The organism is Psychrobacillus sp. NPDC096389, assembly GCF_044762855.1.
Taxonomy (GTDB): domain Bacteria; phylum Bacillota; class Bacilli; order Bacillales_A; family Planococcaceae; genus Psychrobacillus.
This window is the reverse complement of sequence record NZ_JBIWFB010000010.1, coordinates 1-203,483: the sequence shown is the minus strand read 5'-3', so window position 1 is coordinate 203,483 and position 203,483 is coordinate 1. Positions and strand designations below refer to the sequence as shown.

Sequence of the window (203,483 nt, the reverse complement as noted above, 5' to 3'; positions counted from 1 at the left end):
TCATGTTATAATCTTTAAACATAAGGACACTTCTTTCTGTATAAATTTTTGTAGTGGTATACTTTAATTTTAACAGAAGGTGTCCTTTTTTTAATGCCTAAAAAACAAAGCCCTGGAAATTTTACTGTTCGTAAAACTTCCAGGGCTTTTCATTTTTCAAAGTGGGTTTTGTCCCAGCCTCTAAAGATTGTTTAATTATTTGTATGAATTGAAGGTAAGTCATTCGGATTAATTATGGCTAACATCTGATGGTCTTCCCATGATCCATTAATTTTAACATTCTTCTTAGCTATTCCTTCTTTATGGAAACCAACTTTTTCTAACACTCGAATGGAGCCAATATTATCTGGCATCACCCCAGCTTCAATACGATGTAAGTTAAGAATTTCAAAAGCGTATTTAACAACTAAATTGGCTGCTTCCGTAGTGTAACCTTTTCCATTATATTCTTGATCTAAGGAATAGCCTAAAAGGGCGCTTTCACGAGGTCCACGGAAAACTTGAAATAAGCCGATGGTACCTATAAGAATATCACCATTTATTTTAAAAATGCCGAATCGATATTCTATATCTTTATTTGTATTTTGTTCCCATTTTTTGATTAATTCTTTTTGAGTTTCTAAAGTCCAGTAATTTTCTGGATGATTAATGGAGTATTTTTCAAAAAAACCTCGATTTCTCTTTTCAAAATTTAGTAGTTCAGCAGCGTCTGTGACGATAAGCGGACGTATATATACATTTGATATTGTGGACATCTAATCTTCCTTCCTTTATGTATTAGATTATTAAGAGTTCTTAGATTTATAACTTAAAGCAAAAAAGATCAAAGTTAGTAACCCTATTATTGTTAATGTCATATATATATTGCTGTAAATCAAATTCTCCCCTAGAAGGGAAAAAGGATTAAGTTGTAATGAGCTGTTTTTATTTTCAAGTAACTTTCCAAATAAGGCACTACTAAAAGCGCCCGCAATAAAATTTAACAAATTGAAAAGACCCATGCCTACACCATTTTGTTTGGCAGACAAATTGGAGCTAATTAAATCAGCGGTTCCGCCCTGAATAAACGGGAAACCAAGGTAGGCGATCAATAGTCCTAGTGAGATTAGCAAGGTGTTTGAGCCGGCAAATGTCGAGATAAATAGAGCCCCACAAGATATGAACAATAGTCCGTATCTAATAATGGTCTGTCCGCCCCGAATGGAGATGATTCTTCCAATCCTTTGTCCAATAAGCCCAGAGGCAATTGCGCCAGGGAAAAGAATGAATCCAATTTCCAGCATGGTTAACCCATAAAGTTCCCTTAACATAATAGGCAGTAAGAAAATCAATCCAAACCCTATTGAGTTACCCAGAAAACTTGTCACCATCGTAACCGTGTACTTTCTTATCTTCAATATACTAGGATCAATAAAGGGATATGTAATGGAGTTTATCCGCCAAATTAATAGTATAAAAAAGAGAGTAAAAGATATGAAGGCTATCCAACTGACGGTCGTGATCATGAATAATAGGCTAGTAACCAATACCCCCACTAGTGTAGCCCCGATAAAATCAATTTTTCCATCTTGTTTAGCTTCATGAGGAAACCATTTCCTGAAGAAGGGAATAGAGAAGGCACTGGCTATGGAAATGAGGAAAATAAAGCGCCAATCCAGTATGCCGCCTATAGTACCACCTACAATAGGACCAATTCCAGAAGCAAAAGCAATCGTCGAGGCTAGGTATCCAAACATTTTTCCTTTTTCATTTTGAAAAAATCGAATCGGGACGAGAAAAGAGAGAGGGGGCACTGAGGCGGCTCCCATTGCTTGAAGAATTCGTCCGACAATGAGCGTTTCGTAATTTGGAGATAATAAGCCAACTAAAGATCCTATTGAGAACAAGCTTAATCCAACCGTATAGAGACTACGGATTGGAAAGAAATCAGACAGTTTACCATAAATCAGTGTTCCTATTGCAAAAACTGTAGTGAAACTAGTAATGACCCAACTAACTTGCGACGGAGTTAAATTGAATGAGTCTGATATATCCGGAATTGCGACATTGAACATGGTACCATTCATCACTGCAAAAGCCAGAATAGTACAAGTTAAGACCATAATTTTTTTGGACTGAAAAGTGGAAGTGTGAAAAGTGTTTTTTTGGAATTTCATTAAAAGTCTCCTTTTGTTTTACTTAGGAAAGTGTTGGTACACCAACAGATCAAGAAACTTGTATTTCCCCATCTTGTTTTCCACCTCCTTTTACTGATAGTATAAAAGTAAAGTATCCACCTACGGGATACTCAAGGAGAAATATGAAAAAACAAAAATTATCTTCAGGTGAAATCGCACGAATATGTAACCTTAACAAAAAAACATTATTTTACTATGATCAAATAAATTTACTGAAACCTGCAATCGTCGAGGCTAACGGTTATCGTTACTATACGCCTGACCAAATTGATCTTTTAAGCAAAATTAAAGCATTACAGAGTGTGGGGTTCTCTTTAGCAGAAATAAAACAACAATTGTATGCAGAAGATGTTTCGGAAGGCATAGCCACTTTGTATCGACAAAAGCAGATAATCGAGGAAAAAGCGAATGAACTAGTTGCAGTAATGAATACATTAGATCTAAAAATTCTCGAGTTGGAACATTATAATCAAATCGGCATTAATCAAGTCTTTATTAAAGATATTAATGAGGAATGGCTGCACGTGGACAAACCTTCTCCACAAGAAGAGATAAGAGCTAATTATCTTTTGGATGGGTATCATTTTGGCATTATGATGGATATCACGGATCATCCATCTGAAAAAATAAAAATCACCAAGTATAAACATGTGGATAATGCTAAAAAGGCTAACTTCAAGAAAGAAAAAGGGCGATATGTAGGAATTTATTTTACTTCAGGAGAAGATCACATTATTGCCGATGCTCTAAAGGCCATAACACGAATACAAGAAAGTGGATATTCTCTGGCGGGGCAGGCTTTTGTCAAAGATATAGCTAGTGACTTTGTTAATTTTGAACATGGGAATATTCCCTTTCAAATGACAATGAAATGGACTGATTGTAAAGTTAAATAAATCAGTAGTCAATTCTATTATATTGAAACAACAGATTCTGCTAAAGGTTGCCTTTTCAATTCCAACCGGAGCAGTTTAGTTGAACAAGGATATTGGTTTTAATTTGTAATATAGAGAGTCTGAGGGGGAATAAAAAATGGAGTTTATAATAACAGTTGGTGTTATTGTAATAGCTATAACTTGCTTATCTATAGAAGTGAAGATAAGAAAAACAAGTGAACAAAATAAACAAATAATTGAGTTGTTAAAAAGAGTGAATGGAAAGTAAAACACTACTTATTCCTTATTAAACAAAGAGGCGCTTTAGTTAAACAAAAAGGGGGTTTTAGAATTGCATACAGACAATAAAACAGTATTAGAATTAGTGCAATTTGATCAATCTGATGTCTTAGGTTTAATAGAACTATCTGCATCTGTTGGCTGGGATTATGATGAATATGAAATTAGAACTGTTATGTCATCCGGTAAAATATTTGGACATAAAAATGCTAGGGGGAAAATTGTCTCGAGTGCAGCTATTATACCTTATGATACTAATTTAGCTTCAATTGGTATGGTAATTGTTAATGAAGAATACAGAGGTTTAGGCCTAGGGAAAAAAGCAACTCAGATTTGTATAGACAGTGTTTCTGAAGATACCTCCATCATGTTAATTTCAACTGAAGATGGGAAACCTCTTTATGAAATATTAGGTTTTATTGCTGTCGATTTTGTCCAAAAGTATTTAAGTGATAATTATATACCTAATAAACTACTTAATAATCTAGATATAACTATAGAGGAATATAATGAGAATGATTTTAATGAAGTTGTTGAATTAGATTCGGAGGCGTTTGGTGATAAGAGAAGAAAATTTCTTCTAAGTCGAATAGATCAATCAAAACAATGTTTAGTCGTTAGAAATCAAAAAGGAAAGATTATTGGTTTTGGGCTATCCATACTTGGACCAATAAATCTCATTTTAGGACCTATTGTCGCACCAGATTCCCGAACGGCAGCTTTGATAATCGAAGGGTTAGCTCTTAATCATCAAGGAAAGTTAAGGATTGATGTCCCATCCGGTAATAAGGAGTTATTTCATTTCTTGAAGAAAAGTGGATTTATTAAAGTTAGTGAACCGCCAATTATGATAAAAAATTCTATTAATATGCCATACAGGAATAAGGAGTTATTTGCAATTGCTGCTCAAATCTTCGGTTAGTGACTAGATTACTTAGTAAAACTAATGAGGTGCTCTTGTTAAACATCAAATAGATTTCGGCTGGAGTGCAGATGATGAAAAAAAGAATAAGAATGAAATTAGCAAAGAAGTATAGAGAAGAATTGGTGTGGGCTATTCATTATGGCCAACTAGAAAAAGTAAAACGGTTAATCAGTTCTGGAATAGACGTGAATGAATCCGATGAAGGTGGACGTACAGCAATTCATTGGGCGACGCAGGAAGGGCACCTAGATATCATTCAATTACTTGTCTCTGTCGATGCCCGAATTAATGAAAAGGACAAAAATGGGCATTCACCTCTATATCAGGCAGCTGCGGACGGTAATATACAAGTTATTAAGTATCTATTGGATAACGGTGCTGACATTGAAATAAAATCGAATGACAATACTACGCCTTTGATAATTGCAAGTTGTTATGACCAACTTGAAACAGTGAAATTGCTCATAGAAAGAAGTTCGGATATTAATGCAAAAACCGATGACGGAAATACTGCACTTTCTTATGCGAAAGAGTATGGTAATGAAGAAGTGACTATATTTCTAAAAGAGCAAGGAGCAAAATAGTTTTATGGTGAACAGCTTATTTTGGAGGAAAAGAGAAATGAAGTTGGCTATTTCAAAAGGACAATATATTGCACAAAGAAAATGGCAAATGGTGATATCTCCATATTTGCCAAAAAATAAGTAGCAACCTACTTGTTACACTATTTCTTTTCGGAAACACTCCAATGCATTGAAGTGATGATATTTTCATTTAACTGTTTAACTAATAATTCTGCTTCAGAAAAATCAGTAAATATTTTATTATCTTGACTACTTGAGTCCTTTAAATTTTCAGTTAATCCGTTAATGGTACGTGTAATTAAGAACATTCTGCAACTCCTAATTATGACTTTAATAATTCAATTGTTATAGAACAATTATCTCATTATAGTAGAGTAATGTATATAGTTCGTGGAACTTGTTACCTATTTGTTATAAAACTTCATGAAAATGAAATATTAAAGGAAAAACAAAAATACTATTTTAAGTTCGTTTTTAATATAACGAGACAGGGAAGTATAATGGAGTGTGAAATAAGTGGCATTTATCAACTGTTTTTACTCGTCTTTTTCTCTTAAAATAGCCAAAGCTTCTTGAAGTAGTATTATATCTTGCAGAATTTGTTGTTTTATTGATTCATCCGGGCATTTTTCATAGTCCAATATCATATGGCTGAGTTCTTTGGTTAGATGTTCCATAACTTAGTTCTCCTTCTCGCTAGTTCTTATTCATTTAGTATGAACTAATTTCCAAAAAATAAAAAGTAAAAAGGTATATTAAATACTTCTTTTTTAATAGAAAATTACAGGCATACTGTAATGATTATAATCAAGGAAGGTTTGATTAATTAATAGTCGAACTGGAATTCAGGGTAGGAAACTAATATGTAGTAAAAGTAAAAGTACTTATTGAACTAATGGTGCAGAATAGTTCAACAAGTTATTTAATTTGAAAGGTAAAATATGTTTACGAAAGGGGAGTTAAATGGCTAGTTTTTTTATAATCCTTATAGGCTTTTTTATCGTTATTGCAAATATTATTGGATTTTTATCTTACAGAAAAAAGAGAAATTTATATTTTGCTGCTTTTACAATATTATTATTGGCAGTTTTGTTTGGTTCAATCGGTAGCGCGTTAGCAGTATTTATTATTCGGGATCCTTTTGCAATATTTTATGGTTTGCAAGTTGGATACTATTTACTAATAAATAGTGTTATTGTTTTATTTATTGCTATTTTAGTCACTGTAATAAAAAGATATAACAGCAGCATAACGTAATAAACAAGTGCTTTACTTCAAGAAGGGGTAAAGCTTTTTCTTGTTGAACAAAATGTTCAGTTTAGTTTAATAATTAAATAAGAAATAACGTTAGAAACTAGAAAATCAAATCGCATATAGTAAAAATTCTAAATTAATAGTAAACTTGTTTTGAGCTACAGAAGGGAAATACAAAATAAAGAAGGTGATTTCATGCGAAAAATTCCCAATAAACATCTACACAATATAAAGCCTATACATCGATCAACTATTACTTTTCGTATGAACCTATTGTTTTTCTCGATATTTATACTTTTTACAATACTAATACTAAGATTAGGCTATTTACAAATCGTTAAAGGAGATGAGTATACTCGTGAATTAGCCCGAGGTGAAGAAATTCCGATAAATACTAGTGTACCCCGTGGTCGAATTTTCGATAGTGAAGGACGGATAATGGTTGATAATCTTCCGCAACGAGCCATAACGTATACAAAAATGCAAACAACGAAGTCAAAAGAGATGTATGAAGTAGCAGAAAAACTAAGTGTATTAATAGAAAAGAAACCAAATAATATTACCAAGAGTGATTTGCAAGATTTTTGGCTAAAAAAATATTCAGAAGAAGCACTAGAGTTAGTTTCAGAAGAAGAGCGTAACGAGATAGAAGCGGATAAAGATTTAGAAAAAAAAGACCAAAATAGGGCAATCGACCGTTTGACTAGAAGTAGAATTACGGAAGAACAGCTGAATGCTTTTACTCCCGAGGAATTAGAAATCATTGCTATTTATCGACAAATGGCCTCTGGATATGCATTATCCCCTCAGATTATTAAAGGGGATGACGTAAAAGAAGAAGTCACAGTAGAAGAATTTGCACGTGTTTCTGAAAGACTAGATAGTTTAGAGGGTGTAAATACTACTACAGATTGGAGAAGGGTAAAAACTTCTTCACTAGCTATATTAGGCTCCACTACATTACCAAAAGTAGGTATTCCAAAGGATCGATTGGATTATTTTCTTTCTAGAGACTATTCTCGAAATGACCGTGTAGGTACAAGCTATATTGAACAACAATATGAGGAAGTGCTCCAAGGTCAAAAAAGCGTAGTCAAAAATATAACGGATGGAAAAGGAAGAGTTATCGATATTCAGACAATTTATGAAGGAAAACCTGGGAAAGATTTAGTGTTAACAATGGACAGCGAAATTCAATTAGCGCATGAAGAAATTCTAGCAGAAGAACTACTTAAATTTAGTAAAAACAGTGGTGGCCAATATTTGCAAAATGCTTATTTTATCATGATGGATCCTTATACGGGTGAAGTACTTTCACTAGTAGGTAAACGAATAGGAAGAAATGAAGAAACAGGTACAAAAGAGATTAATGACTACGCTTTTGGAGCATTTACTAATGCATATGAAGTTGGATCTACTGTAAAGCCAGGTACTATACTTACAGGTTATCGGGAAGGTGTGTATCCAATCGGAGGCTCATTAGTGGATGAACCTATCCGTATAAAGGATTCGCAACCAAAAAGTTCTGTATTTAACCGATTCTCAAGTATACGAATGACTGACTTACAAGCGCTAGAGCGTTCTTCCAACGTATATATGTTTAAAACAGCATATGGAGTTGCCGGCAGGACTTACAGCCCGAACCAACCTATTAACTTTGGGACAGATGCCTTTTATAAAATGAGAAGTGGTTATGCCCAACTTGGGCTGGGAGCATTAACAGGTATAGATTTGCCTGGAGAAGTGAATGGAAAGACAGGTGGATTTGAAGATGGTAAGTTGCTAGATTTAAGTATTGGACAGTTTGATACATACACTACATTGCAATTAGCTCAATACGTTTCTACGCTTGCTAATGGTGGTAATAGAATTCAACCTCATGTAGTCAAGGAAATTAGAGAGCCTTCTGAGGATGGCGTCCAGCTTGGTAACATAGTAAAAGAAATTACGCCAACTATATTAAACACAGTAGATAACACACGCGAAGAAATCGAACGTGTCCGTCAGGGTATGGGACTTGTATATTTTAGTCGAGGAGGAACGGCTAATAAAGCCTTTGGAAATGCTCCATTTACTGGTGGAGGAAAAACAGGCACTGCTCAAGCTAGCTATTTTGATGCCGAGTTATGGCAATCATTTAATACTGTAAACTTAACACATGTCGGTTTTGCCCCATATGACAATCCGGAAATAGCATACGCACTCGTTATCCCGCATGCTTCATTGGAATCATCTTACACAACAAATTTTTCTACTCCCATAGCTCGAAGATTAGTAGATAAATATTTTGAGATAAAGCTAAAAAATAATACGACATCTGTAAATGATTCACCTTCAACAGCACTTATAAAACCAGCATTTACAAATGCTAAGATAGATGAAGAAGAAACAGAAGAATAACTCTTTTAATAAGGAACGAGTGCTTTACTTCAATGAGGAGTAAAGCTTTTTTTAATGAACGAAAGCAGCAGGTTTATTGAAGAAGCTTTATTTTAAAAGAGTATAGAAGAAGTTGATATATGTAAATTACATTAGAAATGTTGTTGTAAAGAGGGGAATAACCAATTAAGAAGAACATTTAAATTCTACTTTCTTTTCGGAGCATGCTTTCAACCTTCTATAAAACTTCCGATGATGAGAAAAATAACTATTTACCTTGTTTCATAAACTGAAATGAATGATCAATAAAAAAGTGGTTAGTGAAAGGGGATATAAAAATGAGTTTACAAATTTTTAGCAAAAAACGTTCTTTTCAAAGTTACCTTTTTGAAAAATATTTAACTTTGCGAAATACAAAAAAGGGTTTTTCCACCATTGAAAACACCACACAGTTCGTAAAACAAAGGGGAACGGAGAATATTAAGCCATACGCTATAGGGAATGTTAAATTTTCTAGTAATATTCAGGAGCAAGTAATTGAGAACATCAAGGTTTTCACAATAAATGACCAAAACTCTTTAAAACAAAAAGTAATTTTATATATACATGGAGGTGCCTGGACTAATCAACCTTTAATTTTTCACTGGCGGTTCATGGATAAAATGGCTCAATCTTTAAATGCAAAAATTATTGCCCCTATTTATCCTAAAGTACCTCATTATAATTATCAGCACACCTACCCAAAACTCTTAAACCTATATAATGAAATCCTTGGAACCATTGAAAGTCCTAAACTATTGACTATAATGGGGGATTCGGCAGGTGGAAATATATCACTTGGTTTGGCACATCTTTTAAAGACGAATAATATACCTCAACCAAAAGATATCATTTTGCTATCCGCCTGTGTTGATATGGGGCTCGATAACCCTCTTATACCTGAATATGAAAAAAAGGATCCGATGCTATCTATTGGAGGAATGGAAGTGATTACAAGAATTTGGGCAGCTGATAAGAGCATAGATGATCCTTTAATTAGTCCTATATACGGTAACTTTGAAGGACTAGCAAAAATCAGTCACTTTATTGGAACACACGAAGGTTTATATCCAGATGCTATAAAACTTGAGGAAAAACTAACAGAGCAAGGAATTGAGAACAATACATTTGTTTATCCAAAAATGAATCATGTGTTTGTTGTAATGCCAATCCCTGAAGCTAAAGATGCTCAACAAAAAATTGTGGAGATTATTAATAACTAAGTGAGATCTTTCCATGGCGAATTAAGAATGCTTCACTTCAAGATGGGTAAAGCCTTCTTTCTTATTGTACTAAAGCGGCAGTTTAGATTAAGAAGCAATTTAAATGCTTTAGAGAATTTTATTAAGATGTAACTTTACTGAAAAACACTTTAATTACTTTGAAGCATATCTATATTTGAAGGTAAAGATTCCTTAGTGATGTCAAATACTGTTATGTTTCCTTATCGAATTTTTGTCATTCATAAGTACATCCTAGTACAAGGAGGTGCGAGGAATGGCAATTCGGATTTTAATATTAATATTATTTTTTAGTTTTAATTTTTCTATAGGAGCTACTGCTGAAATTCTACTTAAAGCTGCCTTTATACGAGACCATCAGCTTTGGATGAAAGAGGGCAATAAAGAAACACAACTTACAACAGATAAGTATGTTTCCAATCCAAAGTGGTCAAAAGATGGTCAATTTATCGCTTATACAGCAGGGGATAAGAATGGCGACAACACCAATTTGTTTATTTATGACTTAAAGAAAAAGGAAAACTATCTGCCATATATCCAAATTGAAACAACAAATTATAAATGGTCACCAATATCAAATCAACTGGCGTACACTTCAGGGGGTGTCCTAAATATTACAAAAACAAAAAATGGCCGACCGCATGGTTTTGAGAATGTATCATTAGGTGTTAGTGACTTTGAATGGTTTCCTAATGGAAAAGATTTTATTGTTTCTTCTCAATCTAATTTACTTCCCTCTGGTTGGGAACCAGTCCGCCTTTTCAAAGTTCCAATAGATGCTAATCTTGATACGAATAAAATAAAGCCATTTTACACCATTCAAACAAATACAACTGATTTATTTGCTATTGATGCCGAATATTTTAAGTGGAGTGCTGATGGTAAATGGGTTAGTTTTTTGGCAACTCCCACTGCTTCTTGGTCCAATGATAGCAATACATTAGGGGTACTTTCATCAGTAGGAGACCAGTTTCAGGTAATAGGAAAGATGCTTTGGTTTGAAAATTGGATAAAATGGGCTCCTACAAAAAATCAACTAGCCTTCATATCTGGTGAAGGTAGGTTTTTCGTTGAAAACAAAAATACCGCTGTTGCTGATATTCCCTTCAAAAATAAATTACAGGAGTATACACCTAAAGGTTATGTGGATCTAGATTTAGAATGGTTTTCTACAGATGAAATAATTGTTGCACGTGCCAAAGAAAATAAGGAGTGGAAACTAGGACCAGTTCCAACTATGTTTACAAAGTTATACGTCATTAATATTAAATCAGGCGAACAAAAGCAGATTACCTTTCCAAAACTAAACGAATTAGATAATACCCCTCAAGTAGTCGGGTCATCTATTACTTGGTATCGACAGACTGAAAAAGGGAGCAAAGGAGACCTATGGGTTAAAGACGGTATAAATGCTAAAGAATTTCGATGGTTAGCAAACGTAGATTCTGCACCGGCTTTTTTCAATAAAAAGTAACTGAAGTACCCACTACTTCTATACTTTCTTCTTCAACTAAAGGGGGCTATAGTTAAGAAAAAGGGTTGCTTAGGCAACTCTTTTTTCTTATGAAAAAAGCAGTGGATTAACTATTAACCAAGGTCTAATATTAACATTAAATGAAATATCTAAAACATTGCATTAAAAAGGGGGAGACTAGATGTTAGATCAAAAAAGAATAAGGGATTACGGAGTGGAAATTGGTCGATTAAAAACTGGTCCGCATAACGCTATTACAGATGTAGAAGGAGTAACAGTCGGGCATGTGACGCTTAGCGAAAAGAATATGCAAACTGGAGTTACTGCCATTTTGCCTCATCAGGGCAACATCTTTAAAGAAAAGCTTATTGCTTCCAGTCATGTAATTAATGGTTTCGGAAAAACGATGGGTACAATTCAAATGATGGAGTTAGGTACTTTAGAGACACCTATTCTCTTAACGAACACATTAAGTGTCGGATTAACAGCAGATACATTAATTGATTATATGCTGGAAAAAAATTCTGAAATTGGCCGTACAACTGGAACGGTAAATGCAATAGTTGGTGAATGCAATGACATGTTTTTAAATGATGTAAGAGCAAAGTTTGTAAAGCCAGAACATGTTTTTCAAGCGCTTGAAAATACTTCGTCTGAATTCGAAGAAGGAACAGTTGGTGCTGGGACTGGAATGCTTTGTTATTCATTAAAAGGTGGGATTGGTTCTGCTTCTCGTATAATGGAAATGGATCATGGAAACTATACTATCGGGGTTTTGGTGTTGTCGAATTTCGGCATATTAAGCGATTTGCTGGTTAAGGGTAAAGCGGTTGGTCAAGAATTAAAAGAAGCAATCCTCGAATCTTATAAAGAAGAGGATAAAGGGTCCATTATGATCATCGTTGCAACCGATCTTCCAGTGTCCGAGAGACAATTGAACCGGATCATAAAAAGATCTGTTACTGGTTTATCTAGAACGGGTTCGATCATTACAAATGGAAGTGGCGAGGTCATAATAGGATTTTCAACAGCAACCAAGATTCCGCATGATAAACCAGAATATCTAATGGCAATCCCTCAAATTCATGAGGAAGATATAGATTTAGCTTTTAGAGCTGTAGGAGAAGCGACGGAAGAAGCAGTATTGAATTCACTAGTGACTGCAGAAGCTGTGATTGGACGAGATGGGAATGAAAGACCAGCTTTTAAGGATTTAATTCAGAAGTTCAATATTTCGCTTAAGTGAATGCAGCAAAAGTGCAGTTAGGATATATTCGAGAGCAATTTTCTATAAGCAAAAGGAAACTGGGTAGAATACAAGATGATTTTTCAGGGTATTTTTCAAGGTTATTTGAAGAAGAATTTGTTATTACAATTGCGTTCTTTTACCGTTGATTGTGAGTTGTTCAATATTACTAACTTAAGGCAGCCAATACTTTGTAAGTTGTCCCTGTAATATGAAATGGTAAAAAAGTATTACTTCCAAGGTCAATGAATTAAGGTAATGGATGCTTCAGTTAAACAAGACCATCAATTCGATGGTCTATTTTTACATCCAAAACATCCATTATTTAAAGCAGAATTCAAATATTTATTACCTTATTCCATGTTTGTTGATATAAAGTTCAATGAAATAATCCAGATTCTCGTGACTTTTTAAGCATTAGTTTGGTTTTCCGGTTTATCTTTTCTTTAAAGAAGGTGCCGAATAGTAAAAATGCTAAACTAAAGAGCAGAAGGAAAGAAACATCTCGTATTGCCCTCTGCCAAACTATGCCGCCTACAGCTTCTCGCATAATATCCACTGCATACGTAAAAGGGAGTCCAGGGTTAATCGCTTGAAAAAACTCTGGTAATAGAACGACTGGATAGGTTCCGCCAGCTCCTGCAATCTGCAAGACAAGCATAATAATTGCCAATGCTTTTCCTACATCACCAAATACCGAAACAAGCGTGTAAACAATAGACATGAAAACGAAACTAATAAGAAACCCAAATAAAATGAACCATAAAGAATCTTTGACATCTACACCTAATAGAACAATGTCACCTACTGTTACGATTAATGCTTGGAAAAGACCAATGGCTGAGAATGTAAATAATCTGCCGAAGTATACATGACGTTCGCTTACATTCATTTCATGATTGGCATCTGTAGCAAGAAGTGAGATAAGAAGCAAACAACCGACCCATATAGCAAGAACTGTATAAAAAGGAGTCATACCTGTTCCATAGTTTGCAATCGGGAAAAGTTTGTTTTCATTCAAGACGATAGGCTCTTCAAAGAAGCTGCGTTCCGCTTGTGGATCATTGCGTAGTAACTGGATTATTTCATTGATATTAGTTTCTCCTTGAACTTTCCGTATCCTATCTGCTACCTGTTTCACTTTATCATTTATATATGGATATTGTGCCAATGCTTGATCCAATGTTGTTTTTCCTTCTTTAATATGGGCGTCTGCGTTATTAAGAGTATGAGCGATTTCTGGTAAAGTTGACTGTATACTGGTCAGCATTTCTTTCGCATTTCCTAGCGTCTTTTTTGCTTTGGCTACTTCGGAAAGAACAGTTGGTTCAATGGTGTTTTTGTATTCGTTTATAAAAGCATCCAGTTGAACTGATGTATTCTGAGCGATTTGTTGTAAATCATTTAACGTTTTTTGCAATTGTTGTTCTTTATCTTTTACAAGTGTATCGATTGTTCGTGTATTCGTTTGCGCTTCTTGTAAAAAAGCTTTCAGTTCGTTCGTTTTATCAATTGCATCGTCTAGCTTTGTTTGTTCTTCGTTGTTTGCTTCCACACTAGAATCATTTGAGCTATTGGATACTTCCTTTAACCAATTAAGATCCTTACTAATCGCGTCGACTGTTTGGATATTGGAGGTCATCTTGCTATCGAGATCCTCCTTTACTCGGTCCAATTCAGTAAAATCTAATGGGACATTTTGAACGCTTTGAAGAAAGTCATTTGTACTCTTTGATATCTTTGATACTTTTTCCAAATCATTCTCCACTTGAGGGGTTATTTCATTTAAGCGGTTTTGTGCCTTCGTCAAGAAATCTATTGTTCTTTCGATGGAACTTAAACCTTCAGTCGTTATTTGTTCGGCACGTGGTAACATGGAAGTAGCTTGGGTGATAATGCTCTGTGCGGAAGAAGCATCTTTTTGAACACCGGTTAGCAAGTTGTGAATATGGGGCAAGTCTTGCTCCATTTTAAATACATAGTTTTCGAAGTTTTGAATATCTGGTAGGTCTTTTTCTATTTCAATTCCTAAATCATTAAAGAGGTCAAAAATGACTCCATTGACACTTGAGATGAATTGACTGCTAACTTTTTGTACAATAACTGTGGCACCTTTTTCCGTTATTTTGGGCGCAATAGAGTTTATTTTTTCATTTACATAGTATTCGATATCCGCTTTCTGGGGGTTATCCGAAACGACGGAAGCTAACTTTTCGGAAAAGTTTTTAGGGATAATAATGACGGCAAAATAATCACCATATTCCACTTTTTCCATAGCAATTTTTCGAGAAGTAAAAGACCATTTCATGTCTTGATTATTTTTTAATATATCGATCAGTTCATCTCCAACGTTTATCTGTTGCCCCCGAACTTTTGCTCCTACATCCTCATTTACAATGGCAACCGGAAGCTGATCAGTTTTAGAATATGGATCCCAAGAGGCATAAATATTAAGCCATGCATATAAAGATGGCAGGAAAACCAATCCGCCTATAAGAATTGCAGCGACCCAATTTCTACTTATATTTTGAATGTCTGTCTTGAAAATATTCCAACTATTTTTCATAACTTTTCCACCTACTAAATTGAATTTAATCGGTCCTTGTTGGTGGTAGTATACCCCCAATAAATAGTGATTAACCTAAGTGAGAGCAGGGGGATAGAAAGACTGATATATAATCTAATCTGCTATTGATTTAAATAAGGTAGATTAAAACTGCCCGACTCTTATTTCTGAACTATATTTTATTACTAACAAAGAAACGAGGATGTTAACTATGGAACTTGACTTAACTATAAATTCCAAAAGACGATATGAAAACTTTATAAAAAGAGTTTCAGAAAGTATGACTGTTTGGGGATTAAAAAGTGAAGATGGATGGTGTGTATGTGAATCGAATGAATATGAAGATACAGCTGTCATGCTATTTTGGTCAGATGAAGCATATGCTCGACAATGTGCAGTGGAAGAATGGTCACATTATAAACCAACTTCCTTATCGTTAGTGGAATTTATGAATAACTGGATACACAGAATGAATGAAGATGATTTGTTAGTTGGTGTTAACTGGAACGTAAAGTTAATCGGGTTAGAAGTTGAACCGTTGGACTTGCTTAAAGAATTGGAGGAATCATTAGACAAATAATAATTCTAGTACGACTAAAATAATTTTGGCTAATTTATTAAATATTGGAACTTCTATTCATAGCAAACGTATTAAAGAAAACAGCAGCTTAGTTGATGAAGAATACATAATAGACAATTAAGGGGGGATAGCTACTAAATGATTAAATCAAGTATCATTGCTGGTATATTAACTATTATTTTCTATCTTGTATTTTTATTTTTATATTTACAAGATGTTATTGGTGAGTTGATGTTTCTTTGTGTATTGTTCATCGGCTTAATGGTTTTGCTGCTCTCATTGTTTGTGTTTCGAAAAAAATGTGGGAAAAAACGCTATATTTCAATAGCCGTAATTGTTCTCTTTCTTCTATTTTGCTATGAGTTTCTTCTTTTAGGATTTACAACACCAACACACTTGGTCAACTTGTATGTAGAACCAACAGAAGCGATAGAAGATTCTGGGATATTTTTGTTGCCCGTTCAAGTGATTACCATAAGGAACAAAAAAGAATTTGAAGAAATTTTGACTACAAGAAAAGAGGATGTATTAACTATCACAAAACTCAATAATCGTATGATCTATGGAAATAAAAATAGAGTGATATTATCTTGGTTTCAAACAACGTTAATAGAAGAGAGTGAAAATAATGTAAAAAAATACTTAGGACAAGAAGACGAAAGGCTCAATAACTTTTTTAATCGGGAACAAATTAGTGGGGATAGTGCAGGGCTTAACTTAGTGTTGAGTGGACTGTACAAACGTGGCAAATTTATAAATGAAATACCAATTGCTGTTACTGGAGCAATTAATGAAAAGGGGGATGTCTTTTCTGTCGATTATATAAAAGAAAAGATACAAACCACTGAAAGATCCGGTATCTCATTTATGATTGTTCCTAGTGAAAATGCTGAAGAAGTAGCGAAAGTCCAAAATGAACTAAAGACGAACGTGGAAATTTTTGATGTATCAAGTGTAGATGAAGCTCTTCAAATAATTAATGACTTAAATGAAAAATATTAAGACAAGTGTTGATTCAATTATAGGGAATTGATTTGGAAGGGATTATCGCTATTTTTATATTAACTTATTGAATTAACGTGGGGGTTAAGTTGAATAAGAGTTAGTAAGAAATATGATAGGAAAAGGAGAAAAATTATGAAATTTTATATTGCATCCAGTTTAAAAAATATAGACCAGGTTAGATATGTTAGCAAAAGGTTAATAAATAAAGGATTTATCCATACATATGACTGGACTGTAAATGAGAATTTAACAACATTGAAAGAACTAAAGGCAATAGGTCAAAAGGAAAAAAATGCTGTTATAGAAGCGGATTTTGTTATTGTTTTATTACCAGGAGGAAAAGGAAGCCATGTTGAATTAGGTATTGCTATGGGAAATAATAAAAAAATTTATCTTTACTCACCCGACAAAGAAGTAGATAACATTGAAACAACTAGCACATTTTATCATTTGCCTGAAATCGAAAAGTGTTTTGGAACAATAGATGAGTTAGTAGATATAATAGACTCAAAATCAAGGAAAGTTTTAAGCTAACGGATGTTTTATTTCCAGAAGGAGTAAAGCCTTTTTTCTAAATTTAAAAGAAGTAACACTAAGGAGATGTGAAATTGTACCAAGTGATAAAAAAAGCACTTGAACCTTACTCATTAGGAAACGAATCATTATTCATAGAAAAAGAGTTACACAAAGGCAGTTGGAATAGTGACCTGCATTACAAAATAGTTGCTGATGGAAAACCATTTTCAGCAAGATTCATTAGCAATAATCGTTCCCCAAACAATATATTTGGTGAAATCTCAAATGATACTTTATTTGAACAAACAAAGTTTTGTCGATTCCTTGTAAATAATCAAGTTCCGTTTATGCATTTACTACCCATTTCAGAGGATTTACCGTTCACCACTATTAAATGGGAAAATGAAATATATCGTTTTATACTATTTGAATGGATTGAAGGTCAACATATAACTCAGTGTGATGAGTACATTGCAGAGGAATTTGGTAAAATGGCAAGAAAGATTCACGATATTTCGAGTTTATATATAAGTAAAAGTTCTGTCTTCCAAAAGCAATCTCAACTTGTAGGTTATTCCCATTTTGTTGATACTCTTCGGATTAAATTTAAAGCATCTTACATTTCATTAACCAATATAAAAATGATCGATGAATATCTTGAAACAACCGAATATCATATAGAAAATGCAAGGACGAAGCATTATGACTTTATAATACAATCAGATTTAAATCCACTTAACATTATATGGGAAAAAATAAAAAAATAAAAGGTATTGTAGACTTTGAATCAATTGGCTACAGCGATAGGACTGAAGGGTTAGCTTGGCTAATCAAATGGTATTCCCGAACAAATGGAATAGCTTCAATCGAAATGTCTCCAATTGTCGCAAATGCCTTTATGAATGGTTACAAAATAAATGATTTTCTTTGTAAAAATGATCTTGACCGTCTATCTTCACTAATATGGTTATCTGGCTGTATTAATTGGAACTTCGTAAGAAATACAATTAATATGTTAGAAAATCAAAATGAAGAAATATTAAGAAAACACTTTGATGCTTATAAACAGCGTGGAGAAAAATTATTGAAATTAATTCCAAAAACTTAGAGTGATTGAGTTACTTATATTTTATGGAGATTCATAGACAATTTTTTCTTGAACTAAGAAGGCGTGTTAGTTCCAGAATGTAGTTTAACTTGTATTCAATAATTGAGCGAAGTGTGAAAAGGTCAAGGAAAACAAACTAAGGAGTTGAAGAAATTTGAAGCGAGTATTGTTTCTGATTTTAATGGTTTGCGGCATTCTAACTGGATGCGGTGGGAATAAAGAAACTATTTCAGGAATTAATTTCGAAAACGCTAATGACAATGTGAAAAATTTTATTGAGAATGTAGAAAATGATGATAAAGGCAGAGAGACTGGCATTTATATATACAACCATTCAAAAAATCAACGCTATTTGTATCTTAGTCAAGATTTCTTGGATGATGGAAGAGGTTTTGGAGATATAGATATCAAAACGGACGAAAATTCGATCAACATTTACCTGAACGACATCTCTAATTCTGAAGGCGAAGCAGACACATATAAGTTGTACAAAATAAAATTCAAAGGGGATTATGAGTACCTGAAAGTTTTTAAGAATGGGGAGGAAACCCATTTTGCAGGGATTGGGGTTTAGTGGATGTTAAGCAAAGAATAGGCACGATTGTTTAATAGGCGTCTCTTATATAGCCATTTTAAACTTAAAGCAACAGTTTAGTTTAAGATGGTTATATAAGAGAGAAATGTAAGCGATGTTTTTTATTAAAAAACTATAACAAGATTGGAAAAGTCTTATTTTATTTAGGAAAATTGTTAACAGTAGTTAGACTTTTCAAAAATCAGATAATTTGGATTGCGGATACTCCTAAACCCTATCCTATATTTTCTATACCTTTAATTGAATTGGGATTATATTATTGGTCGTATCAAACGTTTATAAGAAAAGCAAAGAGTATAAATAGTGATTTCGAAGACTATTCTTATTGTGCTAACGGAGCAGGTTAGTTATAAAAGGATTAGATTTTTTCAGTCAAATATGGGGGATAAGGGGGATCCACTTGGAAGAACTTCCATATGTAATGTTAATTTTGATTGCAACAATTTTAAGTTGGATTGATTACAGAAAGAAGTTTAATAAAGCTAAAGGCGAAGAAGAAATAAGAAGTGCATTAGTTCCCTTTCTTTTAATGATAATTATATTTGTTATATCTATTATTACATTTCTTACTTAACTAAGGGGTAGTTTAGTTGAACAAGAGCAGGTGGGTTATTAATCACATTTGAACAATAGAATGAAAAAATTGTAATTAGAAAACCTCATATCTTATCGACTAATTAAAAGCCACCTCATTTCAATTTTTAATGAGATGGCCATTGTTTATATTTAATTCATGTAATCTATAGAATTATTGTAACTGAATAATATGGTCATTAACAAATGCTTTTATGAAAAATGATTCATTATCATTAGGGTCTCTTTTATTTTCTTTCTTAAAGGACTTTATCGCATTTTCTAAAGAGGTGGATTTTACAACTCGACTTGCTGCTGTTAACTCTTTCCAATATATATTCATTTCATTTGAATCGCAGATTGATTCATGACCAAGTAGGAACATTTCAGCATCATATTTTTGGATGTCTTTAATCATGGGCAATAACAATGATTGCTTGTAATGAAATAAAGAATTTGTAGTTGTACCATATGCACAATCACCTAAAAAAACAACTTTTTCATCAGGAATATAAATGATTGTAGAATCATCTGTATGCGTACTTTTTATTCTTTCAAGTATGCAAACTTTATTACCTAAATCAATAGTTAATGTATTTTCAAAGATTACATCTGGAGACTTCAACTTAAAACTATCCCTGTTTGGCATTTCATTTTGTATAATCTTCATACAAATAGCACTTATCTTATTTGTTGTCACATATTTTTGTAGTGAACTATCGTCATAGGATAAACTTTGCCATTCTTTTATCATTTCGTCTGTTTGACTATTAACTATAACAGTTGCATCAAATTCATTCATTCCTAAGAAATGATCCCAATGTGCATGGGTAATAATAACATATTTAACAGGTGGTACATTTAGTTTCTCGATTTCTAGTAAAAAGTCCTTAGCATGCTGAGGAGAATTACCAGAATCTATTATTAGACTACATCGTTCACCACATATCAGTCCTAATGTTGGTCGTTCTCTATCATCTTGATTAGATAAATAATAAATAGTATCACTTAATTTATTTAACACGTTATTTTCCTCTTTTCTAAATATTCATTCCATGAAAGAGAAAATCTACATGTTTATTCTAAAATTAATAAAAAATTTAAGATTTTCTCATTTTAATTTTTTTACCATTGGACTTGTACCTCCTTTTTTACTATTGAAAAGTATAACATAATCTAATTTGTGCGATAAGAAAATTCGGAATATTGGTTGTTTTTAATTCGGTGATATATAGTTCGCATTTCAAAATAATTTATTATTGATGTTGGGTACTGACTTATCTAACGAATGGATTAGTAAAATAGGACCATCATTTCAAGGGACTATTTTTATGTTCGAAATTTCAAGAAGAGTTCGATAATAAGTCGTAAAATGTTACAGGTTAACTAAAGTATCAAGTTAGTTGAACGAGACAAATTAAATTTAGTCCTATGAATGTAAAAAAACTACACTCTTTTAAGAATGTAGTCTATCGAACGGTATTATTTTTTCTTTACTTCGCTGTTATAAAAATCATATAAATCAACTATAGATGAATTTGATAAAAGAGGTATTGCTCTTTCAATTTTTTTTCGATCCCAATCAAACCATCGCATTTCCATTAATTTATTAATTTCTACATCAGTGAATCTTTTTTTTATTTCTTTTGCAGGATTCCCACCAACAATTGTGTATGGTGGAACATCTTTTGAGACGACAGAGCCTGCTGCAATGATTGCACCTTCACCGATTATAACACCTGGCATTATCATAGCGTTCATACCAATCCAGGCATCACTCTTTATGACTGTATCACCTTTAGGTTCATATGATTTTGTTAATTGATCAACAAATGGATAGACCGTAGCCCATTCAGAATGGTGATTATGATTGCCACCCATTAAAATGACTACTCCACTTGCAATGCAAACATATTTTCCAATAATAAGCTTATCAAGATGCCAACCAAATTGTTCAATAGGATTGAAAAGCTTCTGAGATTTGAAATCTCCCCATAAATATTTTACACAACCATCTTCAAAGTTTTGATTTCCGTAATAACCTGAATAATAGGAATACTCTCCCACTTCAATAAGTGGATTTGTCACTATATCTTTTAAATATTTAATTTCAGACCAATGATTAAATAAGGAGTTATTCATAACTATGCCTCGCTTCTAAGTATTTTAGATTTTTCCGTCTACTTAGAAGCTTAATGCCACAGCAACATTTTTAAACTTTTTCAAACGACGAATCATTATCTTCAGCCTTTCCTTTACAATTAAGAAAAGCTTAACTCAATAAATACTAGTAGTCAAATTGTGAAGGTATTCATTTGATCGACCAGATGATTTAGTTAAACAAGACCAACAGTTATCAAGTGAATATCAGTAGTCCATTGTGAAATGTTACACTTAATCTAACGGAGCTTATTTATGAAAATAGTAGAAAAAGACTGCAAAGTGATTATAGATGACTTTGAAATTTATGTACAAATTGAACATGAAAAATTTTGTTATAAATGCAAGACTCATTTGGTATATTATGATGATTTTGATACTTATTTTTGTCCTAAATGTAATAGTTGGATTGAACCGAAATGTAGTGATCCTCATTGCAAATATTGCCCTCGTAGACCAGAAAAACCTTTATCTTTTAAATAGTGTAGTTGAATTAAATCAATTGCTTTGTGAAAAAAAAACAATTTGGATGTAAATTTTACAGACAAATTAAGGGGAGGTGCAGTTGACATGTCATTTGAGAATGTAATATATCCAGCATTTATTAAGCAAGAAAAGGGTTTCCATATCTATTTCCCAACCTTGCTTCCTAAGTATGGGTGGGAGACACCCCTGAGCTCGGGTCCCACGAAAAAGGAAGCAATTCAAAATGCAAAGAAGTCATTAGCTTATTGGTTAGCAGGTGCTCTATATGATAATGAAGATTTACCAAGTCAGGGATATATTCCTGCTAATCTAGTGACGGAAGACATGGAACTTATTTTTATTACAACTTCCTATAGTGACTATGCAAAGGAAATTGAAGAGCATTTACCCTTGCGTCATTGGCATATCTATTTTAATAGAAATGAGCAAAGTGATTTTCAAGCTGTTGCCTATAAAAATAAGCAGGGACTTTGGGATGTAATGGTAGATGGAGATTTACCTATCGAAATAGCACAGGAAGAGTTAATCCAACTTTGTCCTACGTATCCTCTAATTTGTACTGTACGACGTCGAGTAGATGCGGAAGAAGCATTCGATAGTTTAGTACAAAGAGTAGAAAAGAGAATAAAGCAATGATAGAAATTTATATATTGCTTCTAAATAGAACCATAACAATTCACGATGAAAAAGTTTGAGAAAACAAATACTGACGGGGTTATATAGCTATAAATTTGCAATTTATTTACATTAAAATGTTAAAAATGTACTTCAATTAAATGGTATCTTGATAAATTACATAAAAAACTTTTTTACTTTAAGAGATGAGGTGAAATAATGGTTTGGATTTTCTTAGTACTATTTCTAATCCTAAGTTACTATTTTATTGTGAAGAGCAATTCAAAAACACTAAAAAAGTGTTTCTCTTTTTTATCGGGAGTCTTTTTTATAATGACAATTTCTATGCTATGGAGTGAAGCAATATTTGTTTTCATTATAAAATTAAATTCGCTTTTACCTTTTCTGTTTAGTGTGTTAGGGATTATTTTTGGATGGGTGGGAATTAAAGGTGAGGTAAGAATAGGTTTACTGTTTATCAATTCCTTAGCTCTTATTTTTTATCTTTTCCTGTTTCTATTAGGAACATTTGGCTTTAAAGAGCTATAACCAAAAGAAAGGACTTCAAGTGTACATTAATTATGATCAGAAAGAGCATATGTATTGGAGGATTATGTAATTTCATTTTTGCTAGTAAAGAAGGAACTAGTGCTTTAGTCAAGTAGAGCAACATCTGTTAACAAGTTGCACTTTTTCCATTTAAAAATTCTTGCGATAATACTCTATCCTTAACCTCCCTCTTAATTGAACGTAGGCAAATGTGGTTCCATTTTTTTTATGGTCCAAACGACTTTTCGTGGCTTTAATAATAACTCTATTATTCAACTATTGAGCTGCGTAATCGTGTCGAAGTTGTTATGGATTTATCTCTTTATTAATTTCAGCCCAATTGGAGATATGTTTAGTGATGTGTTGCAATAAACTTCCCTTTACTAATCATCTTTTCCACTAACGATTGTGGCGAAAAGCGCTCTATTCGTATATCTACTTTAAACGAAGCTATATTTTGACAGTAATAACTCCGTTACCCTAGAAAAGGATTATTGCCAACTTAATAGAATTATAGACATAGCGTGTGTTTTTACATAAGCAGCAGCTTAGTTCTATAAATTTAATAGGAACAGGGGTAATGAAAATATGTTGAATGCAATATCTGCTTTGCCAGTGAATAAAGAAATTGCTGGGGTACATTGTGTGCCAATAATGAAAGACGGATCAATAGTATTGGCTTGGGACAAAGAAGAACAATTATTAACGACAATCGGTGGCCGATTAGAAGGTGAAGAAAGTATCGAAGAGGCATTAGAACGCGAGTTGATGGAGGAGGTAGGTATGACTATTGGGTCTGAAAAGATCCCATTTGCCTCTTGGTACTGGGAATCGACAGATACATATACAATATGGTTCTTGGCTAAAGCGGATAAGTTTTTACCTTATTCGTTTGATTTTGAAAAAACGGGCTACGTAATCTTTAATTTTGAAACTGCTAAGCAAATAATTTCGAAATTGGAACCACATAATAAAACTAGAATTGATGTTCTTAATTTGGCTTATGATAAAGTTCAACAATTTAATTTGCAAAACAATCTTTGACATTAAATGTCCTTATTGAGTTAAAGTGTCTTTTATTTAAACAGCTTACTCTACAAAAGATAAAAAGGGGGAGGATGGGGCTACATGCAGTTAATCGAAGAGAATAACGATGATTAATACTAATTATTCAATAGTGATTCTTGTAAATATCGTTATTTCTTGCTTGGCTCCATTATTTTTAGATGATTCGCTTTTTTTAACACTTTTCCTATTACCTTTAGTTATTATACTTCTTAATATTTTCTTTTTAGTTATAAAATTTAAACTAGCATTGCATCAATACTTAATTTCTATCTATTCAGGTTTCTTTTGTTCTGTTTTTATATATTCTTATAAAATTTTATTTCCCTCTCCCCCTAAAGAACTGCCACCAGGTGAGGTTGTACTAGGTGCAGATCTAGTATTTATATTATGGATATCGGCAATACAGTTATTTATTTTGAGCTTGTTAACTGTCATTTTTTATTTATTTCACAGACTATTACTGAAAAAAGAAAAAATGTATAGGTTGTAAAGAATCTGGGAGTTGCAACTTCTTCAATAAGTGGAGTAAGTGCTGTGCTTAAACCAACAAAGTGATCCAGCAAAAAAGTTAGAATGTAAAAAGTTCAAGGAGGAATAAGAATGTCTTGGTATTTAGATAATGTGTATGAAAGAAATAAAGAATCACCTTATACCTTTTATGTTCCAAGCAAACAAGTAATAGATATGTTAAACGTAGGAGATATTGTTAAGTTAATCTTTGTAGCAACTAAGAACGAGGAATATGCAGGCGAAAGAATGTGGGTTGAAATAAGCTATAGGCAAGGAAATTACTTCAAAGGTATGCTTACGAATGAACCGCTAAACTTTAAAAATTTAAAGTATGGCCAAGAAATCACTTTTCAAACAGAACATATATGTGACACCGAATATGAAGACCCTACTTCTTCTGAATGGGATTATTACTTTGACGCAAAGATTATAGTTAGCAATGATGTGCTTGAGAGAAAAGAATTTAACTTTATGTTAAGAGATCATGCCAAAGATGAACAAGACACTGGATGGTCTGTATTAAGTGGATATGAAGATGATGAATTTCTAAATAATCCTGATAACCTACAATATATCTCCATAGGTGTCATTTTAAATATTGATGATTCTATTTTATCTTTTATTGAAGAACCCCCTTTGTGTGCATATGAGAGAAATGACGCATATTTGTTTTACAAAATAGAGGATTACGATTGGGATACTTACCTAAATGAATAGGTATTGTACATAAAGTTGAGCATAGAATTTATTAATGCTTTTGCAAATGCCACCCAGATACATATTATGTGTGAGGATTGATTGTATGAAAAGTAAGATTACTAGTGAGGTTTTGGATAATGTATTTTTCAATGATGGAAGTCTAAGGGATATATATGTTCTTGATGTGGATTTAGTGGATTGGCAAAAGTTCTATGATTGGATTTACTTATCTCGTTGGGAGATTACTTTGTATAAAGATGGATTAGAAACAGTCAATGAAATAAAAAATGTTATCGAGTTGTTTGAAGAACGTGAAAATCATAGCATTTTATTGTCTATTGATATCGACGGTGCTGCTTTGATAAATTGCCATTTCTTTTCAAAAGACGAAATGGAATTTGACGTTAATCCAATAGATATTAAAAGTCTAAATGAAGCTAATGCCGTATTTGGGTTTATGAAAAAGCTATCGAGCGTTCTTGATAAAGAAATTTTCCTGACTGAAGAGAACATGCCTGAACATCCTTTGGTCACGATTAAGTCAGATGATGCCCTGTTTATCCATATTTAATAAATGAGCTTGTTCAACTAACGAGTGCTTTACTTCAAAAAAGGGGTAAAGCATTTTTCTTATTGACTAAACAAGCAAGTTATTTGAACAAATTACTACAAGATTCATTGAAACGAAAACTACAAAATTCTGTCTAATTATTAAAGGAGTGATTTTATTGAAAAAATTTAGCTTAATTTTATTCTTCATTTTTTTATCAATAGGGTTATTGGGCTGTCAACAAAGCGATAATGAGGATGAACTTAACAACAAGATTTCTAAAAATGTAACCAATTCTACTATTCAAAGTATGCCAAAAGATATGCCTAGTGATTTTGATTTTTCTATTCAGTTTGGTATTCAAAAAAAGAATGAAATTAATACTTTCGAAGGAACGGTAACTAAGGATTTAATCACAGATGGTACTGCGTCCACAGAGTTAATCTTAACAGAAGAAGAAATGAAAGATATTTATGGGAAAATGAAAGAAATTAATATAACAAAAACAAAGGAATTTACACCTAAACCTATAAATGGATCGGTTTGTATGCAAGTGCCGTACGAAGAGGATAGATGGAAAATTATTATCAATGGTGAAGTGATAACACATTTAGTTTCCGGGGAATACTGCGAACCAACGAACGATGCAAACCAACTAATTGAGTTGAGAAATTATGTCTTTAATATAATTAAAAGCAAAGATGAATATAAGTTACTCCCAGAGCCCCAAGGTGGGTACGAATAGTTATTCAACATACGCGAGCTTAATCATAAACTTGAACTTAATCCTTTAGAAAGAGGAGCGGGTAATAAAATGAAATATTTTACTGAAGAATGGTATGAACTGTGTCAAAAAACTAGTTTCCATTTGCTATTAGAGGAAGAAAAGCAAGCAGTAACATTTTCAGAAGAATATTTTCAACAGCTTTACGACACCGAGTTAAATAGTTGGATTAATTTACAAGAAGAAATTACTTCGATAATGGAAATAGGAAATAGAGTGATAATAAGGAGTATGAGCCTTTTAATAGAGATAAGGTAATTGAACAATTTTATCATGGTTTTATCCATGTTTATAGAAATCCAATGAATCAATGGGCAATATCCGGAAGATGAGAGGATTTTTGATTCTCAAATGGAAGTTTATGAGTGGACAAATTCATTGTATCCGGATTTCTCAAACGGTTTATTTAGAGAGGTAAATGTTGGTTATGCAACTCCAGATGAAAAGTAACTGATTATTTAACCGAACTACTTCCACAATGGGCAGCTTATCTAAATGTACAGGTTACTGTGCATTTAGATAAAATAGAGATAAATGGTTACTATGTTCATCGAATTTGGACTTCAAAAGTGGAGAAATATTAAGTTTCCAAAAAGGCATTTGAATGATGATGGGTTCAAGTGTTAATAGTATATATAACTAAAAGCATCACAAATGGTAGCAAATATGTTAGATGATTTGCTACCATTTGTGATGCTTTTTCTATTTCAGTTTTTTAATTTGAGAATAACAACAATAATAATTTAATAAGAAAAAGGGTATATAGTAGTTTTGTGTAAAAAAGAAGATATAGAAAAGTGGAACTTTTTAACTTTATTTACGTATTACGATTAACAAAATAATTTGAATATAACCAAATGATAATAAGGGGAAATTAGTGTGGATTACAAACAAATTAATAAAATAGGAAGTATCTTTTTCTGGATCAGCTTGTGTTTATTGTTTGTGGGTTGTTCGGGAGAAAAGTCTGAACTCCAAAAAGAAGTAGTTTTTTCAACAGAAGATAAAAATAAAGAAGCGGTCCGTGCTGTTCTTGAATCGGAATTTACAGTTCCAAACGAAGAGTATTTAGTTATTGTCAAAAATATAGATAAAAAAATGACCGATATAGGCAGCAGCACACCTGAAGCTAATGAAGTAAATGGTGCTGAAGAGTCGGGTGTGTCAGATGAATGGCTTGCCTATGAGGACTTGGTGAAAAAAATGTATGGACCTTACTTTATGGACGAAGCTTTCGATACCCTTATATCTAGTGTTATTGCTTTTAAATACCATTATGGATATTTAGGCTTTGACGAAAACGTTCGGTACGAAATGAAAGTTAGTGATATTCTAGTAACTAAAAGTGAGAATAATAACACACCTAAGTTTTATGACTTTACCGCTCAAGTAGAATATATGAGTAATGCAGGGGAAGTCTCGCAACATCAAGTAAAAGGTACGGCAATACTTTCTGAACCAGGAAAAATTGGTAGGTTTGAAATCCGAGATGATGGTAGTTTAGGAGAAAAAGTTTCAGTGGATCGACAATAGCTACAAAGCTTTATCATTTTACACTGCATTCGAATGTTGAATTAAATTAATATTTAAACAACCTATTAAAGAGTTGCTGAACAAGCATGGTTCGGCAGCTCTTTTTCTTATTGTAGTAAAGAAATTACAATAGAGGGATTTTTAATATTATGTAGAATTAGAAGATGTCAGGCTATTGACTTTTTTATAGCCGAAATTTAAGAAAGGGGTGACTTATTGAAAATGAAAAAATTTCAAAATAGCATGCTAATGAGAGGGATTACTTCTTAAATAAAGTAAAATCCTCTCAAAGGTAATGGGAGGAAAAATAAGAGATGATGAAATTAGAAAACATGGCACGAGTATTAGCATCGGATACTGTCGCCCAGAGGCTCATTCAATTCTGGGAATATGACGAAGGAACATTGAAATTGTATCGTGCAAGCTCAAACTTTGTGTATGCTTTTGAACGTAATCAAGTTCCATATTTTTTGAGGTTTAGTTTTGAGCAAGAGAAAACTATTGAACAATTAAAAGCTGAGTTGGAGTATATGCAATATTTACACTTAAATGGATATCCAACTGTAACACCAATTCAATCAATAAGTGGAGAACTTATTGAAACACTAATGACTCCTGATGGAAAGTATTTTGCAGTTGCCTTTAGCGCTGCTAAAGGAATTAATTTGAATTCCGATACAATTACAGAAAAACAGGTGGAAGAATGGGGAAAATCACTAGGATCACTACATTGTTTGGCCAAAAAATTCGAACCTGAATCTGAAAGAAGAAAAAATTGGTTGGACACAGTACAGTTTATGGAAAGTGTATTTCAAAAGCATCCAACCGAACTTGTTGCCTTAGAGGAGTTAAATAGAGTAACTACTTGGCTTCAATCGATACCTACTGGAAATGACGTGTACGGATTGATACATTATGATTTTCAATTAGATAATATCTTTTTTGAAGAGAATAGAGATCATAGTTTCAATGTAATCGACTTTGATGATGCAATGTACCACTGGTATGCACTTGATATTGTTACAGCTCTTGATGATTTTATGGAAGGTGACAATCCACATTCAAAATTACTAATTCAGTCTTTTTTGAATGGATATCGCTCCAAAATGATTTTAGAAAATGATGTAGTGGCTCAATTTGCATATTACCAAAGATATGCAAACTTATTTAAGTTCGCCAAATTATTACGCTCTTTAAATTACCAAGAAATAAATGATACACCACCTTGGTTTGATAGTTTAAAGGAAAAGTTAGTTCGGGTTGCAGATGAATTAAGAAAGACCTTTCAAAAATCATGGTAAAAGATATATAAAGTAAATACATGGACCGCTTTTTGGAGTTCATGTTGAAAAGTAACCATTGTGAATAATGTAATTAAACAAATGATTGTTTTAGTCAAACAAGACCATCAATTCGATGGTCTGTTTTTCCAAAATATCAAGTATATCTTAGAAATCCATTGTGAAATGTTACATTTAAACGAACAGGACAACTTTTGGTACGTTGTTGATTGATCTATATCCAAGTACTTCAGCTAAAAAATATTATTTTAATGGTTATTCCAATAACTCCTATAACTAATATAATAAGTGATTTAATATTTCTGGTTTTACTATCTTTTCGTCTACGGTCTTCTTTCAATATTGGATATTCCTTTTCTATACTTTTCATTATATTTCCTCCTTTTTAGCCTATTTACCTTAATACGAAGTTATCTGGAATAAGTTTCGATTAAACTGATTTTTCTGTGATTAAAACCTATCCTCTGTTTCACGTTAAATAGGTAGTTCTTTTCAGTAAGAAGTAGAGTTTTTTTCTAACGGGGCAGTATAGGTGAAGAATTTTATATTACTAGACGATTAGAATAACAACCTTAGACAGTGGAGTGCTGGGGGACTAATATGGAAAATGTAGATATTTACAATAGCATAAGACAATTAATACAAAAAAGAAGTTCCATGAAAACAGAGATCGATATAAAAAATTTAGTAATAAACAAAGATGGTTTTAGTAACGACATAGCCATGCTCACTCTTACACAATCTATTAATGGAGAAACTTTTTCTAAAGAGATTGTGGTGAAGAAATTTCCAACAGATGAAAGAGTTGATTTAGGAGAAAGTAAGTTTAATAAAGAGTTAGCAATACTTAAAAGCAAGACGATTATTGATTCCATGAATGTACCAAGAGTTTATTTTGAAGATAAAGAAAATCAACTAATTCTTATGGAAAAGATAGAGGGCTTAACACTAGACAAACTGTGTTTAATGAATCCTGAGAAATCGATTTCGGCATATCGAAGATTCGGAGAAACACTTGCACTTATTCATTCAATTGATCTTGATACTATAGAGTGTAATTTCAGTGACAATGACCTTTGGACTGAGAATTATATTCATCAATACATAGATAGTTTGAAAACTAGAGTTATGGCGTTTGAAGACCCCAAATATCTACAAGTATTAGAGAATTTATCTGATAGATTTACAGGGGTAAAATTTAATAAAGTTCTCAATCATGGGGATTATCATTTTTGGAATGTAATAGTAAACAATGCAGTAAAATTAACCGTTTTGGATTGGGAAAAAGCTCGAATATCGGACTATCGTTATGATTTGGCGAATGCAATTGTATTGGGTTATTCATGGTTTGGAGTTCATTTCAAAAAACAGATGTTAGATGCCTATGAGATTATTACTAAGAAAAAAATTGAAAGTTTGGATTGCTTTATTGCTTTACTAAGTTTTGATTCTTTTACTAAAGCGGTGCCCTTAATTCAAGGTGGAGATGATACACATATACGCGACATGACATTTAAATGGTTGATAAGACGATATGAGTTTTTTGTTAGATATAATAAAACTAGAATTAAAGAAGCAGAGGATTATTTAATTTCTAAAGGACTCTATCCAAAAATTTAGCCAAAGGGTGATGAATTTTTACATCATAATAGTTCATTAGAAAATAATACAGGATACATAGCTGCTTGAACATATTGAAGGGGTTATTTTAAATCTGATTTCTTAAAAATGATTATGCTGGTGAACGATAAGATTGCGCTTTAATTTCTAAAAATATAGAATATTCACTTTTTATCTAAATAACTTTGTGCTTTATTTGAAGGTTAGAGTTAGTAAAAAATAAGAATTTTGGAGGTTCTAATGAACGATTCTCAAGAAATTTGTTTAGGAAATGTTTCATTTCGATTAAAAGAGAAACATGATTTTGAATGGCTTCAGGAACTTGGCGATGTTTTTTGTGTTTTTGATGAACAAGATTCTGGGAATATTTCTTTTGGAATTGAAAAAGATGGTATGAAAAGGTTTGTGAAATATGCAGGGGCGAAGACATTACATTATTCTGGACAACCAGAGAATGCCATTGCAACTTTAAAAAGATCTATTTCACTTTATGAGAATTTGAAACACCCATGCTTGATAAATCTATTAGAAAATTTCGAGGTGGAGAATGGATATGCTTTAGTGTTTGATTGGTTTGATGGAGAATGTCTACATTCACATTGGTCATTCCCTCCACCACATAAGTATAATCATCCAGATTCGCCTTTTTTTCGGTATAAACAATTACCAATTGCATACCGCTTAGCATCATTAAAGAGTATTTTTGAATTTCATGTACATGTGGAGAAGAAGAATTATGTAGCCGTTGATTTTTATGATGGTAGTATTCTATACGATTTTACAAATAACATTACAAAGATTTGTGATATTGATCTATATATGAAAAAACCATTCATAAATACTATGGGGAGACTTTGGGGTTCTTCAAGATTTATGTCACCAGAAGAATTCCAGCACGGTGCTGAAATAGATGGAAGAACAAACGTCTTCAACATGGGTGCAATTGCATTTGGGCTTTTAGGAAGAGAACTAGACCGATCACTTTTAAAGTGGGATGCAAGCAGTGAACTTTATGAAGTTGCAATAAAGGCTGTTGAAGAAGAAAGAATTCTCAGGTATTCCTCTGTAGAAGAATTTTTCATAGCTTGGAACTTAGCATCCAAAAAATAAGTGTTGAAAATAAGTAGCTTAGTTGAACTAGGCTATTTATTTTTATGTTTTTTGATTTATTAAAGTTTCGACTATGAATTATTTAACCAACATTCTAAAAACTTTTTTCAAAGTTGTAGGTCTAATAGATAGGGGCAAATGAAATGAGGTGAAATCTTGAGCGAAAAGATGTTAGCGAAGAAAGCAATCAAAGGGGATGAAGAAGCATTTCTAACATTAATGCATACATACGAAGAAGTATTATATCGAACGGCTTTTTCCTATTTGAAAAGTGAAGGGGATGCACTAGAGGCAATCCAAGAAGTAACATATAGAGCTTATAAAGGAATTAAAACGGTGAAGGAGCCAGCCTATTTTAAAACGTGGTTAATCCGGATTATGATGAATTATTGTCAAGATGTCATCAAGAAAAGTAATAGGGAAGTGTTGGAAGAACGAATTCTTAACATACAAGGAGTAACCGAAGATTTCACTTTTTTGGAACTCGAGGAAGCACTATTGAATTTATCGGCTTATGAAAGAGAGTTATTGCATTTAAAATACTTTGAAGATGTCAAAATAAAGGACATTGCCGTGATGTGGAATACCCCTGAAGGAACGATTAAAACCCGATTACATAAAGCATTGCGGACGCTAAGGGCAGGATTTGAAGAGAAAGGAGAGGTTAAACGTGTTTGAGGAAGAGAAAAGGAAGTTGGAGATGCGAAAGAAATCAATTGAACAAGTCCATGTATCAAAGGACAAGTTACATTCCGCAGTACAAAGTGGATTCGAAAAAGCCAAAAAAGAGCGAGTGTTAAAAAGAACCAAGATAATAAAACGGAGTTCATGGTCAATTGTGATTGCCGCAATTCTTCTCATCTCATTTATCACATCAGTCTCAGTATCTCCTGTGTTCGCAACCAAGGTCGCAGCTATACCAGGGATGGAACGCATTATTGATCTTATACAACAAGATAGAGGTTTAACGGCTGCAGTTGAAAATGAATTTTATCAACCCTTAAATCTCTCTCAAGAAAAGAACGGTATTACAGTGACACTAGATGGAGTAATTGCAGACAAAAAAGGAATGGTTATTTTTTATTCTGTCCGTACAAAAGATATGGATGAAAGCTCACTTGGACTAAAATACCTCCGTTTATGGTCAGAAATGAATGTTCAATATGGTCTCGACTTTATGGATTCTGCCCTTCCTTTGAGTACAAAGTCAGATTCCAAAGTTTTCAGCGGTTCTGAGTACATCGAGAATGTTCCTTATAAAAACAATCTGTCTTTAGCAATAGGTATAAAAAATGGGGAGGTCATAGAGAACTTCAACATTCCATTTACCTATAAAAAGATGGAAGTGGAGAGTAAGAACATCGTTGTGAATAAAGAAGTTGAAATTGAAGGTCAACATTTTAAAGTGAAAGAATTAATAGTAGATCCAATCCGTACAATTGTTAGGATAGAAGAAAATCCTAATAATACAAAGAAACTTCTTGCTCGCCCTTTTGATGAATTAGAATTAGTAGATGAAAAGGGAAGAAAATGGTCTGCTCTCCCAGGAAATGCATATAAACCACTAAAGGAAAGCAATGTATGGGAAGTACCACTTAAAGAAAGCTTTTACTTTTATGAGCCAAAGAAGCTAACATTAACATTTGGGAAAATCGCAGCAATGAATAAAGAGGAAGCATACATTTTAATTGATCTGGAATCCAAAGAGTTTTTAGAACAACCTTCCAAATCAATATTCTCCAACTTGCAGGTGGAGGATAATCGTCTCAGTTTTACTGTAGAAGTAGGTCAGGATTACGATATGAATATGGTCAGATTTTTAAAATTTAAAGATGCTGATAGAAAAGAATTTTATATACACTATGGGGGACGTACACCAGTCTCATCTAACTATGTAAAAGGTTCAGTGACTAATTCTCCAGGAGAGGGGAAAATCGAATTTGAACTACCAGATAAGTCGTTTACTACATTTACAAACCCTATTCGGTTAGATCTCAATTTTTACCCATCTTGGATAGAAGAAAATGTGGAGATAGAATTCGAATAGCCAAAAAAGATACTGAACAACTTTTTCTCATTTGGGGAAATATCAAGTGTTTTTGATTACTGATAATTGAATTAATTAGGGGGGTAAAAAGAGTAAATTGGGCTTGTGAATAATTTTCCCTTAGTTAAATGGTGCTTTACTTCAAGAAAGCGTAGAGCACTTTTTCTTATTGAATTAAGGGGGAGTTTAGTTGAACAAGAAGGAGTTTAGATACGGAAATCGAATTAGTATATATAAATGGAGTTGTTAAATGGGAGGGAAAAGAAAATGGAAGTAAAGACGCTTTTGTTACAACAATGGGCAAGCTGCTTAGATGAAGAAGACTGGTTTCCACCACTTGAAAAAGTACTAGAGAATATTACTTTGGAACAGGCAACCTGGAAACCAGCTGAGGGGGCAATGAATTCCATTTGGGAATTAGTTTGTCATTTACTTTTTTATAAAAAGAGACTTCTGATGCGATTTATTGGTGAAACAGCGAATGAACCCCAAGCAGAAAATAATGAATCAACATTTCGAATACCAACTGAGACGGTTCAAAATTGGAAGGAAACAAAACAAGAGTACTTTGATGTTCATCGTGAACTTGAAAAAATACTAGCAAAATCTGAAGATGAAGATTTGTATAGACAGATTCCTGGAGAAAGATCCTTAGTACTTGAACTGAAGAGTTTAGCGATGCACGACGCGTATCATATTGGACAAATTGTATTCCTTAGTAAAATACAAGGAGCCTGGTCAGGGAAACACAGCTTATAAACAGGCTTCATTAGCTTTAAAGTTATTCCATTATAAGAGGTTTTAATGGAATGAAAAAGGGAACGTCCTAAATCGGATGTTCCCTTTTTCATTCCTCAAAAAATTACTTAACAAATAGGAAATCCTTAGTTATATCAGGAATGTTCAAAGTAAATGCTTAGATAAATTGCAGTCATTAATTTTAAGTAATTCTAATTAAGTTAGCTACATGAGACATACATTTCTAAAGGATATTTTTTAAGATCCTTTAATAAATCTTTCAACTTCGCTTACCTTTTCGCCATTCGAAAAATGCGTCACACCAAAAGTTTTACCTTCTCCATAATGGTTAAGGGCAACGTCAATATCATTCACAATCTGCTTTAGATACTCAAATACTTGACATGCTTTCATCAGTCGGTTTCCACTGGTCTGCATGTTCCGTTGATTGCTTAGCCTCTCCGTTAGGATCAATATGTGCGGTTCGAGTGAACTGATTATGTAAGATATAACTTGATAGTAGAATCAAATTCGAATGTTCCTTTTCGAGATCTTTATTTTCTATAATCAAGTGCTTTGGAAATTGCCGATTGACTTCTTGTGCTTTCAAGTAATATTCGAAACCATCATCGTTGTTAGCTTCTTTTAATTTCGGGTTATCCATCGTTTCTGAAAGCATTACATTCATATCCGAAGCCCATTTTCCAAATTCTTCATCATTCAATTTGGATTCGCTTGCTTCCACAAACATTTCAACAATGGCATTAGTAGTTGCTTGATCACCCTCACTTACCTGTGTGGACCAAACGAATTCACGAACCCCCACAATTGCAATTATGATCACAATAATTGACAAGCCAAGTAGTAAAAGTTTTGTTTTCATTCCCACACTCCTCTTTTGTAATTTGGTTAAAGTGTAGACAACATAACATGGACTTGCAAACAAATGTAGAAGGGGAACTTCATACACTAAATAAAGTCATATTAAGGAGTAGAGATTTAATATGAAGTTAGAAAATGGTTGATAAGAATTGGAGGATGATGATTAAATAAAAAATCCTAATAAACGTGGCTGGCTATTTTGGTTTTTCATGTTTTTTGTTGGAATAGCTTGTACATTCTTGGTTTATTCAATTGGTGAATTTTTTTATGAGATGGAATACAGAGAAACAGAACTGTACACTAGTTATTCTCCAAATAAGAATAATATGATTAAAGTTGTTAAAACAGGACAGCCATTCTATTTTAGTTCTGCCGCTATAAGAATCTACTATGGAAAACCAAATGAATTGGATGATTACATAAAAAGTAGTATCTCAAATGATGGTGGAAACGGTAGACAAGAAGATATAACAATAAATGTATTCTTCTCTAACTAAAAACGCATTTACCTATCTAAGCAGGTATTCCTAAAAAAGAAAGCGAATTATTATAAGTTATTCAATTTGAAATTTAAAATGCTGCTATTTCAACACATATTGTTGGAGTATAAGGATGTTAATAAGATTAGCCGATTTTAGGAGGATTGAATTGCAAAAAAAAGGAGCTTTATTAATAACATTAAGCATGATTTTTTTCTTATCAGGTTGTATAGATAAAGGTGCATTGGAAGACAGTAATCAAATGGATGAGAAGGATGCAAAGATAAAGGCATTAGAAATAGAGAATGAGGAACTTCAAGAAACATTGCAAAGTATTCAAACGAATTATAACAATACAAAAGAGCAAGCAGATTATTATAATCAATTGATTGATGAGCTTTTAAATGATTATAGTGACGCGCAATTAAAAGATTTAGCAATAAGGTTATGGGATTATGAATTAGAAGTCAATGGATCACCTATCGCAAAAGATGGAGTAGTGGGAGTTAATAAAAATACATTTGAAATTTCTGTGATAGAAAGACAACCAGCTTATGTTGTTTTACCAAATGACATTTTTACTCAAGGAAAAATCAGTGGGAATTATAATGAGCATTTAACATTTAACACGGAACCATCTGAATCATATGCCACTGATGGAACGGTGGTTACCGCGATACATCACAAATTTGCCGATATGGCAAAAGGGGCAACTATAACTTTCTCTATTACAGAAGAGTTAAAGAAAAGGCTTGGAATGGATACCTCAGAGATTACCATTAAAATAGATAAATAATCTAAACCAGTCTCTAGTATTAACAGGTGCTTTTCTCAAAGACCGTTCGGTTGCTTAGTGTTTTCTTTATTAGATAAAAATGTGAATTTCTGGGGGACACAATGGGAGAATTAGACATTATTTTTATAATAAAAATGATTATTATTGGGTTAGTCCAAGGCTTTACAGAACCAATTCCAGTATCATCTAGCGGGCATGTAATGATTGCTAGTGAGATTTTAGGGCTAGGTGAACAAGGGTTTACTTTTGCGATTTTAACAAATACAGCTTCTCTATTTGCCATATTATATATTTATAGGAAAGATATCGCAAGGCTCGCGATTAATTCATTGCTTTATGTGAAAACGAAAAATTATCGCTATAAGAGTGATTTTCGTTTTGTTTTCTTTATTGTTATCGGCACGATTCCAGCAGCTATACTTGGGATATTGTTAAGCGATTTTATAGCAGAAAACGTTAGTATGACAACGATTGCAATAATGCTCTTCTTTACAGGGATCGCCTTGTGGGTAATTCGCAATTTAAAAGGAAATAAAGGCGAACGTGATATTACTATAAAAGATGCTTTTATAGTGGGATTAGGGCAGGCAGTTGCATTAACTCCAGGGATTAGTCGCTCAGGTGCTACGATTATTTCGGCTATCGCTGTTGGTATGAAACAAGATACGGCTTTACGATTTTCGTTTTTGTTGTATATTCCAGTGAGCTTGGGCGGAGTTATACTAGGTTTTTCTGATTTTCTACATGAGCCGAACAAAGCTGAATTAGCAATTCCATATTTAGCTGCATTTATTGCAACACTTTTAATGACTTATTTTGCGATGAAATGGTTTATGGGGATTATGAAAAATGGGAAGCTAGTTTATTTTACTTATTATTGTTTCATTACAGGAGCATTACTTTTAATTTTCTTCTAATTAACGCTGGTTTGTGGGAATTAGATAAAATACTTGTTTTAAAGGGGATTTCATAATGAGAAAACGGATTTTTTCGATTACGGTATTTTTATTAAGTTTCTTTTCCTTACTTATTTCGCTTAGATTATTTTGGAATTTAGGTATTTTTGTGGATGAGTATGGTTTAAGCCCAGATATCGTTAATGGCGGTGAGTTTTGGCTTACAATGGACTGGTTAAGATTATTATTGCTGTTATTGCTATGTATAGTAACTGGTTTTAGTATTTTTAGTGCTAAACCAAATAAGTAAAGTTCAACGAGGGGAGATAAGATGGATAAAAAGAAAGGTATGCGGAAATTTTTTATCGTATTTATATCTTCTGGAATATTAATGTTCTTTTTTTTGATGCAAGACTCTAAAATTTTTGAAAGAATAGCAATGTTTATACCTATTACTGCTGTCACTACTTTTTGGCTCTGGGTAAAATATGGGGAGAATAATATTGATAAATGAAATTCTTTTGCAGCTCAATATAATAAGGAGCGGTTTAGTTTTATGACCAGGAGGACCTAGAAAAATGAAGAAAAGGATAAGTGTAAAACTCAGCATAATAGTTTGTTTACTTCTATTAAGTTCCTGTAATAGTAATGTTGAAAATAATACTATTGAAGAACAATTACTGGAAGAAATGAAAGAGGCACATATGGAGGTAGAAGAGATAATTCATTTAGAAGTTGTTAATGACGGGATGCTGGTTTTTTATACGAAAGACAACAATCTTTACGATGGATTTATCAAATTAAAAGGTGCTAAATGGAAGTGGCACTTAGGAGGAGGTGCATTACCTCTTCAAACAGAAGATGGAATAAATTGGTCATTTACTAATTTTGATGATTTTTTTGTTCGTTATGGAGTTATAACTGATAATAATATAAAACAGGTAAAAGACGGAGAAAGTGAATATGCAAAGATTATACAAACTAAAGATGGTTTAAGAATTTATTTCTTCTTAAATAAAACAGTTGTATTCGATAGTGAGAAAAAGAGAACAGAATTTAATGAAATTGTACCAGTCTATGAAAATTAACATCAGTTACCGTCATATTTATTATTTCAGTAATGTAGCAAATGAGGATTAAAAAATTTTGGTTTTATAAATAATCAAGTGATTGAAAGAAGAAAAGTTATGTATAATGGTTGATGTAAGTTTTTCCTTAGTATGTAATAATATCAATGTAGGAATTTAAATTTACAATTTATTCGTAGTGAAAGAGGGGATCATAATGGCAACAGGAACACATACAGTAGAAATTCCAGTAGATGTACAAACAGTTTGGGATTATGTCAGTGATCTTGAAAAATGGGCGACGACGGTACCAGCCTATAAAGAACATGAAATTATCGATGACAAGCAATCTATTTGGACATTTGAAGGTAACGTGAAGGGTATTAAAAAGACAATACGTGCACAGGTAGATATTACCGAATGGAATGAACCTTCCAATATTACGTTTGAACTAAAAGGTTTAACGGATAATTTTACAGGAAGCGGTCACTTTACCGCAGCAGAAGTTGATGGTAAAACGACAATGACTTGTACAGTAGAAGTCCATGCTGGTGGAATATCGGGTGCGATGTTAACACCAATTATTAAATGGGCTGTTCCAAAAGTAGCATCGCGCTTAACAGAATCTATTGCTCGTAAAATTGCAGTATTCTCCTAGTTTCGAAAGAGGGTAAGTCGCTTTAAATTTATAGAATACCAAATAACATGTTGATTTGGTATTTTAATTTACGGATATATTCAATGGACGATATGCCGTTATGCCGTTATGCATTAATCACATTATATATGTAGTCATATTCATCCTTCAACCAGTGTTGTCAAACAAAACTCAATAAATTTCTAGGCTGGATCCGAAAAGGGTTCAGTCTTTTTCTTTGTTCTAATCATTCAATCCAAATAAGTAGTGAACTTTATAAAATCTTTATATTTGTTTTTTATAATGGCATACGAGGAGGGATTCATATGAATGATCATATTTTATCGGTGCAGAATATTACCAAAAAGGTGAGAGGGCGTGTTCTATTGGATTCAATAAGTTTTGTGATTGAAAAAGGGACAATTTGTGGATTATTGGGTCCGAATGGATCTGGTAAAACAACCTTAATTCGACTATTAACTGGCCTTATACGCCCTAACAACGGAGACATCTATATTAATGAAAACAGTATCGTTACTAATAGGAAACAAGTAGTAATGAATATTGGTGCTATTGTCGAGTCCCCAATTTTCTTTCCTTATATGTCTGGTAAAGAAAATTTAAGAAATTTAGCACGGCTGCATCCACAGCTAACTGTAACGGAACAAAAGGACAGAGTAGAAGAAGTTCTGCAAATTGTTAACTTGGAAGACCGTGCCAAAGACAAAGTTGGTACGTATTCACTTGGTATGAAGCAACGGTTGGGGATTGCGCAAGCTTTATTAGGGAAACCATCCTTTTTAATACTAGATGAACCAGTAAATGGATTAGATCCTATGGGAATACGGGATTTAAGGGAGCTTATATTGAGACTCAATCAAAAGTATGGGATTACCGTACTGATTTCAAGCCATCTATTAGATGAATTACAGAAGGTTTGTAGTCAAATTATTGTTATTCGTGAGGGTAAAATGTTATGGTCTGGCCATAAGGATGAGTTAGCTAGAAGTAACCAAAGTTTAGAAGATGCATTTGTTGAGTTGGTGTCTCGATGAAACGATTACTGCGGAGTGAGTGGGAAAGATTATGGAGTAGAAAAACTACATGGTTTTCATTCTTTAGTATCCCTATCATTCTTTTAGGCTCTGCAAAATATTTATTAAGTCAAAATGAAATGCTATCGACAAATTTAGCGCAGTATACCAATGCTTGGAATTTCCCTATTTTAGGTCTTTCTGAAATGCTCATAACAGCCTTTCAAGGAATTATACTCATTATTGTTGTTTTGACTGTAACGGAAGAATATCGGACCGGACAAATTCGAATGGTATTAATTCGATCGTATTCCTATACAGAAATCCTGCTTGCAAAATTTATAGTTTCACTCGGTACGATTCTTTTGTTCTTTTTTACTTATTTTATTGTAAGTAACTTTCTTGGAGTAATTATCTTTTCTACCCCTAAAGAATTTCCTTTATTCTTTCACGAAGACTTGGCCACAATACTTGATGGAATGATATACAATTTGAAGTTTTATGGTATAGCAATTTCAACCGTAGTAGCGATGAATTCCATTCTGTTTTTCATTGCAGTTGTTAGTCGTACGACTACTACAGCTATTGGAAGCGGTATAGGATTTCTGTTATTTTCTCTTTTGTACCCTCATATTCTTCCTTATATCAAAGATTTAATAGGGGAAGTTCTTTATATGAAGTTATTTTTCACGTCTATTCCAATGATCCAATGGCAGGGAATTACTTTGATGCTTGCAGAAAAAAACTATTGGATGGGATGGAACTTTTCTGTAATAGGTATTTATACTTTTGTATTCGCTTGTTTAACAATGCTGATGACAAAGAAAAAAGATTCTTTTATATAGGTGGGATATCAAAATGAAAAAAATATGGATAAGTGAGTTCGAGCGTACGTTTAAAAGAAAGAAAACTTGGATTGGCATCGTTATATACATTGCATTAATTGGTCTAGAATGTCTGTTCCTAACTTTGATTGATGGTAGGAGCTTTTATGATCCAGATCATATTGTTATGTTAAATTCCTTAAACACTGCTCCTTTCCTTTTAAGGGAGTTAGGCCTGTTTCACCTTTTTATATTAATCCCCATGTTTGTAGTGGATAGTTTTAATGGGGAATATACATCAGGAGCATTTCGTTTCATTTTATTAAGACCTCAGGAACGTATCAAACTATATATAGTGAAATGGGGAGTACAAGGAACGATTACTTTTTCGTTGCTACTTATCACTTGTTTGGTTGGAACGATGTATGGAAGATTATTCTTTCCACTAGTATCTGAGGTGTCCTTTTTCAATACGGATTCACTTATGCCTTTTGGAGCTTTTGTGTATGTCTTAAAGTTTTATGGAATTTCTTTTCTAATCCTTTTGGCGGTCATCACAATAGGTAGTCTTATTAGTGTGCTCATGCCAAATGTCATTTTAGCTTATGTAGGAATTATTGGGTTCCTAATTGGTAGCATATATGTCTCTGACCATTTATCTTTCTTTTTAACTTTTACGGATTCCATCTTTCAAGTGCTAGGGAAACAGAATGATACATTACTTTTGCTTGTATTACTAATTATTCTTATAAGTTATATAATTAGTATAATTGTATGGAAAAAGCGAAATTGGATGGGATGATACGAAGTGAAAGAGAAAATCGTAATAGTCGATGATGAGAGAGACATCGTTTCTTTTATAAAGGATTCGTTAGAAGATGAAGGATACACGGTGTTTTGTGCTTATAACAGCGAGGAAGCTTTGCGTATTTTACCAAAAAATCCGAACCTAATTATACTCGATGTGATGATGCCTGGAATGGATGGATATGAATTATGTCAAAAGATTAGGGAAAGTATTTCATGTCCGATCATTTTTGTGAGCGCAAAAAATACAGTCCAAGATAGAATAAAGGGTCTGATGTTCGGTGGAGACGATTATATGGAGAAACCATTTAGCATGAAAGAGCTAAAAACACGAATTTATGCTCATCTGAGAAGGGAGCAGCGAATTCAAGGGAAAACCTATCAGCGCTTACATCAAAAAAATCTTATCATAGATTTACAGGCATACGAGCTATTTTGCCATGAAGATAAAGTAGCCTTAACGAATCGAGAGTTTGAAATAATTAAGTATTTTATTTTACATCCTAATCATGTCTTATCAAGAGATCAAATCTATGAACATGTGTGGGGCCTAGAGGCAATAGGAGATTCCACCACCGTAACAGAACATATTAAGAAGATTAGAGCTAAACTACAAAAATGTGATCCAAATGTCCCTTATATTTCAACAGTTTGGGGAGTTGGCTATAAATGGGAAGGTTAAACATACGAAGGAAACGAACCTTACGTGCTCAAATTACGTTTTCCTTTCATCTTATTTTAGTGTTCAGTGTGACCGCTACGTTAATTACTTGGGGATTAATCATCCTCGCATTCTCTATATATTCAAAACACGAACTAATGAAACCAGCAAATTATTATGAAAGCAAAATTCCAGAACTGCTACACTTTATCTATAAACAAAGGAATATTCTTCCTGTAACTAATAAAGATACTTTAAACAAATTGATTCCATTAGAGGGGCTAGATTATCAAGTGGTTGATATAGATGGGGACTTTATGTATGGAAGCATGGGCGATAGTTATATTTCTTCCTCGATAGATCTAGCAACAAACATAAACAAAAATAAGTATGACGGACAAAGGATTATTCAATATTACCCTATTTTTGACGAAAACCAAGCAATGAATGGTGCCATTGGATTTCGCTACAAACTATCTTTAGCATCATCTAATCCCCAGTCATCCATGTTATTTATTGGAATAGGAGTAATTATCTTTTTGGCACCATTCGTTTATTTTTATTTGTTTTCTTTTCTAATAGGTAAACAATTCAGTAGCAGAATTGAAAAACCCTTTAATGAAATTATTGAAAGTGCACATAAGATCCAACAACATGATCTTAATTTTTCCTTATCCCATATTGAAAGCACAGTGGAACTGAACAAGCTAGTTGCTGCTTTCGAAGAAATGAAAGAGGCTTTGAAGGAATCACTAAAAAGGCAATGGAAATTGGAAGAGGATCGCAGAGATATGATAGCAACTGTTGCTCATGATTTAAAAACTCCTCTTACGATTATTTTGGGGCATGTGGAGGGGTTGTTAGAAGTGAAAGAACATCATCCAGATCGTTTGGAACGATACTTGCTAACAATTCAATCTAGTTGCATACGAACGATTCAGTTAATTAAGGAATTAAATGATGTTTCCCAAATTGAACAGGTAGAATTCAAATTAAATTTCACAGTTACAAATATGGAAAACTGGATACAGTCAAAAGTAAATGAATATGAACTACTATGCAAGTCTAAGAATATAAAATTCGATGCTGTCATCGATAAAAAAGAGGACGCTGAAGTTTGGATAGATCTATTTCGTATAAATCAAGTGTTAGATAATGTGATAACAAATAGTCTTAACTACACTCCGGAATATGGGGAAATGAAGTGGATAACGACAATTACTGATCAGCAAATCGTTTTCGAAATCTTAGATAACGGCCCAGGCTTTTCGAATAAAAATATGTCTCAAATTTTTAATAAATTTTATCGAGAGGATATATCACGAACAAGCAAGACTGGTCATTCGGGTTTAGGTTTATTTATCGTTCAAACAATAACTGAAAAACATGGCGGGAAAATCCTGGCACAAAATAGAGTAGAAGGCGGGGCTTATGTAAAGATTGAAATTCAAAATATGAGAGGAGTCTCTTTGGTTTGAGGCAGCTGATCTAAGGGGAATATCTCGAAGTATTTACACCATTCTAAATAGAAATATTTAATCTTTAGTTATTATGTCAATTTATTTATAGGATGGTGCTCATTTTGAATTTGTTGCAAAAAGTATCCTGTTTGTTCCTTAGAAACAGAAAAAGTTAAGTATAAATCCCCTAAATATATTGTGAAACAATTTACTTAAACTTACTTCTGTTCGAATAAAAAGACCATCATTATCGATGGTCTTTTCTTATGCCTGCTATTTTCGAAAATAGAAATATGTGGTAGGTTAATTTTATTTTGGGATTGCCAGCTAATATTGTGTTTAAGCCTATCCATCATTAAAATACCTGTAAAATTAGACCGATTGCAGAGTAAATAATTACCGTAAAGTAAATAACAATCATATGCACTAAGGAAAATACAAACATTTTATTGGACCAATCTTTCATATCCATTTTCCTTGTGCCGAACAAGCTTAACCACAACCAAATTAGACCTAAAACAAGTGAAACCAAGGTTAGACCTAAACTTAAAGGTAAAAATAAAAAACTAGATAGCACCAATAAAATTAAATAAAAATTAGTTTGGATATACGTGCGTTTTCGATCTTTAACAACGGGAAGCATAGGAATTTTTGCTGCAGCATAATCATCTTTTTTACGAATAGCAATAGCATAAAAGTGAGGCATTTGCCATATAACCATGATTAAAAATAATGCCCAACATGCAGGATGCCAAATATCAGGAGCCACTGCTGCCCAACCGATTAAAGGAGGCATTGCACCTGAGATACTTCCAACTTCCGTATTCCAAATGGTATAGCGTTTAGTCCACATTGTATAAGGTACTACGTAGAAAAATACACCTAAAAAACCAAGAAAAGATGCTAATGGTGAAGCCAAATACAATAAAATTAGCCCAATTACTAATAATAAAATGGCAACTATTAAAACTTTCTTAATCGATATAGCGCCTGTAACAGTCGGACGAACTTTTGTACGGGCCATAATGGCATCAATATCCCGATCGTAAATGTTGTTGAACGAACCAGCCGCTGCAATAACGGCTGCTGTTCCTAAAAAGGCAAAAACTATATTCCAAATATTATCTGCAAAACTGTATTGATATGTAAATAAAGCGAGCATTAATCCTGCGACCATCGGAATGAGATTTGACTTGATGATCCCTGTTTTAACTACTTGCGCCCATAACGTCTTTTGTGATTGCTTATTCATTTTTTATAGCTCCTTATTTATACACTTAACTAATATAACCTAATTGATTATCGAAATTCCATTATACCATTCTTATACCGCAATCACTTTTGAACATTTTAGGTCTATTTCTACATAAGTAATGGAATTGGGGACTTTTCGATAGTTAAGTGGCAGGTGGAAAGCTAAATCGTCAATTTACTTAATATTGGAACTTTTATTCGAGTTAAACGTTTTAACTAAAGTAAAAGACATTTTAACTAGAAACGTATATTCATTTATTAGTATAAAGAAATAATATGGAATTTAATACGAAGGGGTTTAATCGATCATGGAATTTAGAGATTTAAAAAGTCAATATAAGCAATATAAGGAGGAAATCGATACAGCTATTAGTTCTGTCATATCAGATGCTAACTTTATTGGTGGTAAAGAAGTAAAAGAGCTTGAAAAAGAATTAGCAGATTTTGTTGGAGTTAAACATTGTATTTCCTGTGCAAATGGGACAGAAGCAATGACACTCTTAATGATGGCATGGGATATTAAAGAAGGAGACGCTGTATTTGTTCCTGACTTTACATTTTTTTCAACTGGCGAAGTTGTATCTTTTAGAGGCGCAACCCCAGTTTTTGTAGATGTGGATAAAGATACTTTTAATATAGATACAAAGAAGTTGGAGTTGGCCATTGAAAGAACAATTGAGGATGGGAAATTAAATCCAAAGGTTATTATACCAGTAGATTTATTTGGTCTTCCAGCTGATTATCCAGAGATTGAGCGAATAGCTAAAAAGTATAATATGTTAGTCTTAGAAGATAGTGCACAAGGATTTGGTGGCCATATTTACGGAAAAAGAGCTGGCAGCTTTGGAAATGCCGCTACCACATCTTTTTTTCCTGCCAAACCGCTAGGATGTTATGGGGATGGTGGGGCAATTTTCACAAATGATGACGACTTAACCAAACTGCTTAATTCCTTGAAAGTGCATGGTAAAGGAGAGAATAAGTATGACAATGTACGAATTGGTGTTAACTCAAGACTTGATACGATTCAGGCTGCCATTTTAAAAGTCAAACTTAAGGCTTTTATTGATCATGAATTAGAAGATGTGAATAGAATAAATGGGCTTTACAATGATAGATTAAAAGGGTTGGTCAAAACACCTTACATACCGGAAGGGTACTATTCAAGTTTTGCTCAATACACTATCACGCTAGTGAGCAAAGAGCAAAGGGATGGAATACAGGAGAAATTGAATGAGCAAGGTATTCCAAGTATGGTTTATTACACAAAGCCAATGCATAAACAACAAGCATTTGCATATTTAGAAGTAAGTGATAATGATTTTGAAACGACTAATTCTCTCTGTGACACCGTGCTTTCACTTCCAATGCATCCGTATCTCCTAGAAGAGGAAATTGACAAAGTATGTGAAGTAATTAAGAACTACATAAAATAGGATACTAATTCTTTCTTTTAGATGGAATACTAAATAAATACAAAGAACTGCATGTCTATTTAAGACAAGCAGTTTTTTGCATTACAATTAATAAAATAAATTACTAATATTGTGTAACCTTTCTGAAGGCTCAAACGAATAATAGTTATACCGAAAAAAAGGGGGATGAATTTGATCGAGTCAGACAGTTTGGAGAATAAGATCGATGAAATATATAGACAATACTATTTAGACGTTTACAAGTTCATTATTTGTTATTCCGGAAATCAAAATGACTCCGAGGATATGACGCAGGAAGTCTTTATCCGAGTTTTGAAGAATTTATCAAAATATAATTATTCTGCTAGTTTGAAAACGTGGATTTTTTCTATTGCAAAACATGTAGCAATCGACCACTATCGAAAAGCACGATTCACAATCATCCTTAAAGAGGGCTTCTTCAAACAATTAATATCAAGTGAAAAAGGTCCAATCGACTATGCAGAGCAAAATGAATTTAAAAATTATGTTCATGAATCCATTTCGAAAATCAAACCAAATTATCGAATGGTATTAATCCTAAGGGGAATCAACGAATTTTCAATCAAGGAAACTGCCCAAATTCTTAACTATAGTGAAGCCAAGGTTAAGGTAGTTTATCATCGAGCGTTAAAACAGCTAGAACAAAAGTTGAATGGGGATTTAGGGGAGGTAATTAAAATTGAAAGATGAACATGAATTATTCGAACTCATGAAAGCTAATTATACACTTAAACCACGAGCAGAATTTGTTTCAGTGACAAGTAATAAACTCAGGCAGGAGGCAAGGAAACTAGATAAAAAACGAAAATACAAACGTTTATCTGTTATTGCAACCTCTATGGCATTATGTTTTATGGCAATTTCTTGGTTTTTCCTTCTAGGAGGGCAGGAAGCAATTAGCGTAGCTATTTCCGCAGTTGGACAAAGCAAACTTGTACCTGCAGCTTCCGAACAAGAACCTTCAATTTATATTTACCACACATATAACCGCGATTCTTTTATACCAGAATTGAATTTGAAAGATGCGAGTAAGGTATTAGATGAGACAAAAAACATTACTCTAGTAGGTAAACGACTTAAAGATGCATTACTAGAAGAAAATATACATGCCATTCATGAAACCACTGACTTTGAAGGTGAACTAGAGAAAAAAGGGTTACTCAAAACAGATTCCTATATACTTTCTAGAGAATCAATAAAAAAAATATTAATGAGCAATAAAAATATAAAAATGTTAATAGATATCCATAGAGATAGTACGCCTCGAAAAGATAGTACGATTATGCTTAATGGAAAAAAGCATGCGAAGGTAGCTTTGTTCTTATCCATTTCAAGTAAAAATCATAAAGCAAATCTAGCATTTGCTAAACAAATCCATAATAAGATGGAACAAAAATATCCTGGTTTATCAGAAGGAATAATTCTTAAGGATAGTGGAATGAAAAGTGCTGACTACAATCAGGATCTTATGGATAATTCAGTATTGCTGAGCATTGGTGGAGTGGATAATGCATTAGAAGAAGAGTACAGAACAGCAGACATTCTAGCAGGGATTTTGAAAGAAATAATTGAAGAGGAGTAAGTCTTACAACGTCTATAATATTAAAGAGATCGGTTGCTGCCGTTCTCTTTATAGGCAGTGAAAAAAGATCTTCCGACCGAAGATCCTTTTTCACTGCCTATACGTGGTTTATGTTAACTAGTTTTATATAGAGTATACATTTAATCCTTTAAGATCTCCTTCAACTAACGAAACAGATTATTTAACAAAGAAATACCCGTTTTTTATTATTCTCACGAAAAATAATTGAATTTTTGTTTTATTAATAATATAATGATTAAAACTTTATAAAGAAAGGGATATGGTATTGGATTCTTTCGATTATAAAATAATCAAGGCGATAATGACAAACGGAAGGGTTACTTGGGCTGAATTAGCTTCTCAAATTGGATTATCTGCTCCAGCAATAGCAGACCGTGTTAATCGTTTGTTTAGCAATAAAGTAATTAAAGAGCTTGGTGCAATGGTAAATGGTGAAAGCGTAGGGACAGAGTGTACTGCATTTGTAACAGTTTCCTTAGAAAGACCGAAATACAGGGAAGATTTTCTACAACTTGTAACAGATTTAGATGAAGTACAAGAATGTCATCATATTGCAGGGGAAGACGATTATTTATTGAAAATTCGTTGTCGAAATACAAAAGATTTAGACAGAGTAATAAGTTATGAAATTAAAAGCCTTGCTGGCGTAATAAGAACAAAAACAACAATTGTAATGGATACAACAAAAGAAACTTTTCGTATCCCACTGCAAAAAGATAAATTTAATAAAATAGGTGAAAATTAAATGTTCGCGGAAATGTTATTTAAGGGACTTATTATTGGTTTCAGTATTGCTGCTCCAGTTGGACCAATTGGGATTTTATGTATTCGTCGAACACTTGAGCATGGTAGGTTCGTTGGATTTGTCTCTGGTTTAGGAGCTGCAACAGCAGATGGGTTATATGGTTTAATTGCCGGTCTGGGTTTGACGCTTATTACCAATTTTTTAATTGGACAGCAGTTTTGGCTTCATTTTATAGGTAGTACCTTCTTATGTTACTTGGGCGTAAAAATATTCTTTTCAAGACCTTCTAATAAATCAGCTAAAGCAAAAGGTAACAAACCCTTTACAGCTTACGCATCTACCTTTTTTTTAACTTTAACTAACCCAGTAACTATTTTATCATTCATTGCCATTTTTTCAGGTCTCGGAATTATAAATAATTATACAACGACACTTGGTTTAATCTTAGTGTTAGGAGTATTTTTAGGTTCAGCATTATGGTGGCTATTGCTAAGTAGCATAGCAGGAATAGTTGCAAACCGCATGAAAAATTTTTCTTTAAGTTTCGTTAATCGTATTTCGGGATTAATATTATTATTGTTTGGCTTATATGGTTTAATGATTGGGATTGGTTAACGAGTGACTATTATTCAACGGGTATGATTCTATTAGGTGAAGGTCGCTTTTTTCGTTATTCCATAAGAAAGATTGTAAAATATTGTACTTAAAGTAATGGGTGTTTCAGTAAAAAATAGTCATCAAAATGCAATGAGCTTGGAGATACATTTCCCAGTTCATTTTTATGTGCACTTTTAATTAGAGATAACAGTCATTCAGCCTTAGCTTATCTGCGGTTCCCCATGTTCCATGAACATTTACCAAGAAAAGCATTTGCATTTGCTTTTTCTTGCTCAACTCACTTTCTATTTTTCTATTGTCCAGGAATTGAAACCACACTAAACAAAGTTGTAAATGCTTCGTAACAACACCATTGAGTCGATGTATCCACTTCTTTAGACGTGAATGATAATTAACGAAAAAGATATTGCATACATTAAATTGGTAATGCCAAATGAAACAAATTTTAATCAATACAAATAGCAATGTAATTACCATTTTAAGTAATAATTTGGGTGGGAGTAAAAGGAGGATGTGTGAATTAAATGAAATCAATAGTGTTTTTCTTGTTTCTTGTATTCTGGGTAACTGGCATTGGAACCCTCTGGACAGGGTTAGATTTTCCTTTTGAAATTCAAAACAAGCAATTAGCAAGCTATATATGCCTAATATTAGCAGGGATACTTTTAATAGTTTTATATATTTTACGTGCAAAAAAGTAAAAGTAAAGACAGGGATTAAATGAATATCCTGACTCTATTTCATTTAACAACTAATACCTAGTTCTGCTAAGCATCCAGCGTCCCTGCATCAGGTCCACATTGCACTACAGGCAATATAACATCCTCATCCCAACCAATCAGGAAGTTTTTTATAACTTCTATGAAGACAATCTAAGAAACTTTCTTGGGCAATAATTTCATCACCCTGAAAATCCGTTTTTATAATTTCACCATTTTCGATTGTCGCAATCATAAGTTTTGGAGGGAAAAATAAGTATCAAGAAGCTCCACTACATCACGACGTAATAGAAGGTGTATTATTTTTATTAATTATTTTTATCATTATAGTAAACAGAACTTTTTGGCTATTAATACAAAAGTATAAGCAAGGGGTGAGTAATATTATCGGATTTTTAACAATTAATCATAATAAAATAGAGATTCTTCAAAAAGGAAAAAGTGGTACAACTATAATTATCCTTACAGGTATGGGATGTTCATTTGATGAATGGTACGATGTGACCGAGTCATTAAGTAAATCTAATCGACTAGTAATGTTTCATAGACCCGGACTTGGTGAGAGCGAAATTCAACAAGAAGTCCGAAATACACAGGCGGTCGTAAACGAAATAATTGAGTTACTACTCCTACTTGAAATACATGAACCTGTATTGCTAGTTGGTCATTCATATGGTGGATTATGTGCTCAGCATTTTGTGAAAGAATATCCTAAAAAGGTTGCAGGAGTAATCTTAGTAGATTCTACTTCTGTGGATTTGAAGGTCTTAGACGAGTTGGATACACCGGTATTATATGAAGATTCGAGTGATGAGATTTGGATGGAAAATTGTCGTGCTTATTCTCTAATGAATGAAGAAGAATTAAGAAAAATAATGAATCCTACTCTTACCAATAAACAAAAGCTATTTCCTGTTGATATACAGCAACGTTTAATAAATTTCCATGTAAATCCTTCGTTATACAAAGCAATGTATTCTGAAATCAGTAACTGGAAGCATGACGCAGTTATGATAAAGAATTTAGGGGAATTCATTAATATACCTTTAATTGTAATTGGTCGAGATAAAGAACATAATATTAAGCTGGGAATAGAAGATGGTTTACCAGAATCAGAGTTAAGGATATTTGAAGAAAAATGGCAAGAACTGATTATGAATCAAGCGGAACTTTCTGAAAATAGTCAATTAATATTTGCCCAACAGGCAAGTCATTCCATACATATGGATAGACCAGATATGATTATCGAATCAATAACTTGGATGGTTAATAATAATTCCTTTTTGAACTAACTAAGTGTATTAGTGCAACAAACAGGAAATTAAGTATTACTGGCGAATTAACTAATGAAAGCATTAAAAAGGTGGTGGAGATATGAAAGCACTATTAGTAATTGATGTCCAAAATGTAATTGTGGAGTTTAAAGATTTTCTACAAGAACTTAATGGTATTGAAAGTATTATTAGAGACTTCAAAGAAAATGAAGAACCTATCATATTTATTAGAAATATAAGTGATGAAGAAACAAGCCCGTTTTATAGAGAAGCGCTAAGCTCAGAATTGTATCCTTCTTTAAAAAAATATGCAGATATTGTAATTCAAAAAAAGACACCAAGTGCTTTTTTTCAGACTGAACTTAATGATAAGTTGTTGCAACTAGGTGTGGATCATCTTTTTATTACAGGATTCAATACGGAGTTTTGTTGCCAGTTTACAGCAATAGCAGCCTATGATAGGGGCTATAAAATAACATTCATTGAAGGTGCTACAGGAACTGTTAATGACGAAACTACTTATGAAATGAATGGTCTGGATATAAGAGATTTCGTAGGGACAGTTTTACATTGCTCAAATGTTATTGAAGTACTGGACCTAGAAGAATATGTGGAAGAATATAAATCAAGTAAAGTTTAACTATTTTATATAAATAGTTTCCTATGAATGTAGCAAATACTAATATCATTTTCCGGTGATTTAGTATAAAAGAAAATTAAAATACAATGGGCTTGGGAGACATTTCCCAGCTCATTTTTATTTTTCTATGAAAGTATTAATATTTTTAAATGGAAAATTCGTGTAATATTGGAACTTCTTTTCGTTTCAAACGTATAATGAGCAGGTTAGTTTAAGTAAAAAGGAAAGTGAAAAGGGAGTATTATAGGATGAGAAAAGGGGTTAAAGTTCTACCGGTATTAATTATAATCATAGTGCTTTTTATCTTTAATGGATATAGGTTTACTGCATTAAGTGCTGCTAAAGGGAATCCATTGTTATCAAAAGATGCAGAGTTAGTGGAAGCATATGATACGGGTAAATCTACTATATTTTTATTTAAGAATGATAACGAAGAGATATTTCAAACGGTATTAACCGAGAAGTATGGATTTCTATTTCGAAGCAGTGCATCTACCATTGTTCCTTTCAGTGCGGATATGATTCAAACTGTAGGCGGTTTTAGCTTCACAGGAGAGAATGATGCAGCCACATTATTAAGTGTCATCTCTAATACTGAGGAGGTTGCTTATATAGAGGTTGGTGTAGATACTGATTTAGAAAGAAAAGCAATAAGAAAAGGGGAGCGTATTTCATTCTTATTTCCATTTAGCGAACAAGTGGATTTTCTAAATGCAACTGCATTTAATCATGAAGGAGAAGCTCTCTATTATTACGGCCTTGCCGAAAACGTCAGTCAGGTTCATATACCTGAAGATTTAAAGTGGCATAAGATTCAGTGAAGCCTACGAGTGTTCAGATGAGTAAAGTAAAGAAGTGATATTCGCTCAAAAAAATCAGAAAATTCAGGATGATAATGCTTTGATATGGTTTGTTTATTTACATTGAAGAAAGGAGTAGACGTTTTTGATATTATGGTTTCGACACTTACCGCAATTAAATATGGATTTGGTAGAATGGACCCCGTTCATAAAGAATCATTGGTTTCGGAAGAATTATATGAAGTTTGTTTATTTACTCCAGATCTTTATTTTCCTGATGTCCCGTTACTTTAATGCATGGGACAGTCCTATCAATATATTCGTTCTAATCTTAATAGGTATCTTTGTCTTCATCATTCACGAAAGTCTTCACATTTTAGTAATTAATAAAAAAGGCGACATTAGCTTAACATTTCGTGGAACATTTTTTTGGCTACATACAAATGCAGTATTATCCAAAATGAGATTTTGGCTCTTCATGAGTTTGCCCCTGATTGCATTATCGGTAGTTCCTGCTATTGTCTCAATTTATGTATCTGGGAATATTAAATCAATCTTATTGTATATAAGTTGGATAAATTTATTGATTTCCTCCTCTGATATAATAAATTCATTTTTAATTGCCGTTAAACCGAAGAACTCAGTATTTTGCAGGGGGTACTACCGCGTAGAAAAGAACTAGTAGCATTACATAAATATTTGAATAAAGTGTAGTTTCAAAAAGGGATTGATTATTTGCATTAAAATCATCTACATCTTAAGACTTCCTATAGGTTAGTACTAAGCAGAGTTTTGTGGATAGTTAAGGAAAAAAGAATTTTATTGGGGGAAAAGAAGTGAAAGAAATAAAAAAGTTAATTTGGGTAGTTGCAATAATTGCATTGGTAATTGTAGCTTTATCTTTTATTGATCCTGTTAATAATGAGGATAATGTTAACCCAAATGACCTTAAAGTTGTAACTGATTTAGAGAAAGAGAACATTCAATTGAAGCAAGATATTGAATGGTTAGAACATTCTTTGTTTGAAACAAGGAAATTTATCTATGATTCCGATTTAGCCAATGAGTATTTCAAAGACCCAGAGACAGAAATACTTTATAAGGAAATTGAAGAGACAAAGTACGTTATCCTCTATAGTGATAAGCTAGGTATTCATCTTAATGTAACATCGAATGAACCAAGGTTTGAGATTTTATTAACTGTACCTACATTAGATCCAGAAGACGGGATTACTTTTGATTATACTGGTCTCGGAGATCGATACATGGACAGTGGAATAGAAAATCACTTCTTTGGTGGTGTAATTACCAATAAAGAAATTAAAGATGTACAAGTATCAATTAATGGAGAGGTTTATGAAGCAAACATTTTTGAAGTAGATGACAATATGAGGGGATGGTACAGTATTTTTAAGAAATCATTCACATTGGATGAAAGTATAGTAAAAACACAAGCTCTTGATGAAAATGGATTTGCTATATGGGAAACAACAGTCAGATGATTACTTAGGATTAATATTTCAATGAATAGAGGCATTACTAAAGTACTTGTGACTTTTATTCACTGCAACACGTTTATCTACCTTGGAACAAAATAAAAGCTGTATTGAGAATAATTGGAGTTTATGAGGAGGAAGAAAATTGTTTAAGTATATATTACAACTTTTCGTTGGAATCTTTACTTTATTGTTATCAACCTTAATGGCTAGATATGAAGGAAGTGCAATAACTTATGATTCTTTGGAATGGGGGTATTCAACACCGTTTACAAAATTATTTAACATCGAAATTACAAGTGGTCATGATATTAGTCAACTAGATTATTTTGTTTATGCAGCTAAATTTCAGCCACTTTTTCCGGCTATTATGATGGTTAGCGTATTCTACATATTGAGTATAGTTGGTTATTATTTAATAAAAAAAAAACCGAAATTGGCAATTGGTTTTTGGGGAGTAATCGGTAGTGTAATGCTATTACTTAGCGGTTTTATTATTAATTCTTCCACAATAGGTGGTAGGGTTCATTTCTGGATTATTTTAGTAAGTGGAATTATTAGTATATCTGTCGCTACCTTCGTGTGTATAAGAAATTTCAAACACGAGGTTACTGTAGGCACAAATTAAATAGCAACATTGTGCAAAATAAGGATGTGATCGAATGTTTCAAGATGGATTTCCAAACTATTTAAGGAAAGATGTGTCTATAGTGAGTGGCATGGTTCTATATGAAAATCATAATACCAAGATTGATGTGTCAGAGGATAGCATTCAATATTATCAAGATAATACTTGGATTAGGTTTCCTTACCGTATTTATTATACTGATTTTTCAGATGAAGCTATAGATAATTTAAATCCTTGCCAAAAAATGATTTTGCATTGTATTTATTCTAGAAGCTGTGATGGGTATGTCCGTCAAAAGCATATGTACTCCTTGCTGCGGACATGCTATGAGGATTGGGCTATTCCTTATATCGTAAAAATATGTGATGAGTATGTTTTAGAGATATTAGAATTGACTTATGAGGTTCTAAAAAGAGCTGGATACAGAAAGGATTAAGAGATTTTGCTTTGAAAATGTTGAATCGTTTTGCAAAAGTCATAATAGAATGATTAGCTATTTTAACGAGTATCACCAAGATAGATATAATAATTTCCAAAAGTATATTGGCAGGAAGTTATTTAGAGAGTGTTTTGGTTACTCTAGATCAATGGAAAGCATAAGAAAATGAGATTATTAAACAAGACCACAAGTTCCTTTAGTCAGGTAGCGCAATATCTTTTAAGAAGTTGCTGTTTTTGCATTTTAAAATATTTCTGACAATATACATTCCGAGAGATTCCAAATAATCAACTATATGCTATAGTGAGAATATACGTTCGATTTGTACATAATATACCGAATTCGAGGAGGAAGAGGATGGAGAAAATTAGGTATCAAAAAAATTGGAATTTGAATAAGATTTTTCAGGGTGGAAGCAAGTCAAATCAATTTATAAATCATATAAAACGATTGGAAGTTCAAGTGAGTGATTTAAATAGTTATGTGAAATCATTTGCCATTCCAATAGCTATAAATGAAACTGCTCACTTGGTTGATTTATAGCTATTGGAGAGATTTGCGTTAACTTATCACAAGCTAGTTCATTTATCACTTGTCTTCTTGCTCAAAACACAAGGGACCAAGATGCTACAACATTACGTGGAAAAATAGCAACAATAGAATCCGATTTTGAAAAAGAATTATTAAAGCTGAGAAAAATAATAGCAAATACAAAGCAGGATATATGGGAAGGTTTAATGAAGGCTAAAGAATTAGAGGATTATAAATTTATATTAAACGAATGGCGTGAAAATACAAATAAGTATTTATCAGATGAGGAACAAAATTTAATAACTGATTTAATGGCTGATGGATATCATGCTTGGGGTCATTTTTACTCTGCATTAGTGAGTAGTATTAACGTAAAAGTTCAAGTTGAGGGAGAGTTAAAAAATCTATCCGTAGGACAAGCAATTAACTTACGTTCTCATCCTAATGAAGAAGTGAGAAAGGATTCTCATCATGTTTTAGAATCTATATGGAAAGAAAAAGAAGAACTATTTGCGAAAATATTAAATCATATCGCTGGTTTCCGTTTACAGGTATATAAAAAGTCTGGAGTAAAGAGTGTATTAGAAACACCTTTAAAAGAGAACAGAATGAAGGAAGAAACATTGAATGCTATGTGGTCAGTGGTAAGTAAATACAAAAAGCCCTTCTCGAATTACTTGAATCGAAAAGCTGAAATGATGGGTGATTCTAGCATGAAAGCTTATAACTTTTGGGCTCCAATTACCAATAGTAAACCTAAAATAGAATTTGATGAAGCGGCTGAACTAATAATAGAACATTTTAGTCAGTTTGGACCCGAATTAGAAGGTTTTGTTAAGCAAGCTTTTCACGACAATTGGATAGAAGTCGAGGACCGTGCCAATAAGTCCACAGTTCCCTTTTGTGCTGGTTTTCCCATGACAGGAGAATCAAGAGTTTTGATGAACTTTGGGGGTACTTTTTTAAATTTGTTAACGCTTGTTCATGAATTGGGTCATGCATTTCATAATTATGCAATGAAGTCTGTTAACGGGCTTAATAAACGCTATCCTATGAGCGTTGCTGAAACTGCCTCCACCTTTTCAGAAATGATTATTTTTGATGCCTCTATGAAACAGGCAAAGTCAAAAGAGGATAAATTATTTATATTGGATGAAAAATTAAAACGTAGCGCTATGAATTTTCTGAATATTCATTCAAGGTTTTTATTTGAACAGAGTTTTTATAAAGAACGTAAAAAAGGCATTGTATCATCCAATCGTCTAAATCAGTTAATGGAAGATGCCATACATCAAGCATATGATGGATCACTAGAAGATCCTTCTATTTACTCGTGGGTATGGACGCCACATTATTATATAACGCAATCCCCTTTTTATAATTTTCCATATACTTTTGGATATTTATTTGCTTTAAGTATTTTTGCAAAGGGAAAGGAGAAAGGGATAGAGTTTGAAAAGGATTATCTGAACTTACTTCGTAATTCTGGAAGTATGACCCTAGAAGATCTAGTGATGAAGCATTTAGGGGAAGACATTACTTCGGAGGAATTCTGGGAAAAAGGAATGGAAATATGTGTGAAAGATGTAGAGGAATTTATCAAATTGACTTCTTCTGAAGATTGAATGAAAGTGCGGGGATAGACTTGTATAGGATTGCAATTATATCAGATATTCATGGTAATAGTGATGCTTCTGATTTTCAGTGGGAAGATAATTGGATAAAAAAATAATGTACATTATATGAAGCTAAAACGAAGGATTTTTATTAAGAAGACCATTATTTTGATGGATATTTGTACGAGAGGAAGTCGCATTGGTAACTGAAGTAGTTAGCGACCTATAGAACTGTTCAGTTTAAGAAAGTATTCTCGAAGTTTTATAGGATATGGCTATATTAAAAGAGAGAAAGAATAAATAATACATAAAGGGTGAGGTAATTTGGGTTCTAGAATAATGCACTTAGTTATTGCTAATAAAATTGCCAAAAGTCTATTGATAGAAGATAGAACATCATTTCTAATTGGCGGCATTGCAGCAGATGCAGCTTCCGATAAAGACTTATCGCATTTTTTTAGAGGGGAAGTACAAGACTATTCGAGAAACGTTGATTATAAAGAGTTTTTGAATAAATATAATTCACTGGTAGAAAATCCTTATATTCTAGGCTACTTTACACATTTAATCGCCGATGATATATGGCTAAAAGGTTTCTATCTACCTTGGTTGAGAAACAGAATGGAAGATAATAAAGAAATACTGAATCTGTACCATAATGATTTTCGATTATTAAATGGGAAACTGTTAGAATACTATGGCTTTACCGACGAATTGAGGAAAACGCTAAGTAATTTTCCTGCAATCATAGATTTGGATGAGGTTAAGTCCGAAGATGTTGAAAAGTTTATTCCTTATGTATTAGGTGATCTGGAATATGAAAAGAAAGTTGTAAGTGAAAATCTTGATGTTTTTACATTTAATCAGATAGTTGGTTACATAGAGACATCTGTTGAGTTGGGTTTATTAAATATAAAACCTTTACTTAAAAGCTATTAGAGGAAACAGAAAAAAGCTTTTTAAGTTACAAGCTGATACTTAAGACAGCCTTCACGGTTTAAAACTTTGCACTTCATAACTATATAAAAAATGGGTGGAAATTATGAATAAAATTTATATTATATCTGGGCCAGCAGGCGTTGGTAAATCTACAACTGCAATGGGTCTTGCAGAAAAGTTTGATCAAAGTGCATATATTGAAGGTGATTTGCTCAATCATATGGTTGTCGGTGGATATCTTCAACCTTGGAAGAGCGAAGAATCACTTTCCTTAGTTTGGAAAAACATAGCCGATTTAAGTATTAATTTTGTAAAGGCAAATAAGAATGTAATTATTGATTATGTAGCTTTTCCAGAAGAGGTAGAACAATTTGCTCAAAGGATTTATACTAAGGTGCCTAATGTTGAAATTATATATGTTATTTTATGGGTGGGTAAAGATGAACTGTTGAGAAGAGATGCTTTAAGGATAAAAGAACATCAGATGGGAGATAGATGTTTAGAATTAGTGCAAGAGTTTGAAAATAAAGGAACAGATAAACGCTTTTTCTATCATACTACGCATTTGCTTCCAACGGATTTAGAGGAAGTCCTTCTGAATATTAGGGAAAATCCCTCATTTAAATATTGATTTATTCTTCAACAAGCTCCGAATATTAGCGCAGAAATATCTAAAAGGGGTGTTAAATTATGGGGTATATAGAAGATTTAAGAGCAGAAGTTGGTCATAGGCCATTAATATTCGTAGGTTCCGTTACGATTATTATTGATGAAATGGGGAGGCTGTTATTACAACAACGAAAGTTTCCACATGGCGCTTGGGGGATTACTGGAGGTCTAATGGAATTAGGAGAATCCACTGAGGATGTAGCTAGACGGGAAATATTTGAAGAGACTGGTCTAAAGGTTGATAAACTGAATCTCATAAACGTTTATTCTGGTCCAAAGAATTTCGTAAAAGCCGAAAATGGAGATGAATTCTATGTTGTTACAATTGCTTATTATGCAGAAGGCTTTGAAGGAGAGTTAAACATAGATAAATCGGAATCAATCACATTTGATTTCTTTTTTCCTAATGAATTACCACAGAACATTGTTAAAAGTCATAAAGTAATTTTGGATGAATTTTTAACTAAGCATTATACATGTGAAGGGCAAACAAATCGCTAATTTTTGTTTACTCAATAAGTTGGATGGCTAAAGAATAATCTCTTCTTAAACAAACTGCCTGTTTCGAAACAAAAGCTCCTCTGTTGTGATAATTATGCAGGGAAATAAAAGAGTTTGTATCTAAAATTGGTATAATAAGCAAATTATTTTACATGAGAACACTCCTTTTTGGCAATTTCTACAGCCTGAATGGAGAGTTCTCATTTTTTAGGTTAAGTACTTTATGCAAGTTCACCTAATCTCAACTGAAATATTTAGAAATTATCTTTTCTAAAAACAATATTCAATTTTGTCACAAAATTGACCAATGTAAAAATTAAAACACTCCCACTTTATAGAATATATTGGTTCCTTGGGATATATTAGACATACCAAGCATTAATATTTTGAAAATATAGAAAAAGTTTAGATGAGGAGTGTTTATATGGCTTTTAATTCTATTATATCCATTAGCAGCATGTCTTTATATTTTTCATTTGTTATTTACTTAATTGCGATTATACCTTTTGGATTAGCAGTAAAATCCACGAAAAAGGGAGCTATAAGGTTAGCAATTACACTAACTGGCATTGGCTTTGTTGCACAATTAAACTATTTCATATTAAGGTGGATTGTATCCGGGCATGCACCAGTTAGTAATCTCTATGAATTTTTAACCTTTTTTGGGATGATGTTAGTTGGGAGTTTTTTCGTTATTTTTTATATTTATCGACAGGCGATTATCGGTTTGTTTTTATTGCCAGTCTCGATTCTAATAATTGCTTATGCAAGTATGTTTGCAAAGGAAGTGACTCCTTTAATACCTGCATTACAAAGTAATTGGCTAACTATTCATGTATTAACGGTTGCTATTGCTAGTGCAATACTTTCCATTTCATTTGTAACTGGTTTAATCTATCTTATCAAAAAAATAGATCCAAATAAGAAAGATAAAAGGGTGTTCTTTTTAGAATTTATATTATATCTGTTGGTTGTTGTCGTAGGGTTTATCGTTATTACTACTGCTTTTAGAACAATTGATTACGCTGTAAGTTATGAGTATGAAAATAAGGAAGGGCAAATACAATATTACGATTATCATCTACCGGCTATTGTTGTTCCCGCAAACTCAAATACTGTTAAACCGCTAGATAAAACGGGGTACAGCTATGAATCAGCTGATCAATATCCAGGGCTAATCGAGATTCCTATAAACATTGAAGCATCGAAATTGAATACAATTATTTGGTCATTTCTTACAGGAACTATTTTATATGGATTGCTGCGTATCGTTACACGGAAAAAAATAGCCCAATTATTACGACCTTTAACCAATAAAGTAAATCTAACATTGATGGATGAAATCTCATATAGGGCTATTCTTATAGGTTTTCCATTATTCGCACTTGGTGGTCTATTCTTTGCGATGATTTGGGCACATCTTGCATGGGGACGTTTCTGGGGATGGGACCCAAAGGAAGTTTGGGCTCTTATTACATTTCTATTCTATACTGCTTTTCTACATTTTCGAATTAGTAAGGGATGGGAAGGCGAGAGGACTGCTTGGTTAGCTATTATTGGTTTTGGTACAATCGTTTTTAATCAAGTTTTTGTAAATCTAGTTATTGCTGGTTTGCATTCGTACGCATAATTTTATAGGGATTCGTGAGAAAAGTTCAGGTCAGTTTAATCAGAGTAAAATTTGAAAAATAATTTTGACGATTTAGTTAAATAAACAAAAAGCTTTACTTAGGATTATAGACAAACCTTGCTGTCTAAATCTAAGTAAAGCTTTTTAGTTAAGGTTTAGTTATTTTTACTTTCCATAAAATTTGAAATTTCGTTCATTTGATATTCTAGAGCGATTGGATCTTGAAAATAGAATGTATTAAGGTCATAGGTTAGAACTTGACCGGATTTTACAGCAGGTAGGTCATTCCATAGAGAACTTTTCATGATTTCTTTACTATTTTCTACTCCATTATCACGAACACCTAACAAGATATAATCCGCTTCGCCGAGATAGTCGGGAATAACTTCTTGGGAGATTTTCGCCCAACCTTCTTTAAACGCAATGTCTACTACTTTTTGAGGGGCATTTAATTGGAGCTCATTGTATATAACTTGACCACCACGACCGTATGAATCCCCAAAGAGGAATAAATCTTTATCCGTTACTTCCAAAATAACTATTTTAGGATTTTTGTTTAGAATCGGTTCCAATTCTTTCTTTTTCGTTTCTACTTTTTTGTCAAAATCAGCAAGGAATTGATTTGCTTCTTTTTCTCTATTTAAGATTTCAGCGAATACTAAAATGCGTTCTTTATAATCTCCATATTTACCAAATGGGATTAAAACTGTTGGCGCTATTTTGGAAAGTGCCTCATATTCTTCATCATTATAAGTAAGAATAAGATCAGGTTCTAATTCGATTACTTTTTCTATGGAGAACGATACTTTATCGCCTATATTTTCGACGTCTTTTAATGGTTCTTTAAAGTAAGGTGTTTCAAAAGCCCAACCTGTTGTGGCGATTGGAGTAATCCCAGAAGCTAAAACGTCTCCAATATAATCTTGATCAATTACAACAACACGTTCCGGATGCATTGGAAGCTCTATTGGACCTTTTTCACTTTCATACGTTCTCGTTTTTGCTGTTTCTTGTTCTTTATCGTTTTCCACTTCTTCTGTAGATTTACTGCTAGTACAACCACTTGCTATAAAAGCGACTAGTACTATGAAACATAGAAAAATGGCTCCGTTAAAGCTTTTATTCTTATACATAATATATCTCCTTTGCGAAACTATAATTGATAGTGATAATCATTATCACTCATAACTTATCAGTATTCTGAATAAAGGTCAAGTCAATATTCAATTATTCTAATAAATAGAGTTATATACCTAAATAATGGTCAGATTACATTGACAACTTCCAATTAATCTACTACACTCATTTAAGTGACACTGATAATCATTATCAACTGTAAAGGAGTTATTAATTTATAAGCAAAACAAACTGTCTACTATTCATTAGTCGTGACTACAAGACAAGGTGTTTTTGTTTTAAATAAAAGAAGAGGAGAGTAGTAGTATGGAAGCTTTAAAAGTAGATCAAGTAGCCATAGGGTATGCGAACGCAAATATAATTGAAGATTTAAGCGTCTCCATCCCCAAAAATAAAATAACGACGATTATAGGACCAAATGGTTGTGGTAAATCGACTTTATTAAAAGCGATTTCTCGTATATTGAAAACGAAAAAAGGTGCAGTTTATCTGGATGGAAAAGCAATTCATCAATTAGAAACAAAAGAAGTTGCTAAAAAAATGGCTATTTTACCACAAACTTCAGATGCACCGGGTGGTTTAACTGTATTTGAACTGATTTCTTATGGACGATTTCCACATCAGAAAGGATTTGGGACGTTAAAAAAAGAAGACTACGAATTTATAAATTGGGCGATTAATGTTACCGGCCTGGATGAGTTTAGGGATCGTCCCATTGATGCACTCTCAGGTGGGCAACGACAAAGAGTTTGGATTGCGATGGCACTTGCCCAAGATACAGAAATACTTATACTGGATGAACCAACAACCTATTTAGACCTTGCGCATCAACTAGATATATTACTTCTTTTGCAACGACTAAATGAGGAAGAGGGCAGAACAATTGTCATGGTGCTGCATGATTTGAATCATGCTTCTCGATTTTCGCATTATATGATTGCCATGAAAGACGGGACATTAATGACGGAAGGTAGTCCCGAAGAAGTAATGACTTTTTCAAACTTACAACTTGTATTTAATATCGAAGCATGTATTACAACCTGTCCTTTTAGTAATAATCCGATTTGTCTATCTTATCAGCTATGCCAAAAGGATCATCCATCTCCTTGGAAAAGTAGAGAGAAGATTCTAAGTGAAGTGTGAGTTTTGATATACAAAAAAAGGGAGATTACAAATGGGCAATTCGATAGAAACATCTACTAAAATGGAAAAATCAATTGACTATAAAAAAGATGCACGTCCGGTTATTGGCATCATAGTTCTGTTTTTTGGGACGTTAGCATTAATCTTGGCAATTGGTCTTTCCATTTCATTTGGTGCAGCAGATATTAAGCTTGCAACTGTTTGGACCGCTGTCTTTCATTTCAATGCTGATTTGACAGCACATCAAATTATTCAAGAGATTCGTTTGCCACGTGTTTTAGGTGCAGCGATGGTAGGAGCATGCTTTGCAGTTGCAGGTGCACTAATGCAAGGTATGACAAGGAATCCACTCGCTGATTCGGGTCTCTTAGGATTGAACGCTGGTGCTGCTTTTATGTTAGCACTTTGTTTTGCATTTTTTCCTGGTTTACCTTATATGTATTTAATCATGTATTCGTTTTTAGGTGCCGGCTTAGGAGTAGGGATAGTCTATGGTGTTGGATCCATGTCAAGAAATGGCTTAACGCCTATGCGTCTTGTTCTTGCAGGTGCGGCAGTAAGCGCATTATTAGGTGCACTTAGTGAAGGGATAGCGCTCTATTTTAGAATTGGACAAGATTTGGCGTTTTGGTATGCAGGCGGTGTATCTGGAACGAAGTGGATCAATCTGCAGATCATGTTTCCTTGGATTCTTGCAGCGATGATTGGAGCAATAATACTTTCTCGTTCCATTACACTATTAAGTCTCGGAGAAGAGGTAGCAGTCGGGCTTGGTCAAAAAGTAAAAACGATTAAATTATTCGGAATGATTATCGTATTAATATTGGCAGGCGCAGCAGTTTCTGTAGTCGGGGCGGTTGCTTTTGTTGGATTAATCGTTCCACATTTAACACGTTTAATCGTGGGGCATGATTATCGTTGGATTATTCCTTGTTCTATGGTAATGGGGGGACTTTTAGTTGTATTGGCAGATATATGTGCAAGAATGATAAACCCTCCATATGAAACGCCTATTGGTGCATTGATTTCATTAATTGGTGTTCCATTCTTCCTTTATCTTGCGCGTAAAGGAGGGAAAGAAATATGAGTAAAGCATATTTAACCGAGAAACAACGAAAAAGTAATAGACGGAATCTGTTCATTATTTATGGTTTAGGATTGCTAATAATAACGTTTTTTATCATTAGTATGAATACAGGCTTTATTCGTTTATCGCCAATTGAAGTAATCCAAACATTGTTCGGTCAAGGAACAGACAAGCAACAATTAATATTGTATGAATTTCGGTTGCCTCGCATTGTTATATCCATACTAGTCGGAATGGGACTTGCTATATCAGGTTGTATTTTACAGGGAATATCTCGTAATGCACTCGCGGACCCAGGTATTATAGGTATTAACGCGGGAGCTGGACTTGCTGTTATGCTTTTTATCTCATTTTTCCCGTCTACTACAGCTGTACCAGTGTTTTTGCTTCCGGTATTAGCGTTTTCAGGTGCTGGGATAACGGCAATTATCATCTATGTATTAGCGTATAAGCGGGATGAAGGTATTTCTCCGATGCGACTCATTTTAACTGGAGTTGCTATTGCAGCGGGTATCAGTTCTGCAATGATTGTTTTAACTCTTCGTTTAAGCCCTGAAAACTATCAATTTGTTGCTACTTGGTTAGCGGGTAGTATTTGGGGATCCAATTGGAAATTCGTTTTATCACTTTTACCTTGGATACTCATTTTAATTCCTTTTGTCTATTCAAAAGCACGCGTTTTAAACGTATTAAATTTAGGTGATTTAACAGCGACTGGACTTGGAACATCGATTGAAAAAGAGCGCCGTTTATTACTTGCTGCAGCTGTTGCTTTAGCTGGTGCTAGTGTGTCTGTGAGTGGTGGAATTGGATTTGTAGGACTTATTGGACCACATTTAGCCCGTCAATTGGTCGGGTCAAGGCATCAATTTTTAATACCAGCTGCTGCATTAACAGGTGGGCTTTTAGTACTTATTGCGGATACAATTGGACGCTCTATTTTACAGCCTTCAGAGATTCCAGCTGGGATTGTTGTCGCAGTGATTGGTGCACCGTATTTCCTTTATTTACTTTCCAGGTTGAAAGACTAATTGATATTAAATACGTGATGTCAGCGATAAAGCAGAAAATATATAGCTATTGAACAGTCAATGGAATGTTAATGATTGCATCACGATAGAAAGACTATTAGATGAAAATTAGGAGAGTGGCCAACATTGTTAAAACAGTTTTTCTCTTACTATAAACCTTATAAAACATTATTCATTATAGACTTTTCCTGTGCGGTTTTTGCCGCATTGTTGGAATTAGCTTTTCCGTTAGCGGTACATCGTGTGGTAGATGACCTGTTACCTAGCTCTAACTGGAGCTGGATCTTATGGGGGTGTATTTCACTACTTGGAATTTACATAATCAGTGCTGTACTCCATTTTGTAGTTACCTACTGGGGGCATAAACTAGGTATTTCTATTGAATCGGATATGCGTGAAAGGCTATTCACGCATGTGCAAAAATTGTCCTTCCGATTTTTTGACAATAATAAAACAGGTCATTTAGTTTCAAGAATGACAAATGATCTAATGGATATTGGTGAAATTGCGCATCATGGTCCTGAGGATTTGTTTATCGCACTTATGACACTTATTGGTGCATTTACTATCATGTTCACTATTAACCCACAACTTGCTGTTCTTACATTTATCATCATACCGCTTATTGTAAGTCTTTCCCTATACTTCAGTAAGAAAATGTCTGCTGCCTTTAGCCGTTTCTTTGCAGACATTGCAGATTTTAATGCACGTGTAGAAAACAATGTGAGTGGAATGCGTGTCGTTCAAGCTTTTTCGAACGAAGATCATGAAATTACACAATTCAAGGTAAATAATAGTCGTTTTCGTGATTCCAAATTAATTGCTTATCGTGTGATGGCTTGGAATTCATCTGTAAGCTACATTCTGATGAAAATTGTTACATTATTCGTTCTACTATGCGGAACTTGGTTTGTTATTAATAAAAACATGACATATGGAGAGTTTTTAGCCTTTGTTCTCCTTTCGAATGTGTTTTTAGGACCAATTCAACAAATTAACGGAGTTATTGAAATGTACCCAAAAGGTATTGCTGGCTTTAAACGATTTAATGAGATGCTTGACACGGAACCTGATGTGGCAGACGTACCGGATGCAATAGCTGTTAAGCATTTGGAGGGAAATATAGTATACGAAAACGTTTCTTTTGGTTATGAAGGCAAAGAAAATGTATTAAATAATATTAATTTAACGATTCGAGCAGGAGAAACAGTTGCCCTTGTTGGTCCATCAGGTGGTGGGAAGACGACAATGTGTAGTCTTCTGCCTCGCTTTTACGATATAAAAGAAGGGTCTTTGTTAATCGATGGAATAGAAACTAGACAAATGACGCTCGCTTCACTTCGCTCTCAAATTGGAATCGTCCAACAAGATGTTTTTCTATTTGATGGAACGATCCGCGAAAATATAGCATATGGCAATCTAAATGCTACTGAAGAGGAAGTATGGGAAGCGGCAAGAAGAGCACAGCTAGAGGAAATTATTTTAGCTCAATCGGAAGGGATGGACACGTTGATCGGGGAACGAGGCGTTAAATTGTCTGGTGGTCAAAAACAACGACTATCTATAGCCCGGATGTTCCTTAAAAACCCATCCATACTTATTTTGGATGAAGCTACATCTGCACTAGATACGGAAACAGAAGTTGCCATACAGCAAGCATTAACCGATTTATCGGTAGGGCGCACTACATTAGTAATAGCACACCGATTAGCAACGATTAAAAACGCAGATCGCATTATTGTTGTAACAGAAGATGGCATTACAGAACAAGGAAGCCATCAGGAGTTACTCGCTTTAAATGGAGCTTATACTAGGCTTCACGAAGCACAATTTGCAATTTAATAGAGAACTAATAAATAGCACTATTTTAGAATTCAAAACTATCACGTTATTTAAAGAGTAACGTGATAGTTTGCTATTTTAAAAGGTCTTAATATTCTACTAGCTTTACTACTTGCTGCCAGTTCAAATTTAGTTAATTAAGTAATTAAGAGGTGATGTAATCATGGACGATCAGTCATCCAAACATAATAGCTCGTTTTCTCATACATATTATATACCTGTAAGCATATCGAACTGGGAAGGCTCATTACCTAATAATGAACAAGAACGGACAACACTTCCTTGTATTTTAGTTATTACGAATGGAAGTGGTATACTCACTCTTCAAGAACAGCAGTTCAAGTTGTCACGTGGTTGTGTGGTACTTTGGCATAATTACCAGGAATTAAAGTTGTTTACTCAATCGCATACCACTTTTCAGGGAACACTGATTACGTATCGTTGCGTGACGAATGACTGCATTGAATCGAATGTACTGAAATTTCCTGAACCTCTTCAAAGCTATTCTTCCACCACGATAAGTGTAACGACAGAGTTAGAAAGGGCTTGGAAACAGCTGGATGAACGTAAACCATTTCAAGTGCAACAATTGTTTGTTGAGCTATTAGTAGAACTATATGAAGAACTTGAAAGACAACGACAAAAAAATAGCTCGTGGATGGAACAAGTGCTTCAGTATATAAACACACATTTTCATGAGGATTTGACTCGTGATCAAATGGCCGCATTTGCGAATGTTAGCCCCGAACATTTCTCCCGTGAATTTCGCAAACATACTACACAAACCTTCAGTTCCTACATTGCATTGCTTCGTATTCGTGCCTCTCAAAATAAGTTGTTATATGGTATACCAAAACTGGAGAGCTTAGCACAAGAAGTCGGGTACAAAGAGGGAAATTATTTAAGCAGGAAATTTAAGCAACTAGTAGGCTTGTCACCTACAGCCTTTCATCACAAACAAAAAAGGATAGTTGTTCTAAATAGTAATCATACTGCATGCTTGCTCGCATTAGGTTTAGTGCCGGAATTAGGTGTATATACGACATGGATGGATAATGTGCAACAAGTAAAATCAGATAAAAAAATAGATATATATAGTATTAGTGCGCATTCACTTAGTGAAAGAGTCGCCTCTGTCAGTCCGGATGTCATTATTGACTATAACAAAGTAAGTAATTATCAAAAACTGCTTGAGTTAGCTCCAATACTCGCCCTGCCGTTTATGAACATGAGCTGGAAGGAGCAATTTCGACTCATTGCTACTGTTGTGAATAGACAGTCAAAAGTAGAAGCATGGCTGAAACAATATGATGAAATAATTTGGAACTTTAACCGCGAACTAGACAAGCAACTAGGAGATAGGGGAACAGCTATAGTATGGGAGATTAATGCAAATTCTGCATATTGCTTTCATAGTAGCTTCGGTAGGGGAGCTCAAATCTTGTACGAAGATATCGGATTTCAATATCCGCATAAATTGCTTAAACGTAAGATTGCGCAAAAGGGGTATCTAGAGATTGAGGTAGAATCGATTGTCGATTATCCTGCTGATCATATTTTTATCACTGGATTACCTTCCAATAAAGAAGGAAAAGAGCGAATGGACCGTTTATTTTTATCAGAGAATTGGTTGGAAATGGAGGCAGTAGCAAAAAAGCAAGTCTATATCATGGACCAACCAGATTTGTTTTTTGGCTATGATCCACTGTCCTCTTTAGCACAAATAGATGAATTAATGAAAGTGTTAATATCACAAAATGGAAGAGCCAAACATCATGATCGTGCATAGACAATCTCTTTATAATCAATTAACATTGGGATTAATAGTGATAATGATTATCATTATTAATCAAGGAGGTTAATAAAATGCAGTCAACAAGAAATGAGATGGAAGTAAAAAGCTTAGTCGCTATGATTCCATTGTTACTACTTATAGCTCTAATACTGTCCGCTTGTGAATCTACCAATAATTCTACAGAAAAAATGAATGACTCGGTAGTTAAAGAAGAAAGCACAACCAAAAAGGTAATGACAGGTAATGGCGAAATTGAGATTCCTACTCATCCAAAACGTATAGTTGCTGAAGAGTACTTGGGCAGTTTGATCGCTTTAGATGTTATTCCAGTTGGGGCTCCTGGGTTATCCATTCAAAACTATTATTATAAAGATAAACTAGAAGGAATTGAGGATATTGGAGATTACGGAAACCCTTCCACTGAAAAAATTTTAGCACTCAATCCAGATATCATCATTTCTGGTAATAGTGAAAACTATGAGACACTTAGCAAAATCGCACCGACCATAGTTATACCCTATGGGGAACTATCAAATGTACATGATGAGTTAACATACTTTGGGGATTTACTTGGTCAAGAAGAGGCGGCACGTGTATGGCTAGAGCAATATGATCAACGTATTGCGGAAGCAAAATCTCAAGTGGACGCTGCCATTGAAGACAATTTAAGTTTCTCTATTTTGGAAGATGGCGGCAAGTCCACATGGGTGTACGGTGATAACTTTGGACGAGGTGGACAACCTATTTATCAAGCACTTGGCCGCAAACCTCCCGCTGGAGTAGCTGAAGAAATTATGGAAAAACAATGGGCTGAGATTTCAGAAGAAATGTTGGCAGAATACGCAGGTGATTTTATTATTATGACTTCTGATGACCGAACAGTAGAAGATTTTAAAGCGGATCCAATTTGGGGCAGTTTATCTGCTGTTAAAAATGATCGCCTTTATGTTTGGCCAGAAGAACGTTCTTGGTATTACGATCCTCTTGCTGTTCTTATACAAACAGAAGAACTTACAACATGGTTAACAAGTCTTGAAAAATAAAAGAATAAAGAAAGTCATATAACGTAATAAAGAGAGGAGCTAATAAAACGATTATTATCCACTTTGTTAGCTTCTTTCCAAGAATTAATGCATCTCGCAAAAAGATGCAGCAAACGCTGTGAATAAAGCAAAGCAATATATTACACCAGATGCTTATGGTCATGGAATGGTATCTTCACATAATGACATTTTTAAAGATAAAAATCGTGAATTAGTGAAGCATTTATATACAGTGAAATGAACTAACGTTTGTTATGTAAATAATTGAATTCAGTATAGAAGGAATTTATGATTTACATAATACAGCAGTTGAAAAAACATTTACAATAGAATTCCACTGTGATGCATTTGGAAATATATATTAATCTTGTTTTTAGCAAAAAAGTGAGCTTATTTGAAAAAAAAAAAGTTTTTATCAGAAGAGGCACTATACTTACGTAAAGGCCAGTAATTAATTTTGAAAGTTTAAGTATTCTCAAATTCCAGACGCACTAAAAAAGCTGCCCAAAAAACTTCTTGGACAGCTTTACTTCTATATTAAATTGGCATTCCCATAATCGCTTTAGGTTCTAGAAATTCTTCGATTCCATAATTTCCCCATTCACGGCCAATTCCGGATTGTTTAAACCCGCCAAAGGGTGCTGATAAATCTGATTGAGGATTATTGATCCTTATTTGTCCTGCTCGGATATTGGAAGCAACTTTCTTCAGTTCCTCTTTATCATTTCCGAATACATAACCAGCCAGACCATAGATGGTATCGTTGGCAATTTCAATTGCTTCGTCAAGATTGTTATATGTGATAACTGACATGACAGGTCCAAAGATTTCCACCTGTGCAATGGTCATATCGTTTTGCACATTCGTGAAAACGGTGATTTTGGAAAAGAATCCTTTATCGATTCCATCCGGTCTGCCTGGACCGCCGATAGCAAGAGTGGCACCTTCTTCTTGGCCCTTCTTGATGTAAGATTGAACTGTTTTCCACTGTTCTTCCGAAACTTGAGGACCCATGAATGTATTTTTATCCTGTGGATCACCGACAGGAAACTCTGTTACTAATTCTTTCATTGCTTTAATGAAATCATCATGCATTTCTTCTGGTACAATCATTCGTGTTGGTGCTGAACATACTTGCCCTGTATTCGTAGCGATCTGGGCTAAAGCAGTTTTCGCCGCTTCTTTTACATCTGCATCCTTTAAAATGACGAAAGGAGATTTTCCTCCAAGTTCTAATGAGACTTTTTTAATATCCTCTGCAGCATTTTTCATGATACTGCCTCCAACTGATCCCGAACCAGTAAAGGATACAAAATCGACATCCGGGTGAGTGCTGATCGCTTCCCCAACGATTGAACCTGAACCGTTCACCAGATTAAAGACGCCCTTAGGGACACCCGCCTTGTCAAAAATCTCCGCTATAATAATAGATGCAAATGGTGTTTGTGATGCAGGTTTCACCACTAAGGTACTACCAGCTGCTAATGCACTGGCTAGCTTTGTAGAAATCTGATTGGTAGGGAAATTCCATGGGGTGATTAGTCCTGATACTCCAATTGGCTCTTTTACGATATAAGAATTATCCCTTTCTTCTGTAAACTGAAAAGTTTTCAATTCCTCTGCAGCTTGTTTGAAGTGTGCAAGCCCCATTTGATAATGGATTTCCTCTGACTTTGTTATAGGAGCTCCGAGTTCTTCGGTCATTATTTTGATTAAGTCATCTTTCCGATTTTCATATTCTTTTGCAATATCCTCCAGAAGCTTCACTCGGTCTTCCACGGACATTTTAGAAAAGGAAGGAAAGGCCTCTTTTGCTGCTTGAACAGCTCGATTCACGTCTTCTTTCGTCCCACTGCTAATCTTACCAATCACTTCTTCTGTTGCCGGGTTTATCACTTCTATAGTCTCTGTAATAGTTGAATCCACCCATTCACCGTTGATGTAATGTTTTGTATGATTAAGCATATTTAAACTCCTTATAATTTGACTTATAAGAAAATATTCCCTTATAGATTATAGTTAAACATTGAAAAATAAAGAGAAATGGATTGACTAAATGCATCAAGAAGCTTTCAGAAATACAATGGGAGATGTTACACTTGAGTTACAGGTAGAAAACATTTAAAGACTTATTTATAAACATGAATTATGGACCTAATCTGTACAATTTAAAGGAGGAATATTATATGACAAACGGAAATAAGGAGTTGTCACTAGAACAACGTGAAGAGCTATTCAATACTTTAAAGGCACGTTTTGAGAAAAATATGAACCGCCATGAAGGTTTTGAATGGGATAATGTACAAGCTAGGCTCGAAGTTAACACTGAAAAACTGTGGTCACTAAATCAAATGGAAGCAACTGAGGGTGAGCCGGATGTTGTTGGCTATGATGAAAAGACGGGGGAATACATATTTTGTGATTGTTCAGCGGAAAGCCCTAAAGGTCGCAGAAGTGTTTGTTACGACCGTGAGGCACTGGAGTCAAGGAAAAAACACAAACCAGAAAATAGCGCAATTGATATGGCAACTGAAATGGGAATCGACCTTTTAACAGAAGAAGAGTACCGAGAACTGCAAAAGCTAGAAAGCTTCGATAAGAAAACGTCGAGTTGGGTGCAAACTCCTGCCAATATTAGAAAACTGGGCGGAGCAATATTTTGTGATTGGCGCTACGACACTGTCTTTGTTTACCATAATGGGGCTGATTCCTACTATGCTGCAAGAGGTTTTCGTGGATCTTTAAAGGTGTAATTTTGCATCGTACTAAAGTCACTGAAATGAGTTGCATTCATTTTTTTGCCGAAGATAAATTATAATATTTTGAAAAACAGCGGAAATCTTTTATGTACTTTCGCTGTTTTTTTATTCTTAATTTCCAAAAGCTTCAAATTAATAGTTTGATGAATAAATTCGATAAAAAAATCTAACTTAATATAAGTTAGACTATTTTATCGAATTAGTATTAAATTAGCCGAAATTCACTAACTAAGATATAATAAATAGTACGAGGAAAGAAAGTGGTGATATTAGTGGGAAATGCTATTTCTATTTTTATTATGGATATAACGGACTCAACAAAGCATAACAATGGAAAAGAACTTTCAGCGTATTTATCATTTTGGGAAAATATTATTAATGAACTTGGGAGTCGTAGTGAAAGCTTAACGGTTAGGGCAAATTATCGTATGGGTGATGAGATATTCCTAATTGCTGATGATTATGTGACAGCTTATACGGTTGCAACTTATATGTACTTTCTTTGGAAGTATCCTAAAAACAAACCATATTTCGGTATTTCTAGTGGGTATATTAATGATCCAATAGAGGATATTGATTTAGAAAGATGGAACCATTCAATCATTAAAGAAGCGAGAATTGCCAATGAATCGATTAAAAATGCTAAATCTAGGCATCAAGCGATTAAGGTATATGTAGAAGGAAATGAAGAAAGTAAATGCAAAATCGAAGAAAAAGTAATAAATCACATATTAAAATTACAACATCAGTTGGCCGAACATCAAACCCAAAAACAAAAAGAGATTACTGGGTTATATATGCTATATGGTGCTCAAAATACAATTGCTTCATTATTAAATAAATCTAAAGCGACGATTTCCAATCAATTTTCAAAGGGCGCTACGAGCATCATCCTAGAAAGTATTGCTCAACTTCAGGAGATATTGATTTTTAGTCAATTGAGTAGTGATGGGTTTGAAAATAAAAAGTTATTGGAAGAGAGGTTAAAAGACATTCAGGAAGAGTTAAAGCTTGTATTATTAAAAAATATTCATATCCTAACGGAACAATATGAAATAGAATAGGTGAGGATCTTGGGAGCATATACACTATTATTAGTACTAGGACAATTACTAGCTGATTTTTCGTTCCAAATGAAGTGGATATTTTTAAAAAATAACGAATCTAGAAAACATGGCATAAGGGGATCGTTAAAACAATCAGGCGTTCAATTAGGAATATATATAGTATTAACTTTCATTTTTTTCTTAATAGTGAATATGCAGGTGGATTATGTTCAGATTGCAATTGTTATAATAATTATTACATGTATTCATTTTTTTATCGACTTAGCCGCAAAATGGTTGGACGAATTATATAATAAAAAATATTCATCTGAATATATGAAAAGTCTCATGAGGTTGCTGATTTTTTTAGCGGTTCAAATATTTCATATGGCAACTATTATTTTAATCATACGTATTGTTACTAACACGGATATGAACTTCATAAAGAATTTGATCGCACTAATTACGTTAGATGAACGTTTATATCTGACTCAGGAATCTATGATAATTTTAAGTGGAATAATATTGTTAATTAACACATATTTTAGCGGTTTCATAATTTCGATTATATTACAACCTTTCAGACCCTCAAATTCCTATACTGAATCTAGAGAAGAAAAAAAAGTAACTATTACGAAAGACAATAAAATAAAAAATCAAGTATCTTCCAATGAAAGTGTTCAAATAGAAACACAAAGTATAGATGCAGTAATTCAGATACAAGACTCACCCAAAAATGCAGGTATAATAATAGGCATTGTCGAAAGGTTAATTATAATGGTTTTGGTCATGGTTAATGCAATTGGAAGTATAGGTTTCATAATAGCCATGAAAGCAATAACCAGATTTAAACAATTTGAGGATAAAAGTTTTGCGGAGTATTATTTAATCGGAAGTTTAATAAGTATCTTGTTTGGAATAGTATCTGGGTATTTGATGTTAAGTATTTGGAACTAAACTTTGTAATTTACAAATAAGTAATCAATAAAAAACAGCGGAAGCATACGAGCTACCGCTGTTTTCTAATATTATTGCAGAACGAAGCTTAATCCGAATAATAGGGAAGACATAACCATTACAAAAATCATTAAGTAAACAACAATTTTACGGAATTTTTGATTGCGCATGAAATTCTCTCCTTTAGTATGTACTACTATTTTAACAAAAACGAAAAAAATGACAAGAGGTAGCCAATCTTTTTGGAAATCTGTACAATAGAATAGAGAATAGTCAAACAGTAAGGGGTGTGCAACAATGGAAAAGGTCGATCATATAGGAATTGCTGTGAGAAATATAGAAGATTCCCTTCCATATTACACAGAAACATTAGGTTTGAAATTAATACATATTGAAGAGGTTCTATCTGAAAAAGTGCGAGTTGCTTTTATCGATAGCGGCAATGTAAAACTGGAATTACTTCAGCCTATGGACGAAACTAGCGCGGTACATTCCTTCATTGAGAAAAAAGGAGAAGGCATTCATCATGTTGCCTTCGGTGTAACAAATATTCAACAACGTTTAAATGAGCTAAAAGAAAAAGGGGTAAGGCTCATTCAAGAAACGCCAAAAGTTGGAGCGGGTGGTGCGCAAGTGGCATTCATTCATCCAAAATCATCTGGTGGGGTTTTATATGAGCTTTGTGATAAAACAGGGGGAGCGAAGTAAATAAATGGATATTTATGAAAAAATCAATGATTTATATGATCGTAAGCGTAAAATTGAATTAGGTGGCGGAGACGAGCGTATCGAAAAGCAACATGAAAAAGGGAAGCTTACTGCTCGTGAACGCATTGAATTACTCGTGGATAAAGGATCATTTGTTGAGTTAAATCCATTTATCCAGCATCGTACCGTTGACTTTGGGATGGACAAGCAAGTTGGACCTGGTGACGGGGTAGTCACAGGGTATGGAAAAGTAAATGGTCGACCAATTTATCTATTTTCACAAGATTTCACGGTATTTGGTGGAGCACTTGGTGAAATGCATGCGTTGAAAATAGCGAATGTTATGGATTTAGCCGCAAAAAATGGAGCTCCTTTTATCGGACTAAATGATTCTGGTGGTGCTCGTATTCAAGAAGGGGTTGTTTCTCTAGATGGATACGGACAAATCTTTTATCGTAATGCGATTTATTCCGGTGTGATTCCACAAATTTCGGTTATTTTAGGCCCTTGTGCTGGTGGAGCAGTGTATTCACCTGCAATTACCGATTTCGTTTTTATGACGGATGAAACGAGTCAAATGTTCATCACGGGACCAAAAGTGATTGAAACGGTTACTGGTGAAAAGATTTCTGCAGAAGACTTAGGTGGGTCAAAAGTACATAACACGATTAGTGGTAATGCTCATTTCCGTGGCAAAACGGAAGAAGAAGTACTAGAAAATGTTCGTTTACTATTAAGTTATCTACCTCAAAACTTTGAGGAAAAACCGGCTATTACAGATGTGGCATCGGAAAACGATGACCGTCCTGATTTAGCAGATATCGTGCCATTTGAAGCAGTTCGTCCTTATGATATTCGCAAAGTGATTGAACAAGTAGTAGACACTGATTCTTTTCTAGAAGTACAAAAAGAGTTTGCGAAAAATATTGTCATCGGTTTAGCACGTATTAAAGGAGAAGTAGTGGGACTCGTTTGTAACCAACCTAAAGTGATGGCTGGCGGACTGGATATCGACTCCAGTGATAAAGCGGCTCGCTTCATTCGTTTTTGTGATTCCTTTAATATTCCTATTATTACATTTGAAGATGTTACTGGTTTCTTCCCTGGTATTAAGCAAGAGCACGGAGGAATTATCCGTCACGGAGCGAAGATTTTATTTGCCTATTCGGAAGCAACTGTTCCGAAAATGACCGTTATTTTACGTAAAGCATATGGCGGGGCTTATGTTGCACTAAACTCCAAGTCGATAGGTGCAGATGTCGTGTTCGCATGGCCGAATGCGGAGATTGCTGTTATGGGACCACAGGGGGCTGCAAATATTATTTTTGCAAAAGAAATCGCCAACAGCGAGGATCCTGAAAAAGTTCGTGCAGAGAAAATAGAAGAATACCGTGAAAAATTTGCTAACCCGTATGTAGCAGCTTCGATGGGGATGGTGGACGATGTAATCGATCCTCGTGAAACACGTATTAAGCTAATCCAAGCATTAGATATGATGCGTAACAAAAAAGAAACAAGACCAAACAAAAAACATGGTAATATTCCATTATAAAGGAGTCTACACAACATGAACCGTTTAATAGAAGAATTTTTTGAATTAGTAAAAATAGATTCCGAAACGAAACACGAGGAAATAATCGCACCGATCTTAACAAAAAAATTAGAGCAATTAGGTTTTTCTGTCGTAGAAGATGATTCTGCTGAACGAACTGGGCATGGTGCAGGTAATTTAATCGCCACTTTAAAAGGAACTAAAGCAGATGTGGATGCAATTTATTTCACTGTTCATATGGATACAGTTGTTCCAGGTAAAGGAATCCAACCAATTTTAAAAGAAGATGGCTATATTTATTCGGACGGAACAACTATTTTAGGAGCGGATGATAAAGCAGGAATTGCTGCGTTATTTGAAGCTATTCGTCGTTTGAAAGAGCAAGATGTACAACATGGTGATATCCAAGTTGTCATAACAGCTGGAGAAGAAAGTGGTTTAGTTGGAGCAAAAGAAATGGATTCTTCCTTACTTACAGCTAAATACGGCTATGCTATTGATAGCGATGGTCCAGTAGGCGGGATTGTTACTGCTGCTCCGTTTCAATCTAAACTGTGGACAACGATTACTGGTAAAACAGCACATGCTGGAGTTGCACCTGAAAAAGGAATTTCTGCTATCACATTAGCTTCTAAAGCAATTTCTGCGATGAAATTAGGTCGTATCGATGCAGAAACGACTGCTAATATTGGTCGCTTTGAAGGTGGACAAGCAACAAATATCGTATGCGATGAAGTGCATATTTTATCAGAAGCACGTTCTCTTCATAGCGAAAAATTAGAAGCACAAGTGGCTCATATGGTAGCTACGTTCGCAGAAACAGCAGAAAAACTAGGCGGTACAGCTAAAACGGAAACGGAATTAATGTATCCTGGTTTCCATTTTGAAGAGGATCACGAAGTAGTACAAGTAGCGAAAAAAGCGGTTGAAAAAATTGGTCGAACTGCCGATATAAAAAGAAGCGGCGGAGGTAGTGATGCAAATGTCATTGCCGGATTTGGGATTCCAACGGTTATTTTATCGGTTGGTTATGAGGAAATTCATACGACAAATGAACGCATGCCAGTAGTAGAGCTAGAAAAATTGGCTGATTTACTTGTAGAGATTGTAAAAGTAGCAGCAGAATAACGTATACAGGAGGTGCTGTTATTGACTAATGAAAAAGTAGTTGTTTTTCAATGTGGAAATGAAGAATATGCGGTTCCAATTGAACATGTCGTATCGATCGAAAAATTGGAACAAGTAAACCCGATCCCACATTTACCGAATTATTTAATCGGACTTATGAAGATTCGTGGAGAACTCGTTCCAATTATCGACTTCGAAGAAATTTTATATCATCGAAGCGGTGTAAATTATGAGAATGCTCGTGTCGTGACGATGCATACACAAGATATGTCTATTGGAATTCTAGTGAAGGAAGCAAAAGAAATACTAGATATTCAAGCGGATGATTTAAAGCAAATTGGTCTTGTAAACTACACGAAAACACAATATTTTACTGCGGTTGCAAATTTAGAGAATCGAATGATTACCATCGTTGATCCATCTATTTTAGTTCGTTCTTTAGAAGGCATTAAAGATATCCAATCGTATTTGGAAAATGTTAAAAAGGAAGAACAAGCAACTATGTAGCATCAATAGTCGCTAACATAATAAATGTCTATCAAATTGTTCGTTGATTTGGTAGGCGTTTTTATTTTTTTGATTAACAAGAACTAATGTTCTATAATGGGTATGGAGGTGTTTTTGTTGAGGCCAAAACTTACAAAAAATATGACAGTGCAAAGTTTTAAAGATTACTATTGGTTGAAGGAAGAATTACAGTCATTTTGTAGAGAAAATGGAATAAGTGCCACTGGTTCTAAAGTGGAGATTTCCAATAGGATTGAAATATTTCTTCTAACCGGTGAGATAAAAAATCCAATTAGAAAATCATTGGTAAATAAAAAAGAAGCGCCACAAGATAATCTAAGCCCTGAAACAGTTATTGCGGTAAATCATCGCTGTAGTCAAGCGGTACGAGCATTTTTTAAGACAGTAATTCCTAATTTTCATTTTTCTACTTATATCCAAAACTACTTTAAAAACAATATTGGAAAAACGTATAATGACGTTATTAATGCTTGGTATGAAGAAGAAGCACGTAAGAAAAACCCATCTTACACGAAAAAAATTGCTCCTCAATTTGAATACAACCAATTTATTCGTGATTTTTTTGCTGATCCTAAAAACAAAGGGAAAAGTCGTGAAGAAGCGATTAAAGTTTGGAACAAAATCAAGACACTGCCGGGAAGCAATAAATATACATATAATCAGTAGTCTTTCAACGAATCAAAATAAGCTGATTGCCACATTATAACTTGGCAATCAGCTTATTCTCTTTTAACTATGACCATTCTACCGCTTTTCCCTACCAGTAGTACGAAAGCAGACAATATTGCTATAATAATGTAATACAAAGTGGAGGTGAGGAACGTGCAACATAAGCCGAGAATAATATTTCATCTAGATATGAATAGTTTTTACGCTTCTGTCGAACAAGCACATGATCCTTCATTGAAAGGAAAAGCGATTGCAGTTGCAGGAGATCCCAAACAAAGACGTGGAATTTTAGTTACTTGTTCCTATGAAGCGCGCGCTAAAGGTGTCTATACGACGATGTCCGTTTGGGAAGCAAAACGGAAGTGTCCGGAGCTGATTTTATTGCCACCTAATTTTGAACGGTATCGTGCTGCATCAAAGGCGATGTTTGATATATTGCGTTCGTATACACCGCTTGTAGAACCGGTGTCGATTGACGAAGGATATATGGACGTGAGTGAGGTGGAAATGGGACAAGATGCTGTTGCATTTGCGGAATCGATTCAACAGCGAATTATTCGAGAACTCGATTTACCAAGCTCCATAGGAATCGCTCCGAATAAGTTTTTAGCAAAAACCGCATCAAATATGAAAAAACCAATGGGAATCACGGTTTTACGTAAACGAGAAGTGGCAGAAAAACTTTGGCCACTTCCGGTTATCGAAATGCATGGTGTTGGAGAAAGCACATCCAAAAAGTTTGCAGAATTCGATATACATACAATTGGAGACTTGGCAAATGCCGCTCCTGGTCTGTTAAAAGAGAAATTGGGGAAAGTAGGAATACGACTATCCGAACGTGCAAATGGAATCGACCACAGAAGAGTAGATCCCGAATCAGTTTTCGATACGAAAAGTGTGGGGAACTCTACAACACTCCCTTATGACGTAACAGATGTAGAAGAAATTGATAAAGTGTTACTCCTTCTTTCGAAAAAAGTAGCAGCTCGACTTGAGTCCAAAAATTTGGCTGGACGGTCAATTACAATTCATATTCGTGACGCTAATTGGAAAAATAAAACGAGAAGCAAGACAGTAACCAATCGACTATTTGAAGAACAAGAAATTTTTCAGCTCGCTACAAAGTTGTTTCATGCCACTTGGAAAGAGGAACCAATCCGATTGCTCGGTATTACGGTAAACAATGTGTACGATAAAGGGGAATCTGTAGAACAGCTTTCTATTTTTAATTTTGAAGAACATGCAAAAGAAGAGCCTATATTGAAACTTGTAGAACAGCTACAAACTAAGTTCGGGAAAGATACGATTAAAAGAGGAATTAAATTCAAAAAGAAAGCGACCATGGAATCGAAAACAAGCTTTAGTAAAGATTTTTTGGATGATCACGAAAAAAAATAAACAAATTCTTCTCGCTTTACATACCCTACGAGGGTACTGTATTATAGGAAAGGGATAGGAGGTTGGATAATTGGACAATCTTAGCACAGAAGATAATAATGTCTCATCCGATATGTCTTGTCGGAAAAGTCATCATCCTGAACATGTAAAAAAAGATTTAACAACTCGGTTAAATCGAATAGAAGGTCAAATCCGTGGTATTAAAGGAATGGTAGATAAGGATGTCTATTGTGACGATATTATTACCCAACTTTCGGCCACTCAATCTGCTTTAAACAGCGTAGCAAAAGTTCTTCTACAAGGACATTTAAAAGGCTGTGTAGTAGATAGATTAGCGGAAGGTGACGATGAAGTACTAGATGAGCTACTAGTTACCATTCAAAAATTAATGAGAAAATAAAAGGAGTAGTGGTACAGATGGAAAATATAACATTGAATGTACAAGGAATGTCTTGTGGGCATTGTGTAAATGCTGTAGAAAGTAGTGTTGGTAAATTAAATGGCGTGGAACAAGTAAAAGTTCACTTAGAGTCTGGAAAAGTAGATGTGTCATTTGATAACGAAAAAGTAACATTGAGCGAAATTAAAGAAACAATAGATGATCAAGGGTATGATGTGGCATAGGGTGCTTTTTTAGCACTCTCTTTCTTACGATTTTATATACCCCCTAGTAGTATGAAGGGTAAGGTGAGTATCAAAGAACTATGTATTAAAAGAGATGGGTTTACAAATTACGGAAATGACGTGTGCGGCATATGCATTAAGTATAGAAAAAGGGTTACTGAATATCTCAAAACTAAAGTCACGAGGTTCTATGGTGTAAAACAAAATTGAGGAGGAATACGATGAAAAAAGAAATAGTGATTAGTATTGTAAGTTTGTTCGCAGCATTTACATTAACAGCTTGTGGTGGTAATACGACTGACAACGAAAAAAAGGATACACATTCAAGTACAGAAGAAAACATGCCCATGGATCACTCTATGATGGATCATTCTAGTTCAGGGGAAGTTCCCGAAGGTTTGAAAGTTGCAGAAAATCCAACTTATCCAGTAGGAAGCCAAGCAATTATCGAAACGGATCACATGGAAGGGATGAAGGGTGCAGAAGCAACAATTGTGGGTGCCTATGATACAACAGTCTATACGATATCTTATACTCCGACTACAGGTGGAGAGAAAGTTACCAATCATAAATGGGTGATTCAAGAAGAGATCAAAGAAGCTGGTAGTGAAACACTAAAACCAGGATCAAAAGTAACGATAGAAGCTAATCATATGGAAGGGATGCAAGATGCAAGTGCGGAAATAGATTCAGCTGAGAAAACGACAGTTTATATGATTGATTACACGTCAACAACTAATGGAGAAAAAGTGACCAATCATAAATGGGTTACGGAAAGTGAACTATCGTCAAAATAAGTGTCTCACAAGATATTTATAATCGAAAAAAGGTAGCTGTCCTATTTATGGACAGCCCTTTTTACATTTAGCTTTAAACGAAAATGTATGAAGTACTTCTTCTTTTTAGTTTAAGACCATATTTATAGGGAAAATTAAAGTGAAAACTTTTATTAAAATCTAGGAGGAGTTTCGATGAATTCAAATTATGAAGAATGTCTGAAAGCTTGTTTAGAATGTTTAAAGGCTTGTAACACATGCTTTGATGCTTGTTTACAGGAAGATGATGTAAAAATGATGGCAGAGTGCATCCGACTAGATCGTGCTTGTGCAGACATTTGCGCGTTTGCAATTCAAGCTATGACTTCCAATAGCCCATTCGTAAAAGAAATATGTCAGCTTTGCGCGGAAATCTGTGAACGCTGTGCGGAAGAATGTGCTAAGCATGAGCATGACCACTGTCAACAATGTGCGGATGCTTGCTATAAATGCGCAGAAGCATGTCGTCAAATGAGTATGTAAGGGAGATATAGGATTAAATTTAGAGGCTACTGAAAAAGTCAAAGTAACTGACTTTGCAGTGGCCTTTCCTAGTTTAGACGCTAGATTAATACTACCCTATACTTTAGGTACCTTATTATCTCTTGACGTTTTTTCTTACGGTAATCTGTTGCAAGACATGTTTTGAAAAGGTAGTATTAAAGGAATAAAAGTAAAAAATACACATTAGAGCCAAAGTGGGTATTTGTAAAGATTTTTTGGGTTGATTACGAAAGTAGGTGTACAGATGCAATTATTATTTTTAGGTACTGGTGCAGGAATGCCTTCCAAAATGCGCAATACGACTGCCACCGTATTAAAATTACTCGATGAACGGGGAACATTTTGGATGTTTGATTGTGGAGAGGCGACGCAACATCAAATCCTACATACAACATTAAAACCTCGAAAATTAGAAAAACTATTTATTACGCATTTACATGGAGATCATATATATGGATTGCCTGGTTTACTTGGTTCTCGTTCCTTTTTAGGAGGAGATGAGCCTTTAACGATTTACGGGCCTGTTGGACTTAAAGCATGGATCGAATTGACACTTGCTACGTCTAAAACGCATATAAAGTATGCACTGAACATAATCGAAATTGAAGAGGGCATCATTTTTGAAGATAATCAATTTATCGTGGAAGCAAAATTGCTTGAGCATGTCATTCCATGTTTTGGATATAAAGTAAGGCAAAAAGATCTTCCTCCTGAACTTTTGATTGAAAAAACAGATGCATTAGGAGTACCAAGGGGACCTTTGTTAAAGCAACTAAAAGAAGGGCATGACGCAGAGCTAGCAGATGGACGTATTGTAAAGAGTGTCGATGTAACTGGGGAACCAAAAGAAGGATTCCAAGTGACCATTCTAGGAGATACAAGGTTTTGTGAGAATGCCATACTGTTAAGTCGAAATGCGGACATTGTCGTGCATGAAGGGACGTTTGATCAAGAAACAGCAGAACTTGCCGGTCAGTATGGTCACTCTACTATCATGGATGCAGCAAATGTATGTAAAGAATCTGAAGCCCAGCATTTGATTGTCAATCATATTAGCGCAAGATTTATGCCTTCTGATATAAAAGAGATGCTTGCTCAAGTAAAGCATTATGAATTTCCGATATACATTGCAGAAGATTTTGCTGAATATGATTGGTCGAATGGTCAATTAAAGAAGATTCCGAGGGAGTAGTATCACTCGGAATTTTTTTATTTTTTATCAACTATTACTAAACTCAGCGTTGCAATTGGACCGATAATTAAGGATAAAAGAAACCAATTTAATCCGCTTCTGTTTTTACCTTGTGCTATTCCTGCATTAATGAGGGCGAGAGTGCCCCAACCGACAAAATATGAATTATCCATTTAATTGTGCACGCCTTTCTATATGTTTGTTGCTTTGTTAGGATAAATAGTTGCTTACTAAGGGAAGTTGATTGCTCTACCATTCCAATTAATATCCCTTAGACAATTTCCACCATGTTATTCGTATTGCTTACCAAGAACACGAGACTTATTCTGGGCTGCGTTAATGCATGCAAATATTGCTTCGTTTACTTTATGCTGTATTAACTGTTCAACTCCAGCTTCCGTTGTGCCTCCTGGACTAGTTACTTTTCTACGTAGTTCAGATGGTTCGACGTCGCCTTTTTTCAGCATTTGTGCCGCACCTTCCATTGTTTGGATGAATAATTGTCGTGCATCTTCAGAAGATAAACCATGCTGTACAGCTGCTGCTTCAAATTGTTCCGCAAAGTAGTATAAATATGCAGGACCACTACCAGCAAGTGCTGTCACGACATGTAAATCTTCTTCGTCCACTACTTTTACAGAACCAATTGCTTGTAGTATATTAATAATTTCCTGTTTCAAACTCTCAGAAACAAGGGCATTCCAACTTACAGCCGACGCACTTAATCCAACAGCTGCCGAAGTATTCGGCATCACCCGTGCAATTGGTCGAGTCCCTAAATGGGAAGCGATTGTTTGGATAGATACACCTGCAATAACCGAAATGATGGTAGCTTTTTCATTTAAATAAGAGGAAATTTCTTCAAATGCATCAATGGAATCTTTCGGTTTCATTGCCAAAACAATAATATCTGCCTCTTTTATTGCTTTTTTCTCTTCGCATACGATTTGTATGTTATATGTTCGTTTCAAATGTTCCAGTTGATCGATATCTGATTTATTGGTCACGTGAATTTGCGCTGGAAGAAATTTTTCCTCTTTTGTCAAGCCATTAATAATTGCTTCCGCCATTGCTCCAGCTCCGATAAAAACTATTTTCGACATGTACAATCCACTCCTTTAAGTTTACGTTCTAGTAATTATTCGTGAAATAAAATATTGTTCATCTATTAGTTATTGGAAGTTATATACTAAAAAAAACAATTCCCATTCTTATAACCACCATTTTTCCTGCGGAATTAAGAATGTTTTAATATCGAAGTTCTTTTCAAACCAATTTTTCATTAAAGTTTGGTGAACAAGATATTCTGAAGCAGAATGAGAAACGCCTATTAGTGACATAGAGGTTTTTGAAGCATAATCCATAATCCTATTAAATTTTTGCTTTCCATATTCATTGTCAATATGACAATGTATTTCTCCTGTAATATATGCTTGCACACCGTTTCTCTCGGCTTCTTCCATCCAGTCTACTACGTCTCCGCAACCCGCAACAATTGCGACTTTTTGAATATCCTGTAGCTCTTGGCCTTCGAAGTCAACATAAGGGATATTAAATATTTCTTTTAACATAGTAATTAAGCTTTGGGTATCGGAGTTTTCTATATTACAGTACAGTACAAAGTCATTACTCTGGTCATTTATTGGGTCTTTATCGATAACTTTTGCGTTTAACTCTTTAGCAATGGCAATGTTAGTACTTAACTGTTTATGACAATCCATTGGAACATGGCAAGTATAAATTGACAACTTTTTCTGTTTAATTTGATCAATGTATTTTTCATTTATAGGTACAAATCCTTTTCCCCAGCTACCATAGGGATCCCCACATTCCATAAGTAAGGGATGATGCATAAATAATAAATCTCCCTCATTACTTTCTTCAATAAATTTTTCCAAGACATAATCGGTAGGAAAGACGGCCAAAAAAACTTTTTCTATATTTGAAGCCCCTCTTAACATAAGCCCATTAAATAATTCGACAAACTCTTTCTCAAAAATTGCTTTCCAATCAAACTTTATAGGATCATAAACATTTGGTATAAATCTACTGAAAGCAGAATCCTTCCCAAATTCTTTGATTTTAAATTCTTTATCTAATCTATTTACAATTTCATTTAGATCTTGCACTATTATCTCTCCTTGAATTGTTAACTTTTTTATTGAAATTAATTACTTAACACCAAATCAATCGATTAATTATTCTGTTTATTTTGGTCATATAAAAAAGCGCTTCCGTCCCTATATAAATAAGGACGAAAACGCTTGTCTCCGCGGTACCACCTAAATTTGCCGAAAATACGGCACAACTTACTCCTCCTTATCGCGGAAGGCACGACTATGTTTACATAGTAGCTCCGAAGTAGGTTCGACATATGAGCGGGAGGTGAAACTTGCAGCGGGTCATTTCACTCTCTAGTACTCCATCATATATGTACTATTCTTCATCTTGGCTTTTATTTTCTGAATTACTGAAATTATATGTTGCATTTTCAGAAAAGTCAACTTCATTTTAATGACGACTTATGGAAAAAGCTGTACAATGGTATGAATAACTATTCATAAAAAAAGGGGAATTCATCGGATGATACATAAAATAAGCGTGCCTACTCCATTTGCAGTAGGAGATGTAAATTCATATTTATTAAAAGGGGATGCACTGACATTAATCGATGTTGGACCAAAAACAGAAGAAGCACGACAAGCACTTTTTGCTGGGATAAAAGAAGCGGGCTACGCACCATCTGATATTGAGCAAGTGCTTTTAACACATCATCACCCGGATCATTCCGGCTTGATAGAGGCTTTTGACAAAGCTATTGTTTTAGGTCATGCATATAATCAACCTTGGGTAACAAAAGATGAAGATTTCTTCCGATTTCATGATGAGTTTTATCTGCAATGTTTAATCGAAGAGGGAGTACCAGAAAGTTACTTACATTGGGTGGAAAAGATGAAAAGACCGCTACATTTTATAGGGAATCGTCCAATAGATACAGTCTTAAAAGATGGTGATGTGTTGTCTGGGCATCCTGAATTTACTGTACTGGAAACTTTAGGTCATGCGCAAAGTCATCTATCTTTTTGGGCCGAGAAAGCACAAGTTTTAATCGGTGGAGATTTAATTATAGAGAAAGTATCATCAAACCCACTAATTGAACCACCCTTAAATAAAGGAAAACGGACTAAATCGATGTTACAATACAACGAGTCTTTAAAAAGAATTCAAGAACTACCAGTCGAGAAGGTATATAGTGGGCATGGTGACGAAGTGTACAATGTATATGAATTATTAGAGATTAGACTAGAAAAACAAAAAGAACGAGCGATGAAAGTTTTAGATATGATGAAAAATGGAGAGAAAACGATTTTTGAACTTACGCAAGAGCTATTTCCAAAAGTATACGAAAAAGAACTAGGTTTAACGCTTTCTGAAACAATTGGGCAAGTGGATTATTTAATGGAAAACGGTTATATTACGGAGCAGCGAAATGAGAAAGGGATATTGTTGTATGGGCAAGTCTAAGAAAATATGTATTACCGGCGCTACAAGTGGCGTCGGGCTTTTGCTTGCTAAAAAACTTCACGCACAAGGACATGAAGTATGGGCAACGGGAAGAAATCAGCAAGCATTAGAAGAATTAAAACAGTTAGGTGTATATACAATACAAGCCGACTTAACCGTAGACCAATCGTTTGACGAAATGTTCCAAGACATGGGGACACCTGATACACTAATTCACTGTGCTGGTGTAGGAACATTCGCTTATGTGACCGATTTAGAAGAAAAAGTAATGGATCAAATTATGCAAGTAAATGTACTTGCACCGATGAAACTGACCAAATTTTTTGCATCGAAAATGAAAAATAGAGGAAGAGGACATATTTTATTTGTTGCTTCACAAGCAGGGAAAGTTGCGACTCCAAAAGCGTCAGTCTATGCAGCTTCCAAACATGCCATTATTGGATTTGCAAATGCTGTGCGGATGGAACTGAAGGAATTCGGCATTCTTGTTACAACAATCAATCCTGGACCAATCGATACTCCGTTTCTAGACTTAGCTGACCAAACCGGTAGCTACAGGGAAAAATTAAATAAGCATCTATTGTCTCCCGAACAAGTGGTCCAAGCTATTGTGAAAGCAATCGAGCATCCAGTTCGAGAAGTGGATTTACCAGGGTATATGAGTATTACAAGCAAACTATATGCAGTATTTCCGAAGACTGTGGAGACACTAGGAAAACGTTTTTTTAATCAAAAATAGCAAGCAAAATAAGCGTATTGGAGGAACCATTTCCAATACGCTTATTTTTTGGAGCAACAAATAACATTTCGAATGTCTTATAAAGTAGAGTAAATCGGTAGATGGCGTTAAATATTCTTCTTCTTTTATGGAAAAGTCACATTGTTGTCGTGCTAATTCTTCGTATTGAACAACATTAATATCTTTGAGAAATATCAATAAATAGATGTCGTCTCTTGAGCCAATATTGCTGTCGTCTTTGAAGTCCACGCCAATTTGTTTTTCGATTTCTTCTTCAGAAGTATAAGGTCTTATCAAAAATGCCTTATCCCAGTCAAAAGCTAGAAAATCCTTTATATGTATCCCGCTAGTACTGTTGTCTGAAACGAGTGAAATAATGGATGTAAGCGTGCTTTCTAATTTTGTCTTTTGTTATGACAATTACACTCATTCTTTCAAAGCATCACCATTTCGCTCAGTAAACGGAAAAGTTAAATAAGAGGTTCATCGTCTAACTGCCTTTAATAAGTAGCACATTCCTTACATATAGTATACATAGGGCAAAATAGAAGAAAAAATCACGGATAGAAAGGGGATTTGGTGGATAAAACGCCTGAAAACGATAAAGGAAAAGTGGATGAAAATAGTAAGGATCTTCAATTAGAACAGTTTCGAGTTAATAATGACGGGAAAAAGATGACGACCAATCAAAGCTTAAAAGTATCAAATGACGAAGAATCACTAAAAGCCGGTGTTCGCGGACCGACGCTTATGGAGGATTTCCACTTCAGGGAAAAAATTACGCATTTCGACCATGAACGAATTCCAGAAAGAGTAGTGCATGCAAGAGGGTACGCAGCACATGGGGAATTCGAATTGTATGAATCGATGGCGGAATATACAAAAGCAGGATTTCTGCAAAAAGCCGGAACTAAGACACCTGTCTTTACTAGATTTTCAAATGTTGTTGGAAGTTCAGGTTCTCCTGACACTGTACGTGATGTTCGCGGATTTGCGGTGAAATTTTATACCGAAGAAGGAAATTATGATTTAGTTGGCAATAATATTCCTATATTTTTTATCCAAGATGCCTTAAAGTTTCCAGATCTTATACATGCGGTAAAACCTGAGCCACATAATGAAATGCCACAAGCAGCTTCAGCACATGATACTTTTTGGGATTTTGTTGCAAACAATCAAGAATCAGCGGCTATGATTATGTGGCATATGTCTGATCGCACAATCCCGAAAAACTATCGTATGATGGAAGGTTTTGGTGTTCATACTTTTCGATTTGTCAATGCTCAAGGGCTAGCAAAGTTTGTGAAGTTTCATTGGAAACCACTATTAGGAGTCCATTCGCTGGTTTGGGATGAAGCTCAAAAGATTGCTGGGAAAGATCCTGATTTCCAGCGTCGTGATTTATGGGAATCCATTGAAGCTGGTAATTTTGCCGAATATGAATTAGGTGTCCAAATGATCAACGAAGCGGATGAATTCTTGTTTGACTTCGACATTTTAGATGCTACGAAAATATGGCCAGAAGAAATAGTGCCTGTTAAAATAATCGGCAAGATGACATTAAACCGAAATGTAGACAATGTTTTCGCGGAAACAGAGCAAGTGGCATTCCACCCGGGAAATCTAGTGCCTGGGATTGACTTTACGAATGATCCGCTGTTGCAAGGAAGGCTGTTTTCTTATATTGACACACAATTATTACGGCTTGGCGGACCGAACTTTACAGAAATCCCCATTAACCGTCCTATTTGTCCGTTCCATAATAATCAGCGTAATGGATTTAGTCGCCAGTCCATCAATGTAGGGCAAGTAAGCTACCATAAAAATTCTTTAGCAAACAACACACCTTCCACTAGTACCGCAAAAGAAGGTGGCTTTGTCCACTACGCACAAAAAGTGGAAGGGCGGGTTATACAAGCAAGAAGTGAGTCATTCAAAGATCATTTTTCACAAGCAAGACTTTTTTGGAATAGCATGTCTCCTCCAGAAAAACAGCATATTATTAATGCATTCTCTTTTGAAGTAGGGAAAGTCAATGATCGCAGTGTTAGGCAGCAAGTGGTAGATATGTTCGCTCATGTCGACTTAGAAATGGCCAGTATTGTGGCAGACAATATAGGTGTGAACAGACCAATTGGGTCCCAGTCACAAGTTACTGCCTCTTCTCCTGCACTAAGTCAAGCAAACACTAGAAAAGTACCTCAAACGCTAAGAGTTTCTGTCCTTATGGGGAATGGATTCGATGTGGATGAAGTGGAAAAGGTAGTTAAGATGCTCAGACGATACGGCGTACAGTTCAAGATTGTTGCGGAGAAGTTTGGCATAGTTAGAAGTAAAGATCGTTTTAAAGTAAGGGTAAATGAAACTTTCCTTACAACAGACCCAGTTTTATTTGATGCCATATATGTAATTGGAGGGACTGCTGAAAATCAAGGGAAATTCAATTCAGATGTAACTAACTTTATAGATGAAACGTTCAAGCATTTTAAACCGATTGGTGTAGCAACAACAGGAGTGCCATTTTTTGATGCATCAAGTGCAAAAGCAGGACCTGGAATTATATTTGCTTCCGACAATGATGATTTCGATAAAATGTTCCTCCAGGCTATTACACAACAACGATTTTGGGACAGAGATATTTATTAACAGTTATGATAGAATAGTATAAGTCGCCCTGTCATAGATACGGTGCGGCTTTTTCTATTGTTTTTCATTTGACTAAAGTAGATTGTAATTATATACTTACTTACGATAGGTAAGTTAAATGTTTTAATGGATAAAACGACGAGAACATGGTTGATAGTCCATAGCAGGAGGATTGTGAAGTGAACTATAAAGTAGATGTTTGTATTGTAGGGGCAGGTCCAGGAGGAGCGTTACTTGCGTATTTGCTTGCTAAGAAAGATGTTTCGGTCTTGCTGCTAGAACAACATGCGGCTGTAGGAAAGGCGTTTCGCGGTGAACATTTAAACGAAGAAGGCGAAACGATTTTAAAAGAACATGGACTTTTTGAACAAGTAGAAAAACAAGGTTTACTCCGTATGGAAAAACTAGAATATTGGCATGGAGGGAAACCTTTTAAAACCATTTTACCAGATCCACAAATAGGACATTTAGGCATTCATGTTCCACAAATTCATTTGTTATCTGTCTTGCTAGAAGCAGCAGAAGAATATCCATCTTATAGTTCGATGATGAACACGAAGGTTGTTGAACTATTAAAAGATGAATCTGGCAATTACCATGGAGTTCGAGCGATGCGTGATGGTGAAGAAATGGTCATAGACTGCCAGTTGGTTGTTGGCGCGGATGGTCGATATTCAACCGTCCGAAAAAAAGCAGAAATTGAAACAACGATTAGAAAACATGGATTTGACCTACTTTGGGCGAGAATTCCTGCTCCGGACAATTGGGAACCTTCGATCAGAATGGCACTAATTGGTGATAAACAATTATCTTTGTTTACCCAAGCGAAGGGGTATATCCAAATCGGTTGGAATATTGAAGAAGGTTCATTTCCAAAGTTACGAAAACAACCGTTTACACCTTTTATAGATCAACTAGTGGAAGCATTTCCAGAGTTGGAAGAAACGGTACGAGACTCTATTCAATCATGGAAAGATTTTGTGTTATTAGATGTATTTAGTTCTACAAGTAAAAGCTGGGGAAATAAGGGTGTTGCTTTAATCGGAGACGCGGTGCATACGATGACACCAACTGGAGCTTTTGGTTTAAATAGTTCATTAAAAGATGCAGATTTCTTAGCATCTCTTATTGATAAAAATTTAATTTCCAAACTGAATAATATGGAATGTGCAAATCAAAGAAAACTGGAAGTAGAGAAGTTACAAGCAATCCAAATAGAGAAAGAACAGACATTTGCTTTGAACTTTGTTGTCGCTGTATAATAAATTAACGCATCATTATACGAACTAGGCTGTAAGATGCAGCCGGTTGTATAGAGGTGCGTTCTTTTACTTCTTTTATAAAAAAAGTGACCCTCTAATAAACCATTAGAGGGTGCGTATACATTTTATGGAATTGTAAGTGAAAGCAAATCTTAGATGACTGATTTTTCCTTAACCTATGACGCTATTTTTTGATATTTGTTTAATAATTCATCCAGTTCTTGACTACATGATACGACAGTGGGATGTGTAAATCCATAGTCTTTCGCTTTTTTGTACATGATTTTTCTTTTTATTGCAATTTGAAACAATAAAGCTTTTTCATCTAAGTAACTATACACGATCTTTCCTCCAAATAATATTTTAAATCGATAAACCATATCCGTTTTTTTTGTGGTTTCTAAACCAACTTTTACATTGTAAACTATAGAAAATGCAAATTTTGTCGCATGGTGACAAAAAGTCATAAATTCATAAAGTTGTCACAAGTTATACGTATATTTTGAAAAACAAGCAAAAATGAATCTTTATAGCTAGATGAATTGGAAGGATATTAATTGACTTTTGCTAAGAATTTAAATCTATTTACTTATGGTGAGCTACACTTTATCGTATGAGCATGTAGAAAGTTAAATTTTTCGACAAATTATGGAAGGAGAAAAAATATGAATGATTATGTAGTAAAGGCAATTGCGCTTCAAGATCAAGTTAGGGCATATGCCATTCGATCAACTGAAACAGTTAGTGAAGCACAACGCCGTCATGAGACACTACCAACTTCCTCAGTAGCGCTTGGAAGATCTATGACAGCAGGGGCCATCCTAGGTGCAATGATGAAAGGTGAAGAAAAATTAACGATTAAAATTGATGGTGGAGGTCCCATTGGTACCATTCTTGTGGACGCAAATGCAAAAGGGGAAGTGCGTGGCTATGTATCTTACCCACAAACCCATTTTGAAATGACAGAGTCAGGTAAATTAGATGTAAGACGTGCGGTTGGAACAAACGGAACTCTTTCTGTTTCGAAGGACGTCGGGATGAATCAGCCATTTGTTGGACAAGTTCCTATTGAAACGGGAGAAATCGGGGAAGACTTTACATCGTATATTATGAACTCGGAGCAAACTCCTTCGTCTGTTGGGGTAGGAGTCCTTGTAAACGAGGATGATACGATTCAAGCAGCAGGTGGCTTTATCATTCAATTATTACCTGGAACTTCGATTGAAACGATTGAATTGCTCGAAAATCGTTTGCAACAGATCCCTTCGATTACTTCGATGGTAAAAGATGGGCTCACACCAGAAGAGATGTTAGAAGTAGTGCTTGGGGCAGGTAATGTAAGTATCCTCGAAAAATTGCCTATTCATTTTCAGTGTCAATGTTCAAGAGAGCGAATCGCTAATGCGATAATAAGTTTAGGACAAGAAGAAATACAAGATATGATGGAAGAAGACGGACAAGCAGAAGCTCAATGCCATTTTTGTAATGAGTATTATTTATTTACAAAAGATGATTTACAGCAATTATTAGAGGAAACAATTTAAGAAACTTTTTGGACTGCATGGATAATTCTTTATCTAGCAGTCTTTTTTTGTGAAATAAAATCATTTGGTGAAGGGGTTTCTGACAATATGGAGAATATTACTATATATAGGAAGGAGCTCTTCAGGGTGCAATATTTTGGAAAGTTGAATTTAGTAAGTGCTTACTATGCGTTTATGTTATTTATTTCAATTGAGTTACAGTTAAATTTTTATCGGATTTGGCGTATTAGTGAATGGCAAACGGGCTCGATAAACCTAATGACTGGTGTTATCCATATCGTTGGCTTTATGCTACTCACTTATTTGATTTATTTTTTCAATAAGAAATGGCTGCGAAATCGGAATTCGAAATATTGGACAGCCATTCTTTGGGTACCCTATTTAATCGTCTTTTTATACATATTCGCAAATCTATTTCCCATTACAAACCGAGGGGATTCACCAGCACCAGTAACCGGATTAATCTTGCTAGCTCAGTTCATAAGTTACCCGTTTTATTTATCATTTGTATATTTTATGAGCGATGGTTTGCGCAGTGAACAAAAATAATGCGCTAACAAGTCGGATGGTTATATGGGATGTATTGTACCGCCGGATACCATTGATTGACATTAGGATGTATATAATTTGGATAATACTGTGTGTTGCTTGCTGTTCTTTTGTTACAATTTTTCGGTGGTCCAATATAGGTTGGTGCTTGAACTGGTTCAATCGCTTGTTTCCATTCATTTTCGTCCATACAATATGTGTGCGCCATAATCTCAGGGGGCGTTAATTTTAAAATATCGGAACCTAAAATTACTTCAGGAGTAGGAGCATTAAAAATAGCCAGTACATGTGTCCGATCTTCTGTAGCCATTTGGTAATGCCACCAGCCTTGTGGAATATTCGCTACTTGGCCAGGCGTAATGGTGTAGTGCTGATATTGTTTTGTAAAAGGGTTCAAGATAGAAACAGCCATTGCACCAGAAATACAATATACTAACTCCGAAGCATTTGGATGGTAATGTGGTTCAATATTATTGTTCGTACTAAGAAAAATATCAATCAATGATAAATTGTCCAATGTATTAAGCTGCTCGACACCTAGAATATTCATAAAGTTATAATTGTCTTTTTGAAAGAAGAGATTGTTATTTACATCAAAAGTAAACTGGGCGGATGGGGAAGAGTAGTCGAAAGAAGAATCCATGACTCAACCTGCCTTTTTTCGATTGTAATGTGATGTAGGCACATTCTTTGCATCATATGTAATTGCCCAGTTTTTTGTGCTTTCATCTTTATGTCAGAACAAATTAAAAGGAGCTGCCTATGAATCAACATATTAATCCAGCGATATTGGAATTTTTTGAACCAATATTAAGTAAAGTACAGTCATTTTCATTTCCTAAAAGGCAAGGAGCAACTTCAGAAGTAATTTTCGTGCAAACTGATAAGGGACAATTTGTTTGCAAGATTGCAAAAAAGTCACCGTATAGAGACTGGCTTAAAAAAGAAGCAGTTACTATAAAATGCTTAAATGAAGAAACAAACTTACCAATTCCTATTTTCTATCAATTTAATGAAACGAAAGTAGAGAGCTTTTTACTCATGAGTCAGGAAAATGGAATCCCATTAAGGGAAGCCCTTCAACAAACTTCGAATGATTCAGAAAAACTCGCATTGATAGAAAGTTTCGGTGTGCTTTTAAAACAATTACACCAAACGCAAGCTCCGGCTTCATGGGTCACAGAAAGGTCCTGGTTAGATGAGCAATTAGAAGTTGCAACCTATAATCTGCAAAACTATGAGGTGGATGGTGATCAATCATTACTGGAGAAATTAAAAAGGCAAAAGCCTATTCCTTCTAAACAAACGTTGATACATGGTGATTGTACAATAGATAATGTGCTTGTTGTAGATGGAAAGGTACATATGTTAATCGATTTAGCAGGAGCTGCTTATGGAGATCCGCGTTATGATATTGCACTAGCTATCCGATCTATTCAAAACAATCAAGAAATGATTAATGCATTTTATAAAGGCTATGAGCTTCAAACTATAACAACAGAAGAGTTTGCGTATTTTGATGAAGGATTGTATGAGTTTTTTTAGTGGCTATTGCGGTTAATTATATTAAATATCGTTAGGAGAATATCAGATGAACAATTGGAAAACTCTCGATTCTAATTATGTTTATAAAACACCATTCGGCAATTTACGGAAAGATGAATGTGAACTTCCAGATGGACAAATAATAGAGAATTATTATGTCAATGAATACGCTGACTGGGTAAATGCAATCGTGGTCACTGAAGAAAAAAAGATTGTCCTTGTTAGACAGTATAGATATGCTGCACAAGACTTCTTTTTAGAAATACCGGCTGGTAAGCCTGAGGAAAATGAAACATTCGAAAATGCTATTGTAAGAGAGCTAAGAGAAGAAACGGGATTTATTTCAGAAGAAAAGCCTATATTATTGGGAGAATTTTATGTTAATCCGGCAACTCAAACCAATAAAGTAATTACCTTTTTAGTTGTAGATGCATATAAGGCTTTTGATCAAGAACTAGATCCTACAGAATTTATTGATGTGTATTTAATAGATTTGAATGATATAGAAGCCATGATTGCAACAGGTGAGATCAATCAGTTATTCACGGTGAGTGCTTATTATATGGCTAAATCGCACCTACTGGTTAAGGAGAAGATATGAATAGCACGAAGCCAAAGATTCTGCTAGTTGGAGTGTTTCATATGGGTGGCTCATCAGATATGAATCAATTCGACATAGATAATGTGTTATCTCCAAAGAAGCAAATAGAAATAGAAGAAGTCATGCGAAAATTAAGTGCATTTCAACCTAATAAGGTAGCGGTAGAAGCAGTGAAGGAAACGGATAATGAACTAAATACTATGTATCACCAATATATAAACAATTCATTGGAATTAAATACAAATGAAATTCAACAAATTGGCTTTCGACTTAGTGCCAAAATGGAGAACGAGCGAATATATCCTGTCGATTGGATGGGAGATATAGGACAAAGAGACATTGGAGAAGTTTTGAAATGGGCAAAAAGCAATCAATCCGTATTATATAAATTGATAATGGAAGAATATCTTCCGAAAATAATGGATTTCCCATCAAAAGATCATACGATTCTTGACATGTTAATGCATATAAATCAAGAAAAAAGAGTAAAAAATGATCACGAACTTTATATGCAAGTAGCTCGTATCGGAACAGAAACTGATTATATAGGAATCGATTGGATGAGATGGTGGTACCAGCGGAATTTGACCATTTATTCAAATCTTACCAGATTGATTACAGAATCGGATGATCGAATTCTTTTGCTGATTGGAGCAGCACATATTTATTTAGTAAGGCAATTTTTGCTAGAAAGCGGGATTTTTGAGGTGGAATCTGCGTTAGACTATTTGCGGTAAAGAGGACGTTATAGTCTAATTTATTATATTTGGTGAATGGTTGCGTGATTGACATCTTAAAAGTAGTAGATATGAATATTAAGGGGCTTGCCAAAGATGAATTATAGTATCGTAGAGAAATTAAACGAAAATCAATTAATAGAATTACAAGGTTTGTTTAAAAATGAATGGTGGACGCAGCATCGAGAGCTTCCGGAAATTAGAAAAATGATGAATAACAGTAGTGTAGTAATAGGTTTGATAGATAATGAAACGGAAGAATTAATTGGTTTTGCTCGAGTAATTACAGACTCAATATATAGAGCTTTTATATTTGATGTAATGGCAAAAGAAAGTTTCCGAAATAATGGAATTGGTACAATTTTAATGAACTATATATTGGAACATCCGCTTGTTCGAGAAGTGGATAGGTTGGAACTATATTGTCCCGATAGATTAGTTGGATACTATGAGAAGTTCGGCTTTTCAACTGATGTAAATGGTAGTAATTTGATGAGGTTGAAGAAATAATATATTAATTAAATAGGAATATATGTGTGATATAGTAGCGTGTTCAGGACGATCCGCATTTCCTGTTAACTATTCATTATTTGGATAGGGATAGGAGGTGCTGTATATGTCAACTTTCGAATCTTGAATGTTCGCTATAGCGTTCGCAGATTTGATTGTTTCCATTCTTACTTTTTCCAAAGTAAAAAAGTAAACCGCCCATGAAGCTGCAAAGCACAGGAAGGTTTACTTATCCTAATTGCTGATCGCTTTTGAAGCGATACTATTTTATTACAAGACTGTTTGGTGTTGTCGCACCGAGCAGTCTTTTTTAATATATTCTATTTCACTCGTTTTTATAACATATTGAATAGAGGAATGTTACTAAAATATCCGATTATTCTGTCGTAGTACTACCGCTCTCGCTATGAGTGGGAATTGTAAGAAGGATAATATAAGTTGAATATAGAAATTAGATATATCCCATTTTAGTATAAGGAGATATCAAATGATGGAATATAAAGTGAAAACATACGAGGAAGCAGTAGATGTAATAAAAAAGGTAGGTATACTTCCCCTTGCTCCTTTAATACCTGACCTCCCTTCATTAAACGCTATTACTTTACCAGAGCATTGGCATTCTGACACAGAGTTTGACCCTTGGACTTGGAGGACAAAATTTGCAACAGATGGGGTTGCGGCATATGGTAAATTCATCAAGAAAAAATCGATATTGGTTTCACGTGAGCTTCTTCCGTATGTAAAAAATGTTTTAGGTTATGCCGATTCTGTTGAGGAACGTTATTTTAAAGGAATCGTATCTAAAGAAGCACGAGCTCTATACAAACTTATTAGTCAGGAAGAAGGGATTGATACAAGAGCATTAAGGACAAAGGCTGGGTTAAAGGAAAAAGAGAAGAAAAAGCTATTTGATCATGCATTATTAGAATTACAAGGATCGATGGACATTGTAATTTCAGGTATAAATGTGAAAAGAAATACGGAAGGCGAAAAAAATGGATGGAGCAGTACAGCTTTTGAGACATACAACTCCTGGGTAGCCAGAAATAGTATAAACGGTATTAATGAAGGGAAAGAAGATTCAAGAAAATATCTTCTATCTTATTTTTCAAATATTTGCAGTGATGCGGCGATGAAAAAGTTGGAAAAAATATTTGTATAAATAAAAAGAAGTGTCATGTTTAGTTATCATTTTTTCGTGGTTAGTGTGCATAACCTATTATTATGTGTGCCTATTTTTCTTTTTTGTTATATAAAAACATAAGCTCTTATTTGGAGATTCAACAAAGAGGAATAACTAGTTGGCATTGTTACTAATAGCTACAACAATTCTTTGATGAGAAGAGGGGGAAAATGAAAGGATTTACAGCTAAACTAATGCTTTTTTTATTTTCAGTAGTTATTTTCATCTTTCTATGGAAAATTATGCAGTATATTTTTAATGTCTTTGTTCCATTTAATCCAATGACGGAGCTAATTTCTTTTGTAGTAATTGTGGTTATGATACCTACTTCCATGATTTTAGCTAATAGTAGTTTCCTATTATTTCAAAAATCCTTTAAGTAGAAGGGATATTTTTTATGCCTTGTTTTCTTATTTGTACAAAACATATGAAATTTGCTCATTTTTTTGAGCTAATCTTTGTGCAAATCAACTATAGTGTTTGTCTATGGAAATCTGTAAATTGGAATTAGGAATCAAGTGAGTAGATGAAAATACCAAAAGGTAGGTGACTTTGTGAATTATCAATCGAATCGAATGGGACAGATTCCTCCTTATTTATTCGCAGAAATCAATAAGAAAAAAGCTGCAATGGTTAAGGCGGGAGTAGATATTATCGATTTAGGAATCGGTGATCCTGATCTTCCGACACCTCCTCATATCGTGGATAAATTAGCGGAAGAACTGAAAGAACCGAGTAATTTTAAATATCCTAGTTTTATAGGGTGTGTGGAATATAGACAGGCAGTAGCCGATTTTTATTCACGGCAATACAAGGTAGAACTTGATCCTGAAACAGAAATTTTGGCTTTAATAGGGTCTAAGGAAGGGATTGCGCATTTAATACCTGCACTTATCGATCCAGGTGATTATGTTTTAATACCCGATCCGAGCTATCCTGTCTACCGGATGGCTACTTTACTAGCAAATGGTCAGTATTATGACATGCCTTTGTTAAAAGAGAATAATTTCGAACCAGATTTTAGCTTAATTCCAAAGGCTATCTTGGATCAATCTAAACTTATGTTTCTAAATTATCCAGGAAATCCGACGTCTGCTACTGTGGACATTGAATTTTTCAAACGAGCAGTTTTATTTTCTCAAAAACATGGCATTCCAATTGCACATGATTCTGCTTATAATATGGTTACTTTTTCTGGTTATACTGCCCCAAGTATTCTTCAAGTTGCAGGGGCAAAAGATGTTGCGGTGGAGTTTGGTTCATTTTCCAAAACATATAATATGACCGGACTGCGAATTGGATATGTCGTCGGAAATAAGGAAATTATTAAAGCGCTTACTATTCTTAAAAGTAATACAGATACAGGGCAATTTACAGCAGTCCAAAAGGCGGCAGCTTTTGCGCTAAACAGTGATCAAAGTTGTATTGAAGAACATAACAACATATATAAAGAAAGAATGGACGCAACAATTGAAGGATTAGCGACTATTGGAATTAAGGTAGATCCGCCTAAAGGAAGCTTCTTTGTATGGGCGCAAGTTCCGGAAGGCTATACATCTACTGAATTTGTCACGAATGTGCTAGAAAAAACTGGCGTTATCCTTACACCTGGCAATGCTTTTGGTCCTTCTGGTGAGGGGTATTTCCGTCTCTCTTTATCCGTTCCAAATGAAAGATTATTTGAAGCTATCAATAGAATTAAAGAAAATTTATCCCGCATTAACGGGCAGTAAGACTCCCACTTCAAGATTTAAGAAAAGTGATAAAGATAAGTGGGAGATCAACTGCCCGTAAAAGCCCGATAAAATGGATCGCAGACTAAGTACGCAACATCGTGTTGCAACGTCTGCGTGACCTACATCGTGTAGGCCTCAACTAACAATCAGTGGGGGGATGAAGCGGACTAAAAGCGCGACGTCCATGTCGCAACGTCCGCACTAACACGTTCTATGCGTCGAAAAACCCCCACTGATTGAAGTTTCACTTTATAAGTGATAGGTAACAAAATAGTTTTCTAAAAATGGGAGGAATTTATATGAAAAAATATCTTAATTACATTGACGGCGAGTGGAGCGAATCATCTTCAGGTAAATATGTAGAAATTTTGAATCCTGCAAACGGAGAAGTACTTGGAGAAGTGACACAATCGACGAAAGAAGATGTAGATCGTGCGGTTCAAGCAGCAAAGAAGGCACAAAAAGAATGGCGTCTAGTTCCTGCCCCTGAACGAGCGGAGTTTTTATATAAAGTTGCATTCCTGTTAAAAGAACGAAAAGAAGAAATTGCGCAAGTACTAACGGGTGAAATGGGTAAAGTGATTGAAGAGGCAAGAGGAGAAGTCCAAGAAGCAATTGATATGGCATTTTATATGGCCGGGGAAGGTCGTCGTCAATTTGGTGATACCGTTCCATCGGAGCTCCGCAATAAATTTGCCATGAGTATGCGAGTTCCCGTGGGAGTTGCTGGATTAATCACACCTTGGAATTTCCCGATTGCGATTGCTTCGTGGAAGTCACTTCCTGCACTTGTAACGGGTAACGCGGTTGTTTGGAAACCGGCAACTGAAACTCCAATGACTGCTTATGAGTTTACAAAAATTTATGAAGAAGCGGGTCTGCCAAAAGGTCTTCTTAATCTAGTAAATGGATCAGGTAGTGTTGTAGGAAATGCTATGGTGGAACACCCAGGTATTGATCTGATTTCTTTCACTGGTTCTAATGAGGTTGGTAGTGCCATCAATGCACGTGCCGGCGAACTATTAAAACGAACATCTCTTGAAATGGGCGGTAAAAATGCGGTGACAGTATTGGCAGATGCTGATTTAGATCTGGCAGTGGATAGTATTTTATGGGGCGCATTTGGAACAAGCGGGCAAAGATGTACTGCAACGAGCCGAATCATCGTTCATCAAGAGGTGAAAGAGAAACTCGAGCAAAAACTTGTGGACCGCATTGGAGAATTAAAGTTAGGCGATGGCGCGGACGTGTCAGTGAAAGTAGGCCCTGTTATAAATCGCTCTTCACTTGAGAGAATTCATGATTTTGTACAAATTGGTCAAGAAGAAGGTGCACGTTTACTTGTCGGTGGCCATATTGCAACTGATAATGGTTTAGATGGTGGGAATTTCTATGCCCCTACTATTTTCACAGACGTGACTCCGGAAATGCGAATTGCTAAAGAAGAAATCTTTGGTCCAGTTGTGTCCATTATTTCTGTTGCTAATTTAGAAGAGGCAATTGAAGTTAATAATAATGTAGAGTTTGGTTTATCAAGCTCCATTTTCACAGCTGATGTTAATCGTGCGTTCCAAGCAATGCGAGATCTAGATACCGGAATTGTGTATATTAATGCGGGAACGACTGGTGCTGAAATCCACCTTCCATTTGGAGGGACAAAAGGTACTGGAAATGGACATAGAGACTCTGGTGTAGCTGCACTGGATGTTTATACAGAGTGGAAATCAGTCTATGTAGATTACAGTGGTAAATTGCAAAGAGCACAAATTGATAATAACTAATACGTAAAAAAACTGCCTATCCTTGTTTTTCAAGGGTGGGCAGTTTTTTTGTGTGAGGGATGAACCTTTGTCGACTCTAGTGAAAATCAACGAAAATTGCTTTCTGATTCAGCATTAAATCGCCAAAAATGAAATTTTATGCATCTTTTTTATTAAGCTAATCCAGAAAATGGTTTAGAGCAATTAATTGGTCAATGAAGGCAACTAATACTCTATTACATTAAGTTTAGTAGTAGTGGGGTACCAAGAATTGTTACTCTTTTTTGTAAGTGTTGCGCAAATGACTCGGAATGTTGCGCATTTATAAATTGTATACTTCTCCATGCATAAAAAGCCTTTATTTTGTCGTAAGGCACACTATCGATTATATTCGTATTGTTTTAAAGCCAGATAAAGAAGTATGCATTGTTTGAATGATTGGAGATCGATTTTTAGTAATTGTTGTAGCTGTTGGATTCGATAAATAAGCGTGTTGCGATGGATATAAAGTTTTTTGGATGCTTGACTCATGTTGAGCTGTTCTTCACAGTAAACAAGGAAACTCTCGATGAGTGCAGTTCCGTTCGGATGATTGCTTAGTTTTTCAATGTAATTATCAAGTGTTTTCTTGGAAGGTAGATTTATTTCTTCTACTAACGCTAAAGATAATAAATTCCAATCATCGATAGAGACCATTGACTGTGGAAAGTTATTTCGCCTTGCAATGGCTAGTGCCTTTCTAGCTTGTTCATAAGACTGGTGAATGCCGTCGATTTTGGAGAAACAGTCACCAAAAGACAACATAAAATGGTTGTCTAAACTTTTCTTTTGTAAAAATTGTTGTAAAGAGTCCGTTGCATATTCTAGCTTGCTTTTCACTGCTTTTATGTCTTCTGAATTAAGATGTTTTATGATAAGCCATTGACCGGAATGTAATGGTACGACAATATCTTGTTCATGATCCACAAATAGCTTTGTTAAACATAAAAAAAGTTCTTGTTCTAATTGTGTGAACGACTCTAGTTTTTTATTGGGATAAGGCCGATTAGACACGGGATGGATATCCAATAATATACAACGTCTAGTTAAATTAAGTGTAAAACTATGCAATTCACAATAGCTTTGAATCTCCCTCATTTCTTCCTCTTCTTTATAGCTTAAAAGCCGTTGAATGAAACTTCGATTTGTTTCCATTTTAGATAGTACTGTCTTAGAGCGAAAGTTTTCCATTAGAAGCATTTCGATATGAGATTGTACGAATTGTACGTATCGTTCAACAGTTGCAGGCTCCCCTATAAGACCTAGTACTCCAATCGTTTGTTGTTGAAAATTTAGTGGTGCAGCAATTCCAGGTAAGACATTAACAAGTCCAGCAGTTTGTTCTTTTGAAAAAAACATGATTTTTCCTGATTTCGTTACTTGCGGAGTAACCATATGATGAGAACCGATTCGCTTATTGTCTGTACTTCCAATAATCTTTCCCGCTTGGTCTGTAATACTAATAGGTATTTCTAAAATAGAAGAAACTTGTTTTACAACCGATTGTGCAAATTGCTCAGAGAATTGCAATACATTCACTCCTTGATACCATTGTATTTTTGATAAATAACTGTATTTTCTGAATGATTACTCTTTTTAATTGTATCAGATATATATGCACATTGAATATTTTCAATGAAAATATTGCGACTAGAATAGAAGAAAGATCATTACAGAGAGAAAGGGGAGATTCATATGTTGTAGTTTTTTTAGCGACAATCAAATGAGTGAAATTGTGGGAATAAGCGAAACGAAGTATTCAGTCTAACAAATAAAATGGTTGTACAAGACATATGATTATTAAGGATGGGGGAGTAAAGTGATATGAAAAAAGCAGATGTAATTATAGTTGGCGGAGGAGTAATGGGGTCAAGTACTGCATATTACTTACGCAAGAAGGGTTTCGAAGGAGACATTCTAGTTTTTGAAAAAGATCCAACATATAAATATTCATCTACTGCAAGAAGTGCAGGAGGTTTTCGTCAATTATATTCTACGTCTATTAATATTCAATTAAGTCGGTTTAGTTTAGAAGTTTATAAAAACTTTGCGGATGAAATGTCTGTTGACGGAGAAAAAGCTGAAATCGATTTTAAACAACCCGGTTATTTATTTTTAGCGACTGAACGAATGTTACCGGCATTTACTAAACAACTCGCATTGCAAAACCAGCTTGGCGTTCCATCGGAGATCCTTTCAGCAAATGATTTAGTAAACATTATTCCAGAACTAGAAACTAGCGATCTTGCTGGGGGCTTATTTTGCAAAGAGGATGGCTATTTAGATCCATATTCAGTCATGCAAGCTTATCGTAAAAATGCCCGCTCATTGGGAGTAGAGTATATTACCGCTGAGGTTTCATCGTTGAAGGCGGAGTGTGGACGAATGACTGGGGTTCAGTTAGTAGATGGAACAATCTATTCTGCCCCAATTGTGATTAACTGTGCAGGAGCTTGGGGGGCCGAGCTGGGAGAGGGAATTGGATTACCATTACCAGTAGTTCCTTTAAAACGTCAAATTTATATTTTTGACTCGACTAAAAAGTTGGAAAAAATGTTACCGCTTACAATTGATCCATCAGGAGTTTATTTCCGCCATGAAGGGGATAGGATAGCTGCTGGATATTCAGATGATGTCAAACCTGGTTACGATTTTAATTGGAAGCGTTCCTCTTTTGATCATTTGTGGCCAATTCTGGCGCACCGGGTTCCTAATTTTGAAAGTCTCAAATTAGAATCGGGTTGGGCTGGATTGTATGACTATAACACAGTGGATCAAAATGCCATAATCGGTGAACATCCAATGATGAAAGGTTATTTCGTTGCACTCGGATTCAGCGGGCACGGAATGCAACAAGCACCCGGGGTTGGGCTTGGCTTAGCTGAACTGATTTGTAAAGGGAAGTATGAAACACTAGACCTAACTCCACTTCGTATAGAGCGTTTTACAGATAATGATTTAGTTTTGGAAAATGCAATAGTGTAACTAATGGATGTGCGTACTGTAATAAACCAAAAAAAGGGGGAAGGTTAATTGCAAACAATCATAATGGTAGAGTTCATATTGTATTTGGTAATCATGCTTGTTGTAGGATACCTCGTAAGTCGTCGTACGAAAAGTCATGCGGATTTTCTTTTGGGTGGAAAGCAATTACCAGGTTGGGCGTTGGCATTTTCTGAGCGTGCGACGGGGGAGTCAGCTTGGCTTTTACTAGGTTACACGGGCTTTGTCTTTGCTACAGGGTTATCAGGAGTTTGGGTAGCTATAGGGATTGCAACTGGAATTGTCTTTGCTTGGTTGTTTTTAGCTAAACGTTTTATGAGAGAAGCCGAGGTAACCGGTGCGTTAACACTACCTGGGTATTTGGCATACCGTTTTGGCAATCATGGAAAGATTATACTTTGGCTTTCCTCAATTCTTATTTTTAGCTTTATGATGTTTTATTTTGGTGCCCAAATAGCTGGTGCTGGTAAAACATTATTTACCGTCTTTAATATTCCTCCGGTTGTTGGAGCCGTTCTAAGTGTTGTAGTCGTAATCACACTTGCTTTTGTTGGTGGGTTTGTAACGGTAGTTTGGACGGATATGATCCAAGCACTTATGATGCTTGTTACTTTAGTTGTATTACCGATTATAGCTCTTTATCACATTTCAGCTGCTGATTTATCTATTAGTCAAGCTCTAGTGTCAGCTGGACCATCAATGGATTCATGGAGTGGTGGAGCTATCGGATTCTCATTAGGACTTTTACTTTTTAATAATTTTGCTTGGTTTTTCGGTTTTCTCGGTGGACAACCACAACTAAGCGCTCGTTTTATGGCTTTAAGAAGTAAGAAGGAAGCGAACGAGGGAAGCTTTGTTGCAATTACTTGGACTCTCTTGGCATACGGAGGGGCTTTTATGATAGGACTTACAGCACTTACTTTGTACCAGGGTCAAGTATTTGAGGATGTTGAAATGATTTTACCATTTATGATTCTTGACTTAATGCCACCTTGGATTGCAGGTATTTTACTAGCTGGAATACTCGCTGCAATTATTTCTACGGCGGATTCACAGTTACTAGTTATTACTAGTTCAGTCAGCGAAGATATTATCCGACATGCATTAAACTGGAATCTAACTGAAAAAAGGCTTGTTCTCATCTCTCGTTTAACAATTATTGTGGCAGGGATTGTCGGTTTGATTATTGCTTTGACATCCAAATCTTTAGTTTACCTCGTCGTCAGTTGGGCGTGGGCTGGCGTGGGATGTACCTTGTCACCTGCGATCATCTTAACATTTTTCTGGAAACGGTATTCGGGTATTGGCGTTATCGCAACAATCATCTCTGGATTTGTAAGTACTGTTATCTGGATCTCTACACCTTTAGATGCGATTGCTACATCCCGTTTTACTACATTCTTCATTGCAGCTGCATTCGGAATACTATTCAGCTTACTTTTCCCTGATAAAAAGAAGAAAGGACAACAAAAAGATAAGTCATCAACTTCTTTAGAAGTCAATACACTATAATTAATGACTTTATTAATGTTATTGAAATAGCGGGTTGTATGGAAGGAGAATTCAGTTGGTAAAACTATTAAAAGATAACGAGTTTTTAAAGTTTATCAAAGACGGAGACAAGTTATTGGTAGGTGGTTTCGGTATGTCTGGAACCCCATTAACACTGATTGATGGATTAGCTGCGTCTTCTAAGAAAGAGTTAACAGTCGTAAGTAATAACTTAGGTGAAGTAGATAAAGGGTTAGGAAAACTTTTGAACAAAAATATATTGAAAAAAGCAATCGGCTCCTACTTTACAACCAATCGAGATGCTGTAAAAGCATGGTCCGAAGGGGAACTTGAAATAGAGCTTATTCCGCAAGGGACTTTGGCGGAAGCTGTGAGATGTGGAGGCGCTGGAATCGGTGGTTTTTATACGAAAACAGCTGTGGGTACTAAATTGGCAGAAGGTAAAGAGGAAAAAGTAATAGATGGTGAGCGATATATTTTAGAAAAGGGAATTAAAGGGGACGTTTCGTTGATTAAGGCACATAAAGCGGACCGAATCGGCAACTTAGTTTATGACCATACGGGAAGGAATTTTAATCCGGTTATGGCTACTGCTAGTAAGATTGTTATTGCGGAAGTAGATGAAATTGTAGAGAATGGTTCACTTTTGCCGACGGAGATTGTAACGCCGCATATTTACGTAGATTATATTGTGATGAGTAAATATGTTAAAAAAGGTGGGGTTTTCGTTGAAACAGTCTGATCGGGTGAAAATTGCAAAACGTATCGTTCAGGAACTGAAAGAAGGGCAATTTGTAAACTTGGGTGTTGGCATTCCAACACTCATCCCAGATTATTTGGAAGATAAACATCTAATACTACAGTCGGAAAATGGTTTGCTTGGTATGGGACCAACACCGCCGCTTGAAGAAGTCAATATGGATTTAATAAGTGCGAGCAAGGCCCCTATTACGATGGAAGTTGGCGCTTCGTTATTTGATAGTGCAAGTTCTTTTGCCATGATACGAGGAGGTCATATTGATGTCGCTGTTCTAGGAGTTTTACAAGTGGATCAAACAGGAGAAATTGCCAATTGGGCAGTTCCTGGACAAACAATTTTAGGGGTAGGAGGTGCCATGGATTTAGTTGCCGGGGCAAAGAAAATTATTGTTGCAACTTCTCACTCCTCTAAAACAGGTGAAGCCAAACTTGTGAAAGCACTCACTTTCCCGACGAGTGGAATAAGAAAAGCAGATCTTGTAGTAACAGAACATGCGGTATTTAAGTTTGAAGAAAATCAGATGAAGCTTGTTGAAATATTGTCAGATTTAACAATAGCCCAACTAGAGGATATAACAGAAGCTGAATTTATCTATGAATGAGAATCATGGAGGAGAAAAACCTATGAAGCAAATTACAGTTGTCGGTTCCGGTGTGATGGGAAAAGGGATTGCCTATACTAGTGCAATCTCTGGATTTAAAGTGTATTTAAATGATTTAAACGATGAGATACTGTCAAAATCGAAAAAGGATATCGATGAATTACTAGATTCTAGTTTTCAACGAGGTTTTCTAAAGGAAGAAAAATATGAACAGGCGAAAGAGAATCTAATCTATGAGTCTAATCTAGAAATAGCAGCAAAGCACGCTGATTTGGTTATCGAAGCAGTGCTTGAAAAAATAGATTTAAAAATAGAAGTGTTCCAGAAGCTTGATCGTATTTGTAAGCCGGAAGCAGTTTTAGCGACAAATACTTCCACGATGAGCCCAACTGAAATCGGTGCACAAACATCCCGGCCAGCCAAAGTCATCGCCATGCACTTCTTTAATCCAGTTCATAAGATGAAGCTGATTGAAGTAGTACGGGGGCTTGATACGTCTGATGAAACAGTAGCATTTGTGAAAGGAATTGCCGAATCAATGAAAAAAGAGGCGGTCGAAGTAAATGAGTTTCCCGGTTTTGTCACTTCTAGGATGAACTGTTTAATTGGCAACGAGGCAATGAATATGCTTATGGAAGGCGTTGCATCTGTAGAAGATATCGACAAAGCTATGAAATTAGGTCTTAACCACCCAATGGGACCTTTAGAGCTTGCGGATTTAGTAGGCTTAGATACGAGATTACGCAATATGGAATATTTATACGCGACTTTGGGAGAGAAGTATCGTCCTTGTCCACTAATCGTTAAATATGTTAAAGCAGGACGTCTCGGTAAAAAAAACGGGAAAGGCTTTTACGATTATACGTAAGGGGGGCGGAGAATGGGAAATTTCAGTAATCTTCTAGTGGAAAAAGAAGCAGGAATTATGTGGCTCACACTTAATCGTCCAGAAACAAGAAATGCACTAGATGCCAACACGTTAGCGGAAATCGATGCAGCCTTTACCGACGCTGAAACGGACACTGAAATACGAGTAATTGTTCTACAGGGAGCCGGTGGTAAATCATTTGCCGCAGGGGCGGATATTAAACAACTTCATGATCGGCATGCGCTGGAAGCACTAATTCCTGGAATGCAGGGATTGTACTCGAAAATTGAGGGGTGTTCGAAAGTGACCATAGCAGCCGTAACGGGTTATGCCCTTGGTGGCGGATGTGAACTCGCACTCGCTTGCGATATTCGAATAGCGACTAAAAAAGCAAAGTTTGGTTTACCGGAACTAAATTTAGGTATTATTCCCGGAGCGGGTGGAACGCAAAGACTCTCTAGAATAATTGGCAAAGGTAGAGCACTTGATATGATCTTAACTGGAAAAATAATAGACGGAGAACAAGCGGAGCGAGTTGGTTTAGTAACCTATTTAACAGATGAAGAAGGGCTTGTTGACACAGCCAAAAAAGTTGCTGCAGACGTTATGAAAAAAGGACCGGTTGCAATAAAACTCGTCAAACTAGCTGTTCATAAAGGATATGATGTGGATTCGGAGACAGCTATGTGGATCGAGAAATTATCACAAGCAGTTGTTTTTAATACAGAAGATAAAAAAGAAGGCACACTTGCATTTCTAGAAAAAAGAAATGCTAATTTTACCAATCGATAAAGGGAGAGATGGAGATGGATTTCACTTTCACGGAAGATATAAACTTTTTAAGAAAAAATGTAAGAAAGTTCGTGCGAGAAGAAGTAGAACCAGTCGCAAAGATTATCGAAGAAGAAGATGAAATTCCTCTAAAAATTGTAGAAATGTCTAAAGAAATGGGTTTATTTAGCCTTGGAATCCCAGAAGAGTATGGTGGACTAGGGCTAGATATGGTTGGAAAATGTGCCATTTATGAAGAACTTGGGAAAACTCATAATGGCTTTACAACGCTCATCGGTGCCCATACGGGGATAGGAACGGTGGGAATTGTGGAGCTTGGGACAGAAGCGCAAAAAAAGAAATTTTTACCGAAGATGGCTTCTGGTGAATGGGTCGGTGCTTTTGCGTTAACGGAGCCAAGTGCAGGATCCAATGCATCTAATTTAAAAACGACTGCAGTAAAAAAGGGTGATAAATATGTCATTAATGGTTCTAAGCATTATATAACAAATGCTGTAGCCGGACATGTTTTTACTGTTATGGCTGTAACGGACAGCTCAAAAGGAGCAAAAGGAATCACTTCTTTTATTGTGGAAAAAGATACGCCAGGATTTATTTTGGGGGCTGTTGAACAGAAAATGGGATTAAGAGGTTCCCATTCTGCGGAACTGTTTTTCGATAATATGGAAGTCCCATCCGAAAACGTTCTAGGTGTGGAAGGTTCGGGATATATTAATGCACTGAAAATACTGGCCAATGGTCGCGCAGGTTTAGCTGCAAGAAACTTGGGTTCATGTGTTAGATTGCTAGAACATTCGCTTGAATATGCTCATGAACGGGAACAATTTGGTCAAAAAATAGTAGATATTCAGGCAGTACAACATATGCTTGCTGAAATCAGCATGCAAATTGAAGTGCTTCGTTCCATGACATATCGTGTGGCGTGGATGACAGATCAGAAAATGCGCGTTGTAAAAGAAGCAGCAATTGCCAAGCTTTTTGCGTCTGAAGTATATAACAATGTGGCTGATATCGCCTTGCAAATACACGGGGGAATTGGATATATGAAAGATTATCCAATTGAAAGATATTACCGTGATGCTCGAATTACAAAAGTTTATGAAGGTACTTCTGAGATTCAACGAAACATCATAGCTAGTGAGCTAAAACGTGATTATGCAAATAAGGGGCTGTGAAGAAATGCGGAATGTTTATATTGTGGAAGCTGTCAGAACGGCTATTGGCAAAATGGGTGGTGCTTTAAAGGACATCCCTGTAGATCATTTGGCAGAAAAGGTTATTAGGGAATTGTTAGAAAGGACGAATAAAGATATCGATGTAGATGAAGTGATTTTAGGCCAAGCAAAACAAAGTGCGGATACGTCGAATTTAGCACGACTAGCGCTACTTAGAGCAGAGTTACCGATAACAGTTCCAGGTTATACCGTACATCGACAATGTGGCTCCGGCTTGCAGGCGATTAATAACGCAGACCAACAAATCCGCTTAGGATTATCCGATGTGGTCATTGCTGGTGGTGCAGAAAGTATGAGCACTGCACCATTTTATATCCGAAATGCACGATATGGTTTAGGTGCGGGGAACGGACTACTGTTGGATCCGAATACAGAAAGTCAACCTCGTTCACAGCCATCTGAAAAATATGGGGAATTGACAATGGGATACACCGCTGAAAATCTAGCAGAAGAATACCATATTTCACGAGAAGAACAAGATAAATTTGCAATGAGAAGTCAACTTCTTGCGGAAACTGCTATTAACGAAGGCAGATTTAAAGATGAAATTGTTCCTTTTGAAATCAAAGGTAGAAAAAGTACCGTGACATTTGAAGTGGACGAACATCCAAGAAAGTCAACGGAAGAACAAATGGCAAATCTTCGCGCTGTCTTTAAAAAAGGGGGATCTGTCACTGCTGGGAATTCAAGTGGGAGAAATGATGGCGCATCCGTCGTTCTCATGATGTCTGAAGATAAAATGAACGAATATGGATTAAAGCCTAAAGCAAAAATTATTGCACAAGCAGTAAGTGCTGTATCTCCTGAAATAATGGGAATCGGACCGGTCACTTCGACACAGAAAGCTTTGAAACAATGCGGTCTAACAATCGATGATATTGATTTAATTGAGTTAAATGAAGCATTTTCTGCACAAGCATTATCGGTTATTAAGGCTTCAGGTATGGACATCGATAAAGTAAACGTGAATGGCGGCGCGATTGCACTTGGCCATCCAATTGGCGCTACTGGTGCAATACTAATGACGAAATTGCTCCATGAAATGGCTCGTAGGGGCTCAAAATACGGGCTTGTCACGCTTTGTATTGGTGGAGGTCAAGGTATTACGACAATCGTGGAAAATTTACAGTAATAGATTGGATTTACCCGTAGTGAAAATGGATTACTAGAAAGGTGGGACTGAATGTCTTTACATATCGTTCAAATACTGCCAATGTATCATCCTCTTGGGGAAGAAAAGTTAAGAGAATTTGCGGATGTAAAAGTATTTCAAACGTTTAATGAGCAGGAGCTTATATCGTATTTGCAACAGAATATAGTGGATGGAATTATTTTGAGAGCACCTGCGAAAATCACTCCTGCCATATTAGATCAATGTGAACATGTAAAAGCCATTTCAGGAGCAGGTATTGGACTGGATAATATTGACGTGGACTATGCTACTAAAAAAGGGATTAAAGTTTTGCATGCACCAAAAATGAATAGCGAAGCAACTGCAGAACATGCCGTCGCTTTGCTCCTAGCTGTTATGAAAGATATTAATAGTTTTCATGTGCAAATGAAAAAAGGAAATTTTTCCTTCAGGGATGGAAGATATACAACCGAATTAAACGGTAAAACGCTTGGACTTGTTGGTTTTGGATCTATTGCTCAAACAGTAGCAAAAATATTAAAAAATGGTTTTGATATGAATATTGTTGCCTATGTTCGAACGATTTCAGAAGACAGACAATCACTTGCGAATTCTTTAGGGGTTGAACTAACGACTTCTATAGAAGAAGTATTTAAACGCAGTGATGCAATCAGCCTTCATATCCCGCTAACTGCGCATACGAAAGAGTTAATTGACAAGAAATTGTTTAGCGTAATGAAGCCATCCTCAGTTTTGATTAATACGGCACGCGGTGGAATTATCAATGAGCAGGATCTAGTTTTCGCCTTAAAAAACAAACAATTGTTGCGAGCAGGAGTAGATGTATTTGCAGTTGAACCGCCGGCAAAAAATCATCCTTTTTTGGAAGTAGATGAAATTATTATGACCCCGCATATCGGTGGCATCAGTCTCGAAGCTGCCAAAAAGACATCTGTTGTGATCGCAGAGAACTTACGAAAAGCAATAGAAGGAGAAGAGTTATCGGTTATTGCAAACTCAGAAGCGCTCTTAAGGTTACAAAGTGTGAAAGAAATGGCAAAATATTCAGGAGGAAAAGATGAAATCATTTAAGATAGCTCTTATACCGGGAGATGGAATCGGTCCAGAAGTAGTTGCAGAAGGTGTAAAAGTATTAAAAGCAATAGAGAAGATAGATCCCAACTTGTCTTTTTCTTTCACAGAGTTTCCGTGGGGATGCGAGTATTATTTAGAGAACGGAAAGATGATGGATGACGACGGAATTGAACAGTTGAAAGAATTTGATGCAATCTATTTAGGAGCTGTAGGTTATCCGGGGGTCCCTGATCATATCTCCTTATGGGACCTACTCCTACGAATAAGAAAAGAATTCGATCAGTATGTCAATATCCGACCGATTACGCTGTTGAATCCAACACTGACACCACTAAAAGATAAAACGGCAAAAGAAATCGACTTTCTTGTCATTCGTGAAAACAGTGAAGGGGAGTATGCGGGGGCAGGAGACTGGTTGTTCAAAGGCAAGCCTGAGGAAGTCGTCTTGCAAACGGGTGTCTTTTCTCGTAAAGGGACAGAGAGAATTATTCGCTATGCATATGAAGAAGCAAGAAAATCCAATCGAACATTGACGAGCGTTAGCAAAGGGAATGCACTGAATTATTCCATGGTATTCTGGGATGAAGTTTTCACCGAAGTAGGAAAAGAATATCCGGATGTCCAAACATATTCTTATCTTGTCGATGCGGCGAGCTTATACTTTGTTGCAGAACCAGAACGTTTTGAAGTAGTAGTTACTTCAAATTTATTTGGAGATATATTAACGGATATTGGTGCCGCAATTACAGGAGGAATGGGTTTAGCTACAGGAGCGAATATTAATCCAGAACGAAAATATCCTTCCATGTTTGAACCTGTGCACGGATCTGCCCCAGATATTTCGGGGAAAGGGATTGCGAATCCAATTGCTGCCATCTGGTCGGTCAGCCAAATGATGGACTATTTTGGAGAAAAAAAGTGGGGAGAAGCCATTTTATCCACGATAAAAGAAATCTTATTAGATAAGGAAAGTCTTACGCCTGATTTGGGCGGGGTAGCTTCTACTTCTGAACTAGGCAATCGATTTGTCGAGCTACTTTCTTCTAAGTTCGTATAGTGCTTGTCAGTTTTTAAGACATACTATTCCTATTATAGGTCATAATCATGCTTGTCTCCCTACAAGTAAAGAGTTGTTTTAAGAATTAGTTGCTTTCGCGGGAAATTTGGTTGCTCTTATACTTGATATAGTTGCTTTCAATACCCTACTGGGTATATGTAATAGTAAAACCCGTTAAAAACATAGTTTATTGGTGGTAGGACATGGAATATGTAGCAAACTTATGCCGCATTATCTCTATACCACTTTTTAAACAATAAATATCACTCTTATATTACTTGAAAAGGTTATACACATGCCAAAAAGTCCACCTGCGCTTTCAGGTGGACTAATATATTATAAGTATCACTGTATATTATTTTTTAAAACCCTCTTTTGTACTGTTCGGGTGGTGTAACATTACCCGTTATTGTTTCTTCCGCATGAAGCGCCCAGTATGGATCCTTCAACATTCCACGACCAACTGCAACAAGCTCTGCATCTCCATTTGCAATGGTTTGCTCTGCCAAAGCCACGTCTTCTAAAATTCCAACTGCAATGACAGGCACATCTAACGCCTCTTTATAAGCACGTGCGAATGAAACCTGATATCCAGGCGTGTTCGCAGGTTTTATCTTCCCAGCAGGACCTTCACCGCCACTCGAAACATGGAAAACATCTACGCCAGCCTCTTTATATTTTTTAGCAATTTCTAGTGAATGATCTAAATCATAGCCGCCATCCATATATTCAATTGCAGAAATACGGAAAAGAAGTGGCATTTCTTCTGGCATAACACTACGTACTGCTTGTATAATTTCTACTCCGAATTTTGATAAGTCTTTTCCATATTCATCTGTTCGATTATTAAGCGCTGGTGAATGGAATTGATGGATTAAATAGCCGTGCGCACCGTGAAGTTCGATCGTATCAAATCCAGCAGCAATTGCTCGTTTTGTCGCATCTTTATATTTAACTACCATTTCTTTTACTTCTTCAGTAGAAAGTGCTCTTGGTACTTTCCAGTCCGTAGTTACAGGAATGCTGGAAGAGCTAACAGGTGGATTTGCATCTTCTGCTTTCCTTCCGGCATGGGCGATTTGTATACCTATTTTTGCCCCGTATTTATGCACTTCTTTCACGATTCGCTCATACGCGGGAATTTGCTCGTCTGACCATAATCCTAAATCAAAATCGGTTATTCTGCCATCAGGTTCGATATCGGTCATTTCTACGATAACAAGCCCGGTTCCACCAACTGCTCTAGAAACATAATGAACAAAATGCCAATCCGTCGGGGTACCATCTTTAGCTTCTACAGAATATTGGCACATAGGGGGCATTACGACTCTATTTTTTAATGGTAGCCCTTTTAATGTAATAGGTGAAAATAATTGACTCATTGAACACACTCCTTTTTACCATTATCTTTCTTTCACTTATGAGAATCAATTAATCTGTCTGTCCAATGAAAATTTTGCTTATAATTATAAATTTTCTGTTGTATTTATACACTTACCATGATACATTATGTATATTAATACTAAATTAACGTATAAACATACATCGGAGGAATACAAAATGAATAAAAAAGTCGTTTTAGCATATTCAGGTGGACTAGATACATCGGTTGCAATTACTTGGTTAAAAGAACAAGGATATGAAGTAGTAGCGGTATGTCTAGATGTTGGCGAAGGGAAAGACTTAGAATTTGTCAAAAACAAAGCACTACAAGTTGGGGCAAGTGAAAGTTATATGATTGATGCAAGAGAAGAGTTTGCGAATGAATATGCATTAATCTCATTACAAGCACATACTTGGTATGAGAATAAATATCCGCTTGTTTCTGCATTATCTCGACCGTTAATCTCTAAAAAGCTAGTAGAAATCGCGGAACAAACTGGGGCAACTGCAGTAGCACATGGTTGTACGGGTAAAGGGAATGACCAAGTTCGTTTTGAAGTTTCGATCAATGCACTAAATCCTAATCTAGAAGTTATTGCACCGGTTCGTGAATGGAGCTGGAGCCGTGAAGAAGAGATTGCTTATGCAAAAGAAAAGAATATTCCAATTCCCATTAACTTAGATAGCCCGTTCTCAATTGACCAGAATCTATGGGGGCGTGCAAACGAGTGTGGTATTTTAGAAGATCCTTGGGCAGCACCACCAGAAGACGCGTATGATTTAACGGTGTCATTAGAAAATGCACCAGACGTTGCAGATGTTATTGAAATCGAATTTAAAAATGGTGTTCCAGTTGCGCTTGACGGTGTGGAATACAAACTTTATGAATTAATTTTAAAATTGAATGATTTAGCAGGTAAGCATGGTGTTGGACGTATCGATCATGTAGAAAACCGTCTCGTTGGTATTAAATCACGTGAGGTGTATGAAATTCCTGGTGCCCACACTTTATTATTAGCACATAAAGAATTAGAAGATATCACGCTAGTAAAAGAATTGGCTCATTTCAAACCAGTAATGGAGAAAAAATTGACTGAACTTATTTATGAAGGACTTTGGTTCTCTCCACTTAGAACTGCTCTTGAAGCATTCTTAAAAGAAACACAAGTATATGTGAACGGTACAGTTCGCGTGAAATTATTTAAAGGTCATGCCATTGTTGAAGGACGTAAATCACCGAACTCTTTATACAATGAAAAACTTGCGACTTACACAGCAGAGGACGAATTTAACCATGCTTCAGCAGTTGGATTCATCGAGCTTTGGGGGCTTCCAACAAAAGTTCATGCGATGGTGAACCAGCAAGCGGAGAAGGTGAAAGCATGACCAAGCTTTGGGGAGGAAGATTCCAAAAATCTGCCGAACAATGGGTAGATGAATTTGGAGCTTCCATCGGTTTTGATCAGACATTAGTAATGGAAGATTTAGAAGGTAGCGTTGCACACGTGAAAATGCTTGGGGCATGTCAAATATTGCCCCAAGAAGACGTGGAGCAAATTCTAGGTGGTTTAGAGCAATTAAAGAAACTAGCAGCAGATAATGCATTAGAGTTTCTAGTGGCAAATGAAGATATTCATTTAAATTTAGAAAAAATGCTCATTGATCTGATTGGACCTGTTGGCGGGAAACTGCATACGGGGCGTAGTCGTAACGATCAAGTAGCAACGGATATGCACTTATTTTTGAAAAATAGAGTAGGAGAAATCATCGAGTTAATCGAACTTTTCCAACAAACGTTGATTAGCCAAGCAGAAACGCATGTAGAAACCCTTGCACCAGGATATACACACTTACAACGTGCGCAGCCAATTTCATTTGCCCATCATTTAATGGCGTATTTCTGGATGCTTGATCGGGACAAAGATCGCTTTAAAGATTCGATTAAACGTATCGATATTTCTCCACTTGGAGCAGGGGCACTAGCAGGAACAACTTTTCCAATTGATCGCAAACTATCGGCGGAGTATTTAGGCTTTGCGAACGTCTATGCAAATAGCATGGATGCTGTAAGTGACCGTGATTTTATCGTCGAATTTTTAAGTAATTCTTCTATGCTTATGGCACATTTATCGCGATTTGCGGAAGAAATCATTTTATGGTCAAGCTCGGAGTTTAACTTTATTGAGTTGGATGATTCATTTTCCACTGGCTCTAGTATTATGCCACAAAAGAAAAATCCAGATATGGCCGAGTTGATCCGCGGAAAAACAGGCCGCGTATACGGAAATTTAATGGGCTTACTTACAGTTATTAAAGGATTGCCACTTGCTTATAACAAAGACATGCAAGAAGACAAAGAAGGTATGTTCGATACGGTACATACTATTGTTGGATCATTGAAAATCTTTGAAGGTATGGTTCGCACAATGACTGTTCATAAAGAACGCCTCCACGATACTGTACACAAAGATTTCTCCAATGCGACGGAACTTGCAGATTATCTCGCGGCAAAAGGACTTCCATTCCGTGAAGCACATGAAGTGACAGGAAAGTTAGTATTCCTATGTATCCAAAGAGGCTATTTCTTATTAGATTTGCCGCTTGAAGATTTACAAGAAGCAAGTAGCTTAATAGAGTCGGATATTTACGATGTATTGTCACCGCTCGCTGCAGTTAGAAGAAGAAATTCGCTTGGTGGAACTGGATTCGAGCAGGTTGCCATTCAAATAGAAGAAGCTAAAAAGCGTTTAGCATAATGAACCTGTAGACACTCTGATTTTGAGGGGCTGTCTACAGTTTTTTTATAGCTTATCAAACTACACTATTATAAAAATGTGAATATTTTTTCAGATATAGAAAATCCACTAAATAGCTTAAAGAAACCAACTAATTATTGAAAGCAACTAATTACTATAACACCAAGTTCGCTTACCATGAGAAGACGATGTCGGTGACACCTTTTTTTAATGTTGCGCTAATGGCTTTTAAAGTTGCGTGTATGAAGTGGAATGTTACTCATATGCCCTTCAATGTTGCGAGTAACAGCTACTATGTTGCGCATTTTTAAATCGTCACTATTTAAAGCGCATTATCCTCATTCTGTCCAGTTTTGTATACAACATTTTAATTAGGTTTATCTTAGTGGTTCGAAATTTACAATATAAAACGGAGAAAAGAGACAGGTTTCTTTGACCTGTCTCCGTTGTGCTAAAGATTAACAACGCTCACCACCGAAGTTTAAGAAACTAGCTCCAATAATGATTAAAAGAATAAATAGAACGACGAGTAAAGCGAATCCTAAACCATATCTAGGTCGAACATAACCTGGACCAGTATTGACCGGACCAACAAATCCAGGACCGCAAAGATTACAACCGTAATTCATCTCATGCACCTCCTAAAACGAGATAGTTCATCTTATGAAAATGAAAAAAATTTGTCTAATTCATTTGTTTAGTTTTTAGGAGATATTTTAAAGGCTATGGAGCTTAATTGAGGAGAAGGCTTCAAGCAATTCCACGTATTACATGCATATTCAATTGGAAAAAGCACGCCTTTCATCAATAGGAAAATCTAAAACAAAAAAGTCTGTAATATGATACTAACTTAGAACTGCATGATCCACTAATGTTAATGAAATAAAATAGTATTTAATAACAAGAAAACCCCTGTACTCCCTAAAAGGATATACGTAAAAATTCCAAATGCTTTTTGATTAAGATGTTTAAAGAGAACTTGTCCAACTATCAATCCGATAAATACAGCGGGAATGGCATACAAACTTGAAGACCAAATACCCGAATCTGTTCCAGTTAAAATCATCTGAGAAACAAGGCTAACGAAATATATAAATAAATAAAATGCTAGTGTTGTGGCTCTTGTTCTTTCTTTTCCAGTATTTGTCCCAGCAAAATATAGTAACAATGGTGGTCCGGGCATACCAATACTTATTGTTAAAAGACCAGATATTCCACCAATAATATAGTCTCTTGGGGTAGTTGATTTAAATCTGATGTTGAAAATTAACAGTAAAGTTAAGATCAATAAAATGATACTAATGATTATTTTAAAAGTACTGATGTTAATAGATAAATAAACTAAGCCACCGAATGGAATACCAATAATACTTCCTAAAACTAATTTTTTCAATAAATGTATATCAATATCCTTTTTAATTTTCATTATTAAAGCACTAGAGATGATTAATGAAAGAATAATATTGATTTGGATAGCTTCTTGAGGTTTAAATAGCATCAATAAAAAAGGGGTGGCTATGATTGAAAACCCAAAACCAGTACTTGTTTGTAAAATAGATGCCACCAATATAATACAAATATATAAAAAGAAATGTTCCAAAATCAAGCCTCCTATTATAAGAAAAAATATATTTGATTCTAGTAGACTTTAACAAATAACGAGAGGTAAATACAGAAGAAATTAAAAGTAATATAAATGATCTTAGAGTATGAATAAAAGGATAAACTTTATACTTCCATTGCTTTCTTACATGCGTACTGATCACTAAGATTAATTATCATATTCGCTACTGCCTCCGCGTTACTTTCCACAACAATCGTCGAAACTTCTTTCAATTCTTCATGAGCACCGACACAGACCGCTTCTTTGGCAAATTGAAACATAGCTATATCATTTGCATCGTTCCCAAAAGCGATAAATTCCAGGTCCTTCACATTTAATTTTTGCAAGCCAGCCCATTTATCAACGCCAAGTGGACTAATGTCTAAAATATTCTCATGTCCATGAGTGTAAGTTCTAACTTGAAGCAAGTTTAATCGAGATAATATTTCACTTGTCCGTTCGTTGGGAAATAGTACAACTTTAATCATTTCTTTAATCTTATGTATCGAAATATTTTTGGCTAACTGATCAGGATCTAGATTTCGATAAATAGGATGTTCCATACTTCCCGTATATGCATAATCCCAATCGCCATCGATTAAATAGGTTAATTGAAATTCCTTTATAATTTGTTCTATTTCTGTTTTGATTTGATTATCAAACGATGTTAGATGTGTAACTTTTCCATCCATCGCAACAAACGCCCCATTTCCGCCAATCATGGGATACATATGCATTTCTTGCGGAAGTACAGGAAGTAAGTCACGAATTGGTCTTGCAGAAGCAAAAATAACTTCGTGTCCCATATGGCGACAGTATTGTAATGCCTCCGTTATTTCTTCACATAAAGGTTGTCCCTTAAAACAAATGGTACCATCTAGATCAAAAATAAATTTCATCGCTCTCCATCCTTTCACTCACTTAATAATAGTGATTTTTCGATATAATAAAAAGGACATATGTCCCTAAAGGAGTTTTTATGATGCAAATAATACTAGATAATCTACTTTTAACCAATTATTTGAACCACAAAGATTTGAAAAATATTTTTACTAATGAACGACATCCTTTTCAGATAAGACGATATAGTCGTAACGAAGTAGTCCTCGCAGAAGGGGAAGAAATTGATGGTTTGTATATGCAAGTTTCCGGTCGAACGAAAATCACTACAAGTGTCATTACAGGAAAAGCATTGCTGCTTCGTTTTTGTTCAGCCATTTCCATCATGGGTGATATTGAATTAGTCCAAAAGGTGCCCATTCAATCCCAAGTAACTGCAGCAGAAGAAACGGATTTTATATTCCTTCATAAAACATACATATACAGTCAATTAATGAAAGATACAGCTTTTTTACAACAACTCTTAGTCCATACGACGTACAAACTACAAACATGTACAACTGCATCTCGCATTAATCTACTAGCTTCCGTAGAAACGAGATTTGCGAGTTATTTGTGTACGGTTAGTAATGGCGTAAGTTTTGGAAAGGAGATTCATACGACAAATAGTGCAGAAATAGCTTCATTAATAGGAACAACTACGCGGCATTTAAATCGAGTAATTGAAAAACTTACTAGTGAAAAGATCATTAAGAAGAATAAGCAAGAAATTATAGTAATCGAATGGGAAAAAATAGAGGACATTTCAGATGGATTAAGGTATGAATGATCTGAAAGTGTCTTGGACTCCACAAATAGAAAAGATTTCTATTATTTGAAACCGAATGGACGATTGTTTTGTCTAACAAGTAGCAAAAGAATGGAGGGGAAGAATTGGATAGGCAAGAAAAAGATCGTTTGCTTGGGCAAGCGATGAATGAATACGGCCATTACTTAATACGACTTGCTTATTCATTTGTAAAAGAAGAAACGAAAGCCGAAGATATTGTCCAAGAAGTATTTATTCGTTATTACATAAATATGGATAATTTTAAAGGACGTTATAGTGTTAAAACATATCTATATCGTATCACCGTGAATGAATGCCACAACTATTTTAAAAGCTGGTCCTATCGAAAAGTGGAAATATCAAACTTTTTTAATCATTTACTAATACATCAATCAACTCCTGAAGATAGCATCATTGCGAGAGAAAAGAGTAGTGAAATTGCGGAGGCTATTAAGATATTGCCTAGGAAATATCGGGAAGTACTATGGCTTTACTATTATGCGGAGCTTTCAGTAATGGAGATTAGCAAGATTTTGAGTTGTTCTACTAATACGGTGAAGACACGACTAGCAAGAGGAAGAAAAAAGATTAATCTGGCATTTGCTGAGGAGGGATTCGATCATGCAGCAAGATATTAAAGGCAAGTTAGATTCATCAATTCCAGAACATATTACGTTATCAGAAGATAAAAAGCGGGAAATTTTAATAGAAGCAAGGGATCGAGTTTCTCCGAGAGATTTGCGACAAAAGCGATTGTTTAAACCGATGTCGGTCGGCGCAGCCATTATTGTGCTCTCGGTTGTTTTAAGCTTTCCATATGTAAGTGACTGGCAAGAACAGGCTAGTATCAGTAGCCAGATTAAAGAAGGACAATTAAAGAAAGTGATAGTAGAAGGTCATGGCTACTCGAAACTGATAAATGCTACTTATGATGAGCAAACCGATGCAATGATTTACACAGATAATAAGGCAATTTATACATATTCACTAGCAACAAATCAAGAGAAACTATTAGTGGCTTCTAAAGAACATGTTGTGATTACGGAAGTAGTGTTAAACGAAAAATGGCTAGTTTGGTATGAATTATATATGGAAATTGATAATGGTCATGCATCGATTCACATATTAAATCGTGATAGTAACGAGACATTTATAATGGATGACACGCTTCAAGCGGATCTTCAGCTAGATGGTGATTATTTAGCTCGTTTGTCTTTTGGTGAACAAGGGGTTGTACCAAGTTATCGAATTCTTGACTTAGAAACGTTAAAAGAAACAGTCGTGCACGAATTAGTTGGTGAAGGTGCTAATAGTAAAGCTTCTTTCAAAAATGGTTTGCTTGTTATTCCAGAGCAGCTTTCAATTAATAAGCAAAAAAAAGTGAAGTTTTTTGTATATGATGTGTACAGAGATGTCAAAATTGGGGAGTATATCGTTCCTTACGAATTTTCATTAAATGTCACGCTAACAAATAATAAGATATTTTCACAGTTACTTAATGAAGGCCAACCTTCGATTTTAGCTTATATAGATTTAATAGATGGAAAATTTCACACTATTGAAGTGCCTGAATTCGATGATTATGCTATATTCAATGACTATGTAGCATTAAGTGTCCCTATTAAAGAATCGAACACAGTTAGCTTATATAAAATAGAAAGAAAAACTGAGAAAAAGGATGCCTACGTTCAATAAAATAAAAGAACGGCTAGTAAAACCAAGGTTTACTGTTAAGGGGAGTCTTATTGTAAATGGAGAAGGTGAAAAGTTCCCAATGTATTTGCAAAATGTTAATGAAGTAGAATGATTTTCTTGAAAAGCAAGAAGTAACATTGTGAAATTGATGAAATTTTGTTACTATTGAAATAGTTAGAGAGCTTAGGGATAATTATGAAAAAATCTTTCCTGTGAAAGATAAAATTAGTTGCTATTTAAAATCATAGGTGTTTCCTGTGATTTTTTATTTTTGAGGAGGAAGAAATTTGGAGGATAAACAAGCGATATTTATTAGACTATTACAAGTGTCTGATGCAGAGGCTTTACTAAAACTAGAATTAGAAAATAGAGAGTTCTTCCAATTATACTCACCTTTAAAAGAAGATGAGTTCTTTACGATAGAGAGACAAATAGAGCGGATTGAAAAGAGTATTTCACGTGCGGAGCAAGATACTTTCTATTCATTTGGTATTTTTCTTACCGAAACAGAACAGTTAATAGGTAATGTGACGTTATCTGAAGTATTACGTGGGGATTTACAAAGTTGTTGGATAGGATATTCTTTAGACAAAGTACAAAATGGAAAAGGATATATGACCGAAGCTGTAAGACAAGCTGTAGATTTCGCATTTAATCAGTTAAATCTACATCGCATTGAAGCAGGAGTGATGCCTCATAATCTAGGTTCTATTAAAGTGTTAGAAAAAGCTGGGTTTCATAAAGAAGGGATCGCCAAAGAAAATGTTCGTATTAATGGGAAATGGGAGGACCATCAAACATTGGCTATTATTAACAATGAACAGACTTATACATTATAATAGGAAGCTTGTAGACAGAAGGGGATACGAAGACATATGAATACAGTTTTTATTGCAGGGCATGCAAGATTACCAGCAGGGATGGCGGCCCAAAACATCTATGAAACGCTGACAATAACAGCTGAAATCGATAAAAAATATGGAGTGATTGTTGCCGCTAGTTGTACATTAGCTACGGAACATGGACGCGCCTTTGTTCAACAACTGTTGAGAGGACATAGTTTACAAGATGGCATTGATCAGCCGCTCGCAAGTATTAAAAATCATTACTTAGGCAAGGCGGGAAACGCGCTTATTTCGGCACTGAAAGATTTAAATAAACATTATGAGTTATACATAGCCGAGAAAAAATAATTATTTTTCGGAAAATTTAGATTAGTGTGTTTACAAACTTGTTTGTATGTACTAAAATGAGAATAATAAGTCATGTCGAAACGCTCAAACGTTCATTTCCATGACCAATTATGTAAAACCAATAGAAAAGTCAATACTGCCTAATCTGTCAAAAATTCTTACCGGGATTTTTTACCGCAGATAATAAGCCAGTTCAACTTGATTTACAGCGAGTCTGTAGTCTTTTTGAATTGGCTTTTTTGTATTGACTAGTGGAAAGGTGTGATTGTTTACATGACGGGAGCACTTGCTAATATTAAAATCTTAGATTTGTCCCGTGTGCTTGCTGGCCCTTATTGTACGATGATTTTGGGGGATTTAGGTGCAGAAGTCATCAAGGTAGAGGCGCCTGGCGGGAGTGATGAAACACGTAAATGGGGTCCGCCATTTAAAGAGGAAGTAAGCGCTTACTATCTATGTTCTAATCGAAACAAGAAGGCAATTACTTTAGACTTAAAATCACAAGCTGGCGTTGAAATTATTAAAAAGTTGGTGCAAGAAAGTGATGTAATTATTAATAACTTTAAAACTGGCACCATGGATCGCTTCGGCTTAGGGTATGACGTGTTAGCCGAACTAAATCCGCGGATTGTTTATTGTTCTATTACAGGTTTTGGAGAAACAGGACCGGCTAGACATATGCCAGGATATGACTTTATTATTCAAGCGATGAGTGGACTAATGAGCATCACCGGCACAAAAGAATCAGGACCTCAAAAGACAGGTGTCGCCATCGTAGACGTTTTGACTGGCTTGTATGCATGTGTTGGAATTCAAGCTGCTTTGCTAGAGCGCGTACAATCCGGCAAAGGACAAAAGTTGGATATTTCTCTTTATGATTCTGCAGTTAGTGCACTAGTAAATATCGGAAGCAACTATTTAATGGACGAAGAAGTTCCGAAAGCGCTCGGGAATACACATGCCAATATTGTTCCGTATCAGTCATTTCAAACTTCAGATGGAGAAATGGTTATTGCTATAGGAAACGATCACCAATTTAAAGCATTTTGTGATGTCCTTGGAAAACCAGAATTCGCACAAAATATACTTTTTCAAACGAATCCGAACCGGGTGAAAAACAGACATCAACTAGTTCCATTACTGCAAGCTGTTTTATTAACAAAAGAGACTGCCTATTGGCAGGAGCAGTGTAGAAACAATAATATTCCAAGCGGCCCTATTCAAAATTTAGAGGAAGTTGTCAATGATAAACAGCTAAAAGCACGCAATATGTTTATCACGCAAGAACATCCAACAGTTGGACGTATTAAACTGATTGGAAGTCCGCTTAAGCTTTCGCGAACACCGGTTCAGATAAGGCGTCATCCACCTAATCCAGGTGAGCATAATGAAGAAATTTTAAATCGTTTAAGTATGACACAAACAACCAAATAAAAAGGAGAGATTTAGGATGAACTTTTCATTTTCAACAGAACAAAACATGTTACGTAAAACGGTAAGAGGATTTGTTGACAAAGAAATTATGCCTTATATTGGCGAATGGGATCGTGCAGGTAAATCAGATCCAGCGATTTATAAAAAACTTGCAGATCTTGGTTTTATGGGTGTGTGTATTCCAGAACAATACGGTGGTAGCGGGATGGACTATAATTCACTCGCTATCGTCTGTGAAGAGCTAGAGCGTGGAGATACAGCTTTCCGTACAGCGGTTTCTGTACACATCGGGTTGAATAGCTTGACGCTTTTACAGTGGGGAACGGAAGAACAGAAACAGAAATATTTAGTACCTCAAGCAAAAGGGGATAAAATTGGTGCCTTTGGTTTAACGGAACCAGCAGCAGGGTCTGATGTGGCAGCACTTGAAACAACTGCTGTCAAAGATGGAGATCACTACATTTTAAATGGACAAAAAGCATGGATTTCCCTATGTGATGTGGCAGACCACTTCTTAGTCTTTGCTTATACAGGAGTCAAATCGGAAAAGCATAAAGCGATTTCTGCTTTTATTGTGGAACGCACATGGGAAGGGTTTTCTTCTATTGCAACGAAAGGAAAATTAGGAATTCGTGCTGGTAATACAGGCGAGTTATTCTTCGAAAATGTGAAAGTACCAAAAGAGAACTTACTTGGTAAAGAAGGAGAAGGGTTCAAAATTGCGATGGCAGCGCTTGATAATGGACGCTTCACCGTAGCAGCAGGAGCAGTAGGACAAATTATGGCATGTATGGAAGCTAGCGTGAACTACTGTCATACACGCGAAACATTTGGGAAAGAGATTGGCAGACATCAATTAGTGCAACAAATGATCGCTAAGATGGAAGCTGGATATCAAATGAGCAGTTTACTAGTGTATCGTGCAGGGGAACTGAAAAACGCTGGAAAACGAAATACACGAGAAACGTCTCTTGCAAAGTGGCAAGCATGTGATTTTGCCAACCAAGCAGCAGATGATGCTGTTCAAATTCATGGGGCAAATGGCTATTCCGACGAATATCCAGTAGAACGTTATCTACGTAATTCGAAAGCGCCAGTCATTTACGAAGGAACACGTGAAATCCATACAGTGATGCAAGCGGAATACGTATTAGGATACCGTGAAGACAAACAATTAAACAAAATGTTACCAGCATGGGAAGAAGAGCTTATTAAATCATAACTTTACATCGATAGAACATTTCACAGCGTAGTGTTAACATGCGGTTAAAAGTAATCGGCCATATATTAAATGGCTGATTACTTTTTTTGCTATAATATTCGTAAGATTATAATAGTATGGAGTTGAGTTCATGATTGAATCAAGAAAACTACAATTAGATAAAACAAAACGTGCGATAGTAATTTCGGATATACACGCAAATCTAAAGCTACTCAAAAATCTATTACAAAAAGTAGATTATACAAACGAAGACTATTTATTTATCAACGGTGATCTTTGTGAAAAAGGGCCAAATAGTTTAGAAGTAGTGCAATTTGTAAGAGATTTATCTGAATGTTCTTCTAATGTCTATGTAACAAAAGGCAACTGTGATGTAGTTCATCGCTATGTTTTTCATGGGAGTGAGGGGATCATTGCTTACATGAATAGACAAAAGCATTCTATTCTAAACGAAATGCTAGCAAAACATCGCAAAACCTTAGATGATTTTACAAATTTAGAAGAGCTTAGCTATTATTATCGCCAATATTTTCAAGAGGAAATAGACTGGTTAGAATCATTACCCATTGCATATGAAACGGACGATTTTATTATCATTCATGCAGGTCTTGAAAACAAGGAAAGTTGGAGAGAAACTTCTGAAGAGACAGCTTTGTATAAACAAGAATTTTATTACCAAGGTCATTAAGCAGAAAAAACAGTTATTGTTGGTCATTGGCCAGTTGTTAATTACCGAGCAAATCAAGTTAGTTCCCATAATCCGATCATTGACCTCGATAAAAAAATCATAGCTTTAGATGGAGGAAATCAGATTAAGAAAGATGGTCAGCTAAATGCGCTTATTATCCAAAATGGAAGGTATACACATACATATGTAGATGAATTAACTAACGAAATCATTGCATTAAAAGAATATAACGATTCTACGAATAGAGTAGGAACGGTGACATATCCAAATTACGATTTAGAAATAATACAACAAGAGACATATTTCACTTTATGTGAAAATACGAATCTCGGGATACAACAATGGATTAAAAATGAATATTTAAAATGGGAGAATGAAATGCCACTTTCCAAGACGGACGTAAGTACAACTTTTTTATCTGTTAAACAAGGAGAAAAGGTATGGAGAGTTGATAATGAATGTGACGGGTATATGCTTGTGAAGAAAGAAAATGGAGAGGTGGGCTGGTTGCCTGAAGATTGTTTTTGAAGTAAGTAGCGACAAAGGGGGAAGAAATATGTTAACAGAGGTAGCAGATGGTATACATAAACTAGTAATTAAATTTCCTACTGGAATGGGAGAGGTGAACTGCTATTTAATCGAAGGGAAAAATGGCTATACCGTGATTGATACAGGGACTGATTCAAAAGAGGCGAAAGATGGATGGAAAGAAGTTTTATCATCCGGGATCACCATAGAGAAAGTCGTTCTGACACATACGCATCAAGATCATATTGGACTTGCGAAATGGTTTCAACAGGAGGTAGGGATACCAGTTATCGTTTCCAATTTAGGCTATGAGGAAATGAAGAAAAATCGAGTTTCCCATGGAAGAGATCGGTTAAACAGCTTAGTTATTAAACATGGGGGAGTTGCTCTTCCAAATAAAATAAATGAAGATAATTACATTTATGATTTCGAACCGGATGGTTTTTTCGAAAATCATCAGCATATTCCATTAGGAGAAGAATTATATGAAGCTATTTGGACACCAGGTCACGCACCTGACCATTTCTGCTTTTACAATGAAAATAAGAAAATCATGATAATGGGAGATCATGTATTAAACAGAATTAGTCCGGTAATCGGTCTCTGGTCGGGAGAAGAAGGAAATCCATTGCAAGACTACTTTTTATCATTGGCGGAATTAGAAAAATATCCAGCCGACATTACTTTGCCAGGTCATGGAGACTTGATTCCTGATCTTCATGCGAGAATAAACGAACTGTCTGCTAAACATGAATATCGACTACAACAAGTTTTACAGTCCTTAACAGTTGAAGGCAAAACAGCGAATCAAATCTGTTACGAAGTTTATGGTACTGTAAATATCATCTTCAATTTAAGTTCTTTTATGGCTACACTTACTCGGTTATTGTATTTGGAATCGATTGGAAAAGTGGAACGTTTGGAATTGGATGGGATAGTAAGTTTCAAGAGGAAAGTGATTTAGATTTTTGAGATATACGTTAGTTTATGAATAGTGACGAATCCCAAATAAACTAAGCATTTATTTTATTTAGCTGAAGAAAATTTAATGTGTTGAAGGTGATAAAATGAGATTTACGATGAATTTTGGTGATACTAATTTTATTGGGGTAGCTAACGCCGAAAGATATAGATCTTTTGTAGATGAAGATTGGGAGTTAGATATGCTTTTGGATCATTTCGGAGATGAGATGAAGCAAGGTCATATTATAGTGTGTCAAATGACGGAAGAAGGAATTGAACATTCATGGAAAGTAAGCGTTGATCTTTCTACCGAAGAAATAACTGATAACTGCTTCAGGAAAGCGGTAGGGTATCTAAAAGTAACAGACACTAAACTATATTTAGTAGATTATGACTGCCTTACAATGGCTGCTCAGTTTGAAGATGAATTAGTACCAGATCAAAACTGCTCTACCTATAAAATCGAAATAGAAAATGGCTTTTACAAGGTAGAGGTAGTTCAATATTATAACGTAGACAGAAATGAATATATTGGTGCAAGCGATACGGATATCTTAATAAACTTCATAAAAGTAGCAGCCATCGAACCAACAGCTAATCGTGTATTTTGGTGTACATATTAAGTTATCAAGCTAAATATTAATGGAACTACAAGATAAATGAGCTGTAGACAATTTGATTAAGATGATTGTCTGCAGTTTTTTTATCTGAATATTAACTCTTCTATTGATTCTATATTTATCGAATGATATATTCAGAGTATATAGAATTTGTAGAAGAGGTGCTGTAATGGAGGTCTTAAATCTTACAAGCAGGAAGAGAGAAACATATAAAGTCGATTTAAAATACTCTGTTTTATGGGAATGTGCATTAGGAATTGCGGCGATTACAAATACGCCACTGATGAAAACGATGGAAAAACCAGCGGACTATTGGAAAGAAATTAAAGAATCTTTACCCGTGAAACTATTAGTTGAATTAGACTATGTAGAAAACAAAAATACGTGGAAATCTTTATTGCAGTTACTCCATCAACGAGATTTCACCGATCTAAAGGAGTTTACGCACTATATTCAAGGGCTTTCCATGCCACATTTTACATTTATATGTTTGCCCTTTATCGGAAACAGTTATCAAGGACTGAGAAGAAATGCCTCATTAGGCGATCCATTAGCGATGAAAGAAATGATGAAAATTACCAAGGATAATTCCTTTTTTCCAAGTTATATTGAATTCATTTGCCAGGCTAACGGAAAAAGGTTAAAAGAACATTTGATCCAAGTGATGACTGGGTGGTATGAGGCGGTTATTATGCAAGATGTGGAGCAAGTCCATACTATTTTGCAAAATGATTATGAAATGAAGCAAAAGATGGCAGATAAAATGACTGCAGAAGAACTGGTCGAATGGACAACAGGTGGAATTACGTATTTACCAGAACTTAATGTATCCCATGTATTATTGATCCCACAATATATTTATCGTCCATGGAATATTGAAGCGGATTTAGAAGACACAAAAGTATTTTACTATCCTATTGCCAATGAAAGCTTAACACCGAATGACCCGTACACCCCCGATAATTTTTTAGTATTAAAACATAAAGCATTGGGTGATGAAGTCAGACTTCGCATCGTTAAGTTGCTATATGAACAAGATTTTACATTACAAGATCTCACAGAGCAATTGAACATAGGTAAATCTACTATCCATCATCATCTGAAAATACTCAGAGCCGCAAAGCTAGTCGAAATTAATGATGCAAAGTATACGCTTAAAAGAAAATCGCTTAGTATGCTTTCAAAAGAATTGGAGTTTTACCTTAATCAATGAGTAGCGGGAGTAGTAACACCTTATGGAAAAACCGTCCTTTTTTCATCATATGGATAGGTAATGTCATATCCGAATTAGGCGGTCCATTTGGAACTTTTTGTAACTCCATTCTAATTTATCAGCTTACTGATTCGACAATGGCATTAGGTAGTATGTGGCTGCTATATTTTATACCGTCACTCATTTTGCAATTATTTATTGGTCCCTTTATCGATCGATGGAGTCGAAAATGGATTATGGTATTTTCACAGTGGACGCGGGGGTTAATCTTCCTTATACCACTTGTATCACTCGCTACAGGAAATCTTGAAGTGTGGCATATTTATGCAGTTCAAATTATGGTGGGGTTAATCACACCTATTTATACACCCGCTAACCAAGCAATCACCCCGACAATTGTATCGAACGACCAATTAACGGAAGCGAATGCTTCTATAGATGGAACCGTTCGATTAATGACTTTTCTAGCTCCGATTTTGGGAGGGGGTGTCATTGAATATATGGGTGTTATACCTACTTTGCTATTTGTATGTGGCACATTAATTACAAGCGGTACTCTATTATTATTTATTAGAGAAAACAGAATTTCCTTCAGTGTTCGAAAATCTTGGTTAGAACAATTTTCGGAAGGCATTACCTTTTTCTTTAAGCAACGACTTATTGTATGGTTAGGAATCTTTTTAGCATTCGTCCAATTTGGAGTAGGCGTGACAATGGTAGTTACATTACCTTATATAACAAAAGAATTGTCAGGTAGCTACGCTGAATACGGTTATTTTATGGCCAGTTTTCCACTTGGCTATGTGATTGGCTCGATATTAGTTGGGAAAATAACATATAAGAGTCGTAGAGTTTTAATGTTGAGTGCATTGGTGATCGGGGGTCTGACATTTATTGCGTTAGGATTTAACTATAGCATTGTTTTTGGCATAATGACGGAGATAATTGCTGGTATTGCGATGGCTTTTTTCGGTGTCCATAATATAACCATATTTCAACAAACTGTCCCCAATGAATTAATGGGTAAAGTCGTATCTGTCCGACTTTTTATCATTCGAGGAGCAATGCCACTAGGTGTACTTGTTGGAGGGATTTTAAGTGAACAGTGGGGAATACGACCACTTTACTTTTTAATCGGATCGATTATTTGTACCGTATCATTACTTGGAATATTTCTTCCTTACTTTAAGTTTATGGATGATTTGTCTAGTAGGAAAACTGAATAGTGTAGTGAACACTCACTCACAATTAAGTCCTTTTCATAATTACTCACTTTTAAGACAAGCTAAGTAAAAGGAGTAAGATGATTAAATGGATAATAATTATGGATTAGGTTGTATGCAGTATGAATAAACCCTTCACGCCACAGCTTGTATATTTTGAACCAAATTCACTTGATTATCCGCTTGGTAGAGAATTGAAGGAAAAATTCGAGAAAATGGGGATTGAAACGCGCTTTACGACTTCACATAACCAAATTCGGGATTTGCCGGGTGATACGGATGCTCAAAAGTATCGTATTGCAAAATCAACTTTAGTCGTAGGTATTCGAAAAACGTTAAAATTCGATACGTCCAAGCCTTCAGCTGAATATGCAATTCCACTTGCAACAGGTTGTATGGGGCATTGTCATTATTGTTATTTGCAAACGACGATGGGCAGCAAACCATATATTCGAACTTACGTAAACGTAGAGGAGATTTTGGAAGCCGCCGATCGTTATATCGAAGAACGCGCTCCTGAGATTACTCGTTTCGAAGCCGCCTGTACATCCGATATTGTGGGAATTGACCATTTAACGCATTCATTGAAAAGAGCAATTGAGCATATTGGTCAAACAGAACTAGGTAGGCTACGTTTTGTAACGAAATTCCATTTTGTCGACCACTTGTTGGATGCTAAGCATAATGGCAAGACGCGATTCCGATTTAGCGTAAATGCTGATTATGTTATTAAAAACTTTGAACCAGGCACTTCTCCACTCGATAAAAGAATCGAGGCTGCAGGAAAAGTGGCAAGAGCTGGCTACCCGCTTGGATTTATCATTGCTCCGATCTACCTACATAAGGGCTGGGAGGAGGGCTATCGCCACTTGTTTGAACGGCTTGACGAGGAATTGCCTCAAGATGCAAGAGAGGATATTACATTTGAATTTATTCAACACCGGTTTACAAAGCCCGCCAAAAAAGTGATTGAAAAGAATTACCCAAAGACAAAATTGGAGTTAGACGAAGAAAAAAGACGCTACAAATGGGGCAAGTATGGAATCGGTAAGTATATTTACCAAAAGGACGAAGAGGAAGAAATAAAATCTCATCTATACGGCTATATGGAAAAGTACTTTCCTAATGCAAAGTTAGAATATTTTACTTAATAAAAAACGTATGGCCTCGGGGAACTGGGGCTGTTTTTTGTGTGTTACAAAGCAGTTTAGCTGAATTACATATCTGGATTCTTCCTTAAAGTAGAATTTTCTTAAAATATTTTAAACAAAAGTGTTGCAAAATAATCAAAGAAGGAATATCATATAAACAAATAGTAATTCAATAATTACAAATTACCAAGAAGAATGAGGTATACTTATGATGAAGTATAAGACAGAAAAGGAATTTCTGAAGAACTATGATTCTTCTAAATACCGCACGCCAGATGGATATACAGCGGACATCGCTATTTTTACCATTGTGTCGGAAAAAGTATTAGAGAAAGCTCCGCCAAAGATGACACTGAATATTATGTTGATCAAACGAGCAGAAAAAGATAGCGATAATAATCCTAATATCGAAGGAGGAAAATGGGCGCTACCTGGTGGTTTCGTAGATGCTCCGAAAAAGGAAACGGCTTACATGGCGGCAAAGCGAGAGTTGAAAGAAGAAACAAATGTAGATGGCTTGCACATTAAGCATTTTGGGGTGTATGACGAATTTGGACGCGACCCTCGTGGATGGATGATATCAAATGCTTTTTACGCAATTGTTCCTGACCAAAACATAGGACAGCGACAAGCAAATGATGATGCTGCAGAGGTGGAATTATTCGATATCGAAGAAGTATTCAAGCTGGATTTAGCTTTTGACCATCGCCAAATAATTACTGACGCCTTGAAGTCCATTAAAAAAGAGATGATTCAATCAACAGTTGCTAAAAATTTTCTGCCGAAAGAATTCACATTATCTGAATTACAAAGGGTTCTTTTGACTGTGGGAGAGGATCCACGCATCTCCAATGATTCTGTATTTTTTACCAAAGCACCAAAGCTTCCTTTTATCGAAAAGGCGATAGATGAGGAAGGAAAGCCGAAAAAAACAAATAGAAATTCCTTTAGACCGTCCCAATTATATCGGTTTAATGACTTTGAAATTATTGAGTCCATTTATCATTAGGAAAGTTTTTTTCTTTCCTAATTAATTTTAAAAAATGTAATTTGTAATTCATTAATTACTAATTCAAAACTAAACATGAGGTGAAGAAATTATGCAAAAACGTGCACTGATTAACATTGATTATACGGAAGACTTTGTAGCTACAAACGGTTCTTTAACTTGTGGAGAACCAGGTCAAAGATTAGAATCCAAAGTTACCAAGTTGACGGAGGAATTTATTACCAATGGAGATTTCACGGTATTTGCTGTGGATGTCCATGAAATAGGGGACAAATATCATCCCGAAACGAAATTATTTCCCCCTCATAATATTAGAAATACAGAAGGTAGAAATTTATACGGTTCATTAAAAAATGTATATGAGGTAAATGAAGGAAGAGAAAATGTCTACTTTATGGACAAAAAAAGATATTCAGCATTTGCTGGAACAGATTTAGAGCTTAAATTGCGTGAGCGAGGAATTTCAGAGATTCACTTAGTTGGTGTTTGTACAGATATTTGTGTTCTCCATACAGCGGTAGACGCTTATAACAAAGGATTTCATATTGTCATCCATAAAGACGCGGTAGCTTCCTTTAATCAAGCTGGACATGAATGGGCATTAGGGCATTTTGAAAATTCACTTGGGGCAAGGATCGTTTAAAAATAAAGGAGGAAAACAAAATGAAATATGCAGATGATAGTTTTATGTTACACACAGACCTTTATCAAATTAATATGGTGGAAACTTATTGGAAGGATGGTATTCACAATAAGAAAGCTTTTTTTGAAATGTATTTCCGTAAGCTTCCGTTTGGAAATGGATATTCACTATTCGCAGGGTTGCAGCGTATAATTGAATTTATCGAAAGCTTCGTATTTTCTGAAAGTGATATCGCATATCTTCGTGAAGAGGGACACTATTCCGAGCAGTATCTGGAATACTTGAGTAATCTTCAATTCACAGGAACGATTCGTTCCATGAAAGAAGGAGAATTGGTGTTTGCCAATGAACCTATCTTGCAAATAGAGGCACCATTAGCTGAGGCACAATTGATTGAAACTGCCTTATTAAATATAGTGAACTTCCAGACATTGATTGCAACAAAAGCTTCCCGGATTAAACAAGTGATTGGTGACGAGGTGGCAATGGAGTTCGGTACTAGACGCGCTCAAGAATTAGATGCGGCAATTTGGGGTACTCGGGCTGCTTATATCGGAGGGTTTTCTGCTACAAGTAATGTGCGTGCAGGGAAATTATTTGGTATCCCTGTGGCTGGAACACATGCCCATGCAATGGTGCAAGCTTATCAGGATGAATATGTAGCTTTTACAAAATATGCAGAAGCACATAAGGATTGTGTTTTTTTAGTAGACACATACGATACACTACGTTCTGGCGTGCCTAACGCTATTCGGGTAGCAAAGGAATTTGGGGAGAAGATTAATTTTATAGGGATTCGATTAGACAGTGGAGATATGGCTTACCTTTCAAAAGAAGCAAGAAAAATGTTAGATGAAGCTGGTTTTAAAGAAGCAAAAATTTCCGCTTCTAATGATCTAGATGAATACACGATCATGAACTTAAAAGCACAAGGAGCTCGAATAGATACTTGGGGTGTTGGAACAAAACTGATTACTGCCTATGATCAGCCCGCACTTGGTGCTGTATATAAGTTGGTTGCTATTGAAAATGAAGATGGAGAAATGGTTGATACCATTAAAATCTCTGGAAATCCAGAGAAAGTAACAACACCAGGACGAAAAAGAATATATCGAATTATCAATAACGTCAACGGTCATGCAGAAGGAGACTATATTGCTTTAGCGCATGAAAAACCACAAGAGGAAGAGCGTCTAAAAATGTTTCATCCGGTACACACCTACATTAGTAAATTCGTAACTGATTTTACAGCAAAGGAATTGCATGTAGATATAATAGTGAATGGTTCTGTCGTATATGATTTACCGACAATTCAAGAAACACAAGACTATGCAAAAGAAAATCTAAAATTATTGTGGAATGAATATAAGCGTACCATGAATCCAGAAGAGTACCCAATCGATTTAAGTCAAGCTTGTTGGGATAACAAGATGGAGCGAATCCGTGAAATTCAGGAAAAAGTGCGAAGATAATATTGTAATAGTCAAACAAGGGATTTGGAGGAAACAGATAATGGCTAAAATCGGTATTTATGGGTCTTCATTTGACCCAATTACAAACGTACATTTATGGACGGCAAGCACTGTTGCTCATCGCTGTAAATTGGAGAAGGTGATTTTCTTGCCTTGTTCAAGTAAAAGAAAAGACAAAAGAATGAAGACGGAAGATGAGCATCGTTGGAATATGCTTCAACTGGCGATAGAAGATGATAGTCGTTTTGTTGCAGATGATCATGAGATGAAGCAAGATGCATGGAATATATATACGTATGACACAATGGTACATTTTAAGAAGAAATATCCAAATGATGAGGTGTACTTCATTATGGGAGCAGATTTGTTAGTGGATATAGCAAAAGGTGAATGGGCCAAAGGAAGAGAGTTAGTTTCTGAAAATAAATTCATTGTGATGGCAAGAGAGGGAGTGGATATGCTATCAACCATTAGTCGCTCTGCTATACTTAGGAACAATGATGATGGTTCAACCTTCCATTTAGTTGATAAGGGGTTGGCTATGGAGATTAGCTCGACCTATATTCGAGAAGAATTTGCTATGGGCGGAGAACCGAAATATTTATTGCCGACTTCATGCTATGACTATATAAAAAAACATGGACTATATAGTTAAATTGAGTTGAGATGGGTTTAGCAACTTCCAACAAACGATTAACAGTTCCTCTGTCAGTGAGCCATGGCACGAGACTATATACCTCATGCTCCGTAAAGCACCAAATCAAAGGCTGGGTGGAATGAAAAAACATAGCGTATCGATGTCGGATTATGGTGCATTTTAAGGTACTCAAGAGCGTTTTATGTTAGATTCTGCGGTTTCCCAGGAAATATTTCGTTTTGAATTATCGCTTATTTCTTAATGAGCTACAAGAAAAGTTTAATATAATTGGAGTGTTACAAGGCGTGAGTTAACTAAAACTGTTGGTATAACAATATTCTATCGTGTATTAAGCGGATTGGACAATTTGATTTCCATACTGAAAAAGATACTACCTTATTTCTAGGTGTATCTCTTTTTTGATGTGGTCAGAATTTCCTTCAAGACATTTTCTATATCTGCACCTGAGTAAAACTCGGTTTTTTAGCAAGTGCTGCTACGTCTATTTCCTCAGCATTACGACCCTTTAATAAGTCCCTACAAGTCTCGAACTTACGCCCCCCTTTGTCAACGTTGCGATGAATAAATCTGCTTCCTTCTTAATAGAATTTGTTACTTTCACTGTTGTATTAGTTTATTTATTATCTGGATTATGATAATGAGGTGAATATTAGTAAATAATTCGATTTTTCAAAAAAGTTGAAAAATAAAATGGAATTTGCTATTATCAGTAACAATAACTTATTGGCGATGACGAGACGATTAGATAAGATGCAGCATTACAGAGACCCTTGGTTGGTGAAAAGAGGGATGGGAATTCTTATTGAAAAAAACCTCCGAGCTTCGTATGGAACTAAGCGAGTCTTAGGGATGCTACGACGGTTTCCTCCGTTACGGGGATAAGGTATCGCCTAATGGCCGTACCTGATAAGGCTTATTGAGTGATCAATAAGCAAACTGAGGTGGTACCGCGAATTCAAACTCTCGCCCTCAAGATGAAAATCTTGGGAGGTGGGAGTTTTTTTATTTTATTTAAAACGAATGTAATGAAAAAAAGAAAAAGAGGTGGAGTGTATGCACTGGGCATATGAAATAGCGAAAAGATTAATTGAAAAACATCCAACAAAAAAGGTTTTTACTTGTGCATCAGGGATTAGCCCTTCTGGTTCTGTTCATATTGGGAACTTCCGGGAAGTCGTGACAACTTTTTTTGTAGTGAAGGCTTTAGAAAGCTTAGGTAAAAAAACGAGGTTTATTTTTTCTTGGGATGACTTTGATCGATTAAGAAAAGTTCCTCAAAATGTACCAGCATCTTTTGAAAGATTTGTTGGTATGCCTTATTCGGATGTCCCAAACCCTTTTGGAGAAGGAAGTTACGCTCATTATTTTGAAAAAGAGTTTGAACAATCCTTACAAGCTTTTGGCATTCAACCTGAATTTATATATCAAAATGTGGAGTATCAATCTGGACGATATTCAGACTATATTTGGATTGCATTGAAAAAAAGAAAAGAGATATATGAGATACTCATGCGTTTTAAGTCCAGCTCTTTTTCTTCCGAACAATGCGAGGCATTTTTCCCCATCACCTTATATTGTGAATGCTGCAACAAGGATACGACCGCTATAAGTGCTTTTAACGAAGAACTCGGACAAATTAAATACAACTGTACTTGTGGAAATGAAGGAGTGCAATCACTAGGGGGAAAAAACAGGATAAAACTAAATTGGAAAGTTGATTGGGCAATGCGCTGGATGATGGAAGATGTAGTATTTGAACCAGGAGGACGAGATCATTCATCTGCAACTGGAAGTTATAATGTTTCTAAAGCCATTGCGAAAGAAATCTTTGATTATGATGCGCCTGACTATACTGCTTATGAATTTATCCAGCTAAAAGGGACAAATGAAAAAATGTCTAGCTCATCAGGAAACGTCCTTACACCAAATGATCTTCTATTAGTCTACACACCGGAAATTATTCTATTTATGTTTGCTAAATACAAACCAAATGCTTCCTTTCATATTGGACTAGACGAAGATGTACTGCGCAATTACTCAGAGTTCGAACGATATCAATCCGCTTATGCAAAGGGATTGATAAAAGAGGAAGATATTAGACTTACATTGGAGTTGGCTTGTGGCGGTAGTATAAATAGGCAGCCTAGTTTTAGCCAAGTTGCAAGTATTTTCTCGCTTATAGGTTTTAACTATGAATTATTACAAACTTCATTAAGTAGAACGGGAATAGAATATACAATGCAAGAGATCAATCAGATTAGCGACAGGGTGGCTCATTGGATAAAATATTGGAATCCTCATCGATTGGTAAGTATAAATCAGAAAAATAATGTCTTGTACTACTATAGCTTGACTGCTGAGCAACGAAGAAAAGTAAACGAACTAACAGAGTTACTAAGAAATGAAACTTCCTTATCAGGAGATTCCTTCATGAATAGAATATATGCTATATGCGAAGAAGACGATAAAAAAAGAATGCGTGAAAGCCAAAAAGACTTATTTCAAAATGTCTATCAATTAGTTATAGGTCAAAGTAGTGGACCCAGATTACCTTTACTCATAAGTGCGGTTGGTAGGGGGAAAATTATTAAACTACTTACATTTTCTTGAGTGGATATTCCTGTTTCTAATAGATTAAAACTATCGGGAAAGGTCGATTTCTCACGATTGATTCTGATTATTAAGACCTATATTCAGCGCCATCTAAATAACCACTATTTTCCTTGAGTGGTGGTAGAAGAGTTACAAACCAAATTCTTCTATTTAATTCCTTTGCATTGTTTTTATGAAAATTACAACTTCTCTCTTTACCTTCTATTGTAAAAGTGGAATATTATAACTATTGATAGGTTACTAGAGGAGGAGAAGCATGTTCACGTACGGGGGATTATTGTATAATGAAGAAAATGGGTATCGTTCAAAAGTGATTGTTTCTAAAAGTTTAGTGAGGCATTGCTTATGAAAGTGTTAGATGTAGATCTATTTGAAGATGGTTTACAACGCAACATTGCGATGCTTGACAGATTAAGAAGCGAAGTAGATTCCATCTATCAGTCAGTATTAGGGCTAGTTGATATGGAGGAGCAATTAAAAGGAGCAGGCGGAAATGCCATTCGCTCCTTTTATCGGGAATGTCATCTGCCATTTCTCCAATTTTTCCGCATGTTTTCCGATAACTTTCAACAAATCCTCGGCCAGATGGAATCAGCCCTTCATTCGCTCGAACCAGATTCCGCAGGCTACATACTGGAAAAATTTCTAGAAGGCCAACTGGAAGACGGACTGACTCTGATTGGCCAGCTGACCGAAAGCTTGACGGATCAAACGAATAGTATAATGGACCAAGTAAGTGATATTGTTGGTCTACCTCATTTGGATGATAGTGGGGTACAAATAGGTGTCATGGATTCTAAGAAAAAACGGGATGACACGGTCGTTGGACTTTATGAATTTGATGCCTCTCAGACGACCGCGCTAAACTCCATCGAACAGGGCTTGCAGGCGATGGACACATGGCTGGCAGACTTGGAAGTACTGTTTAAAGCAGGGGTCAAAGATATAACTTTTGAGCAAAACCAATGGGAAGTTCTTACCTTAAGAAGTGACATTCGAACAGAACTGTTCCCAAAAGTATACTTAGATCCTAGTAACTTGTGGGTGGAGAAACAGGAAAAGTTGATCGGCACCATGCTTACCACAGCGACTTTCCAAGGTCTTGAAGGAAAAAAAGTGGCCACTGTCGAAGAACACATAGAGGAAAATGTCAAATACCATCAATATGAAAATGGATTGCTTGTTAAAGAGTATATGGTTGGAGAAACAGTTTTCTATGAAGTTGTTTCTCAAGTAGAATATAAGCAAGAGACCTTTCAAGTTGAGAAACCAAAAGAAAATATAGGACTAGATATCTTCCAGACTGTATTAGATGTGGCCGGACTTATACCAGGAGTTGGAGAAATAGCCGATGGTGTAAATGGGATTATTTATACCGCTCGAGGAGATACGACGAACGCCGCACTATCATTTAGTGCGATGATCCCTTTTGCAGGCTGGGCGAGTACAGGTGGGAAATTCGTCAAAAAAGGCAGCGATTTATATCAAAGAAGGAATGTTGTAAGCACGGAGAAAATGGCATCCATCTATACACCCATTTACCAAGACGTGGTGAACAGTCCATTAGGAAAAACACAAAATCACCTGGATATAATGTCTAATAATTACAAATATAGTACGCCGAATGCCCTTCCATTTAATATGCCACCAGTAAAAACGGAGATTCCTACGACGGTTAAAAGTGGAGATATTGATGGTGGGACTGCTATAAAGAATGTGGATGGCAAGGCAAAGAGTACGGATACTGTTAAACCTACTAGTAATAGACTAAAATATATGGGGAGAACACCAAGTAAATCGTCAAGAACTGGTAGAGAAGTTATTGAAAGAATGTCTCAAGAAAGCAAGATACAAAATGTACGTGGTAAAACTCAATTCTTAGACGGTGAAAATAAATGGCGTCCTTTAAATGAAGCAGATATGGCACACAAAACAGATGCCGTTACATGGTGGAATGAAATTGGTCGTAATTATGGTCCAAAGTCAAAAGAGGTAAGAGAATGGATGCTTGATTCAAATAATTATTATCTGGAACACTATAGTATAAACCGTTCACAAGGTGCTAGCTTAGGAGAGAAATATTTACCACCAGATAATTAGGGGGAGTCTATATTGGAATTACATGATGAACTTTATGAAAGAATAGTTAGTTTATGTTCTCAAGGTGATGATTTAGTTAATAGTTTTGAGTTTGAGAATGCAATAAAAATGTACCTGAAAGCTTTAGATTTAGTTCCCGAACCTAAACAAAATTGGGAAGCTAGTACTTGGATTTACACAGCATTAGGCGATACAAGTTATATGAATAAAGATTATGATGCTTCGAAACATTTTTTATTTAATGCGATTAATTGTCCTGATGGAATAGAAAATCCTTTTATTATGTTACGTCTAGGTGAGACCTTGTATGAATTAGGAGACGTTAATAAAGCGAAAGAATACTTATTGAGAGCATATATTCTGGAAGGTTACTCGATTTTTGAAAATGAAGATGATAAATATTTTGATGTGATCAGAAGTGAAATTTAAGAGGTGATTAAAATGAGTTATGTAACAGGTGAAAAAGGTGCTCACATAAAAGAATTGATGGATAAGAGTAATGAAGAATTTGATAAAGGAAATCTAGAGGAGTCTGTAGTTTTATTAGAACAAGCATGGAAAGAACTACCAGACGATAAAGCAATTTTTGATGAGAGCTTTTTAATCATTTGGGGTATTTTAGATATATCTATTATATTAAACGATACCGAACGGATGAAAAAATGGGTTGATAATATATTTGTCGCAGATCCCGCAAGAGGAGATACAGGTGAAAGAGAATTATGGGCTGGTAAGGTGGCTTATGAGTTAGGTGAATTAGCTAAAGCAAAAGGGTATCTTGATACTGCAGATAAGAAATCAAGAGGCAGGTGCTTTAGTGAAGATGACGAAAAGTACTTGAAATTTTTAAAAGATAAACAATAAAGTAGAACATTAAACGAACTGAACTTAAAGCACTTGTCTAATATTAGTGACTTGTGCTTTTTTGTAATTTTACATACATAGGTCTAATAATTATGGTTAATTATAGCAAATAAATTAGAAGCGAAGTAGATTCCATCTATAAGTCGGTATTAGGGCTAGTTGATATAGAAGAACAATTGAAAGGAGCAGGCGGAAATGCCATTCGCTCCTTTTATCGAGAATGTCATCTGCCATTTCTTCAATTTTTCCGCATGTTTTCAGAAAATTTTCAACAAGTTCTCAACCAAATGGAAGCAGCTCTTCACTCGTTCGAGCCAGATTCCGCAGGCTACATACTGGAACAATTTCTAGAGGGACAACTGGAAGACGGACTTACACTAATTGGTCAACTAACCGAAAGCTTGACGGAACAAACGAATAGTATCATGGACCAAGTAAGTGATATTGTTGGTTTACCCCATTTGGATGATAGTGGGGTACAAATAGGAGTCATGGATTCTAAAAGAAAACGCACTGAAACGGTCAATGGGCTTCACGAATTTGATGCCTCCCAGACGAACGCACTAAACCCCATCGAACAAGGTTTACAGGCGATGGACACATGGCTAGCAGATTTGGAAGCTCTGTTTAAAGCAGGGGTTAAGGATATAACCTTTGAGCAAAGCCAATGGGAAGTTCTTACGTTAAGAAGTGACATTAGAACAGAACTATTCCCAAAAGTATACTTAGATCCTAGTAACTTTTGGGTGGAGAAACAGGAAAAGTTAATCGGCACCATGCTTACCGCAGCGACTTTCCAAGGTCTTGAAGGAAAAAAAGTGGCCACTGTCGAAGAACACGTAGAGGAAAATGTCAAATACCATCAGTATGAAAATGGTTTACTTATTAAAGAGTATATGGTTGGAGAAACAGTTTTCTATGAAGTTGTTTCTCAAGTAGAATATAAGCAAGAGAGCGTTCAAGTTGAGAAACCAAAGGAAAATATAGGACTAGATATCTTCCAGACCGTATTAGATGTGGTCGGACTTGTCACAGGAGTTGGAGAAATAGCCGATGGTGTAAATGGGATTATTTATACCGCTCGAGGAGATACGACGAACGCCGCACTCTCTTTTAGTGCCATGATCCCCTTTGCAGGATGGGCGAGCACAGGTGGAAAATTCGTCAAAAAAGGCAGCGATTTATATCAAGCAAGAAATGTAGTGAACACGGAGAAAATGGCCTCCGTCTATTCGCCTATTTACGAAGATGTCGTCAACAGTCCATTAGGAAAAACACAAAATCACCTGGATATAATGTCTAATGGTTACAAATATAGTACGCCGAATGTCCTTGCATTTAATATGCCACCAGTAAAAACGGAGATTCCTACGACGATCAAAAGTGGAGATGTCGGTGTTAAGAGTGATATAAAGAATGTGGATGTCGAGGCTAAGGGGACTGGGATAGAATATAAAAACTATATGGATGTAGAATATACTGGAACGACCAAGGTTAATGGAGAAGTAAGAGATATTAGCAGAAGGGTTTTTCAAAGGCTAGATATTGATTATAAAAGGATTGACCTCGATAGTGGTATGACAAATTTTCAATTAATGAAAAAAGGAAGAGCACCAATTTGGAAAGATGGAACAGTTATAGAGCTTCATCATTTAATACAAAGAGAGCCAGGGTCAATGGTGGAAATTCCGGCTAGTATGCATGATGAATACCATAAAATTTTACACGGTTTGGTGGAGAATGGAGGGAGCTTTAGAAATGATCCTGTCTTAAAAAAGCAATACGATAACTTTAGGGGTAAATATTGGAGATGGAGAGCAAAAGAGATAGAGAAAAGCGATTTGTAAAAGGAGGAACCATATATGGATAAAGAGGAATTAACAAATTTTATTAATGAACATAAGGAATTAGATGACTTTACTGGTGGGGTAGACGAAAGTCAAATTAATCTTGTCCAAAATGAGTTAGGTGTGGAATTACCAGAAAGTTTTAAATGGTTTTTAACTACCTATGGTTCTGGTGGATTATTTGGAGTCGATATTTCAGGAGTGGCTAAGTCAAATAGAACTCCTGTTGTTATTAACACAAAGAGATACAGAGATTTAGGAATGGAAAAGGATTTAGTAGTTGTTGAAAATGCTGGAGAATATGTTTATTGCCTCCATACAAGCAAAATGGAGAATAATGAGTGCCCAATAATAGCTTGGAATAGACAAGGGGGACTTGATAACTACTATACAGCAAATGATTTTTATGAGTTTTTATCACAAAGATTATTGGATGCCCAAGAAGTATGGGAAGAAGATTTTTAAGAGAATATATTTAAGATAGGTAAGATAGAGGAATTACAAAAAGTTATATAAAACTCAAAAACTATTGATGGTTTTACTATCAAGGATTTGAATATGATTAGCTAATGAACTTTGATTGAGTGCTTGTCATTCGGTTAAAGTTTTCTTTTTGACTTAAATAATTGAATTCCTTAGATTTAATTAAAGCTTCTTAAATCGAAAATGAAATATTCAAACACAAACTAAGAATTTATTTTTCATTTGAGCAAAGAAAAGTTGGTCGGCACCATGCTTACCGCAGCGACTTTCCAAGGTCTCGAAGGAAAAAAAGTGAGTACTGTCGAAGAGAACGTAGAGGATAATGTCAAATACCATCAATATGAAAATGGTTTACTTATTAAAAAGTATATGGTTGGAGAAACGCTTTTCTATGAAGTTGTTTCTCAAGTGGAATATAAACAAGAAAGTATTCAGGTTGAGAAACCAAAAGAAAATAAAGTGCTTGATTTCATACAGACTGGCTTGGATATAGTTGGACTTATTCCTGGTGTTGGAGAAATAGCCGATGGTGTAAATGGGATTATTTATACCGCTCGAGGAGATACGACGAATGCCGCACTCTCTTTTAGTGCGATGATTCCCTTTGCAGGCTGGGTGAGTACAGGTGGGAAATTCGTCAAAAAAGGCAGCGATTTATATCAAAGAAGGAATGCCGTCAACACGGAGAAAATAGCATCTAGTTTTATTGTTGGCTATTCAATTGATGGAGGTAGGGCAAAAAAGGTAACAATACAAAATCAAAATGGGAGTTAATAACCTATGGAAAAACAGATGAATCAGATGTACCCCGTGATAGCAGAGGATATCCTTGGTATCATACCTGATGGTAATTGGTATGAGATTTACTTGTATGCTGAAATTTTGGATGGTTCTAGAGAAGTGTATTTTTATTTCAATACTTCTATGAATGAAGAATTTATATATTCACATGATATTCCTGAAAAATATAATGTAAGTGAAAAAACATATGATAGCTTGTTATTAGAGTTACAAAATCAATTTTATGATTTAAGACAAATATTTATTGATAATGATCAAGAGCCATGGACGAATTTAACATTAACATTGAAGTATCCTGGAAAGCTAAAAATTAATTATGATTATGAAGAAGTAATAAATTCAGCTATATCTCCAACTCAACGACAAATGATTTTTGAATATGAACATTTAGCATTGTTACCTCAAAGTGAAATAAACAGACAGTTTATACTAAATTATGTGAAAAATAAAAATGAATAATGATAAACGAACGCCACTATCTTAAATTCTGAGTCTTTTTATGAATTACAGGCTTTGAATTATTTATTAATATTTTAATGCGAAGCTTTTTAGAAAATCTTCAATTATTTTATAAACTAGAGGATGTAAAAAGGAGCAATTTGGTTGGAAAAATTATCTTTTTTAAATCATTATAGAAAAAGCATAGAGTTTGTATCTAACAAGGAATTACTCAATAATGAAAATATTCCAGAAAAATGGTTAGAAATATTTAAAGAAACGGATAAAATCAAAAAGAAAGATAAATTAATAGCATTATGGAATAGTGTGTGTGAAAAAGAATTAAGTAAGACTATATCATACTTGCAAGAGAATTTATTAGAATTTGAACTAATAATAGATAATGGACAATATGCAGTACTATACAGCGTACAAAGTGAAAATGAAGAAATTTTATACTATGAAGGCGGTATACCAACCAACCCGTTTTTTATTCCAGAAATGAGGGAAGCTTGGTCAAAACTACCAGGATCTATTAAGAAGTTTTATGAAAAGTTACATAATGGATTTTATTATCTGCCAAGTAAAGCTATGGGGCTTGTCCAGTGGAACACATTACTCATTTTGAGGATTATGAATGGGGAATACTTGAAGATTTAGATGAACCTTTAGGAATTAATATGGCTACTACATATGGGGTTTTTCAAAATGGCATGGGAGGATATGTTGCTATTGATATAACCAACTGTATCGATGGTGCCTCTACATTATGGTTTAGCAATGATCAGCCTGAATATAATTTGAATTTCTGGGATGTTGTAGATGAATGGATTGTAATAGGGTTACAAGACATATAAAAATACAAGTGAAGAAATTAGAAGCAGCATAGCAGTCTACAGTTTACAAAATAGTTTTTCTAAGAGTAGTCAGATTGGTACCATGAAAAATCAATAGCGTATTAAATATTTGGATGGTATTTTGTACTATAACTTACCAAATATATCGGATGCTTCATTTGCTACCTAGTACTAACTGAAGTCATAATAAAGAATTAGGGGATCATCGTATAATGGATATTCAGAAAGCTGATTATTGGACTGTTATTAAATTTGGAAATCTTGAATTGTTTATGGAGAAGTTGAGAATGGAAAATCAAATCATTGAAGGGATGGTAAATTCTGTTGATAGAAACGGCATTAGTTTACTTGAAAAAGCATTGATTAGTAGAAAGTTTGATATTGCCAACTTTTTATTGGACAATAACGCAAAAGTAAATATAATTTCAAATGAAGAATGTAATGAACTTCACTATTTAGCAGCAAATATTCATTTTACTGGTGCAGTTGAATTGGCTCATAGATTAGTGGATCTGGGGGTTAATTTAAATCTAAGAGACAGAAAATTCGGTAACTCAGCAATGTGGTCGTTATGTCAAGAAGTATTTAAAAAGCGTACAGAGGAAGGAAATCATCTAATCGTAAAATGTCTGAAAAAACGACCCAATATGAATGATTTAAATAAATCAGGATACTCTTTAAAAGAATTAATTGAAGAACGTGGAACGGATGATATAAAAAAAGTTGTGGAAGAAATTAGCTAAAAGAGTAGTAGATTAGGTGGTAGTGTTGTTTTTCTATATACTTAGTCTAGAGAAAAGGTGATTTTTAGTAGATGAATAGAATAGGAGATAACAGCGAATATGGCGGTTTAATTGTTTCCAAGAATATTCTTGGCGGAAAGCCAATAAGGTATTCATTTCGTGAAAAAAGCTCCATACCACAATTAAATGGTTGGAATTTTTATTCCGCTGGTGATGATGATGAATATATTACAGATCCAAATAACTTTATAATGTTAAACGCGGAATCAATCTTTAAAATTTCTCCAGTAATTCTAGAAATTTTTGATGCTCCTTATGGAACTGATTTGTGTTGGTTATACGAGGAAGGCATTCATGTGAGTTTTTATGACTTACAATTGGAAAAAGAAGTATCTATCTATCAAATTTTGAATCCGTAAAAGAAATCCAATATTTGGGGAGGAGGACTAGAAAATTAAACCAAGTTTCTTATTCTTTGATACTTTATATTTTAAGTGAATAAGCGGCTTGAAATAGAAGTTCAACTGAAAGGAGCAAAGGCAAATGCCATTCGCTCCATAATAGAGTATAGCATTTGCCATTTCTTCAATTTTTCCGATTATTTTTGAATTAATTGTACATCAATTTCCATTTACTTTTCATACGACATAAGCAGCTATTAGTTATAGAAATTTTCAAGCTACCTTTTATCGCTCTTCCGACAGACTATTTCTAACCGCATCGATTTGCTGTTTAGTCTGACTTTTAAAGAATCCCAAGTCATTCATGATGGTGACGAATTGGAAACCTTGTTGAACACGTTTCGCCGCTTCTTCCGCGTTTCCAGTGACGATGCCGGCTACGATATTGTGTTTCTGACAGGTTTCCATTACTTTGTCAATTGCTGCTTGTAACTCATCGTTATTTTTGTCGCCAAAACAGCCCATATCCTGTGATAAGTCGGCAGTTCCAATGAAGATACAGTCAAGACCTGGTGTTTGGCAAATCTCTTCAATATTTTCGACACCTTTCCTAGTCTCGCATTGCATGATGACATAGATGTTATCATTGACTTCACCTTTGTTGTAATTCTCATACCATCCCCATCTTGGCCCGCGCCCAGCGCCTATACCTCTTTTTCCTAAAGGAGCAAGTTTCATATGTTCAATAATGTATTGGGCGTGCTGTTTCGTTTCCACCATGGGTACCATCAAACCATGAATGCCAACATCCAGCATTCGGGACATCATTGGTCCGTCATGTGGATGATATACACGGGCAAGTGGCGCCATATCATATAGTTCCGCAGCCCGTATCATATTCACCATCGTTTCCATATCAGTTTGGGCATGCTCCTTATCAATGAGGACAAAATCGAATTCATTGAGTCCTAAAATTTCCACATTAGTCGGTGAGCCAGAAGCAACGAATGCACCTAAAACATACCCGTTTTTCTCCAGCTTCTCTTTAACCAAATTACGCATCTCCATTATATTCACTCCTGCTACTAAGATACTAAACTATGAACTAATCAGACAAATTAGCTAATCATTGGGATAGATTTACTTACGGTAGCTCTCAATGAATTTACCATAGGATTCGTTATACTCTTCTCTTAGGGGATAAAAAATATCCATGTTTAGTACTGGTACAGGACTATCGTAGACTTCAATATAATGCTCAACACCAGCTGGAACAGTAATCCAGGAACCCTTGGTCATGCGGTAGGGAACACCATCAACATAGTAATCACATTCACCTTCTAAGATAAGTGCAATCTGCTCATTTTCTTCATGGCTATGGGGGTTCTTCTCATTACCATTTTCCACTCTGTTGATTGTGACGTTGATGTTTTCTGCTCCCATACCGAATACTTTCCGCGTAATGCCTTCTCTTACAAATTGCCATGGCAGGTTATCTAGATTACCGTAATCAATTTTTGTCATTTTTATTTCCTCCAGTTACATATAATTATTTTTAAGTTACTTCGTCATTATTGGAAATTGAACAATTCTTTCGGATTCTTCTTGGTCATAATATTAATTTCTTCTTCGGTGACTCCAAAATGTTCTTCCAGGGCATTGATGAAATTATACATTCCTTCTATTGGTGAGCCATTAGCAGCTTGACCATAGTCAGTATCGATGATAATACGATCCACACCACAGGCATCTATCATTTCTTTGGCCACGGACAGATCTACTACTGCTTCCACTTTCGAACCGCTATCTGTAAACACACAGGCGTTAATTTCAATATAAGCACCCATTTCTGCCCATTTTTTCATATCGTTAATAGTTGCTCCTACTTGATAATGCGGGTGTGTTACCAGGATACGTTTCATCCCCAGCTCCAAAGCTTTTTTGACTGTGGCATCCACTTCAATTTCATTGCCATGTCCGGTAGCCAAAACCATATCATGCTTAGCCATGTACTGAATTACTTCCACAGCTTTAGGATTAAGATTTCCATTTTCATCGGCTATAACGATTGGCTCTTCCTCTACATCCGAAGCGCCTGCTCCACCAACAAATCCCGAACCTTTGTGACCGTCGATATGCGTTTTAGAGGAGACAGTCGGAAAGTAGACCATTGCCGTACCCATTTGTCTTGCTTTATCCACTGCATTGACATTTAAGCCACCTACTGCATTATTTAGAACTAGGCATCCATAAACCTTACATGTACCATTTCCTAAATGCTTCTCCACCATTTTCGTTCCTAAAAGTGCTGGAATATAGTGATCCTTTACGACGAATCCTGCATAACCGACTTCTTCCGCGAGCTTCAGCATCTCAGCAGCATCCACTGATCTATTGGCAGTGGATGGTCCACAGTGCACATGTACATCATACATACCTTTTAAAATACTTCTATCCATTCCAATTCCTCCTTACAATATGTTTTACTAAACTTATTGTTCTACTTTACCGAATGGTTCTGTTATAGAACCACCTCCTTCAACAACTAAAGTTAATGAAATTATTTTATGATTAAGTTTGATAGCTATTGGAAATAGGTTAAGCAGTTTTATAATCCTGCAGTTATGCTATATATACCGGTATTTGCCAGAATTCCAGCGATGATGGAAATCACGATTGCCACTAGGAACAGCTTATTAAAGACTTTCGTTCTTTCCTCAGCGTTAGGTTTAAATAGTGTCCCATAGGCAGCCAAAACCATCGCGCCACCAAGTGACAAGGGACTGATGGCAGCTGTAAATCCGCCATTGATAATGGTGCTGATCAATTCAATATTCATGAACGGATTACCGTTCAATGCATTTAATGATTCGACTGTGGGAATCAAAGTCGGAATAGGTCCTGCAATCGCTAGGGAGAAGAAGGACATAATCGACGAAGTAATACCTAGTAAAGGTGCAAGCGTCCACTGTGTAGAAATGGAAGATAACAAGCTAGCTAGAAGAGTTAAGCCGCCTAATGTATCAATAACGCTAAGTAGGTTTCCAATCCCAATACATAGGAATATTGTTTCCCAAGGTACACCTAGGAAGGCTTCTTTTTCGTCAGCAGCTTTACCAAGTAGCAATATTAAACTGAAAACCAGCGCAGTGAGTCCTGCATGTGTTTTTAAAAACATAATAGCCAGAATCATCAATACGAGCATCAGCAAGGTTAGTTTTTGCTTACCATTGAAATTCGGAAGGTCAATTGGTCCTGCATTTCTTTCCGACGACAACGTTCTGTCAGCAGGTTGGTTTCTCTTCCATCCGCGAAAACCAATATACGACAAAATCCCAGCAATTGAGAACAGGATTGCACCATTTAACAAAATTTGTGTAGCATAATTAGGGTGGCCAGCATCAGTGATAATTAAGTTGGCAGTATTCCCAAAAACACCCACCTGTGTCATAAGAGTAGCGTTTGCGCCAAATATAGTTAGAACTCCTATCATGATAGGATTGTAGCCCATCTGATAACCAACGCCCATGGTAATCGCAGGCAACACTACATAACCGGTCAAACCTCCCGGGTCGACAACCGTTATGAGAGCGCTTACTAGGAAGACCATAAGAGGATACAAGGCAGCATAACGACCAAATATTCCAAACAGTTTCTTAGAAAGTAGTTCTAAAGAGCCGTTATTTTGCGCAATAGCAAAGAAGAAAAACATTCCAAATAAATTAAGAAATAGACTCGTAGGAAAACCTGCTACAACATCATTGCTTGATATCCCGCTCATCAATCCTAATACTATTGCGACCGCAAGGGAGATAATTCCAATATTCTTTTTTGTAAAAACACCCAATGTGATTACAAAGATGAGGGATAATAAAGAAATTACTTCCATTCAATACCTCCTATACTTTTTATTTAGCTAGTTTTCCGACAACAATGAAGCTATCCGTCATCTTTCATTTATTATCTTTAACTGCTTTATAAATTATATATTACTAATTCAGGAAAGCGTTTTCAGTATCATTTGATACACACAGTTTTAATTATTTTAAATATTAAGAACTGGAAGGGATATATAAGAGAAAGATTAGTATAGTATAATGAAACTGTATTTACCCACAAAGTATCTATTTTTATTTTACAGAGGGAGGTATGAGCAATTTGCGGGAAAACAATCTATTTTTCGAAAATCAGTTTATAGATTTTAAGCCTCTCTTATTAGAAATCGGGGAGAGATATCTACTGGAAAAAGGCAGTATCGTAATCAATAATGTTGAACCATTATACTTGTACTATGTAGAGGAAGGTATCTTTAGATTGTCGGTCAATCATATTGAAGGAGGCAGCAAGACAATTTGCTTCCATGGCGGTGGCTCTATTTGTCCTTACTCTTTAAGCAGACCGATCGATGACAAATTCCATATCGATGTGGACTTCTTTTCAATAACCGCTATCACCGATATTAAAACGATCCGTATTCGCCCGCAAGATTTCTATCAAGCACTGATGGAGAATCCTAATTTAAGCATCACCATGTTGGATTATGTCATTATGCATTCCAATCTATTCATGCACGAATCGATTACCCTAAGCTATGATTCTGCTTTCGTTAAGACCTGCAACATCGTTTACATATACACACGCTCCTTGAATAAGGCGGGGATTAGCCTTACTCAGACGGAAATTGGAGAAATAATTGGGGAGTCAAGGCTAGAGGTTGCGCGTTCCCTAAAAAAACTACGTGATCAGGGGATCATTAAAACATCCCGAAATGGTATTGAAATACTGGATCCAGAACTACTAAAACTAAACTGCAACCCTGATTACGTTTACTAATCTATTAGCTGAATATCCAATTATTGCAACATATTTTTCTGTGTCGGGTACAATTTTCACACTGTTTTCGTTAAATAGCATTTGATTTTATATAAGATTTAAGGGAACAATCACTCATATACATACCTATTAATTTTCAGTATAATTAGTAAAATTATATTTTCAAAGCAAAGAGGGTAAGAGATGACTATTTCTCGTCGAACAAAGCGAAACTTAACGAAAAAGCGAAAAATTTTGTATATAGTGCTTGTTTTGTCTATTATTTTATTGTCAGGTGTTGGCGTTTTTGCGACTAGCTTGGTCCTAGAAGCGAGACAAGCCGCTTCCAAAATGTATGTACCTTTGGAAGGAGATAAAGAAGGTTCGACAAATATTGATAATATAAAAGATGTGGATTCTGCGTTCACTATATTATTGGCAGGTATTGAACGTAAAGAAGAAGAAAAAAACGGCCGGTCCGATATGCTGCTTTTAGCAACGGTTAACCCCCATACGCAAAAAATATCGATCGTCAATATTCCGCGTGACACAATGGTTGATATAGAGGAAATTGGAAGAAAAGATAAAATAAATCATGCTTATGCGCATGGTGGCATGAATTATACGATTAATACATTAGAAAATTTATTAGAAATTCCAATCGATTATTATGTTTCTACTGATTTTCAGGGGTTTGAAGATATTGTAGATACAGTGGGCGGTGTTAACGTGGATGTACCATTCACTGTCGATATTCAACTTGCTGATACGTTAAAATGGAAGACGTATACAAAAGGCCCAATGCTGTTGCAAGGTAATGAAGCACTGGCGTATGTTCGAATGCGGAAGAGAGATACAGAGGGAGATAGGGGACGCAATACCCGTCAAAAACAAGTCATACAAGATATTATCAATAAAGCCACCAGCTTGAGCAATATACCTAAAATTGACAATATGATAAAAGATGTCGGTGAGAATGTGCAAACAAATATTCCTTCATCAAAATATTTAGAGCTAATGAAAATGTATCAAAAGATGAAAGCAAATCCAATTGAACAATTACAGTTAATTGGGGAAGATAAGCAGATGTATAATGAATTGGAAAAGAAAAAAATATGGTATTTCTTTCCGAACGAAGATTCTTTAAAAGAATTAAAGGAAAGTTTAAAACTTAATCTTGAAAAAGTGAATAAGTGATATAAAAGCTTGTTTTATTTCACTATTTAATTGTCTAGTAAGCTATTACCATTCTTCGGTGATAGCTTACTTTTTAGGTGAAAAAGAATCGGTCATGGCTCTCTTTTAAGGTTAATAATTAAATCCCACAACTCTATATTCGAGTTGTGGGATTTAAACATTTTTTTGATTATACTTCTTCTTGGAAGTAGATTTTATAGAATTTGCGGTTGGTTATTTCATCGTATCCAACTTCAATTAGTTCTTCTACTTGATCGATATCACGAACATTTACTTGAATTTCAATATTGGAGTCAAGTTTAATTTTGCGCTTATACGTTTTTTCTACCTTTTCAATCGCACTTTCCGAAATGATGGTTTCGTATGGTTTTACTGAATTGACGATGACTTCTTTTTGTACCGGATCTGCTTTTTCAAATACGGTGTCAATAAAATCATGTACTTGAAATTCTTCTTCGTTTCTAAAATAATCGAGTGTTTTGTTTAAAAATCCTAATTTCTCGGTATTGGTAAAACTTTCTTCTTTTAAAATATATTTTTTGCATTCTGTTAAGGCTAAATTTGTTTTATGGTAATGTTCATCTGCTACTTTTATTTTTAAAAAGCGTTCTTGCCAGTAGATAACATCTTCTTTCTTTTTTGTTTTTATAAAAACAGCGGGTGCTTGATCCGCTCCCATATCCACGATTATGGCCATATTATTGAGTTTCTTTACATTGATGCCGTCTACGCCATTTACAATCATTTTGTTTTGCTCGTTTTTTACATCTAAAAACATTTCTTTTTCTTCTATTTTTACAATAGCAATTACTTTTTTTACTTCCGTAGACATTAAACAGTTTTCGAACAGTCCAATAAACAAGTCGCCACTTTTAATGTTGGGATGCCCAGATACGCTGTATAAATGAGCGGCGATATGTTTTGATTGTTCCAGAAAGCTATTGTTATTATCGAAAATGGATGTCACATATGTATACATTTCATTTAACCCGATATTTGTTTCGTGAAAAAATTCATATTGCTGCTCCAAATCCATTTTGTTAAAAGCTAATTGTGTAAAGGCTGCTTCTAGCAATACTTCTGGCTGAGAAAATGCCTCTTCACCTAAAACAAGTGTGTCGCTTACATTATGAACGACATACTGCGCTAATTTACTTTCACTTACTTCTAGCATCGTCTTCACCTTCAAATCATTAGTTGTAGATAATTTACCTTATCATATCTTGGATACTATTTGTATGGAATATTTTAAAAGTCTCTTTTCAACAAAGAAAACTAAGGAAAGATAGATGAAAGTTAAAACTAATATCATTTGACGTTGATAAGCCTTATCATATACAATTATAAATGAAAGTGATAATCATTTTCATTTAAGTTTTTCTATCTACTCCTATGTGTTAATAAAAGAAAGAATGATATAGCTGGCAATCCAACATAAATTGTGACCAGCGCTACTTAAGTTTTCTGATTAAAGAAAGATGAAAAGCGAAGATGAATGAAGGAGGAATACGTATGAATGACCGTTTTATCGTACTAGATTTTTTTCAACACCAAGTGAGTTGCTGCTGCCCTGGGCAAAAGCATCAACATGTGATTGACTTCCAACAAGGAGATGTATGGACAATCACAAATGAGCGGAAATATATCGATATACTCGGATGGCATGTCGGAGTAATCGTCAATAGTGAATTTAAGTTTCTTATACATGTGGAAGACGTGGAGGAACTATATGATAACGGTAGTATTTGTTCTGTTTTAGATTTAGAACTAAAAATGTTGCATTTAAATTTTAAAATAAACGAAGCACTTGATACACAAGATAAAGAGTCATTTCAGTTATTTGCAAATGAACTGACCAACTTGCAGGAAATCAAAGATACAATGCATTCTGTAGGCGCAGAAGTTTTCTGAGTTTCTAATGTAAAGAATAAAGCTAATTGAAAAAAGTGGTTCTATCTTTGTCCTTTTTGATTACACTTAATGTAAGAAAGAGTGTTAGGAGGGGACGAGGAGTTGGCGAAAAAATGGGGATTAACCGCTCTATTTTTATTTGGTTTATACGCTTTAGCAATGTATGTTTATATCTTCCATAGTGGAAGTGGGGACATACCAGCAGGATTGAATGGTACTGTTGCGGATCCGAAAGTCTTCATGACGGAACGTGAATTGTATTTGAGTCAGGAATATTCCAAAATAAGAAACTTTCTCTTTTTTGTAATTACTCCGCTTGAGTGGCTTATCTATTTATTTATACTGATTACTGGTCTTTCTCAAGTGTTTGAAAGATGGCTTCCATTAAAAAACAAATGGGCAATCGTAAAAAATGCAGTTTATATATTTTTGCTGTCTGTTTTCCTTTTTATCGCATTGTTCCCAATAGATTATTACAGATATCATTTAAGCAAGCTTTACGGTATAAGTACGCAAGCTTTTTCCTCCTGGATGCGGGATAATATCATAGACTTTTGGGTTACCTTTGGAGAGACTGTATTAATTGTCACCGTCCTGTATTGGCTTATCAATAAAAGCACAAAGAGATGGTGGCTTCACGCCTGGCTATTAATGATTCCTTTTACATTATTCCTGATGTTTATCCAACCGGTTGTAATTGACCCGTTGTATAATGATTTCTATCCGCTAACCGATAAAGAATTAGAAACTAAAATTTTAGCTGTTGCAGAGCAAGCAAATATTCCGACAGAGCACGTATATGAAGTGAATATGGCGGAAAAGACAAATGCGCTAAATGCTTATGTTACAGGGATTGGAAGTAATGCAAGAATTGTATTATGGGATACGACCTTAAGCCGATTATCCGAAAATGAAATCCTCTTCATCATGGCACATGAAATGGGGCATTATGTAGAGAAGCATATCTATTTCGGAATCGCTGGCTATCTATTAATGATGCTAGTAGGGCTTTGGTTGACGGCGAAACTGATGCCTTGGATCATCAAGCATTTTGGACGTGTCTTAAAAATCAAGCGACTAAATGCTATTCATTCATTGCCATTATTTTTACTGATCACGTCTTTTTTACTATTCGTTTCAAGTCCACTTTCAAATTATATTTCGAGATACCAAGAAACGCGAGCGGATCAATATGCAATAGAGTTAGTGCATGACACGGAAGCAGCTGTAAGTACTTTTCAAGCATTGACGAAGGCAGGATTAAATGAAGTGAATCCGCCATTACTTGTTAAATGGTTCCGTTATGGTCATCCGACGATGTTAGAAAGAATAACTAGGGTTGCAAGCGAGAAAGAAACGGATGCACATTGAGTTTCAATAAATACCCGTAAAAGATAAAAAGGAGGTGCTAGCTAATTCTAGCACCTCCTTTTTAATTACATACGTGAATGAACTTTTTCGCCTTGAACCCAGACTTCCCGAATATTTTCTGGTCGAACTAAATACATTATCTTTTGGAAGACATCATGCAAATCTTCCTCATCGTTAAAAATAGGTAATTTAGCAGTAGCTAATTTGGTATCGATGATTTGTGCATCCCACGCATAATTTTCTGCTAAACGTCCGATTGGTAAACTTAAACCTTCTCCTCCGCCAGCAGTTGCTAAGTAAAATGCCTCGTTGATCGTAATACGTGAATTTGGCACCCCGCGTTCACTAGCAGGAAGCTTTGTATCCACGCCATCCTCTAACATTCTAGAGGATATTACAGCTTGTCTAGCATTATCGAAAAGACTAGGCGAAAAACCGCCGGAAATATCGGAGCCTAACCCAATTTCTACTCCTTTTGCGTGCAAATGAGCGATTGGAATGACGCTATTGGCAAAGTAAGCGTTAGATATTGGACAATGGCAAACCGCCGTTCCCGTTTCAGCAAACAGATGTGCATCGTCATCATCTAAGAAATTGCAATGAGCCATTACAGACTTTTCACCTAATAGGCCAAAATCATTCAAGGCAAAGGCATCGTTCTTTTGGAATCGATCTTGTACGTAGCCATGCTCCCAATCACTTTCACTGCAGTGCGATTGAATATGCGTATCATGTTTTGCAGCAAGCTCTCCTAAACCTTTTAAAGCATCATCGGTACAGCTTGGGATAAAACGAGGTGTTACGACTGGATAAACCCCTTGTTTCGTTGTTTTAGCCAATTCTTTTACAGCTAAAATAAATGCTTCTGTATCTTTTAATGCAGTCTCGGTACTAGCATCTCGATAAAAGTCTGGATTTTGATCTGGATTATCCATAACAACTTTTCCTACTAAGCCACGTTGTCCTTTATTCGCGCATATTTCCGCTAGCATGAAACTTGCTTCTTTATGTACAGTTGCAAAATAAAGTGCAGTAGTCGTTCCATTGGCTAACAGTGTGTTTACTACCTCTTCGTAAACAGTTTTAGCAAATTCCAAATCCGAAAACTTAGACTCAATTGGGAATGTATATGTATTTAACCAATCATAGAGGGGGATATCCAGAGCTGTTCCAGATTGTGCCCATTGCGGGGCGTGTACATGTAAATCGACAAAACCTGGTAAGATGTACTGACCTTCTGCTAAACGGTGAAAATTTTCTTTTCCTTCATAAGCATTTAGTAAAACTGAATAGTCTGTATCTGCTGGTGCCACAACTTGCTCAATCATTCCTTTGTCATTAATGCAAAAGAGATAGTCTTTTAAGATTTCCACTTCTTTTGGTGACTTGCTTGTAAAAGCAGTCCCTTGAAAAACTTGCGCATATTTATTCATAAACTACACCTCATTGTTCGTTTTTTAGCAATATTATCGTAATTATAGAGCAATAAGGGCAGAGAGTCTATCGTTATTAGGAAAAACACAAAAAAGTGAGAGTACGAATAACTCTCGCTTTTTCTTAGTGTTATTTTTACTTAAGGATATTTACCTTCTTTTCTTCTTCCCAAGATCTTTCGTGTTTGCAATCTTTTTCTCTACTATTTTTTCAAACTCTACAAATACATGATAGGTGCTTTCATCCATTTCTAGCACTTCTATAACTTTTCCTTTTCTACCTTTAATTTTTAATGCTTCTCCTACTGATGGTATGCTTCTTAAGGCTTGATTTAACACTTTCGTCTTGTTTTCATAAAAATGAACGGCAAACATCTTCTTGTCCCCTTTTCCAGCAATTTATCATTTCTAAAAGTTAGAATTCTTCTATTCTATGATGAGCTTGGAGAGTTAGAACTTTAAAGATAAATAATCTCACATTAAGTGGATTTTCGGCCCATTGCCAATAATAAAATCATTCCAATGATACAAGCCGTACCAACCCACTGGAATATACCAAAAGGTTCTTTTAACCAAATGACGGTTGTTAAAACAGCGGCTAGTGGCTCTAAGCTTCCTAAAAGGCTCGTTTCTTTAGGGGAAAGACTTTGTAAACTTTCAATATAAAACCAAAATGCAATCATTGTGCCGAAAATAATGACGAATATTAAGTAAAAATAAGCCTCAATTGTTAAACTACTAAAATCTAGTTGCCAAGGAGGATGGATAAAACTTAATGCGACGCCTCCAATAATCATTGCCCAACCTACGATGACTAGGGAATCGTATTGTTTTAGTAAAGGCACCGCATATAAAGTATAGAATGCTACAGCTAGCCCGGATAATATCCCCCAAATAATTGCAGGCGCAGGCACGGAAAATTGAGAGAGCGAGCCGTTGGTTAATAGAAAAAAGCAACCAACTAATGCTAGTAAAACAGTTATCAAATCTTGCTTTGTTAACACAGCTTGTCTTCGTAAAATTAAGTAAACGATAATCATGACGGGGGCTAAGTATTGTAATAATGTTGCTACAGCTGCATTTCCATGTTTAATCGAAGCCATATAAGTATATTGTACGGCAAGCATACCGAGTAAACCGAAAATAATGAGTTTAACGGCTGCGCTTCTATCTTTCCAAACACCGAATATTTGAGACCGTTCTTTTGCCAAAAATTGAATGAGTAAAAGTAAAGAACCTGCTACTAATAACCGTGTAGTTACGAGCCAATTTATATCGATCGCGAATTGTTGAAATAGCTTTTGAGCAACAGTTCCACCAACTCCCCAAAATATGGCACCTGTTATCACGAGAAATAATCCCGTATTTCTAGTAGGTTTATTCATTAATTCATCACCTTTTTAACTATAATAATAGTATGATAATAAATGAATAAATAGTTAATTAATAGCTAAACTGAATATAAAAGTATCAATATATTGAGGGGATACAATGCAAATCAAAAAAATAGAATTAGATAAAAGCCTAAAAGAGCTTACGAAGCATCAAACAGTAGTGCTGCCGATTGCTTGCTATGAAACAACTATTGCTCAAAATATTCATGGATATATACCGCTACATTGGCATGAGGAAATTCAATTTGTTCTAATAGTAAAAGGAGAGGCAGTTTTTCATATAAATGAAGAGAAAGTGGCCTTGCAAGAAGGGAACGGACTATTTATAAATAGCGGTTGTCTCCATATGGTCGAAGATAAGAACCAATCAGGATGTGTATATATTTGTTTAAACGTAAATCCTCACTTTCTTTTACCACAAGAGCTTTTAGCGACCTATGTATATCCGTATATTCAGGCTACTAACATACCTTATTTATATATAGACGAAAATGAGGCATGGGGAAGGAACATTTTAGAGGCGTGTATAAAAATTAACGAATGTATTCAACGAAAGTTGCCATATTATGAAATTGAAATTACTGGACAGATAACGTTCATCTGGCAGAACTTACTCATGAATGGTTTTCAACTAGAATATGATCAGATGGAAATGAAAAAGGATGAACGAATGAAGCAAATGTTAAACTGGATACATTTACATTACGCAGAGAAAATCATGTTAAATGATATTGCAAGAGCGGGTCAATTGAGTAGGGCGGAATGCTGTCGCTACTTTAAAAGAATTCTCAAGACAAGTCCGTTAAGTTATGTAATGGAATATCGAATTCAAAAAAGTTTAGCACTGCTCCAAGATGCTGAATCCAATGTGACAGAAGTTGCCTACCAAGTAGGATTCAATAGTACAAGTTATTTCATCGATAAGTTCCGCAAGTCGATGGATATGACACCATTAGCATATAAGAAAGTGAAACTTGATGAGCGTCGATAGTGTGTCGTACGGCAAAGTAACGGATCTTTATGATTGGTGAGTAGTGTTAATTGATGAATGCGCAACTTTGCATCGATTACTCGCAACTTTGAAGTGAATTTGCGCAACGTTCCACTTCAAACACGCAACATTATGAGGCGTTTGCGCAACCTTCTCAAAAATGATCCCAGTGATCATCGTCTCACTCCAAGTAAAGAGCTGTTATAAGAATTAGTTGCTTTCATCGGCAATTTGGTTGCTTTCGCGCTGATCTAGTTGCTTTCGTAATAGAATTGGTTGCTTTCACTGGCCAATTAATCGCCCTAAGGCATTTTCTGGATTTGTGTATTAGAAAATGCTGCACCATTTCTAATGTTATTAAGGAGGAAGAGGAGTAGTAATGATAAATCTTGTCGAGTTAAAAAATAAGTGGTTACTAGAGGAAGAAAAAGGCTTTAAAGGATGGGATTTTACTCATTTAGATGGACGTTGGGAAGAGGAAAAAATTCCATGGGATTATAAAGAAGGGGTAATGAACTATTTAAAACCGGAAGCTAAATTATTAGATATGGGGACAGGCGGGGGAGAATTTTTACTTACATTGGGACACCCTTATGAGAATACTTCTGTAACAGAGGCTTGGGAACCAAACGTAAAGCTTTGCAAAGAAACGCTTGAGCCACTTGGAATATGTGTGAAACAAGTTTTTGAGGACGATAAATTACCATTTGATGATGATACATTTGATCTTATTATTAATCGTCATGAATCTTATGATGTTAGAGAAGTTAAGCGTATTTTAAAACGAAATGGTTTATTTATCACGCAGCAGGTTGGTGGAACGAATAATGAACTACTTTCCAAAGCATTGATTCCTAATTTTAAGTCATTATATCCGGACTTATTATTATCCATTGAAAGAGAAAAGTTTTCGAATGAAGGCTTCACTGTTTTGTATGAAAATGAATATTTACCATATATCAGATTTTTCGATATAGGTGCTATTGTGTATTACGCTAAAATTATAGATTGGGAATTCCCTGGATTTTCGGTAGACAATTGTTTTGATAGGCTTTGTGAATTGCAGAAAGTGTTGATGAAACAAGGTTATATTGAGAGCTTTGAACATCGTTTTATCCTTATTGCGCGAAATGATAAATAGGATTACTATTTTTGGGAAATAGAAAATGAACAATAAAAAGAAATGAGTCATTAAAAAATATTTTGTAGCCTTCAAGTGAATTGATTAGGTTACAAAATATTTTTGTGTTTTTAATTGTTCCTTTTTTTTGACTCAACACTCATCAACAACTTCCATTATTTCTTTTACAGCCTTTGATGTCTGTACGTGGAGTAACCATTTAGCGTTTGCCGTAATTTTATTTTTTGTGTGGATTTCGACAATGTCCATATCTTGTAATGTTGTTTGAAGGGATTGTACTTCACCATTTACTTTGGCAAAGGTCATTTTGCTTGCAAGTGAAGGATTTATTGCGTATGCAAAATCAATAATATTGGAGTTTACTGGTAGTGTGATCACGTCCATTTTTGGTGTGAACACAGTTATTTCTTTTTGAAATAATTCAAATGAAATTAACTCACAAAAAGCTATCGAATTATTTGCGATAGATTTTACAGAGTGAATAGAGTTTCCTAAAAGTTTCTCGCTTAGAAATTGCATATCGGTTTCGTGTATATTGACAAAGATTCCATTTTCATAGAAGCTTTGCGTTCTTTCATCCTGAATAATGACATGGATAATATCATTATTCATTTTCACCTTTGTTTTAAGATGTTTTAAAAATGGATGCTTTTCAATCGCTATTTCATCCATAAATTGATCAGGCACGGGTTCAAATATGGAATGGATAATTCCAAGAGCAGTGTAACAATTAAGTGCAGTTTTAGTTGTGACATGAATTGTAAAAAGATCAGAAATATGATGGCCTTCACTTATTAGGTTATATGACTTAAAGAGAGGTAGTTTCCGACACTCTTTATGAATAATGACATTATGTGGATCGCTGCTTTGAAATTTTTCAATGAACTTATGAAAAGTCGTAGAATTGCGTTCCGTATGACCTTCCATAAACTTTTTAAATTGTTTATATCGACTTGAATTTAGATAACTAAATGCTAAATCTTCTAACTCCTCTTGTAGTCTATATAATCCAACCTTTTCGGCAAGTGGAGAGAAGAATAATAATGTTTCATTTGCATACGGTATTTTCTTTTCTATTCTTTTAATTGCAAGGGTTCTCATATTATGTAGACGATCCGCCAGCTTTATGGCGGCTACACGAATATCTATCATAGCAGTTGAAAGAAGCTTTTCTGTATTAACAGCACCGTATTCTTCCTTTTCAATTGTCCCTTTCTCAAACTTTGTTAAACCATCCACAATGAAAGCAACTTGTGTACCAAAATGCTGTTCAATCTCAGACAAAGGAATTACCGTATCTTCCACCACATCGTGTAGCAATGCGCATATTAGAGATATAATATCTGCTTTATATTCTGCTAAAATTAAACTTACTTCAAGTGGATGGATGATATATGGTTCTCCAGTTGCTCTTTTTTGTCCACTATGCGCTTTTTCCGCAAATTCCATTGCCTCATGTAATTGCAAAATTTCCACATTAGATAAATATTTGCATCTTTGCTTCAGCATTTCTTTCACTTGATCAATCACCGGATTCACCTCATTTTTAACATATTATACAGAAGTAATCGAAGAAATAAAGTGTTTCTATTCAGAACTATCGGATAATATGAAGTGAAAATGTCCCAAAGCAGTAGCTGGCTTTAGGACGTTTTGTGTTTAGAACAAACTTATTAATAGATAACCCGCAGTACACCATATAAAAACAGCGGAGCATTTATTGAAAATAGTCATCAGCTTACCTGTCCCATCGAGTTTTTTCATCGTTGCACCTGCAATTGTCAATCCAAAAAACCAACACCAAGATACAACGATACAAGCCGCTGTAAACAATAATTGCTCTGTTCCAACATATTTTAAAGCGCTAGTTCCAATGACACCGACCGTATCTAAAATAGCATGTGGATTTAATAGGGAAACGGACATGGCAAATACAATTTGCTTCTTTGCTTTTAAACTTTTTCCCGCTTCCAGGCTGGCAGGCTTTGATCTCCAGATCGAGTATCCCATATACAGGAGAAAAATAATTCCAACAATCATTAGCCCTAATCGCAATCCTTCCAATTGTAAGACAATGACGGACAAACCAAATACCGCAAGTACAATTAGTAAGGTGTCACAAAGTGCAGCTGTAATAGCAGCGGGAAAAGCTTTCCACAAACTTGGTTGGGTGGCACCTTGTGAAAAAATGAAAACGTTTTGTACCCCTAAAGGCAATATAAGTCCAAATGCTAATAAGATTCCGTGTAATATTGCTTCCAATTTCAAAAACTCCCTTCCATAACTAGTTTAGCTATGTTACAACTATAAGAAAACAACCAATTGGATGGTTTATGAACCAACCAATTTAAGGAGCGATACTTTGAACTGGAAACCAGATCGCCATTCGCATTTGTCCCTCCATGTCCAAATTGTGGATTGGATGACAACACTTATAAGTCGTGGGGAATGGACAGTCGGTATGAAACTTCCCCCTCAACGTAAGTTAGCCGAGCTGTTAGAAGTGAATCGAAGTACGATTATAGAAGTTCTTGACGAATTAAAAGCGGATGGATTGCTTGAAATGAAAAGAGGGGCTGGTACTTTTGTATCGAATAATTCTTGGAATATGCTGCTAAATAAATCACAGCCTAATTGGCATAAGCACATAGAAGCGAGTATCCATAAGCCCAATTATCATACAATCCAGCTCATAAATGAATATGAACAAGATTCCTCTATGATTAGACTTGGTACAGGTGAGCTCTCTCCGGATTTATTGCCTGCCAAGCTTTTAGAACAGTCACTTCAATCTATTTCATTAAAGGCACGTGATATCGGTTATTCCGAACCGAAAGGAAGTAAAAGACTACGAAACATTTTAAGTGACTATTTGAAGAAAAGGGGAATACATACTTCGCCGGCCGGCATTTTGATTGTTTCGGGGGCATTGCAAGCTTTGCAATTAATATCGGTAGGCTTATTGGAACAGCAATCGATCATCTTTCAAGAGCATCCATCTTATTTAAATTCAGTTCACCCGTTTCAATCCGCTGGTATGCAAATGGTGTCCATCGAGCAGAATGGACGTTTAGCTGAAACACTGAAAGCTGCAAAAGGAAAAAAACAATCGCTTTTCTATACCATACCCACTTTGCATAATCCGACAGGTAGCAGTTTAACGTTGGATGAGCGCAAAAGATTTTTGGATATATGTACGGCATTACAAATACCAATCGTTGAAGATGATGTGTATCATGAATTATTGTTTGAGGAATCCCTACCTGCCATGAAGTCTTTGGATCAAACAGGGCAAGTTTTGTATATAGGAAGCGTGTCCAAAACATTAAGCCCAGGTTTAAGAATCGGCTGGGTGGTCGCTCCTGAAGCCGTAATTAATAGACTGGCTGACATTAAAATGCAAACAGATTATGGATCCAGTGCCTTTTCACAAGAAATTGTCGCTCATTGGCTTTCTTCTGGGTTATATGAGGAACATGTTGCGAACTTGCGCCAGCAATTAAAGGTACGTGCTTTATTCGTAGAAACTATTCTTGAAAAAGATTTTAGTCCAATTGCTACATGGGAGAAATCAAAAGGAGGATTCTATATTTGGCTAAGATTCAACGAGCCAATTGTAAATAAAGCGCTATTTTTGAAGCTCATAAAGGAAAATGTACTTATCAATCCTGGTTATATATACGATCCGAGCGATTTGCATCATATTCGCCTTTCCTATGCTTACGCTACAATGGAAGAGTTAGAAAAAGGATTGCATATCATATTAAATAATATAGATTTCTGAAAAGTCTGTGTTATAATCTATTAAATTACAAGTTATTGGAGGACAATACATGTTGCTTTACAATTGATCCATTCTGATCGACCTTATTGAATAAAAACTGTTGAATAAGGAGTGTTCAGGATGGAATGGGTAAAAAATTTTTACGATAAACAATTTCGATTATATGCAGAAGGTTTAACAGGTCCAAACGAAGAGCATGAGGAAATATTGACGAAAATAGAGACTTTAGCTTCTAAACCTTTCCAATCTATTTTAGAGTTAGGTGCTGGAGGCGGGGAATTTGCCATAACGGCTGCTAAAAAAGGATATGATGTTACGGCGGTTGAGTTAGTGCCATCCCGAGTTGACTTCATGAGAAAGCTAAAAAGTGAACATGATTTAATAGGTGATCTTGAAATCTTGGAAGAGGACTTTTATGAGATCGAACTTTCTAAATCCTTTGACGTTGTTTGTTATTTAGATGGATTTGGAGTTGGGGAGGATCAAGATCAACGAAAATTATTAAAACGGATGGGCAAGTGGCTAAAACCAGATGGATGTATCTTAATAGATATCTATACGCCTTGGTATTGGGCAAGTGTTGCAGGTCAAGAGATGATGGTTGGAAGTAAGCCTCGAAAATATGATTTTGATTTTATGGGTTGTCGCATGTTAGATACTTGGTTTGATGGAGATGAAAAAGTCACTCAATCTTTAAGATGTTATTCTCCTCAAGATTTAAACATGTTATTAGAAGATATAGGCCTTAAGCTTGTTGATATAAAACCTGGTGGTGCGATGAACTACACGACTTGGGAGTATCATGAAAATGTAGAGTTAGGTGAGGCTATGTCTTATATGGTAAAACTAGTGCCAGGCTTCTAATATTTAGTATTTTCAATGTTGTTTAAGTTATTTAGCGTGAATTTTTAATCTCCAAGTGTTATACTACGTTTTATAGATGAATAATCCTTCGGGGTCGGGTGAAATTCCCAATCGACGGTGATGCAGAAATTGCTAAGCCCGTGAGCCTTTTTAAGGCAGGATTTGGTGCAACTCCAAAGCCGACAGTATAGTCTGGATGGGAGAAGGATGTGCAAGTATGCTTATTTCCTTATGGGGTAAAACACACCTCTAAAGGTTTATTTAGTGATGCTTTCAACATAAATTTCCTAATCACCCCGTAGAGATATGTCTATGGGGTTTTATTTTTGCCATAAAACCCTAAATTTCATACAAGTGTATTCCTTCGGGGTCGGGTGAAATTCCCAATCGACGGTGATGAAGCAATTCTAAGCCCGTGAGCCTAATATTAGGCAGGATTTGGTGCAACTCCAAAGCCGACAGTATAGTCTGGATGGGAGAAGGATGTACGACCATTATTACCTTATGTGGTAAAAAAACACCCAAAAAGGTTTATTTGTCGATGCGTAAAACATAATTTCCCAAAACTAACCCCTTAGAGCTGATCTATGGGGTTTTCTTTTTGCACAAAATTTCTTAATAGAAAAGAGGTGTTTATATGTTTACGGGAATAGTAGAAGACTTGGGTAAGGTTAAATCGATGAAAAGCGGTCCTAATAGCATGCAGTTAACATTGGAATCTCAAAAGATTGTAGAGGATATTCATTTAGGCGATAGTATCTCCGTGAATGGGGTGTGCTTAACAGTCATTTCGTTTTCCAGCAATCTATTTACAGTAGATGTCATGCCAGAAACCGTGAAGTCAACAAGCATTCGTTCTCTTCAAACGGGACATGTCGTTAACCTGGAGCGTGCCATGCCTGCAAACGGTCGATTTGGCGGTCATTTTGTCTCGGGCCATGTGGACGGAACGGGCGTTATTTTAAGAAAAAGAAAAGTAGAAAATGCGGTATATGTAGACATTGGTATTAGTGAAGAACTGAGTAAGTACTGTATGCTGAAAGGCTCTGTTGCAATCGATGGCATTAGTTTAACTATTTTCGATGTTCAGCCGAGACAGCTCACCGTTTCACTTATTCCACTTACTTTTAGCGAAACAATATTAGGGATAAAAAAAGAGCAGGATGTCGTTAATATTGAAAATGATTTACTTGGCAAATATGTGATCAACCATTTGGATCGAAAGAAAGAAAGCTCGCCAATTACGATGGACTTTTTAAGACAAAGCGGATTTTAACAAGTTAAAGGAGGTATTTTATATGTTCCATACAATTGAAGAAGCAATCGAGGATTTAAAAAAAGGGAAAATAATTATCGTTGTAGATGATGAAAGTCGTGAAAACGAGGGAGATTTCCTTGTACTGGCGGATTATGCAACACCAGAAAATATTAACTTTATGGCAACATATGGCCGCGGGCTGATTTGTACGCCAATTACACAGAAACTAGCGGATCGACTCGATTTACATCCGATGGTTACACGTAATACCGATAATCATCAAACCGCATTTACGGTTAGTATCGATTATAAAACGACAGAAACCGGTATTAGTGCTTTTGAGCGCTCTGAAACGATTTTACAAATGTTCAATGCTGCATCAGTCAGCTCGGATTTCCGCCGACCCGGCCATGTGTTTCCACTTATCGCGAAAGATAAGGGCGTACTCGAGCGTCCAGGGCATACTGAAGCCGCTGTCGATTTCGCAAAACTTTGTGGGGCTCAACCTGCTGGAGTAATTTGTGAAATTATGAGTACAGACGGCACTATGGCAAGAGTTCCGGAATTACATACAATTGCGGAAGCACATGATTTGAAGTTTGTAACGATTGAAGCATTAGTAAATTATCGCTCGAAACAAGAGACCAAAGCATTCGCTTAAAATAGAAAAAGAGGAGAGATGAAGAATGGGTAAAGTATTTGAAGCAACATTAATCGGAACGGATTTAAAAATTGGGGTAGTAGTAGGCAGATTTAATGAATTTATCAATGGTAAATTATTAGATGGTGCAATAGACGGTTTGAAACGTCACGGTGTCTCAGAAGATAATGTGGATGTTGCATGGGTACCAGGTGCATTTGAAGTCCCATTTATCGCGAAAAAAATGGCCGAAACGAAAAAATATGACGCCATTATCGGTTTAGGTTCTGTTATTCGTGGTTCCACTACGCACTATGATTATGTATGTAATGAAACAGCAAAAGGAATTGCAAGTGTTGGGCTAACTACAGGTGTTCCAGTAATGTTCGGTATTGTAACAACAGAAACGATTGAACAAGCAATTGAACGTGCAGGGACAAAAGCTGGAAATAAAGGCTATGATGCTGCGGTGTCTGCTATTGAAATGGCTAATTTGAATCGTTTGTTTTAAGTAAATTTGGAAAGCATGAGGCAGACTGTAATCAGTCTGTCTTTTTACTGCTTAGGAAACTATGAATATATACATGTCGACAACTTTTATAAGGTGGGCCATTTTTATTGTACGAGATATAGGAAAAGTGCGTCGTATAAAGTTCAATTAGGGATTTTTCGGCGAGCGCTACGTCGCTAACGCTCCTGCAGGGTCTCACATTTCATTACAAACTTCCAAAGAATGGATAAGGGTAATCAAACAGCTGATGAAAGCAACCAGTTCTACTTAGAAGGCAACCAAATCAGAGTGAAAGCAACTAAATTACTGATGAGAGCTACTAAATCTTGTAACAACAAGTTCACTTAGATGTGAGACGACTATAGTATTAGTATCTATTTGGAATAATAAGAATTAAAATCCGCTGAACTCGTCAGCCTAGACTGGTTTGTCGTGTTCAGCGGACACTACATTCAACTTTTTATGACGCACAATCGCATCCGATTATTTTGTGAAAACAAGAATGATTTACATAGTTAGATTAAGATTAAAAGTTTTTTTCAAAACAAACACACTGATGAATCCGCTTGTTATTGTTAAATTGCTCTATATCCTCGCCGACATAATGTGCAAAAGCATTCACCAGATGTAACTTTGGTATCTTACTTTGAATTTGTTGATTCATCTCATCTCTTTCAAAATAAATATGATAATAGGAATCAACATTCATAAAATGCATTTTCTCATACCAATTCTGAACCCAAAGATCATTACGTGTCCAGGCTTCGAAACGATTTAATCCAATTGCTTTTGCTTTAGTTGCAGCAACATCTAGTAATTGTTGACCGATTCCTTTCCTGGAAAAGTCAGGGTGGACTGCTATATGCCAAATCATACCTCCAAGCCCTTTTCCCCGGGAGCAGACGGTACCTTCTTCTTTTTCGTACTCCACATCAATAAGTCCAACGATTTGTCCATCTAATTCAGCTACAAGTTCAATCGCGGGATTTTCATAGTGTTCTTTTTCTTTTAAGACATTATCAAAATAGGCCGTCTCCAAAAAAGCGAGAGTTCGACACCTCACCCAACCGGTTTCATCATTGGGCGTATAGTCTCTAATAATCATTATTTTCCTCCTGATTTTAGGGACCACGTAGTTTGTAGGGGCGCTTATACGTCCATCCCTTAAATTAAATCCACCCCGTAAGGTTTCTCCATGATTTTCATAAACAGAACACCCCTTTCATTGGTTATAATTTAAATTTACCAGAATCTTTAGACTCCAACAATATTGTCTTTGAATGAATTTGCGTTTGGTTTTAAAGATGGTTATTGTAAATGTACAATCTTAGTGTAAGTTTATACAAAAATATGAGAGGGGACTTAGAATGGACAACACACAGAAATTTGATGGAAAAGCTGCTGTTTATGCAAAAGCAAGACCTGGTTACGCAAATGAGTTGGTTGGCTTTTTGTCCGATAGTGGGGTAGGAAGAGGTTCTTTTGTTGCCGATATCGGCTCTGGCACAGGAATTTTTTCGAACGTTTTACTTGATCTCGGATGCCATGTGTATGGAGTGGAACCAAATGAAGATATGCGTAGAGAATCAGAGAAGAAATTGGCGCAGGTTCCGGCGTTTCATTCCGTGAATGGAACAGCGGAAAATACAACTCTGTCTAACAAAAGTATAGATTTTATCACCGTTGCACAAGCATTCCACTGGTTTAATACAGAGAAGTTCAAATTGGAATGTCAGCGCATTATTAAAGATAAGGGAAAGGTTATGTTGATATGGAACTCCCGTATAATGGAAAGCCCGTTAGTAAAAGAGAATGAACAAATTTTCCAGAGATTTTGTCCAGATTTCAAAGGCTTCAGCGGAGGCATCGGATATATGGACGAAAGCATTCAAAAATTCTTTAGCAACTTTACCGTACATCGTTTTCCAAATAATTTACCATTCGATAAATCCAAGTTTATCGAAAGAAATCTGTCTGCGTCCTATTCTTTAAAAGAGAACGATGCCCAATATGATCTCTATCTAACAGAACTAAACAATTTGTTTGATCAGTATGCAGTTGGCGGCATGCTTCTTGTTCCGAATGAAACAATCGTATATATTGGAGAGGTTTAAAGACGATTCTTTTATATAATTTACTTTGGGTATTACATTCCGTAATGCCCTTTTTATTTACATTAAAATAGGTATCAGAATAATTTGTTTATTTGAAGTTTTCATTGGATAATTTTGTTATAATAAATAAGGGAGAAATGCTATTTAAAATGATTTATACAACATGTCTACTTGTAAATTAAGTGAAAAGAGGGAGTTCTATAGGTATTCAAATTTTCATCTTCATTTCCATAATTATTTACGGATTCTGTTTTTTATTAGGATTAATTTATATGATAAAAGGAAAAAAGAATAAGAACTTTTTTTAAAAATCAGGTAGCGGCATTGTAATCGGTCATCAAAGTTTACAATGAAAAGCTTCAACTCTATCTTGCTTGGAGTAGTAGTACAAAAATACTTTTGCAACAGCAGATCAGATCGAGCATATTAATTTTTTTGAGGTGAAATCGTGAACTATAAAGTAATAGAAGCTTATGACCAACTTGCCAATGATTATGAACATAATGTGGATACAAAAAGTCTGTTTAACACTGAATATGAACGACCAGCAATGATGAAATTACTTCCCAAGGTTTTAAAAGATAAGCGTGTTTTGGATGCTGGATGTGCAGCTGGTTGGTATACATCTCAACTAGTTAGCTTAGGCGCAAGTGTCACTGCAACCGATATTAGTCCTGAAATGGTAAAGGCGACAAAAAGACGGCTCGGAGAAAAGGCGGAAGTTTTATGCTGCGATTTAGAGAAGGACTTACCTTTTGAAGATGAATCATTTGATTTCATCTTAAGTTCTTTAGTGCTACATTACATAAAAGATTGGAGCAAGCCTTTTAGTGAGTTCCGTAGAATATTAAAACCGAACGGGACCTTGTTATATTCCGTCCATCATCCATTTATGGATCTAAAATTATCCGACAATGGCGACTACTTTTCAACTGAATACATTGTTGATCAATGGAAAAGACAAGGAAAATTAATCGATGTTCCATTTTATCGTCGCCCGCTACAAGAAATACTAAACGAAACTCTGGGATATTTTTCTTTGGAGAAAATAATAGAGCCTCAACCGACGAAAGAATTTCAATTGAAGGAACCAGACAAATATGAAAAGTTAATGAAAAACCCGCATTTTTTCATTGTGAAAGCAGAGAGAGATTAATGAATAAGCGAAATGAAAATACCCTAGAAATATAATAATCATGTGTAGCATTTTTAGTGTAATTATTATAATCCAGTGTATTCAAATCATTTATAGTCCGCATGGATTTGTGAGAGTTGTAAATCTATTAAGTACTATTTTTCTATCCGCTATTATAGCGGTTTTTATTAAGGATATTTTTATTTTGAAAAAAGCGAAGGAATAGAAGAACTTCTTTCTAAGTATAGAATGAAAACCTATGGGGTTGAGATTATATTCAATGATTCATTTGTAATTTCATTTTCTCCTACTGCTTGCACTACTAAATGATCAAGTAAAGGTCGTTCTATTTGCCAGGTGAAGGAGAATTTGTTATCCCTGTCGTCCTTAATATCATAGCCAATAAGTTTTCTTTCAGTCCATTGTGCGGTACCTGTTGGTATTAACCAAAACAAAACTGTTTCTGTGTTTTTAGCTTCAACATAGATGGTTATTTCCTTCGTCTTTTTTGGAACTCTCACCCAATTTTCTGTTATAGGAATACTTGTATAGAACTTATCTATTTTTGGGAAAGGCGGGACATATTCTGAATCAGCACCAACTGGCATATTAAAAATTAGTCCCATTAGTAAAATTGTTTGCAATAGCATTTATATCACCTCGCTATTAGTTTTTCCAAAAGGAATTATATTATGAATTACCAGATTCGAATAAAGATATTACTTTCGACTTAATACATGGACTTTACAAAAAAGTTCTATCAACTAATAAAATTATCATGAAACATTTGGAGGAGATGTATTGGAGAAATTTGTTTTTATTTTTGGGCCACAAGCGGTCGGAAAAATGACAATCGGCCAAGAACTATCAGCTTTAACAGGGCTAAAACTTTTTCATAATCATATGACCATTGATTTGTTAGAACCACTATATGGATATAGCCCGGAAATGTGGCGTTTAACCCATTTGTTTCGTCGAGAAATCTTTCAATCTTTTTCGAAAAGTGATCAATATGGAATGATATTCACGAAAATATGGTATTTGGATCAAAAAGAAGATTGGGACGAGATTGAAAATATATGCAATATTTTTAGTTCGCAAGGGGTTGAGATATATTTCGTTGAATTGGAAGCTGATGTAGATGAGAGGCTTATTCGAAATAAAACAACTAATCGGCTGGAACATAAACCAACTAAGCGAAACATCGAAGAATCCGAACAACATTTACTTAGCACATTAGAAAATAGAAGGTTAAATTCACGAGCAGGAGAAATTAAAACAAAAAACTACTTACGAATTAACAATACAAAATTGGATGCAGCGGAAGTAGCACGTATGATAAAGAAAGAATTTAGCTTGTAAGTGGAAAAACACTTAACAATTGATGAGGGTTTGTCAATTGAAGACTAAATATACATAGAATCCTAATTTCCAATAGGGAGGGTCATGAGAATGAGTAATATAATATTGGTTCAGCATTGCCAATCCGAACATCACATTAATAACATGACAGGTGGGTGGACAGATTCTCCTTTAACTGCATTAGGGAGAAAACAAGCTCAACAAATCGGAATTAAAATCAAGGAATTAGTAAATAGCGATGTATACCATTTGTATTCGTCTGACTTATTAAGAGCTTTACAGACTGCAGAAATCATTGGATCTAGTTTAAATTTAGAAGTTACTCAAAATATAGGGCTAAGAGAAATAAATACGGGTATTGCTGCGGGTAAAACAAAGGACTGGGCAAAAGCTAATCGAAAGCCACGTACAAGTAAAGGGTTTGATTTAGATTATCAAGAATTTCAAGATGGAGAGACTTGGAGGCAATTTTACAAACGTGTATGCAATTCTATGGATAAAATTTACGAACCGGAAAAGGATAAAAATCTATTAATTGTCACTCATGGTGGAACTTTGGGATATATTATTGCTTGGTGGTTGAACTTTCAACCAGAAATGTTGGCTAAAGCGTTTTTTTCTTCATCAGTAGGCGGCATTTCCGTTTTAAGTAAAAATAGTTTTCAGCAAAACATTATAAAAAAATTTAATGACACGTCTCATTTTCTCTATTAAGCTCTGATGAAATTTAAAAATATATTTTAAAAGCCTTTTTATAATGGGTGAGGTTGAAAGGAAAATTAATCATGACTAATGAAGATCTTAAGAAAGCCATTGAAAAGTTAAAAGATAGAAAAATAGAAATAGAATATATTTCGAAAATAGGCGAAGGTGCTTGGCACAATGTTTATAAAATGAAATGTCATACAGAAGAGGATCTTGTTCTTAGAATTAGAAAGAAGAAAGCTTACGGTCAATTTCAAGTATTTAAAGAGATCGACTTAATTACTGAATATGAATCTTCAAAGGTTTATTATAAGCAAGCTAATCAGTGTTCTTTTAACATCTGTCCTTCTTTCTTTGACTATTATATCGACGAATCCCTAGTATTTACCGTAGAAAGTTATATGGGCGAGGGGAAAACACTTCCAACTCTTAGCCATTCTCAAGCATTTTCAATCGGGAAAAAGTTAGGGGAAACCTTTAAATTTATGCAAGACATCAATCCCGATATAAAGGGATTTGGGGATATTATATGGAGCGGCAATCAGCTTGAAGGAGAGGTCCAACAAGCAGCTAACGATTTTTGGCAAGCTGATAACGATTACTATTTAAGCATATTAAACAGTTTGTCTACAAGTGATTTAACATTTAATCGTGATAAAGTTGGAGATATGATATTTAACTTAATTGAAAATAGAAGAAAAAAGCAACAAAAAATAGCACTAGTCAATCAAGATGTGACGCCGGAAAACATCATATTAAATTTAGACAAGGTTTCATTAATTGATCCGTTTCCAAAATTAGATTTCGATTTGAAGTATGCTGGTTATTTTGTTTTTTGCTACAAATTCCTACTTCCTGCATATTCAAATACAACTAGATATCAAAAACATGCTTATGATCAATATTCGAAGAAATTGAGTAGAATTGCAGATGGATTTATAAATGGCTATATTCTCAATAATGAGAATTTGTATAAACGCATCGTAGACGAATATATCTTGTGGACATTATTGGAAGCTTATGAACACTTTGAAATATTAAATGAAAATGAAGTGGACTCCAAGACACTGCAACAAATGGGCGATAAGAAGATGATTAAGAGTAGATTATTATTATGTTTAAAAGAATTGGAAAATAATTCTTTAGACTATGGCTGCTCATTAACAAAGACCAACTTATCTGAAAATCATTGATTTATTTATATTCAATTACATTGAATAATACATGTGTGAAGTAAAAAGTAACTAATATGGAGATGAGAAAAATGAAAAGAATACATATTTTCGGTGCTGCTGGTTCAGGTACAACCACACTAGGAAAAGCATTAGCAAATGAATTACCATTTTCTCATCTCGATACAGATGATTATTTCTGGCTAACTAAATTTACACATATGAGAGAAATAGAGGACAGAAAGAAAATATTAAAAGAAGACTTATTAAAGTATGAGAGGTCTATACTGTCAGGAGCATTATGTGGTTGGGGTGACAGCTTTAAACCTTGTTTTGACTTGGTTATTTTTTTATGGATTCCGAAAGATATCAGATTGGAGAGGCTGCAACAAAGAGAGTTTCAAAGATATGGTAATGAAATATTAGCTGGTGGTAGTAAACAAGAACAATATGAGCAGTTTATGGAATGGGCTTCCTTATATGACCATGCAGGAATCGAAGTTAGAAGTAAAACACTGCACGAAAGTTGGATGGAAGACCTAACTTGTCCGGTATTGAGAATTGAAGGGGATTATACAGTACAAGAGCGAGTAAAAATCATTTTAGAATATTTACGTTTGAATGAGAAAAGAAGCAACTAATCGGTATGAAAAACTATACCGAAACTATTTTGAGAGGGTGTTTAGTTTGAACAATCACAAAGAATCACCTGAAGAAAAAAGAGAACGATTAAAACAAACTGAATTAAAAAATAACCCGACTAGTTCTCTAAATGATGCATTAAATAGAGGAAGTAGTGGGAATTTAACTGATTTAACAGGCGGTATGGGCTGGAAAGGTACAGGAATATTAATCGTTGTTTTAATAGTTGGATATGTTTTGTATAAATTGTTTTTTTGATTTGATTGTAAAAAAATAATAGATATCCTGAATAATTGTATAGATTTAAACAGTTATTTCAATTCAATTAATCGGTTATTAAAGGATTTATAATGGAAGCACATTCCGCCAGATAGAAAATAGACAGACTATCGAATACCAAGGAATATGGTACGGGAATTTGGGTTACTATAACCTCCTGTCCGCTCACTACCTAATATATCTTGTAAATATTATCTTAATAAAAAAGACATCCATTATTTAAAGATGTCTTCATTAGCAATGTGTCCCAACATGCTTTAAATAACTATAATAGATTATTGGAAGAGGGTTTTGTCATTTCGCTAACTCTTTCGGTTAAATCGTCTAGCTTTTTATCTATACTGTCAAACCCTTTGTCCATTCCATCCAGACCTTCATCGAGTTTGCTATCCATCTTACCAAGAGTACTATCCATCTCACGCAATAATTCTAAAATCTTTTCACTGTCAATCTTCTCTTTTTCCATGTGTAATCACCCCATATTCAGTATCAGAGAATTCTGCAGGAGAACTACGTACAAACATTATAGTAGTTGTTGCAAAAGTCTTGTGAAAGGCTTCCAATTTCGCTTTACCTATAACTTACCCCTTTTCCTTTATTAATAAGCAGCGGTTTCCTTAAATATATAATATTTTTTGTAACCTTTTCTACAATAGTTGGAAGTCATCATCTATATCTATAGATTCAATACGTTGAGATAATGAAATCTTACACTTTAATTAAAGTGCGAAGCCTAGATACTATTACCTGATAATAAAATCCATATACACTTCAGCCCCTGAACTGCATATGGATTTTTATTTTAAGTTAAAGTTCCTTTTACAAATATAAAAACCTAATCCTCATTCTTTTAAACGAGAAATTAGGCTTTATAAATTGTACGCACTAGTATTTAGCGCTAATCTTTCTTTTTCATAGGAAATATTAGTCCCATATATTCGGTCTCTGAACTCCTGCTGTTCGTAAATAATCAAGAAGTTGTCCAGTGTGAACAGATTCATGATAAGCAATTCTTAGTAGCATATCTCCAAGTTCTCGAATATATCCGACGTCAGATCGGTCTATTTTTATATTTGTTAAATCATCAGTATTTAATGACTTAACGAATTTTAGGAATTTATTTCGATATGGTTGTGAGAATTCTAATTCTTCGTTAATGGTGGAAAAGACTTTTGATTCGTAAGGATTAATCGATTCTATGGTAGTCCCATCTACATGCTTTATCAAAATTTGGTGATACAGATACTCACCTTCCAGTACGTGTCTTATCATTTCCTTGCAAGACATTGCTTCTGCGTCTGGACGCCAATCCAATATTTCGGCAGGAATGGATGTCCATAATTTAATGCTCCTCCGACGAATCTCCTCAAAGTTCAAGACTAGTAAATCATTCTCATTCATTTTTATCTCTCCTTCCTCTCATTACTGTTATTGTATCAGTTGAAAACTTCGACTATAATCGAAGTATAAATGTTCATGGAGGAATACCATGGGAAGCAAACCTGATTTTTCATATATCGCAAAACTAATGGCTGATACATCAAGAGCTGCAATGTTGGATGCCCTTCTAGGTCTTGATGGACTTCCAGCTACTGAGTTAGCAAGGACAGCTAACATCACACTGCAAACTGCAAGCAGTCATCTGACAAAACTGGTAGAAGGAAATCTTGTTCGTGTAGAAAAACATGGTCGACATCGTTACTTTCGCCTGGCAAGTACTGAAGTTGCCAAAGCGATAGAAACATTAACTGTTCTTGCCCCTCCTGCACGCATCCATTCATTAAAGAGTTCTTCGCGTGCAGAGAAAATTAAAATCGCTCGCACTTGTTATGACCATCTGGCTGGGAAACTTGGAGTATCTATAACAGAAGCCTTTTTAGAAAAAGAATATTTAATGGAAGATCAAGATGATTTTCTTGTAACGGATAAGGGGAAAGAATTCTTTAATCATCTTGAAATCGATACGGATGTTTTACAAAAGAATAGAAGACATTTTGCTCGAAAATGTCTAGATTGGAGCGAAAGACGCTACCATCTGGCTGGTTCGTTAGGAAAAGCCGTTATGGTACGTTTCTTTGATCTAGGCTGGATCGAAAAGCTTCCTGACCGAGCAGTAAAAATTACAGACAGAGGCAAAGAGGGATTATACAAAACTTTAGGTATTACTGCCGACCATCTGTAAAGTAGTGTAAACCGCTAGCTGTTCTTATTTAAAAATAATCTTTTGTTAAATAACTCTATTAAATTAGTTCTATAACAAATAAGTTAAATACAAGGAGGTTTGATTGTATGAGAAAGAATACTATTTTTGCATAGCAAAGGCTATTGCATAACGAAATTAAGAAAAAATAGCCTTTGCTCTTCCTAAAATAAATAACTATATTTAGGAGTGCAAAAATGAGCTATAGAAAAGCAAAGAATCTGCTGCCAGCGGAGTTGGTAGAGCTGATACAACAATATGTTGATGGTGAATATATTTATATCCCGCGCAGAGAAGATAATAAAAAGAGTTGGGGATCGGCTACTGCTACAAGAAGAGAATTGGATTTTAGAAATTCTGCTATTTATAAGGATTACTTATCTGGAATAAATGTGGCTGCTTTGGGAGAAAAATATTATTTGTCATCCAAAAGTATTCAAAGAATCATACTAAAAGAGAAAAGAAAAAAATAAACTTTTAACATAAGCCAGTGGGGTTTTATACCTCATTGGCTTATTCTCTTTTATGAAATGAGTATGAGGTTCTTTTAGTTATGTAAGTCATATATAATCTAGTCAACTCTTACGATTGGAGAAATAGCTATGCCTGACATAAAAACAGCCTCACAGATAATCAAAACGATATAAGGGATAAAGGAGAAAAAATGAACATTTCAAAATTATTGGGTACGTTTCCGACCAAACAAACTAAAAGTATTACATTAAGAAAATTGAATTTGGAAGATGCTCCTACGCTATTTAACTATTATTCAAATGAAAATGTACATCGTCATCTCGATTGGTACGGACCTGAAACTTTAGAAAGAAGTTATGAAGTTATCAATATTTGGAACAAAGGATATGAAGATGGTTGGATTATTCGTTTTGCTATTGCTGACAAAGCAACAGATGAAATAATTGGGACGATTTTCTTAAGTGAATTTGTAGGTAAACGAGCTGAAATTGGTTATGAATTATCCGAACAATACTGGGGCCGCGGTATTATGTCGGAAGCCATACAAGAAGTATTATCATTAGGATTTAATGAGTTAGGTTTAGTAAGACTTCAAGCTTTTGTAAGCGAAGAAAATATCGCTTCAAGGAAATTGTTAACGAAATTCGATTTCAGTGAAGAAGGCTGTTTAAGACAGTTTGAATGTCATAGTGTTACAGGAGAATGCAAAGATATGTTGTGTTATGGATTGTTGCATACAGAATTTATGAGGAGAAATGAATAATGGGCTTTCATATAACGCACGAATTAAATGAAAAGGACAAACAATACATTAATGATGAACTTTATAGATTTAATTTAAAGCATTTTCCGGTAGAGTTAAGAGGGAAATACGAAGAAATCAATTTATTCCTTAAAGACGAAAATGGTATGGTCCGCGGCGGAATACTTGCTGAAGTATGTTGGAATTGGTTAGAAATCCATACTTTAATGATTGATGAAGATATAAGAAAATCCGGGTACGGAACTACTCTATTATTAGAAATTGAGAGATTAGCATTAGAAAAAGAATGTGATTTCATAAAGGTGGATACTTTAAGTTTTCAAGCATTGAGTTTTTACGAAAAGAATGGTTATCAAGTGTTTGGAAGTATAGATAATGTAGGCAAGGAATACAAGCATTACTATCTAAAAAAAGATTTAAAGCCTTTATAAAGTGAAACTTCAATCAGTGAGGGTTTTCTTCATCCCCCACTGATTGTTAGTTGAACCAATCGGGCTTTTACGGGCAGTTGATCTCCCACTTATCTTTTTGCTTTTCTTAAATCTTGAAGTGGGAGTCTTACTGCCCGTTAATGCGGGATAAATTAATGAAAACAATCATTTGCATCCATCTTCTTTTACAGTTTTTCCAGTTATTTCGGTTTATTACCAATAAAACCTTCTTGAATAAAAACGAATGTTCGGCATATAATTAGAACAAACGTTCCTTTGAGAAGGAGAAGAGAAAAATGTATGAAGGGTTAAAGAATCGCCAAATTATATGTATTGATATACGGAGTTTTTTTGCCAGCTGTGCGGCAGCGGATGCAGGACTCGATATTCTAAGCACACCCATTGCGGTAATTGGGAATTTAGAACAAAAAGGAAGTATTGTGCTTGCGGCATCTCCTATGATGAAAAAGGAATTTGGAGTGAAGACAGGAACGCGGCTATTTGAAATTCCTGATCATCCTTCTATTCATTTAATCGAACCGAAGATGGAGTTTTTCGTTCGTGTTTCCATGGAAATCACACGTTACTTAAATCAGTTTGTCCCAAGTGAAGCGATTCATGTGTATAGCGTCGACGAATGCTTCGCTGATTTGGGAGGAACCGAAAAATTATGGGGACCAGTAGAGGGGACGATTAAGCACATACAAGATGGGCTATATAATCAATTTCAATTACCATGTGCAGTTGGAATGGGGCCAAATATGCTAATGGCCAAGCTTGCACTCGACTTGGAAGCGAAAAAAACAGGCTTTGCGAAATGGACATATGAGGATGTGCAACAAAAACTGTGGCCTATTGCACCTCTCTCCAAAATGTGGGGAATTGGTTCTCGTTTAGAAAAAACATTAAATAATATGGGAATTATTAATGTGGGGCAATTAGCAAAGACACCGCTTGCGACACTAGAAGCTAAGTTTGGCATTATGGGAAATCAGTTATATCATCATGCATGGGGTCTCGATTTGTCAGAACTTGGTGCTCCTTTAGCAGAAGGGCAAATTAGTTATGGCAAAGGGCAAGTGTTGTTTCGTGATTACCGATCTAAAGCAGAAATCATGACGGTCGTATTAGAAATGTGTGAAGACGTGGCGAGACGTGCTCGCGAAGCCGAAATGGTCGGAAGAACGGTCCATCTCTCCATGAGTTACAGTAAAGATGCTTTTGGTGGCGGCTTTAATCGCTCCCGTTCGATTGATGAGCCGACAAATGCCACGATGACCATTTACAAAGTATGCGAACAAATCTTTGATGATTTTTACGATCACCGACCCATTCGCAAGCTTGCGATTTCTATTACTAATTTAGAACCCGAGTATTCTATGCAACTAAGCCTCTTTGAAGAAGATAACTGGAAAGTTCGAGAACTGGGAAAAACAATGGATTACCTTCGAAGTAAATACGGGTCCAATGCAATATTGCGCGCTGTTTCTTATACGGAAGCAGGTACGGCGAGAAAACGTGCAGGGTTGCTTGGTGGGCATAAAAAATAATGGAAGGCTGAACGATTGCATGCGTTTGGTCTTTTTTATTTCCTAAAATTAGAAGGACTTTCGAGTCTTGAAGTAGAACAATTATAAAAGGAGGGAATCTATGGAAAAGAAATATATGTACAGTATAAGTGGAGTGTGCATATTACTGTCTATATGGATGCTTTTCATTGCAAGTAAATATGTCTTTATTGGTGATAAGTGGAGTTATTTTTACTTATTTTTCAGTTGAAAATATAAAATGGACACGAGTAATCATTGCTTACATAATTAGAATAATCCTACTAATTGTCTCTTTTTTTGGTCTTTACCAACTCATACATAGAAAGAAGCAGTAATTAAAGTTGAAAGTACAACGGGAGAAAAAGTGATACCAACAACCGAAATAATAAAATCCATCGGACATTATATTATTTACACAAAAGAAGGAAGCTATTTATTTAATACGAAAAGTGGGGAGTTTTGGAAAAGGGAGGAATAAATTTTCAAATGGAAGAATCTAGAGTTGTTCATGTGAAGAAAACTTTCACTCAAAAAATAAAATCATTTGTACCATATTTTTTTGTTATGCTCACTTTGGTCTGTTTATCATATCTTCTCGTCTACAACACTTCTTATTCGCCAAATGGGTATGAAATCGTTTCAGCATCAAACAATGAAATAACGATTAAATCATTTAATTTAATTGGGGTAGAAAAAAGTATTCAAACCATATCATTTTCGAGTGAATATGAATGGAAAGTGGAAGCGATTGAACATCAGATTGACAGACAAAAAGATTTCCTATGTTTGCTTTTTTCAATGGTAAGTATATCAACGACTTTATTCGTTATGTATATACGAAATGGAACGGCCATGTGGAAGGCGATATTTCGAAGTAATCTTATCTTTTGTATATTGCTTCCTCTCACTTCACTGATCTTCGTGTGGGATGCAATTCAAAGTTACATTTCTTAATCAAACAAAAGGAGTGATAAATAAATGATACAGGAATTAAAAAAAATCGTAGAGCAATTATCGGAGCAGGAAGCAAAATCATTGTTATTGTTAAATTTATATCGAATTCAACTACTAGAGGAAACGAGCTATTCAGAAAGAGAATTTATTGAAAAAGTGAAAAAAGAGTATCAGGAATTATTACAGTATTCCTCCAAACAAAAACAACAGCCTTATCATACAATACATATTGTTTTTAGTGATTCTGCAGCAGGAAGCCTAAAGATGGCCCTTCCAAATGATGAAAAAGTGATTCAATTTTCGGACCTGTTTTCTAGAGGCCCTGTCAACCGGCTGCACACTGAAGTGGGAATCAAACAACGAAAAAAATGGCTGTTATTACATATAAATATGGATGAACTGCGCACACATACCTATATAGAAGATTTTCAACGAACATTAACAGAAATAAGTAACATACCAGAACATATACCAATTTACATATGGACTGCAAATAATGCGCATGAACAAACCGGTGCACGGCTTGTCTTACAAATCCTGCAAGAAAAGAAAAATGATATTCACCTCCTTAACATTAACACAGCATTTCAAGATTTATGGCCCAACATCATTCCAACTCACACGGGGGAATTGGGAAAAGATGAATTAAAAGCGATCTATAAAACGTACAAAATTGACCAGCCATTAACAGACTGTCTTCGCAACAAACTTGTAGAGGAATGGGAAAAGCTTGCAGAAACAACAGAAGTACTGCGTATTTGGCAGGACGACCAAATTATAAGTGTACCAGAAAGTTACTTCGATGCATTTATTATTGAAAGAGCTCGTTATTTACATAATGAACAAACGAAGCCTGACTTTATGAAATCAGCTCGACTAATTGGGGAAGTACTTGGAAACTCGGATCAACACGTTGGCGATGCCTTTTTCGAATATCGAGTACGCCAACTAATTTTACAAGGAGTATTTGAAATAGAAGGTGTTCCAAAAGCAATGCGGTTTTACAGCGTGAAATTGAGAGGAGAATTAGGTTGAAAAAATTTATCATTGGATTCCTAACCATCATATTTTTAACAGGCTGTTCAGAAACGACGCATAACAATTATAAATTTATGGGAGAAAGTGACCATTGGGAAGCGGTATATTCTTATAAGGGAACAGAAAAATGGGGTAAAAAAGATGGGGTAATTACTTATTCCAGCGAAGACACCGATGAATTTATCTTAGAATATAAAGGTTCTGTAGAAGAATTATCTTCCTTACAAAACCTTGAATATTCATATGAAGCATTCGGTAGAAGTAGTAAAAGAACCGAGGAGTTTACGGAACCTTTGACAACAAAAGTATTCACTAATAGTGGAAGTTCTAAGGGAGCAGCAAAAGTAAGTGAAGACGAAGTGATCAAGGTAACTGTAAAATGGGATGACTCGGAAGAAACTATTTTACTGGAAAACCATAATAAATAGAAAGTTGCTCTAAATGAGTTGATGTTACTTAGGGGGAAAAGTAATGGCAATGCCAACACATATTGTAGCGGTAGGCGGTATCGTAGAGGACGAACAAGGAAATATTCTTTTAGTGAAAACGCATCATGGCGGGTGGGTATTTCCTGGAGGCCAAGTAGAAGTAGGAGAGAATCTAATGGATGCTTTAATCCGGGAAATAAAAGAGGAAAGTGGAATAGACGTAGCTGTATCTAAACTAATTGGTGTTTATTCGAATACAGGAATTCATAAATTTTATGACGGGGTAACGAATGTTCCTACCAAGTTAATGCTAGATTATATATGTAAGCCTGTAGGTGGAGAACTGGCTATTTCAGATGAAACATCTGATAGCCGTTGGGTCGCGAAGGAGAAAGTGCTTAATTTAGTATCAGCTCCAGCTATTCGAACTCGATATAAAGCCTATTTGGAGTTTAATGGAGAAATAAATTATATGGATTATGTCACTCATCCTACGTTTGAAATAAAATTGAATAGAACTGTTTAAATGTAGATTATGAAGGATAACAAATTGTAAGTAGCGTAATAGGCTGTTAAAAGCCTATTACAAGTAAGAAAGGAAGCATTAACGATGACAGCTTATGGGGAAGATTTATTCAAAGGAGCAGCTCATTATTATTCACGTTATAGACCAATGTATCCAGCTGCGTTAATTAGATTTTTAGTTGAAAGGTTTTCTTTAGACGGCAGCGGCCGAATGCTCGATTTAGGATGTGGAACGGGGCAATTAGCATTCAGATTCTCTGATTGGTTTGAAAGAATAGTTGGAGTTGATATGGAGTCAGAAATGATTGAAGAAGCAATACGCCTAAGTAAAGAAGTTAGGGCGGAAAATGTGGAATGGTTTACCGGCGATCTCGATACATATAAAGAGAAATCGGATGAAACTTTTCGATTGGTGACAATTGCAAAGGCTTTTCATTGGATGGATAGAGTAAAGGTAGTCGAAACTTTAGACGAAATGGTTGTCCCTGGCGGTGGGGTAGCGATTATTGATAATTAAGCCCCAAATAAGGAGCAGCTACCATGGCAAAAGAAAGTGGACGAGGTAGTCAAACGTTGGTATGGAAATGAAAGAAGAGCAGGCAACACAACATATGCTCATCCAACTGTGAGCCACCAAGATATTATTTCAAATTCCAAATTCAACTTAGAAATCTACGAGATGCCAACTTACGAACATGTATGGACAGTCGATTCTATAATCGGCAATATATATTCCACTTCTTATGGTACTAAACGATTTTTAGGTGAAAACGTTCAGTTATTTGAAAATCACTTAAAAGAAGAATTATTAGCGCTTGATGATACTGGTATTTACAAGGAACAACTTAATATATCCGTCAAGCTCGCTGTAAAAAGCAAATAAGAAAACGGAATGGTGGTCTAACGATAGACATTTCAATCGAAAAGTTACATAAGCAGGATGCAGAAGAATTATTTAATTTTGAAACTGAAAATAGAGCCTATTTTGAAAAAAGTGTACCGAGCCGCGGGGAAGAGTATTATGATTTTGAAACTTTTCGAAAAAAGCATCAAGACTTATTGGAAGAACAAGAGAAGGGGATATCTTATTTTTATCTAATAAAAGATAAAAACGACTCAATTGTAGGAAGAATGAATCTAGTGGATATTGATAGAAACAAGGATATAGCTCATATTGGTTACAGGGTTGGTGAAATTCATACGGGAAAAGGTATTGCAAATAAAGCTCTAAAACTCCTATTAATGAAAGTTTCAAAGGAAAATATTAAAGAAGTTTATGCAAAAACAACAAGCAATAATATTGCATCACAAAAAGTATTAGAGAAAAACGGTTTTAAACAAGTTCCGACTAGTGATGAAGAATTTATAATGAACGGTGAAAATTTGAAGTTTGTGTATTTTGTTTGGTCGACTTCTTCATAAAGGGGAAAAAACAAAAGGAGCAATACAGATGAAAGGGAATAAAATTACTATACTGAGTAAGGATAGTCAAAACGAAATAGAGTATACGCATATTCAAACAGGTTCTACAAGTATCTGTTTTATGTTGTCAGGTACTGGATATTCCTACGATAAACCACTATTTTATTATGCTACTATGGCGATGCTAGAAAATAATATGGATGTTGTACATATACACTATTCATACGAAAAAGAACTATTCGAACATTCATTTGAAGAATTAATTGAAAAAGTTATGAACGATGTAGACGCTGTTATAAATAATGTGCTTGCTAGTTCTTCCTACAATGAAACGATTTTTCTTGCAAAATCACTAGGAACAATTCCAGTAATTGGCGATATTATGAAAAGAAAAGTGTTTAATAAATCAAAAATGATATTGCTTACCCCTTTGCTGAAACTTGAAGAAATATACAAAGATCTTTTAAAAAGCAATCACGAAGGTCTTATAGTTATCGGTGACAAAGATCCTCATTACAACTTAGAGCAAGTAGAACAGATAAAAAAGCAAAGCTCTTTTAAAATAGAGATAATCCACGGTGCAAACCATTCTTTAGATGATGAAGAGGTTGATACACTTACTTCCATCTCCTCTTTAATGAAAGTGATAGAAAACTTGAAAGAAATGTTACAGGTGAATGACCCTATTATGAAGAAGTAGCAACATTATAAAGAAAGGAATTTTATATATGAAACATATATATGCGTTCGAAAAGATAGAAGAGTATACAAAATATCAAAGCATTATTGAAAGATTCAACAAAAAATTAAAAGAGTATCAACATATATTAGAAAAAAATTACGCATTGTCTGAAATGCCAAAAGCAATTATGTGGACAAGCGAGGAGCTGGCTACTACCGTTTTATCTAATATCCCAATACCAGCCTATACAAATAAAGACATCATCTATATGTCTCCAGATTTACTAGCTTGGAGACAGCTTTTCATAAAACAACTAGACGGAAAATCTCTTCCACATATTGAGAAGTTTTATGAAAACTATTCCGAAAATCATTTATTGACCATATTGGCTCATGAATTAACCCATCATTCGGATTTATTTATGGACGAATTTGAAGATGATCGTGGAGACAGCATATGGTTTGAGGAGGGAATGTGTCAGTATCTGCCAAGAAAGCACCTGTTGACGGAGGAAGAGTTTGAAGAAATAACAGATGTAGAAACTAAACTAGTGGAAGTTTTTAAAGAAAAATATGGCTTACGCTCTTTAGACAAATTTGGTAGCAGTTCCTATGAAGGCACCTTATCTAGTATTATGTATGATTATTGGTGTAGTTATCTCGCAGTGAAATTTTTAGTAGAAGTTCGTGCCAATAATGATATTGAACTGGTTTTTCATGAATACCAAAAATGGCATAAAGAAGGACGAAAAGTACCTTTGACTGAGTTTTTTGGGTTGAATTAATAAATGCAGGAGGTGAGCAAATGCGAACAGAGCAGCAAATCATGGACTTAGTATTAAAAGTAGCAGCACAAGACAAACGAATTCGCGCTGTCGGATTGAATGGATCAAGAACCAATCCGAATGCTCCGAAAGATATTTTTCGAGATTTTGATATCGTTTATCTTGTGACAGAAATCGATTCTTTTATGAAAGATCCAAGTTGGATAGATATTTTTGGTGAGCGTATTATTATGCAAACACCAGAAAATACGACTATGTTTCCTTCTGAACTAGGCGAAAGATTTCCTTATTTAATGTTGTTTGCAGACGGAAATCGAATCGATTTAACATTAATTCCAATAGAAGAAAAAGATACATATTGTAAAGAGGATAAGTTGACGATTATTCTACTGGATAAGGATCATTCTCTACCGGAAGTTCCTCCTCCCACTGATGAAAATTATTGGGTAAAGCGGCCAAATGCTGAATTATTTGCCGATTGTTGCAATGAATTTTGGTGGGTATCGACTTATGTGGCAAAAGGATTATGGAGAAAAGAAATTCTTTATGCTATGGAACATCTACATACTATTGTCAGACCGATGCTAACTAAAATGCTTGAGTGGAAGGTGGGCATTGATACCAATTATTCCGTTAGTATAGGTAAAAGCGGTAAGTATTTGGAGAAATATCTCTCAGAAAATAATTGGCAAGAGCTGCTTGCTACTTATCCCAATGGAAATTATAAAGAAGTCTGGAAAGCCTTGTTTGCAATGTGTAATCTATTTCGTAGCACAGCAATATTTGTTGCTAATCATTTAGAGTTTCATTACCCATATGAAGAAGATAAAAAGGTAACTGCATATTTAAAGAGTGAAGAACGTTTGAAGTCAGATGCACGCGAAATCTGCTAATTTTTCTATTAAATTATGCAAAAACTCTTAAAATTTATCATCTTGTATAATATACTTAATTAGAAGAAAAAGGGGATATAACAAATGGATAAATTTCCTATAATAGAAACAAATAGATTAATATTAAGAGAAGTAGCAATGGACGATGCGGATGATATGTATACATATTTATCCGATAATGATGTGGTAAAGCCGATGGGGTTAGAACCTTTTGAAACGGTAGAAGACGCAGCGGATGAGATTGAATGGTATCAATCTATCTATGAAAAAGGGACCGGAATTAGATGGGGCATCACCTTAAAAGACGAAGGTAAGGTAATAGGAAGTTGTGGGTTTCTTAATAGACAACCTAAACATTACCGGGCAGAAATTGGTTATGAATTGAGTCAAGCTCACTGGGGCAAAGGGATAGCTAGCGAAGTGTTAGAAGCGGTTGTTAAATATGGTTTTGAGCATTTCCAGTTAGAAAGAATTGAGGCATTAATTGAACTAACGAATGTTCCATCTCAAAAGCTAGTAGAAAAACAAGGATTTCAAAGAGAAGGATTGTTAAGACATTATGAATTTGCAAATGGGAAATTTGAAGATTTATATATGTACTCCATTTTAAAAGAAGATCTTCAACCTATGATTTAATTAGTAAAACGAATAAATAGTGCGGTTACCGAATATGTAAAAGTATTAACTATAAAGGGGAATCTACATGCAAAACATGCTTGCGGAAGATGAGTACGCATCAAGTTATTCAAGCTATGTGAAATTAGTACCTGATGGAGATATAATACAAACTTTAGCAAAGCAAATGGAAAAAACAATTGGTTTACTACTGGACATTTCGGATGAGCAAGCTCATTTTCGTTATGCACCTGGAAAATGGACTATAAAAGAAATAATTGGTCATATGGCGGATAGTGAGCGAGTAATGGCATATAGGCTCTTAGCCATTGCGCGAGGAGATACTGTTTCTCTACCCGGTTTTGATGAGAAAGAATATGCCCAACATGCATCCTTTGATAAGCAGTCAGTAAAAGATCTTCTTCAAAACTTGAACATTGTGCGCCAATCAACCATTCACCTGATTAAAAGCTTAACAAAAGAAGATTTACTACGCCGAGGGACTGCTAATAATACGGAAATAACTGTCCGAGCTCTAATAGCCATTATTGCTGGTCACGAGCTTCATCATTGTAATATTATAAGAGATAGATATTTTGGTGATGCAACGTATCCAAAAGCTATATAAATAAAGACGGTATCGCTATATGAAGCGGTACCGTCTTTTCTATTGGTCTAGCGAGTAGTTTTAGGAGAAACTTGTAAAATACCTTCCTCTAATTCTCCAACCCTATCTTTTTTACGAGCAAAAATGAAATAAGAAATGATAGTCAAACTAGCGATCAGCAAGGTGAGCAGGGCTTGTACTCGCAATGATTCAATGATAAGCATTGCTACATAAATTCCTGTAATCACGATGATGGTGGTATACGTTAAGTAAGGGAAGAGCCACATTCTTAGTTGAAGTGCTTCCGGGTTTTCTTTTTCTAACTTTCTTCGCATCCGTAAATGAGAGAATGCGATAACCAGATAGACTAGTAGCGCCACAGCTCCTGATGAATTGATTAAAAATAAGAATATCTTGTCAGGAGAAGTATAGCTAAAGATAACCGCAATATATGAAAATACTGTACTGAATAGTATTGCTCGTACAGGAACACCTTTCTTGCTTAGTTTCAAAAACGCTTTTGGTGCATCTCCTTTTTTAGCCATACCGAACAACATACGAGAGTTTGCATATAATGCAGAATTTAAACAAGATAGAACCGCAGTCAGAACGACAAAGTTCATAAGCTGTGCCGCTGCCGGTATTCCGATGTAGTCGAGTACCGCAACGAATGGACTGACAAGAATGTTGGCAGAGTTCCACGGCAATAAGGTAACTACAATAGCAATGGACCCAATGTAGAAGATAAGGATTCGCCAAATAACACTATTTGTGGCAATACGAACAGCTTTTCCAGGATGATCAGATTCACCGGCCGCAATGGCAACTATTTCAGTTCCCATAAATGAAAAGATAACAACTGTAATTCCTAGTAGCACAGAACCAAATCCAGTAGGTATGAATCCACCTGCACCTAATAGATTCGCAGTACCAGGAGCCCCTACGCCTGGATACCAACCGAAAGTAACACAAAGACCAAGTACAAGAAACAAGCCAATGCTGATTACTTTAATAAGTGAAAACCAATATTCAAACTCTCCAAAGGATTTAACTGAAAATAGATTTGTCAGTGTTAGCAGAACTGTTAGAATGAGTGCCATTAACCAAAGTGGAAAATCCGGTATCCAATATTGCATAATAGCCGCTCCTGCAATCGCTTCAATCGCAATGACGACCACCCAGAAAAACCAATACAACCAACCGATTGTAAAACCTGCCCATGGGCCGATCGCATCGCTCGCATAAGTTGAAAATGATCCACTTGTTGGATGGGCTGCAGCCATTTCACCAAGCATTCTCATTACTAATACGACAATTGCTCCGGCAAAAGCGTAAGAAAGAATGGCTCCTGGCCCAGAAGCGTTAATTACTGCACCACTACCGATAAATAGACCCGCTCCGATAACACCAGCAATCGAAATCATACTGATATGTCGGATTTTCAAGTCCGATTTTAACTGACCTTGTTGACTATTCATTTACATTCCCCCTTGTTAAAGTCTTGATCCCTCATAAAATTGTCTACACTTTTTGTGAAACTGGGATAACCCATTCAGGAATTTTCATAGGCGTTTGTATAGTATTACCTCCCCTCAATATAAAAGCGCTTTCATTCTTTTTAGTTAGAATATTCTTTCAAGTCCTCTATTTAATCATACACAATAGAAAATGAGTTTTTTATAGACAAGTTGTAAATGAAAATGAATTTGAAACAGACGGAGTGTCAAAAAGATGGATAGTAAAGAGGCTCAAGCACTAGACGAATAGAGAGAGTGGAAGCAATGCGTAAAAACGTCCTGTTAAATAGCTTCAACTAAACAATCAGGGGGAAAGAGAGGCCCACTGATTGAAGTTTCACTTTATAAGACATACTGTCTTGCATTACGGAGAAATAGCCATTTTCTTTGTTTCGTGGGATTTCCCCTTTAATAAATTATATGCTTTGATTGCAGTTTCAAGGGCCAAACGATTCATTGGCTCCATAAAGTCGTTTCCAAGAAGCTGTTCAAGCTTTTCTATCCGGTGATATAAGGTCTGCCTGACGATGAAAAGCCGTTCCGCCGCCTCTTTTTTAGAACCCATATATTCTAAGTAGACAGAAAGTGTTTCTAAAAGGTCGCTTTGCATTTTCTCATCATAATCGATAAGCGGCCCCAAATAATTTTGAACATAACTTTCAAGACATCCGCTCTTTTTTAATGGAAGCAGAATTTGGTATACGCCAAGATCTTCATAAAAGTGTGAATCTAAAATAGAAGCTTGGAGCAGTTGCAATACTTCATTGGCCTCTTCATACCCGATTGTTAATTGGGAAATTTCCTTGTACACCATACTGATGCCGAATGAGCATTCCTTCCAATCGACGAAATGATTCCCTTTCGTTTCCATAATACTCTGGATAATTTGAGAAAATCGATTCTTCTCTAGTTTTAGATGATCTGCGGCTATAAAAGAAGCGATAATGGCTATTTCGTTTTTACTGGAAGAAACAGCTGGGAAAAATCCATGCCGTTTAAAAAGTGACCGGATCATCATAGACCGTTGCAATTTAATTTCTTCCCAATCTTCTTCATCAAAACTAGACTCAGGAAACTCCGTGCGAATGATAAAAACTCTATAGTACATATTGCGACTATTAGCAGGTAAATAAGTTTGTAAATCGTCCTGATCGACATCTCGACCGTTCAAAAGATTCCGGACAATCTCATCCTCATTATGCTGTTTCCGTTCTTCAATCGTGCGATTACGTAGTAAAATCTGAGCTATTGCGAGCGCAGCACGATCTAATAGAAGAAAAGTAAAATCGTCTGGCATTGGCTGCTTCACTTGTAGGCACAGATACCCCCAGGTTTGTCCGAGCCCTTCCACAGGCATAAGGGCGAATGTTTGCTGATCAAGCGTAAAAAGTTTTTGTTTCGAATGGAACGACGAAGAGTTTTCAAGATAATTTCGGATACTTCTTTCTAATTCCTTCGTTTCAGACGGATAATAATAGGATTTCTCATCATCAGAAATGAATATAATACTCTGCCGAAAAAACTGGTGTAACTCCAGTAGGATTTTCAAAATACCATTCGGTGTAAGGGAAGAAGCATTGAATTTCCTTGACAATGTATCAAGCTGTGAAAGCATTTGATGATGTTGATTGATAATAAATGTATGGAGATCCTGCGTAATATCAACAAATTTCACGGTATTTTCAAATGTGATAATTGGGAAAGAATGTTCGTTTGCTAGTTTAATAAGTTCTAATGGTATTTCCTTGAAGTAAGTTCCAAGCTCTATACAAATACAAGCGGCATCTTTTTCGATCAACTTTCTCACATATTTGAGTTGAGTAGATAGATCGGGTTGTAGACCTCCTCCGGTAGTAAGAATCATTTCGCCTCCGTTTATTAAGGATTCAAAGTCCTTTACTTCTAACACATGTGACCACTTCACTTGCCTTTCTAATCCAGCCTCTCCCGCAACAACTTTCGCACATTTGAACGAATCCCGAGAAAGCACATTTCTAACGGTCAATTTCAATTCATTCATCTAAAAGATGCCTCCCCATAACGTAAAAATAATAAGCTTATGATTTTACATAGTGTAAAGTGACAATAGTCAAAATACTTTGTAAAGTATATTATGAAGTCTAACGAAAATAGTAGCAACTAGCAAGAAAAATAGAATAGGAGGAATAAAATATGGCAACTACAGTAGTAGAAAAGAAAACGCTCACAAATTTCATTAATGGACAATGGGTAAAATCTACAACAGATAAATATGAAGAAGTACCAAATCCAGCAACTGGGGAAATTATTGCAGAAGTTCCGATTTCTACACAAGAAGATTTGGAAAATGCAGTACAGGCTGCCAAAAAAGCTTTTGCCAAATGGAGAAAGACAGCTGTACCACAACGTTCCCGCATTCTATTCAAATATCAGCAATTATTAACCGAAAACTGGGATGAGCTAGCGAAACTTATTACAATTGAAAACGGCAAAAGTTACAACGAAGCTTATGGAGAAGTGTTACGCGGAATCGAATGTGTAGAGTTTGCGGCTGGTTCTCCGACACTTATGATGGGAACACAACTTCCAGATATTGCGACGAATGTTGAGTCGGGCATGTACCGTTATCCAATTGGGGTAGTCGGAGGTATTACACCATTTAACTTCCCAATGATGGTGCCATGTTGGATGTTCCCACTTGCCATTGCCAGTGGAAATGCATTCATATTAAAACCGTCAGAACGCACTCCACTGTTGGCGAACCGTCTAGCAGAACTACTACATGAAGCGGGACTTCCGGAAGGGGTTTTCAATATTGTACACGGGGCACATGATATCGTGAACGGTATTCTTAACCACCCAGATATCCCAGCAGTATCGTTTGTTGGTTCTCAGCCAGTAGCAGAGTATGTATACAAAACGGGAACTTCCAATGGAAAACGCGTTCAAGCATTAGCAGGGGCAAAAAACCATACGATTGTTATGCCAGATGCTGATATGGACTTAACGGTGACAAATATTATTAATGCTGCATTTGGATCTGCAGGGGAAAGATGCATGGCTTGTGCAGTTGTCGTTGCAGTTGGGGATGTCGCGGATGAGCTAGTGGAAAGATTAGTGGATGAGTCCAATAAGCTGACAATCGGTAATGGGCTAGAAGAAGGGATATTCCTTGGACCAGTCATCAGAGATTCACATAAAGATAAAACATTAAGCTATATCGAATCAGGTATTGAAGAAGGTGCAAAGTTGTTACGCGATGGTCGCAACGACAAGTCGACTTCGGAAGGCGGTTATTTTGTCGGACCAACTATTTTCGATCATGTGACACAGGAAATGAAAATCTGGAAAGAAGAAATCTTTGCTCCAGTATTATCTATCGTAAGGGTAGATACATTAGAAGAAGCGATCGAGTTTGCCAATAAATCGGAATTTGCCAATGGGGCATGCCTATTTACAGATAGCGCGAAAGCAATTCGTCAGTTCAGAGAAGAAATCGATGCAGGAATGCTTGGTGTCAACCTCGGAGTCCCTGCACCTATGGCATTCTTCCCGTTCTCTGGTTACAAAAAATCATTCTACGGCGATCTACATGCGAATGGCCGTGACGGGGTAGAGTTTTACACACGTAAGAAAATGTTAACAGCACGTCACTAATAAAGTATTGGTTCAACAAAAGGCAAATAGGCTGGAGCTTTCAAATGCAAGCTTCAGCTATATAAAGGGAGTGGAGAAATTGACATCAACAAAAGAGACTGCAAAATCATTAGTGCAAAAAGACCGTGAAAATCTATGGCATCACATTTCTGCCTACAACGAAAAGAATCCTCCGATGGTAGTAGAAAGTGGAGAAGGAGCCTGGATTACAGATCATGATGGCAATCGTTATCTAGACGGGATGTCTGGACTCTGGGCAGTAAATGTTGGTTATGGGCGCGAAGAACTTGCACAAGCCGCTTACGAGCAAATGAAGAAACTAGCATATGTACCTATGACTCAAAGCCACGGACCAGCAATTGAATTGGCAGAAAAACTTAATACAATGCTTGGCGATGACTATAAGATTTTTTACTCGAATAGTGGATCCGATGCGAACGAAGTAGCTTTTAAATTGGCACGTCAGTACCACCAACAAAACGGGGAACCTTCCCGTTATAAATTCATTTCCCGTTATCGTGCTTATCATGGAAGTTCAATGGGAGCCCTGGCAGCAACAGGTCAGGCATTACGTAAATATAAATATGAGCCACTTGCGCCTGGATTCTTACATGTTGCACCACCAGATAATTATCGTAGACCAGCTGGGCAATCGATCGAAGAATATAGTATTCAACGTGCCCAAGAATTTGAAGAGAAAATTATTTGGGAGCAAAAAGAGACAATTGCAGGAATTATTATGGAACCGCTTATTACAGGTGGTGGCATTCTAATTCCACATCCTGTTTATTTAGAAAAAGTCCAAGAGATTTGTAACCGTCACGGCGTGCTACTTATTGTAGACGAAGTGATTTGTGGTTTCGGACGCACAGGGAAAGCGTTTGGTCATCAGCATTTCAACTTGAAGCCGGATATCATTACGATGGCAAAGGGATTGACAAGTGCTTACTTGCCGCTATCTGTAACAGCGATTCGAAAAGATATTTACGAAAAATTCGACACAGGTGAAGAAAACAGCCATTTCCGTCATGTGAATACTTTTGGTGGAAATCCAGCAGCTTGTGCAGTGGCATTAAAGAACCTAGAAATTATGGAAAAAGAAAATCTGTTCGAACGATCTGCTGAACTTGGGGAGCGTCTCCTAAAAGAGCTAGCACCTTTAAAAGACCACCCATTTGTTGGGGATATCCGCGGCCTTGGTTTTCTGCTAGGAATCGAACTTGTAGAAGACAAAGAAACAAAAGAACCAGCGACTAACGCACGTGTTGGGAAGATTATTAGCGAATGTAAGGCAAATGGACTCATTATTGGACGAAACGGCGATACAGTTGCCGGTTTTAACAATATTTTAGCACTTAGCCCACCATTATCTTGTACAGATGAAGATTTCGAATTTATCGTTGCCGTGTTAAAGAAAGTGTTTAAAGAAAACGAAACATTTAAAGGCTAAAGCTACAGCAAGGAAAACCACACAGATGAGGAGGAATATAAATGAAGATCGGTGTTCCAAAAGAGATAAAAAATAATGAAAATCGAGTAGCAATGACACCTAGTGGAGTCCTAACATTGAAGACTGCTGGACATGAAGTATTCATCGAAACAGGGGCAGGTTTGAAATCAGGTTTTACCGATGAAGATTATAGCCGTGAAGGAGCCATTGTTGTAGCAACAGCAAAAGAGGCATGGCTAGCTGACATGGTAATGAAAGTAAAAGAACCGTTAGAAGAAGAGTTCGGTTATTTCCGAGAAGGGTTAATCCTTTTCACCTATTTACACCTGGCGGCAGAGCCAGCTTTGACAAAAGCTTTAATAGACAATAAAGTCGTTGCAATTGCTTACGAAACAGTACAATTACCGAATAATACATTGCCACTGTTATCGCCAATGAGTGAAGTAGCTGGTCGAATGGCTACACAAATCGGCGCACAGTACCTGGAACAAATCCATGGCGGAAAAGGAGTTCTGCTAGGGGGTGTTCCTGGAGTATCACGCGGGAAAGTGACTATTATTGGAGGCGGTATTGCAGGAACAAATGCCGCACGTGTTGCAATCGGAATGGGAGCTCAAGTGACTGTGATCGATTTAAGTGTAGATCGACTGCGCCAACTAGAAGAGCTTTTCGGAACTGATATTCAGACACTAGCGTCCAATCCTTATAACATCGCTGTATCAGTGAAAGATTCTGATTTAGTTGTTGGGGCAGTTCTTATACCTGGTGCTAGAGCTCCTAAACTCGTTTCGGAAGAGATGATTAAATCGATGAGTCCAGGTTCTGTACTTGTCGATATCGCGATTGACCAAGGCGGGATTTTTGAAACATCAGACCGAATTACAACACATGATAACCCGACATACGAAAAGCATGGTGTCGTTCACTATGCGGTTGCTAATATGCCAGGTGCAGTTCCTTACACATCCACGATGGCTTTAACGAATATGACTGTACCATACGCTTTACAAATTGCGAACAAAGGGTATGTCCAAGCATGTCTTGATAATGAACCGCTTTCAAAAGGGATCAACATATTAGACGGCCACGTGACGTACAAGGCAGTTGCAGAAGACTTAGGGTATGCATATAAGCCAGTATACGAGCTTCTAGAGAAGGAATTTGTGAATCAATAGATTAAAATATTTGTAAAGAGCGATTAGTTTAATAAAGGTAATATTACAAACAAAGGGCAGCTTCTCCTAATTAAAATTTAGGTAAGCTACCCTTCTTTTTATTACATGCATTTGGAAACTGAATTTCTGATTATGAAATTGGCTTCAGAGTCAAAAGAAATAGTTTATCTACTCCAATTAAATAAGCGTTACAATTTGATCAGGGGTTTGGATAGCATATCCAATTTCGAAATGGAACACTTTTTTTATTAAGCAAAATAAAATGAACGATTTACGATTTCAAACTGTCTAATAGATAACGAGGGGGGTGGGAGCATGGATTTGGAAAAACGAGCAATTGCTGGTGATGAACAAGCATTATTGGAGCTATTAACACGACATGAGGAAACTCTTTACCGGACGGCCTTTGCGTACTTGAAAAATGAGCATGATGCTATTGAAGCGGTACAAGAGCTGACGTATCGAGCTTTAAAAAAGATTCATAGCGTAAAAGAACCCGCATACATAGCAACATGGCTTGTCCGAATTATTATTAATATTTGTTTAGACGTTAAAAAGAAGCAAGAGAAATTTATCTATAATCATGATGTGGAAATTGCATCGACGGATCAGCAACCATTCGAAATGGCTGATATCATCGCAAGTTTGCCAACAGAACAACAAGAACTAATTTACTTAAAATATTTCCAAGATATGAAGAACGCAGACATTGCGCAGTTTAAGCAAATTCCCGAGGGTACTGTGAAATCAAGGCTACACACGACATTAAAAAGATTACGCGTACTTATTGAAAAGGAGGAACTGTAAATGACTAACTTGAACGAGCAGGACTGGCAAAAACTCACCGAGGAATTAGTAGCAATTGAAATCCCGAAAGAAGCCCTACAACAAGCACGTATAAAAGCTGTGGAACAACATCGGTTGAGTAAGAAAAGAAAACGCCGTCTGTATTCAGTTGCCAGTGTAGCGGCTATTATGCTGTTACTGTTTGTAGCATCCATTCGTGTATCTCCTGTATTTGCACAAACTATGGCCAAAATTCCAGGGTTTGATTCTATCGTACTCATGATTGGCTTTGATAAAGGAATCAGTGACATTGTCGAAAATAATTACTATGAGGAAGTTGGAATTAAGGTAACGGAAGGCGATTATACGTTGACTTTACAGGGGGTCGTGGCTGACCATTCCGGGATGACAATATTCTATAAGCTGGAATCCCCCTTTGATCTTTCCGATTGGAGAATAACTTCTGTAGAAGTGTCACAACGAGGCATCCCATTTGGGGTAATTAATTCCTACATTAGCTCTCAATCTGGTGATAGGAATATACATGAAGACAAAATAGAAATTACGTCTACTGATGAATTATCATATGACAATAAGAAATTTGAATTTAATTTGAGTTTGACTGATGTAGCAGAAGCAGAAACTAAGTTCGCCGTACCATTCACACTCACCAAGCCTATTGAACAACCAAAAGTATATGAGGTGAATCAAACTGTTGTCGTAGATGGACAAACAATAGACATTAAACAGTTGAAAATTTCGCCCTTACGTGCAGAAATTCGTCTAGCTACTGACGAACAAAACACGATGCGATTACTAAAATTCACATCAATGCGGTTGATTGATGAGAATGGCGAAGAATGGGGGCAACTAAGAAATGACTCGGGAGGAGTCAGCAATTTGGAAGACGGTGACGTGAGCTTATTTTTACAAAGTAATTACTTCCGACAGCCGAAAAAATTAACGCTCCAAATAGATAAAATTCAAGCACTTCCAAAAGGTTCGGACTATATCGAGGTAGATTTTGAGCAAAAGAAAGTGCTGTATGCGCCAAGTGAACTGGATATTACTGTTCAAGTACCATCGGACAATACAATGGAATTCACTTATCCATCTGGCGGGTGGTTCCCGTTTTCCAACATAGTGGATCAAGAAGGCAACGATATTAGTAATAATCTAATCGCAACGCAATTTAGCAGAGATTCTCCATATATAACAGCAGTCTCTACATTTGATTTTGAAAAGGTTGAGAATCCAATTCGTTTCCATATTAATAGCTATCCACTGTATTTGGACGGTAAGGTAGAAATTGATATTCCCCTAAATGATTAGGGTTTTTCCTCTACGTAACAAACCCCACCGTTATGAGGAAGTACGTCCTCTTAGCGGCGGGGTTTATTGGATTCTAGATCAGGTAAATATTAGTTAGATAAGTGGGATATTTTAAACAAACGATTCCTTCGATAAATACATTGAGAATTATTTTTCCAAACAAAGCCAGAAAAACTATTTCCATATTTTCATAATTTGATGTGAGACCTATAAATATTTTTTACAAAGTAATGTGAAGAAGTTAGACTAAATTAAAGAAATTAATTTAAATACATTGGGGTAGTGGTCATAAAAACTAAAATCAATCATCCATTTACATATTTCCTGATAAGTCCAAATATAGTGTTTGTTTATAAAATCGAAACACAAAAGTACATAACTGTTTTGGATTTAAGTAGAACAGAAAGTTGGGGAACATTCGAGTTAGAACAAGAAGATGATTTTGATATATTTGATCATCGAAAAAGTAACTCTACACCAGGTAGAACATTCTTAGCGGATCAGGATACCATGAATGAGTTGGTAGAATTAATCAATCAACAGATTCAAAAAAATCACCGGTTACACACAGATGGCGCGGTGCATATTGTATCTTCAGAATCGGCAGCAGGTTCCTTAAGAGCTGGTCTAGAAAGTCCAAAGACTGTAATAGGCTTCCCTGACCACCTTTCCATAGGTCCATTGGGGAAACTGGATGAAAAACTGGCACAAACTTATCGAAAAGAGTGGTTAATGGAGAACATTAACTTTGAAGAAGAAACAGAATACCCAATTAAGTTTTCAAATACATTGCGAGAACTAGAAGATATACCAAGTGATGTTCCAATCTATATTTGGTATGGCAACAATGCAAATGAACAAATATGCATGCGATTCCTAATCTATTTACTAAGGAATAAAACAAATGAGATATTTCTAATAAATTCCACCGAACTTTATGGAAAACATTTCACAACAACAGAGGAACATCGCCACATTTCCGATACAAGCCAGATTAAATCGGAGGATATTAAACTGCTGTTCGATGTAAATAAGAGGGGCAATTCATTATCCAATAAGGAACGAACTCAATTGCAGATGGAGTGGGAAGCATTAGCACAAACGAAAGAAAATCTGCGTATTTGGAACAACGGTGAAATAAAAGGAGTGCCTGAAAATCATTTTGATGTGGAAATCTTACATATAATTGAAAAACTGCACGAACAACAAGGAAACAGAGACTTTATCAAAGTAGGTAGAGTAGTAGAAGAATTATTCATACAGATAGACGAGTTTGCCGGTATTTACTTTTTGGAATATAGAATAAGACATTTAATATATAGTGGATTCCTTGAATTAAAAGGAATACCAAAATCTATTTTGCATTACAGCGTAAGAAAGCGTATAAAATGAACGTACCGAAGCTCGGTAGCTATTTTTATCCATATGGATAAAAATAACGGAGAGGCTGGGACAGAAGTAGTCTCAATCAATGAAAAAAGTGAAATCGCACGCGCGATTTCACTTTTTTCATTTTATTTTAAGATTATACGAACAA

213 protein-coding genes, 5 pseudogenes, 2 riboswitches and 2 other annotated features are annotated in these 203,483 nt (G+C 35.5%); of the genes and pseudogenes, 178 read left to right on the top strand and 40 right to left on the bottom strand.

The genetic code is table 11. The features are described 5' to 3' along the window. Positions 1 to 191: 191 nt before the first annotated feature. Positions 192 to 755, bottom strand: coding sequence for a GNAT family N-acetyltransferase (locus ACIQ38_RS20400; RefSeq protein WP_402827563.1), 564 nt, complete (start codon positions 753 to 755; stop codon positions 192 to 194). A gap of 30 nt (positions 756 to 785) precedes the next feature. After that, positions 786 to 2,156 carry an MFS transporter gene (locus ACIQ38_RS20395; protein ID WP_402827560.1) on the bottom strand — a complete coding sequence of 457 codons (1,371 nt, stop codon included), beginning with the start codon at positions 2,154 to 2,156 and terminating at the stop codon, positions 786 to 788. Between the two features lie 143 nt (positions 2,157 to 2,299). On the opposite strand from ACIQ38_RS20395, the gene ACIQ38_RS20390 reads away from it, so the two are divergent. The 4 genes from ACIQ38_RS20390 to ACIQ38_RS20375 all read left to right on the top strand — a co-directional run bounded on the left by ACIQ38_RS20390 (position 2,300) and on the right by ACIQ38_RS20375 (position 4,861). After that, entirely contained in the window at positions 2,300 to 3,073 is a 774-nt protein-coding gene (locus ACIQ38_RS20390) for a MerR family transcriptional regulator (RefSeq protein ID WP_402827557.1), read from the top strand. Between the two features lie 136 nt (positions 3,074 to 3,209). Then, complete coding sequence (locus tag ACIQ38_RS20385) at positions 3,210 to 3,341, top strand: hypothetical protein (protein ID WP_402827555.1); 132 nt, start codon at positions 3,210 to 3,212, stop codon at positions 3,339 to 3,341. 63 nt (positions 3,342 to 3,404) lie between these two features. Then, positions 3,405 to 4,274 carry a GNAT family N-acetyltransferase gene (locus ACIQ38_RS20380; protein WP_402827552.1) on the top strand — a complete coding sequence of 290 codons (870 nt, stop codon included), beginning with the start codon at positions 3,405 to 3,407 and terminating at the stop codon, positions 4,272 to 4,274. Between the two features lie 74 nt (positions 4,275 to 4,348). Continuing rightward, the gene (locus ACIQ38_RS20375) at positions 4,349 to 4,861 is read left to right on the top strand and encodes an ankyrin repeat domain-containing protein (RefSeq protein WP_402827549.1); all 513 of its coding nucleotides are present in this window, start codon (positions 4,349 to 4,351) and stop codon (positions 4,859 to 4,861) included. A gap of 140 nt (positions 4,862 to 5,001) precedes the next feature. Here ACIQ38_RS20375 and ACIQ38_RS20370 read toward each other — a convergent pair whose 3' ends face one another. Together ACIQ38_RS20370 and ACIQ38_RS20365 are read right to left on the bottom strand one after the other, a co-directional pair. Beyond that, entirely contained in the window at positions 5,002 to 5,169 is a 168-nt protein-coding gene (locus ACIQ38_RS20370) for a hypothetical protein (protein WP_402827546.1), read from the bottom strand. A 228-nt stretch (positions 5,170 to 5,397) separates the two neighbouring features. After that, on the bottom strand, positions 5,398 to 5,538 hold the full coding sequence (locus ACIQ38_RS20365) for a hypothetical protein (RefSeq protein ID WP_402827543.1): 141 nt from the start codon (positions 5,536 to 5,538) through the stop codon (positions 5,398 to 5,400). Between the two features lie 286 nt (positions 5,539 to 5,824). Here ACIQ38_RS20365 and ACIQ38_RS20360 point away from each other — a divergent pair, with 286 nt between their 5' ends. The 5 genes from ACIQ38_RS20360 (at position 5,825) to ACIQ38_RS20340 (ending at position 12,494) form a co-directional block, all read left to right on the top strand. Further along, positions 5,825 to 6,118: a 3-isopropylmalate dehydrogenase gene (locus ACIQ38_RS20360; protein WP_402827540.1), complete on the top strand. Its 294-nt coding sequence runs from the start codon at positions 5,825 to 5,827 to the stop codon at positions 6,116 to 6,118. A gap of 192 nt (positions 6,119 to 6,310) precedes the next feature. Further along, positions 6,311 to 8,515, top strand: a complete 2,205-nt coding sequence (locus tag ACIQ38_RS20355) for a peptidoglycan D,D-transpeptidase FtsI family protein (RefSeq protein WP_402827538.1) — start codon at positions 6,311 to 6,313, stop codon at positions 8,513 to 8,515. Positions 8,516 to 8,832: 317 nt separating this feature from the next. Further along, positions 8,833 to 9,756 carry an alpha/beta hydrolase fold domain-containing protein gene (locus ACIQ38_RS20350; protein ID WP_402827534.1) on the top strand — a complete coding sequence of 308 codons (924 nt, stop codon included), beginning with the start codon at positions 8,833 to 8,835 and terminating at the stop codon, positions 9,754 to 9,756. A gap of 274 nt (positions 9,757 to 10,030) precedes the next feature. Further along, the gene (locus ACIQ38_RS20345; protein ID WP_402827531.1) at positions 10,031 to 11,248 is read left to right on the top strand and encodes a translocation protein TolB; all 1,218 of its coding nucleotides are present in this window, start codon (positions 10,031 to 10,033) and stop codon (positions 11,246 to 11,248) included. A gap of 181 nt (positions 11,249 to 11,429) precedes the next feature. Further along, entirely contained in the window at positions 11,430 to 12,494 is a 1,065-nt protein-coding gene (locus ACIQ38_RS20340; RefSeq protein WP_402827528.1) for a DmpA family aminopeptidase, read from the top strand. A gap of 379 nt (positions 12,495 to 12,873) precedes the next feature. Here the strand turns inward: ACIQ38_RS20340 and ACIQ38_RS20335 are convergent, their stop codons facing one another. Beyond that, entirely contained in the window at positions 12,874 to 15,060 is a 2,187-nt protein-coding gene (locus ACIQ38_RS20335) for a YhgE/Pip family protein (RefSeq protein ID WP_402827525.1), read from the bottom strand. Positions 15,061 to 15,271: 211 nt separating this feature from the next. Between ACIQ38_RS20335 and ACIQ38_RS20330 the strand changes: the two genes are divergently transcribed. From ACIQ38_RS20330 to ACIQ38_RS20305, 6 genes and pseudogenes are all read left to right on the top strand, one after another. Continuing rightward, complete coding sequence (locus ACIQ38_RS20330) at positions 15,272 to 15,640, top strand: DUF2750 domain-containing protein (protein ID WP_402827522.1); 369 nt, start codon at positions 15,272 to 15,274, stop codon at positions 15,638 to 15,640. A 138-nt stretch (positions 15,641 to 15,778) separates the two neighbouring features. After that, positions 15,779 to 16,642, top strand: coding sequence for a S16 family serine protease (locus ACIQ38_RS20325; RefSeq protein WP_402827519.1), 864 nt, complete (start codon positions 15,779 to 15,781; stop codon positions 16,640 to 16,642). A gap of 135 nt (positions 16,643 to 16,777) precedes the next feature. After that, positions 16,778 to 17,179, top strand: a complete 402-nt coding sequence (locus tag ACIQ38_RS20320; protein WP_402827517.1) for a nucleoside 2-deoxyribosyltransferase — start codon at positions 16,778 to 16,780, stop codon at positions 17,177 to 17,179. Between the two features lie 74 nt (positions 17,180 to 17,253). Next, positions 17,254 to 18,269 (top strand): annotated as a pseudogene (locus ACIQ38_RS20315) (phosphotransferase). 154 nt (positions 18,270 to 18,423) lie between these two features. Next, a complete protein-coding gene (locus tag ACIQ38_RS20310) occupies positions 18,424 to 18,843 on the top strand; it encodes a hypothetical protein (protein WP_402827515.1) in 420 nt (139 codons plus the stop codon). A 421-nt stretch (positions 18,844 to 19,264) separates the two neighbouring features. After that, positions 19,265 to 19,438, top strand: coding sequence for a hypothetical protein (locus ACIQ38_RS20305; RefSeq protein WP_402827513.1), 174 nt, complete (start codon positions 19,265 to 19,267; stop codon positions 19,436 to 19,438). A 174-nt stretch (positions 19,439 to 19,612) separates the two neighbouring features. Here ACIQ38_RS20305 and ACIQ38_RS20300 read toward each other — a convergent pair whose 3' ends face one another. Together ACIQ38_RS20300 and ACIQ38_RS20295 are read right to left on the bottom strand one after the other, a co-directional pair. After that, positions 19,613 to 20,461, bottom strand: coding sequence for an MBL fold metallo-hydrolase (locus ACIQ38_RS20300; RefSeq protein ID WP_402827510.1), 849 nt, complete (start codon positions 20,459 to 20,461; stop codon positions 19,613 to 19,615). Positions 20,462 to 20,919: 458 nt separating this feature from the next. Next, positions 20,920 to 21,579 carry a CatB-related O-acetyltransferase gene (locus ACIQ38_RS20295; protein WP_402827507.1) on the bottom strand — a complete coding sequence of 220 codons (660 nt, stop codon included), beginning with the start codon at positions 21,577 to 21,579 and terminating at the stop codon, positions 20,920 to 20,922. A 588-nt stretch (positions 21,580 to 22,167) separates the two neighbouring features. Here ACIQ38_RS20295 and ACIQ38_RS20290 point away from each other — a divergent pair. The 9 genes from ACIQ38_RS20290 to ACIQ38_RS20250 all read left to right on the top strand — a co-directional run bounded on the left by ACIQ38_RS20290 (position 22,168) and on the right by ACIQ38_RS20250 (position 29,692). After that, positions 22,168 to 22,719, top strand: a complete 552-nt coding sequence (locus ACIQ38_RS20290; protein WP_402827504.1) for a type II toxin-antitoxin system HicB family antitoxin — start codon at positions 22,168 to 22,170, stop codon at positions 22,717 to 22,719. Between the two features lie 312 nt (positions 22,720 to 23,031). Continuing rightward, complete coding sequence (locus ACIQ38_RS20285) at positions 23,032 to 23,247, top strand: hypothetical protein (RefSeq protein ID WP_402827501.1); 216 nt, start codon at positions 23,032 to 23,034, stop codon at positions 23,245 to 23,247. 588 nt (positions 23,248 to 23,835) lie between these two features. Next, on the top strand, positions 23,836 to 24,291 hold the full coding sequence (locus tag ACIQ38_RS20280; RefSeq protein ID WP_402827498.1) for an NUDIX hydrolase: 456 nt from the start codon (positions 23,836 to 23,838) through the stop codon (positions 24,289 to 24,291). Between the two features lie 624 nt (positions 24,292 to 24,915). Then, positions 24,916 to 25,542 (top strand): immunity protein Imm33 domain-containing protein, encoded by a 627-nt coding sequence (locus tag ACIQ38_RS20275; protein ID WP_402827495.1) that lies wholly within the window; start codon positions 24,916 to 24,918, stop codon positions 25,540 to 25,542. A gap of 85 nt (positions 25,543 to 25,627) precedes the next feature. Then, positions 25,628 to 26,095 (top strand): hypothetical protein, encoded by a 468-nt coding sequence (locus ACIQ38_RS20270; protein ID WP_402827492.1) that lies wholly within the window; start codon positions 25,628 to 25,630, stop codon positions 26,093 to 26,095. A 157-nt stretch (positions 26,096 to 26,252) separates the two neighbouring features. Beyond that, complete coding sequence (locus ACIQ38_RS20265; protein WP_402827489.1) at positions 26,253 to 26,819, top strand: hypothetical protein; 567 nt, start codon at positions 26,253 to 26,255, stop codon at positions 26,817 to 26,819. 69 nt (positions 26,820 to 26,888) lie between these two features. Further along, positions 26,889 to 27,116, top strand: coding sequence for a hypothetical protein (locus tag ACIQ38_RS20260; RefSeq protein ID WP_402827486.1), 228 nt, complete (start codon positions 26,889 to 26,891; stop codon positions 27,114 to 27,116). A gap of 621 nt (positions 27,117 to 27,737) precedes the next feature. Further along, positions 27,738 to 28,391: a hypothetical protein gene (locus ACIQ38_RS20255; RefSeq protein WP_402827483.1), complete on the top strand. Its 654-nt coding sequence runs from the start codon at positions 27,738 to 27,740 to the stop codon at positions 28,389 to 28,391. A 314-nt stretch (positions 28,392 to 28,705) separates the two neighbouring features. After that, positions 28,706 to 29,692: a phosphotransferase enzyme family protein gene (locus tag ACIQ38_RS20250; RefSeq protein WP_402827480.1), complete on the top strand. Its 987-nt coding sequence runs from the start codon at positions 28,706 to 28,708 to the stop codon at positions 29,690 to 29,692. A 229-nt stretch (positions 29,693 to 29,921) separates the two neighbouring features. On the opposite strand, the gene ACIQ38_RS20245 is transcribed toward ACIQ38_RS20250, so the two are convergent. Beyond that, the gene (locus ACIQ38_RS20245; protein WP_402827477.1) at positions 29,922 to 30,062 is read right to left on the bottom strand and encodes a hypothetical protein; all 141 of its coding nucleotides are present in this window, start codon (positions 30,060 to 30,062) and stop codon (positions 29,922 to 29,924) included. A gap of 230 nt (positions 30,063 to 30,292) precedes the next feature. Here ACIQ38_RS20245 and ACIQ38_RS20240 point away from each other — a divergent pair, with 230 nt between their 5' ends. The 5 genes from ACIQ38_RS20240 to ACIQ38_RS20220 all read left to right on the top strand — a co-directional run bounded on the left by ACIQ38_RS20240 (position 30,293) and on the right by ACIQ38_RS20220 (position 35,228). Continuing rightward, positions 30,293 to 31,312, top strand: coding sequence for an aminoglycoside phosphotransferase family protein (locus tag ACIQ38_RS20240; RefSeq protein ID WP_402827474.1), 1,020 nt, complete (start codon positions 30,293 to 30,295; stop codon positions 31,310 to 31,312). 240 nt (positions 31,313 to 31,552) lie between these two features. Further along, the gene (locus ACIQ38_RS20235) at positions 31,553 to 32,422 is read left to right on the top strand and encodes a serine/threonine-protein kinase (protein ID WP_402827471.1); all 870 of its coding nucleotides are present in this window, start codon (positions 31,553 to 31,555) and stop codon (positions 32,420 to 32,422) included. A 156-nt stretch (positions 32,423 to 32,578) separates the two neighbouring features. After that, positions 32,579 to 33,100 carry a sigma-70 family RNA polymerase sigma factor gene (locus ACIQ38_RS20230; protein ID WP_402827468.1) on the top strand — a complete coding sequence of 174 codons (522 nt, stop codon included), beginning with the start codon at positions 32,579 to 32,581 and terminating at the stop codon, positions 33,098 to 33,100. A gap of 22 nt (positions 33,101 to 33,122) precedes the next feature. Beyond that, the gene (locus ACIQ38_RS20225; RefSeq protein WP_402827465.1) at positions 33,123 to 34,469 is read left to right on the top strand and encodes a DUF4179 domain-containing protein; all 1,347 of its coding nucleotides are present in this window, start codon (positions 33,123 to 33,125) and stop codon (positions 34,467 to 34,469) included. A 267-nt stretch (positions 34,470 to 34,736) separates the two neighbouring features. Next, complete coding sequence (locus ACIQ38_RS20220; protein ID WP_402827462.1) at positions 34,737 to 35,228, top strand: DinB family protein; 492 nt, start codon at positions 34,737 to 34,739, stop codon at positions 35,226 to 35,228. Between the two features lie 370 nt (positions 35,229 to 35,598). On the opposite strand, the gene ACIQ38_RS20215 is transcribed toward ACIQ38_RS20220, so the two are convergent. Next, complete coding sequence (locus ACIQ38_RS20215) at positions 35,599 to 36,090, bottom strand: hypothetical protein (protein ID WP_402827459.1); 492 nt, start codon at positions 36,088 to 36,090, stop codon at positions 35,599 to 35,601. Between the two features lie 647 nt (positions 36,091 to 36,737). Between ACIQ38_RS20215 and ACIQ38_RS20210 the strand changes: the two genes are divergently transcribed. The 11 genes from ACIQ38_RS20210 (at position 36,738) to ACIQ38_RS20160 (ending at position 44,768) form a co-directional block, all read left to right on the top strand. After that, on the top strand, positions 36,738 to 37,364 hold the full coding sequence (locus ACIQ38_RS20210) for a hypothetical protein (protein WP_402827456.1): 627 nt from the start codon (positions 36,738 to 36,740) through the stop codon (positions 37,362 to 37,364). Between the two features lie 101 nt (positions 37,365 to 37,465). Further along, positions 37,466 to 38,281: an undecaprenyl-diphosphate phosphatase gene (locus tag ACIQ38_RS20205; protein ID WP_402827453.1), complete on the top strand. Its 816-nt coding sequence runs from the start codon at positions 37,466 to 37,468 to the stop codon at positions 38,279 to 38,281. 55 nt (positions 38,282 to 38,336) lie between these two features. Continuing rightward, complete coding sequence (locus ACIQ38_RS20200; protein WP_402827450.1) at positions 38,337 to 38,570, top strand: hypothetical protein; 234 nt, start codon at positions 38,337 to 38,339, stop codon at positions 38,568 to 38,570. A 21-nt stretch (positions 38,571 to 38,591) separates the two neighbouring features. Then, positions 38,592 to 38,774, top strand: a complete 183-nt coding sequence (locus ACIQ38_RS20195) for a hypothetical protein (protein WP_402827448.1) — start codon at positions 38,592 to 38,594, stop codon at positions 38,772 to 38,774. 64 nt (positions 38,775 to 38,838) lie between these two features. Next, entirely contained in the window at positions 38,839 to 39,348 is a 510-nt protein-coding gene (locus ACIQ38_RS20190; protein WP_402827445.1) for a hypothetical protein, read from the top strand. Positions 39,349 to 39,544: 196 nt separating this feature from the next. Then, on the top strand, positions 39,545 to 39,985 hold the full coding sequence (locus ACIQ38_RS20185) for an SRPBCC family protein (RefSeq protein ID WP_402827443.1): 441 nt from the start codon (positions 39,545 to 39,547) through the stop codon (positions 39,983 to 39,985). Between the two features lie 305 nt (positions 39,986 to 40,290). Then, positions 40,291 to 41,019 (top strand): ABC transporter ATP-binding protein, encoded by a 729-nt coding sequence (locus ACIQ38_RS20180; protein ID WP_402827440.1) that lies wholly within the window; start codon positions 40,291 to 40,293, stop codon positions 41,017 to 41,019. Further along, positions 41,016 to 41,843, top strand: a complete 828-nt coding sequence (locus ACIQ38_RS20175) for an ABC transporter permease (RefSeq protein ID WP_402827437.1) — start codon at positions 41,016 to 41,018, stop codon at positions 41,841 to 41,843. The genes ACIQ38_RS20180 and ACIQ38_RS20175 overlap by 4 nt, the downstream gene beginning before the upstream one ends. 13 nt (positions 41,844 to 41,856) lie before the next feature. Further along, on the top strand, positions 41,857 to 42,624 hold the full coding sequence (locus ACIQ38_RS20170; RefSeq protein ID WP_402827434.1) for an ABC transporter permease: 768 nt from the start codon (positions 41,857 to 41,859) through the stop codon (positions 42,622 to 42,624). A gap of 6 nt (positions 42,625 to 42,630) precedes the next feature. Next, positions 42,631 to 43,311: a response regulator transcription factor gene (locus ACIQ38_RS20165; RefSeq protein ID WP_402827431.1), complete on the top strand. Its 681-nt coding sequence runs from the start codon at positions 42,631 to 42,633 to the stop codon at positions 43,309 to 43,311. Further along, positions 43,299 to 44,768, top strand: a complete 1,470-nt coding sequence (locus tag ACIQ38_RS20160) for a sensor histidine kinase (RefSeq protein ID WP_402827429.1) — start codon at positions 43,299 to 43,301, stop codon at positions 44,766 to 44,768. Before ACIQ38_RS20165 ends, ACIQ38_RS20160 begins: the two co-directional genes overlap by 13 nt. A gap of 337 nt (positions 44,769 to 45,105) precedes the next feature. Here ACIQ38_RS20160 and cyoE read toward each other — a convergent pair whose 3' ends face one another. Then, the gene (cyoE, locus tag ACIQ38_RS20155; protein ID WP_402827427.1) at positions 45,106 to 46,002 is read right to left on the bottom strand and encodes a heme o synthase; all 897 of its coding nucleotides are present in this window, start codon (positions 46,000 to 46,002) and stop codon (positions 45,106 to 45,108) included. A gap of 310 nt (positions 46,003 to 46,312) precedes the next feature. Between cyoE and ACIQ38_RS20150 the strand changes: the two genes are divergently transcribed. From ACIQ38_RS20150 to ACIQ38_RS20130, 5 genes are all read left to right on the top strand, one after another. Beyond that, positions 46,313 to 47,440, top strand: a complete 1,128-nt coding sequence (locus ACIQ38_RS20150) for a DegT/DnrJ/EryC1/StrS family aminotransferase (RefSeq protein WP_402827425.1) — start codon at positions 46,313 to 46,315, stop codon at positions 47,438 to 47,440. A gap of 171 nt (positions 47,441 to 47,611) precedes the next feature. After that, positions 47,612 to 48,151, top strand: a complete 540-nt coding sequence (locus ACIQ38_RS20145; RefSeq protein ID WP_402827423.1) for an RNA polymerase sigma factor — start codon at positions 47,612 to 47,614, stop codon at positions 48,149 to 48,151. Further along, positions 48,141 to 49,043, top strand: a complete 903-nt coding sequence (gene spoIIP, locus ACIQ38_RS20140; protein ID WP_402827420.1) for a stage II sporulation protein P — start codon at positions 48,141 to 48,143, stop codon at positions 49,041 to 49,043. The genes ACIQ38_RS20145 and spoIIP overlap by 11 nt, the downstream gene beginning before the upstream one ends. A 280-nt stretch (positions 49,044 to 49,323) precedes the next feature. After that, positions 49,324 to 49,809: an Lrp/AsnC family transcriptional regulator gene (locus ACIQ38_RS20135; protein WP_402827417.1), complete on the top strand. Its 486-nt coding sequence runs from the start codon at positions 49,324 to 49,326 to the stop codon at positions 49,807 to 49,809. Beyond that, positions 49,810 to 50,424 carry a LysE family translocator gene (locus ACIQ38_RS20130; protein ID WP_402827414.1) on the top strand — a complete coding sequence of 205 codons (615 nt, stop codon included), beginning with the start codon at positions 49,810 to 49,812 and terminating at the stop codon, positions 50,422 to 50,424. Between the two features lie 180 nt (positions 50,425 to 50,604). Here ACIQ38_RS20130 and ACIQ38_RS20125 read toward each other — a convergent pair. Continuing rightward, a pseudogene (locus tag ACIQ38_RS20125) lies at positions 50,605 to 50,820 on the bottom strand (IS1595-like element ISSpps1 family transposase); the annotation flags it as partial. A 131-nt stretch (positions 50,821 to 50,951) separates the two neighbouring features. On the opposite strand from ACIQ38_RS20125, the gene ACIQ38_RS20120 reads away from it, so the two are divergent. The 15 genes from ACIQ38_RS20120 to ccsB all read left to right on the top strand — a co-directional run bounded on the left by ACIQ38_RS20120 (position 50,952) and on the right by ccsB (position 62,309). Further along, positions 50,952 to 51,128 carry a hypothetical protein gene (locus ACIQ38_RS20120; RefSeq protein ID WP_402827411.1) on the top strand — a complete coding sequence of 59 codons (177 nt, stop codon included), beginning with the start codon at positions 50,952 to 50,954 and terminating at the stop codon, positions 51,126 to 51,128. A gap of 392 nt (positions 51,129 to 51,520) precedes the next feature. Next, positions 51,521 to 52,438 (top strand): alpha/beta fold hydrolase, encoded by a 918-nt coding sequence (locus tag ACIQ38_RS20115; protein WP_402827409.1) that lies wholly within the window; start codon positions 51,521 to 51,523, stop codon positions 52,436 to 52,438. Between the two features lie 82 nt (positions 52,439 to 52,520). Next, positions 52,521 to 53,060 carry an isochorismatase family protein gene (locus ACIQ38_RS20110; protein ID WP_402827406.1) on the top strand — a complete coding sequence of 180 codons (540 nt, stop codon included), beginning with the start codon at positions 52,521 to 52,523 and terminating at the stop codon, positions 53,058 to 53,060. 248 nt (positions 53,061 to 53,308) lie between these two features. Then, positions 53,309 to 53,881, top strand: coding sequence for a hypothetical protein (locus tag ACIQ38_RS20105; RefSeq protein WP_402827403.1), 573 nt, complete (start codon positions 53,309 to 53,311; stop codon positions 53,879 to 53,881). An 84-nt stretch (positions 53,882 to 53,965) separates the two neighbouring features. Beyond that, entirely contained in the window at positions 53,966 to 54,154 is a 189-nt protein-coding gene (locus tag ACIQ38_RS20100) for a hypothetical protein (RefSeq protein WP_402827591.1), read from the top strand. Further along, the gene (locus tag ACIQ38_RS20095; RefSeq protein ID WP_402827400.1) at positions 54,099 to 54,542 is read left to right on the top strand and encodes a DUF3267 domain-containing protein; all 444 of its coding nucleotides are present in this window, start codon (positions 54,099 to 54,101) and stop codon (positions 54,540 to 54,542) included. The genes ACIQ38_RS20100 and ACIQ38_RS20095 overlap by 56 nt, the downstream gene beginning before the upstream one ends. Before the next feature lie 154 nt (positions 54,543 to 54,696). Next, positions 54,697 to 55,362: a hypothetical protein gene (locus ACIQ38_RS20090; protein WP_402827397.1), complete on the top strand. Its 666-nt coding sequence runs from the start codon at positions 54,697 to 54,699 to the stop codon at positions 55,360 to 55,362. A 139-nt stretch (positions 55,363 to 55,501) separates the two neighbouring features. Then, positions 55,502 to 55,984 (top strand): YjdJ family protein, encoded by a 483-nt coding sequence (locus ACIQ38_RS20085; protein ID WP_402827394.1) that lies wholly within the window; start codon positions 55,502 to 55,504, stop codon positions 55,982 to 55,984. 34 nt (positions 55,985 to 56,018) lie between these two features. After that, positions 56,019 to 56,420, top strand: a complete 402-nt coding sequence (locus tag ACIQ38_RS20080; RefSeq protein WP_402827391.1) for a hypothetical protein — start codon at positions 56,019 to 56,021, stop codon at positions 56,418 to 56,420. A 360-nt stretch (positions 56,421 to 56,780) separates the two neighbouring features. Continuing rightward, the gene (locus ACIQ38_RS20075; protein WP_402827388.1) at positions 56,781 to 56,966 is read left to right on the top strand and encodes a hypothetical protein; all 186 of its coding nucleotides are present in this window, start codon (positions 56,781 to 56,783) and stop codon (positions 56,964 to 56,966) included. Then, on the top strand, positions 56,963 to 58,579 hold the full coding sequence (locus tag ACIQ38_RS20070) for a M3 family oligoendopeptidase (protein WP_402827588.1): 1,617 nt from the start codon (positions 56,963 to 56,965) through the stop codon (positions 58,577 to 58,579). The genes ACIQ38_RS20075 and ACIQ38_RS20070 overlap by 4 nt, the downstream gene beginning before the upstream one ends. A 315-nt stretch (positions 58,580 to 58,894) precedes the next feature. Continuing rightward, complete coding sequence (locus ACIQ38_RS20065) at positions 58,895 to 59,509, top strand: hydrolase (protein ID WP_402827385.1); 615 nt, start codon at positions 58,895 to 58,897, stop codon at positions 59,507 to 59,509. 103 nt (positions 59,510 to 59,612) lie between these two features. Next, positions 59,613 to 60,140 carry an AAA family ATPase gene (locus tag ACIQ38_RS20060; RefSeq protein WP_402827382.1) on the top strand — a complete coding sequence of 176 codons (528 nt, stop codon included), beginning with the start codon at positions 59,613 to 59,615 and terminating at the stop codon, positions 60,138 to 60,140. A 59-nt stretch (positions 60,141 to 60,199) separates the two neighbouring features. Beyond that, on the top strand, positions 60,200 to 60,679 hold the full coding sequence (locus tag ACIQ38_RS20055; RefSeq protein WP_402827379.1) for an NUDIX hydrolase: 480 nt from the start codon (positions 60,200 to 60,202) through the stop codon (positions 60,677 to 60,679). Between the two features lie 424 nt (positions 60,680 to 61,103). Continuing rightward, positions 61,104 to 62,309, top strand: a complete 1,206-nt coding sequence (ccsB, locus tag ACIQ38_RS20050) for a c-type cytochrome biogenesis protein CcsB (RefSeq protein WP_402827376.1) — start codon at positions 61,104 to 61,106, stop codon at positions 62,307 to 62,309. A gap of 155 nt (positions 62,310 to 62,464) precedes the next feature. On the opposite strand, the gene ACIQ38_RS20045 is transcribed toward ccsB, so the two are convergent. Then, positions 62,465 to 63,442 (bottom strand): ABC transporter substrate-binding protein, encoded by a 978-nt coding sequence (locus ACIQ38_RS20045; RefSeq protein WP_402827373.1) that lies wholly within the window; start codon positions 63,440 to 63,442, stop codon positions 62,465 to 62,467. Between the two features lie 310 nt (positions 63,443 to 63,752). On the opposite strand from ACIQ38_RS20045, the gene ACIQ38_RS20040 reads away from it, so the two are divergent. The 7 genes and pseudogenes from ACIQ38_RS20040 to ACIQ38_RS20010 all read left to right on the top strand — a co-directional run. Continuing rightward, a complete protein-coding gene (locus tag ACIQ38_RS20040) occupies positions 63,753 to 64,589 on the top strand; it encodes an ABC transporter ATP-binding protein (protein ID WP_402827370.1) in 837 nt (278 codons plus the stop codon). 43 nt (positions 64,590 to 64,632) lie between these two features. After that, positions 64,633 to 65,676, top strand: a complete 1,044-nt coding sequence (locus ACIQ38_RS20035) for a FecCD family ABC transporter permease (protein ID WP_402827584.1) — start codon at positions 64,633 to 64,635, stop codon at positions 65,674 to 65,676. Next, entirely contained in the window at positions 65,673 to 66,707 is a 1,035-nt protein-coding gene (locus ACIQ38_RS20030) for a FecCD family ABC transporter permease (protein ID WP_402827367.1), read from the top strand. The genes ACIQ38_RS20035 and ACIQ38_RS20030 overlap by 4 nt, the downstream gene beginning before the upstream one ends. Before the next feature lie 126 nt (positions 66,708 to 66,833). Next, positions 66,834 to 68,549, top strand: a complete 1,716-nt coding sequence (locus ACIQ38_RS20025; RefSeq protein WP_402827365.1) for an ABC transporter ATP-binding protein — start codon at positions 66,834 to 66,836, stop codon at positions 68,547 to 68,549. 163 nt (positions 68,550 to 68,712) lie between these two features. Continuing rightward, on the top strand, positions 68,713 to 70,338 hold the full coding sequence (locus ACIQ38_RS20020) for an ABC transporter substrate-binding protein (protein WP_402827362.1): 1,626 nt from the start codon (positions 68,713 to 68,715) through the stop codon (positions 70,336 to 70,338). A 77-nt stretch (positions 70,339 to 70,415) separates the two neighbouring features. Then, positions 70,416 to 71,387 carry an ABC transporter substrate-binding protein gene (locus tag ACIQ38_RS20015; RefSeq protein ID WP_402827359.1) on the top strand — a complete coding sequence of 324 codons (972 nt, stop codon included), beginning with the start codon at positions 70,416 to 70,418 and terminating at the stop codon, positions 71,385 to 71,387. A 100-nt stretch (positions 71,388 to 71,487) separates the two neighbouring features. Then, positions 71,488 to 71,628: pseudogene (locus tag ACIQ38_RS20010) on the top strand (thioredoxin reductase); the annotation flags it as partial. Positions 71,629 to 71,924: 296 nt separating this feature from the next. Here the strand turns inward: ACIQ38_RS20010 and ACIQ38_RS20005 are convergent. After that, positions 71,925 to 73,352: an aldehyde dehydrogenase family protein gene (locus ACIQ38_RS20005; RefSeq protein ID WP_402827356.1), complete on the bottom strand. Its 1,428-nt coding sequence runs from the start codon at positions 73,350 to 73,352 to the stop codon at positions 71,925 to 71,927. A 221-nt stretch (positions 73,353 to 73,573) separates the two neighbouring features. Here ACIQ38_RS20005 and ACIQ38_RS20000 point away from each other — a divergent pair, with 221 nt between their 5' ends. From ACIQ38_RS20000 to ACIQ38_RS19990, 3 genes are all read left to right on the top strand, one after another. Next, positions 73,574 to 74,140: a DUF4256 domain-containing protein gene (locus ACIQ38_RS20000; RefSeq protein WP_402827353.1), complete on the top strand. Its 567-nt coding sequence runs from the start codon at positions 73,574 to 73,576 to the stop codon at positions 74,138 to 74,140. 266 nt (positions 74,141 to 74,406) lie between these two features. Continuing rightward, on the top strand, positions 74,407 to 75,210 hold the full coding sequence (locus tag ACIQ38_RS19995) for a hypothetical protein (RefSeq protein WP_402827350.1): 804 nt from the start codon (positions 74,407 to 74,409) through the stop codon (positions 75,208 to 75,210). Between the two features lie 9 nt (positions 75,211 to 75,219). After that, a complete protein-coding gene (locus ACIQ38_RS19990) occupies positions 75,220 to 76,149 on the top strand; it encodes a DUF3307 domain-containing protein (RefSeq protein ID WP_402827347.1) in 930 nt (309 codons plus the stop codon). A 71-nt stretch (positions 76,150 to 76,220) separates the two neighbouring features. Here ACIQ38_RS19990 and prli42 read toward each other — a convergent pair whose 3' ends face one another. Continuing rightward, complete coding sequence (prli42, locus tag ACIQ38_RS19985) at positions 76,221 to 76,319, bottom strand: stressosome-associated protein Prli42 (protein ID WP_402827344.1); 99 nt, start codon at positions 76,317 to 76,319, stop codon at positions 76,221 to 76,223. A 127-nt stretch (positions 76,320 to 76,446) separates the two neighbouring features. Between prli42 and mce the strand changes: the two genes are divergently transcribed. From mce to rnz, 11 genes are all read left to right on the top strand, one after another. Beyond that, positions 76,447 to 76,857 (top strand): methylmalonyl-CoA epimerase, encoded by a 411-nt coding sequence (gene mce, locus ACIQ38_RS19980; protein WP_402827341.1) that lies wholly within the window; start codon positions 76,447 to 76,449, stop codon positions 76,855 to 76,857. 4 nt (positions 76,858 to 76,861) lie between these two features. Beyond that, positions 76,862 to 78,409, top strand: coding sequence for an acyl-CoA carboxylase subunit beta (locus ACIQ38_RS19975; RefSeq protein ID WP_402827338.1), 1,548 nt, complete (start codon positions 76,862 to 76,864; stop codon positions 78,407 to 78,409). A 15-nt stretch (positions 78,410 to 78,424) separates the two neighbouring features. Then, the gene (locus ACIQ38_RS19970) at positions 78,425 to 79,537 is read left to right on the top strand and encodes a M20/M25/M40 family metallo-hydrolase (protein ID WP_402827335.1); all 1,113 of its coding nucleotides are present in this window, start codon (positions 78,425 to 78,427) and stop codon (positions 79,535 to 79,537) included. 21 nt (positions 79,538 to 79,558) lie between these two features. Further along, on the top strand, positions 79,559 to 80,044 hold the full coding sequence (locus ACIQ38_RS19965) for a chemotaxis protein CheW (RefSeq protein ID WP_402827333.1): 486 nt from the start codon (positions 79,559 to 79,561) through the stop codon (positions 80,042 to 80,044). Between the two features lie 117 nt (positions 80,045 to 80,161). Beyond that, positions 80,162 to 80,731 carry a DUF6434 domain-containing protein gene (locus tag ACIQ38_RS19960; protein WP_402827330.1) on the top strand — a complete coding sequence of 190 codons (570 nt, stop codon included), beginning with the start codon at positions 80,162 to 80,164 and terminating at the stop codon, positions 80,729 to 80,731. 156 nt (positions 80,732 to 80,887) lie between these two features. Next, complete coding sequence (locus tag ACIQ38_RS19955; RefSeq protein ID WP_402827327.1) at positions 80,888 to 82,132, top strand: DNA polymerase IV; 1,245 nt, start codon at positions 80,888 to 80,890, stop codon at positions 82,130 to 82,132. A gap of 112 nt (positions 82,133 to 82,244) precedes the next feature. Continuing rightward, the gene (locus ACIQ38_RS19950) at positions 82,245 to 82,532 is read left to right on the top strand and encodes a metal-sensing transcriptional repressor (protein ID WP_402827581.1); all 288 of its coding nucleotides are present in this window, start codon (positions 82,245 to 82,247) and stop codon (positions 82,530 to 82,532) included. Between the two features lie 17 nt (positions 82,533 to 82,549). After that, complete coding sequence (gene copZ / locus ACIQ38_RS19945) at positions 82,550 to 82,756, top strand: copper chaperone CopZ (RefSeq protein WP_402827324.1); 207 nt, start codon at positions 82,550 to 82,552, stop codon at positions 82,754 to 82,756. A gap of 221 nt (positions 82,757 to 82,977) precedes the next feature. After that, entirely contained in the window at positions 82,978 to 83,553 is a 576-nt protein-coding gene (locus tag ACIQ38_RS19940; protein WP_402827321.1) for a YdhK family protein, read from the top strand. 174 nt (positions 83,554 to 83,727) lie between these two features. Then, positions 83,728 to 84,054: a four-helix bundle copper-binding protein gene (locus ACIQ38_RS19935; RefSeq protein ID WP_402827318.1), complete on the top strand. Its 327-nt coding sequence runs from the start codon at positions 83,728 to 83,730 to the stop codon at positions 84,052 to 84,054. Between the two features lie 265 nt (positions 84,055 to 84,319). Further along, complete coding sequence (rnz, locus tag ACIQ38_RS19930) at positions 84,320 to 85,267, top strand: ribonuclease Z (protein ID WP_402827315.1); 948 nt, start codon at positions 84,320 to 84,322, stop codon at positions 85,265 to 85,267. Between the two features lie 17 nt (positions 85,268 to 85,284). Here the strand turns inward: rnz and ACIQ38_RS19925 are convergent, their stop codons facing one another. The 3 genes from ACIQ38_RS19925 to ACIQ38_RS19915 form a co-directional block, all read right to left on the bottom strand. Further along, a complete protein-coding gene (locus ACIQ38_RS19925) occupies positions 85,285 to 85,440 on the bottom strand; it encodes a hypothetical protein (RefSeq protein ID WP_402827312.1) in 156 nt (51 codons plus the stop codon). A 117-nt stretch (positions 85,441 to 85,557) separates the two neighbouring features. Then, on the bottom strand, positions 85,558 to 86,370 hold the full coding sequence (gene proC, locus ACIQ38_RS19920) for a pyrroline-5-carboxylate reductase (protein ID WP_402827309.1): 813 nt from the start codon (positions 86,368 to 86,370) through the stop codon (positions 85,558 to 85,560). 108 nt (positions 86,371 to 86,478) lie between these two features. Next, positions 86,479 to 87,396: a Nif3-like dinuclear metal center hexameric protein gene (locus ACIQ38_RS19915; protein WP_402827306.1), complete on the bottom strand. Its 918-nt coding sequence runs from the start codon at positions 87,394 to 87,396 to the stop codon at positions 86,479 to 86,481. Between the two features lie 118 nt (positions 87,397 to 87,514). Continuing rightward, positions 87,515 to 87,726, bottom strand: a binding site (T-box leader). A 124-nt stretch (positions 87,727 to 87,850) separates the two neighbouring features. Between ACIQ38_RS19915 and ACIQ38_RS19910 the strand changes: the two genes are divergently transcribed. The 4 genes from ACIQ38_RS19910 to ACIQ38_RS19895 all read left to right on the top strand — a co-directional run bounded on the left by ACIQ38_RS19910 (position 87,851) and on the right by ACIQ38_RS19895 (position 93,439). After that, positions 87,851 to 88,792: an MBL fold metallo-hydrolase gene (locus ACIQ38_RS19910; RefSeq protein ID WP_402827303.1), complete on the top strand. Its 942-nt coding sequence runs from the start codon at positions 87,851 to 87,853 to the stop codon at positions 88,790 to 88,792. Next, the gene (locus tag ACIQ38_RS19905; protein WP_402827300.1) at positions 88,779 to 89,531 is read left to right on the top strand and encodes an SDR family NAD(P)-dependent oxidoreductase; all 753 of its coding nucleotides are present in this window, start codon (positions 88,779 to 88,781) and stop codon (positions 89,529 to 89,531) included. The genes ACIQ38_RS19910 and ACIQ38_RS19905 overlap by 14 nt, the downstream gene beginning before the upstream one ends. Before the next feature lie 579 nt (positions 89,532 to 90,110). Continuing rightward, complete coding sequence (locus ACIQ38_RS19900; RefSeq protein WP_402827578.1) at positions 90,111 to 92,177, top strand: catalase; 2,067 nt, start codon at positions 90,111 to 90,113, stop codon at positions 92,175 to 92,177. Positions 92,178 to 92,356: 179 nt separating this feature from the next. Further along, the gene (locus ACIQ38_RS19895) at positions 92,357 to 93,439 is read left to right on the top strand and encodes an FAD-dependent monooxygenase (protein ID WP_402827297.1); all 1,083 of its coding nucleotides are present in this window, start codon (positions 92,357 to 92,359) and stop codon (positions 93,437 to 93,439) included. Positions 93,440 to 93,615: 176 nt separating this feature from the next. Here ACIQ38_RS19895 and ACIQ38_RS19890 read toward each other — a convergent pair whose 3' ends face one another. Continuing rightward, on the bottom strand, positions 93,616 to 93,780 hold the full coding sequence (locus tag ACIQ38_RS19890) for a Spo0E family sporulation regulatory protein-aspartic acid phosphatase (RefSeq protein WP_402827294.1): 165 nt from the start codon (positions 93,778 to 93,780) through the stop codon (positions 93,616 to 93,618). A gap of 324 nt (positions 93,781 to 94,104) precedes the next feature. On the opposite strand from ACIQ38_RS19890, the gene hslO reads away from it, so the two are divergent. Both hslO and ACIQ38_RS19880 read left to right on the top strand, forming a co-directional pair. Further along, entirely contained in the window at positions 94,105 to 94,983 is an 879-nt protein-coding gene (hslO, locus tag ACIQ38_RS19885) for an Hsp33 family molecular chaperone HslO (RefSeq protein WP_402827292.1), read from the top strand. Positions 94,984 to 95,109: 126 nt separating this feature from the next. After that, positions 95,110 to 95,532: a hypothetical protein gene (locus ACIQ38_RS19880; protein WP_402827289.1), complete on the top strand. Its 423-nt coding sequence runs from the start codon at positions 95,110 to 95,112 to the stop codon at positions 95,530 to 95,532. Between the two features lie 4 nt (positions 95,533 to 95,536). Here the strand turns inward: ACIQ38_RS19880 and ACIQ38_RS19875 are convergent, their stop codons facing one another. After that, a complete protein-coding gene (locus tag ACIQ38_RS19875) occupies positions 95,537 to 96,175 on the bottom strand; it encodes a cupin domain-containing protein (RefSeq protein ID WP_402827286.1) in 639 nt (212 codons plus the stop codon). A gap of 119 nt (positions 96,176 to 96,294) precedes the next feature. On the opposite strand from ACIQ38_RS19875, the gene ACIQ38_RS19870 reads away from it, so the two are divergent. The 8 genes from ACIQ38_RS19870 to ACIQ38_RS19835 all read left to right on the top strand — a co-directional run bounded on the left by ACIQ38_RS19870 (position 96,295) and on the right by ACIQ38_RS19835 (position 103,625). Next, a complete protein-coding gene (locus tag ACIQ38_RS19870) occupies positions 96,295 to 97,077 on the top strand; it encodes an aminoglycoside phosphotransferase family protein (protein WP_402827283.1) in 783 nt (260 codons plus the stop codon). A gap of 46 nt (positions 97,078 to 97,123) precedes the next feature. Then, positions 97,124 to 97,678, top strand: coding sequence for an NUDIX hydrolase (locus tag ACIQ38_RS19865; protein ID WP_402827280.1), 555 nt, complete (start codon positions 97,124 to 97,126; stop codon positions 97,676 to 97,678). Beyond that, entirely contained in the window at positions 97,675 to 98,415 is a 741-nt protein-coding gene (locus ACIQ38_RS19860) for a DUF5694 domain-containing protein (protein ID WP_402827277.1), read from the top strand. Before ACIQ38_RS19865 ends, ACIQ38_RS19860 begins: the two co-directional genes overlap by 4 nt. A 96-nt stretch (positions 98,416 to 98,511) precedes the next feature. Further along, the gene (locus ACIQ38_RS19855) at positions 98,512 to 98,925 is read left to right on the top strand and encodes a GNAT family N-acetyltransferase (protein ID WP_402827274.1); all 414 of its coding nucleotides are present in this window, start codon (positions 98,512 to 98,514) and stop codon (positions 98,923 to 98,925) included. A 487-nt stretch (positions 98,926 to 99,412) separates the two neighbouring features. Beyond that, complete coding sequence (locus ACIQ38_RS19850) at positions 99,413 to 100,087, top strand: AlkZ-related protein (protein ID WP_402827271.1); 675 nt, start codon at positions 99,413 to 99,415, stop codon at positions 100,085 to 100,087. Positions 100,088 to 100,278: 191 nt separating this feature from the next. After that, entirely contained in the window at positions 100,279 to 100,491 is a 213-nt protein-coding gene (locus ACIQ38_RS19845; protein WP_402827268.1) for a hypothetical protein, read from the top strand. Positions 100,492 to 100,662: 171 nt separating this feature from the next. Continuing rightward, on the top strand, positions 100,663 to 101,841 hold the full coding sequence (locus tag ACIQ38_RS19840; RefSeq protein ID WP_402827265.1) for an LL-diaminopimelate aminotransferase: 1,179 nt from the start codon (positions 100,663 to 100,665) through the stop codon (positions 101,839 to 101,841). A gap of 302 nt (positions 101,842 to 102,143) precedes the next feature. Beyond that, a complete protein-coding gene (locus ACIQ38_RS19835) occupies positions 102,144 to 103,625 on the top strand; it encodes an aldehyde dehydrogenase family protein (RefSeq protein ID WP_402827262.1) in 1,482 nt (493 codons plus the stop codon). A 357-nt stretch (positions 103,626 to 103,982) separates the two neighbouring features. Here the strand turns inward: ACIQ38_RS19835 and ACIQ38_RS19830 are convergent, their stop codons facing one another. Then, positions 103,983 to 105,173 carry a sugar diacid recognition domain-containing protein gene (locus ACIQ38_RS19830; protein WP_402827259.1) on the bottom strand — a complete coding sequence of 397 codons (1,191 nt, stop codon included), beginning with the start codon at positions 105,171 to 105,173 and terminating at the stop codon, positions 103,983 to 103,985. 294 nt (positions 105,174 to 105,467) lie between these two features. Between ACIQ38_RS19830 and ACIQ38_RS19825 the strand changes: the two genes are divergently transcribed. From ACIQ38_RS19825 to ACIQ38_RS19780, 10 genes are all read left to right on the top strand, one after another. Next, positions 105,468 to 106,628, top strand: a complete 1,161-nt coding sequence (locus ACIQ38_RS19825; RefSeq protein WP_402827256.1) for an NAD(P)/FAD-dependent oxidoreductase — start codon at positions 105,468 to 105,470, stop codon at positions 106,626 to 106,628. 63 nt (positions 106,629 to 106,691) lie between these two features. Continuing rightward, positions 106,692 to 108,158, top strand: coding sequence for a sodium/proline symporter (locus ACIQ38_RS19820; protein WP_402827575.1), 1,467 nt, complete (start codon positions 106,692 to 106,694; stop codon positions 108,156 to 108,158). Between the two features lie 55 nt (positions 108,159 to 108,213). After that, complete coding sequence (locus ACIQ38_RS19815) at positions 108,214 to 108,900, top strand: CoA transferase subunit A (protein WP_402827253.1); 687 nt, start codon at positions 108,214 to 108,216, stop codon at positions 108,898 to 108,900. Next, positions 108,887 to 109,519 (top strand): 3-oxoacid CoA-transferase subunit B, encoded by a 633-nt coding sequence (locus tag ACIQ38_RS19810; protein WP_402827250.1) that lies wholly within the window; start codon positions 108,887 to 108,889, stop codon positions 109,517 to 109,519. The genes ACIQ38_RS19815 and ACIQ38_RS19810 overlap by 14 nt, the downstream gene beginning before the upstream one ends. Before the next feature lie 22 nt (positions 109,520 to 109,541). After that, a complete protein-coding gene (locus tag ACIQ38_RS19805; protein ID WP_402827247.1) occupies positions 109,542 to 110,387 on the top strand; it encodes a 3-hydroxyacyl-CoA dehydrogenase in 846 nt (281 codons plus the stop codon). A 12-nt stretch (positions 110,388 to 110,399) separates the two neighbouring features. Next, positions 110,400 to 111,179, top strand: coding sequence for an enoyl-CoA hydratase/isomerase family protein (locus ACIQ38_RS19800; RefSeq protein ID WP_402827244.1), 780 nt, complete (start codon positions 110,400 to 110,402; stop codon positions 111,177 to 111,179). 14 nt (positions 111,180 to 111,193) lie between these two features. Continuing rightward, positions 111,194 to 112,354 carry an acyl-CoA dehydrogenase family protein gene (locus ACIQ38_RS19795; RefSeq protein ID WP_402827241.1) on the top strand — a complete coding sequence of 387 codons (1,161 nt, stop codon included), beginning with the start codon at positions 111,194 to 111,196 and terminating at the stop codon, positions 112,352 to 112,354. Positions 112,355 to 112,358: 4 nt separating this feature from the next. Beyond that, positions 112,359 to 113,546 carry a thiolase family protein gene (locus ACIQ38_RS19790; RefSeq protein ID WP_402827238.1) on the top strand — a complete coding sequence of 396 codons (1,188 nt, stop codon included), beginning with the start codon at positions 112,359 to 112,361 and terminating at the stop codon, positions 113,544 to 113,546. 51 nt (positions 113,547 to 113,597) lie between these two features. Then, positions 113,598 to 114,638: an NAD(P)-dependent oxidoreductase gene (locus ACIQ38_RS19785; protein WP_402827235.1), complete on the top strand. Its 1,041-nt coding sequence runs from the start codon at positions 113,598 to 113,600 to the stop codon at positions 114,636 to 114,638. Further along, on the top strand, positions 114,625 to 115,698 hold the full coding sequence (locus ACIQ38_RS19780) for a tartrate dehydrogenase (protein ID WP_402827232.1): 1,074 nt from the start codon (positions 114,625 to 114,627) through the stop codon (positions 115,696 to 115,698). The genes ACIQ38_RS19785 and ACIQ38_RS19780 overlap by 14 nt, the downstream gene beginning before the upstream one ends. Before the next feature lie 362 nt (positions 115,699 to 116,060). Here the strand turns inward: ACIQ38_RS19780 and ACIQ38_RS19775 are convergent, their stop codons facing one another. Next, positions 116,061 to 117,080, bottom strand: a complete 1,020-nt coding sequence (locus tag ACIQ38_RS19775; RefSeq protein ID WP_402827229.1) for an NADH:flavin oxidoreductase/NADH oxidase — start codon at positions 117,078 to 117,080, stop codon at positions 116,061 to 116,063. 178 nt (positions 117,081 to 117,258) lie between these two features. Here ACIQ38_RS19775 and ACIQ38_RS19770 point away from each other — a divergent pair, with 178 nt between their 5' ends. Both ACIQ38_RS19770 and argH read left to right on the top strand, forming a co-directional pair. Continuing rightward, the gene (locus ACIQ38_RS19770; RefSeq protein WP_402827226.1) at positions 117,259 to 118,467 is read left to right on the top strand and encodes an argininosuccinate synthase; all 1,209 of its coding nucleotides are present in this window, start codon (positions 117,259 to 117,261) and stop codon (positions 118,465 to 118,467) included. After that, positions 118,464 to 119,837 (top strand): argininosuccinate lyase, encoded by a 1,374-nt coding sequence (gene argH / locus ACIQ38_RS19765; protein WP_402827223.1) that lies wholly within the window; start codon positions 118,464 to 118,466, stop codon positions 119,835 to 119,837. Before ACIQ38_RS19770 ends, argH begins: the two co-directional genes overlap by 4 nt. A gap of 458 nt (positions 119,838 to 120,295) precedes the next feature. Here argH and ACIQ38_RS19760 read toward each other — a convergent pair whose 3' ends face one another. The 3 genes from ACIQ38_RS19760 to ACIQ38_RS19750 form a co-directional block, all read right to left on the bottom strand. Further along, positions 120,296 to 120,466 carry a YjcZ family sporulation protein gene (locus ACIQ38_RS19760; RefSeq protein WP_402827220.1) on the bottom strand — a complete coding sequence of 57 codons (171 nt, stop codon included), beginning with the start codon at positions 120,464 to 120,466 and terminating at the stop codon, positions 120,296 to 120,298. A gap of 245 nt (positions 120,467 to 120,711) precedes the next feature. Further along, positions 120,712 to 121,437 carry a sulfite exporter TauE/SafE family protein gene (locus ACIQ38_RS19755; RefSeq protein WP_402827218.1) on the bottom strand — a complete coding sequence of 242 codons (726 nt, stop codon included), beginning with the start codon at positions 121,435 to 121,437 and terminating at the stop codon, positions 120,712 to 120,714. Between the two features lie 128 nt (positions 121,438 to 121,565). After that, entirely contained in the window at positions 121,566 to 122,339 is a 774-nt protein-coding gene (locus ACIQ38_RS19750) for an HAD-IIB family hydrolase (RefSeq protein WP_402827215.1), read from the bottom strand. A gap of 83 nt (positions 122,340 to 122,422) precedes the next feature. On the opposite strand from ACIQ38_RS19750, the gene ACIQ38_RS19745 reads away from it, so the two are divergent. The 30 genes and pseudogenes from ACIQ38_RS19745 (at position 122,423) to ACIQ38_RS19600 (ending at position 149,986) form a co-directional block, all read left to right on the top strand. Next, a complete protein-coding gene (locus ACIQ38_RS19745) occupies positions 122,423 to 123,109 on the top strand; it encodes a Crp/Fnr family transcriptional regulator (protein ID WP_402827212.1) in 687 nt (228 codons plus the stop codon). Positions 123,110 to 123,213: 104 nt separating this feature from the next. Beyond that, positions 123,214 to 123,747, top strand: coding sequence for a sigma-70 family RNA polymerase sigma factor (locus ACIQ38_RS19740; protein WP_402827209.1), 534 nt, complete (start codon positions 123,214 to 123,216; stop codon positions 123,745 to 123,747). Next, a complete protein-coding gene (locus tag ACIQ38_RS19735; RefSeq protein ID WP_402827206.1) occupies positions 123,731 to 124,804 on the top strand; it encodes a hypothetical protein in 1,074 nt (357 codons plus the stop codon). The genes ACIQ38_RS19740 and ACIQ38_RS19735 overlap by 17 nt, the downstream gene beginning before the upstream one ends. Before the next feature lie 287 nt (positions 124,805 to 125,091). Next, positions 125,092 to 125,643 carry a GNAT family N-acetyltransferase gene (locus tag ACIQ38_RS19730; protein ID WP_402827203.1) on the top strand — a complete coding sequence of 184 codons (552 nt, stop codon included), beginning with the start codon at positions 125,092 to 125,094 and terminating at the stop codon, positions 125,641 to 125,643. A gap of 36 nt (positions 125,644 to 125,679) precedes the next feature. After that, the gene (locus tag ACIQ38_RS19725; RefSeq protein WP_402827200.1) at positions 125,680 to 125,997 is read left to right on the top strand and encodes a DUF3870 domain-containing protein; all 318 of its coding nucleotides are present in this window, start codon (positions 125,680 to 125,682) and stop codon (positions 125,995 to 125,997) included. A 273-nt stretch (positions 125,998 to 126,270) separates the two neighbouring features. Beyond that, positions 126,271 to 127,431, top strand: a complete 1,161-nt coding sequence (locus ACIQ38_RS19720; protein ID WP_402827197.1) for a CaiB/BaiF CoA transferase family protein — start codon at positions 126,271 to 126,273, stop codon at positions 127,429 to 127,431. 16 nt (positions 127,432 to 127,447) lie between these two features. Continuing rightward, positions 127,448 to 128,653 carry an acyl-CoA dehydrogenase family protein gene (locus tag ACIQ38_RS19715; RefSeq protein ID WP_402827195.1) on the top strand — a complete coding sequence of 402 codons (1,206 nt, stop codon included), beginning with the start codon at positions 127,448 to 127,450 and terminating at the stop codon, positions 128,651 to 128,653. 130 nt (positions 128,654 to 128,783) lie between these two features. Next, positions 128,784 to 129,341, top strand: a complete 558-nt coding sequence (locus ACIQ38_RS19710) for a metallophosphoesterase (RefSeq protein ID WP_402827192.1) — start codon at positions 128,784 to 128,786, stop codon at positions 129,339 to 129,341. Between the two features lie 255 nt (positions 129,342 to 129,596). Continuing rightward, positions 129,597 to 129,869 (top strand): hypothetical protein, encoded by a 273-nt coding sequence (locus ACIQ38_RS19705; protein WP_402827189.1) that lies wholly within the window; start codon positions 129,597 to 129,599, stop codon positions 129,867 to 129,869. A 28-nt stretch (positions 129,870 to 129,897) separates the two neighbouring features. After that, positions 129,898 to 130,833 carry an MBL fold metallo-hydrolase gene (locus ACIQ38_RS19700; RefSeq protein ID WP_402827186.1) on the top strand — a complete coding sequence of 312 codons (936 nt, stop codon included), beginning with the start codon at positions 129,898 to 129,900 and terminating at the stop codon, positions 130,831 to 130,833. Positions 130,834 to 130,948: 115 nt separating this feature from the next. Continuing rightward, positions 130,949 to 131,455 carry a hypothetical protein gene (locus tag ACIQ38_RS19695; RefSeq protein WP_402827183.1) on the top strand — a complete coding sequence of 169 codons (507 nt, stop codon included), beginning with the start codon at positions 130,949 to 130,951 and terminating at the stop codon, positions 131,453 to 131,455. Between the two features lie 166 nt (positions 131,456 to 131,621). Then, positions 131,622 to 132,665, top strand: coding sequence for an ArsR/SmtB family transcription factor (locus ACIQ38_RS19690; protein WP_402827180.1), 1,044 nt, complete (start codon positions 131,622 to 131,624; stop codon positions 132,663 to 132,665). Then, positions 132,662 to 133,891, top strand: a complete 1,230-nt coding sequence (locus ACIQ38_RS19685) for an MFS transporter (protein ID WP_402827177.1) — start codon at positions 132,662 to 132,664, stop codon at positions 133,889 to 133,891. The genes ACIQ38_RS19690 and ACIQ38_RS19685 overlap by 4 nt, the downstream gene beginning before the upstream one ends. 119 nt (positions 133,892 to 134,010) lie before the next feature. After that, entirely contained in the window at positions 134,011 to 135,039 is a 1,029-nt protein-coding gene (splB, locus tag ACIQ38_RS19680; RefSeq protein ID WP_402827174.1) for a spore photoproduct lyase, read from the top strand. Between the two features lie 208 nt (positions 135,040 to 135,247). Beyond that, positions 135,248 to 136,048, top strand: coding sequence for an NUDIX domain-containing protein (locus ACIQ38_RS19675; protein ID WP_402827171.1), 801 nt, complete (start codon positions 135,248 to 135,250; stop codon positions 136,046 to 136,048). A 91-nt stretch (positions 136,049 to 136,139) separates the two neighbouring features. Then, positions 136,140 to 136,691 (top strand): cysteine hydrolase family protein, encoded by a 552-nt coding sequence (locus tag ACIQ38_RS19670; protein WP_402827168.1) that lies wholly within the window; start codon positions 136,140 to 136,142, stop codon positions 136,689 to 136,691. Positions 136,692 to 136,711: 20 nt separating this feature from the next. Further along, positions 136,712 to 138,163 (top strand): nicotinate phosphoribosyltransferase, encoded by a 1,452-nt coding sequence (locus ACIQ38_RS19665; protein ID WP_402827165.1) that lies wholly within the window; start codon positions 136,712 to 136,714, stop codon positions 138,161 to 138,163. Positions 138,164 to 138,203: 40 nt separating this feature from the next. Then, positions 138,204 to 138,818: a nicotinate (nicotinamide) nucleotide adenylyltransferase gene (gene nadD, locus ACIQ38_RS19660; protein ID WP_402827162.1), complete on the top strand. Its 615-nt coding sequence runs from the start codon at positions 138,204 to 138,206 to the stop codon at positions 138,816 to 138,818. 723 nt (positions 138,819 to 139,541) lie between these two features. Further along, positions 139,542 to 139,795 (top strand) — a binding site (T-box leader). A 79-nt stretch (positions 139,796 to 139,874) separates the two neighbouring features. Continuing rightward, positions 139,875 to 141,431, top strand: coding sequence for a lysine--tRNA ligase (gene lysS / locus ACIQ38_RS19655; RefSeq protein WP_402827159.1), 1,557 nt, complete (start codon positions 139,875 to 139,877; stop codon positions 141,429 to 141,431). A gap of 333 nt (positions 141,432 to 141,764) precedes the next feature. Continuing rightward, positions 141,765 to 143,534, top strand: a pseudogene (locus tag ACIQ38_RS19650) (T7SS effector LXG polymorphic toxin); the annotation flags it as partial. 12 nt (positions 143,535 to 143,546) lie between these two features. Then, positions 143,547 to 143,963 carry a tetratricopeptide repeat protein gene (locus tag ACIQ38_RS19645; protein WP_402827156.1) on the top strand — a complete coding sequence of 139 codons (417 nt, stop codon included), beginning with the start codon at positions 143,547 to 143,549 and terminating at the stop codon, positions 143,961 to 143,963. A gap of 12 nt (positions 143,964 to 143,975) precedes the next feature. Beyond that, positions 143,976 to 144,398 carry a hypothetical protein gene (locus tag ACIQ38_RS19640; protein ID WP_402827153.1) on the top strand — a complete coding sequence of 141 codons (423 nt, stop codon included), beginning with the start codon at positions 143,976 to 143,978 and terminating at the stop codon, positions 144,396 to 144,398. Positions 144,399 to 144,511: 113 nt separating this feature from the next. Beyond that, positions 144,512 to 146,245 (top strand): T7SS effector LXG polymorphic toxin, encoded by a 1,734-nt coding sequence (locus ACIQ38_RS19635; RefSeq protein WP_402827572.1) that lies wholly within the window; start codon positions 144,512 to 144,514, stop codon positions 146,243 to 146,245. Between the two features lie 15 nt (positions 146,246 to 146,260). Next, positions 146,261 to 146,710: an SMI1/KNR4 family protein gene (locus tag ACIQ38_RS19630; protein WP_402827150.1), complete on the top strand. Its 450-nt coding sequence runs from the start codon at positions 146,261 to 146,263 to the stop codon at positions 146,708 to 146,710. A 309-nt stretch (positions 146,711 to 147,019) separates the two neighbouring features. Then, complete coding sequence (locus tag ACIQ38_RS19625; RefSeq protein ID WP_402827147.1) at positions 147,020 to 147,502, top strand: hypothetical protein; 483 nt, start codon at positions 147,020 to 147,022, stop codon at positions 147,500 to 147,502. 6 nt (positions 147,503 to 147,508) lie between these two features. Next, positions 147,509 to 147,988 carry an antitoxin YezG family protein gene (locus ACIQ38_RS19620; protein ID WP_402827144.1) on the top strand — a complete coding sequence of 160 codons (480 nt, stop codon included), beginning with the start codon at positions 147,509 to 147,511 and terminating at the stop codon, positions 147,986 to 147,988. A gap of 144 nt (positions 147,989 to 148,132) precedes the next feature. Beyond that, positions 148,133 to 148,627 carry a hypothetical protein gene (locus ACIQ38_RS19615; protein ID WP_402827141.1) on the top strand — a complete coding sequence of 165 codons (495 nt, stop codon included), beginning with the start codon at positions 148,133 to 148,135 and terminating at the stop codon, positions 148,625 to 148,627. Further along, positions 148,573 to 148,824 carry a hypothetical protein gene (locus ACIQ38_RS19610; protein WP_402827139.1) on the top strand — a complete coding sequence of 84 codons (252 nt, stop codon included), beginning with the start codon at positions 148,573 to 148,575 and terminating at the stop codon, positions 148,822 to 148,824. Before ACIQ38_RS19615 ends, ACIQ38_RS19610 begins: the two co-directional genes overlap by 55 nt. Before the next feature lie 212 nt (positions 148,825 to 149,036). Continuing rightward, positions 149,037 to 149,567 (top strand): ankyrin repeat domain-containing protein, encoded by a 531-nt coding sequence (locus ACIQ38_RS19605; protein ID WP_402827136.1) that lies wholly within the window; start codon positions 149,037 to 149,039, stop codon positions 149,565 to 149,567. A 71-nt stretch (positions 149,568 to 149,638) separates the two neighbouring features. Further along, positions 149,639 to 149,986: a DUF2185 domain-containing protein gene (locus tag ACIQ38_RS19600; RefSeq protein WP_402827134.1), complete on the top strand. Its 348-nt coding sequence runs from the start codon at positions 149,639 to 149,641 to the stop codon at positions 149,984 to 149,986. Between the two features lie 267 nt (positions 149,987 to 150,253). Here the strand turns inward: ACIQ38_RS19600 and ACIQ38_RS19595 are convergent, their stop codons facing one another. The 4 genes from ACIQ38_RS19595 to ACIQ38_RS19580 form a co-directional block, all read right to left on the bottom strand. Then, positions 150,254 to 151,030: an HpcH/HpaI aldolase family protein gene (locus ACIQ38_RS19595; protein WP_402827131.1), complete on the bottom strand. Its 777-nt coding sequence runs from the start codon at positions 151,028 to 151,030 to the stop codon at positions 150,254 to 150,256. Between the two features lie 78 nt (positions 151,031 to 151,108). Next, positions 151,109 to 151,492 carry a cupin domain-containing protein gene (locus ACIQ38_RS19590; protein WP_402827128.1) on the bottom strand — a complete coding sequence of 128 codons (384 nt, stop codon included), beginning with the start codon at positions 151,490 to 151,492 and terminating at the stop codon, positions 151,109 to 151,111. A gap of 47 nt (positions 151,493 to 151,539) precedes the next feature. Then, complete coding sequence (locus tag ACIQ38_RS19585; RefSeq protein ID WP_402827125.1) at positions 151,540 to 152,427, bottom strand: DUF6282 family protein; 888 nt, start codon at positions 152,425 to 152,427, stop codon at positions 151,540 to 151,542. A 149-nt stretch (positions 152,428 to 152,576) separates the two neighbouring features. Next, positions 152,577 to 153,857 carry an SLC13 family permease gene (locus ACIQ38_RS19580; protein WP_402827122.1) on the bottom strand — a complete coding sequence of 427 codons (1,281 nt, stop codon included), beginning with the start codon at positions 153,855 to 153,857 and terminating at the stop codon, positions 152,577 to 152,579. Positions 153,858 to 154,117: 260 nt separating this feature from the next. Between ACIQ38_RS19580 and ACIQ38_RS19575 the strand changes: the two genes are divergently transcribed. Both ACIQ38_RS19575 and ACIQ38_RS19570 read left to right on the top strand, forming a co-directional pair. Continuing rightward, positions 154,118 to 154,801 carry a Crp/Fnr family transcriptional regulator gene (locus tag ACIQ38_RS19575; RefSeq protein WP_402827119.1) on the top strand — a complete coding sequence of 228 codons (684 nt, stop codon included), beginning with the start codon at positions 154,118 to 154,120 and terminating at the stop codon, positions 154,799 to 154,801. Positions 154,802 to 154,984: 183 nt separating this feature from the next. Further along, entirely contained in the window at positions 154,985 to 155,977 is a 993-nt protein-coding gene (locus tag ACIQ38_RS19570; protein ID WP_402827116.1) for an LCP family protein, read from the top strand. A gap of 169 nt (positions 155,978 to 156,146) precedes the next feature. Here the strand turns inward: ACIQ38_RS19570 and ACIQ38_RS19565 are convergent, their stop codons facing one another. Continuing rightward, positions 156,147 to 157,151, bottom strand: a complete 1,005-nt coding sequence (locus ACIQ38_RS19565) for a nucleoid-associated protein (RefSeq protein WP_402827113.1) — start codon at positions 157,149 to 157,151, stop codon at positions 156,147 to 156,149. 338 nt (positions 157,152 to 157,489) lie between these two features. Here ACIQ38_RS19565 and ACIQ38_RS19560 point away from each other — a divergent pair, with 338 nt between their 5' ends. Both ACIQ38_RS19560 and ACIQ38_RS19555 read left to right on the top strand, forming a co-directional pair. Then, the gene (locus tag ACIQ38_RS19560) at positions 157,490 to 157,888 is read left to right on the top strand and encodes a hypothetical protein (protein ID WP_402827110.1); all 399 of its coding nucleotides are present in this window, start codon (positions 157,490 to 157,492) and stop codon (positions 157,886 to 157,888) included. A gap of 102 nt (positions 157,889 to 157,990) precedes the next feature. Then, a complete protein-coding gene (locus ACIQ38_RS19555; protein ID WP_402827107.1) occupies positions 157,991 to 159,259 on the top strand; it encodes a M48 family metallopeptidase in 1,269 nt (422 codons plus the stop codon). Positions 159,260 to 159,324: 65 nt separating this feature from the next. Here ACIQ38_RS19555 and guaD read toward each other — a convergent pair whose 3' ends face one another. The 3 genes from guaD to ACIQ38_RS19540 form a co-directional block, all read right to left on the bottom strand. Continuing rightward, positions 159,325 to 160,692, bottom strand: coding sequence for a guanine deaminase (gene guaD / locus ACIQ38_RS19550; protein ID WP_402827104.1), 1,368 nt, complete (start codon positions 160,690 to 160,692; stop codon positions 159,325 to 159,327). A gap of 150 nt (positions 160,693 to 160,842) precedes the next feature. Continuing rightward, the gene (locus ACIQ38_RS19545; protein ID WP_402827101.1) at positions 160,843 to 161,067 is read right to left on the bottom strand and encodes a hypothetical protein; all 225 of its coding nucleotides are present in this window, start codon (positions 161,065 to 161,067) and stop codon (positions 160,843 to 160,845) included. A 104-nt stretch (positions 161,068 to 161,171) separates the two neighbouring features. Then, on the bottom strand, positions 161,172 to 162,077 hold the full coding sequence (locus ACIQ38_RS19540) for a DMT family transporter (protein WP_402827098.1): 906 nt from the start codon (positions 162,075 to 162,077) through the stop codon (positions 161,172 to 161,174). A 106-nt stretch (positions 162,078 to 162,183) separates the two neighbouring features. Between ACIQ38_RS19540 and ACIQ38_RS19535 the strand changes: the two genes are divergently transcribed. Further along, positions 162,184 to 163,077 carry an AraC family transcriptional regulator gene (locus ACIQ38_RS19535; protein ID WP_402827095.1) on the top strand — a complete coding sequence of 298 codons (894 nt, stop codon included), beginning with the start codon at positions 162,184 to 162,186 and terminating at the stop codon, positions 163,075 to 163,077. Between the two features lie 379 nt (positions 163,078 to 163,456). Then, positions 163,457 to 164,218, top strand: a complete 762-nt coding sequence (locus ACIQ38_RS19530) for a class I SAM-dependent methyltransferase (protein WP_402827092.1) — start codon at positions 163,457 to 163,459, stop codon at positions 164,216 to 164,218. Between the two features lie 132 nt (positions 164,219 to 164,350). On the opposite strand, the gene ACIQ38_RS19525 is transcribed toward ACIQ38_RS19530, so the two are convergent. Next, a complete protein-coding gene (locus tag ACIQ38_RS19525) occupies positions 164,351 to 165,748 on the bottom strand; it encodes an HD domain-containing protein (protein WP_402827089.1) in 1,398 nt (465 codons plus the stop codon). A gap of 129 nt (positions 165,749 to 165,877) precedes the next feature. Then, complete coding sequence (locus tag ACIQ38_RS19520; RefSeq protein ID WP_402827086.1) at positions 165,878 to 166,480, bottom strand: LysE/ArgO family amino acid transporter; 603 nt, start codon at positions 166,478 to 166,480, stop codon at positions 165,878 to 165,880. Between the two features lie 100 nt (positions 166,481 to 166,580). On the opposite strand from ACIQ38_RS19520, the gene ACIQ38_RS19515 reads away from it, so the two are divergent. The 5 genes and pseudogenes from ACIQ38_RS19515 (at position 166,581) to ribH (ending at position 171,275) form a co-directional block, all read left to right on the top strand. Further along, positions 166,581 to 168,002 carry an aminotransferase-like domain-containing protein gene (locus ACIQ38_RS19515; RefSeq protein WP_402827083.1) on the top strand — a complete coding sequence of 474 codons (1,422 nt, stop codon included), beginning with the start codon at positions 166,581 to 166,583 and terminating at the stop codon, positions 168,000 to 168,002. Between the two features lie 120 nt (positions 168,003 to 168,122). Then, on the top strand, positions 168,123 to 168,866 hold the full coding sequence (locus ACIQ38_RS19510) for an SAM-dependent methyltransferase (RefSeq protein ID WP_402827080.1): 744 nt from the start codon (positions 168,123 to 168,125) through the stop codon (positions 168,864 to 168,866). 80 nt (positions 168,867 to 168,946) lie between these two features. Continuing rightward, positions 168,947 to 169,078: riboswitch (FMN riboswitch) on the top strand. 144 nt (positions 169,079 to 169,222) lie between these two features. Further along, positions 169,223 to 169,354, top strand: a riboswitch (FMN riboswitch). 149 nt (positions 169,355 to 169,503) lie between these two features. Then, positions 169,504 to 170,142 (top strand): riboflavin synthase, encoded by a 639-nt coding sequence (gene ribE / locus ACIQ38_RS19505; RefSeq protein WP_402827077.1) that lies wholly within the window; start codon positions 169,504 to 169,506, stop codon positions 170,140 to 170,142. Positions 170,143 to 170,164: 22 nt separating this feature from the next. Further along, positions 170,165 to 170,767 (top strand): annotated as a pseudogene (ribB, locus tag ACIQ38_RS19500) (3,4-dihydroxy-2-butanone-4-phosphate synthase); the annotation flags it as partial. A 43-nt stretch (positions 170,768 to 170,810) separates the two neighbouring features. After that, on the top strand, positions 170,811 to 171,275 hold the full coding sequence (ribH, locus tag ACIQ38_RS19495; RefSeq protein WP_402827076.1) for a 6,7-dimethyl-8-ribityllumazine synthase: 465 nt from the start codon (positions 170,811 to 170,813) through the stop codon (positions 171,273 to 171,275). 526 nt (positions 171,276 to 171,801) lie between these two features. Here ribH and ACIQ38_RS19490 read toward each other — a convergent pair. After that, entirely contained in the window at positions 171,802 to 172,380 is a 579-nt protein-coding gene (locus ACIQ38_RS19490) for a GNAT family N-acetyltransferase (RefSeq protein WP_402827074.1), read from the bottom strand. A gap of 262 nt (positions 172,381 to 172,642) precedes the next feature. Between ACIQ38_RS19490 and ACIQ38_RS19485 the strand changes: the two genes are divergently transcribed. Both ACIQ38_RS19485 and ACIQ38_RS19480 read left to right on the top strand, forming a co-directional pair. After that, positions 172,643 to 173,389, top strand: a complete 747-nt coding sequence (locus ACIQ38_RS19485) for a class I SAM-dependent methyltransferase (protein WP_402827071.1) — start codon at positions 172,643 to 172,645, stop codon at positions 173,387 to 173,389. 448 nt (positions 173,390 to 173,837) lie between these two features. Then, the gene (locus tag ACIQ38_RS19480) at positions 173,838 to 174,545 is read left to right on the top strand and encodes a class I SAM-dependent methyltransferase (protein WP_402827067.1); all 708 of its coding nucleotides are present in this window, start codon (positions 173,838 to 173,840) and stop codon (positions 174,543 to 174,545) included. A gap of 236 nt (positions 174,546 to 174,781) precedes the next feature. On the opposite strand, the gene ACIQ38_RS19475 is transcribed toward ACIQ38_RS19480, so the two are convergent. After that, positions 174,782 to 175,174 (bottom strand): hypothetical protein, encoded by a 393-nt coding sequence (locus tag ACIQ38_RS19475; RefSeq protein WP_402827064.1) that lies wholly within the window; start codon positions 175,172 to 175,174, stop codon positions 174,782 to 174,784. 196 nt (positions 175,175 to 175,370) lie between these two features. Between ACIQ38_RS19475 and ACIQ38_RS19470 the strand changes: the two genes are divergently transcribed. The 5 genes from ACIQ38_RS19470 to ACIQ38_RS19450 all read left to right on the top strand — a co-directional run bounded on the left by ACIQ38_RS19470 (position 175,371) and on the right by ACIQ38_RS19450 (position 178,663). After that, positions 175,371 to 175,886, top strand: coding sequence for a shikimate kinase (locus ACIQ38_RS19470; protein WP_402827569.1), 516 nt, complete (start codon positions 175,371 to 175,373; stop codon positions 175,884 to 175,886). A gap of 90 nt (positions 175,887 to 175,976) precedes the next feature. Next, on the top strand, positions 175,977 to 176,600 hold the full coding sequence (locus tag ACIQ38_RS19465) for a histidine phosphatase family protein (protein WP_402827061.1): 624 nt from the start codon (positions 175,977 to 175,979) through the stop codon (positions 176,598 to 176,600). Positions 176,601 to 176,671: 71 nt separating this feature from the next. Next, entirely contained in the window at positions 176,672 to 177,784 is a 1,113-nt protein-coding gene (locus ACIQ38_RS19460; protein WP_402827058.1) for a hypothetical protein, read from the top strand. Between the two features lie 71 nt (positions 177,785 to 177,855). Beyond that, positions 177,856 to 178,404 (top strand): ATP-binding protein, encoded by a 549-nt coding sequence (locus tag ACIQ38_RS19455; protein WP_402827055.1) that lies wholly within the window; start codon positions 177,856 to 177,858, stop codon positions 178,402 to 178,404. Positions 178,405 to 178,450: 46 nt separating this feature from the next. Further along, a complete protein-coding gene (locus ACIQ38_RS19450; RefSeq protein ID WP_402827052.1) occupies positions 178,451 to 178,663 on the top strand; it encodes a DUF6366 family protein in 213 nt (70 codons plus the stop codon). 286 nt (positions 178,664 to 178,949) lie between these two features. On the opposite strand, the gene ACIQ38_RS19445 is transcribed toward ACIQ38_RS19450, so the two are convergent. Beyond that, positions 178,950 to 179,150, bottom strand: coding sequence for a hypothetical protein (locus ACIQ38_RS19445; RefSeq protein ID WP_402827049.1), 201 nt, complete (start codon positions 179,148 to 179,150; stop codon positions 178,950 to 178,952). A 458-nt stretch (positions 179,151 to 179,608) separates the two neighbouring features. Continuing rightward, a complete protein-coding gene (locus tag ACIQ38_RS19440; protein ID WP_402827046.1) occupies positions 179,609 to 180,085 on the bottom strand; it encodes a DinB family protein in 477 nt (158 codons plus the stop codon). 88 nt (positions 180,086 to 180,173) lie between these two features. Between ACIQ38_RS19440 and ACIQ38_RS19435 the strand changes: the two genes are divergently transcribed. From ACIQ38_RS19435 to ACIQ38_RS19355, 17 genes are all read left to right on the top strand, one after another. Then, complete coding sequence (locus ACIQ38_RS19435) at positions 180,174 to 180,866, top strand: ArsR/SmtB family transcription factor (RefSeq protein ID WP_402827043.1); 693 nt, start codon at positions 180,174 to 180,176, stop codon at positions 180,864 to 180,866. Between the two features lie 215 nt (positions 180,867 to 181,081). Further along, positions 181,082 to 181,357, top strand: coding sequence for a CD3324 family protein (locus ACIQ38_RS19430; protein ID WP_402827040.1), 276 nt, complete (start codon positions 181,082 to 181,084; stop codon positions 181,355 to 181,357). 191 nt (positions 181,358 to 181,548) lie between these two features. Next, positions 181,549 to 182,121: a GNAT family N-acetyltransferase gene (locus tag ACIQ38_RS19425; RefSeq protein WP_402827037.1), complete on the top strand. Its 573-nt coding sequence runs from the start codon at positions 181,549 to 181,551 to the stop codon at positions 182,119 to 182,121. Then, complete coding sequence (locus tag ACIQ38_RS19420; protein WP_402827034.1) at positions 182,121 to 182,552, top strand: GNAT family N-acetyltransferase; 432 nt, start codon at positions 182,121 to 182,123, stop codon at positions 182,550 to 182,552. Before ACIQ38_RS19425 ends, ACIQ38_RS19420 begins: the two co-directional genes overlap by 1 nt. Positions 182,553 to 182,848: 296 nt before the next feature. Then, the gene (locus ACIQ38_RS19415; RefSeq protein WP_402827031.1) at positions 182,849 to 184,102 is read left to right on the top strand and encodes a Y-family DNA polymerase; all 1,254 of its coding nucleotides are present in this window, start codon (positions 182,849 to 182,851) and stop codon (positions 184,100 to 184,102) included. A 486-nt stretch (positions 184,103 to 184,588) separates the two neighbouring features. Then, positions 184,589 to 185,056 carry a hypothetical protein gene (locus ACIQ38_RS19410; RefSeq protein ID WP_402827028.1) on the top strand — a complete coding sequence of 156 codons (468 nt, stop codon included), beginning with the start codon at positions 184,589 to 184,591 and terminating at the stop codon, positions 185,054 to 185,056. 24 nt (positions 185,057 to 185,080) lie between these two features. After that, positions 185,081 to 186,091, top strand: a complete 1,011-nt coding sequence (locus ACIQ38_RS19405; protein WP_402827025.1) for a DUF1835 domain-containing protein — start codon at positions 185,081 to 185,083, stop codon at positions 186,089 to 186,091. Continuing rightward, positions 186,088 to 186,522, top strand: a complete 435-nt coding sequence (locus tag ACIQ38_RS19400) for a hypothetical protein (RefSeq protein ID WP_402827022.1) — start codon at positions 186,088 to 186,090, stop codon at positions 186,520 to 186,522. Before ACIQ38_RS19405 ends, ACIQ38_RS19400 begins: the two co-directional genes overlap by 4 nt. Before the next feature lie 43 nt (positions 186,523 to 186,565). After that, positions 186,566 to 187,048 (top strand): NUDIX hydrolase, encoded by a 483-nt coding sequence (locus tag ACIQ38_RS19395; RefSeq protein WP_402827019.1) that lies wholly within the window; start codon positions 186,566 to 186,568, stop codon positions 187,046 to 187,048. 84 nt (positions 187,049 to 187,132) lie between these two features. Next, the gene (locus ACIQ38_RS19390; protein WP_402827016.1) at positions 187,133 to 187,564 is read left to right on the top strand and encodes a class I SAM-dependent methyltransferase; all 432 of its coding nucleotides are present in this window, start codon (positions 187,133 to 187,135) and stop codon (positions 187,562 to 187,564) included. A gap of 36 nt (positions 187,565 to 187,600) precedes the next feature. Next, complete coding sequence (locus ACIQ38_RS19385) at positions 187,601 to 187,930, top strand: hypothetical protein (RefSeq protein ID WP_402827013.1); 330 nt, start codon at positions 187,601 to 187,603, stop codon at positions 187,928 to 187,930. 23 nt (positions 187,931 to 187,953) lie between these two features. Further along, on the top strand, positions 187,954 to 188,469 hold the full coding sequence (locus tag ACIQ38_RS19380) for a GNAT family N-acetyltransferase (RefSeq protein ID WP_402827566.1): 516 nt from the start codon (positions 187,954 to 187,956) through the stop codon (positions 188,467 to 188,469). Between the two features lie 28 nt (positions 188,470 to 188,497). Beyond that, the gene (locus tag ACIQ38_RS19375) at positions 188,498 to 189,169 is read left to right on the top strand and encodes an alpha/beta family hydrolase (RefSeq protein ID WP_402827010.1); all 672 of its coding nucleotides are present in this window, start codon (positions 188,498 to 188,500) and stop codon (positions 189,167 to 189,169) included. Positions 189,170 to 189,197: 28 nt separating this feature from the next. Then, entirely contained in the window at positions 189,198 to 189,935 is a 738-nt protein-coding gene (locus tag ACIQ38_RS19370; protein WP_402827007.1) for a hypothetical protein, read from the top strand. 20 nt (positions 189,936 to 189,955) lie between these two features. Next, entirely contained in the window at positions 189,956 to 190,828 is an 873-nt protein-coding gene (locus tag ACIQ38_RS19365) for an aminoglycoside 6-adenylyltransferase (protein ID WP_402827004.1), read from the top strand. An 84-nt stretch (positions 190,829 to 190,912) separates the two neighbouring features. After that, positions 190,913 to 191,464 (top strand): GNAT family N-acetyltransferase, encoded by a 552-nt coding sequence (locus tag ACIQ38_RS19360; protein ID WP_402827001.1) that lies wholly within the window; start codon positions 190,913 to 190,915, stop codon positions 191,462 to 191,464. 67 nt (positions 191,465 to 191,531) lie between these two features. Beyond that, entirely contained in the window at positions 191,532 to 192,071 is a 540-nt protein-coding gene (locus tag ACIQ38_RS19355) for a DinB family protein (protein WP_402826998.1), read from the top strand. A 47-nt stretch (positions 192,072 to 192,118) separates the two neighbouring features. Here the strand turns inward: ACIQ38_RS19355 and ACIQ38_RS19350 are convergent, their stop codons facing one another. Beyond that, complete coding sequence (locus ACIQ38_RS19350; protein WP_402826995.1) at positions 192,119 to 193,528, bottom strand: amino acid permease; 1,410 nt, start codon at positions 193,526 to 193,528, stop codon at positions 192,119 to 192,121. Positions 193,529 to 193,931: 403 nt separating this feature from the next. Further along, positions 193,932 to 195,587 carry a PucR family transcriptional regulator gene (locus tag ACIQ38_RS19345; RefSeq protein ID WP_402826992.1) on the bottom strand — a complete coding sequence of 552 codons (1,656 nt, stop codon included), beginning with the start codon at positions 195,585 to 195,587 and terminating at the stop codon, positions 193,932 to 193,934. A gap of 152 nt (positions 195,588 to 195,739) precedes the next feature. Between ACIQ38_RS19345 and ACIQ38_RS19340 the strand changes: the two genes are divergently transcribed. From ACIQ38_RS19340 to ACIQ38_RS19315, 6 genes are all read left to right on the top strand, one after another. Then, a complete protein-coding gene (locus tag ACIQ38_RS19340; protein WP_402826989.1) occupies positions 195,740 to 197,203 on the top strand; it encodes a CoA-acylating methylmalonate-semialdehyde dehydrogenase in 1,464 nt (487 codons plus the stop codon). A gap of 79 nt (positions 197,204 to 197,282) precedes the next feature. Further along, a complete protein-coding gene (locus tag ACIQ38_RS19335; RefSeq protein WP_402826986.1) occupies positions 197,283 to 198,653 on the top strand; it encodes an aspartate aminotransferase family protein in 1,371 nt (456 codons plus the stop codon). Between the two features lie 41 nt (positions 198,654 to 198,694). Further along, positions 198,695 to 199,828: an alanine dehydrogenase gene (gene ald / locus ACIQ38_RS19330; RefSeq protein ID WP_402826983.1), complete on the top strand. Its 1,134-nt coding sequence runs from the start codon at positions 198,695 to 198,697 to the stop codon at positions 199,826 to 199,828. 315 nt (positions 199,829 to 200,143) lie between these two features. Beyond that, positions 200,144 to 200,635 (top strand): sigma-70 family RNA polymerase sigma factor, encoded by a 492-nt coding sequence (locus ACIQ38_RS19325; RefSeq protein ID WP_402826980.1) that lies wholly within the window; start codon positions 200,144 to 200,146, stop codon positions 200,633 to 200,635. Beyond that, positions 200,636 to 201,946: a DUF4179 domain-containing protein gene (locus ACIQ38_RS19320; RefSeq protein ID WP_402826977.1), complete on the top strand. Its 1,311-nt coding sequence runs from the start codon at positions 200,636 to 200,638 to the stop codon at positions 201,944 to 201,946. 342 nt (positions 201,947 to 202,288) lie between these two features. After that, positions 202,289 to 203,338, top strand: a complete 1,050-nt coding sequence (locus ACIQ38_RS19315) for a DUF1835 domain-containing protein (RefSeq protein WP_402826974.1) — start codon at positions 202,289 to 202,291, stop codon at positions 203,336 to 203,338. The last annotated feature ends 145 nt before the right edge of the window (positions 203,339 to 203,483 follow it).

What these genes read in the sequence shown, in the direction of transcription:
- ACIQ38_RS20400 (WP_402827563.1), bottom strand. Translation starts at nt 755, where the DNA reads ATGTCCACAATATCAAATGTATATATACGTCCGCTTATCGTCACAGAC.
- ACIQ38_RS20395 (WP_402827560.1), bottom strand. Translation starts at nt 2,156, where the DNA reads ATGAAATTCCAAAAAAACACTTTTCACACTTCCACTTTTCAGTCCAAA.
- ACIQ38_RS20390 (WP_402827557.1), top strand. Translation starts at nt 2,300, where the DNA reads ATGAAAAAACAAAAATTATCTTCAGGTGAAATCGCACGAATATGTAAC.
- ACIQ38_RS20385 (WP_402827555.1), top strand. Translation starts at nt 3,210, where the DNA reads ATGGAGTTTATAATAACAGTTGGTGTTATTGTAATAGCTATAACTTGC.
- ACIQ38_RS20375 (WP_402827549.1), top strand. Translation starts at nt 4,349, where the DNA reads ATGAAAAAAAGAATAAGAATGAAATTAGCAAAGAAGTATAGAGAAGAA.
- ACIQ38_RS20370 (WP_402827546.1), bottom strand. Translation starts at nt 5,169, where the DNA reads ATGTTCTTAATTACACGTACCATTAACGGATTAACTGAAAATTTAAAG.
- ACIQ38_RS20365 (WP_402827543.1), bottom strand. Translation starts at nt 5,538, where the DNA reads ATGGAACATCTAACCAAAGAACTCAGCCATATGATATTGGACTATGAA.
- ACIQ38_RS20360 (WP_402827540.1), top strand. Translation starts at nt 5,825, where the DNA reads ATGGCTAGTTTTTTTATAATCCTTATAGGCTTTTTTATCGTTATTGCA.
- ACIQ38_RS20355 (WP_402827538.1), top strand. Translation starts at nt 6,311, where the DNA reads ATGCGAAAAATTCCCAATAAACATCTACACAATATAAAGCCTATACAT.
- ACIQ38_RS20350 (WP_402827534.1), top strand. Translation starts at nt 8,833, where the DNA reads ATGAGTTTACAAATTTTTAGCAAAAAACGTTCTTTTCAAAGTTACCTT.
- ACIQ38_RS20345 (WP_402827531.1), top strand. Translation starts at nt 10,031, where the DNA reads ATGGCAATTCGGATTTTAATATTAATATTATTTTTTAGTTTTAATTTT.
- ACIQ38_RS20340 (WP_402827528.1), top strand. Translation starts at nt 11,430, where the DNA reads ATGTTAGATCAAAAAAGAATAAGGGATTACGGAGTGGAAATTGGTCGA.
- ACIQ38_RS20335 (WP_402827525.1), bottom strand. Translation starts at nt 15,060, where the DNA reads ATGAAAAATAGTTGGAATATTTTCAAGACAGACATTCAAAATATAAGT.
- ACIQ38_RS20330 (WP_402827522.1), top strand. Translation starts at nt 15,272, where the DNA reads ATGGAACTTGACTTAACTATAAATTCCAAAAGACGATATGAAAACTTT.
- ACIQ38_RS20325 (WP_402827519.1), top strand. Translation starts at nt 15,779, where the DNA reads ATGATTAAATCAAGTATCATTGCTGGTATATTAACTATTATTTTCTAT.
- ACIQ38_RS20320 (WP_402827517.1), top strand. Translation starts at nt 16,778, where the DNA reads ATGAAATTTTATATTGCATCCAGTTTAAAAAATATAGACCAGGTTAGA.
- ACIQ38_RS20295 (WP_402827507.1), bottom strand. Translation starts at nt 21,579, where the DNA reads ATGAATAACTCCTTATTTAATCATTGGTCTGAAATTAAATATTTAAAA.
- ACIQ38_RS20290 (WP_402827504.1), top strand. Translation starts at nt 22,168, where the DNA reads ATGTCATTTGAGAATGTAATATATCCAGCATTTATTAAGCAAGAAAAG.
- ACIQ38_RS20285 (WP_402827501.1), top strand. Translation starts at nt 23,032, where the DNA reads ATGACAATTTCTATGCTATGGAGTGAAGCAATATTTGTTTTCATTATA.
- ACIQ38_RS20280 (WP_402827498.1), top strand. Translation starts at nt 23,836, where the DNA reads ATGTTGAATGCAATATCTGCTTTGCCAGTGAATAAAGAAATTGCTGGG.
- ACIQ38_RS20275 (WP_402827495.1), top strand. Translation starts at nt 24,916, where the DNA reads ATGTCTTGGTATTTAGATAATGTGTATGAAAGAAATAAAGAATCACCT.
- ACIQ38_RS20270 (WP_402827492.1), top strand. Translation starts at nt 25,628, where the DNA reads ATGAAAAGTAAGATTACTAGTGAGGTTTTGGATAATGTATTTTTCAAT.
- ACIQ38_RS20260 (WP_402827486.1), top strand. Translation starts at nt 26,889, where the DNA reads ATGAAATATTTTACTGAAGAATGGTATGAACTGTGTCAAAAAACTAGT.
- ACIQ38_RS20250 (WP_402827480.1), top strand. Translation starts at nt 28,706, where the DNA reads ATGATGAAATTAGAAAACATGGCACGAGTATTAGCATCGGATACTGTC.
- ACIQ38_RS20245 (WP_402827477.1), bottom strand. Translation starts at nt 30,062, where the DNA reads ATGAAAAGTATAGAAAAGGAATATCCAATATTGAAAGAAGACCGTAGA.
- ACIQ38_RS20240 (WP_402827474.1), top strand. Translation starts at nt 30,293, where the DNA reads ATGGAAAATGTAGATATTTACAATAGCATAAGACAATTAATACAAAAA.
- ACIQ38_RS20235 (WP_402827471.1), top strand. Translation starts at nt 31,553, where the DNA reads ATGAACGATTCTCAAGAAATTTGTTTAGGAAATGTTTCATTTCGATTA.
- ACIQ38_RS20225 (WP_402827465.1), top strand. Translation starts at nt 33,123, where the DNA reads ATGCGAAAGAAATCAATTGAACAAGTCCATGTATCAAAGGACAAGTTA.
- ACIQ38_RS20220 (WP_402827462.1), top strand. Translation starts at nt 34,737, where the DNA reads ATGGAAGTAAAGACGCTTTTGTTACAACAATGGGCAAGCTGCTTAGAT.
- ACIQ38_RS20215 (WP_402827459.1), bottom strand. Translation starts at nt 36,090, where the DNA reads ATGAAAACAAAACTTTTACTACTTGGCTTGTCAATTATTGTGATCATA.
- ACIQ38_RS20205 (WP_402827453.1), top strand. Translation starts at nt 37,466, where the DNA reads ATGGGAGAATTAGACATTATTTTTATAATAAAAATGATTATTATTGGG.
- ACIQ38_RS20200 (WP_402827450.1), top strand. Translation starts at nt 38,337, where the DNA reads ATGAGAAAACGGATTTTTTCGATTACGGTATTTTTATTAAGTTTCTTT.
- ACIQ38_RS20195 (WP_402827448.1), top strand. Translation starts at nt 38,592, where the DNA reads ATGGATAAAAAGAAAGGTATGCGGAAATTTTTTATCGTATTTATATCT.
- ACIQ38_RS20190 (WP_402827445.1), top strand. Translation starts at nt 38,839, where the DNA reads ATGAAGAAAAGGATAAGTGTAAAACTCAGCATAATAGTTTGTTTACTT.
- ACIQ38_RS20185 (WP_402827443.1), top strand. Translation starts at nt 39,545, where the DNA reads ATGGCAACAGGAACACATACAGTAGAAATTCCAGTAGATGTACAAACA.
- ACIQ38_RS20180 (WP_402827440.1), top strand. Translation starts at nt 40,291, where the DNA reads ATGAATGATCATATTTTATCGGTGCAGAATATTACCAAAAAGGTGAGA.
- ACIQ38_RS20175 (WP_402827437.1), top strand. Translation starts at nt 41,016, where the DNA reads ATGAAACGATTACTGCGGAGTGAGTGGGAAAGATTATGGAGTAGAAAA.
- ACIQ38_RS20170 (WP_402827434.1), top strand. Translation starts at nt 41,857, where the DNA reads ATGAAAAAAATATGGATAAGTGAGTTCGAGCGTACGTTTAAAAGAAAG.
- ACIQ38_RS20160 (WP_402827429.1), top strand. Translation starts at nt 43,299, where the DNA reads ATGGGAAGGTTAAACATACGAAGGAAACGAACCTTACGTGCTCAAATT.
- cyoE (WP_402827427.1), bottom strand. Translation starts at nt 46,002, where the DNA reads ATGAATAAGCAATCACAAAAGACGTTATGGGCGCAAGTAGTTAAAACA.
- ACIQ38_RS20150 (WP_402827425.1), top strand. Translation starts at nt 46,313, where the DNA reads ATGGAATTTAGAGATTTAAAAAGTCAATATAAGCAATATAAGGAGGAA.
- ACIQ38_RS20135 (WP_402827417.1), top strand. Translation starts at nt 49,324, where the DNA reads ATGGTATTGGATTCTTTCGATTATAAAATAATCAAGGCGATAATGACA.
- ACIQ38_RS20130 (WP_402827414.1), top strand. Translation starts at nt 49,810, where the DNA reads ATGTTCGCGGAAATGTTATTTAAGGGACTTATTATTGGTTTCAGTATT.
- ACIQ38_RS20120 (WP_402827411.1), top strand. Translation starts at nt 50,952, where the DNA reads ATGAAATCAATAGTGTTTTTCTTGTTTCTTGTATTCTGGGTAACTGGC.
- ACIQ38_RS20110 (WP_402827406.1), top strand. Translation starts at nt 52,521, where the DNA reads ATGAAAGCACTATTAGTAATTGATGTCCAAAATGTAATTGTGGAGTTT.
- ACIQ38_RS20105 (WP_402827403.1), top strand. Translation starts at nt 53,309, where the DNA reads ATGAGAAAAGGGGTTAAAGTTCTACCGGTATTAATTATAATCATAGTG.
- ACIQ38_RS20100 (WP_402827591.1), top strand. Translation starts at nt 53,966, where the DNA reads ATGGTTTGTTTATTTACATTGAAGAAAGGAGTAGACGTTTTTGATATT.
- ACIQ38_RS20095 (WP_402827400.1), top strand. Translation starts at nt 54,099, where the DNA reads ATGAAGTTTGTTTATTTACTCCAGATCTTTATTTTCCTGATGTCCCGT.
- ACIQ38_RS20080 (WP_402827391.1), top strand. Translation starts at nt 56,019, where the DNA reads ATGTTTCAAGATGGATTTCCAAACTATTTAAGGAAAGATGTGTCTATA.
- ACIQ38_RS20075 (WP_402827388.1), top strand. Translation starts at nt 56,781, where the DNA reads ATGGAGAAAATTAGGTATCAAAAAAATTGGAATTTGAATAAGATTTTT.
- ACIQ38_RS20060 (WP_402827382.1), top strand. Translation starts at nt 59,613, where the DNA reads ATGAATAAAATTTATATTATATCTGGGCCAGCAGGCGTTGGTAAATCT.
- ACIQ38_RS20055 (WP_402827379.1), top strand. Translation starts at nt 60,200, where the DNA reads ATGGGGTATATAGAAGATTTAAGAGCAGAAGTTGGTCATAGGCCATTA.
- ccsB (WP_402827376.1), top strand. Translation starts at nt 61,104, where the DNA reads ATGGCTTTTAATTCTATTATATCCATTAGCAGCATGTCTTTATATTTT.
- ACIQ38_RS20045 (WP_402827373.1), bottom strand. Translation starts at nt 63,442, where the DNA reads ATGTATAAGAATAAAAGCTTTAACGGAGCCATTTTTCTATGTTTCATA.
- ACIQ38_RS20040 (WP_402827370.1), top strand. Translation starts at nt 63,753, where the DNA reads ATGGAAGCTTTAAAAGTAGATCAAGTAGCCATAGGGTATGCGAACGCA.
- ACIQ38_RS20030 (WP_402827367.1), top strand. Translation starts at nt 65,673, where the DNA reads ATGAGTAAAGCATATTTAACCGAGAAACAACGAAAAAGTAATAGACGG.
- ACIQ38_RS20020 (WP_402827362.1), top strand. Translation starts at nt 68,713, where the DNA reads ATGGACGATCAGTCATCCAAACATAATAGCTCGTTTTCTCATACATAT.
- ACIQ38_RS20015 (WP_402827359.1), top strand. Translation starts at nt 70,416, where the DNA reads ATGCAGTCAACAAGAAATGAGATGGAAGTAAAAAGCTTAGTCGCTATG.
- ACIQ38_RS20005 (WP_402827356.1), bottom strand. Translation starts at nt 73,352, where the DNA reads ATGCTTAATCATACAAAACATTACATCAACGGTGAATGGGTGGATTCA.
- ACIQ38_RS20000 (WP_402827353.1), top strand. Translation starts at nt 73,574, where the DNA reads ATGACAAACGGAAATAAGGAGTTGTCACTAGAACAACGTGAAGAGCTA.
- prli42 (WP_402827344.1), bottom strand. Translation starts at nt 76,319, where the DNA reads ATGCGCAATCAAAAATTCCGTAAAATTGTTGTTTACTTAATGATTTTT.
- mce (WP_402827341.1), top strand. Translation starts at nt 76,447, where the DNA reads ATGGAAAAGGTCGATCATATAGGAATTGCTGTGAGAAATATAGAAGAT.
- ACIQ38_RS19975 (WP_402827338.1), top strand. Translation starts at nt 76,862, where the DNA reads ATGGATATTTATGAAAAAATCAATGATTTATATGATCGTAAGCGTAAA.
- ACIQ38_RS19970 (WP_402827335.1), top strand. Translation starts at nt 78,425, where the DNA reads ATGAACCGTTTAATAGAAGAATTTTTTGAATTAGTAAAAATAGATTCC.
- ACIQ38_RS19950 (WP_402827581.1), top strand. Translation starts at nt 82,245, where the DNA reads ATGTCTTGTCGGAAAAGTCATCATCCTGAACATGTAAAAAAAGATTTA.
- copZ (WP_402827324.1), top strand. Translation starts at nt 82,550, where the DNA reads ATGGAAAATATAACATTGAATGTACAAGGAATGTCTTGTGGGCATTGT.
- ACIQ38_RS19940 (WP_402827321.1), top strand. Translation starts at nt 82,978, where the DNA reads ATGAAAAAAGAAATAGTGATTAGTATTGTAAGTTTGTTCGCAGCATTT.
- ACIQ38_RS19935 (WP_402827318.1), top strand. Translation starts at nt 83,728, where the DNA reads ATGAATTCAAATTATGAAGAATGTCTGAAAGCTTGTTTAGAATGTTTA.
- rnz (WP_402827315.1), top strand. Translation starts at nt 84,320, where the DNA reads ATGCAATTATTATTTTTAGGTACTGGTGCAGGAATGCCTTCCAAAATG.
- ACIQ38_RS19925 (WP_402827312.1), bottom strand. Translation starts at nt 85,440, where the DNA reads ATGGATAATTCATATTTTGTCGGTTGGGGCACTCTCGCCCTCATTAAT.
- proC (WP_402827309.1), bottom strand. Translation starts at nt 86,370, where the DNA reads ATGTCGAAAATAGTTTTTATCGGAGCTGGAGCAATGGCGGAAGCAATT.
- ACIQ38_RS19910 (WP_402827303.1), top strand. Translation starts at nt 87,851, where the DNA reads ATGATACATAAAATAAGCGTGCCTACTCCATTTGCAGTAGGAGATGTA.
- ACIQ38_RS19905 (WP_402827300.1), top strand. Translation starts at nt 88,779, where the DNA reads ATGGGCAAGTCTAAGAAAATATGTATTACCGGCGCTACAAGTGGCGTC.
- hslO (WP_402827292.1), top strand. Translation starts at nt 94,105, where the DNA reads ATGAATGATTATGTAGTAAAGGCAATTGCGCTTCAAGATCAAGTTAGG.
- ACIQ38_RS19875 (WP_402827286.1), bottom strand. Translation starts at nt 96,175, where the DNA reads ATGGATTCTTCTTTCGACTACTCTTCCCCATCCGCCCAGTTTACTTTT.
- ACIQ38_RS19870 (WP_402827283.1), top strand. Translation starts at nt 96,295, where the DNA reads ATGAATCAACATATTAATCCAGCGATATTGGAATTTTTTGAACCAATA.
- ACIQ38_RS19865 (WP_402827280.1), top strand. Translation starts at nt 97,124, where the DNA reads ATGAACAATTGGAAAACTCTCGATTCTAATTATGTTTATAAAACACCA.
- ACIQ38_RS19860 (WP_402827277.1), top strand. Translation starts at nt 97,675, where the DNA reads ATGAATAGCACGAAGCCAAAGATTCTGCTAGTTGGAGTGTTTCATATG.
- ACIQ38_RS19855 (WP_402827274.1), top strand. Translation starts at nt 98,512, where the DNA reads ATGAATTATAGTATCGTAGAGAAATTAAACGAAAATCAATTAATAGAA.
- ACIQ38_RS19850 (WP_402827271.1), top strand. Translation starts at nt 99,413, where the DNA reads ATGATGGAATATAAAGTGAAAACATACGAGGAAGCAGTAGATGTAATA.
- ACIQ38_RS19845 (WP_402827268.1), top strand. Translation starts at nt 100,279, where the DNA reads ATGAAAGGATTTACAGCTAAACTAATGCTTTTTTTATTTTCAGTAGTT.
- ACIQ38_RS19835 (WP_402827262.1), top strand. Translation starts at nt 102,144, where the DNA reads ATGAAAAAATATCTTAATTACATTGACGGCGAGTGGAGCGAATCATCT.
- ACIQ38_RS19825 (WP_402827256.1), top strand. Translation starts at nt 105,468, where the DNA reads ATGAAAAAAGCAGATGTAATTATAGTTGGCGGAGGAGTAATGGGGTCA.
- ACIQ38_RS19820 (WP_402827575.1), top strand. Translation starts at nt 106,692, where the DNA reads ATGGTAGAGTTCATATTGTATTTGGTAATCATGCTTGTTGTAGGATAC.
- ACIQ38_RS19805 (WP_402827247.1), top strand. Translation starts at nt 109,542, where the DNA reads ATGAAGCAAATTACAGTTGTCGGTTCCGGTGTGATGGGAAAAGGGATT.
- ACIQ38_RS19800 (WP_402827244.1), top strand. Translation starts at nt 110,400, where the DNA reads ATGGGAAATTTCAGTAATCTTCTAGTGGAAAAAGAAGCAGGAATTATG.
- ACIQ38_RS19795 (WP_402827241.1), top strand. Translation starts at nt 111,194, where the DNA reads ATGGATTTCACTTTCACGGAAGATATAAACTTTTTAAGAAAAAATGTA.
- ACIQ38_RS19790 (WP_402827238.1), top strand. Translation starts at nt 112,359, where the DNA reads ATGCGGAATGTTTATATTGTGGAAGCTGTCAGAACGGCTATTGGCAAA.
- ACIQ38_RS19785 (WP_402827235.1), top strand. Translation starts at nt 113,598, where the DNA reads ATGTCTTTACATATCGTTCAAATACTGCCAATGTATCATCCTCTTGGG.
- ACIQ38_RS19780 (WP_402827232.1), top strand. Translation starts at nt 114,625, where the DNA reads ATGAAATCATTTAAGATAGCTCTTATACCGGGAGATGGAATCGGTCCA.
- ACIQ38_RS19775 (WP_402827229.1), bottom strand. Translation starts at nt 117,080, where the DNA reads ATGAGTCAATTATTTTCACCTATTACATTAAAAGGGCTACCATTAAAA.
- ACIQ38_RS19770 (WP_402827226.1), top strand. Translation starts at nt 117,259, where the DNA reads ATGAATAAAAAAGTCGTTTTAGCATATTCAGGTGGACTAGATACATCG.
- argH (WP_402827223.1), top strand. Translation starts at nt 118,464, where the DNA reads ATGACCAAGCTTTGGGGAGGAAGATTCCAAAAATCTGCCGAACAATGG.
- ACIQ38_RS19760 (WP_402827220.1), bottom strand. Translation starts at nt 120,466, where the DNA reads ATGAATTACGGTTGTAATCTTTGCGGTCCTGGATTTGTTGGTCCGGTC.
- ACIQ38_RS19750 (WP_402827215.1), bottom strand. Translation starts at nt 122,339, where the DNA reads ATGAAATTTATTTTTGATCTAGATGGTACCATTTGTTTTAAGGGACAA.
- ACIQ38_RS19745 (WP_402827212.1), top strand. Translation starts at nt 122,423, where the DNA reads ATGCAAATAATACTAGATAATCTACTTTTAACCAATTATTTGAACCAC.
- ACIQ38_RS19735 (WP_402827206.1), top strand. Translation starts at nt 123,731, where the DNA reads ATGCAGCAAGATATTAAAGGCAAGTTAGATTCATCAATTCCAGAACAT.
- ACIQ38_RS19725 (WP_402827200.1), top strand. Translation starts at nt 125,680, where the DNA reads ATGAATACAGTTTTTATTGCAGGGCATGCAAGATTACCAGCAGGGATG.
- ACIQ38_RS19720 (WP_402827197.1), top strand. Translation starts at nt 126,271, where the DNA reads ATGACGGGAGCACTTGCTAATATTAAAATCTTAGATTTGTCCCGTGTG.
- ACIQ38_RS19715 (WP_402827195.1), top strand. Translation starts at nt 127,448, where the DNA reads ATGAACTTTTCATTTTCAACAGAACAAAACATGTTACGTAAAACGGTA.
- ACIQ38_RS19710 (WP_402827192.1), top strand. Translation starts at nt 128,784, where the DNA reads ATGATTGAATCAAGAAAACTACAATTAGATAAAACAAAACGTGCGATA.
- ACIQ38_RS19700 (WP_402827186.1), top strand. Translation starts at nt 129,898, where the DNA reads ATGTTAACAGAGGTAGCAGATGGTATACATAAACTAGTAATTAAATTT.
- ACIQ38_RS19695 (WP_402827183.1), top strand. Translation starts at nt 130,949, where the DNA reads ATGAATTTTGGTGATACTAATTTTATTGGGGTAGCTAACGCCGAAAGA.
- ACIQ38_RS19690 (WP_402827180.1), top strand. Translation starts at nt 131,622, where the DNA reads ATGGAGGTCTTAAATCTTACAAGCAGGAAGAGAGAAACATATAAAGTC.
- ACIQ38_RS19685 (WP_402827177.1), top strand. Translation starts at nt 132,662, where the DNA reads ATGAGTAGCGGGAGTAGTAACACCTTATGGAAAAACCGTCCTTTTTTC.
- splB (WP_402827174.1), top strand. Translation starts at nt 134,011, where the DNA reads ATGAATAAACCCTTCACGCCACAGCTTGTATATTTTGAACCAAATTCA.
- ACIQ38_RS19675 (WP_402827171.1), top strand. Translation starts at nt 135,248, where the DNA reads ATGATGAAGTATAAGACAGAAAAGGAATTTCTGAAGAACTATGATTCT.
- ACIQ38_RS19670 (WP_402827168.1), top strand. Translation starts at nt 136,140, where the DNA reads ATGCAAAAACGTGCACTGATTAACATTGATTATACGGAAGACTTTGTA.
- ACIQ38_RS19665 (WP_402827165.1), top strand. Translation starts at nt 136,712, where the DNA reads ATGAAATATGCAGATGATAGTTTTATGTTACACACAGACCTTTATCAA.
- nadD (WP_402827162.1), top strand. Translation starts at nt 138,204, where the DNA reads ATGGCTAAAATCGGTATTTATGGGTCTTCATTTGACCCAATTACAAAC.
- lysS (WP_402827159.1), top strand. Translation starts at nt 139,875, where the DNA reads ATGCACTGGGCATATGAAATAGCGAAAAGATTAATTGAAAAACATCCA.
- ACIQ38_RS19640 (WP_402827153.1), top strand. Translation starts at nt 143,976, where the DNA reads ATGAGTTATGTAACAGGTGAAAAAGGTGCTCACATAAAAGAATTGATG.
- ACIQ38_RS19630 (WP_402827150.1), top strand. Translation starts at nt 146,261, where the DNA reads ATGGATAAAGAGGAATTAACAAATTTTATTAATGAACATAAGGAATTA.
- ACIQ38_RS19620 (WP_402827144.1), top strand. Translation starts at nt 147,509, where the DNA reads ATGGAAAAACAGATGAATCAGATGTACCCCGTGATAGCAGAGGATATC.
- ACIQ38_RS19605 (WP_402827136.1), top strand. Translation starts at nt 149,037, where the DNA reads ATGGATATTCAGAAAGCTGATTATTGGACTGTTATTAAATTTGGAAAT.
- ACIQ38_RS19600 (WP_402827134.1), top strand. Translation starts at nt 149,639, where the DNA reads ATGAATAGAATAGGAGATAACAGCGAATATGGCGGTTTAATTGTTTCC.
- ACIQ38_RS19595 (WP_402827131.1), bottom strand. Translation starts at nt 151,030, where the DNA reads ATGCGTAATTTGGTTAAAGAGAAGCTGGAGAAAAACGGGTATGTTTTA.
- ACIQ38_RS19590 (WP_402827128.1), bottom strand. Translation starts at nt 151,492, where the DNA reads ATGACAAAAATTGATTACGGTAATCTAGATAACCTGCCATGGCAATTT.
- ACIQ38_RS19585 (WP_402827125.1), bottom strand. Translation starts at nt 152,427, where the DNA reads ATGGATAGAAGTATTTTAAAAGGTATGTATGATGTACATGTGCACTGT.
- ACIQ38_RS19580 (WP_402827122.1), bottom strand. Translation starts at nt 153,857, where the DNA reads ATGGAAGTAATTTCTTTATTATCCCTCATCTTTGTAATCACATTGGGT.
- ACIQ38_RS19575 (WP_402827119.1), top strand. Translation starts at nt 154,118, where the DNA reads ATGAGCAATTTGCGGGAAAACAATCTATTTTTCGAAAATCAGTTTATA.
- ACIQ38_RS19570 (WP_402827116.1), top strand. Translation starts at nt 154,985, where the DNA reads ATGACTATTTCTCGTCGAACAAAGCGAAACTTAACGAAAAAGCGAAAA.
- ACIQ38_RS19565 (WP_402827113.1), bottom strand. Translation starts at nt 157,151, where the DNA reads ATGCTAGAAGTAAGTGAAAGTAAATTAGCGCAGTATGTCGTTCATAAT.
- ACIQ38_RS19560 (WP_402827110.1), top strand. Translation starts at nt 157,490, where the DNA reads ATGAATGACCGTTTTATCGTACTAGATTTTTTTCAACACCAAGTGAGT.
- guaD (WP_402827104.1), bottom strand. Translation starts at nt 160,692, where the DNA reads ATGAATAAATATGCGCAAGTTTTTCAAGGGACTGCTTTTACAAGCAAG.
- ACIQ38_RS19545 (WP_402827101.1), bottom strand. Translation starts at nt 161,067, where the DNA reads ATGTTTGCCGTTCATTTTTATGAAAACAAGACGAAAGTGTTAAATCAA.
- ACIQ38_RS19540 (WP_402827098.1), bottom strand. Translation starts at nt 162,077, where the DNA reads ATGAATAAACCTACTAGAAATACGGGATTATTTCTCGTGATAACAGGT.
- ACIQ38_RS19535 (WP_402827095.1), top strand. Translation starts at nt 162,184, where the DNA reads ATGCAAATCAAAAAAATAGAATTAGATAAAAGCCTAAAAGAGCTTACG.
- ACIQ38_RS19530 (WP_402827092.1), top strand. Translation starts at nt 163,457, where the DNA reads ATGATAAATCTTGTCGAGTTAAAAAATAAGTGGTTACTAGAGGAAGAA.
- ACIQ38_RS19510 (WP_402827080.1), top strand. Translation starts at nt 168,123, where the DNA reads ATGGAATGGGTAAAAAATTTTTACGATAAACAATTTCGATTATATGCA.
- ribE (WP_402827077.1), top strand. Translation starts at nt 169,504, where the DNA reads ATGTTTACGGGAATAGTAGAAGACTTGGGTAAGGTTAAATCGATGAAA.
- ribH (WP_402827076.1), top strand. Translation starts at nt 170,811, where the DNA reads ATGGGTAAAGTATTTGAAGCAACATTAATCGGAACGGATTTAAAAATT.
- ACIQ38_RS19490 (WP_402827074.1), bottom strand. Translation starts at nt 172,380, where the DNA reads ATGATTATTAGAGACTATACGCCCAATGATGAAACCGGTTGGGTGAGG.
- ACIQ38_RS19485 (WP_402827071.1), top strand. Translation starts at nt 172,643, where the DNA reads ATGGACAACACACAGAAATTTGATGGAAAAGCTGCTGTTTATGCAAAA.
- ACIQ38_RS19475 (WP_402827064.1), bottom strand. Translation starts at nt 175,174, where the DNA reads ATGCTATTGCAAACAATTTTACTAATGGGACTAATTTTTAATATGCCA.
- ACIQ38_RS19470 (WP_402827569.1), top strand. Translation starts at nt 175,371, where the DNA reads ATGACAATCGGCCAAGAACTATCAGCTTTAACAGGGCTAAAACTTTTT.
- ACIQ38_RS19465 (WP_402827061.1), top strand. Translation starts at nt 175,977, where the DNA reads ATGAGTAATATAATATTGGTTCAGCATTGCCAATCCGAACATCACATT.
- ACIQ38_RS19460 (WP_402827058.1), top strand. Translation starts at nt 176,672, where the DNA reads ATGACTAATGAAGATCTTAAGAAAGCCATTGAAAAGTTAAAAGATAGA.
- ACIQ38_RS19455 (WP_402827055.1), top strand. Translation starts at nt 177,856, where the DNA reads ATGAAAAGAATACATATTTTCGGTGCTGCTGGTTCAGGTACAACCACA.
- ACIQ38_RS19445 (WP_402827049.1), bottom strand. Translation starts at nt 179,150, where the DNA reads ATGGAAAAAGAGAAGATTGACAGTGAAAAGATTTTAGAATTATTGCGT.
- ACIQ38_RS19440 (WP_402827046.1), bottom strand. Translation starts at nt 180,085, where the DNA reads ATGAATGAGAATGATTTACTAGTCTTGAACTTTGAGGAGATTCGTCGG.
- ACIQ38_RS19435 (WP_402827043.1), top strand. Translation starts at nt 180,174, where the DNA reads ATGGGAAGCAAACCTGATTTTTCATATATCGCAAAACTAATGGCTGAT.
- ACIQ38_RS19430 (WP_402827040.1), top strand. Translation starts at nt 181,082, where the DNA reads ATGAGCTATAGAAAAGCAAAGAATCTGCTGCCAGCGGAGTTGGTAGAG.
- ACIQ38_RS19425 (WP_402827037.1), top strand. Translation starts at nt 181,549, where the DNA reads ATGAACATTTCAAAATTATTGGGTACGTTTCCGACCAAACAAACTAAA.
- ACIQ38_RS19420 (WP_402827034.1), top strand. Translation starts at nt 182,121, where the DNA reads ATGGGCTTTCATATAACGCACGAATTAAATGAAAAGGACAAACAATAC.
- ACIQ38_RS19415 (WP_402827031.1), top strand. Translation starts at nt 182,849, where the DNA reads ATGTATGAAGGGTTAAAGAATCGCCAAATTATATGTATTGATATACGG.
- ACIQ38_RS19410 (WP_402827028.1), top strand. Translation starts at nt 184,589, where the DNA reads ATGGAAGAATCTAGAGTTGTTCATGTGAAGAAAACTTTCACTCAAAAA.
- ACIQ38_RS19405 (WP_402827025.1), top strand. Translation starts at nt 185,081, where the DNA reads ATGATACAGGAATTAAAAAAAATCGTAGAGCAATTATCGGAGCAGGAA.
- ACIQ38_RS19395 (WP_402827019.1), top strand. Translation starts at nt 186,566, where the DNA reads ATGGCAATGCCAACACATATTGTAGCGGTAGGCGGTATCGTAGAGGAC.
- ACIQ38_RS19390 (WP_402827016.1), top strand. Translation starts at nt 187,133, where the DNA reads ATGACAGCTTATGGGGAAGATTTATTCAAAGGAGCAGCTCATTATTAT.
- ACIQ38_RS19375 (WP_402827010.1), top strand. Translation starts at nt 188,498, where the DNA reads ATGAAAGGGAATAAAATTACTATACTGAGTAAGGATAGTCAAAACGAA.
- ACIQ38_RS19370 (WP_402827007.1), top strand. Translation starts at nt 189,198, where the DNA reads ATGAAACATATATATGCGTTCGAAAAGATAGAAGAGTATACAAAATAT.
- ACIQ38_RS19365 (WP_402827004.1), top strand. Translation starts at nt 189,956, where the DNA reads ATGCGAACAGAGCAGCAAATCATGGACTTAGTATTAAAAGTAGCAGCA.
- ACIQ38_RS19360 (WP_402827001.1), top strand. Translation starts at nt 190,913, where the DNA reads ATGGATAAATTTCCTATAATAGAAACAAATAGATTAATATTAAGAGAA.
- ACIQ38_RS19355 (WP_402826998.1), top strand. Translation starts at nt 191,532, where the DNA reads ATGCAAAACATGCTTGCGGAAGATGAGTACGCATCAAGTTATTCAAGC.
- ACIQ38_RS19350 (WP_402826995.1), bottom strand. Translation starts at nt 193,528, where the DNA reads ATGAATAGTCAACAAGGTCAGTTAAAATCGGACTTGAAAATCCGACAT.
- ACIQ38_RS19345 (WP_402826992.1), bottom strand. Translation starts at nt 195,587, where the DNA reads ATGAATGAATTGAAATTGACCGTTAGAAATGTGCTTTCTCGGGATTCG.
- ACIQ38_RS19340 (WP_402826989.1), top strand. Translation starts at nt 195,740, where the DNA reads ATGGCAACTACAGTAGTAGAAAAGAAAACGCTCACAAATTTCATTAAT.
- ald (WP_402826983.1), top strand. Translation starts at nt 198,695, where the DNA reads ATGAAGATCGGTGTTCCAAAAGAGATAAAAAATAATGAAAATCGAGTA.
- ACIQ38_RS19325 (WP_402826980.1), top strand. Translation starts at nt 200,144, where the DNA reads ATGGATTTGGAAAAACGAGCAATTGCTGGTGATGAACAAGCATTATTG.
- ACIQ38_RS19320 (WP_402826977.1), top strand. Translation starts at nt 200,636, where the DNA reads ATGACTAACTTGAACGAGCAGGACTGGCAAAAACTCACCGAGGAATTA.